Annotated in this window: 196 protein-coding genes, 2 tRNA genes and 2 pseudogenes (2 of these 200 cut by a window edge); 74 read left to right on the forward strand and 126 right to left on the reverse strand. The window is 69.8% G+C overall.

Features of this window, described 5'->3' with window-relative positions:
• Positions 1 to 487, forward strand: partial view of a HAMP domain-containing protein gene (locus F4554_RS16940; protein ID WP_202889320.1) — the end only. Its footprint begins 4,733 nt before the window's first position; 487 of the gene's 5,220 nt are visible here — the last part of the coding sequence; its start codon lies off the left edge, out of view; its stop codon occupies positions 485 to 487.
• Positions 488 to 543: 56 nt separating this feature from the next.
• On the opposite strand, the gene F4554_RS16945 is transcribed toward F4554_RS16940, so the two are convergent.
• The gene (locus F4554_RS16945; protein WP_179788365.1) at positions 544 to 1,305 is read right to left on the reverse strand and encodes a shikimate kinase; all 762 of its coding nucleotides are present in this window, start codon (positions 1,303 to 1,305) and stop codon (positions 544 to 546) included.
• Positions 1,306 to 1,475: 170 nt separating this feature from the next.
• On the opposite strand from F4554_RS16945, the gene F4554_RS16950 reads away from it, so the two are divergent.
• Both F4554_RS16950 and F4554_RS16955 read left to right on the forward strand, forming a co-directional pair.
• Positions 1,476 to 2,321 (forward strand): NAD-dependent epimerase/dehydratase family protein, encoded by an 846-nt coding sequence (locus F4554_RS16950; protein ID WP_179788367.1) that lies wholly within the window; start codon positions 1,476 to 1,478, stop codon positions 2,319 to 2,321.
• 68 nt (positions 2,322 to 2,389) lie between these two features.
• Positions 2,390 to 2,908, forward strand: coding sequence for a DinB family protein (locus F4554_RS16955; RefSeq protein WP_179788369.1), 519 nt, complete (start codon positions 2,390 to 2,392; stop codon positions 2,906 to 2,908).
• Between the two features lie 45 nt (positions 2,909 to 2,953).
• Here the strand turns inward: F4554_RS16955 and F4554_RS16960 are convergent, their stop codons facing one another.
• A complete protein-coding gene (locus tag F4554_RS16960) occupies positions 2,954 to 3,778 on the reverse strand; it encodes an SDR family NAD(P)-dependent oxidoreductase (protein ID WP_179788371.1) in 825 nt (274 codons plus the stop codon).
• Between the two features lie 111 nt (positions 3,779 to 3,889).
• On the opposite strand from F4554_RS16960, the gene F4554_RS16965 reads away from it, so the two are divergent.
• Positions 3,890 to 4,846, forward strand: coding sequence for an MmyB family transcriptional regulator (locus F4554_RS16965; protein ID WP_179788373.1), 957 nt, complete (start codon positions 3,890 to 3,892; stop codon positions 4,844 to 4,846).
• Here the strand turns inward: F4554_RS16965 and F4554_RS16970 are convergent.
• On the reverse strand, positions 4,763 to 5,122 hold the full coding sequence (locus tag F4554_RS16970) for an MmcQ/YjbR family DNA-binding protein (protein WP_179788381.1): 360 nt from the start codon (positions 5,120 to 5,122) through the stop codon (positions 4,763 to 4,765). The genes F4554_RS16965 and F4554_RS16970 overlap by 84 nt on opposite strands.
• Before the next feature lie 247 nt (positions 5,123 to 5,369).
• Between F4554_RS16970 and F4554_RS16975 the strand changes: the two genes are divergently transcribed.
• A complete protein-coding gene (locus F4554_RS16975; protein ID WP_179788383.1) occupies positions 5,370 to 5,693 on the forward strand; it encodes a YciI family protein in 324 nt (107 codons plus the stop codon).
• Between the two features lie 16 nt (positions 5,694 to 5,709).
• Here the strand turns inward: F4554_RS16975 and F4554_RS16980 are convergent, their stop codons facing one another.
• Entirely contained in the window at positions 5,710 to 6,264 is a 555-nt protein-coding gene (locus tag F4554_RS16980; RefSeq protein ID WP_179788385.1) for a substrate-binding domain-containing protein, read from the reverse strand.
• 219 nt (positions 6,265 to 6,483) lie between these two features.
• A complete protein-coding gene (locus tag F4554_RS16985; RefSeq protein ID WP_337796081.1) occupies positions 6,484 to 7,263 on the reverse strand; it encodes an HpcH/HpaI aldolase family protein in 780 nt (259 codons plus the stop codon).
• Between the two features lie 308 nt (positions 7,264 to 7,571).
• On the opposite strand from F4554_RS16985, the gene F4554_RS16990 reads away from it, so the two are divergent.
• Positions 7,572 to 8,930 carry a 13E12 repeat family protein gene (locus F4554_RS16990; protein WP_179788386.1) on the forward strand — a complete coding sequence of 453 codons (1,359 nt, stop codon included), beginning with the start codon at positions 7,572 to 7,574 and terminating at the stop codon, positions 8,928 to 8,930.
• 20 nt (positions 8,931 to 8,950) lie between these two features.
• The gene (locus tag F4554_RS16995) at positions 8,951 to 9,475 is read left to right on the forward strand and encodes an HNH endonuclease signature motif containing protein (RefSeq protein ID WP_179788388.1); all 525 of its coding nucleotides are present in this window, start codon (positions 8,951 to 8,953) and stop codon (positions 9,473 to 9,475) included.
• A 19-nt stretch (positions 9,476 to 9,494) separates the two neighbouring features.
• Here the strand turns inward: F4554_RS16995 and F4554_RS17000 are convergent, their stop codons facing one another.
• The 13 genes from F4554_RS17000 to F4554_RS17060 form a co-directional block, all read right to left on the reverse strand.
• On the reverse strand, positions 9,495 to 10,451 hold the full coding sequence (locus F4554_RS17000) for a phosphotransferase enzyme family protein (protein ID WP_179788397.1): 957 nt from the start codon (positions 10,449 to 10,451) through the stop codon (positions 9,495 to 9,497).
• The gene (locus F4554_RS17005) at positions 10,448 to 11,944 is read right to left on the reverse strand and encodes a cobyric acid synthase (protein WP_179788399.1); all 1,497 of its coding nucleotides are present in this window, start codon (positions 11,942 to 11,944) and stop codon (positions 10,448 to 10,450) included. The genes F4554_RS17000 and F4554_RS17005 overlap by 4 nt, the downstream gene beginning before the upstream one ends.
• Positions 11,941 to 12,855 (reverse strand): hypothetical protein, encoded by a 915-nt coding sequence (locus F4554_RS17010; protein WP_179788401.1) that lies wholly within the window; start codon positions 12,853 to 12,855, stop codon positions 11,941 to 11,943. Before F4554_RS17010 ends, F4554_RS17005 begins: the two co-directional genes overlap by 4 nt.
• Positions 12,856 to 13,046: 191 nt before the next feature.
• Positions 13,047 to 13,559: a nucleoside deaminase gene (locus tag F4554_RS17015; RefSeq protein WP_179788403.1), complete on the reverse strand. Its 513-nt coding sequence runs from the start codon at positions 13,557 to 13,559 to the stop codon at positions 13,047 to 13,049.
• Between the two features lie 54 nt (positions 13,560 to 13,613).
• Positions 13,614 to 14,174, reverse strand: a complete 561-nt coding sequence (locus F4554_RS17020; protein WP_179788404.1) for a GrpB family protein — start codon at positions 14,172 to 14,174, stop codon at positions 13,614 to 13,616.
• A 16-nt stretch (positions 14,175 to 14,190) separates the two neighbouring features.
• Positions 14,191 to 16,584, reverse strand: coding sequence for a beta-galactosidase (locus tag F4554_RS17025; protein WP_202889321.1), 2,394 nt, complete (start codon positions 16,582 to 16,584; stop codon positions 14,191 to 14,193).
• Position 16,585: 1 nt separating this feature from the next.
• Complete coding sequence (locus F4554_RS17030; protein ID WP_337796082.1) at positions 16,586 to 18,430, reverse strand: GH39 family glycosyl hydrolase; 1,845 nt, start codon at positions 18,428 to 18,430, stop codon at positions 16,586 to 16,588.
• A gap of 51 nt (positions 18,431 to 18,481) precedes the next feature.
• Complete coding sequence (locus F4554_RS17035; protein WP_179788406.1) at positions 18,482 to 20,359, reverse strand: ABC transporter ATP-binding protein; 1,878 nt, start codon at positions 20,357 to 20,359, stop codon at positions 18,482 to 18,484.
• Position 20,360: 1 nt separating this feature from the next.
• Positions 20,361 to 21,302, reverse strand: a complete 942-nt coding sequence (locus F4554_RS17040; protein ID WP_179788408.1) for an ABC transporter permease — start codon at positions 21,300 to 21,302, stop codon at positions 20,361 to 20,363.
• On the reverse strand, positions 21,299 to 22,288 hold the full coding sequence (locus F4554_RS17045) for an ABC transporter permease (protein ID WP_179788410.1): 990 nt from the start codon (positions 22,286 to 22,288) through the stop codon (positions 21,299 to 21,301). Before F4554_RS17045 ends, F4554_RS17040 begins: the two co-directional genes overlap by 4 nt.
• A 43-nt stretch (positions 22,289 to 22,331) precedes the next feature.
• Positions 22,332 to 24,005: an ABC transporter substrate-binding protein gene (locus F4554_RS17050; RefSeq protein ID WP_179788411.1), complete on the reverse strand. Its 1,674-nt coding sequence runs from the start codon at positions 24,003 to 24,005 to the stop codon at positions 22,332 to 22,334.
• 184 nt (positions 24,006 to 24,189) lie between these two features.
• On the reverse strand, positions 24,190 to 25,209 hold the full coding sequence (locus tag F4554_RS17055) for a LacI family DNA-binding transcriptional regulator (protein WP_179788413.1): 1,020 nt from the start codon (positions 25,207 to 25,209) through the stop codon (positions 24,190 to 24,192).
• A gap of 149 nt (positions 25,210 to 25,358) precedes the next feature.
• Positions 25,359 to 25,892 (reverse strand): NUDIX hydrolase, encoded by a 534-nt coding sequence (locus F4554_RS17060; protein ID WP_179788415.1) that lies wholly within the window; start codon positions 25,890 to 25,892, stop codon positions 25,359 to 25,361.
• An 89-nt stretch (positions 25,893 to 25,981) separates the two neighbouring features.
• On the opposite strand from F4554_RS17060, the gene F4554_RS17065 reads away from it, so the two are divergent.
• The 6 genes from F4554_RS17065 (at position 25,982) to F4554_RS17090 (ending at position 32,564) form a co-directional block, all read left to right on the forward strand.
• Positions 25,982 to 26,815 (forward strand): endonuclease/exonuclease/phosphatase family protein, encoded by an 834-nt coding sequence (locus F4554_RS17065; protein WP_179788417.1) that lies wholly within the window; start codon positions 25,982 to 25,984, stop codon positions 26,813 to 26,815.
• Between the two features lie 80 nt (positions 26,816 to 26,895).
• Positions 26,896 to 27,348 (forward strand): NUDIX domain-containing protein, encoded by a 453-nt coding sequence (locus F4554_RS17070; RefSeq protein WP_179788418.1) that lies wholly within the window; start codon positions 26,896 to 26,898, stop codon positions 27,346 to 27,348.
• Positions 27,349 to 27,455: 107 nt separating this feature from the next.
• Positions 27,456 to 29,288, forward strand: coding sequence for a transketolase (locus F4554_RS17075; protein ID WP_179788420.1), 1,833 nt, complete (start codon positions 27,456 to 27,458; stop codon positions 29,286 to 29,288).
• Positions 29,289 to 29,401: 113 nt separating this feature from the next.
• Positions 29,402 to 30,427 (forward strand): alcohol dehydrogenase, encoded by a 1,026-nt coding sequence (locus F4554_RS17080; RefSeq protein ID WP_179788422.1) that lies wholly within the window; start codon positions 29,402 to 29,404, stop codon positions 30,425 to 30,427.
• Positions 30,428 to 30,556: 129 nt separating this feature from the next.
• Positions 30,557 to 31,312 carry an SDR family oxidoreductase gene (locus F4554_RS17085; protein WP_179788424.1) on the forward strand — a complete coding sequence of 252 codons (756 nt, stop codon included), beginning with the start codon at positions 30,557 to 30,559 and terminating at the stop codon, positions 31,310 to 31,312.
• A 199-nt stretch (positions 31,313 to 31,511) separates the two neighbouring features.
• The gene (locus F4554_RS17090) at positions 31,512 to 32,564 is read left to right on the forward strand and encodes an aldo/keto reductase (RefSeq protein WP_238341321.1); all 1,053 of its coding nucleotides are present in this window, start codon (positions 31,512 to 31,514) and stop codon (positions 32,562 to 32,564) included.
• Here the strand turns inward: F4554_RS17090 and F4554_RS17095 are convergent.
• The 6 genes from F4554_RS17095 to qcrB form a co-directional block, all read right to left on the reverse strand.
• On the reverse strand, positions 32,550 to 33,398 hold the full coding sequence (locus F4554_RS17095) for an alpha/beta hydrolase family protein (RefSeq protein WP_179788426.1): 849 nt from the start codon (positions 33,396 to 33,398) through the stop codon (positions 32,550 to 32,552). The genes F4554_RS17090 and F4554_RS17095 overlap by 15 nt on opposite strands.
• Positions 33,399 to 33,459: 61 nt before the next feature.
• Positions 33,460 to 33,882, reverse strand: a complete 423-nt coding sequence (locus F4554_RS17100; RefSeq protein WP_179788427.1) for a cupin domain-containing protein — start codon at positions 33,880 to 33,882, stop codon at positions 33,460 to 33,462.
• Between the two features lie 24 nt (positions 33,883 to 33,906).
• Entirely contained in the window at positions 33,907 to 34,662 is a 756-nt protein-coding gene (locus F4554_RS17105) for an SDR family oxidoreductase (RefSeq protein WP_179788429.1), read from the reverse strand.
• Positions 34,663 to 34,921: 259 nt separating this feature from the next.
• Positions 34,922 to 35,269: a hypothetical protein gene (locus tag F4554_RS17110; protein ID WP_202889322.1), complete on the reverse strand. Its 348-nt coding sequence runs from the start codon at positions 35,267 to 35,269 to the stop codon at positions 34,922 to 34,924.
• 31 nt (positions 35,270 to 35,300) lie between these two features.
• The gene (locus F4554_RS17115; protein ID WP_179788431.1) at positions 35,301 to 36,974 is read right to left on the reverse strand and encodes a sodium:solute symporter family transporter; all 1,674 of its coding nucleotides are present in this window, start codon (positions 36,972 to 36,974) and stop codon (positions 35,301 to 35,303) included.
• Positions 36,975 to 37,111: 137 nt separating this feature from the next.
• The gene (gene qcrB, locus F4554_RS17120) at positions 37,112 to 38,521 is read right to left on the reverse strand and encodes a cytochrome bc1 complex cytochrome b subunit (RefSeq protein WP_179788433.1); all 1,410 of its coding nucleotides are present in this window, start codon (positions 38,519 to 38,521) and stop codon (positions 37,112 to 37,114) included.
• Between the two features lie 260 nt (positions 38,522 to 38,781).
• Here qcrB and F4554_RS17125 point away from each other — a divergent pair, with 260 nt between their 5' ends.
• Positions 38,782 to 39,723, forward strand: coding sequence for a methyltransferase domain-containing protein (locus F4554_RS17125; protein ID WP_179788435.1), 942 nt, complete (start codon positions 38,782 to 38,784; stop codon positions 39,721 to 39,723).
• A gap of 25 nt (positions 39,724 to 39,748) precedes the next feature.
• On the opposite strand, the gene F4554_RS17130 is transcribed toward F4554_RS17125, so the two are convergent.
• Positions 39,749 to 42,088, reverse strand: coding sequence for a glycosyl hydrolase (locus tag F4554_RS17130; RefSeq protein ID WP_179788437.1), 2,340 nt, complete (start codon positions 42,086 to 42,088; stop codon positions 39,749 to 39,751).
• A 298-nt stretch (positions 42,089 to 42,386) separates the two neighbouring features.
• Between F4554_RS17130 and F4554_RS17135 the strand changes: the two genes are divergently transcribed.
• Together F4554_RS17135 and F4554_RS17140 are read left to right on the forward strand one after the other, a co-directional pair.
• Positions 42,387 to 44,396: an ABC transporter substrate-binding protein gene (locus F4554_RS17135; RefSeq protein WP_179788439.1), complete on the forward strand. Its 2,010-nt coding sequence runs from the start codon at positions 42,387 to 42,389 to the stop codon at positions 44,394 to 44,396.
• A 43-nt stretch (positions 44,397 to 44,439) separates the two neighbouring features.
• Positions 44,440 to 46,002, forward strand: coding sequence for a family 20 glycosylhydrolase (locus F4554_RS17140; RefSeq protein WP_179788441.1), 1,563 nt, complete (start codon positions 44,440 to 44,442; stop codon positions 46,000 to 46,002).
• Between the two features lie 9 nt (positions 46,003 to 46,011).
• Here the strand turns inward: F4554_RS17140 and F4554_RS17145 are convergent, their stop codons facing one another.
• The gene (locus tag F4554_RS17145; protein ID WP_179788443.1) at positions 46,012 to 46,842 is read right to left on the reverse strand and encodes an AfsR/SARP family transcriptional regulator; all 831 of its coding nucleotides are present in this window, start codon (positions 46,840 to 46,842) and stop codon (positions 46,012 to 46,014) included.
• A 67-nt stretch (positions 46,843 to 46,909) separates the two neighbouring features.
• Entirely contained in the window at positions 46,910 to 47,170 is a 261-nt protein-coding gene (locus tag F4554_RS17150) for a hypothetical protein (protein ID WP_179788445.1), read from the reverse strand.
• Between the two features lie 125 nt (positions 47,171 to 47,295).
• On the opposite strand from F4554_RS17150, the gene F4554_RS33645 reads away from it, so the two are divergent.
• The gene (locus F4554_RS33645) at positions 47,296 to 48,090 is read left to right on the forward strand and encodes a BTAD domain-containing putative transcriptional regulator (RefSeq protein ID WP_179788447.1); all 795 of its coding nucleotides are present in this window, start codon (positions 47,296 to 47,298) and stop codon (positions 48,088 to 48,090) included.
• 54 nt (positions 48,091 to 48,144) lie between these two features.
• Here F4554_RS33645 and F4554_RS17160 read toward each other — a convergent pair whose 3' ends face one another.
• Entirely contained in the window at positions 48,145 to 48,549 is a 405-nt protein-coding gene (locus tag F4554_RS17160; RefSeq protein ID WP_179788449.1) for a hypothetical protein, read from the reverse strand.
• Between the two features lie 172 nt (positions 48,550 to 48,721).
• On the opposite strand from F4554_RS17160, the gene F4554_RS17165 reads away from it, so the two are divergent.
• The 12 genes from F4554_RS17165 to F4554_RS17220 are packed head-to-tail and all read left to right on the forward strand — an operon-like array spanning position 48,722 to position 66,018.
• A complete protein-coding gene (locus tag F4554_RS17165) occupies positions 48,722 to 49,399 on the forward strand; it encodes a hypothetical protein (protein ID WP_179788451.1) in 678 nt (225 codons plus the stop codon).
• Positions 49,400 to 49,403: 4 nt separating this feature from the next.
• Positions 49,404 to 49,709 carry a LysM domain-containing protein gene (locus tag F4554_RS17170; protein ID WP_179788453.1) on the forward strand — a complete coding sequence of 102 codons (306 nt, stop codon included), beginning with the start codon at positions 49,404 to 49,406 and terminating at the stop codon, positions 49,707 to 49,709.
• A gap of 1 nt (position 49,710) precedes the next feature.
• On the forward strand, positions 49,711 to 50,847 hold the full coding sequence (locus tag F4554_RS17175; protein ID WP_179788455.1) for a hypothetical protein: 1,137 nt from the start codon (positions 49,711 to 49,713) through the stop codon (positions 50,845 to 50,847).
• The gene (locus tag F4554_RS17180; protein WP_179788457.1) at positions 50,844 to 51,341 is read left to right on the forward strand and encodes a phage baseplate assembly protein V; all 498 of its coding nucleotides are present in this window, start codon (positions 50,844 to 50,846) and stop codon (positions 51,339 to 51,341) included. Before F4554_RS17175 ends, F4554_RS17180 begins: the two co-directional genes overlap by 4 nt.
• Positions 51,342 to 51,656: a hypothetical protein gene (locus tag F4554_RS17185; protein WP_179788459.1), complete on the forward strand. Its 315-nt coding sequence runs from the start codon at positions 51,342 to 51,344 to the stop codon at positions 51,654 to 51,656.
• The gene (locus tag F4554_RS17190; protein ID WP_179788461.1) at positions 51,653 to 52,039 is read left to right on the forward strand and encodes a GPW/gp25 family protein; all 387 of its coding nucleotides are present in this window, start codon (positions 51,653 to 51,655) and stop codon (positions 52,037 to 52,039) included. Before F4554_RS17185 ends, F4554_RS17190 begins: the two co-directional genes overlap by 4 nt.
• Positions 52,036 to 54,654, forward strand: coding sequence for a baseplate J/gp47 family protein (locus F4554_RS17195; protein WP_179788462.1), 2,619 nt, complete (start codon positions 52,036 to 52,038; stop codon positions 54,652 to 54,654). Before F4554_RS17190 ends, F4554_RS17195 begins: the two co-directional genes overlap by 4 nt.
• Positions 54,654 to 57,308, forward strand: coding sequence for a baseplate J/gp47 family protein (locus F4554_RS17200; protein WP_179788464.1), 2,655 nt, complete (start codon positions 54,654 to 54,656; stop codon positions 57,306 to 57,308). The genes F4554_RS17195 and F4554_RS17200 overlap by 1 nt, the downstream gene beginning before the upstream one ends.
• Positions 57,305 to 59,530: a phage tail protein gene (locus F4554_RS17205; protein ID WP_179788466.1), complete on the forward strand. Its 2,226-nt coding sequence runs from the start codon at positions 57,305 to 57,307 to the stop codon at positions 59,528 to 59,530. Before F4554_RS17200 ends, F4554_RS17205 begins: the two co-directional genes overlap by 4 nt.
• A gap of 3 nt (positions 59,531 to 59,533) precedes the next feature.
• On the forward strand, positions 59,534 to 62,404 hold the full coding sequence (locus F4554_RS17210; RefSeq protein WP_179788468.1) for a DUF6519 domain-containing protein: 2,871 nt from the start codon (positions 59,534 to 59,536) through the stop codon (positions 62,402 to 62,404).
• A 10-nt stretch (positions 62,405 to 62,414) separates the two neighbouring features.
• A complete protein-coding gene (locus F4554_RS17215; protein WP_179788470.1) occupies positions 62,415 to 65,555 on the forward strand; it encodes an eCIS core domain-containing protein in 3,141 nt (1,046 codons plus the stop codon).
• Between the two features lie 19 nt (positions 65,556 to 65,574).
• Positions 65,575 to 66,018, forward strand: a complete 444-nt coding sequence (locus tag F4554_RS17220) for an SMI1/KNR4 family protein (protein WP_179788472.1) — start codon at positions 65,575 to 65,577, stop codon at positions 66,016 to 66,018.
• A 16-nt stretch (positions 66,019 to 66,034) separates the two neighbouring features.
• Here F4554_RS17220 and F4554_RS17225 read toward each other — a convergent pair whose 3' ends face one another.
• The 17 genes from F4554_RS17225 to cysS all read right to left on the reverse strand — a co-directional run bounded on the left by F4554_RS17225 (position 66,035) and on the right by cysS (position 87,980).
• A complete protein-coding gene (locus tag F4554_RS17225) occupies positions 66,035 to 67,825 on the reverse strand; it encodes an eCIS core domain-containing protein (RefSeq protein WP_179788474.1) in 1,791 nt (596 codons plus the stop codon).
• Positions 67,818 to 69,788, reverse strand: a complete 1,971-nt coding sequence (locus F4554_RS33650; protein ID WP_179788476.1) for an AAA family ATPase — start codon at positions 69,786 to 69,788, stop codon at positions 67,818 to 67,820. Before F4554_RS33650 ends, F4554_RS17225 begins: the two co-directional genes overlap by 8 nt.
• A complete protein-coding gene (locus F4554_RS17235; RefSeq protein WP_179788478.1) occupies positions 69,785 to 71,047 on the reverse strand; it encodes a Pvc16 family protein in 1,263 nt (420 codons plus the stop codon). Before F4554_RS17235 ends, F4554_RS33650 begins: the two co-directional genes overlap by 4 nt.
• Complete coding sequence (locus F4554_RS17240) at positions 71,044 to 71,415, reverse strand: hypothetical protein (protein WP_179788480.1); 372 nt, start codon at positions 71,413 to 71,415, stop codon at positions 71,044 to 71,046. Before F4554_RS17240 ends, F4554_RS17235 begins: the two co-directional genes overlap by 4 nt.
• 698 nt (positions 71,416 to 72,113) lie before the next feature.
• A complete protein-coding gene (locus F4554_RS17245) occupies positions 72,114 to 72,833 on the reverse strand; it encodes a hypothetical protein (RefSeq protein ID WP_179788482.1) in 720 nt (239 codons plus the stop codon).
• Positions 72,834 to 72,841: 8 nt separating this feature from the next.
• Positions 72,842 to 73,363 (reverse strand): phage tail protein, encoded by a 522-nt coding sequence (locus tag F4554_RS17250; RefSeq protein ID WP_179788485.1) that lies wholly within the window; start codon positions 73,361 to 73,363, stop codon positions 72,842 to 72,844.
• An 11-nt stretch (positions 73,364 to 73,374) separates the two neighbouring features.
• Positions 73,375 to 74,922 carry a phage tail sheath family protein gene (locus F4554_RS17255; protein ID WP_179788486.1) on the reverse strand — a complete coding sequence of 516 codons (1,548 nt, stop codon included), beginning with the start codon at positions 74,920 to 74,922 and terminating at the stop codon, positions 73,375 to 73,377.
• A gap of 117 nt (positions 74,923 to 75,039) precedes the next feature.
• A complete protein-coding gene (gene nadE, locus F4554_RS17260) occupies positions 75,040 to 75,900 on the reverse strand; it encodes an ammonia-dependent NAD(+) synthetase (RefSeq protein WP_179788488.1) in 861 nt (286 codons plus the stop codon).
• 37 nt (positions 75,901 to 75,937) lie between these two features.
• Positions 75,938 to 76,195, reverse strand: coding sequence for a DUF6221 family protein (locus F4554_RS17265; protein ID WP_179788491.1), 258 nt, complete (start codon positions 76,193 to 76,195; stop codon positions 75,938 to 75,940).
• 163 nt (positions 76,196 to 76,358) lie between these two features.
• Positions 76,359 to 77,417, reverse strand: a complete 1,059-nt coding sequence (locus tag F4554_RS17270; protein ID WP_179788492.1) for a Gfo/Idh/MocA family protein — start codon at positions 77,415 to 77,417, stop codon at positions 76,359 to 76,361.
• A 46-nt stretch (positions 77,418 to 77,463) separates the two neighbouring features.
• Complete coding sequence (locus F4554_RS17275) at positions 77,464 to 78,348, reverse strand: sugar phosphate isomerase/epimerase family protein (protein WP_179788494.1); 885 nt, start codon at positions 78,346 to 78,348, stop codon at positions 77,464 to 77,466.
• Positions 78,345 to 79,667 (reverse strand): ROK family protein, encoded by a 1,323-nt coding sequence (locus F4554_RS17280; protein ID WP_202889324.1) that lies wholly within the window; start codon positions 79,665 to 79,667, stop codon positions 78,345 to 78,347. Before F4554_RS17280 ends, F4554_RS17275 begins: the two co-directional genes overlap by 4 nt.
• Before the next feature lie 166 nt (positions 79,668 to 79,833).
• Positions 79,834 to 80,793, reverse strand: coding sequence for an acetoacetate decarboxylase family protein (locus tag F4554_RS17285; protein ID WP_202889325.1), 960 nt, complete (start codon positions 80,791 to 80,793; stop codon positions 79,834 to 79,836).
• Positions 80,790 to 81,854 (reverse strand): alpha/beta fold hydrolase, encoded by a 1,065-nt coding sequence (locus F4554_RS17290; protein WP_179788496.1) that lies wholly within the window; start codon positions 81,852 to 81,854, stop codon positions 80,790 to 80,792. The genes F4554_RS17285 and F4554_RS17290 overlap by 4 nt, the downstream gene beginning before the upstream one ends.
• The gene (locus F4554_RS17295) at positions 81,851 to 83,644 is read right to left on the reverse strand and encodes a metallophosphoesterase family protein (RefSeq protein ID WP_179788498.1); all 1,794 of its coding nucleotides are present in this window, start codon (positions 83,642 to 83,644) and stop codon (positions 81,851 to 81,853) included. Before F4554_RS17295 ends, F4554_RS17290 begins: the two co-directional genes overlap by 4 nt.
• Positions 83,641 to 86,064 (reverse strand): GMC oxidoreductase, encoded by a 2,424-nt coding sequence (locus F4554_RS17300; protein WP_179788500.1) that lies wholly within the window; start codon positions 86,062 to 86,064, stop codon positions 83,641 to 83,643. Before F4554_RS17300 ends, F4554_RS17295 begins: the two co-directional genes overlap by 4 nt.
• A 476-nt stretch (positions 86,065 to 86,540) precedes the next feature.
• Positions 86,541 to 87,980, reverse strand: coding sequence for a cysteine--tRNA ligase (gene cysS / locus F4554_RS17305; RefSeq protein WP_179788502.1), 1,440 nt, complete (start codon positions 87,978 to 87,980; stop codon positions 86,541 to 86,543).
• 135 nt (positions 87,981 to 88,115) lie between these two features.
• Between cysS and F4554_RS33095 the strand changes: the two genes are divergently transcribed.
• Entirely contained in the window at positions 88,116 to 88,247 is a 132-nt protein-coding gene (locus F4554_RS33095) for a hypothetical protein (protein ID WP_272955883.1), read from the forward strand.
• Here F4554_RS33095 and F4554_RS17310 read toward each other — a convergent pair.
• The 4 genes from F4554_RS17310 to F4554_RS17325 all read right to left on the reverse strand — a co-directional run bounded on the left by F4554_RS17310 (position 88,241) and on the right by F4554_RS17325 (position 92,096).
• Entirely contained in the window at positions 88,241 to 89,140 is a 900-nt protein-coding gene (locus F4554_RS17310) for an NAD-dependent epimerase/dehydratase family protein (protein WP_179788504.1), read from the reverse strand. The genes F4554_RS33095 and F4554_RS17310 overlap by 7 nt on opposite strands.
• 33 nt (positions 89,141 to 89,173) lie before the next feature.
• The gene (locus tag F4554_RS17315; RefSeq protein ID WP_179788506.1) at positions 89,174 to 90,151 is read right to left on the reverse strand and encodes an aldo/keto reductase; all 978 of its coding nucleotides are present in this window, start codon (positions 90,149 to 90,151) and stop codon (positions 89,174 to 89,176) included.
• 5 nt (positions 90,152 to 90,156) lie between these two features.
• Positions 90,157 to 91,077 (reverse strand): aldo/keto reductase, encoded by a 921-nt coding sequence (locus F4554_RS17320; RefSeq protein WP_179788508.1) that lies wholly within the window; start codon positions 91,075 to 91,077, stop codon positions 90,157 to 90,159.
• Positions 91,078 to 91,232: 155 nt separating this feature from the next.
• Complete coding sequence (locus tag F4554_RS17325) at positions 91,233 to 92,096, reverse strand: NAD-dependent epimerase/dehydratase family protein (protein WP_179788510.1); 864 nt, start codon at positions 92,094 to 92,096, stop codon at positions 91,233 to 91,235.
• A gap of 169 nt (positions 92,097 to 92,265) precedes the next feature.
• Between F4554_RS17325 and F4554_RS17330 the strand changes: the two genes are divergently transcribed.
• Both F4554_RS17330 and F4554_RS17335 read left to right on the forward strand, forming a co-directional pair.
• The gene (locus F4554_RS17330; RefSeq protein WP_179788512.1) at positions 92,266 to 92,775 is read left to right on the forward strand and encodes a hypothetical protein; all 510 of its coding nucleotides are present in this window, start codon (positions 92,266 to 92,268) and stop codon (positions 92,773 to 92,775) included.
• Positions 92,776 to 92,976: 201 nt separating this feature from the next.
• Entirely contained in the window at positions 92,977 to 93,930 is a 954-nt protein-coding gene (locus F4554_RS17335; RefSeq protein ID WP_179788514.1) for a hypothetical protein, read from the forward strand.
• On the opposite strand, the gene F4554_RS17340 is transcribed toward F4554_RS17335, so the two are convergent.
• Positions 93,900 to 94,826: an aminoglycoside phosphotransferase family protein gene (locus tag F4554_RS17340; protein ID WP_179788516.1), complete on the reverse strand. Its 927-nt coding sequence runs from the start codon at positions 94,824 to 94,826 to the stop codon at positions 93,900 to 93,902. The two genes, F4554_RS17335 and F4554_RS17340, sit on opposite strands and share 31 nt — an antisense overlap.
• A gap of 129 nt (positions 94,827 to 94,955) precedes the next feature.
• Here F4554_RS17340 and F4554_RS17345 point away from each other — a divergent pair, with 129 nt between their 5' ends.
• Positions 94,956 to 96,008, forward strand: a complete 1,053-nt coding sequence (locus F4554_RS17345) for an aminoglycoside phosphotransferase/kinase family protein (protein ID WP_179788518.1) — start codon at positions 94,956 to 94,958, stop codon at positions 96,006 to 96,008.
• 54 nt (positions 96,009 to 96,062) lie between these two features.
• Here F4554_RS17345 and F4554_RS17350 read toward each other — a convergent pair whose 3' ends face one another.
• Together F4554_RS17350 and F4554_RS17355 are read right to left on the reverse strand one after the other, a co-directional pair.
• The gene (locus F4554_RS17350) at positions 96,063 to 97,616 is read right to left on the reverse strand and encodes an alkaline phosphatase D family protein (RefSeq protein WP_179788520.1); all 1,554 of its coding nucleotides are present in this window, start codon (positions 97,614 to 97,616) and stop codon (positions 96,063 to 96,065) included.
• A gap of 233 nt (positions 97,617 to 97,849) precedes the next feature.
• Complete coding sequence (locus tag F4554_RS17355; RefSeq protein WP_179788522.1) at positions 97,850 to 98,632, reverse strand: ElyC/SanA/YdcF family protein; 783 nt, start codon at positions 98,630 to 98,632, stop codon at positions 97,850 to 97,852.
• A gap of 94 nt (positions 98,633 to 98,726) precedes the next feature.
• Between F4554_RS17355 and F4554_RS17360 the strand changes: the two genes are divergently transcribed.
• The gene (locus tag F4554_RS17360; RefSeq protein WP_179788524.1) at positions 98,727 to 99,731 is read left to right on the forward strand and encodes an acetamidase/formamidase family protein; all 1,005 of its coding nucleotides are present in this window, start codon (positions 98,727 to 98,729) and stop codon (positions 99,729 to 99,731) included.
• On the opposite strand, the gene F4554_RS17365 is transcribed toward F4554_RS17360, so the two are convergent.
• Positions 99,720 to 100,622 (reverse strand): LysR family transcriptional regulator, encoded by a 903-nt coding sequence (locus tag F4554_RS17365; RefSeq protein ID WP_179788526.1) that lies wholly within the window; start codon positions 100,620 to 100,622, stop codon positions 99,720 to 99,722. The two genes, F4554_RS17360 and F4554_RS17365, sit on opposite strands and share 12 nt — an antisense overlap.
• A 72-nt stretch (positions 100,623 to 100,694) precedes the next feature.
• Between F4554_RS17365 and dapA the strand changes: the two genes are divergently transcribed.
• A complete protein-coding gene (gene dapA, locus F4554_RS17370) occupies positions 100,695 to 101,681 on the forward strand; it encodes a 4-hydroxy-tetrahydrodipicolinate synthase (protein ID WP_202889327.1) in 987 nt (328 codons plus the stop codon).
• Here the strand turns inward: dapA and F4554_RS17375 are convergent.
• Positions 101,642 to 102,943 (reverse strand): hypothetical protein, encoded by a 1,302-nt coding sequence (locus F4554_RS17375; RefSeq protein ID WP_179788528.1) that lies wholly within the window; start codon positions 102,941 to 102,943, stop codon positions 101,642 to 101,644. The two genes, dapA and F4554_RS17375, sit on opposite strands and share 40 nt — an antisense overlap.
• Positions 102,944 to 103,120: 177 nt before the next feature.
• On the opposite strand from F4554_RS17375, the gene F4554_RS17380 reads away from it, so the two are divergent.
• Positions 103,121 to 103,339 carry a hypothetical protein gene (locus F4554_RS17380; RefSeq protein ID WP_179788530.1) on the forward strand — a complete coding sequence of 73 codons (219 nt, stop codon included), beginning with the start codon at positions 103,121 to 103,123 and terminating at the stop codon, positions 103,337 to 103,339.
• A gap of 111 nt (positions 103,340 to 103,450) precedes the next feature.
• Positions 103,451 to 103,735, forward strand: a complete 285-nt coding sequence (locus F4554_RS17385; RefSeq protein WP_179788532.1) for a hypothetical protein — start codon at positions 103,451 to 103,453, stop codon at positions 103,733 to 103,735.
• Positions 103,736 to 103,740: 5 nt separating this feature from the next.
• Here the strand turns inward: F4554_RS17385 and F4554_RS17390 are convergent, their stop codons facing one another.
• Both F4554_RS17390 and F4554_RS17395 read right to left on the reverse strand, forming a co-directional pair.
• On the reverse strand, positions 103,741 to 104,193 hold the full coding sequence (locus F4554_RS17390) for a DUF3224 domain-containing protein (protein ID WP_179788534.1): 453 nt from the start codon (positions 104,191 to 104,193) through the stop codon (positions 103,741 to 103,743).
• Between the two features lie 16 nt (positions 104,194 to 104,209).
• Entirely contained in the window at positions 104,210 to 104,653 is a 444-nt protein-coding gene (locus F4554_RS17395; protein WP_179788536.1) for an alpha/beta fold hydrolase, read from the reverse strand.
• Between the two features lie 136 nt (positions 104,654 to 104,789).
• Here F4554_RS17395 and F4554_RS17400 point away from each other — a divergent pair, with 136 nt between their 5' ends.
• Positions 104,790 to 105,299: a nuclear transport factor 2 family protein gene (locus tag F4554_RS17400; RefSeq protein ID WP_179788538.1), complete on the forward strand. Its 510-nt coding sequence runs from the start codon at positions 104,790 to 104,792 to the stop codon at positions 105,297 to 105,299.
• A 68-nt stretch (positions 105,300 to 105,367) separates the two neighbouring features.
• Complete coding sequence (locus F4554_RS17405) at positions 105,368 to 106,465, forward strand: sialidase family protein (RefSeq protein WP_202889328.1); 1,098 nt, start codon at positions 105,368 to 105,370, stop codon at positions 106,463 to 106,465.
• Between the two features lie 29 nt (positions 106,466 to 106,494).
• Here the strand turns inward: F4554_RS17405 and F4554_RS17410 are convergent, their stop codons facing one another.
• Positions 106,495 to 107,805: a cytochrome P450 family protein gene (locus F4554_RS17410; RefSeq protein ID WP_179788540.1), complete on the reverse strand. Its 1,311-nt coding sequence runs from the start codon at positions 107,803 to 107,805 to the stop codon at positions 106,495 to 106,497.
• Between the two features lie 210 nt (positions 107,806 to 108,015).
• Between F4554_RS17410 and F4554_RS17415 the strand changes: the two genes are divergently transcribed.
• Positions 108,016 to 108,801 (forward strand): alpha/beta fold hydrolase, encoded by a 786-nt coding sequence (locus F4554_RS17415; RefSeq protein WP_179788542.1) that lies wholly within the window; start codon positions 108,016 to 108,018, stop codon positions 108,799 to 108,801.
• Entirely contained in the window at positions 108,798 to 110,264 is a 1,467-nt protein-coding gene (locus F4554_RS17420; RefSeq protein WP_179788544.1) for an NAD(P)-binding domain-containing protein, read from the forward strand. The genes F4554_RS17415 and F4554_RS17420 overlap by 4 nt, the downstream gene beginning before the upstream one ends.
• A gap of 89 nt (positions 110,265 to 110,353) precedes the next feature.
• Here the strand turns inward: F4554_RS17420 and F4554_RS17425 are convergent, their stop codons facing one another.
• The 6 genes from F4554_RS17425 to F4554_RS17450 all read right to left on the reverse strand — a co-directional run bounded on the left by F4554_RS17425 (position 110,354) and on the right by F4554_RS17450 (position 117,006).
• Positions 110,354 to 111,013 carry a VldE C-terminal domain-containing protein gene (locus tag F4554_RS17425; RefSeq protein ID WP_179788546.1) on the reverse strand — a complete coding sequence of 220 codons (660 nt, stop codon included), beginning with the start codon at positions 111,011 to 111,013 and terminating at the stop codon, positions 110,354 to 110,356.
• A 295-nt stretch (positions 111,014 to 111,308) separates the two neighbouring features.
• Positions 111,309 to 112,031, reverse strand: coding sequence for a class I SAM-dependent methyltransferase (locus tag F4554_RS17430; RefSeq protein ID WP_179788548.1), 723 nt, complete (start codon positions 112,029 to 112,031; stop codon positions 111,309 to 111,311).
• Positions 112,032 to 112,076: 45 nt separating this feature from the next.
• A complete protein-coding gene (locus F4554_RS17435; protein ID WP_179788549.1) occupies positions 112,077 to 113,216 on the reverse strand; it encodes a glycosyltransferase family protein in 1,140 nt (379 codons plus the stop codon).
• Entirely contained in the window at positions 113,213 to 114,178 is a 966-nt protein-coding gene (locus F4554_RS17440) for a glycosyltransferase (RefSeq protein WP_179788550.1), read from the reverse strand. The genes F4554_RS17435 and F4554_RS17440 overlap by 4 nt, the downstream gene beginning before the upstream one ends.
• Positions 114,175 to 115,248 carry a glycosyltransferase family 4 protein gene (locus F4554_RS17445; RefSeq protein WP_179788551.1) on the reverse strand — a complete coding sequence of 358 codons (1,074 nt, stop codon included), beginning with the start codon at positions 115,246 to 115,248 and terminating at the stop codon, positions 114,175 to 114,177. The genes F4554_RS17440 and F4554_RS17445 overlap by 4 nt, the downstream gene beginning before the upstream one ends.
• Complete coding sequence (locus F4554_RS17450; protein ID WP_238341323.1) at positions 115,249 to 117,006, reverse strand: O-antigen ligase family protein; 1,758 nt, start codon at positions 117,004 to 117,006, stop codon at positions 115,249 to 115,251.
• Positions 117,007 to 117,106: 100 nt separating this feature from the next.
• Here F4554_RS17450 and F4554_RS34030 point away from each other — a divergent pair, with 100 nt between their 5' ends.
• A complete protein-coding gene (locus F4554_RS34030) occupies positions 117,107 to 117,640 on the forward strand; it encodes a methyltransferase domain-containing protein (RefSeq protein WP_476495314.1) in 534 nt (177 codons plus the stop codon).
• A gap of 72 nt (positions 117,641 to 117,712) precedes the next feature.
• On the opposite strand, the pseudogene F4554_RS34035 reads toward F4554_RS34030, so the two are convergent.
• Both F4554_RS34035 and F4554_RS17470 read right to left on the reverse strand, forming a co-directional pair.
• Positions 117,713 to 118,771 (reverse strand): annotated as a pseudogene (locus F4554_RS34035) (glycosyltransferase); the annotation flags it as partial.
• A 13-nt stretch (positions 118,772 to 118,784) separates the two neighbouring features.
• Positions 118,785 to 119,795 carry an NAD-dependent epimerase/dehydratase family protein gene (locus tag F4554_RS17470; protein ID WP_179788555.1) on the reverse strand — a complete coding sequence of 337 codons (1,011 nt, stop codon included), beginning with the start codon at positions 119,793 to 119,795 and terminating at the stop codon, positions 118,785 to 118,787.
• A 265-nt stretch (positions 119,796 to 120,060) separates the two neighbouring features.
• Between F4554_RS17470 and F4554_RS17475 the strand changes: the two genes are divergently transcribed.
• The 5 genes from F4554_RS17475 to F4554_RS17495 all read left to right on the forward strand — a co-directional run bounded on the left by F4554_RS17475 (position 120,061) and on the right by F4554_RS17495 (position 125,531).
• Entirely contained in the window at positions 120,061 to 121,047 is a 987-nt protein-coding gene (locus F4554_RS17475; RefSeq protein WP_179788556.1) for a glycosyltransferase family protein, read from the forward strand.
• Positions 121,044 to 122,576, forward strand: coding sequence for an oligosaccharide flippase family protein (locus tag F4554_RS17480; protein ID WP_179788557.1), 1,533 nt, complete (start codon positions 121,044 to 121,046; stop codon positions 122,574 to 122,576). Before F4554_RS17475 ends, F4554_RS17480 begins: the two co-directional genes overlap by 4 nt.
• A 158-nt stretch (positions 122,577 to 122,734) precedes the next feature.
• Positions 122,735 to 123,406: a hypothetical protein gene (locus tag F4554_RS17485; protein WP_179788558.1), complete on the forward strand. Its 672-nt coding sequence runs from the start codon at positions 122,735 to 122,737 to the stop codon at positions 123,404 to 123,406.
• 181 nt (positions 123,407 to 123,587) lie between these two features.
• The gene (locus tag F4554_RS17490; RefSeq protein WP_202889330.1) at positions 123,588 to 124,223 is read left to right on the forward strand and encodes a TylF/MycF/NovP-related O-methyltransferase; all 636 of its coding nucleotides are present in this window, start codon (positions 123,588 to 123,590) and stop codon (positions 124,221 to 124,223) included.
• Positions 124,224 to 124,331: 108 nt separating this feature from the next.
• A complete protein-coding gene (locus F4554_RS17495; protein ID WP_179788560.1) occupies positions 124,332 to 125,531 on the forward strand; it encodes an MFS transporter in 1,200 nt (399 codons plus the stop codon).
• A gap of 168 nt (positions 125,532 to 125,699) precedes the next feature.
• Here the strand turns inward: F4554_RS17495 and F4554_RS17500 are convergent, their stop codons facing one another.
• The 25 genes from F4554_RS17500 to F4554_RS17620 all read right to left on the reverse strand — a co-directional run bounded on the left by F4554_RS17500 (position 125,700) and on the right by F4554_RS17620 (position 160,095).
• Complete coding sequence (locus tag F4554_RS17500) at positions 125,700 to 129,677, reverse strand: metallophosphoesterase (protein ID WP_179788561.1); 3,978 nt, start codon at positions 129,675 to 129,677, stop codon at positions 125,700 to 125,702.
• Positions 129,678 to 130,095: 418 nt separating this feature from the next.
• Entirely contained in the window at positions 130,096 to 131,376 is a 1,281-nt protein-coding gene (locus F4554_RS17505; RefSeq protein WP_179788562.1) for a cytochrome P450 family protein, read from the reverse strand.
• A gap of 233 nt (positions 131,377 to 131,609) precedes the next feature.
• A complete protein-coding gene (locus F4554_RS32255) occupies positions 131,610 to 133,091 on the reverse strand; it encodes an O-antigen ligase family protein (RefSeq protein WP_179788563.1) in 1,482 nt (493 codons plus the stop codon).
• The gene (locus F4554_RS17515) at positions 132,973 to 134,211 is read right to left on the reverse strand and encodes a glycosyltransferase (protein WP_179788564.1); all 1,239 of its coding nucleotides are present in this window, start codon (positions 134,209 to 134,211) and stop codon (positions 132,973 to 132,975) included. The genes F4554_RS32255 and F4554_RS17515 overlap by 119 nt, the downstream gene beginning before the upstream one ends.
• A 43-nt stretch (positions 134,212 to 134,254) precedes the next feature.
• Positions 134,255 to 136,054, reverse strand: a complete 1,800-nt coding sequence (gene asnB / locus F4554_RS17520) for an asparagine synthase (glutamine-hydrolyzing) (protein WP_179788565.1) — start codon at positions 136,052 to 136,054, stop codon at positions 134,255 to 134,257.
• A complete protein-coding gene (locus F4554_RS17525; RefSeq protein ID WP_179788566.1) occupies positions 136,054 to 137,151 on the reverse strand; it encodes a glycosyltransferase in 1,098 nt (365 codons plus the stop codon). The genes asnB and F4554_RS17525 overlap by 1 nt, the downstream gene beginning before the upstream one ends.
• Positions 137,151 to 137,789, reverse strand: a complete 639-nt coding sequence (locus F4554_RS17530) for a D-glucuronyl C5-epimerase family protein (protein WP_179788567.1) — start codon at positions 137,787 to 137,789, stop codon at positions 137,151 to 137,153. Before F4554_RS17530 ends, F4554_RS17525 begins: the two co-directional genes overlap by 1 nt.
• Positions 137,790 to 138,013: 224 nt before the next feature.
• Positions 138,014 to 139,102 (reverse strand): glycosyltransferase, encoded by a 1,089-nt coding sequence (locus tag F4554_RS17535; RefSeq protein ID WP_238342087.1) that lies wholly within the window; start codon positions 139,100 to 139,102, stop codon positions 138,014 to 138,016.
• Positions 139,103 to 139,113: 11 nt separating this feature from the next.
• Positions 139,114 to 140,259 (reverse strand): glycosyltransferase family 4 protein, encoded by a 1,146-nt coding sequence (locus F4554_RS17540; protein ID WP_179788569.1) that lies wholly within the window; start codon positions 140,257 to 140,259, stop codon positions 139,114 to 139,116.
• Positions 140,250 to 141,674, reverse strand: a complete 1,425-nt coding sequence (locus F4554_RS17545; RefSeq protein WP_179788570.1) for an oligosaccharide flippase family protein — start codon at positions 141,672 to 141,674, stop codon at positions 140,250 to 140,252. Before F4554_RS17545 ends, F4554_RS17540 begins: the two co-directional genes overlap by 10 nt.
• Entirely contained in the window at positions 141,674 to 142,429 is a 756-nt protein-coding gene (locus F4554_RS17550; RefSeq protein WP_179788571.1) for a sugar transferase, read from the reverse strand. The genes F4554_RS17545 and F4554_RS17550 overlap by 1 nt, the downstream gene beginning before the upstream one ends.
• Positions 142,426 to 142,677: a hypothetical protein gene (locus tag F4554_RS17555; protein ID WP_179788572.1), complete on the reverse strand. Its 252-nt coding sequence runs from the start codon at positions 142,675 to 142,677 to the stop codon at positions 142,426 to 142,428. The genes F4554_RS17550 and F4554_RS17555 overlap by 4 nt, the downstream gene beginning before the upstream one ends.
• Before the next feature lie 713 nt (positions 142,678 to 143,390).
• Positions 143,391 to 144,320 carry an aldo/keto reductase gene (locus tag F4554_RS17560; RefSeq protein WP_179788573.1) on the reverse strand — a complete coding sequence of 310 codons (930 nt, stop codon included), beginning with the start codon at positions 144,318 to 144,320 and terminating at the stop codon, positions 143,391 to 143,393.
• A gap of 585 nt (positions 144,321 to 144,905) precedes the next feature.
• On the reverse strand, positions 144,906 to 146,138 hold the full coding sequence (locus F4554_RS17565; RefSeq protein ID WP_179791220.1) for an IS256 family transposase: 1,233 nt from the start codon (positions 146,136 to 146,138) through the stop codon (positions 144,906 to 144,908).
• Between the two features lie 541 nt (positions 146,139 to 146,679).
• Entirely contained in the window at positions 146,680 to 147,075 is a 396-nt protein-coding gene (locus F4554_RS17570; RefSeq protein ID WP_179788574.1) for a type II toxin-antitoxin system prevent-host-death family antitoxin, read from the reverse strand.
• Between the two features lie 829 nt (positions 147,076 to 147,904).
• Positions 147,905 to 149,602, reverse strand: coding sequence for an FAD-dependent oxidoreductase (locus F4554_RS17575; RefSeq protein WP_179788575.1), 1,698 nt, complete (start codon positions 149,600 to 149,602; stop codon positions 147,905 to 147,907).
• A 72-nt stretch (positions 149,603 to 149,674) separates the two neighbouring features.
• Positions 149,675 to 149,938: a UBP-type zinc finger domain-containing protein gene (locus tag F4554_RS17580; protein WP_179788576.1), complete on the reverse strand. Its 264-nt coding sequence runs from the start codon at positions 149,936 to 149,938 to the stop codon at positions 149,675 to 149,677.
• Positions 149,939 to 149,992: 54 nt separating this feature from the next.
• Complete coding sequence (gene trxA / locus F4554_RS17585) at positions 149,993 to 150,457, reverse strand: thioredoxin (protein ID WP_179788577.1); 465 nt, start codon at positions 150,455 to 150,457, stop codon at positions 149,993 to 149,995.
• A gap of 28 nt (positions 150,458 to 150,485) precedes the next feature.
• Positions 150,486 to 153,110 carry an ATP-dependent chaperone ClpB gene (clpB, locus tag F4554_RS17590; RefSeq protein WP_202889331.1) on the reverse strand — a complete coding sequence of 875 codons (2,625 nt, stop codon included), beginning with the start codon at positions 153,108 to 153,110 and terminating at the stop codon, positions 150,486 to 150,488.
• Positions 153,107 to 153,559 carry a chaperone modulator CbpM gene (locus tag F4554_RS17595; RefSeq protein ID WP_179788579.1) on the reverse strand — a complete coding sequence of 151 codons (453 nt, stop codon included), beginning with the start codon at positions 153,557 to 153,559 and terminating at the stop codon, positions 153,107 to 153,109. Before F4554_RS17595 ends, clpB begins: the two co-directional genes overlap by 4 nt.
• Positions 153,559 to 154,647 carry a DnaJ C-terminal domain-containing protein gene (locus tag F4554_RS17600; protein ID WP_179788580.1) on the reverse strand — a complete coding sequence of 363 codons (1,089 nt, stop codon included), beginning with the start codon at positions 154,645 to 154,647 and terminating at the stop codon, positions 153,559 to 153,561. Before F4554_RS17600 ends, F4554_RS17595 begins: the two co-directional genes overlap by 1 nt.
• A gap of 7 nt (positions 154,648 to 154,654) precedes the next feature.
• Complete coding sequence (locus tag F4554_RS17605) at positions 154,655 to 155,227, reverse strand: nucleotide exchange factor GrpE (protein ID WP_179788581.1); 573 nt, start codon at positions 155,225 to 155,227, stop codon at positions 154,655 to 154,657.
• A 25-nt stretch (positions 155,228 to 155,252) separates the two neighbouring features.
• Positions 155,253 to 157,193 carry a molecular chaperone DnaK gene (gene dnaK / locus F4554_RS17610; RefSeq protein WP_179788582.1) on the reverse strand — a complete coding sequence of 647 codons (1,941 nt, stop codon included), beginning with the start codon at positions 157,191 to 157,193 and terminating at the stop codon, positions 155,253 to 155,255.
• A gap of 545 nt (positions 157,194 to 157,738) precedes the next feature.
• A complete protein-coding gene (locus F4554_RS17615) occupies positions 157,739 to 158,533 on the reverse strand; it encodes an HAD family hydrolase (protein WP_179788583.1) in 795 nt (264 codons plus the stop codon).
• A 137-nt stretch (positions 158,534 to 158,670) separates the two neighbouring features.
• Positions 158,671 to 160,095 carry an NAD-dependent succinate-semialdehyde dehydrogenase gene (locus F4554_RS17620; protein ID WP_179788584.1) on the reverse strand — a complete coding sequence of 475 codons (1,425 nt, stop codon included), beginning with the start codon at positions 160,093 to 160,095 and terminating at the stop codon, positions 158,671 to 158,673.
• A 199-nt stretch (positions 160,096 to 160,294) separates the two neighbouring features.
• On the opposite strand from F4554_RS17620, the gene F4554_RS17625 reads away from it, so the two are divergent.
• Entirely contained in the window at positions 160,295 to 160,591 is a 297-nt protein-coding gene (locus F4554_RS17625; protein ID WP_179788585.1) for a hypothetical protein, read from the forward strand.
• A gap of 45 nt (positions 160,592 to 160,636) precedes the next feature.
• Here F4554_RS17625 and F4554_RS17630 read toward each other — a convergent pair whose 3' ends face one another.
• Complete coding sequence (locus tag F4554_RS17630) at positions 160,637 to 161,395, reverse strand: DUF2267 domain-containing protein (protein ID WP_179788586.1); 759 nt, start codon at positions 161,393 to 161,395, stop codon at positions 160,637 to 160,639.
• A 1,139-nt stretch (positions 161,396 to 162,534) separates the two neighbouring features.
• Here F4554_RS17630 and F4554_RS17635 point away from each other — a divergent pair.
• Together F4554_RS17635 and F4554_RS17640 are read left to right on the forward strand one after the other, a co-directional pair.
• The gene (locus tag F4554_RS17635; protein WP_179788587.1) at positions 162,535 to 163,776 is read left to right on the forward strand and encodes an FUSC family protein; all 1,242 of its coding nucleotides are present in this window, start codon (positions 162,535 to 162,537) and stop codon (positions 163,774 to 163,776) included.
• A 405-nt stretch (positions 163,777 to 164,181) separates the two neighbouring features.
• Positions 164,182 to 164,550 carry a thioredoxin family protein gene (locus F4554_RS17640; protein WP_202889332.1) on the forward strand — a complete coding sequence of 123 codons (369 nt, stop codon included), beginning with the start codon at positions 164,182 to 164,184 and terminating at the stop codon, positions 164,548 to 164,550.
• A gap of 345 nt (positions 164,551 to 164,895) precedes the next feature.
• Here F4554_RS17640 and F4554_RS17645 read toward each other — a convergent pair whose 3' ends face one another.
• Together F4554_RS17645 and F4554_RS17650 are read right to left on the reverse strand one after the other, a co-directional pair.
• Positions 164,896 to 166,392, reverse strand: a complete 1,497-nt coding sequence (locus F4554_RS17645; RefSeq protein ID WP_337796304.1) for an NAD(P)/FAD-dependent oxidoreductase — start codon at positions 166,390 to 166,392, stop codon at positions 164,896 to 164,898.
• A 46-nt stretch (positions 166,393 to 166,438) separates the two neighbouring features.
• Positions 166,439 to 166,954: an Hsp20/alpha crystallin family protein gene (locus F4554_RS17650; RefSeq protein WP_179788590.1), complete on the reverse strand. Its 516-nt coding sequence runs from the start codon at positions 166,952 to 166,954 to the stop codon at positions 166,439 to 166,441.
• 434 nt (positions 166,955 to 167,388) lie between these two features.
• Here F4554_RS17650 and F4554_RS17655 point away from each other — a divergent pair, with 434 nt between their 5' ends.
• Positions 167,389 to 167,739 (forward strand): hypothetical protein, encoded by a 351-nt coding sequence (locus tag F4554_RS17655; protein ID WP_179788591.1) that lies wholly within the window; start codon positions 167,389 to 167,391, stop codon positions 167,737 to 167,739.
• A gap of 162 nt (positions 167,740 to 167,901) precedes the next feature.
• Here F4554_RS17655 and F4554_RS17660 read toward each other — a convergent pair whose 3' ends face one another.
• The 3 genes from F4554_RS17660 to F4554_RS17670 all read right to left on the reverse strand — a co-directional run bounded on the left by F4554_RS17660 (position 167,902) and on the right by F4554_RS17670 (position 170,600).
• Entirely contained in the window at positions 167,902 to 168,471 is a 570-nt protein-coding gene (locus tag F4554_RS17660; protein WP_179788592.1) for a DJ-1/PfpI family protein, read from the reverse strand.
• Positions 168,472 to 168,683: 212 nt separating this feature from the next.
• Positions 168,684 to 169,760: an acetate/propionate family kinase gene (locus F4554_RS17665; protein WP_202889333.1), complete on the reverse strand. Its 1,077-nt coding sequence runs from the start codon at positions 169,758 to 169,760 to the stop codon at positions 168,684 to 168,686.
• Between the two features lie 390 nt (positions 169,761 to 170,150).
• Positions 170,151 to 170,600, reverse strand: a complete 450-nt coding sequence (locus F4554_RS17670) for a DUF1931 family protein (RefSeq protein WP_179788594.1) — start codon at positions 170,598 to 170,600, stop codon at positions 170,151 to 170,153.
• 461 nt (positions 170,601 to 171,061) lie between these two features.
• On the opposite strand from F4554_RS17670, the gene F4554_RS17675 reads away from it, so the two are divergent.
• From F4554_RS17675 to F4554_RS17700, 6 genes are all read left to right on the forward strand, one after another.
• Positions 171,062 to 171,622, forward strand: a complete 561-nt coding sequence (locus tag F4554_RS17675) for a type 1 glutamine amidotransferase domain-containing protein (protein WP_179788595.1) — start codon at positions 171,062 to 171,064, stop codon at positions 171,620 to 171,622.
• Positions 171,623 to 171,841: 219 nt separating this feature from the next.
• Positions 171,842 to 172,999, forward strand: a complete 1,158-nt coding sequence (locus F4554_RS17680) for a glutathione-independent formaldehyde dehydrogenase (RefSeq protein WP_179788596.1) — start codon at positions 171,842 to 171,844, stop codon at positions 172,997 to 172,999.
• A gap of 41 nt (positions 173,000 to 173,040) precedes the next feature.
• Positions 173,041 to 174,243 carry a hypothetical protein gene (locus F4554_RS17685; protein ID WP_238341327.1) on the forward strand — a complete coding sequence of 401 codons (1,203 nt, stop codon included), beginning with the start codon at positions 173,041 to 173,043 and terminating at the stop codon, positions 174,241 to 174,243.
• Between the two features lie 826 nt (positions 174,244 to 175,069).
• Entirely contained in the window at positions 175,070 to 175,270 is a 201-nt protein-coding gene (locus tag F4554_RS17690; RefSeq protein ID WP_179788597.1) for a (2Fe-2S)-binding protein, read from the forward strand.
• Between the two features lie 7 nt (positions 175,271 to 175,277).
• A complete protein-coding gene (gene bfr, locus F4554_RS17695; RefSeq protein WP_337796084.1) occupies positions 175,278 to 175,745 on the forward strand; it encodes a bacterioferritin in 468 nt (155 codons plus the stop codon).
• Between the two features lie 361 nt (positions 175,746 to 176,106).
• Positions 176,107 to 178,149 (forward strand): MGH1-like glycoside hydrolase domain-containing protein, encoded by a 2,043-nt coding sequence (locus F4554_RS17700; RefSeq protein WP_179788599.1) that lies wholly within the window; start codon positions 176,107 to 176,109, stop codon positions 178,147 to 178,149.
• A 448-nt stretch (positions 178,150 to 178,597) separates the two neighbouring features.
• Here the strand turns inward: F4554_RS17700 and F4554_RS17705 are convergent, their stop codons facing one another.
• Entirely contained in the window at positions 178,598 to 179,569 is a 972-nt protein-coding gene (locus F4554_RS17705; RefSeq protein ID WP_179788600.1) for a zinc-binding dehydrogenase, read from the reverse strand.
• 654 nt (positions 179,570 to 180,223) lie between these two features.
• On the opposite strand from F4554_RS17705, the gene hemE reads away from it, so the two are divergent.
• Entirely contained in the window at positions 180,224 to 181,342 is a 1,119-nt protein-coding gene (hemE, locus tag F4554_RS17710) for a uroporphyrinogen decarboxylase (RefSeq protein WP_202889334.1), read from the forward strand.
• Between the two features lie 51 nt (positions 181,343 to 181,393).
• Here hemE and F4554_RS33100 read toward each other — a convergent pair whose 3' ends face one another.
• The 12 genes from F4554_RS33100 to F4554_RS17770 form a co-directional block, all read right to left on the reverse strand.
• Positions 181,394 to 181,627, reverse strand: coding sequence for a hypothetical protein (locus F4554_RS33100; RefSeq protein ID WP_272955884.1), 234 nt, complete (start codon positions 181,625 to 181,627; stop codon positions 181,394 to 181,396).
• 455 nt (positions 181,628 to 182,082) lie between these two features.
• Positions 182,083 to 182,156 (reverse strand) — tRNA-Ile (locus F4554_RS17720).
• Positions 182,157 to 182,213: 57 nt separating this feature from the next.
• Positions 182,214 to 183,506: an NYN domain-containing protein gene (locus F4554_RS17725; protein WP_179788601.1), complete on the reverse strand. Its 1,293-nt coding sequence runs from the start codon at positions 183,504 to 183,506 to the stop codon at positions 182,214 to 182,216.
• A gap of 260 nt (positions 183,507 to 183,766) precedes the next feature.
• A tRNA-Asn gene (locus tag F4554_RS17730) sits at positions 183,767 to 183,839 on the reverse strand.
• A gap of 158 nt (positions 183,840 to 183,997) precedes the next feature.
• Entirely contained in the window at positions 183,998 to 185,635 is a 1,638-nt protein-coding gene (locus tag F4554_RS33655; RefSeq protein ID WP_179788602.1) for a M1 family aminopeptidase, read from the reverse strand.
• A 23-nt stretch (positions 185,636 to 185,658) separates the two neighbouring features.
• Complete coding sequence (locus F4554_RS17740) at positions 185,659 to 186,195, reverse strand: hypothetical protein (RefSeq protein WP_179788603.1); 537 nt, start codon at positions 186,193 to 186,195, stop codon at positions 185,659 to 185,661.
• Positions 186,196 to 186,332: 137 nt separating this feature from the next.
• On the reverse strand, positions 186,333 to 187,658 hold the full coding sequence (locus F4554_RS17745; protein WP_337796085.1) for a sigma-70 family RNA polymerase sigma factor: 1,326 nt from the start codon (positions 187,656 to 187,658) through the stop codon (positions 186,333 to 186,335).
• A 329-nt stretch (positions 187,659 to 187,987) separates the two neighbouring features.
• Positions 187,988 to 189,589 (reverse strand): D-glucuronyl C5-epimerase family protein, encoded by a 1,602-nt coding sequence (locus F4554_RS17750; RefSeq protein ID WP_179788604.1) that lies wholly within the window; start codon positions 189,587 to 189,589, stop codon positions 187,988 to 187,990.
• Positions 189,590 to 189,803: 214 nt separating this feature from the next.
• Positions 189,804 to 190,814 carry a sugar phosphate isomerase/epimerase family protein gene (locus F4554_RS17755; protein WP_179788605.1) on the reverse strand — a complete coding sequence of 337 codons (1,011 nt, stop codon included), beginning with the start codon at positions 190,812 to 190,814 and terminating at the stop codon, positions 189,804 to 189,806.
• A 15-nt stretch (positions 190,815 to 190,829) separates the two neighbouring features.
• Entirely contained in the window at positions 190,830 to 192,011 is a 1,182-nt protein-coding gene (locus F4554_RS17760; protein ID WP_179788606.1) for a Gfo/Idh/MocA family protein, read from the reverse strand.
• A gap of 63 nt (positions 192,012 to 192,074) precedes the next feature.
• On the reverse strand, positions 192,075 to 193,244 hold the full coding sequence (gene xylA, locus F4554_RS17765) for a xylose isomerase (RefSeq protein WP_179788607.1): 1,170 nt from the start codon (positions 193,242 to 193,244) through the stop codon (positions 192,075 to 192,077).
• Complete coding sequence (locus F4554_RS17770; protein ID WP_202889335.1) at positions 193,241 to 194,656, reverse strand: ROK family protein; 1,416 nt, start codon at positions 194,654 to 194,656, stop codon at positions 193,241 to 193,243. The genes xylA and F4554_RS17770 overlap by 4 nt, the downstream gene beginning before the upstream one ends.
• Before the next feature lie 284 nt (positions 194,657 to 194,940).
• Here F4554_RS17770 and F4554_RS17775 point away from each other — a divergent pair, with 284 nt between their 5' ends.
• A complete protein-coding gene (locus tag F4554_RS17775) occupies positions 194,941 to 195,492 on the forward strand; it encodes a hydrogenase maturation protease (protein ID WP_179788609.1) in 552 nt (183 codons plus the stop codon).
• 69 nt (positions 195,493 to 195,561) lie between these two features.
• Here the strand turns inward: F4554_RS17775 and F4554_RS17780 are convergent, their stop codons facing one another.
• The 3 genes from F4554_RS17780 to dnaG form a co-directional block, all read right to left on the reverse strand.
• Positions 195,562 to 196,032 carry a hypothetical protein gene (locus tag F4554_RS17780; RefSeq protein ID WP_179788610.1) on the reverse strand — a complete coding sequence of 157 codons (471 nt, stop codon included), beginning with the start codon at positions 196,030 to 196,032 and terminating at the stop codon, positions 195,562 to 195,564.
• A gap of 129 nt (positions 196,033 to 196,161) precedes the next feature.
• Positions 196,162 to 197,580 (reverse strand): xylulokinase, encoded by a 1,419-nt coding sequence (gene xylB / locus F4554_RS17785; protein ID WP_179788611.1) that lies wholly within the window; start codon positions 197,578 to 197,580, stop codon positions 196,162 to 196,164.
• A 134-nt stretch (positions 197,581 to 197,714) separates the two neighbouring features.
• Positions 197,715 to 199,637 (reverse strand): DNA primase, encoded by a 1,923-nt coding sequence (dnaG, locus tag F4554_RS17790; RefSeq protein WP_179788612.1) that lies wholly within the window; start codon positions 199,635 to 199,637, stop codon positions 197,715 to 197,717.
• Positions 199,638 to 199,865: 228 nt separating this feature from the next.
• Between dnaG and F4554_RS32265 the strand changes: the two genes are divergently transcribed.
• On the forward strand, positions 199,866 to 200,162 hold the full coding sequence (locus F4554_RS32265; protein ID WP_238341328.1) for an ATP-binding cassette domain-containing protein: 297 nt from the start codon (positions 199,866 to 199,868) through the stop codon (positions 200,160 to 200,162).
• Positions 200,163 to 200,184: 22 nt separating this feature from the next.
• A complete protein-coding gene (locus F4554_RS33660; protein ID WP_337796086.1) occupies positions 200,185 to 200,343 on the forward strand; it encodes an oligopeptide/dipeptide ABC transporter ATP-binding protein in 159 nt (52 codons plus the stop codon).
• Between the two features lie 85 nt (positions 200,344 to 200,428).
• On the opposite strand, the gene F4554_RS17800 is transcribed toward F4554_RS33660, so the two are convergent.
• A complete protein-coding gene (locus F4554_RS17800; protein WP_179788613.1) occupies positions 200,429 to 201,670 on the reverse strand; it encodes an NAD(P)/FAD-dependent oxidoreductase in 1,242 nt (413 codons plus the stop codon).
• A gap of 166 nt (positions 201,671 to 201,836) precedes the next feature.
• Positions 201,837 to 203,108: a deoxyguanosinetriphosphate triphosphohydrolase gene (locus tag F4554_RS17805; protein ID WP_179788614.1), complete on the reverse strand. Its 1,272-nt coding sequence runs from the start codon at positions 203,106 to 203,108 to the stop codon at positions 201,837 to 201,839.
• A 102-nt stretch (positions 203,109 to 203,210) separates the two neighbouring features.
• Between F4554_RS17805 and F4554_RS17810 the strand changes: the two genes are divergently transcribed.
• A complete protein-coding gene (locus tag F4554_RS17810; RefSeq protein ID WP_179788615.1) occupies positions 203,211 to 203,903 on the forward strand; it encodes a superoxide dismutase in 693 nt (230 codons plus the stop codon).
• A gap of 295 nt (positions 203,904 to 204,198) precedes the next feature.
• Here F4554_RS17810 and F4554_RS17815 read toward each other — a convergent pair whose 3' ends face one another.
• Positions 204,199 to 205,713, reverse strand: coding sequence for a glycosyltransferase family 39 protein (locus F4554_RS17815; RefSeq protein WP_202889336.1), 1,515 nt, complete (start codon positions 205,711 to 205,713; stop codon positions 204,199 to 204,201).
• A 9-nt stretch (positions 205,714 to 205,722) separates the two neighbouring features.
• Positions 205,723 to 206,688 (reverse strand): helix-turn-helix domain-containing protein, encoded by a 966-nt coding sequence (locus tag F4554_RS17820; RefSeq protein WP_179788616.1) that lies wholly within the window; start codon positions 206,686 to 206,688, stop codon positions 205,723 to 205,725.
• A gap of 72 nt (positions 206,689 to 206,760) precedes the next feature.
• On the opposite strand from F4554_RS17820, the gene F4554_RS17825 reads away from it, so the two are divergent.
• Complete coding sequence (locus tag F4554_RS17825) at positions 206,761 to 207,645, forward strand: phytanoyl-CoA dioxygenase family protein (protein ID WP_179788617.1); 885 nt, start codon at positions 206,761 to 206,763, stop codon at positions 207,643 to 207,645.
• Between the two features lie 11 nt (positions 207,646 to 207,656).
• Here the strand turns inward: F4554_RS17825 and F4554_RS17830 are convergent, their stop codons facing one another.
• The 6 genes from F4554_RS17830 to F4554_RS17855 all read right to left on the reverse strand — a co-directional run bounded on the left by F4554_RS17830 (position 207,657) and on the right by F4554_RS17855 (position 216,370).
• A complete protein-coding gene (locus tag F4554_RS17830) occupies positions 207,657 to 209,009 on the reverse strand; it encodes an NsdA family TPR-like regulatory protein (protein WP_179788618.1) in 1,353 nt (450 codons plus the stop codon).
• 186 nt (positions 209,010 to 209,195) lie between these two features.
• A complete protein-coding gene (gene ppdK, locus F4554_RS17835; protein ID WP_179788619.1) occupies positions 209,196 to 211,895 on the reverse strand; it encodes a pyruvate, phosphate dikinase in 2,700 nt (899 codons plus the stop codon).
• A gap of 128 nt (positions 211,896 to 212,023) precedes the next feature.
• Positions 212,024 to 212,815 (reverse strand): oxygenase MpaB family protein, encoded by a 792-nt coding sequence (locus tag F4554_RS17840; protein WP_179788620.1) that lies wholly within the window; start codon positions 212,813 to 212,815, stop codon positions 212,024 to 212,026.
• A gap of 44 nt (positions 212,816 to 212,859) precedes the next feature.
• Positions 212,860 to 214,143 (reverse strand): tRNA dihydrouridine synthase DusB, encoded by a 1,284-nt coding sequence (dusB, locus tag F4554_RS17845; protein WP_179788621.1) that lies wholly within the window; start codon positions 214,141 to 214,143, stop codon positions 212,860 to 212,862.
• Positions 214,140 to 214,952 (reverse strand): hypothetical protein, encoded by an 813-nt coding sequence (locus F4554_RS33110; protein ID WP_179785439.1) that lies wholly within the window; start codon positions 214,950 to 214,952, stop codon positions 214,140 to 214,142. The genes dusB and F4554_RS33110 overlap by 4 nt, the downstream gene beginning before the upstream one ends.
• Positions 214,953 to 214,990: 38 nt before the next feature.
• Entirely contained in the window at positions 214,991 to 216,370 is a 1,380-nt protein-coding gene (locus tag F4554_RS17855) for a glycine--tRNA ligase (protein ID WP_179788622.1), read from the reverse strand.
• A 162-nt stretch (positions 216,371 to 216,532) separates the two neighbouring features.
• Between F4554_RS17855 and F4554_RS17860 the strand changes: the two genes are divergently transcribed.
• The 5 genes from F4554_RS17860 to F4554_RS17880 all read left to right on the forward strand — a co-directional run bounded on the left by F4554_RS17860 (position 216,533) and on the right by F4554_RS17880 (position 220,467).
• Positions 216,533 to 217,021 carry a DUF6703 family protein gene (locus F4554_RS17860; protein WP_179788623.1) on the forward strand — a complete coding sequence of 163 codons (489 nt, stop codon included), beginning with the start codon at positions 216,533 to 216,535 and terminating at the stop codon, positions 217,019 to 217,021.
• Positions 217,022 to 217,208: 187 nt separating this feature from the next.
• Positions 217,209 to 218,204, forward strand: coding sequence for a metal ABC transporter substrate-binding protein (locus tag F4554_RS17865; RefSeq protein WP_179788624.1), 996 nt, complete (start codon positions 217,209 to 217,211; stop codon positions 218,202 to 218,204).
• Positions 218,201 to 219,007: a metal ABC transporter ATP-binding protein gene (locus F4554_RS17870; protein WP_337796087.1), complete on the forward strand. Its 807-nt coding sequence runs from the start codon at positions 218,201 to 218,203 to the stop codon at positions 219,005 to 219,007. Before F4554_RS17865 ends, F4554_RS17870 begins: the two co-directional genes overlap by 4 nt.
• Positions 219,008 to 219,010: 3 nt before the next feature.
• The gene (locus F4554_RS17875; protein ID WP_179788625.1) at positions 219,011 to 220,060 is read left to right on the forward strand and encodes a metal ABC transporter permease; all 1,050 of its coding nucleotides are present in this window, start codon (positions 219,011 to 219,013) and stop codon (positions 220,058 to 220,060) included.
• Entirely contained in the window at positions 220,057 to 220,467 is a 411-nt protein-coding gene (locus tag F4554_RS17880; RefSeq protein WP_179791609.1) for a Fur family transcriptional regulator, read from the forward strand. The genes F4554_RS17875 and F4554_RS17880 overlap by 4 nt, the downstream gene beginning before the upstream one ends.
• Here F4554_RS17880 and F4554_RS17885 read toward each other — a convergent pair.
• The 3 genes and pseudogenes from F4554_RS17885 to F4554_RS33115 form a co-directional block, all read right to left on the reverse strand.
• Positions 220,464 to 221,306, reverse strand: coding sequence for an isoprenyl transferase (locus F4554_RS17885; protein ID WP_179788626.1), 843 nt, complete (start codon positions 221,304 to 221,306; stop codon positions 220,464 to 220,466). The genes F4554_RS17880 and F4554_RS17885 overlap by 4 nt on opposite strands.
• A gap of 149 nt (positions 221,307 to 221,455) precedes the next feature.
• Positions 221,456 to 222,181: pseudogene (gene recO, locus F4554_RS17890) on the reverse strand (DNA repair protein RecO); the annotation flags it as partial.
• Between the two features lie 104 nt (positions 222,182 to 222,285).
• Positions 222,286 to 223,050 carry a CPBP family glutamic-type intramembrane protease gene (locus F4554_RS33115; protein WP_179788628.1) on the reverse strand — a complete coding sequence of 255 codons (765 nt, stop codon included), beginning with the start codon at positions 223,048 to 223,050 and terminating at the stop codon, positions 222,286 to 222,288.
• Between the two features lie 213 nt (positions 223,051 to 223,263).
• On the opposite strand from F4554_RS33115, the gene F4554_RS17900 reads away from it, so the two are divergent.
• Complete coding sequence (locus F4554_RS17900) at positions 223,264 to 223,620, forward strand: Fe-S cluster assembly protein HesB (RefSeq protein ID WP_237768762.1); 357 nt, start codon at positions 223,264 to 223,266, stop codon at positions 223,618 to 223,620.
• An 87-nt stretch (positions 223,621 to 223,707) separates the two neighbouring features.
• On the opposite strand, the gene F4554_RS17905 is transcribed toward F4554_RS17900, so the two are convergent.
• On the reverse strand, positions 223,708 to 225,819 hold the full coding sequence (locus F4554_RS17905; RefSeq protein WP_179788629.1) for an ABC transporter substrate-binding protein: 2,112 nt from the start codon (positions 225,817 to 225,819) through the stop codon (positions 223,708 to 223,710).
• A gap of 348 nt (positions 225,820 to 226,167) precedes the next feature.
• On the opposite strand from F4554_RS17905, the gene F4554_RS17910 reads away from it, so the two are divergent.
• The 5 genes from F4554_RS17910 to F4554_RS17930 form a co-directional block, all read left to right on the forward strand.
• Complete coding sequence (locus tag F4554_RS17910; protein WP_179788630.1) at positions 226,168 to 227,163, forward strand: LacI family DNA-binding transcriptional regulator; 996 nt, start codon at positions 226,168 to 226,170, stop codon at positions 227,161 to 227,163.
• A 66-nt stretch (positions 227,164 to 227,229) separates the two neighbouring features.
• Positions 227,230 to 227,844 carry a malonic semialdehyde reductase gene (locus tag F4554_RS17915; RefSeq protein ID WP_179788631.1) on the forward strand — a complete coding sequence of 205 codons (615 nt, stop codon included), beginning with the start codon at positions 227,230 to 227,232 and terminating at the stop codon, positions 227,842 to 227,844.
• Positions 227,845 to 228,075: 231 nt separating this feature from the next.
• Positions 228,076 to 229,110: a LacI family DNA-binding transcriptional regulator gene (locus F4554_RS17920; protein WP_179788632.1), complete on the forward strand. Its 1,035-nt coding sequence runs from the start codon at positions 228,076 to 228,078 to the stop codon at positions 229,108 to 229,110.
• Complete coding sequence (locus F4554_RS17925; protein ID WP_179788633.1) at positions 229,107 to 229,880, forward strand: ThuA domain-containing protein; 774 nt, start codon at positions 229,107 to 229,109, stop codon at positions 229,878 to 229,880. The genes F4554_RS17920 and F4554_RS17925 overlap by 4 nt, the downstream gene beginning before the upstream one ends.
• A protein-coding gene (locus tag F4554_RS17930; RefSeq protein WP_179788634.1) for a Gfo/Idh/MocA family protein crosses the window boundary here: on the forward strand, positions 229,877 to 230,686 show its 5' portion. 324 nt of this gene lie beyond the right edge of the window; only the first 810 of its 1,134 coding nucleotides appear in the window; its start codon is at positions 229,877 to 229,879; the stop codon falls past the right edge of the window. Before F4554_RS17925 ends, F4554_RS17930 begins: the two co-directional genes overlap by 4 nt.

Consider the following 230,686-nt stretch of genomic DNA (forward strand, 5'->3'; position numbering starts at 1 on the left):
GGCCGCCTACGCCGGAAACGCGCCGCGGCCGGGTTCGGCGGAGGAGGCACGCTGGCGGCGCTTCCGGACGTTCGAAGGGGAACGCATCCTCGTGGTCGACGACGACCCGCGCTACATCTACGCGCTGGCGACCGCCCTGGAACAGCACGGGCTGCACCCAGTCTGCGCGGAGAACGGCATGGAGGCGGTCCGCACGCTGGAACAGGACACCGACGTCGACCTGGTGCTGATGGACGTGATGATGCCCGGCCTGGACGGCAACGCGACGATGACGACGATCAGGAAGATGCCGAAGTACCACGAGTTGCCGATGCTCGCGGTCACCGCCAAGGCGATGAAGGGCGACCGGGAGCAGAGTCTCTCCGCAGGCGCCACCGACTATGTCACCAAGCCGGTGGACATCGACCAACTGCTCCACCTGATCGCGACGTACCTGCCGTCCGATCCGACCAGGGTGCCCCAGCAGAACCATCCGGACCGGTCGTAGGCACGGACGAGTCGTAGGCACGAACGCCTCATAGGTACGAACGACGCGGGGCCCGCTCAGTGCCCCGGGACGAGGATGGACGGAGCGGGCTGAGCGACCGCGGCGACGGCGTCGGCCACGACGAGATCCACCAGCGCCGTGCACGCCGGGTCGGCGCACTCGCAGTCGAAGGTTCGTACGACCGTCGACGTGTCGACCGGTACCTCGGACCTGGTCAGCGGGCCTGCGTGCTGCGTGACGAGCGCGTCGTTGCCGTACCGCACGAGGGCACGGCGTTCGTCCACGCCGGTGGCCGTGGGGCCGTTGGCAAGAGCCGACGCGAAGATCCGCTCCACCTCGGCGAGGGTCTCCTCCTCGGTCAGGCTGTCGACGACGAGCGTGGTGACGGGCGAGTCGGCGAGGGTCGTGGTCAGCCGGTCCCAGGTCTGCAGGTAGTACGCCGGTACGCCCTCCGGATGCCGCCGGCTAAGCCGATCGTGTTGAACCTCCCGCGACGGCATCAGCCACACGGCCCGGCCGGAAGTGCGGGTGCTGGTCACCATCGCCGGGGTGATCGGCCCACCTTCGGCCACCACCAGCGGGTACACGGGCAGCGCACGCAGGTCGTCGGCGATCATCGGCGCGCGGTCGTAGAGGTTGTGGCCCGGTCCGCGGTCCGGGACGGGCACGCCGGCGACGCGCGCCCGCTCGCGATGGATCCAGGTGCGGCTGTCGGAGTTGTACCAGCGAAGGCCGTGCCGCCGCGCCAGCCTCCGGGCGACCGTCGTCTTGCCCGCGCCGGCCGGACCACCGATCCAGAGCACGTTCGAAAGCTCCATACCCCCCATCATGTTCCGGGGATGCGGTGCGGGACGTCGCGGGTGGTGACCGGTCGCATCGTGGACGTGTCCGCCACCTCGTAGTAGGACGGACGTCGGGAGGCGACCGGTGCGGGTCCGCGTCACCGACGTGGATCCGCGGCAGTTGAGGCCGAGGAGCAGGTGAAGCCATGAGGATTCTTGTCACGGGGGCCGGCGGCGCCATCGGTGGAGCGGCCACCGCCTGGCTCGTCCGGACCGGGCACGAGGTGCGGGCGCTGGTGCGCGAGGACGACACACCGCCGGACACCGACGGCGTCGAGGTCGAACGCGGGGACGCCACGGACCCGACAGCGGTGTCGCGGGCAGTGACCGGTGTCGACGCGGTGGTGCACCTCGCGGCGACGCCGGCACCGCTCGGCCGGCCCGAAGACGTGTTCGTCAACAACTCCTGCGCGACCCTGGTCGTGCTGCAGTACGCCGCCGAAGCCGGCGTGGGCCGGGCGGTCATAGCCTCCAGCGTGTCCGCGCTGGGCCTGGCGTGGGCCCGCGAGGTGAACTCACCGGCGTACGTGCCGATCGACGAGGACCACCCGTTCTGGCCCGAGGAGTCCTACGGCCTGTCCAAACAGGTGGACGAGGCGACGGCGGCGATGATCCACCGGCGGTTCGGCATGCCGATCCTCGCCTACCGCTTCCCGTTCACCACCTCCGCGAAGGCGCTCGCCGAGCGTGCCGCGCAGGTACGCGCGGACCCGGCGGAGGCGGTGCGGGAGCTGTGGGCCTACCTCGACCTGCGGGACGCGGCCGAGGCGATCCGGCTCGGGGTCGAGAGCGGCGTGCCGGGGTTTCATCCGGTGTACGTGATGGCGCCGGACACCCTCGCCGACCGCCCGACCGCCGAGCTGATCGCCCGCTACCACCCGGGCAGTGAGGTACGCACGCCGCTCGTCGGGCGGCAGACGCCGTACGTCATCACCCGGGCCGAGGAGCTGCTCGGCTTCCACGCCCGCCATCTGGTCGGTGGGGATCGGTAGCAGGCGGTCAGTCCCTCACGGCGAATTGAGGCCGTGAACTGACCGTTGCTCCTCCTACGGTCGGACTCATGACGACAGCCACTTCCACTCCCCTGCCCGACGAGCACTCCGAGCTGCTGCGCGCGCTCGCCGAACAACGCGAACTGCTCCTGATCACGGTCCGCGGCGTGACCGACGCCCAGGCCCGGCAGCGCACGACGGTGAGTGAGCTCACCCTGGGCGGGATCGTCCGGCACCTCGCAACCGCCGAGCGGGTCTGGGCGCGGATCATGGTCACCGGTGACGGGGAGCTGCCGGACGGCATGCTCGACACCGGGCAGTACCGCATGGCCGAGCAGGATTCCCTTGCGTCGTTGCTGGAGTCGTACGCGACGGCTGCGGCGGGACTCCAGGATGCCGTCGGCACGATGCCCGACCTCGGCCGGACCGTGCTGCTCCCCACCACACCGTGGTCCCCGCCCGAGCCGATCCACTGGCCGGTACGCCGGGTCCTGCTGCACCTGATCAGGGAGACGGCCCAGCACGCCGGGCACGCGGACATCATCCGGGAGGCGCTGGACGGTGCCAGCACCACCGCCCGACGATGACGTCCGCGTCCACCTGCGACCAGGCTAGGTGTGGGCTGGGTGGGATCAGCGTGGGACCACGCCGTGGCGGTCGATGTGCGGACCGGCCACGGTGTCGGCGGAGGCGGCGGCCACGATCGCGTCGGTGCCCTCGGTGACGGTCTGGTGCCCCTGGTGCCCGTTGAGGTCGGTGGCGGTGTAGCCGGGGTCGACGGTGGTGACCCGAACGCCCGGCAGGTCCCTGGCGTACTGGTTGGCGATCATGTTCAGCGCCGCCTTCGAGGACTGGTAGACCATCCCCGGTACGACCGACTCGGTGCGCTCGGGATCGTTGACCAGGGCGATCGATCCCAGGCCGCTGGACACCATCACCAGCCGAGGGCGCGGCGAGGCGGTGAGCAACGGCAGGAAGGCGTGCGTCACCCGCACCGGGCCGAGCACGTTGACGCCGAACACCGGAAGGAAGTCCGCGGGCACGGTCTCCAGCGTCGTCGCGTGGTTTCCCGCCACTCCCGCGTTGTTGACCAGCACGTCCAGTCCGGTGCCCGACTCCGCGACGATGTCGTACGCCGTCAAGACGGACTTGTCATCGGTGACGTCAAGCACGACAGGGCGTACGTCGGCATCCGGCTGGACCATCCTGATCCTGGCCGCGGCATCGAGGCCGGCCTGTTCGTCGCGGGCGCCCATCCAGACGGTCCAGCCCAGCAGGGCAAGCCGGCGGGACGTCTCCAGGCCCAGGCCCTTGTTGGCGCCGGTGACCAGAACGGTGGTGCGGTCGTGGAGATCGGCGTGGTCGTGGTTGGGGATCACGCTGTGGTTGGGGATCACGCTGTGGTTGGGGATCACGCTGTGGTTGGGGTTCTCGCTGTGGTGGCGGTTCTCGGTCATGGCCCCACTCTGTGACGACCCGTGACAGGCTGCCAGGACCGGCCGATCGTGGGACCGCCGGTCCCACCCTCGCGACTGGCGCGGCCGGGCAGCCGTGGGCATGCTGGATGGGTGAAGGCGAACCGCGAGGAGCTGGCCCGGGTGATCAGGCGCGCCCGCGAGCGCGTCGGACCCGGCGAGGTGGGGCTGCCGGTGGGCCGCCACCGGCGCGTACGCGGTCTGCGGCGGGAGGAACTCGCCCAGCTCGCCGGGATCAGCGTCGACTACGTCGTCCGGCTCGAGCAGGGCCGTGGCCCCCAGCCCTCGGAGCAGGTGCTGTCCGCCCTGGCGCGGGCGCTCCGTCTGGACACCGACGAGCGTGACCACCTCTTCCACGTCGCCGGAGGTACGCCGCCGCGGCAGGGACTGATCGACCTGCACGTACGCCCCGGCGTCCTCCGGCTGATCGACCGCTTCACCGACCTCCCGGCGATGGTGCTCAGCGCGAAGAGCGACATCCTCGCCTGGAACGCGATGTCGTCCGCGCTGCTCGGCGACTGGTCCGCGCTGTCGCCGGAACGACGCAACCAGACCCGGCTCCGGTTCCTGCCCGACCCGAACGAACCCCCGCACAGCGCGATCGGCGGCTCGGCGGAGGAGCGTGCCCGTACCTCCGCCCAGGCGGTCGCGAACCTGCGGGCGGCGGCGGGCCGCTATCCCGACGATCCCGGACTGCGGCGGCTGCTCGCCGACCTTCGGCGTGGTTCGGCGGAGTTCCGCGAACTGTGGGCCGACGCCGACGCGGCCACCTGGCGCAGCCACACCAAGACGGTGGTTCATCCGTCGCTGGGCGAACTCACCCTCGAATGCGAGACCCTGCACATCCCCGAGTCCGACCAGCTGCTGGTCGTCTACTCCGCCGCACCGGGAACCTCCGAGGCCGACGCCCTGGCGTTGCTGCGCGTCGTCGGCACCCAGGACCTCGCTCCCGCCGCAGACACACGCTCAGCCAGGGCCGTCGGGATGAGCCGCGTCGAAAGCACGGGAGAGCTTCGCCGGCACGACCATGCGCCAGGCGTCGACGACTAGCTCGCGGGCCTCCGTCGGGTCGAGAGCCGCGAGATCGGCCTGGACCCAGTTGAACCGTAGTTCCGATGTCGCCGGCAGGTGGAACTTGTGTGGCTCACCTGCGACGAGCGCCGCTCGCTCCTCGATGGGGAACGCGAAGCCCATGACGCTCTCATCGATGGAGAACGCCACGTAGACGATCTGCTTGACCCGGAACTTCAACCTGCCGCGCACATGCACCTCGTAGGAGCGCTCCAGTGCCGTTCCGAGTGGCCGGACATCGCTGACCGTCGCCATGAGCGATCCCTCCCTCCTCGTTCCCGGGTGGGTCCGTGTAGACGGTAGACCGCGGCGGTGGCCCGAAGTCATCGGTTTCCGTTGCGCGGAGCGATGAGCCCGGCCGCGTCCCGCGGTCGGGCAGGGGAAGGTCCGGCACAATGCGTGCGGTGGGTGGCACGGCAGTGGCGCCCTGACCCGGTGCAACGGCCTGAAGTCCCTGACCACCGAACCACGCTGTCGTGACACCACAGGAGATGATCTTCAGATGCAGTACCTGGTTTCCGTGATCGACGACAAGAGCAATCCCGGTAGCACGGACAGGCAGCCCGCCATCAGCGCGTTCAACGAACGACTGATCGCCGAGGGCTACTGGGTTTTCGCGGGCGGACTCGCGGACACCGACGCGGCCACGGTCATCGACAACCGGGGCGAGCAGGCGGTGTTCAGCGACGGGCCCTTCGTGGAGTCGAAGGAGTACCTCGCCGGCGTCTGGGTGTGGGAGGCCCCCGATCTGGATGTGGCGCTCGAGCTCGCCACCGAGGCGTCGAAGGTCTGCGATCGCAAGATCGAGGTGCGGCCGTTCCTGTGAGCGCGCTCTCCCGGGTTCAGGCTCCCCGCGCGCGGGCGCGCCTGCGCGCCGGGCCGGTGCTGGCCCGCACCACCAGCTCGGGCGCGAGAGTCACCGGTCGCGGCCAGGCGCCGCCGTCCAGCCGGGTGGCGAGCTGTTCCCAGGCCAGTCCGCCCAGGCGAACCCGCTCGTTGCGCAGTGAGGTGAGCGGCGGGCGGGAGTACGCCGCGAGCGGGATGTCGTCGTAGGACACCACCGAGACTTCGGCGGGTACCTCGACGGCGTTGTCGTGCAGCCAGCTGAGCAGCCCGACCCCTACCAGGTCGTTGAACGTGATCACCGCGGTGGCCCGGGCTCGCCGCACCGCCGGCCCGGCGTCGTAGCCGTGGTCGCCGGACCAGCCGCCGCGTACTTCCTCCAGTGTCACGTCGAGCGAACGCGCCTGTCTGCGCAGCGTGCGCCGTCGCTCGCCGTAGGACCAGGAGGCCTCGGGTCCGCCGACGTAGGCGATCCGGCGATGCCCGAGGCCGGTGAGGTGTTCGACCAGCAGCCGGTTGCCCGTGCGGTAGTCGATCGAGACCACACCGGTCACACCGACAGTGCGCGGTCGGTGTGACCGTTCCGGCTGACACCGGCGTACGACACCTTCTCGCCACGCATCGGCGCGGACACCCGTGCGGGCCTGCTGGCCTGCTGGCACGAAGCGGTGGAGCGTTCCCGCCACCGGGCCGGCCGACCAGCCGATGCGGACCGGCGGGCGGCCCCGGCGGAGGAGGTCAGTTCGGGTTGATCCCCGGCGACCGGGGCCGGCTCACCGGTCGGTCCCGCCTCGCGCGGCGGCCAGGTGTGCGCGGGCCGCCAGCTCCAGATGCATCAGGTCGGAGGCGACGCTGGCGAAGGTGAATCCCTCGGCCAGCCGCTTCGCGGCCACCTCACCGTCGTGGGTGTGGATTCCGGCCGCCACACCTGCGGCCCGCGCGGCGTCGCCGACAGCCCGCAACGCCGACTCGAACTCACCGGAGACCGCGGGGTCACCCGGGAACGCTCCCCCGATCCCCAGGACGAGATCCGACGGCCCGACGTAGACACCGTCCAGGCCGGGCGTACGGCAGATCGCCTCGACGTTCTCCAGTCCCTCGCGGGTCTCGATCATCGCGAACACCAGGGTGCTCGCGTCCGCCTCCGACGGACGCGGACCGATCCGCAGACCCGACCGCATCGGTCCGTACGAACGCCTGCCCACCGGCGGATAGCGCGTGGCGCTCACAGCACCGGCCGCCTCGGCCGGTGTGTTCACCAACGGGACGATCACCCCGGCCGCGCCGGCGTCGAGCGCGCGCCCGATAGGCGTCAGGTGGTTGTCCTCCACCCGGACCATTCCGACCGCCTGCGCGCCGGCGTCGACGGCCATCAGCCCGTTGAGGATCCCGGAGTATCCGATCAGGCCGTGCTGTGCGTCGAGCACGACATAGTCGTAACCGAGCCGGCCGATGCGTTCGGTCGCCACCGGCGCGTCCATGGCCGACCAATAGCCGATCGCCCTTTCCCGCCTACGGATCCTGGCGGCGAACTCCGTCGCAAGACCACTCACCGAACCACTCCTCGCCCATGTAGTGGCCGACGGGACCCGCGATGTCGACCGATCGAACGTCTCGGTACGCCAATCCAACCAGGCTTGGCTTTCGGCTGTCACCCGATGTCCGTCTGCAGCAAGGCCGTTCCCGGCAGGTGGGTCACCGTGATGGTTTCGTCGTCGATTCGTGCAGGCTCCTCGAAGTTGATCGTACGAGCGGTACTACTTGGCCGACGTCGTCGCAAGCTCCGGTTGACGTCCAATCTTCTTGTGGGTAAGGGGTTTCCCGCGAGCAGTAGTGGATCTTGTTCGGTAAAATCGAACGCATGAGCGACGGCGGTGAGTGCTTCGGCGACCACCTGGGCGAACAGCCTGGGGGTCGTCGGGTGCTGCCTGCTGGGTTCGCTGATCTGCCGGGCGGGCCGGAGTTGGCGGCGGCGGTGGCTTCGGTCGACGTCCGTGAGTGCAACGGGTGGGAGCTGGAGGAGCTGATCAAGGCCCAGCGGCGGTTGATCTGCTGGTTGGATGCTGAGTGTCTGGCGGCGGTGAACGAGCTGACCTACGCGGAGCCCGGCATGCGTGATGAGCCGGCCGGGCGGACCGTCACGCCGGACCCGATGACCCCGGAGGTGTTGGAGCCGTTGCTGGGGTGGACCGGCTACCGGGCGCACCAGTACGTGTCTTTGGCCGGCACCCTGCCCCGGCTTCCGCGGGTACGTGAGGCACTCGCGACCGGCGGGCTGGAGCTCAACGAGGTCCGCACCATCGTCGACCGGATCACCGACGCCAAACCCGACCTGTGGGGTGGCATCGAGGACGCCATCTTCCCCAAGGTGCTCGACGTGCGCGGAGGGCTACTGCGGGCGAAGGTCGAGGCAGAGGTCCTCAAAGCCGACCCCGACGCAGCATTGAAGCGGCATCGGGCCGCGCGGACCGGGCGGAACGTGGCGATGTGGCCCGCCGTCGACGGAGTCGCCGACCTCGCCATCCGCGGACTGTCCGCCGACCAGGCCGCCGAAGCGTACGGCTACATCGACGCCATCGCCCGCGCGGTCAAGTCCACCGGCGACTCCCGCACCCTCAGCCAACTCCGCGCCGACGTCGCCGCCGCCCTGCTCACAGGCACCGCCCACATCACCGACTGCTCCGTCTCCACCGCCACCGCCAACCACAATGAGCAGGAGCTGACCGAGCAGGACGACCAGGACGAAAGCGAGCGAGCCGAAGGTGAGTCCGAGCGGGAACCGGACGAGCAGGCACGGGGTGAAACCGAGCAGGGTCAGGATCACGGCGAGCAGGGCCCCTGCGCCGTGCACCGGTACCCCGACCACGACCTGCACAGCGCAGACTGTGACTGCAGCGACTGCGCTCCCGCCGGGACCGGAAACACCACGCCCCACTACACCCCCTGCCACTGCTCCACCGCCCACGACACCGCCGCCCACGACGCTGCCGCCCACGCCGCAACCCCCAACAAAGGTCACCCTGCCGCGGGGCAGATCCCGCAGCAGAATCGGCGACCCGACGAGCCGACCGACCCACCACCCGACGAGCCGACCGACCCACCACCCGACGAGGTGACCGACCCACCACCGGGCGGGACAACACGGCCGCAACCTTCGCCGCCCTGTCTTCCTCGCAGCCGAGCTGGGGCGGGATACGAACGCGGGCGAAGATCCAGCTGAACATCCCGCTCACCACCCTGATGGGACTGTCCACCCAGCCCGGTGAACTCGGCGGGTTCGGGCCCGTCATCACCGAAGTCGCCGCAAGGCTGGTCGCGAACAACCTCACCAACCCCGAAGCCCGCTTCACCGTCGGAGTCACCCACCCGGTCACCGGACGCCTACTCCACCTGCATCCCATCCCGGCCAGGTTCCTGCGCGGACTACAGGCAGAACTCGTACACGCCCGCGACCAGCGCTGCGTATGGACCACCTGCCGCAGACCCGCAGCAACCTGCCACCTCGACCACAACACCGAACACGCCGACGGCGGGGAAACCGCCGTGGACAACATCGCACCCCTGTGCCCCCGGCACCACAAGGCCAAGACCGAGAGGGACTGGAAACTCCAACAGACCGGCCCCGGCGAACACGCCCTCACCGACCCCTACGGCCGGCACCACCGAAGCGGAGCACCCACCCTCACCGACCCTGCACCAGCCGGCGACGAGCCCGTGCCCACCGCGACAACGAAGCCGGCCGCAGATGACCTGCCACCGTTCTGAGGACCGGTCACCGGCGAGTTCACCGGAGCGCGGTCGCGGCTCCCGACGGGTCGATTCCGGTGCCGGCCAGGCAGGAATCGATGGCGGCAGCGTCGAACTGCCCGGTTCCCATCCCGCCGAGGAGATGCCAGGCCACCAGGACAAGCCGGAAGGCGCGCCGGAGTGGGGCGAGTGCCGCTTCTTCCGCGTCACTCAACGGCCACCCCTGGCGACGCGCCTCGTCCACATAGCCGGGGAGGAGCGTCGGTGCCCGGTAGCAACGCGCACTGACGAGTTCGTACGGCCGGCTGCCCAGGTGGGCGACCGCGAAGTCGATGACGCCGACGAACCGGTCCCCGTCGTAGTGCACGTTCTGCTCGGCCAGGAAGTCCCCGTGGATCACGGTGGTCGGCAGTTCCGCCGTGCCGAGTGCGGCGAGTTCGTCAGTGACCGAAGTGGCAGCCACCTTCGCCCACTCGGCCAGCCGCGGATGCCGGGCGGAGATCTCGTCGAGTCCGGCGTCCCAGTCGACCGGGGTCATGACCGGGAGCCCAGGGTTCAGTGGTCGCCACCCGACTCGTTGCCCGAGACGCTCGCCGAGTGGTCGCAACGCGACGTGGAGCCGGGCCAGGTCGGCGCCTCGTTGGCGCTGCTGTTGCGGAGTTTCCTGCGCCCGGGCTCGCCCCGGAACGTATCGGGTGAGGCAGTACCAGCGACCGTCATGTTCGACCGGCGAGCCCAACGGCTCCGAGACGCACCAGCCCTGCCCAGCCAGAAACGTCAGGATCGTGTTCTCGTAGCGCAGATCCTCAGCGGTCGCTCCGGCGTGATAGCGACGAAGGACACAACGCTCCCCCGATCGCGGCCACACGTGCCAGTTCGCGTTGCCGTCCGCGCCGTGGTTGGCCGGGATCGCCTGGACTTCCGCACCTGTCAATCCCAGCTTGTCAAGGACATCTTGCGGTGCGCCTGGCACCGGTGCGGCCGGGGTCGTCATGCCAGCGAACCCTTCACCACCGGAAGGTTCGCGGGCGATCCGTCCTCGACCAGCCGCACGATGGCGTCCAGGTCGAGGTGTTCCTCCACAGCGTCGGCGAGGTCGTCGATTCGTCGTTCGCGCGCCGCGGTGAAGCTGACCTCCCCCGGCACAACCTCCAGGCCGAGCACGGACGCGACCTCACTCAGCCAGGCACGGCGGAACGCGTCCCCTTCCAGGCTGCCGTGCCACATGGTCCCGAACACCGAGCCGCGGCGAGCACCGCCGAGGAACGGTTCGTCGGCGCCGAGCAGGACCCGGCCATGGTGGATCTCGTAACCGCCGGTCGGTGCGCCGAGCGCCTCGCCGGTCGGCGACCGGAGCACCTTGTCGGGCCTGAAGTCGGTACGTACGTCGAGCAGGCCGAGCCCTTCGGCACACGCACCGGCCGGCCCCTCGACGCCGTCGGGGTCGCGCACCTCGCGGCCGAGCATCTGGAATCCTCCGCAGATGCCCAGCACCACCCCACCGCGGGCGGCATGGGCGACGATCGCCTCGGCCAGCCCTCGCTGCCGCAGCCAGGCCAGGTCGGAGAGCGTGGCCCGCGTGCCCGGGAGCACCACGACGTCCGGCGAACCCATCCCTCGCGCGTCGTGCACGAACTCCACGTCCAGGCCGGGCTCCAGGCACAACGCGTCGACGTCGGTGAAGTTGCTGATCCGCGGCAGGATCACCACCGCGACCCGCAACCGCTGACCAGCGGCCGTGACGTCCGGACGAGGGCGGGACTCCAGCGCGAGGGCGTCCTCGGAGTCCAGCCACAGTCCCTGCTGCCAGGGCAGTACGCCGAGCACCGGTCGCCCGGTCAGCTCCTCCAGGCTGTCCAGCCCTGGCCGCAGCAGTCCGACGTCGCCGCGGAACTTGTTCACCACGAACCCGCACATCAGCGCCTGGTCGTCCGGCTCCAGCAGAGCCAAGGTGCCGTACATCGACGCGAACACCCCGCCCCGGTCGATGTCGCCCACCAGGATCGTCGGGACGCGGCCGTGCCGGGCGAGCCCCATGTTCACGTAGTCGAACCGGCGCAGGTTGATCTCCGCCGGGCTGCCGGCGCCCTCGCACACCACGACGTCGTAGCGCGTCCGCAGGTCGTCGAACGCGTCGAAGGCAGCCCGGGCCAGCGCACCTCTCCCACCGAGGAAGTCCGACGCGTCCAGAGTGCCGTACGGCTGGCCCATCACCACCACGTGGCTCCGCAGATCACTGCCGGGCTTGAGGAGTACGGGGTTCATGGCCGCCTCCGGCTCGGCGCCGGCGGCCACCGCCTGCACCCACTGAGCGCGGCCGATCTCCGCGCCCCCGGCGGTGACCATCGAGTTGTTGGACATGTTCTGCGCCTTGAACGGCGCTACCTGGTAACCCCGCCGGCGCAACGCCCGGCACAGAGCCGTGGTGACGACGGTCTTGCCCGCGTCGGACGTCGTACCTGCCACAAGGAGGCCCCTGCCTGTCACCCGCCGAGGATGTCATGCCGACGAGGCGGGCGTGACGTGAGGACCCGATCGCCGGCCTCGGTCTCCGGTTCGGGATCGGGTTCGGCCCAGACCTCCGCGACCTTCTGCGTGATCCAGTAGAACGTGAACCCGGCGATCACGATGGACTCCTCCACGAAGACCCAGTGCTCCATGGCGCCCCGCTTCCCTGCGATCCAGACGGTCGCCATGGCGAGCAGCGCGAGCGCGAGGATCCCCCAGTACCAGACGCGCTTCCCTCCTTGACGACCAAGATGCAAGCCCGAGTTGACGATGACGATGATCAGCCCCACGAACAACACCAGGGCGGACCAGCCGTGCCCCATCCGCAGGAAGGTGGCCCGCTCAGCGAGGAAGCAGACCACCAACAGCACGTACCCGATCGTGAGCACGTGGAGCGCGATCCTCGCGTGCCGGTCACCCGCGTGCGCCAGGACCCCACGCGTCGTACCCAGGATCGGTGCGAGGTAGGCGACCACCAGGCCCAGACCGCCGACGAACAGCACCGCCGCCACGTTCGCCGCGATCGTCGAGGACGGGATGTCGCAGAAGGCGCGGTGCGGATCACACTCGGCCTCGCCGCGGCTGGTGGGTACGAACGCCACCAGGAACGCCAGGAAACCCGCCGCGTTCAGCGTCACGTCCTCGAACCCGGTGCGTCCGGGATAGATGATCAGGCACGAGCCCAGCGAACACAGGCAGGCGATGAACACCGCGTGCGCGGGCGTGTAGTAGTAGGCGCTGACCGAGTCCAGCAGCGAGCCGTACCGCAGCCACTCCAGGGTGATGGCGGCTGCCAGCAGCAACACCAGCAGGACCATTCCGAGCCGAAGGTAGAGATCGGTACGCCGTACCAGCTGACGAGCGCCGGTGGCGGTGGGATCGGTTGTCATCTCGCACACCCCCTCGGGGCCGCGCACGCCACTCAGCGGCGGCCCCACCTGCCCGCGAGGATGAGCGTGCGGCAGGCGACCGTCAAGAGGTGTGCCGGGCGACGGAACCGAGCTTTCCCGGACCGTTAGCACCGCGTGCCGAAACCGAGATGTGCCGCCCGACGGGTCCTCCGGGCGGAGCGCGCCGGAACCTACTTGTCCGCCACGCCCAGCAGCCGGGCGTGCAGGCCGCGCACCTCGTCGGCGAGTTCGGGATCGGGGCCGGCGACCTGGATTCCCGGCGCGACGGTGGTGATCGGCAGCGGCGCGACGGGTGCCGGCGCCGCACCCCAACTCTTTCGCCAGCCGACCAGTTGCTCCGAACTCGTGGCGTAGACGATCCGGCCCAGGCCCACCCAGGCATGGGCGGCGCTGCACATCGGGCAGTGCTCGCCGGAGGTGTAGACCACACTGTCGCGCCGCTGCGCGGGTGAGAGGTTCGACGCCGCCCACCGGGCGATCTCGAACTCCGGATGGCGGGTTTCGTCGCCGTCCTTGACGCGGTTGCGGTCGGCGAACCGAACGGTTCCCTGATCGTCGACGAGCACGGAACCGAACGGCTCGTCACCGTCGTCCAGTGCCTCCCGCGCGAGGTCGACGCAGCGCCGCAGGTGGCCGCGGTCCGCGGCGGTGAGTCCGGCGTCGTCGTGGTGTCCAGGCTCCATGCCCGGCAGGCTAGCAGCGACTCGCGACGTGGAGTCCTGGCCGGCGAACTCCTGTCACCGGGGTAGCTCCTCGTGGGACGGAACCTGGTTGCCGGCGATGGATGCCCGCTCCGCATCGGTCAGCCCCGCCGCCGCCAGGATCCTCTGCACCATGTCGGTCTTCAGCCGGCCGTACTCGTCGATGTCGGCGGCGAGCGCACCGGCCTGCCGCTTGACCGCGGAGTACTCCTCCCGCAGCGCCGCGTCCGACCGGAGCACGTCGCGCAGGGCCAGGTGGTTGCGCAGGGACAGGCAGCCGTCCACGATCACGTAGGTGTGGGTGCCGGTCAGTCGATCCGGGGTCCTGAACGCCCACCGCTGCGGGATCCCCAGCTCCCCCAGCGGCACGAACCCCAGCGACACCAGGACCTCGCTCGCCGCCGCGACATGCGCCTCGTCGACGACGATGTCGCAGTCGATGACCGGCTTGGCCGCGAGTCCGGGCACCGACGTGCTGCCGACGTGCTCGATGGCGACGAACGGAACCCCGGCCGCCGCCATCGCGGCTTCGTACTCGTCCCGCAGCGCCCGGAAGCGCTCGGGCCAGGCGGGGTCGTACTCCTCGACGATGATCACCCGCCCACTGTAGGAGTTAACCCAGCGCGACGACCTGTCCTGCTGCCTTCGGAGCGTCCGGCCAGGTGTGGGGATCCTTGCCGTGGAACCGGACCGCGTCGCCGGCGCCGGTACGCCGGACCAGCAGGGCGCCGTCCCTGACGCCGGCGAGTTCGCAGGTGGACCAGGCCAGGACGCCGTCGTCGGTGCGTACGTTCAGCGGCAGCATCCGCCCGGAGCGGGCCGGAAGGTGAACCCGCGCGCCGTCGAACAGCGGGCCCGTCCCGTCGCGTACGACGATCTCCTGGTCCACCGGCCCGACGTTGATCAGGTGCAGCAGACGCTGGTCGTGTTCGTCCACGGTGGACGTCACCGCGATCCCGGGTGCGGTCGCGTCGTGGGTGTACCGCGGCCTGACACCAAGGCGCGCCAGCAGCGCGGTCCAGAAATCCAGGTCGCAGGTGTAGTCGCAGGCCAGCACCAACGCGTGCCCGCGACCCGGGCGCACCTCCACCGCGACAGGGTTGCCGGTCGCGACGTCGCGGGTGAACACCTCGGCGTCGCCCTGTGGCGCCAGGTGCTGCATGACGCCGACCCGGACCTCCGCGTGCGCCGTGGTCCAGGCCTGGGCGAGGACGGAGGGAAACACGCGTTCGTTCCCGGTGACGATCTCACCCCCGGTCACGCCGAGCGCGTCGCCGAGGATCGTGCAGGCGGTCCCGTCGGTGTCGCGGCTCGGCAGCATTCCGGCCAGTAGCAGACGCCCACCCGCGAGCACGAAGTCCGCGAGCCGCTGCTGGACGGAGGCGGCGAGCGTCGACGCGCTCGCCAGCACGATCGCCCGGCCGGCGGCGGGATCGGTGTCAAGGTCGGCTTGCAGGTCGACGGCGGGGAAGGAGAAACCCGCCAGCAGCATCGCCCGGGCGACGACGTCCCGCGAACCCATGCCGCGGAAGTGCTCCAGTTCGGCGACGACTTCCCGGCGGGCGTCGTCGCCGGGGTGGCAGTACTCCGTGAGGTAGTGATCGGGCACGAACCCGAGCGCCAGGCCGTCGTACTCCTCGTCCATGTCGGCGAGCAGGTGAGCGGCTCCGCGCACCGCGGTCACGGTCTCGCGCAGCACCGGGTACGACGCGTTGGGCACGCCCTCCGGCCCGATCGGCGCGGTGAACCCGTGCCGCTCACCGGTGAACGCGATCCGGTCGTTGCCGTCCCCGACGGACTCCTCCAGCGGCGGGTTGTGGCCGCCGGCGAAGAGGTAGTAGTTGACCAGCCGGTTGGCCTGGGCGACACACAGCCGGGTCTTCAGCGCCAGCGCCTCCGGCGGAACCTGCCGGCTGAGATCCTCGCCGTAGTCGCCGAGCCCGGCCTCGAACTCCAGCGAGGTCAGCGGCTGGTCCTCGTCGTGCACGGCCGCCATGAAGGCGTTCATGACGTAGAGGTCGGCGACGTTCTCCACGGTCAGGTCGCCGAGGTAGTGGTCCGACCCGGACGTCAACCCCGGCTTGCCCCGGTAGGAGGGGTATAGCTGACTGATCCCGATCGGGTACGTCCGGCCACGCCCGCCGCCGGTGCCGTGGATGTTGATCAGGAACGGTACGTCGGTGAGACCGTGCGACTCCGCACCCGCGCGCAGGTGCGTGACGTAGCGGTCGTAGCGGTCGCGGTGGTATTCCGACAGGTCGTGGTGCAGAGCGAGCGAACCCGGTGCCGGCGAGCGCACACCGTCTCGCCATGCCCGCTCGTCGCCCGGGTCCAGTCCGTAGCGGGTCCGGACCCCGTCGCTCCCCCAGTGCTTCACCGACCAGACGGCGAAGTCCGACAGCGTCTGGTCGGTGAGCTCCGGGGTGTTGCTGACCCAGGACAGCATGCCGATCTCGTTGTCCAGCTGGACCGCGGCGACCGGGCCGCCACGGCTCACCTGGCGTTCGGCGAGGATCGGCATGATCTCGGCGTACCAGCGATCGACCTCCGCGAGGAACCCGGCCGCGAGATAGTCGACCGTCCGGGTCGTGCCGGGCCTGCCGTCCCAGCCGAACGGAAGGATCTCCGGGTGCTCGCGGTAGACGCGGTACGGAATGCCCTCGTTCTTCAGCTCGGCCATCACGAACGGGCCGGGCCGGGCGATCACCAGCAGACCACGCTCGGCCGCCAGGTCCAGAAAGCCAACCAGGTCACGGTATTCGCTGGTGTGCCCGCGCAGGTCGATGTCACCGTCGGGGCGTTCGTGCACCAGCCACGGCATGTAGCTCGCCACCGCCGTGCAACCGGCCTCCGTCAGCCGGTCCAGGCGGTCGGCCCAGTCGCGGCGGTGCAGCCGGAAGTAGTGCACCTCGCCGGCGAACACCAGCTCGGGTTTGCCGTTCACCAGCAACCTGCGCCGGCTCAGCCGGACGCTCTCCACTGCCGTCCCGTCAGTCAGGTCAGCCATCTCACACCTCGATCAGGGCAGCGCCGGGCTGCGGCAGGTCGAACTCGAGCACCAGTACGCCGTCCTCGAAATGCCCGGCCACCTTCTCCGGTGTCAGCGTGTCGACCGCGGCGAGCTGCCCCCACTGGGTGTCCGTGGGCCAGTCCTGTACGCCGAGCCGTTCGGCCTGCACCGAGATGTCGCCGTGCTCGCGGTCCAGCCGGGTCAGGGTGGCCGGACGTACGCCGTTGGCACCGGCCCCGCTGTCGAGTCCGGACAACTCCAGCCGGACCCGTCGGTCGAGCCCGGCGCCGCCGTTTGCCTTGGACTGGTCCAGGGTGTGGTTCCACACCAGGACCACCACCGAGCCGTCGGCCCGCCGGCTGACCCAGCTCTGCACCAGGCCGCCGGCACCGTCGCCGTCCACCGTGGCGGGAAGTTCGGTGTCGCCGAGCCGGGACAGCAGGTGCAGCGCGTGGTAGCGGGACTTCGCGAGGCCGCCGACCGTGAGCAGTCCGAAGCCGCCGTGCAGCAACCGGGGCGGCCTGCCGAGCTCCTCGAAGTGGTCCGAGGCGACCCAGTACGACAGCGCGTCCAGCCGTCCGGCGGACGAGCGCATCCCCTGCAGCAGGAACATCGCCGACGACGCCGAGTCGTTCACCGGGTTGAAGTGGGTCGGTGTGACGCCCCACTCGGTCCAGAGGATCTTCGCGTCCGATCGGCCGAACCGCGCCAGCGTCGGGCGCAGGTCGAGCGGCGGGCTGCCGTAGGTGTGGGTCGAGACGAAGTCCAGCGGCGCGCCGGACTCGGCGACGTGTGCCAGGAGTTCGTCCACCCAGCCCGCGGCTGCCGAGGAGGGTCCACCGACCACAAGCTGCGGGTCGACGGCCTTCACGGCGAACGCCGTCACGTCGTACAGGTGCATCCACTCCTGCCGGGTACCGGACCAGAAGACCTCGAGGTTGGCTTCGTTCCACACCTCGAACTCCCACCGGCGGACCTCGTCGATGCCGTACCGGTCGACCAGGTGGTTCGTGAGGGCGTGCACCAGGTCACCCCAGCGCTGCCAGTCCTTCGGCGGGGAGATGATGGCGCCGTACTCGAACACCGTCTTGTCCGGGTCGCTCGCCAGGTCGCGGGGCATGAAGCCGATCTCCACCACCGGACGCAGGCCGATCCCCAGGATCGCGTCGTAGACCTCGTCGACCTCGGAGAAGTCGTACACCGGCTCACCGTCGACCTCGCGGTAGACGCCCAGGTCGTCGTGCAGGATGGCGTGCGCGCGAACCGACGTCACCCCGATCTCCTCGGCCACCCGGCGCAGGGCGGCGAACAGCTCGGTGCCGATCTCCCGGCCACCGGAGGTGTCGGTGCACAGCAGCTGGCTGAGCCGCTCGCTGCCGATCATCGGCTGCCACGGCCTGTGCAGCGGGAATCCGCCGGCAGCTACGTCGGTGGCCAGCGTGACCGTGGGCCCCGCGCCGCCCGGCACCTCGGAGGAGGCAGCGATTCCGGCGCCGAGCTCACCGGCCGTGGTGACCTCCGGAACCGACGCGACCGCGTAGTGGTAGGTCCGGCCGGGTTCACCGGTGGTGTCGACGTACCACGTGTCGGGCACGGAGAGCACGTCGCCGCCCAGGTGGTCGACCGGACTGAACGGACCCTCCGCCGTGTCGGCGCGGTGTACGAGGTAGCCGACGGCTCCTTCGACGGGCTGCCAGCGCAGGGTCACCTGGCCGATGCCCGGCTCGGCCACCAGCCCTGCGGGCGGAGGCAGCTGGGGAGGCTCGGTCGCACGACTGCTGTCCGAACGGGTGGCGATCCGCGCCTCCCAGTCGGCACGGGCGTCGGCCATGGGCTTGGTCACGTCAATTGCTCCTTGCTGCCACGCTTGAATGAGTTGCCACGCTTGACCGAACTACTTCGTGGGGGCGGACCGGGTGTCCGGCGACGGGATCGCCTCCAGCAGCCGCCTCGTGTAGGCGTCCTTGGGGTTGCGGATGACCTCCAGCGACGGCCCGGACTCCACCACCCGGCCATGGTTGAGGACGATGACCTCGTCGGAGAGCATCCGGGCGCTCAGCAGGTCGTGGGTGATGTAGAGGATGCCGACGTTGCTGTCGTGGACGAGCTTGTTCAGCAACTCGAGGATCTCGGCCCGGATCGACACGTCCAGGCTGGAGACCGGCTCGTCGGCGACGATCAGCTCGGGTTGCACCGCGAGCGCCCGGGCGATCACCACCCGCTGGCGCTGACCTCCGGACAGTTCGTACGCGAAGCGGTTGATGTAGCGCTCCGGCGGGTTGAGGGCCACGGTCTCGAGTAGTTCGAGGACCCGCTCGCGGGCCGCTTTGCCCTTGATTCCGTGGTAGTTCGCCAGCGGCCGGCTGAGGACGTAGCCCAGCGTCTTGGCCGGGTTGAGCGAGGAGTACGGGTCCTGGAAGACCATCTGCACGTGGCTGCGGTAGTCGCGCAGGTGCCTGCCGCGGAACGCGGCCACCTCCTGGGCTCCCCCGTCACCGTGGAAGACGATCCGCCCGGCCGTGGGAGTGTCGACGCCGGTGATCATCGAGGCGAGAGTGGACTTTCCGCTTCCGCTCTGGCCGACGAGCGCGGCGACCTCACCGCGGCGCAGCTCGAACGACACGTCCTGGACGGCCTGTACCCGGTGCACCTTCAGGCCGCGCCGGCGCTCGAACACCTTCGAGACGTTCTCGACCGACAGCAGCACCTCACCACGCAGAGCCGCCTTCGACTCCTCCGAGGTCTTGACGAACTGCGGGCCGGCGAAGGTGCGTGTCGGTTCACCGACCTCCTCCGCCCCGTGCCCGCCGAGGCGTTGCAGCGCGGCCACGTGGCAGGCGGCCCGCGCCGAGCCGATCCGGAACAGCGGCGGGTCGTCGGTCACGCAGCGGTCGATCCGCTCGGGACACCGCGGGGCGAAGTTGCACCCGACCGGCCGCTGGCTGAGGTCCGGCGGGCGCCCGGGGACGTAGGTGATCTGCACCGTCTCCGCGCGCGGGTCGCCGTAGGAGCCCAGCAGCCCTTTGGAATAGGGGTGCACGGGATCACGGAGGATCGAGTCCGCTCTCTGTTCCTCGACGATCCGGCCGGCGTACATGACCAGCATCCGGTCCGACAGGCTGAGGACGGTGCCGATGTCGTGGCTGATGAACAGCACCGCGAATCCCTGCTCACGTTGGAGCCGGCGTACGTTCTCCAGGATCTCGTGCTGGACCACGACGTCCAGGCCGGTGGTCGGCTCGTCCAACAGGACGAACCTCGGCTCGATCGCGAGTGCCATGGCCAGGTTGACACGTTGCTTCATCCCGCCGGAAAGCTCGTGCGGGTAGGCGTTGACGAACTTCGGGTCGATGATGACCATCTCGAAGAGTTCGCGGACCCGCCTGGTGACCGCCTCACCACGAAGCTTCGTGTGATATTCGATGACGTCGCGGAACTGCGCCTCGACGCGGGTGACCGGGTTGAGGGAGTTCATCGACGACTGGAAGACCGTGGAGACGTCCCGCCACCGGGTCGGCCGGAGCTCGTCCTGCGCCAGGTGGGTGATGTCGGTGCCGTTGAAGAGAATCTTCCCGTCGGAGATCCGTCCCGGCCGTTCCAGCAACCGCAGGAGAGCCATGCCCAGGGTCGTCTTGCCACTCCCCGACTCACCGATCAGGCCGACGAACTCACCGTCCCTGATCGAGAACGACACGTCCTGGACTGCCGTCAACGGTTGGCTGCGCTTCGGCTCGTAGCGGACCGACAGGTTCTGCATGTCGAGCAGGGGCATGTCAGTCCTCCCTCAGGTGGGGGTTGCTGAGCAGGTCGACGCCGAAGTTGACGAAGCACATCGCGGTGATGAGGATCGCCAGCAACAGGCCGGGTGCGAAGACCCAGATGAACAGCCCCTGTGCGATCGCGCCCTGGGCGTTGCTCTGGTAGAGCATCGTTCCCCACGACACCTGGTTGTTGTCCCCGAGACCGAGAACCGCGAGCCCCGCTTCGGCTCCGATGGCGCCGGTCGCCGCGCCGACGAAGCTCGCCGCGACCAGCGACGTCATGTTCGGCATGATCTCGCGGAAGACGATCCGCAACGTTCCTTCACCGGAGAACTTCGCGGCGGTGACGAAGTCGCGGTTTCGCAACGTGATGATCTGCGCCCGTTTGGCCCGGGCGGCACCGGCCCACGACGTGATCGCGATGACGAAGATGATCAGGGTCACGCCGCGCGTCGAGGAATACGCGACGAGGGTGATGATCAGCGGCAGCACCGGGATGACGAGAGCGACGTTGGTGACGAACGTCAGCACGTCGTCCAGCCACGTTCCCTCGGCATATCCGGAGATCATGCCGATGATCAGGGCGATCCCCGTGGCCAGCAGTCCTCCGAACAGCCCCACGATCAGCGAGACCCGGGTGCCGAAGATGAGCTGGGAGGCGACGTCCTGGCCGTTGGTGGTGGTGCCGAGCCAGTTCGTCCCGCTGGGCCCCATCAGCGGGGCGAACGAGGAGTCGGTCGGATCGTGCGGCGCGATCAACGGCGCGAACACCGCGATCAGGATGAAGATCCCGACCGTGATGACGCCGACGCGGGCCTTCTTGCTGCTCCAGATGACCGAGTACCACGCCTCGGGCCGCTCGGCGGAGGCCTCCTTGGCCGTGCCCTCGGGATCGACCTCGATGTTCTTCGCCTGGTCCGGAGCGCCGGGGGGAGTGAATCCCGATGTTGTCATCGTTCGGCCCTCCTGGCCCGCGGATCGAGAACTCCGTAGAGCAGGTCTGCGATGAGGTTGGCGATGAGGACGCCCGTCGTCGTCAGGAGCATCAGGGTCTGCAGCAGCGGATAGTCCTTGTTCGCCACCGCTTCACCCATCAGCCGGCCGAGTCCGGGATAGTCGAACGCCGTCTCCACCAGGATCGCCCCGCCGAGCAGACCACCGAGCGCGAGCGCGAACCCGGTGACGCTCGGCAGCAACGCGTTGCGCGCGGCGTACCGCAACGCGACGGTGCGGTCGGGCAGCCCCTTCGCCTTGGCCAGGCGGATGTAGTCCTCGCCGAGGTTCATGATCATCGTGTTGCGCATCCCGAGGATCCACCCGATCGGGGTGACGATCATCAACGCGACCGCCGGGAGGAACGCGTGCGACACCGCCTCGTCGATGAAGGCGAGGTTCCAGCCCGGGGTCGAGGACGAGTAGCCACCCGAGGTGGGGAACCAGCCCAGGGAGTACGCGAACACGTACAGCAGCAACAGGGCGATCCAGAAGGGCTGGAGCGTCCCTACGAACGTCGAACCCAGGGTGACGATCGAGTCGAACCTGGAGTTGCGCCGCCAGGCCGCGTAGGCGCCGAGGATCACGCCGACGACGAACGACAGGATCTGGGTGCACGCCACGAGGACGAGCGTCCACCACAGTCCCTGCCCGATGACGTCGGTGACCTTGTAGGGGAAGTACGTGTACGACAGACCGAAGTCCCCGTGGGCCAGGTGACCCAGGTACTCCCAGTACTGGCTCCACAGGGAACCGTGCGGGGTACCGAGCATCGCCCGCATCGCCCTGACCTGGGCCAGGTTGAGCTGTGCGTTCTTGCCCGCCAGCTTCTGGACCATGAGCTCCGCCGGATCCCCCGGCTGAAGCCGGGGGATCAGGAAGTTGAGCGTGACGACGGCCCAGAGTGTGAGCAGGAAGAAGCCGATCTTCCGTAGGAAGTACTTCATCCGCGCCTCACCCTCCGCATCACCAGCCTCGTGCGTGCGAGCACTACTTGGCCGGCCTGAGGTGGGTCATGATGAGCAGGATGGCGTCCTGCGGGTTGGCGTACGGGTCCTTCTCCGTCGGCCAGCCGACTGCCTTGTCGGTCCGGTAGATACCCCGGGCCGGGGCGTAGAGGATGGGCATGACCGGGTACTGCGTCATCATCGCCTTCGCCAGCACGCCGACCTGGGTCTTGACCGCGGCCGGGTCGGTGGAGCTCTGAAGGGTCTTCACGGCCTGGTTGACGGCCGGGTCGGAGAAGCGCTCGACATTGCCCTTGACCTCGCTCTTGGTCGGGAACTGGTCGCTCGCGAGGGTGGCGCCGAGACCGTTGGCGTAGTCACAGCCGGATCCGACGAAGTTGACCATCATGTCGAAGTTGCCGGTCTTCTTCTGCAGGTCCACCGAGTCCGGCGGCGACTTGATCTCCTTGACGTTCAGGCCGAGCTTCTTGAAGGACGCGGTGATCGAGTCGGCCATCGCCTCGTAGTCGATCCAGCCCGCCTGCACGGCGAACTTGATGGTCAGTGGCGAGCCGTCCTTGTTGGTACGAAGACCGCCCGCACCCTTCTTGTATCCCGCCTCGTCGAGGAGCTGTCCGGCCTTCGTGAGGTCGAACGGGAGCACGGTGTTCTCGGCGGTGTACGGCGTGGGGAGCATGGACTCCCGCAGCGGCATGACGAGCCCGGACTGGCTGGCCACGTGCATCATGTTGTAGGTCGCCTTGAGCGTGGCGTCCTGCTTGTTGATCGCGTAGGCCATCGCCTCGCGGAACTTCACGTCGTTGAACGGAGCCTTCTTGAGGTTCGGCGCCAGCGCGGTGACGCCGTTCGGCGCGTACCAGACGTGGTTGATCTTCGGGTTGGAGGCAACGAACGCCTTCCTCGGGTTGGGGATCTCACCGCTGTAGAAGTCCAGCTTTCCGGTGCGCAACTGGAGCAGTGCCTGGGTCGCGTCGGGCTGACCCTCCAGGACGAGCTTGGAGACCTTCACCTTGCTCGCCTGCCAGTAGTCACTGCGCCGCACGAGCACCAGCTGGCGGCCGTTGAAGCTGCCGACCTTGAAGGGGCCGGTCCCGTTCGGCTTCTTGTCGATGTACTTGGTGGGGTCACCGACATTGCCGTAGTGCTTCGCGGAAAGGATCTTCTGGCCGATGATCCACGGGAACTTCGGCGCCGCGGGCCCGCTGAACTGGAAGACGACCTTGTCGCCCTGGGCGGTCACCGAGGTAGCGTGTGCGCCGAACGTGTCGTTCCACACGCCCGCGAGGTCCATCGCGGGGTACTTCTTGGCGAGGTTGAAGGTGAACGCGACGTCCTTCGCCGAAAATGCGGAGCCGTCGGCGAACTTCACGCCCTTGCGGATCGTGAAGACGAGCTTGTCGGCGCTCTCCCACGAGTAGCTGGTCGCGAGCCAGGGAGCGACCTTGCAGTCGAGGGAGTTCTGCATCATCAGCGGCTCGTACAGCCAGGTCTGCGTCGCCGGCTTGGCCGAGTAGGGGTTGTAGTTGACGAGGCTCCCGACCGAGGCGTCGACCTCCGCCGGCAGGTTGAGCTGCGGGATCATCCCGCCGCCGCCGCTCCCGCCACCGGACGAGGTGTCCTTGGCGCTTCCAGCGCAGCCTGGCAGGAGCAACAGCGAGGCAGCCGCTCCGGTGACCAGTATCTTCCGCAACAACATGTACACCGCTCCTCATGAATGCCGGCGAACCCTCGGGTCCGGGCAGTCTCCGGTCTTGCCGATCACCTTTTTCCGTCAAACTGCGCCCCGCGGCAGCCGACACGACCCGGCCGGCCAGTAAAGTGGCCGCCGGTGCTACATCCGGTACTACGGAAAAGCTTCGAGAATCCGTCTTGCTTCGTGCCTACTTCGTGGCAGGGCTTTCCACGCCACAGCCGCAGCTGCCGCGTATGACGACCTGCGTTTCCAGTACACGATCCAGCGAGACGTCGAGATCTCCCTCGACGTGCCGCAACAGCTGACGCGCGGTCTCCGCACCGAGTTCACGCATGGGTTGATGAACGGTGGTGAGGCCCGACGCGGCGAGCCCCGCCATGGAGATGTCGTCGAACCCCGTCACCGCGAGGTCCTCCGGAACCCGCACCCCGCGATCCATGAGCGCGACCACGGCGCCCAGCGCGATTTCGTCGTTTGCACAGACGATCGCGTCCGGGAGTTCCTTTCGGTCGAGCAGCCGGCTCACGGCGATGAATCCGTGTGCCTGAGCGAGCCCGACGCGGATCGGTTCGCTCGGTGGTTCGACACCGAGTCGCCGATGTGCCTGCAGAAAACCCTGCCAGCGGTACGTCGCGTCGGAGGAGCCGTCGGGATTGCCGACGAACACCAGCCGTTCGTATCCGTGGTCGGACAACAGGTGCGTGGTGAGCCGCGCCATCGCCGCGAGGTTTTCCGTACGAACTGTCGGAACGCCGACCAGCGGACCGCCGGCGAGCAACACCACCCGCTCGCCCCGGTCGGTGAGCCGGCGGACCGCGTCCTCGGGAATGACGTCACCCATCACCGCGATGCCGTCGACCCGATCCGCCATGTCCAGAACCATGTCGACCGACTGGCGCAGGAAATGCGTGCCCATGATGTGCACACTCACCTGTGCATTGACGGCCTCTTCCTCGAAACCGTTGATGACGTCGGAGTAGTACGGTCCGGACAATCCCGGAAAGACGATTCCGAGGGCGCCGTGTCGCCGATTGACGAGAGCACGACCGAAATGGCTCGGGCGGAAGTTGTGCCTGTCAATCGCTTCCTGCACCCTCTGCCGAGTCGCGGGTGAAACCTGGCCGACCCCCCGCGCCACGCGGGACACGGTCGCGATGGAGACGCCCGCGTCTCGCGCGATCTCGTGCAGGGTCGACCCTTTGCCCATTGCGGTCCCGTCATCAGTGCAGCCGTTGCGGTAAACGTTTGCAGCAACGTGTCGAGAAGATTAACGAGATCACACGGACTTGCAACAGAGCCGTCCGGAACCGGACAGGGCGTTGACCGGAGTGTCACCCGGGCGTCACTGCACTTGTGCTACTTCCCGCCGAGGATGCCGAGATGGTCCAGCGCCCGGTAACCGCAGTCCTGGTCGGTGAGCTGTCCCCCACGGACGTGCGCAACGAACTCCGCCTCGCCGAGCAGGACGACCTCGGTGAACTCCTCGGGCCCCGGGTCGGGTTCGGCCACGGGGCGGCAGCCGTCCGCCACCAGGAAGTGGCGCTGGACCTGGAAGTTCGCGGCCAGCCACGTGGAACCGAGGTAGGTCGTGGACGCGGGCTCGTAACCCGTCTCCTCCAGCAGTTCCCGCACGCCCGCCTCGACGACGTCCTCGCCGGGCTCGACGTGGCCACCGGGGATCTCCAGCAGTGTTCGGCTCGGGCCGACGCGATACTGCCGCGCGGTGACGAACCGGCCGTCGGTCGTACGCGCCACCACGGCGACCGCGTGCCCTCCCGCCAGGACGTCCCAGTCCGAGCGGCGCCCGTCCGGGAGTACGTACGTCCTGCGTGCGATCTTCAGCCAGCCGTCGTACACCGGCCGCTGCGACTCCAGCACCCATTCGTCCATCCGGCAGAACCTACCGGCCGGCCGCGCCGCGGTGACCGATCCAGGAAGATGATCGTCCGCCAGGCGAGGGGTGCTGGTAGGACAGGACGATGATCTTGACGAGGTGGCGGGCACGGCGGGGCGCCTGGCTGACGTTCCTGCTCGCGGTGGTGTTCGCGGTCGCCGCTCCTGTCGCCAACGCGGCGACCACGACGACCTCGACGACCTCGCAGCGCGCACCGTCGTACGAGCTGCTGCAGATGAATCTCTGCCTGTCCGGGATCGCCGGCTGCTACGCGGGTACGCACTACCCCGCCGTCGTCGACGAGGCGATCGACAAGATCCGCACGAACGAACCGGACGTCGCCACCCTGGTCGAGACGTGCAGCGGGGACTCGCAGCGCATCGCCGACGAGACGGGCTACCACCTGGCGTTCGGCGCCGTGATCTACAAGGGTGCACAGTTGCCGTGCGTGAAGCCGACCGGCCGCGGCGTCTACGGCATCACCGTCCTCACCCGCCGGCCGATCGCCTCGGTGGACGACGCGCCGTACCAGGCGCAGAACGGCAACGAGCAGCGCCGCCGCGTCTGCGCCACCACCGTCGACGGGCAGACCGCCTGTGTCACCCACCTCGCCGTCCGCGACGCCGATCCCGCCGGTCCGAACTCCGCGGCGAACGACGGCCAGTGCGCGGAGTTCGGCGCGCTGCTGGCCGATTACGCGTCCACCGGCAGGCCCGTGATCGCCGCCGGCGACATGAACCGGCAGACCAGCTGCGCGCCGGTCGGCTTCTGGAGCCGCCGGGACAGCGCGGCTTCGCAGAGCCCCGGAATCCAGCATGCGTACGGCACGTACCGCTGGTTCCACAACCCGGTCGCCACCACCCCGCCGATGACCTACTCCGACCACGACGCTCTGCTGGTCACCTCCCTGTTCAGTTGAGCAGGAGCCTGGAGGAGCCAGTCGGAGCAGGCACGACGAACACCGGAAGGGCTTCCCGGCTCAGCGGGCGGGTGATCGTCGTGGACGACAGTGAGCGGGTTCTCCTGTTCGGCATGGACAACCCGGAGGGGCCGGGACGGCAGTGGATCACTCCGGGTGGTCGCCTCGAGCCGGGCGAGGCTCCCCGCGACGCCGCGGTTCGTGAGCTCGCGGAGGAGACCGGGCTCGTCGTCACAGCGGACGAGCTCGGCAGCCCGGTCGCGTATTTCGAGACGTCGTGGGACGCGCCGGACGGCGTTCTCTACGACGTGCGCGACGAGTTCTGGCTCCTCCGTACGACCTCGTTCACCCCGAACACGTCGGGCATGGTCGCCGGTGAGGAGGACGTACTGACGACGCACCGCTGGTGGCCGGTGGCGGAACTTTCACCCACCCCGGAAGACGTGATTCTGCCGGTGGGGCTGGGCGAGCTGACGGCGGGCCTTCTGGGCAACGGACCCCCGGACGAGCCCTGGCGGCTCCCCGGCGCGTAGGACGTCCCAGGAAGCAGGCATAGGCTGGCGGTCCTGCTTCGTACGGCGAACGCGTGCCGCGGCAGCGTCGCCGATGCGAAACGTCGTGTCGACGGAAGGTGTGTTTCATGACGGCCAGCGACCGGTTCACCGAACTCGGCCAGCAGCTAAGGGTCGACTCGGTCCGCGCCGCGGCGGCGGCCGGATCAGGACACCCCACATCGTCGATGTCGGCGGCCGACCTGATGGCGGTGCTGATCGACGGCGGCTACCTCGCCTGGAACGTCGACGACCTGAAGGACCCGGCGAACGACCACCTGATCTTCTCCAAGGGCCACGCGTCGCCGCTCTACTACTCGGTGCTGAAGGCCACCGGCGTCATCGACGACGCCGAGCTGCTGACGTTCCGCAAGTTCGGGAGCCGGCTGGAAGGTCACCCGACACCGAACATCCCGCCGACGGACGTGGCCACCGGTTCGCTCGGTCAGGGCCTTCCGATCGCCGTGGGCGTCGCGCTGGCCGGCCGCAGGCTCGACCGGTTGCCGTACCGCGTGTGGTGCCTGTGCGGCGACTCCGAGATGGCCGAGGGCTCCATCTGGGAGGCGTTCGAACACGCCGCCTTCAACGGGCTGGACAACCTGACCGCGATCATCGACGTCAACCGCCTCGGGCAGACCCGCGAGACGATGGTCGGCTGGGACCTCGACCGCTACAAGGCACGCGCGGAGGCGTTCGGCTGGCACGCGATCACCGTCGACGGCCATGACGTGACCGCTGTCAAGGCCGCCTACGACGAGGCCCTCGCCACCTCCGGGCGTCCGACCGTCATCATCGCCAGGACCAAGAAGGGCAGGGGCGTCAAGGCCGTCGAGGACCAGCCCGGCAAGCACGGCAAGCCGCTCGACGACCCGGAGGCCGCCATCGAGGAACTCGGCGGCGAACGCGACATCTCGGTGCGGCTTCGGCGGCCGGAGGACGCGAAGCCACACGTCTTCGACACCCCCGGCGGACAGCTGCCGTCCTGGGACGAGGGCGAGAAGGTGGCGACCCGCCAGGCGTACGGAGAGGCGCTGGCCGCTCTCGGCTCCATGCGTGGCGACGTCGTCGCGCTCGACGGCGAGGTCTCCAACTCCACGCATTCGGAGCTGTTCCGTGAGGCGCACGAGAACCGCTACTTCGAGATGTTCATCGCCGAGCAGCAGATGATCGCCGCGGCGGTCGGCCTGCAGGTGCGCGGCTGGGTGCCGTACGCCTCGTCGTTCGCGGCGTTCTTCTCGCGCGCGTACGACTTCGTGCGGATGGCCGCGATCTCGCGTGCCAACCTGCGACTGTCCGGCTCGCACGCCGGCGTCTCGATCGGTGAGGACGGCCCGTCGCAGATGGCGCTGGAGGACCTCGCGTCCTTCCGCGCGATCCACGGCTCGACCGTGCTGGCTCCCTCCGACGCCAACCAGACCGCCCAGCTCGTCGCCGCGATGGCCGACCGTGAGGGCATCTCCTTCCTGCGTACGCTGCGTGGCAAGACGACGGTGCGTACGCCCGCCGGCGAACAGGTCAGGATCGGCGGCTCGCGTGTCGTCCGCGAAGGAAACGCGGTGGCGATCGTCGCGTGCGGTGTCACCGTCGACGAGGCCGTCGAGGCCGCAGAGACGCTTGCGGGCGAGGGCATCGACGCACGCGTCGTCGACGCCTACTCCGTCAAGCCGATCGACGCTCGGACGATTCATACCGCGGCGCGTGAGTGCGGTCGCATCTTCACCGTGGAGGACCACTGGGCCGAGGGCGGACTCGGCGATGCCGTACTCGAAGCACTGGCGGAGACCGACCAGAGCCCGCCGGTGCACAAGCTCGCGGTGCGGAAGATGCCGGGTTCGGGTTCGCCGGAGGAGCTGCTGCACGAGGCCGGGATCGACGCTGACTGCATCGCCGCCGCCGTGCGCACCTACGCCGCCAACCGCTGAACTCCGACGAGCCGGGACGCGCCGAAGCGCCGGCGCGAGGGTGCGGGGTGCCGGTGTGACCCGGGGCTAGTCTGGCCGGGGACGGACGCCGACTTTGTTCTCCGGAGGAACGCATGAGTGCCTACCGTGTCGCGCAGGTCACCGAGCCGGGTGGCACCTTCGAACTGGTCGAGCGGGAGGTGCCGCGGCCGGGGCCGGGTCACGTGCGGATCGCCGTGGAGGCGTGCGGTGTCTGCCACAGTGACGCGATGTTCGTCAACGCCGGGGTCCCTGGCGTGTCGTTCCCCGTGGTGCCCGGGCACGAGATCGCCGGGCGGATCGAGGAGCTGGGCGACGGTGTGGCAGACCGCGGCTGGCAGGTCGGTGACCGGGTGGCGGTCGGCTGGTTCGGCGGCAGCTGCGGTCACTGCCGGTCCTGCCGGCGGGGCGACTTCATCGTGTGCGAGGCCCTGAAGGTCCCGGGCTGGGCGTACGACGGAGGGTTCGGCGAGAAGGTGGTCGCACCCGCCGACGCCCTGGCCCGGATCCCCGACGGGCTGGACGCGAGTGACGCGGGACCCATGGCCTGCGCGGGGGTGACGACGTACAACGGTCTTCGGCGTAGCTCCGCCCGGCCCGGTGATCTGGTCGCCGTCCTCGGGCTCGGTGGTCTCGGGCATCTCGGTGTGCAGTACGCCGTGGCGATGGGCTTCGAGACCGTCGGGATCGCCCGCGGGCCGGAGAAGGCCGAGTTCGCCGAACAGCTCGGCGCCCACCACTACGTCGACAGCACCTCCGGCACCCCGGTCGCCGAGGCACTGCAGGCGCTCGGCGGTGCCAAGGTGGTCCTGGCCACCGCCGGCAACTCAGCGGCCATCACCGCGACGGTGGACGGCCTGGCACCGCGCGGGGAGCTGGTGGCCATCGGGGCCGATCCGGAGCCGCTGGGCATCAGCCCGGTGCAGCTGCTGATGGGCGCCCGCGTCGTCCGGGGACACCCGTCCGGCACTTCGCAGGACGTGGAGGACTCGATGGCGTTCAGCGTTCTGCACGGCATCCGCCCGATGACGGAGAAGGTCCCGCTGGACCGCGCAGGCGAGGCATACCAGAAGATGCTCGCCGGGAAGGCCCGCTTCCGGATGGTGCTCACGCCGAGCTGACGACCCGGCCGTCGACGCCGTGCTGGACAGGGCGTTCTGTGGATGACCCCGCCGCGGGTGACGTCCACAGAAACGGGGTAGGCCCGTGATGGCGGGTTCGGCCGCCGGCCCCCACCCGTCGGAGGAACCATGCCGAGCGAGGCCAGCCCGGTACCCGCCCACCCCGAGCCCGAGCTGGCCGGACAGAACGTCGTCCTCATCGGCGGCAGCGCCGGCATCGGCCTGGAGACAGCCCGGCGTGCCCGGGCTCAGGGCGCCAACGTGATCCTCACCGGCCGTCGACCCGATCGGCTCGACCAGGCAGCGCTCGACGTCGGCGCGCAGCGAACGGCTGCCTTCGACGTCAACGACGAGGACGCCGTGGCGAGGTTCTTCCGGGAACTGCCTGCCCCGATCGACCATGTGATGATCACCGCCGGTGGCCCGCGGTACGGACCGATGCTCGAGCTTGACTCCGCCCAGGTACGCGAGGCAATCGCCGACCACGCGGTGTTGGCCCTGGTGGTCGCACGCAACGCGGTGGGCAGGATGCGGCCCGGCGGCTCCCTGGTGCTGATGGGCGGCACCGGGGCACGACGGGTCGCTCCCGGCCTCGGAATCGCCTCCGCCGCCACGGCCGCGCTGCCGGCGTTCACCGCGGCACTCGCGCTCGAACTCGCGCCGGTGCGGGTCAACCTCATCGCGGCGGGATTCGTGGACACCCCGTTGTCCGCGACGCTGCTCGGCGACCGACTGGAGGAGCGCCGGAGCGAACTCCGGGCGAAGCTCCCGATCGGCCGCGTCGTGGGGCCCGACGACGTGGCCGCCCTGGCAGTTCACCTGATGGCGAACACGGCGCTGACCGGCGCGACGTACGACATCGACGGGGGACAGCAGTTCGTCTAACGCACCGCGTTGCCGGTCTGCGTACTGCTCTCCCGCTGGGTGCGCGCCGACACCGGCCGACGGCCGTCCAGCCGGCGGTAGTGGTCGAGTTTTCCGTCCAGTACGCCGAGCGCGATCCCCGGAGTGCACTCCAGGTCAAGCCGAGAATGTGCGAGCAGGACTTGAGCTGGAGCGCGCTCCAGGTTCTAGCGTGCCGGACATGAACCACATCAACCACACGAACCACATGGACTACAGGCTTCTCGGAGCCACCGGCCTCGAGGTCAGCGAGCTGTGCCTGGGCGCGATGATGTTCGGCAGCCAGACCGACGAGCAGACCAGTACGCGGATCCTGGACACGTTCACCGAAGCCGGCGGGAACTTCGTCGACACCGCCGACGTCTACGGCGGCGGACGGTCGGAGGAGGTCCTCGGCCGGTGGCTCAAGGCCAGGCGTCGTGAGGATCTCGTCGTGGCGACGAAGGGATGGGGGCCGACCGGGCCGGGGCGCAACGACCGCGGCCTGTCCCGCAAGCACCTCGTCGACGCGGTGGAGGCGAGCCTGCGCCGGCTCGGCACGGACCACATCGACCTCTATCAGGTTCACCGCTGGGATGCGGCCACGCCGCTCACCGAGACCCTCTCCACGCTGGACACGCTCGTCCGCAGCGGCAAGGTCCGTTACGTCGGTGTCAGCAACTTCAGCGGATGGCAACTGCAGAAGGCGATCGACCTGTGTCGACAGCACGGCTGGGAGCCACCGGCCAGTCTGCAGCCGCTCTACAACCTGCTCGACCGGGAGGCTGAGTGGGAGCTCCTTCCGGTGTGCCGCAACGAGGGTGTCGGCGTGATCACCTGGTCCCCGCTGCGTTCGGGCTGGTTGTCCGGCGCCTACCGGCGTGGCATGACGGCGCCACCGGCGAACAGCAAGGTCAGCTCCCCTGGTACGCACTCCTGGGAGAGGTACGGCAACGAGCACACGTGGCGGGTGATCGACGAACTGGTCGCGGTCGCCACCGAAGCCGGGAGTACGCCGGCACGAGTCGCCGTCCGCTGGCTGCTGCAACGGCCCGGCGTCACCGCACCCATCATCGGGGCCCGCACCCACGCTCATCTCGACGACGTACTCCGCGCTGTGGGCTGGTCGCTCACCCCGGAACAGCTGAGCCGGCTCGACGCCGCCAGCGAACCCGCGAGACTTCCCTACCCGTACAACCTCACTCCGCTTCCCGACCGGGCTCGGCAAGCAGCGCCTCTCTCACACCAGGTGTGAGCGGAGGAACGCGAGCGCCTCGGCGGCGACGGCCTTCCGCACCGATGGGCCGTCGTCGCCGTCGCCGTCCCCGAACGCGAAGTGGCCGACGTGCTCCCCCATCGACCTGCCGTCCGCACCGGGAATCAGCCGCGCGTAACGCCGGCCGTTGTCGGCGGGCGCTTCCACCTCGTCGGCGTCACCCCAGCGCACGAGCACCGGTTGCCCGATGGCCGTCAGGCTCTCGTCGTCGAGGATCGGGCAGATCGCGGGCGCGAGCAGCACACCTGCCCGGAACCGCGGATCCCGGTTGTCCGCGACCGCCCTTGTCATCACGGCGTCCCGGCCGTGTTTCACCAGCAGGCACGCGACTTCGGCAACGATGTCCAGGCGCTCCGCCGGGATCGGAAGCACCGGCTCTCCCGCGTACAGCCGGTTCAGTTTTCCGGCGTCTATCCGTGCGCCGAGCACGGCCGCCGCCGCGTAGCCGCCGAGTGAGTAGCCGACCACTCCCACACCGGTCAGGGTTTCGGTCCGCTCCAGGTGGTCGACCACGACCGACAGGTCGCGCGGCCGCTCCCACCAGAACGACGTTCCCTCCGGGAGGTTGTCCTCGCTGTTGTTGCCGTGGTGTTCGACAGCGGCGACCAGGAAACCCTGTGAGGACAGTGTTTCCGCCAGCCAGGTGAGGTCCGTCGCCGCACCACCGGATCCGTGCGAGACCACGACCAGCGGTGCTGCTCCCGCCACCTCCGGCGCCGGCCGCCAGAGCAGGGTGCGTACGGGCCGAGGTCCGCCGCCCCGCCATGCGGTCCGCGTCTGGTCGCGGAGGTCCAGAACCTCGGGGCCCGCCATGCCGGGAACCTAGTGCATTTCACGCACCGGTGTGCAGACCATGACCCCACCAGGACGGTCGTCAGGACGGACGCGGGGCCCGCCGGTTCTGGCGCTGGGCAAGCTCGTCGTCGTCCACCAGTGTCAACATCGGCTTGCCTGGCTCGCACAGCATGGTGACGGTGAACCGGACGGGGATGTCGTCGCGGTTGTTGCCGTCCTGGTAGTGGATGACGTCCCCGCCGGGCTCCCAGAACACCTCCCCGGCGCGGACGACCCGCTCGGGCTCACCTTCGAGCTCGAACACCATCTCGCCTTCCAGTACGTATCCGAACGCCGGTCCGCTGTGCCGGTGCGGCGGCGCACCGGGGTCGCCGGGTGGGTACTCGACGAGCACGCTCATCGCGTGCGCGCCCTCGGGAACGTACGGAGGTACGACCTCCTGCAGCACGGTGAGTGCCGTCTGCCACGCATCGGACCTCGGCTTGGCGTGAACGTCGGACATGGGAACAGCCTTCCGTCGTACGGGCTACTTCGCGGGCGGGTTCTGAGCGAGCCAGTCGCGGTAGCGGATCTTGCCGAGCGTCGCTCCTTCCGCGGGGACCAGCGTCCGCTCACCCGGCACGCTTCCGAAGTACGTCGCCTGCGGATCGGAGACCACCCGCCGCGAGTCGCCCCAGGCAGCCAGGGCGTCGCGGAAGAACTCGTCCATCCGGAACTGCTCCGGTCCGCCGGTCTCGACCCGGCCGTTCAACGGCGAGCCGACCGCCACCCGGCCGACCGCCTGCGCGACATCGTCGCCGGCCATCGGCTGGAAGCGCACGGGCGCGATCCGCACCGTGTCGCCGTCCGTGGCCTCGTCGGCGATGCCCCGGACGAACTCGAAGAACTGGGTCGCGTGCACGATGGAGAACGGGATGCCCGACTTCTCGATCAGCTGCTCCTGGGCGATCTTCGCCGCGAAGTAGCCGTTCTCCGGCATCTGCTCCGTACCCACCACCGACAGCGCGACGTGGTGACCCACCCCGACGGTCGCCTCGGCCGCGACCAGGTTGCGGGTGGAGGTCTCGAAGAACTCCATCACGGCGGTGCGCTCGAACGACGGGGAGTTGGAGACGTCAATCACCACGTGCGCCCCGAAAAGCACCTCGGCCAGGCCTTCGCCGGTGAGCGTGTTCACGCCGGTGTTCGGCGACGCGGGCACTGCCTCGTGTCCGTGCTTGCCGAGGTTCGCCACGAGCTTCGAACCGATCAGGCCGGTTCCTCCGATTACGACGATCTTCATCCCAAACCTTCCTCGATGTCCGAGGGGCACCCGTTGCCCGCCGGTCACCAGCTAGGACAGGGCAGCGGTCGCAGGCGTGACAGCCGGCGTGAGATGGAACACCATCGATTCAGCCAACGCCTGTGTGCGGTACGAGGTCAAGGCCGGTCGAGGCGGTCGGGACAAGGTCGAGAAGGATCGGGGCGCGCGGTTCACCCAAAAGAAGAAGGGGCCGCTCCCTCAGGAGCAGCCCCCTCTCCGGGCGAGGTGGAGCTCAGCCCTAGCGCTCCCCGGCAGCCGTGCGAGTGCCGGCGGTGTCAGCGGTGTCGGCGTCCTCCGAAGGACTTTCGGGGGACGTGACGACCACGGGTCGCAGACGCGCCCAGATCACGAACGCCGCGGCGAAGATCACCATCCCAATGCCGGACCACAGGTTGGCGTTCACGTCACCGGTCTTTGCCCGGGCCGCGGCGTCGTCCGCGACCAATCCCATGACGAGCAGTACGACGCCGTAGAACCCGATCAGTCCGGCGATGACGACACGGACGTCGAAGGCGCCGGCCTTCGTCTTCCTGCCGTCTCCTTGCGCGCTGCCGCTCCGGCTCGCGCCGCGCTGGCGGTCGTTCATGTGCCGATTCCCTTCCACTGAAGACCGATGCTCACCGGAAGACCACGTTGAGCGCGATGACGAGCACCAGGGAGACGCCCGCGAGCTTCACCGGCGCCTGGTACCAGGGCTGCCGGCCGGTGGCCGGGTCCGTGCGCTGTTCCTTGGGTGTCAGGGACAGGACGAAACCACGCAGTTCGCTTTCCGGCTTCGGCGCGGTCGCCAGGCTGACCAGGACGCTCACCACGATGTCCACGACGAACGCAGCCCCCGCGGACAGGAACGCCGCGCCCTGGCCGGGCAGGCTGATCACGCCCAGCTCGTTCAGCCCCCACACGAAGACCGCTCCCAGCGTGCCGGACACCAGTCCCACCCAGCCTGCGGTCGCCGTCATCCGCTTCCAGAGGATGCCGAGGATGAAGGTGGCGAACAGCGGAGCGTTGAAGAAGCCGAACAGCGTCTGGAGGTAGTTCATCAGGTTGTCGTACTGCGAGGCGATGAACGCGGTGCCGATCGCCAGGATCGTCGCGCCGACCGTCGCCAACCGGCCGACCTTGAGGTAGTAACCGTCCGGACGGTCCTTCTTCACGTACTGCTGCCACAGGTCATAGCTGAAGACCGTGTTGAACGCCGAGATGTTCGCTGCCATGCCGGCCATGAACGCGGCCAGCAGACCGGTCAGGGCGATACCCAGCAATCCGGTGGGAAGCACGTCACGCATGAGCAGCAGGATCGAGTCGTTGTAGGTGATCCCTCCGCCGGCGTCGCCCGACTTCATCTTGATCACCTCGGGCACCAGCACGCCGGCGATCATGCCCGGGATCACCACCAGGAACGGGATGAACATCTTCGGGAACGTGGCGATGATCGGTGCGCTGCGCGCGGCCGACATCGAGTTGGTGGCCATCGCGCGCTGGACCTCGACGAAGTTCGTGGTCCAGTAGCCGAAGGAGAGTACGAAACCCAGGCCGAACACGATGCCCACGACGGACAGGAAGGAGCTGCTGAACCCGGCGAGGTCGTTGCCCGGCCAGGAGTTGAGCTGCCCGGCGCCGCCACCCATCGCGGCGGTCAGCTTCCTGGTCAGCCCGTCCACACCACCGATGCGGTGCAGCCCGACGAGGGTCAGCGGCAGCAGCGCGGCGACGATGACGAAGAACTGCAGAACCTCGTTGTAGATGGCCGCGGACAGCCCACCGAGGGTGATGTAGCTGAGCACGATCGCGGCCGCGAGGACCAGGGCCACCCACAGCGGCCAGCCCAGCAGTCCGTGCACCACGGTGGCCAGCAGGAACAGGTTGATGCCGGCGATGAGCACCTGCGCCAGGGCGAAGGTCAGCGCGTTGACCAGGTGCGCACCCGTGCCGAAGCGGCGGCGCATGAACTCGGGGACGCTGCGTACCTTCGACCCGTAGTAGAAGGGCATCATCACCACGCCGAGGAACAGCATGGCCGGCACGGCGCCGATCCAGTAGTAGTGCATGGTCGGCATGCCGTACTGCGCGCCGTTGGCCGACATGCCGATGATCTCCACGGCACCGAGGTTGGCCGAGATGAACGCCAGGCCGGTGATCCAGGCGGGTAGCGAGCGCCCCGACAGGAAGAAGTCGAGACTGCTGGAGACTCCGCGGCGCGCAGCCAGTCCGACCAGCAGGACCACGGCGAAGTAGACGAAGATCAACGCGTAGTCGACGGCCTCGGCGCCGATCCTCAGGTTGTTGCCCACGGGAAGTCCCTTCTGGTCAGACGGCGCGCCGACACTACCCCCATCTCCCAGTAAAAGCACCGGCCCGGGTCCTGGCCCTCGACAGATCGAACGGCCGTGCGGTCACCGGCCGGTCGTATGGTTTCTGTGAGTGGCCGTCATCGAGCAGACAGTGGTCGTGCAGGATGCTGCTCGGCCAGGGGCCGCCGCTCGACCGGCTCGACCGGCTCGTGGATCTCGACGTACCCGCCGCTCGGCGTACGGACGATCCGTCCGGTCTCTCGTCCGTGCAGGAGGATCTCCCGGTCGGTTCGCTGCAGGCCAAGGCAGATCCGCCGGGTGACGTCGAACCCCAGCACCGGGCCGACCACGAGCAGCGCCTGCAGGAAGTACATGAGCCATTCCACCGATCCGTGGAATACGAGGGCGATCGTGTTGGCGCCCGCGGCGGCCCACAGCACGCCGTAGAAGACGATCCCGGCCACGCCGACGCCGGTACGGACGGGATGGTTGCGCGGGCGCTGGAGCAACTGGTGCTCCGCACTGTCTCTGGTCACCCGTTGTTCGAGGTACGGATACGCGGCCAGGACCGCGAAGAACAGCGTGCCGACGAGCAACGGAAGAAGGATGGCGACGGACCAGGTTCGTCCCAGCCAGCCGAACTCCCAGCCGGGGGCGAGCCGGAGCGCCCCGTCGAGGAAGGCGAGATACCAGGTCGGGGTCGATCCGGCGGAGGCGCTGGCCGGGTCCGCCGGGCCGTACCGCCAGATCGGGTTGACAGTGAGCGTCGCGGCCATCAGAACGACCACCCCGCTGACGACCAGGAACAGGCCCACGCTCCGGACCACGAACGTCGCGAGGTTCGTGCCCGGCCGCTCCCGTCCGGCGTACTGCGCGGGCTTGCGGCGAAGGCCGACAATCGCCTTCACCACAAAGGTGATCACCAGTGCCGCGGGAAGAAGCACGACGTGCACGGGATAGAAGATCGCGTTGACGTCACCGGGCGCCGGACCGCCGAACACCAGCCGCGACAGCAACCCGCCGACGAACGGCGTTGCCGCGAGCACACCGTCGAGGACCGCGATGCTGCTTCCGGACAGCAGGTCGTCGGGCAACGCCGAGCCCGTCAGGCCGCCGCCCATCGCCAGGAGGAGGGCAGCGACGGCGAGCAGCCACGTCCACTGCCGGGGCCTGCGGAACGCGCCGGTGAAGAACAACCACAGCAGGTACGCCATGATCGCGGCCGTCATCACCAATGAGCTCCAGTGGTGCACCTGGCGCATCAGCAGACCGCCGCGTACCCCGACCGAGATGTCCAGGGTGGAGGCGAACGCGCGCGACATCTCCACACCTGTGAGCGGTCGGTACGGCCCGGCGTAGGTCACCTTCTCCATCGACGGGTCGTAGAAGAACATCAACACGACGCCACTGATCGCGACCAGGACGAAGCTGAAGACGCCGATCTGGGCGAGCAGAACGGACAAGTCGTCCGGAAAGGCCCTTCTCCGCATCGAGGCGGCGAGCCGGCCTGTGCGCGGCTGGTCCCAGGCCTTCGTCAACCGGCGCATCGGGTGCCTCCCATCGTGATCGACGTTCGTCACCACAAGGACAGGACTCGCGGCCGGAACGTGACGCGTTGCCGGCGTTCCGGGCGGAGACCTTGCTCACATCCGGCACGCCTCGCACGTTCCGGCCGTGCACCGGCAGGGGTCTGTCCTAGATCGACTCCCACCGCCAGCCGTTGTCGTCCCCGGGTCGTCCGTCCCTCCGACCGTGCACAGTCCGGAAATCGGTGGCCCGGGCCACGAGCAGACCCTAGGGTCCACGGGTGATCTATCAGCATCCGTTGGCGTACCTGCTGGGGATGGAGGGCCTCGCCCTCCTGCGTGCCTGGGCCGGCGACAACGGCCTCGACCAGCAGTTCGTGACGGCACGGCTCGCCGAGATTCGCCGGCTGCTCGACGACGACAACCTGACCGCCCATCCCGGCGTACTTGTCGAACGCGACGCGACGGGCACGGCCTACCAGCAGTGGGCGGCCGGCTACGACGATCCCGGCAACGGGTTGTTCGACCTCGACCAGCCCGTCGTGGAGGAGATCGTCGACTCGCTCCGGGCCGGGAACGGGGTCGAGAACGGGGTCGGGAACGGGGTCGGTACCGCGGTCGACGCCGCGTGCGGCACCGGTCGGTTGGCCGCACCGCTGGTGGAACGCGGCTACCGCGTCGTCGGCGTGGACGGCTCACCCGACATGCTGGCCCAGGCCCGCCGGCGACTCCCCGGCACCGAGTTCCTGGCCGGCGACCTGACGCGGCTGCCGGTACGCGACGACTCGGCGGACCTGGTGGTGACGGGACTGGCGCTGACCCACGTCGGCGACCTGGGCTCGGTCTTCGCCGAGTTCGCCCGGGTGCTGCGACCGGGCGGTGACCTCGTCGTCTCCGACGTCCACCACGATCTGGTCTTCCTCGGTTCGGTGGTCAAGGCCGTGGGGCCCGCCGGGCAACCGCAGCTTGCCACCACCCACCGCCACACCACGGGGGACTTCCTGCGCGCCGCGCTGGCCACCGGCTTCCGCGTACGCCGCTACGAGGAACGGCCACGCCCGGCGCCGCCCGAGGACCCGCTACCCGAGGCGACCCCGCGGCCGACGCACGAGATCGGCGACTGGCGGGACTGGCCCTGGACCCTCCTCGGACTCGTACCCGAGGCGACCCGCGCCGCCTGGAACCACCCGGCCGTCACCGTGTGGCACCTGCAGCTCGACTGACGCGGCGGTCACCCGCGGGCGAACCTCACCGCGACCACTCCACCAGGGCCGGCGTCGTGAGCAGGCCGGAGTGCAGGTCGTCGCCGGCCCGGTCCAGCTCCTGCATGGCGAACCGCCGGCCGTACCGCTGCTCGCTGTCGGCGGCGAGCCGGTGGATCTCGGTCTCCTCGGTCAGCGCGTTCGCGGCGGTGTTGCTGACGACCAGCTTCAGCGTGTTGTCGCCGTCGCGGAGCAGGTCGGTGATCTCGATCCGGTACGGCGCCGACCACACCACGCCGGCGTCGGAGCCGTTGACGACGGCGCGGACGACCTCGCCGACCGGCGGGCGTACCAGCGCGCGGAACGACCGCAGCGTCCGCGGCCGGTCCTCTCGAATGGGCCGCGGGTCGCCGAAGTCCAGGAACATCCGGCGGCCGGTCACCGAGTCCAGGTGGAAGTGCGCCTCGTACTCCCCCTGGCCGGAGTACCCCGCACGCGTGTCCTCCCACCGGTGCGGCAGCTCGACCGGCTCCCCGCGGAAGGTGAAGCCGGTGAGCGGTCGCCGACCGACCTCGGCGCCCGGCGCACACGCCTGGACGGGCGAGTCGGAGGTGACGATCACGGTCGCCTCGTACGCATCGAGGGTGAGGTCGACAGTGGGGCCGCTGCCGGACCGGACGACCGTTCCGCTCCTCGCATCCCACTGCTCGTAGGACGAACGACGGGTGCGTGGCGTGAAAGTCGTCACCTGACGGGTGTTCGCGGTGTTGGCGACGAAGTAGACGTCGACGTCACCGAGCCGCCGATGGGTCACCCCGATCGCGTCCGAGTCCACCACGAAGTCCGGCTCGGGCAGACCGGACAACAGACCAGGGAGGTCGGCCGACGTCAGGACGGACTCCGGCCGCAGGTGGGCGATCGCCTCGTCGTCGACCAGGTCGAAGTCCCAGCCTCCCGTACGTATCCGGCGTACGACGTCGCCGAGCTTTGCCGCCGTGGCCTTCCACAGGTCGAGCTGGGGGTAGACGTCCTCGAACGGGACCTGGATCTTCACGTCCGCGACCGGGTCGCCCTGCCGGAGCAGCCAGCACAGCCGCTGGAGGTACGTCGTGAGTCCGGGGGCCGCGTCGTCCCACCACGGGTTCCGGTCGTCGAGCGCACCGGCGGCGTAGAAGAACCACCCGAGCCCGGGAGCGTCGGCCGGGGTGTACGGCAGACCGTGCCCGACCAGCTGGTTGACCCCGCACAGGAAGTGCTCGTGCGCCTCGGCCTGCAGGTCCAGCGGCGTGGCGCGGAAGGACGGCGAGTGCACCCACGTCCACACCTCGGAGGAGACGATCTTCCGGCCGTAGACGTGGGCGGCCGACGACGCCCATCTCGTTTGTGGCAGGCCGGTCCAGTCCCAGCCCTCCCCCTCGGCGACGTCGGCGTACCGGAAGCTGCTGACCGACGCCGGCGGCACTCCGTAACTCTGGATGCGGAACGGAACACCGCGCTCGCGTGCCCAGTCACCGATGACCGCGACGAAGTTCTCCTGGTAGAGCTCGGACAGCGTGCGCAGGAAGTCCGCGCGGAAGCCGCGGAAGTCCGCGATGTCGAACCGCAGCAGCGGAAGCAGTGGGAGCGGGTCGTACCCCCGCCGTTTGCCGAACTCCGCGAGCACTTCCGGTGTCCAGTCGGAGCTGTAGACCTCCAGGCTGTCACAGAAGACCGAGCCGACCGGTGCCGGCGCCACGGCGTCCAGCAGCGGCGCGGCCACGCTTCGGATGTGGGCCCGGGTAGCGGCGGCCGAGTAGTGGTCGAGCACGGGTCCCTCGGCGCCGGCCGCGGCCCGCTTGACGTTCTGGCCGGTGGGGCGGGACGTGGCGACCAGCAGCGTGCGAGGCCCGGTGCCGGCCGGGACGTTCGGCGTGTCGAGCAGCGTGTACTCGGCGGCACGGTCGTGGATCGAGCCGGGGAACAGGTACGCCGCGACGATCTCGTCGCCCGGCATCACCGGCACCCGGGACAGGCCCGACGGGCCCGGCGTCAGCTCCCGGACCTCCCAGTGCAACCGGCGGGCGGCGAGGTCCGGGGTGATGTGCGGTCCGCCGAACGACCAGCCGCTGCCCAGGGTCAGGTCGAACCGCAGGCCCAGCTCCTGGCAGCGCAGCCCCGCATGGCGGAGCAGTTCGTGGAACCGCGCCGAACCGAAGTCGCACGTGGCGGGTCCGAGCGGATAGACGTACGCCACCTCGACGCCGCCGAAGCCGGCTACCGCCACCGTCCGGAGCTGGCGGTCGAGCGAGGCCTCGTCGACAGCCGGCCCGAACCACCACCAGCGCAGCATCGGCCGCGCGTCGTTCGGGGGTTCGGCGAAAGTACGTCGCAACTCGTCCAACCGCATGGCGACCAACCTATGCGGCGCAGGTCGGCCCCGGCCCTCACTGACCAGGTGCGGTCAGCGACCGGTTCCCGTCAGCAGGCGCGTCCACGGGTCCGGTCCGGGCGGCCGTGGAACTCCCGTACGGCAAGACGGTTCTCGGCGGTGAGCATCCCTGGATCGAACGGAGCCGTGAGGTCGCCGGCACCGTGCCGAGGCCGCAACCGGCCCTGTTCGAACCGTGACCGACTACTGGTCCAACTGGTACGTTCTGTCCGCTGTGTCCGCCACACGACTGCGAGTAGTGGAAGGACGAACGCCGGTGTACGAGCCAGCAGGAACCACGCGCAGGCAGCTGTTGCGAAGCTCGGGAGGCGCGCTGCTCGCGGGCGCGTCACTCACCGGCTGCCAGTTGCTCTCGACCGATCCGACCGGCAAGCAGGCGGCCGGGTCCTCCGGCAGATCGGCGGGCCCGGCCGGAAAAGAGGCGCCCCAACTGGCGGCGCAGGTCAGGGCGGGCAAGCTCCCGAAGGTCGGCGACCGCCTTCCCGCCAAGCCGATGGTGGTGAAGCCGGTCGAACGGCGCGGTACGTACGGCGGGGACTGGCACAACGCCGTCACCGGCTCCGCGGACAGCGCGTACTTCTACTGCCTCACCGGCTACGACAACCTCGTCCGGTGGAAGCAGGACTACCGCGGTGACACGGGAACGCGCGAGGTGGAGCCCAACGTCGCCGAGCGGTTCGAGGCCAGCGCCGACGGAACGACGTACACCTTCTGGCTGCGCGAGGGGATGCGCTGGTCGGACGGCCGGCCGTTCACCGCCGACGATGTCGTCTTCGCGGTGCGGGACTGTCTGCTGGACAAGAACGTCTCGCCCGACGGCAACTCGCTGGTGGAGACGCGCGACGGCCGGCCGGCACGGATCGAGAAGCTCGGCACGCACGCGTTCCGGATCGTCTTCCCCGCGCCGAGCGGGATGTTCATGCAGCAGCTCGCGAGCCCGGATGGGTTCGTCCTCACGCAGTACCCCCGGCACTATCTCCAGCAGTTTCACGCGAAGTACAACCCGAAGGCCCCGGAGCTTGCGAAGAAGGCTCACGAGAAGGACTGGATGGGACTGTTCAACGCCAAGGCCGCCGTCTGGGCCTGGGGCTCCAATCCCGACCTGCCGACGCTGTTCCCGTGGAAGCTCCTCACTCCGCTCGGCAAGGGCACCCGGGTCGTGTTCGACCGCAATCCGTACTACTGGAAGGTCGATTCGGGCGGCAGTCAGCTCCCCTACCTCGACCGGGTGATCTTCGATGTGGTCAGCGGGCCCGAGGTGATGCTGCTGCACGCGATGAGCGGCGAGCTGAACCTCGAGGTCGGGCCGGACACGAGGTTCACCAGCCTCACGAACAAGCCGGTGCTCGCGCGCAACCGCGAGAAGGGGAAGTACCGCTTCGTCGACGTGCAGGACTCGCGGATGAACGCGATGATCATCTACCTCAACCTCACCCACAAGGATCCGGTGAAGCGGCGGATCTTCCAGAACCGCGACTTCCGGATCGGGCTGTCCTACGCGATCGACCGGCACGAGATGATCAACGCCACGATGCAGCGCCAGGGCGAGGCGTACCAGCCGGCGCCGCTGCCGCAGTCGCCCTTCTACGACAAGGAGTTCGCGACTCAGTACCTCGAGTACGACGTCGCCAAGGCGAACCGGTATCTCGACCGGGCCGGCTTCACCCGCCGCGACGCAACGGGCATCCGGCTCGGTCCCGACGGCAAGCCGATCGTGATCATCCTGGAGTACGTCCCAGGTTTCCGCGAGGAGTGGAGCGACATGCTCACCCTCGTCCGCGGATACTGGAAGGCCGTCGGTGTCACGCTGGAACTCAAGACCGAGGACCGCTCGCTGTTCCAGGAACGCCAGGACGCCAACGCACACGACGCGGCCGTCTGGCACGGCGACGGCGGCCTGGAGGTCCCGATCTCGCCGGGAGCGTACTTCCCGAGGGACGGCGGCAGCGTCTTCGCCAACGCCTGGGGCATCTGGTATGCCACCCAGGGCAAGGAGGGCGAGCGGCCGCCGGCGCGGGTGCTGGAGCAGATGAGGTTGTACGACCAGGTGGTGGCGACCACCGACGAGAAACGCCAGACCGCCCTGCTCAAACAGATCATCGCCATCGCGAAGGAGCAGTTCTACACGATCGGCACCGTCCGCGACACGCAGAAGTACTTTGTGGCGAGCACCTCCTTCCACAACATCCCCGAGCCGATGCTGCAGAGCTGGATCTATCCGACGCCCGGCCCCACCAGTCCCTGCCAGTACTTCATCGAGTCCTGACCGGCCGGGCCCGAGCACCCGGCACACCACCGAGGAGCGTTCCGTGATTCCGTGGCCGACGTCGTACCTGCCCGGGCAGGGGTCCTTCACCCTCGACGACGCGACCGTGGTCGAGGGACCACCGGCGCTGAGTGAGATCTGGCGTACCGACCTCGGCGCCCTGGCCGCACGCACTCCCGCGACCGGAGACGGGTGTAGCCGGGTCGACCTCGACCTCGACGCCGGCCTGCCCGCGGAGGGTTACCACCTGGAGGTCCGACCGGAGGTCGTCCGGATCAGGGGCGGGTCACCCGCAGGCGTCTTCTACGCGGTACAGACACTGCGCCAGCTTCTCCCGCCGGACAGCCTGCGGCGTGCGGCCGTCGGACCGGCGCTCACGACGGTGCCGTGCTGCGTCGTCGAGGACGCGCCCGCGCACGGCTGGCGGGGCGGCCTGCTGGACGTCGCGCGGCACTTCGTGCCGAAGGAGTTCGTGCTGAGGTACGTCGACCTGCTGGCGCTGCACAAGCTGAACGTCCTGCAACTCCACCTCACCGACAACGACGGGTGGAGGTTCGAGTCGCGGAAGTATCCCCGGCTCACCGAGGTCGGCGGCTGGCGGCCGGAGACCCGCTGGGTGTGGGAGGAGTCCGGCGACGGTACGCCACACGGCGGCTTCTACAGTCGCGCCGACCTGGCGGAGATCGTGGCGTACGCCGCCAGTCGGTTCGTCACGATCGTCCCCGAGATAGAGATGCCGGCGCACACGTTCGCGGCGATCGCGGCCTACCCGGAGCTGGGCAACGACCCCGATCTCGCGCCGCAGACCTGCGTTCCGTCGACCGGCCACGACGTCGTCAACGTCGAGGAGTCGACGGTGACGGTCTTCACCGACGTCCTCGCCGAGGTGCTCGAGGTCTTCCCGAGCCCGTTCGTCCACATCGGCGGCGACGAGTGCCCGAAGGAGCCGTGGCGGAACAGCCCGCGTGCACAGGCCCGGATGCGCGAGCTGGGCCTCGCCGACGAGGACGCCCTGCAGAGCTGGTTCGTCCGGCGGATGGACGACTGGCTGAGCGCGCACGGACGGCGGCTGGTCGGCTGGGACGAGATCCTCGAGGGCGGCCTCGCCTCCGGCGCGACGGTCATGTCGTGGCGCGGCGAGAGCGGCGGGGTCACCGCGGCGCGCGCGGGCCACGACGTGGTGATGGCCCCGACGGATCCGACGTACTTCGACTACTACCAGTCCGACCAGGACGACGAACCGCTGACGATCGGCGGTCTCAACACCCTCGAGTCGGTGTACGCCTACGAACCGGTGCCGGCCGAGCTGACCGGACCGGAGGCGAAGCACGTCCTCGGCGCGCAGTTCCAACTGTGGGGGGAGTTCCAGCCCAACGGTGCGAGCGTGGAGTACATGACGTTCCCCCGGGCGTGCGCGTTCGCCGAGGCGGTGTGGCGTGAACGCCGGACGCGGTCGTATGAGGAGTTCCGCGACCGGCTGGTGGCACACCTGCCCCGGCTCGACGCCCTCGGCGTCAACTACCGCCCGCTGGACGGCCCACGCCCGTGGCAGCGCGGCGGCCGGGGTCGCTTCAACCGCCCGTCACAGCCCCAGATGGTCGACTGAGCCGCCCGGTCAGGTGGCCAGCGCCATGGAGCCGGCACCGGGCGGGACGGCGGGCACCCGCCGCGCGCCGAGCCGCTGCGGATCGCTCGGCCGCCGGCCGGGGACCTCGAGCAACGTCGCCAGTTCCGGACGTGGCTCCACGTCGAGCTCACGCCGCAGCAGGCAGCGGTAGGTGTCGTACGCACGCATCGCCTCGGCCCAGTTCCCCTCACCCAGGTGTGCCATCAACAGCGCACGCTGCGCGCTCTCGCGCAGCGGCTCGGCGTTCACCGCGAGCATCGCCACCTCGACCGCGAGCGCCCACCGGCCCGCCCGCAGGTGCTCCAGGCTGAGCGCCTCCAGGGCGTGCAGCAACCGCTGCCGCACGCGTTCGCGCTCCAGCAGCACCCAGTCGTCGTACCAGCCCGGGAGCAGATCCAGGGCGTCGATGCCGGCCGGCAGCACGGCCAGGTCGGCGGCGGTGGGCTGACCGGCGATGAGCCGGGTCGCCCACTCGCTGACCACCCGCAGGTCGATGACGACGTCGCGCCGCAACGACAACGACCGCTTGTCCGCCTCGAGAACGTCGATCCGCGCGCGGTTCAGCCGCCACAGCGCCGAACGAAGGTTTCCGGCCGCTCGCTCGTCATCGCCGATCGGCCAGAGCGCACCCGCCGCGTACCTGCGTTCGACCTGCCCCCGGTGCAGAGCGACGAACACCAGTAGCCGCTTGCTGCCCTCGGGAACGGCGATCCGGTGACCGCCGCCCAGGCTGACCATCAGGCCGCCGAACAGGGAGAGGACCGGGGAGCCGTCCGCGTGGTCGGGGCCGATCAGCGAGTCGACGAGGTCCAGGTACATGCGGCGCTCCCCCCAACGGTCTCCTGGACCAGACGGTAGTGAACGGGCGTCACCACCGCGTCACGGTTCACCCGCCGTACTCCGGGGGCTCGGGGTCGGCGTCCTCCCTGCCGAGAACGTGGCCGTCGACGACCCGCGCGACGAAGTCCCGCACGGCGCCGAGCGCGTTGTCCGGGTCCGTGAAGTGGTAGTGCCGCTCCCCCGACACCTCGCGGATGTCACCGTTGACGCGTACCGAGATCAGCATCCCGACCGGCTGCGGCTCCATCCGGATGATGCAGATCGCCGTCCCCTGTTCTCGCTCCGTCCGCTGCTCCCGCGTCGTCACCTTGTCACCGTGCCATCGGCGGTGTCACTCGTCCGTTCGCGAGGCGTCGCCGAAGACGATGGTTCCGAGGGACAAGAGCAAAGAAATGATCTTTGCCGGAGACCGCCGCGCAGGTAGGTTGGCGGGTGAGTGACGCACCAGGCCAAGGAATCGGCGTCCTCGTGTGGAACTCGGCGGATCCGGGGGGACCGATGACTCTGGCGACCCGGGTTCCGGGGGCGACCGAACCAACTCGGCAGCCTGACACCGTGTGCCTGCTCGGCGGTCCCTACGTCAGGTCGGGTGACCGGCGGCTCGACCTGCCCGAGGGAAGCAAACGGCTGCTGGTCTTCGTCGCTCTGCGCGGCCGGGTCGACCGTCCTCGTGCCGCGGCCGTGCTGTGGCCGGACAGCGGCGAGGAGCGCGCCGCGGGAAACCTCCGGTCGGCTCTGTGGCGCATGAAGAGCGCCGGGATCTTCGTACTCACCGCCGACAAGTCCACGCTGGGCCTCGTGCCCGGCACCGAGGTGGACGCCGTCGCCTGGTGTGGCTGGGCAGGCCGGCTCGTCACCGGCAAGCCGGGCCCGGCCGACCTGGAGGCGACACCACCTGCCGAGGCGTTCGACCTCCTGCCCGGCTGGTACGACGACTGGGCGGTCTTCGAGCGGGAGCGCGTACGCCAACGGCTTCTGCACGCGCTCGAGGCCCTGAGCCGGCAACTCGTACGAGCCGGGCGACGGGCCGAGGCGGTGGAGGCCGCGATGACGGCCGTCGGCGTCGATCCGCTTCGGGAGAGCGCGCAGCGGGTGCTCGTCGAGGCACACCTCGCCGAGGGCAACCTCGCCGAGGCGAGGCGATGCGTACGGCGGTATCACTCCCTCGTGCGGGCCGAGCTCGGCGTGGACCCGAGCGAGGGCTTCCTGACGATGGCGAACGACTGATCGGCACCGCGCCGAAGCCGGGTAGGGCAGGGCAGGGCGCCGCCATCGGCCGGATCACGTCGGTTCGAGGCCGGTCAGGATCTCGACGGCCACCGACTCCGCCGCCTTGTTCGCGAGCGTGAGGGACCGCGGGCCGCCCGCGACCATCACGGCCAGCACGCCCGGAGTGCCGACCAGCAGTGCGCCGTCGACGTCGAACGGGTCGCCGTCCGTCGCGCCGTTGACCGGCGTGAGCGTGACCGTCGCCGCCTTGCCGCCGGACGTACGCGCTGCTATCCCGAGCAGGACGACCGTCCCGCCGTCGGGCAGGAGGTCGACGGACTGCTGGGCGTCCCCTGTCCCCACGGCACCAAGGGTGACGGCGGCGAAGGTGTACGACCGCGGCTCGAGCGTGGTGCTCAACTGCAGAGTGGGGCCGCCGGCCACCTTGAGCGCGGCAGTCACCGTCACCTGAACCATGGAGCCCTCCCTTGACCTGTTGGGTTCCAGACTCCGGTGCGAACGTCGTGGCACCGTCACTCGAGCGTCACGCCCGGCGCGGGAAGCGTCCGGAGCGGTGGCGCGCACCTGCCGGTTCACCGGTGACGACGGCGTGACGCGTCGATGACGCCGCGCCGCGACGCTGACGGGCATGGGTACGTTTCCGCGCAGCCCCCGGACGTTCCGCGGCGCCATCGCCGCGGTCGACCCGCTGTCGCCGCTGTCCCGGATCGTCATCTTCGGCTACAACCCGGACTCGGTGACCCGCACACTGACGCCGCGCACCCCGGCCGCTCAGGGCCGGCAGGCCGCCGACGCCAACCGGATCTGGGGCGCGCCGATCGAGAAGATCAGCCTCACCGTGGAGATCGACGCGGCCGACCAACTGGAGACCGGTGACCCGATCGCCGCGACCACCGGCATCGCCCCCCAGCTGTCGGCGCTGGAGATGCTGCTCTACCCCAGTGCCGCGCAGGTCATCGTCAACAGCGCCTTGCTGCTGGCCGGGACGATCGAGATCCTGCCCACCGAGGCCCCGCTCACGGTGATGGTCCTCGGCCCCGGGCGGGCCGTGCCCATCCGAGTCGAGTCGCTGACCATCACCGAGCAGGCGTTCGACACCATGCTCTTCCCGATCCAGGCCACCGCGGCCCTGACCGTCCAGGTCCTCACCTACTCCGACCTCTCCGTGACCGACCCCGGCTACGCGTTGTTCCTCGTCCACCAGGTGCTCAAGGAGACGATGGCGAGCGTCGCCGGCGTCGCGGGGGCGGCCGGTGCGCTGAGCGGTGGCGTGAGCGGGTCGGCCAGTCTCTCGGCAGGAGGCTGACGACATGGCCGCGAGTCGCTACGATGGCCTGGAGGTCGCCACCCTCGGCGTTCCGGACGGTGCCGGCGGGCAGGTCGACGTCCGTTACCTGCGCCGCCGTTTCCTGCCCCGGACCGACCCGGCCGCGAGCCCCCTCGCCTACCACCGGGTCCGCCGCGACGACCGGCTCGACCTGATCAGCCAGACCTACCTCGGCGATCCGACCGTGTTCTGGATGGTGGCCGACGCGAACCCGGTGCTCGCCCCCGACGACCTCACCGCACCTGACGCCGAGGACAGCGTCCTCGTCATACCGCTGCCGGGGCACTGACGTGGGCGCCACCCACCTCACGATCCTGGCCGGCCCCACGGTGCCGGTGCCGCTGCCGCCGAACATCGCCGAACGGTTCCGCGAGGCGACGGTGACAGAGACCGACGACGAGCGGTCGGTGTTCACCCTCACCTTCGACGCCGGCCGGACCGCGGCACTCGGCGCCTTCGACACCCCGCTCGTCACCGGCTCGCCCCTCGTAGCGGGAGCCCGGGTGGTGCTGATGGTCACCGTCGGCGTACTCCCGGAGGTCCTGTTCGACGGCATCGTCACCGAGGTGACGCTGACTCCCGGCTCGGGCCCGGGCAGTGCCGTCGTACAGGTCACCGGCGAGGACGTGTCGATCCTGCTCGACCGGGAGGAGAAGGACGCCGAGTGGCCGGCTCTCGACGACCTCCCCCAGGCCCTCGTCGTCCTCGCTCCGTACGCTGCCCAGGGCATCGTGCCCATGGTCGTTCCACCGCTGGACATGGACCCGCCACTGCCGATCGAACGGGTGCCCACCCAGCACGACACCGATCTGCGGCACCTGGTCATGCTGGCCGAGCGGCACGGCTACGTCGCCTACGTCCTTCCCGGCCCGGTGCCGGGTGTCAGCCGGTTCTACTGGGGCCCGCCGATCCGGGTGGGAGTACCGCAGCCCGCCATCTCCGTCGACCTCGGCCCGGAGACCAACGTCGTCGCGGCGCCGACGTTCACCCAGAGCGCGCTGGCGCCGGTGAGCGTGGAGGGAGTCGTCCAGGATCCGCGTACCGGGACCACCGTGCCGCTGCGCACCGGTCCGAGTCTGCAGCCGCCGCTGGCCGCGCTGCCGCTGTGGCTCACCGGCGCCGCGACCGTCCACCGGGAGCGCTTCCGGGAGAGCGGCACCTCGACGATCTCCGCCTTCGCCCGCGCGCAGGCCCTGGTGGAACGCAGCGTCAACGCCGTCACCGGGCGCGGGATTCTCGACGGCGCGCAGTACGGCGCGGTGCTCCGGCCGCGTGGTTTGGTCGGGGTGCGTGGTGCCGGCTGGAGCCACGACGGGCTGTGGTTCGTCAAGGAGGTCGAGCACAGCCTCAGCCCCGGCTCGTACCGCCAGCGGTTCGTCATCACGCGTGAGGGTTACGGCTCGACGGTCCCGGTGGTGATCCCGTGAAGACCTTCTACGGCAAGTACCGGGGCACGGTCGCCCTGAACATCGACCCGCTCATGCGCGGCCGGGTCCAGGTCAAGGTGCCCGCGGTCTTCGGCGACGGCCAGCTGAGCTGGGCCGAGGTCTGCGTCCCGTACGCCGGTGACGGAGTGGGCATCTTCGCGGTGCCGCCGCAGGGCGCCGGGGTGTGGGTGGAGTTCGAGGGCGGCGACCCGCAGAAGCCCATCGTCAGCGGCTGCTTCTGGAACGCCGGCCAGGCCCCGGCCAGCCCGGCGGTGCCCCAGGTCAAGGTGTGGAAGACCGACGCCGTCAGCATCACGCTCAGCGACCTGCCCGGCGCCGGCGGGCTCACGATCGAGGTCGGCCCGCCCGCGGCGCCGGTGGCGATGAAGCTGGCGATGACCGCGTCCGGAATCGAGCTGAGCGTCGGTGCGTCGAAGATCGAGCTGTCGCCGGCCTCGGTGAAGGTCAACGGCGGCGCCCTGGAGGTGATCTGAGTGGGTTTCCTCGTCCAGCAGGGCGCCACGGTGATCTGCGGCCACGGCGGGCAGGCCACGCCGACCGCGCCGAACCCGCGGGTGCTGCTCGGCGGCACCTCCAGCGTGACGCTGAGCGCACCGTGGACGGTCGCCGGCTGCCCGCTGCCACCCAACGCCGGGGGTCCGTGTACCACCGCGACCTGGACCACCGGCACGGTCCGCGTGCTGTCCGGTGGCCAGCCGCTGGTCGTCCAGGGCGGCAGCGCCACCTGCGTGCCCACCGGCGTACCGCTCACCGTGGTGGTCGCCCAGTTGCGGGTCCAGGCGTCATGAGCCGTACGTCCGTGACTCACGTCGGCTTCCCGCTGCGCCTCGACGCGCGGGGCCGCACCGCGGTGGTCAGCGAGGAGGAGTACCTCCGTGGCCTGGTCGAGGCGCTGCTGTTCACCCGGCCCGGCGAGCGGGTCAACCGGCCGACCTTCGGCAGCGGGGTCGACCGGCTGGTGTTCGCCCCGGCAGGCGACGAGACCGCCCACACCACGCAGGCCCTGGTCGCCGCCGCGGTGCAGCAGTGGCTCGGCGACCTGATCCGGGTCGACGACATCAGTGTGACCAGCGTCGACGCCCGGCTCGAGGTCACCGTGGTCTACACGTCGCTGCGTTCCGCGGCCGGGGACCAGCGCCGCGTCCTCAAGGTCTCCGGGGGTACGACGTGAACAGCGCGGAAGCGGGCAGCGCGTTCGTCGCCGCCATCGACCGGGACGCCCGGCGCAGGGTCGTACTGCGCACCGGTCCGGGCGGCCTGGACGGCATCGACTTCGTGGAGGTCCTGTCCAACCGGTACGGCACGCCCGGCTACGTGCCCGGCGCGCCCAGCCAGCGCACCCTGCTCGTCCACCTGCTCAAGCGGCCGGTGCCGGCCGCCTGGTCCGGCGCCAACGTGGCGGTCTCCGGCGGCGTGCGGCTGGACCCGGCCCTCAACCCCGTCCGGGTCGAGTGGGCCTACCCCGTCCTCGCCCTCACCGGATCCGACGAGGACCCGCCCACCGAGCCGCTGCCCGGCGTCCGCCCCACCGACCGCCGGCTCGTCGCGCAGGCGGTTCCGGCGGAGGTACGCCCGCGCGTGCTGGTGGTGCGTACGTCATCCGCCGGCGACTTCTCGACGTACCTCCTCCGCCTCCTCGACGACACCGGCCACAAAGCACCGGCCGGGCTGGATCCGGCGCTGGCCGAGGCGCCGTTCACGTTCAAGGTCGACTGCCCGACCGACCTCGACTGCGCGTCGGCACCGGCCGCGACCGCGACGCCGGCAGGTGCGCCGATGCTGGACTACCTGGCCCGCGACTATGCCGCGCTGCGCTCCCGCCTCGTCGACCGGCTGGCCGGACTGCTGCCGGGCTGGCGGGACCGCAACCCCGCCGACGTCGGCGTCACTCTGGTCGAGCTGTTCGCCTACCTCGGCGACCGGCTGAGCTACCAGCAGGACGCGGTGGCCACCGAGGCCTATCTCGGCACCGCCCGGCGCCGGACCTCGGCCCGCCGGCACGCCCGCCTGCTCGACTACCGGATGCACGACGGCTGCGCGGCACGGGTCTGGCTCACCTTCACCACCGACTCGGCCGTCACCCTGCCCGCCCACACCCCGGTCGCCGACACGATGCCGCCACCGGGCGGCACCGACCTGCCCACCGGCGCCGACGTCACCGATCTCGGCGGCGTCGTGATGGAGACGTGTGCGCCGGTGCCGCTGGATCCGGACCGCAACGCCCTTCCCCTGTACGCGTGGGGCGATGACGACCACTGTCTGCCGGCGGGCAGCACCGCGGCCTTCGTGGTCGCCGGCCGGTCGGGCTCCCTGCCACCGCTGGCCCGCGGTGACGTCCTGGTGCTGGCGGACCTGCCATCGGGCACGGACGGCACGGACGCTCCCGACGGAGTCCGCGACGGTGACCCGGCGAGCCGGTTCGCCGTCCGGCTGGTCGCCGACCCGGTCCCGCACGTCGACGCGGCGGTCACCCCGCCGCTCGACGTGCTGGAGCTGCGCTGGGGTGTGGCCGACGCGCTGTCCCGGTCGCTCCGGGTCAGCGAACCGGGCGGCGCCGGTGAGCCGGTGGTCCGGGCGGTCGCACTGGCGAACGTGGCACTGGCCGACCAGGGCGCGTCGGTGGGGCCGGAGGACCTCGAACCGGCGCAGGTCCCGACCGGCGGCAGGGCGGCGTACGAACCCCGTATCCGTCGTACGGACATCACGGTCGCCGACCCGCTGTCGCCCGCCGACGGCCCGACGGGGGCCTTCACCAGCGCCGCCGCCACGCTGGCTCCGCGGCCGGACCGGGCGTTGGCCGCGGTGAGCGTCGACGACGGACAACGGTCCTGGCGGCCGCGGCCGGACCTGCTTGCCGGCAACCGGTTGACGGCCGACTTCGTGGTGGAGACCGAGGCGGACGGGGTTTCCCGGCTCCGGTTCGGAGACGGAGTGGTCGGGCGGCGGCCGTCCGCCGGTGCTCGCATGCAGGCGTGGTATCGCCTCGGCGGCGGTGCTGTCGGCAACGTCGCCGCCGACCGGCTCACCCACCTGCTCGCGGTGCCCGGCCCGGCCGGTCCGGTGCCCGCCGTCCCCGACGGGGCCGACGTCAGTGTGTGGAACCCGCTGCCGGCCACCGGCGGTGTGGACCCGCAGGCCTTGCCCGAGGTTCAACTGCTCGCCCCGCAGGCCTTCCGTACCCAGCTCCGCGCCGTCACCTCCGCCGACTACGCCGACGTGGCCATGGCCGACCCGCTGGTCCAGCGCGCAGTCGCCCGGCGGCGCTGGACCGGATCCTGGTACGCCCAGGAGGTCACCCTCGACCCGGTGGCCGGCGCGGCCGCCGATCCGGACTGGACCCTCGAACTGGCGGCCACGCTGGAGATCCGCCGGATGGCCGGTGTGGACGTGGAACTCGCCGACCCGGTGATGGTTCCGCTGGAGATCACCATCCAGGGATGCGTCCTGCCCGGCCACCAACGTGCCCAGGTCACCACCGCCCTGCTGGAGGAGTTGTCGACCCGGGTGCTGCGCGACGGCCGTCGTGGTTTCTGGCACCCCGACAACTTCTCCTTCGGTGAGCCGCTCTACCTCAGCGACCTGGTGGCCGCGGCCATGCGGGTGCCCGGGCTGATGTGGATCGACGTGACCCGCTTCGCCCGGGCCGGGGCGGGCACGCGCGGCACCGCGGAGGCGCTGGCGTCGGGCCGGATCGCCGTCGGCGCCCGCGAGGTACTGCGGTGCGACAACGACCCCAGCAACCCCGAGGCCGGATCACTCGAGGTCGTACTGAAGGGAGGGTCGTGATGAGCGGCACCACCGACGGCGCCACGGCAGCCGACTGTGGTTGCGGCTGCGGCGGTGGTTGCGGCACCACGGCCGCCGGCGCCGGGGCGGCGGGCATCGCCAACCCCGCCGGGCTGGGCGCCCTTGCCTGGCGGGTGAGCCCGCACGACCTCGCCATGCAGCGGATGCGCGCGGACCTCGCTGCCGGCGCGCCGGACCGTCCGGCCGCGCTGCGGACGCTGGCCCGCCACCCCACCGACGACCCGGCGATCGCCGTGCTGGACGCCTTCGCCACCGTCGCCGACATCGTCTCCTTCTACACCGAGCGGATCGCCCAGGAAGGCTTCCTGCGCACCGCCGCCGAGCGGCTGTCGGTAAGGGAACTCGCCGCCACCGTCGGCTACCAGTTGCGGCCCGGCGTGGCGGCCCAGGTCGAGCTGGCCTTCGAGGCCGAGACCGCACCGGGCGCTCCCGCGGAGGTGCTGGTCGCCGCCGGCACACCTATGCAGTCCATCCCGGGTCAGGGCCAGCTGCCGCAGACCTTCGAGACCGAGGCCGACCTCGTCGTCCGCGGAGTGTGGAACCGGCTGCCGGTGCGTGCCGCCGAGCCGCAGGCGTACGACCGCCGAACCCGGTCGATCTGGCTCACCGGCACCGCGACGCCGGTACGCACCGGCGACCACGTGCTCGTCGTCGGCAAGGAACGGATCACCGACCCCGAGGGCCACAGCGAGGTGTGGGACTTCCGCACCGTCACCGCCGTGACCCTCGCTCCGGACGGACTGTCCGGCTGGATCCGGCTAGACCTCAACCGGGCCCTGGGCAACACCGACGCCCGGCCACTCATCGCCGAGGACGGCCCGTCCGTACACCTGCTCACCGACCGGACCCGGCTCTTCGGCCACAACGCGCCGGACCCGAGCATGCTGGTCACCGACCAGGGGCCGCCGCCCGGCTCCGAGCCGGCTCCCCAGCCGTCCGCCCACGGGAGTGGCCCGACGCCGCCCCGGTACGTCTGGAGCGGCTTCGCCCTCGGCGAGCAGCGGGACCTCGAACTCGACGGCGACCACCCGTCGGTACTGGCCGGAACCTGGATCGTGCTGGAACAACCGGAGGCGGTCGAGGCCCTCCTGGTGCGCTCGGTGGAGGCCGACGGGCTGGCCAAATGGGGGCTCACCGGCCCGATCACCCGGACGCTCGTCGACCTCGGGGAGGACGTCGGCCGCTTCAACCGGCGCCGCGCCAAGGTGCACTGCGGCTCGGTGCCCCTGCCGGCTGCGCAGGCCCCGCTGCGTTCCGGCCTCGGCGGTGACCAGGTCGACGTGCCGCTCACCGAGCCGCTGCTGGCGGTCGGCCGGCTGGTCCTGGTCGCCGGACCCGACGCGACCACCGGGCAGGCCCGTTCGGAGCTTCGTGCGGTCAAGGCCTGTGAAGCACTCGGCACCACCGGATGGATGCGACTGACCCTGGACGCCGTACTCACGTACACGTACGAACGCAGCACTGCCACGGTGCGCGCCAACGTCGCCACGGCCACGCACGGCGAGACCGTCCGGCAGGTGCTCGGCAGCGGGTCGGCCACACCGTTCACCGAGTTCGGCCCGCGCCGCACCCCGCTGACGTACGTGCGCGCGGCCACCCCCGACGGCGCGGTCGCCGAACTGGAGGTCCGAGTCGACGGCGTCGCCTGGCACGAGGTGGCGGACCTCGGGCAGGCCGGACCGGCGCAGCGGGCGTACGTCCTGCGGCACACCGAGGACGGCCAGGCCCGGATCACCTTCGGCGACGGGGTGCACGGATCGCGGGTGCCGACCGGGGTGGAGAACGTCGAGGCCACCTACCGGGTCGGCATCGGGGCCGACGGCGCGGTCGACGCCGGCCAGGTCAGCCTGCTGGCCCGCCGCCCGCTCGGCATCCGGGAGGTCGCCAACCCCGGCCCGGCGCACGACTGGGCTCCACCGGAGGATCTGGAGACGGCCCGTGTCAACGCACCGTTGCGCATCCGCACGCTGGACCGCGCCGTCTCGGTGGCCGACCACGCCGACTTCGTCCGCGGCTTCGCCGGTGTCGGGCCGGCCCGCGCCGACCTGGTGTGGGACGGCCGGCAGGGCGTGGTGCTGGTGTCCCTGCTCGGTGTGGCCGGGGTCGACCCCAGCCAGGCTCTCCTCGACGACGTGGGGCGGTCCCTGCTCGCCGCCCGCGACGCCGGACAGCACGTGCTCGTCCGGGCGTGCGACGTCGTCGAGTTCGGGTTGGGAGTCGACCTCGCCCACGACCCCGACCACCGCCGCGACGACGTCCTCGCGGCGGTCCGGGACGCGCTGAAGGTCGCCCTCGGCCGGGCCGGCCAGGCCATCGGCGCCCCGGTCAGCTCCGCGCAGGCCCTGGCGGTGATCCGCTCGGTGGCCGGGGTGCGGGCCTGCACGTTGCCCGATCTGCAAGCCGCGCCCGACGTCTCCGCACGCCGCGGGTTCGTCCGCCCGCGCCGGCGCCGGGCGCCGTCGCGGCACGCCCGGGGCACCGCTCGCACCGGGGCGACGCGGGCGGCCAACGCCGCCGTCGCCGACCGGCTGCTCGCGGCGCCCGGCCGCTTCGAACCCGGCACCGGCTTCCTCCCGGCCCAGCTGCTCGCCCTCGACCCGGCCCGCGTGACGATCGGAGTGATGAGCCTGTGAGCACGACCTCCGCACGCGCTGCCGGCACGGCCACCAGCACCGCCGCCGACGAGTTGGCCGCGCTGCTGCCGGTCCACCTGCGCAGCCGCGACGAGGAGTCCGGCGGGCTGCTGGCCGCACTGCTACAGGTGGTCGGCTCCGAGCTGGACCTGCTGCGCACCGACCTCGACGACCTGTACCGCGCCTGGTTCGTCGAGACCTGCGCGGAGTGGGTCGTGCCGTACCTCGCCGACCTGGTGGGGGTCGCCGACCTGCCACCGGAGACGGCCGGGGTGAGCCGGCGCGCCTTCGTGGCCAACACCATCGGCTACCGCCGCCGCAAGGGCACGGTCGCCGTCATCGAGCAGGTGGCCCGGGACGCGTCCGGCTGGCCGGTCAGGGCCGTGGAGTTCTTCCGGGTGCTCGCCGGCTCCGCTCACCTCAATCACGTACGCCTGGACCGGCCGGCCACGGCTTCACTGCGTTCGGCCGACCGGCTCGACCTGGTCCCACCCGGCCATGCGTACGGCGCCCTCGACCCGTTCGCCCACACCGGCGAGGTGCGCCACATCGCCGGCGGCCGCGGCCGGTACCAGATACCGCATGTCGGGGTCTTCCTGTTTCCCCTGCAGGTGTACGACTTCCCGCTCGCCGCCACCGAACAGGACTGGCCGCAGGCGGTGCCGGCACCGGTGCCCGCCTCCGAAGGGCTGCCCGCCGTCGGCGACGGCAGCGCCTGGCTCGTCCACCCGCTCGGCCTGCCGACACCGCTGTTCGCCGCGCCGGCCACCGAGGACACGATCGAGCACCTGGCCAGCGAGGCCGACCTTCCCGTGCCGCTGCGCCCGCGCCGGCTGCTCGCGGCCCTGTGGGCGGCGCGGGCCAACCCGGCGCTGGCGGCCGCGCTGCCGGTGGGGGTGCTCGTCGACGGTCAGGTGCTCAGCCCGGAACGGATCCGGGTGAGCCGGCTGGAGGACCTGGCCGACGTCGACGGTCCTCAGGTCATGGTCGACCCCGCCCTGGGCTGGCTGCGCAGCTACGTGGACCAGGCCCCGAGCGCGGCCGCCGACGTCCGGGTGCTGCACGCGTACGCCGCCCGGGCGGACCTCGGCGCGGGAACCTACGACCGCTCCGAGATCCACGACGAGGTCCGCGCCGGCCAGGGGTACGTGGGCGACGGCGACACCGGTCGCGGCGACGCCCGGGCCCAGGTACTCGTCACCGCCGACGGCCCGCTGGCCTCTCCGGCCGCCGCCCTGTCCGCGGCCGAGACCGCCTGGGCCGATCCGGCCGACTCCCCCGCCGGCGGCACGTTCGTCGTGGCCGTCGGCGACAGCTCCCGCTACGACGGCGACCTCACGGTGGCCGTCCCCGAAGCGACCCGGCTGACGATGGTCGCCGCCACCTGGCGGGACCGGATCGTCGGCAACGACGAGATCCGGCCCAGGGTGATCGGCGAGTACAGCCCCGAAGGGCTGCGGCCGGTGGTCGTGGGCGATCTTCGCCTCACCGGTGCGCCCGGCTCCGCGGTCCTCCTCGACGGGCTGGTCGTCACCGGTGACGTGGTGGTGGCCGCGGGCGACCTCGGCCGGCTGACCGTCAGCCAGTGCACGATCGCCGGCCGGGTCCGGGTGGAGGGCGCCGACGGCGCCGCCAACGGCGACTGCCGGGTGGTGCTGCGGCGTACCCGGGCCGCCGGGGTCGACCTGGCCGCCGACGTCCCCGAGCTCACCCTGGTGGAGAGCATCGTCGACGCCCTGCCGCCGGAGCTGGCGAACGTCGCGGTCAACGCCCTCACCGGCGTCACCGGCCCGGCGGTCACCGCACCTGGAGCCGCGGTCGTCGTGACCGGCTGCACGGTCCGCGGCGGGCTCACGTCCAGATCGCTGAACGCCGGCAACTCGATCCTGGACGGTGCCGCAGTCGTCGAGCACCGCCAGATCGGCTGCGTGCGCTACAGCTACGTCGGCCCGGGAAGCCGGGTGCCGCGGCGGTTCTCCTGCGTCCCGCCCGCCGAGGGCGCGGGCGCTCCGTCGCCGGTCTACGTCTCGATCGAGCCCGGCTCGCCCTCCTACCTCGCGCTGGCGCCCGGCTGTCCGGCCGACATCCGGGCCGGCGCGGAGGGAGACGGCGAGATGGGGGCGTACCACCATCTGCAGGCGCAGCTGCGGGTCCAGGCCACCCGCCGGCTGCTGGCTCCGTACGTTCCCGTCGGCCTGGAGATCGGAACTGTGGGGGGCTGAGCGATGCACGGAGACTTCACCAGGTGGACCCACCGCCCCGAGAACGGCTACCGCTCGGTGCTCCTGCAACAGGGCCGCATCCTGCTGGACGCGGACTGGAACGAGCAGACCGAGATCACCCGTACCCACGACGAGATCCGCACCCGCGACATCGTCGGCCGCGCCGGATGCGCTGCCGTGCCGTCGGGGCCCGGGCCGTTCGAGATCGTCGACGCGACGGGCGCGCCTCCGGGCGGCAAGGCGTGGGCGGACCTCACTCTCGGCGCCGGTCGCTACTACGTCGACGGGATCGTGGTGTCGGCGGAGGCCGACCCCGCCAGGCCGGCCGGCCTGGGTCCCTCCCTCGCGACGCAACCCTTCGCGAAGCTCACCGAACCCGGCGTCGGCCGCTACGCCGCCTACCTCGACGTGTGGACGCGGCAGGTCGACGCCGAGGAGGAGCCGAGTCTGCGGGAGTCCGCACTCGGCGGCCCCGACACCACCACCCGGGCCCAGACCGTGTGGCAGGTACGCCTGGTCGGTATCACCGACGACAAGACGTGCTCCGACCTCGCTGCCCGCGACCCCCTCGAGCGCACCGTCCCGCTGATGGTTGCTTCCCTGGAGGTCGCGCCCGACGACGCCGACCCCTGCGAGATCAGCGAAACCGGCGGCTACCGGCTCTTGGAGAACCAGCTCTACCGGGTGCAGATCCATCAGCCGGCCAGTGGCGACGACCCGGCGACCTTCCTGTGGTCGCGGGAGAACGGCAGTGTCGTCTTCGGGCTGGTCGGCATCACCGCGGTCACCGACGAACCGACCCAGGCCGTGCTCGACCTCGACCGGGTGGGCCGTGACGAGGCGCTGTCCATCGGCAGCGGGTCCGTGCTGGAGCTGACCAGCTCGAGCCGGGAGCTGTCCGGGCTGCCCGGCATGCTGGCCACGGCGGGCGCTCCGGTCGGCACCAGCGTGCCGGTCACCTGGCTGACCGGAGCGGTCGAGCTTGCCGACCTGGGGCCGAATCCCATCGTCCGCCGCTGGGAGGGCGGGCCGACCACGGTGGGCACCCGGCCGAAGACGCTGGAGGGCGGCGTGCAGGTCGCGTTTCCGGAGGCGGCGGATGCCCGGACCGGCGACTACTGGCTGATTCCGGCGCGCACGGTCCGGCTGGGGTACGGCCTCGACACCCCGGCCGGCACGCTGGACTGGCCGGTCGACGACGACGGCGATCCGGAGGCGCGGCCTCCGGCCGGGCCGGCGCACCACACCGCTCCGCTGGGCATCCTGCGGCGGCGCACGGACGACACCTGGATCCGCGAGTCCGACTGCCGCACCGTCTTCCCGGCCCTCACCGAGCTGGTCAGCCTGGACCTGCTCGGCGGGGACGGTCAGGAGGCCATGCCCGGTGAGGCGCTGCCGCAACCGGTGCGGGTCTGCGTCCGTAACGGCGGGCTGCCGGTGGCCGGCGCGCGGGTGGCGTTCAAAGCCTCCGACGACGGCACGCTGGCGGATGACGGGGCGACGTTCTCGGGAGAGCCGTACACCACGGCGACCGACGACGAGGGGGTCGCCCTCGCGCACTGGCGACTGGCACCGAACGGTCCCAGCACCCAGACGCTCACCGTGCACCGGCTCGACGACCACGATCACCGGCTGGCACCCGACGTGGTGGTCACCGGCCGGCTGTCGGTCGCCGAGCAGGTCGCCTGGACCGCGCCCTGCTCGGGGTTCGCGGACACGCGTACGGTTCAGGACGCATTGGCGCAGCTCGCCCTCACCCGCAGCCTCGACCTGCTGGGCGGCGACGGGCAGCACGTCTCCCAGGCCGGAGCGGTGCTCCCCCGGCCGGTCCGGGTGGCGCTCACGAGCCCGTGCGGCCCGGTCGGCGGCGCCGGGGTGGACGCCCGGGCCGGGGACGGGCTGGTGGCGCCCGGCGGCACTGCCGACGATCCGCCCACCGCCCTGCCACCCGGTGCCGACCACGAGGTGTCGACCAGCACCGGTGACGACGGGGTGGCGGAGTTCTGGTGGCAGCCGGTCTTCGACGCCCGCGGCAGCGCGGTCCTCGACATCGGCGCCGAGGGCGCGCCGACCGCGCTGAGGGTCACCGCACAGCTGGCGGTGGCCGAACGACGCACGCGCGGCCTGCACGTCGTCGCGGCCAGCTTCTCTGACGGCCGGACCGCCTTCCTCAACGACGATGTTGTCGCGGCCCAGGACCTCGCCCGCGGCCTGCAGATCACCCTCGACGAACGGGTCGTCCAGGACTCGGTGCGCGGCAAGCCGGTGGTGCGGGTGGTGCTCGACCTGCCGTGGCCGATCGAGAGCGACGGGACGCAGTGGGCGCCGATCCCGGTCGGCACCCGCAGCGTCGAGCTGGCGGCGGAGTGGAACGCCGACGACGACCGGATCTTCTGGCGCCCTGCGGGGCCGACCGCCGGCTGGCTGCTCCAGCAGCTCTGGCAGGTGCTGGACCACTTCAACCAGCAAGAGGTCACCGGACGCTTCGAGATCGACGGCTGGGCGATCGTGTCGGCCAAGGATCCGCGGCTCCACCTGAACGGGCATGCGGCGACGGTGGTGTTCAACGGGCGGACCATGCTGGTGCTGCCCACCGACGACGAGATTCCCGGCGGGGTGTTCCGGCAGTGGTTCCGGCTCCGCCGCGAACGGCCGCAGCCCGCCGAGGTGGAGGTGCCCGACGTGCTGGGCATCCGGCTCGACGAGGCCCAGGACCGGCTCCGCTCGGTCGGCCTGGGGTCGATGCCGATCTTCGAACCGTCCGTCACCGCGGCCGAAGGCTCGGTGGAGCGTCAGTTCCCGGCGGCGGGGGCGCAGGTGGCGAAGGAGACCGGAGTGATTCTCACGGTCTCCTCCGGCTTCGTCGACGGCTAGCGCGGTGGGTGTGGAACACGCCGCCCCGGCCGCCGCCGTCGGCCAGGGCGGCGTCGCCGGGGCGGCTGCCGTCCGCACGCCGGACCTGCTCCCCACCCCGCCTCCCGGATTGGTCCCCGGTCCCGGACGGACCCTGCCCACCGGTGTGGCGGCGGCACTGAGCGGCCGGCTCGGGTTCGACGTGGGCGAGATCCGCATCCACACCGACAGCGAGGCGGCTTCCGCCAACCGGCGGCTCGGCTCGCTGGCCCACAGCGTCGGCGACCATGTGCTGTTCGCCGCGGACGCCTACGCACCACACACGACCGACGGCCAGGCCCTGCTCGCCCACGAAATCGCACACGTCGCCCAGCAGCGTGCCGGACGCACGGATGCCGAGGAGGTGCTGGAACGGGAGGCCGGCGCGGCCGAGGCCGGCGCCGCGCTCGGCCCGTGGGCCCGGACCCACGCGTTCTCGTCCCCGCGGATCGGCGTCCACCTCCGGCCGGGCGACGCGGTGTCCATCACCGTCGAGCCGCACCCCGACGGAACCGCGCGCTTCACCGCCACGCTGGAGGGCGGCGGTACGGCCACCGCCGGCGGGACCTGCCGCGACCTGCCCGCCGGCGCGTACTGGGCGCAGATGCGGACCGCGACCCTCATCCTGACCCACGACGACGGTTCGCCGATGCCGCGTTCGGACCTCACGTTCGTTCCCGACAACGCCGGCAACCGGGCCTTCCTGCGAGCAGTCACCCGTACGACCGACCCGATGCGGTTCACCGTCACCGCGACCGCGGCGGCGTCGGGCGGCGGAGGCGGTGCGACGGCACCCGACCAGTACGCGGACCAGCGCCGGCAGCTCGACGAACTGCCCGACCGGATCAGGGCGGTGCTGTTCTCCTCCGACACGCATGCGACGCCGCCGCGTCCGGAGGACTACACCACGCTGCTGCGGATCGCGGCCAAGCTGGCGACGCTGACCGAGGAGGAGCTGGCCGAGTACGCCGAGCGCACCACGCGGGACACCACCGACGCCACCGCCTTCGAGTCCAGCGTCGACGCCTTCGTCGCCCGGATGGAGGCACGCCGGGCCACCCTGCGCGAGGCCGACGACGCGACCGCCGCGCTGACCGGCATGGACCAGGTGTACGAGATGTACCGCAGCTGGCAGGCCGGCCTGCTGATGGGCGGCCCGCCCTCGTGGATCGCCGGCTGGGAGGCGCAGGCGACGGCGGACCTGCCGGCGACCGCGGCCGGCACCATGAACGAGCTCTACCTGCGGATGCGGCGGGCCATGGACCCGTACGGCTACCGCAACCTGGCGGCGTTCGAGACCGCGTTGGCCCGCTTCCTGGCCGCCTTCCGCGAGACGGCGATGGTCAGGGCGAGCGAGCTGCTCGACCGGTACGAACACGTGCTGCGCCAGGAGCGGGAGCGCTACTCCGCCGGCGGTGCGGCGCTCACCTCACTGAACACCGACCTGGCCGGCGCGCGGACCACCTTCTCCGCGGCCGAGGTATACCGGCGCGACGCGCTGGCGGCACACAGCGGCTGGGATCCGGAGAGTGTCTCCGCGTCGTACGCGGCCGGCGCGGAGTACCGGCGCCGGCTCGGCGCCGGGCGCGCCGAGGTCCACGCCCTCGCCGACACCAACCCGGTGCTGGGCTACACCAACGCGCCCGTCGACGAACTCGCGCGTACGACCGACGAGGCCGGCACCGGCCGGGTGCTCACCACCTACATCGACGACAGCCTGACCAAGGTGGCCAGTACCCGCGACCGGCTGCGGGGCAACCACGAGATCGTCTTCCGGCTCGACACCCTCGTCGCCCGGACGAAGGCCCAGCTGGGCATCGACGACACCTCGATCTGGGCGAAGATCATCACCGACCACCAGGCACCCACCCTGGACGACGTCGAACGCGACCTGATGCTCGGCGTACTCGGCCTCGCGCTCGGGGTGGCCAGCGGCGGCAGCGCGGTGGCCGCGGTCGCCGCGCTCGGACTGTCGTCCTACATGGCGCTGCAGACGTACGAGGACTACGCGCTGCGCAACGACGCGTACGGCGCCCAGCTGCTGTCGGAGGAGCCCTCGCTGGCCTGGGTGGTGCTGGCCGTCGTCGCCGTGGTGGCCGACCTGGCCGTCGTCGCCTCGGTCATCCGGCCCATCCGCCCGGCCCTCCAGGCGTTCCAGCGCACCGGCGACATCGGCGCGCTGGAAGCCGAGCTCAGCGGGGTCGAGGAGAGCATCCGGCGCAGCATCCTGGCCCGGGCCGAGCTGGAGCTGCGTGCCCGCGGCGGCTGGGACGCGATCTGGGCGAAGGTCGTCCCGCCGGGCGCGGCCCGGGCCAGCGTCTTCGGGCTGGACCTCCTGGCCGAGCAGCTCGGCAAGGTCGTCTACTCGATCCAGCTCAACCTGCGCCGTGGCTTCAACACCTTCACCAGGTGGCGGCTGACCCGAGAGGCGACCGACCTGATCGGGGAGATGAACGCCCTGACCCCGGCCCAGCTGGCCCGCGTACGCCAGCTCTACAGCCAGGGCGTGGAGAACCTGCAGCGGATCACCAGCCACGGCCGCCGGCTCGGCATGACCGCGGAGGAGGTGGAGGCCGCCGTCCAGGGCTGGGCCCAGCGCGGCACCGGAACGGTCGACGACGTGCTGGCCGAGATGACCGCCTCGCGGGCGGGCCGGCCCGCCACCACGGGTGGTGCCTGGACCCCGCCGAAGAGCTGGAACGGGCCGGCCAACCACGGCCGTTGGTCGGGGGTTCGGGGCAACTCCGGGTGGATCGACGACCGCGAGAGCGTCATCCGCATCGTCGGCAGGCAGGCACCCGGTGGCGAGGCGAACCCCATCCCCTTCCACCAGGGCGAGATCGACTTCGGCCGCTGGGCGCAGGGCGAGGTCCAGGTGCCCGGGCTGGTCGGCGACCACGCGACCGACATGGCGAGGATTCGGCTGGCCATCGCCGAGCGGCAGGGGCTCGTACCCGATGGCAGCCGCACCCGCCGGATCGAGGCCGCGCTGGAGTGGCTGCGCAACGCCGACGACGGTTTCGGCGGCAGGGGGCTGGCGCCGCACCACGCCGGTGGCAACCGCGTCCAGCTGGTACCCAAGGACCTGCACCGGGTACAGCACACGGACGTGGGAATCTACGACATCGACTGAACGGGAGAAGGAAGTCACGGTGGCGTACGAGGAGCTGGAAGCTCACCTGCTCGCCCTGGGTGCACGGCCTCGATCCGAGCCGCTGCCCGACGAGACGTGGGCGGCGGTGGGGCTGGCGCCCGGCGACGTCCCACCGGTCGCACGCTGGCTGCTGGACCACTTCGCCGGCAGCACGTTCGCCCGCGGCGCGCGGCTGGTCGACGGCGACCGGGTGGTCGACGAGCTGGGCTGGCTGCTGGACGGCGAGGAACTGGTGGCGGCGTACGAATCCACCCGGGACTGCCTGCCCGCCGCCGTGCTGCCGTTCGAGGACGACGGCGCCGACAACCACCTCTGCCTCGACCTTGCCACCGGGCAGGTGCTCCGCCACGTCCACGACGCCCCGCTCGACGGCCGGCACCTGGTCCCCCGGGCCGACTCCCTGGAGTCCTTCCTGGCCGCCCTGCGACCCGGCGAGGACTGAGACCGCGACCGGGCTGTCAGAGGATCCCGGTGGCCCGCACGTCCTGGTAGGCCTGGAACACCAGGTCGCCCCAGTCCGGCACCAGCGAGTCGTCCCACGGCGTCGAGGTGTACTCCGACCCGAGCGCTCGGACATTGTCGTCCGGCCACGTGCTGGGGTTCCCGGCGTACGCGCCGAGGTTGATGCCCGGGTACTGCGCGGCGGTGTTCGGCAGCGAGGCAAGCGACAGACCGGCCGCCTGGTCGGCGATCTGGCGGATGTACCGCGCCACCGCGAAGATGTTGTACTCCTCCGAGGCGAGCAGGTCGGCGGTCGCGAACTGCCCCGGCCCCGACGTCCGGTTCACCCCGAGCCGCTGGCGGGTGTCTGTCGTCATCAGGTCCGCGAACAGGTCCCGCCGCCGTGCCGTCGAGACCACCACCTGGCCCAGGCCGATGGAGCTGTTGTGCTGGGCCAGCCTGCTGGTCGCACTCTGGTAGTCGGCGGCGTCCTCGGCCTGGGACTGGTCCCGTTGCTCGGTCAGCACGAAGGCCGCCACCAGCGCGCCGGTGAGGTTGTGCGCCCGGGCCGCCGCCTGGAACACCTGCGCCCGACTGGGCAGGTTGCCGGCGTAGGAGTCCGCCTCGATGGAGGCGATCGGCCGCCGCAGCAGGAGTTCGGCCTGCTGGCGGCGATGGGTCGGCGACCAGGCCGGCGTGCCGGTGCTGGCCGGGCCGGTCAGCGGGTTCTGGTACGTCGCCAGCGTCGATCTGTGGCCGGCCGCCATCAGCACCTCGTCCTCGACCGGGATGCTGGGCAGCCCGGGAGTGCGGTAGAAGGTGCCCTGGTAGCTCTCGGTGGAGATGATGCCGGTGGCCCCGCTGCCGGTGAACGGCTCGGTGAGGAAGCCGCCGGCGTTGACCCCCGTCCGGGCGGTGCGCCGGGTGCCGACGACCGCCGCCTCCAGAGGTGCTGGGTTGAAGGCCGGTGCCGCGGTGGTGACGCCGTGCCGGCCGAGGAAGTACTGCAGTTCCGCACCGGTCCCGAGTCGTCGCAGGTACGGCTCGACCAGAGCGCTGGCCGCGGCGTTGAGGCGGCCGGCGCCGAGGATCTGGTAGAGCCGCCGCCGGTTGCCGCCGGCATCGATCCGGTCGAACAGCGCGTCGAGCATGCCGGCTCGCCGCAGGTCGACGATGGTGGCCGACAGGTCGGAGTCGCCGGCCAGCCGGTCGAGGATGCGGCGCTCCTCCTCGGCGGTCACCGCCCAGTCGTTCAGGGCGTAGGAGAGGTCGAACTCGACGTCGTCGGAGACCGGAGTACGGGCCACACCGTGTGCCGCCTCCCGCACCGGACCGGTGGGCAGGCCGTGCCGGGCCAGACCCGCGACCCGGGTCGCCTCCCGCTCCGCGGCCGGGCTCGCGGCGGAGGTCGGGCCTGCCAGGGTGTCCGCGCGACCGGCCCGGCGGAACTGGACGACGTGGGTGAGCTCGTGGCCGAGCAGGTGCTCGTCGAACGTGCCGCCGAGGGTGATGTCCTCCCCGACGGTGAAGGCCCGGGCCCGCTGCTCACGAGCGGCCGCCTCCGCCTCCGGGCCGGTGTGCAGTCGTACCTGATCCAGCGGCTCGCCCAGCCGCGCCTCCCAGACCGACCTGAGGGTGCTCGGCAGCGGCCGGCCCGGTTCGTGGACCGCGACCTCGGCGAGGTCCCAGTGCGCCCGGCGGCTCGGCAGCGATGCGCGGCCCGGACGGGTGAGGGCAGCGCCGACCGCCGCGTCGGCCGGTGCGCGGGCCGCGGTCGGCCGCGGGCCGACAGCGGAGAACTCAGGCATGTCCGGCCCTCCGTTCCGGAAGTGCGGCCAGTGTCCGTCCCGACTTGGCCAGCTCCCAGCGGGCCGCCTCGGTGACGTGCCGGGTGGTGATCGGCGAGCTCTCCTCGGCGGCGAGGTAGGCGGCGGTGAGGGCGGCCGCGGCGATCCCGCCGCCGGGCAGGTCGATCGCGGCCAGCCGGGCGGGGTCGATCCCGTCGGTCGGTGCCGCGTCCGGGAAGGCCCGCCGCCACAGCGCGGCCCGCAGCTCGGCGTCGGGATAGGGGAAGGCGACGACGGTGTGCACCCGGCGCAGGAATGCCGGGTCCAGGACGGAGCGGGCGTTGGTGGTGAGAACGGCCAGCCCACGGAAGGCTTCCATCCGCTGCAGCAGGTAGCCGACCTCGAGGTTGGCGTACCGGTCGTGGCTGTCGCGTACCTCCGACCGCTTGCCGAACAGCGCGTCGGCCTCGTCGAAGAGCAGCACCGCCCCGCCGCCCTCGGCCGCGTCGAACAGCGCCGCCAGGTGCTTCTCCGACTCACCGATGTACTTGCTCACCACCTGGCTGAGGTCGACGTGCACGAGGTCGAGGCCGAGGTCGCCGGCGATCACCTCCGCCGCCAGCGTCTTGCCGGTGCCACTGGGGCCGCTGAACAACGCGGTCGTGCCCAGCCCGCGGTCGCCGCGGTCGGCGAAGCCCCAGTCCCCGAGCACCCGGTGCCGCTGCCGGACGGCGGCGCAGAGCGCGCCCAGCTGACGGCGTGGCAGGGCCGGCAGTACGAGGTCGTCCCAGGTGGCGACGGCGCTGCGGACCTGGGCGAGTCGTCCGTACGCCGTCCGTCCGGCTCGCCGGCAAGCCGACCACAACGGCTCCCCGCCGGCCACCTCCGCCGCCACGCGCGGCAGCGCGTCCCAGTCCAGGTCGAACACACCGGCGACGCGGGCCACCTCGGCGGGGTCGGCGGCACTGCCCGCGCCTGCCTGGTCCAGGGCGCCGGCCAGTGCCGCGGTCCGCTCTGCCGCCGTCAGCCGGGGCAGGCGGACCGGGGTTCCGGTGAGGTCGGACGCCTCCACCTGGCCGACCACCACGACCGGCCCCACCAGCCGCGACAGCTGGTCGAGGAGGACCCGGGCCTCGGCCCCGCCGAGCCCGTCGACGTCGACCGCCCACCCGTAGCCGGCGAGGAGCGTCTCACGGTCCATCCGGCGCAGGAGCTCGGCCCGGTCGCCGCCCGCGCCCATCAGGTCGGCGCCGCTCAGGCGGAGCAGCGGCCTGTGCGCCGACGTGGCGGCGAGCCCGGCCACGGCCCAGGCGGTCCCCGGCTGCGGGCCGGTGAGCAGCGCGACGGTCCCGGCCCGCCAGGCCGTCACCACCTCGAGCGCCGCGGCGGTGAGCGTCGGCGGCAACTCGTGGACAGGCGGGACAGGCCGGGCCAGCCCAGCCACAGTGGCGTCCGGTTCGCCGGCGCCGACGATCTCGTGCAGCACACGTTCGTCCACCATCAGTGGGCTCGCGGTGGGCGACATGGGGTCGAGCAGCCGGACCAGACCCCAGCGCCGCAGCGGCGCCAACGGAGTGAGGGCGCTCCAGTGTGCGCCGGGCAGTACGGCCAGCGCCGCGCCGAAGCTCAGCCGCGGCGCCCCGGTGTGCGCCAGCAGTTCGTCCGCGGTGGCGGCCACCAGCTCCGGTCCGGCCGCCAGCACGAGAACCGCCCGCTCGAACTCGGTGAGACCGCAGGCCGCCGCCAGCCGGTCCAGGCGGGAGGGGACCGTCGCACGGAACGACGTCGCGGTGCCGGAGTCGGCGTCGCTGTCGCCACCGTTGCCATCGCCGTCACCGCGGACGAGGGATCGCAGTCCGGCCAGCTCGGCGGCCAGCCGGTCCCGATCGGACCAGAGCGGTCCCGGCCCGGCCCGGTCCGCGCCGCCTCGGCACACCAGGCCGAGCGGTGCCGTCGGGCCGGACCCCGGGCGCGGCGCGCTCACCGCGAGACCGCCGGAGCGCCGTACGTCTCCCCCACCAGGCTGGGCACGCTCTCCGCTCCGGCGACCTCGATTCGGATTAGCCAGCGGCCGGCGCCGACTGCACCGGCCGGCAGTTCGACGACGTCGCGGGGCGGCGTGCCCGGAGCGGCCGGCGGCACGTCGTACGACAGCCATGCGGGCGCTCCGGAGCTCCCGCCGGACAGCCGGTTCAGGCTCACGGTCGCCGGCTGACCGGGCCGGATGGCCGGGACGACGCGCAGCCGCAGCACCCCGCCGGGGCCGTCGGGATCGATGCTCACCCTCGGCCGGACGAGCACGGGCAGGGCAGCGGAGCGAGCCACGACCCGGGACGGCGCGCCACCGGCGCCGGGCGGTTTCCGGTGCAGTACACGGACCAACTGGGCGCCGACACCTACCCCGTCCGGCACCTCGACCACGACCCGGTCGGGCGCCACCGACGCGGGCACCACCTCCGCCGCGCCGAGCTCGACCAACGTACGGGCGCCCGCCGCCTCGCCGCGCAGGCCGGACCCGGTGAGCAGCAGGCGGGAGCCGACGCACAGCGGGACCGTCGCGTCCTCCGGATCCACGGCGACCAACCGCGGCGGGGCCAGCGGGCCGACGCCGACGTACCGGGCCCGAACCGGCAGGGCCGTTCTGGCGGACACCTGCGCCTCCAGCACCACCATGGTGGCGGTGTAGGTGAGCGAGGGCAGGTACGCCGTCCCGAAGATGCCCCACACCTTGGACAGCTCCTCCAGGGTCAGGCTGGCCGGCGCGAACTTCACCAGGTCCGGCTGCTCGGCCAGGTCGACGTGGTCCAGGAAGTCCAGGCCGTCCTGGTCGCGGTAGGCCGCGAGTGCCGCCTCGATGACCGGCCGGGTCAGCGACGGGGTCACGGCCAACCCCAGCACGGCCCGGGCCAGCAGGCGCTGGTCGTCGAGGGCTGCGTCCTGGCCGTAGCCGGTGATCAGGTAGTGCAGGTCCAGCGCCGCGGCCGGCCGCGCGGCCAGGCTGCCGTCCGGGCGCCGGGTGGGCAGGTCGTTGAGAGCACCCGAGTGGTTCGGGGTGATCCGGTAACAGAACACGTTGAGGCCGGCCGGCGGGTCGTCGCCGGTGAGCAGTTTGGCCAGCGCCTGTGGCCGCAGCGTGGTCACGGTGGCGCCGCTCACCGCACCGGGTTCGGCACCGGTCAGGCTGCGCTCCAGGATCCAGCGCAACCCCGTCGTCGCGGCGGCCACCGCCAGACTGTTGCTCATCGCCTGCCCTCCCGTCGACGGGCCCGGTACGCCGCGTGGTCGACGGCCGGCAGCGCCGGACCGGGCTCCGGCTTCGCGGCGGGGGTGGGCGGGACGATCTCGACCCGGTCGATGCGGACCTCGACGACCTCTCCCCGGCGGGCGGCGGTGGCACCGCGGTGGCCCGCCGGGCCACCCACCCGTACCCGGGCCCGGTCCGCCCCTTCCAGGGCCACCTGACCCGGGCCGGAATCGGACCAGCCGACCGGCGTACCCGGCGGCACCAGGCCGCGCTCGACCAGGGCCGGGAGGACGTACGCCGGCAGCAAGTCGGTCGGCAGGTCGGCAGGCAAGGCGTCGGCAGGCAGTGGGTCGGTGGAACCTTCCACCTCAACCGCCTCGCCTGGTCCGCGCCCGGTCGGCACCGCCGGAGCGGGGCCGGGTCGCGGCGGTCCGTCGCGGTCCGGGGCGACCGGCGACGGGGCGCTCGGCAGCGGCCTGTCGAGCTCCTGACGCCGACCGGAGCCGGGGCCAGGAGCCGGTTGCCGCACCTCGGCGATCCCGGGAGTGTGCGGAGCGACCGCGTGGTTCGGCCGGCTCACGGATGCGGCGACAGGGGACGCGGCCACAGGAGACGCGGCGACAGAGGCCGCGGAGCCCGCCGCCGGCGGTCCTTCCCCGTGGTCGTACGAACGTCGTCCCGGACCGGTGGCTGTGAACTGTGGCGACGAGTGCGACGGGCGCGTCAGGTGCGGCGCCCGTGGCGGCTGCTCCTGCACGGCCGATACCAGCGCCTCGGCAGGCGGGGTCACCGGCCGGTTCACGTCCCCTCCCGGAGCGGACCTGCGGACGACCTCGGCCGTGAACGCGCCGGCCTCCGGCCGGCCCGCCGGTCCGTGGAGGTGGTCGTGGAGGCGGTCACCGGGAGGCTCGGGGGCGTCGGCCCAGCTGGACTCCTCGACCGGATCGGCCCGCCAGGGAGCGGAGCTCGCCGTGATGCCGCGCGGCTCGAACCTGGACCCGAGCCGCGGCCGAAGCCCCGCCTCGGTCCCGCCGGCCCGCGCTCCCATCCGGGCGAAGAAGCCGGTCACGAAACGACCAGCTCTCGCTGTGCCAGCTCGAGATAGACCGCCCGCCGGGCCGGGGTGAGCGCGAGCACTTCCGCCTCGGTCCAGCCGTACGCCCGGGCGAGCGTCGCCACCTCGGCCAGCCGGTCACCGGCCCAACGATCCAGCCGTGACCAGCCGAGGGCGGCGACGTCGAGCCCACCGCGCACCGGCGCGCCGCAGGCCGGGCACCGCGCGGAAACGACGACGCCGGCCGGCCCGGCCAGTCGTTCCGACGCCACGTCGAGCAGGTCCAGATCGCCGGCCGGCAGATCGGCCGCCGCCACTGCCGTACCGTCGGTGCGGCGAACGGTCCGGGCAAGCAGCGTCGCCGCCGGGTCCGGCGCGGCGGCCGCGGCGACCAGGTCCCTGGTGGTGAGAGCGCGCAGTTCGTACTCCCGCGACCCGGAGACCACGCACGTAACCTCCGACGTCCCGGCCCCGGCGAACACGGCCAGGTCGAGGTCGACCTCGAGCGCCTTCCCACAGCTCGTGCAGTCCATGACCATCTCCGCTCGGTCGCCGAACACGGACCGATACAGGTCGAGCAGGGCGGCGTCGCGCTGTGCCAACGGCGCGTCCAGCGCGTTGACGACCAGTCCGAGCCGGTCCACCAGCATCGCGCCCCGCCGCTGTCCCGACACCGCGGCCGCCGCTTCCCAGGCGTCCAGCAGGACGGCCGCGGTCAGGTTCCCGGCCATACCGCGCCCTAGGGTTCGACGAACGACGGCTCGGTCGGCTCGACCACCGCGTAGTCGCGCTCCCAGCCCTCGTTCTCCAGCTTGATCGACTGGATGGCGACGGCGTTGGCGTTGGCGTCGAGGTCGGGCAGGGCCTGGAACTCCGAGACCCAGCAGCGGTACACCTTGTAGGCGAGCACGACCTGGCCGGCCTCGTTGTAGACCTCGAGGATGATGTCCTTGCGGAAGTCCTTGAGCGAGGTCTCCGCGCCCAGGCCGGAACCGAAGTTCCACACCTTGTTGGCCCACTGCTCGAAGTTGGCGTCGTGGGTGACGCCGTGCTCGAGGGAGATCGCCTCGTACTCCGTCCTCCCCGGCGACTTCCGGCTGCTGCTCGGGTCGCCGCCGCTGCGGTGCTTGACCACCTCGGTGGTCCGCTTGAGCGCGCCCACCTTGCTCACACCCGCCACGTAGCGGCCGTCCCACTTCACCCGGAACTTGAAGTTCTTGTACGGGTCGAACCGCGTCGCGTTCACGCTGAACTCGGCCATGATCTCGTCTCCTACCCGGCGGCTTCGGCGGTCTTCTGCTGGATGGCGATGACCACGAACTCCGCCGGCTTCAGGGGCGCGAAGCCGACCTGGACGTTCACGATCCCCCGGTCGATGTCGTACTGCGTGGTGGTCTCCGCGTCGCAGCGGACGAAGTACGCGTCGCGCGGCGTACTGCCCTGGAAGGCCCCCTGGCGGAACAGGTCCTGCATGAACGCCCCGAGCGAGGCCCGGATCTGTGACCAGAGCGGCTCGTCGTTCGGCTCGAAGACCGCCCACTGGGTGCCCCGGTAGAGGCTCTCCTCCAAGAAGAGCGCCAGGCGGCGCACCGGCACGTACTTGTAGTCGTCGGTCAGCACGTCGGCGCCGCGGAGCGTACGCGCGCCCCACACGACCGGCCCGATGACCGGGAAGGAGCGCAGGCAGTTGACGCCGAGCGGGTTGAGCTGGCCGTTCTCGCCGTCGGTGAGGGACGACGCCAGGCCGGTGGCGCCGGTGATGCCGCCGTCGATACCGGCCGGGGCCTTCCACACACCGCGCCCGGCGTCGGTACGCGCCATCACCCCGCAGACAGCGCCCGACCCGGCGAACTCCGCGCTGTTGCCGCCGCGGAGCGGATCGGCGCGCCGGATCCGCGGGTAGTAGACCGCGGCGTTGCGAGTGCCCGGCCCGGTCAGCCCGACGCTGCCCGCCCACGACTTTGCGGCCGACAGACCCTGTCCGGCCGGCTGGTCGACCACGAGGAAGGCCCGGCGGTCGACGCAGTAGCCGAGCGCCTCGGCCCACAGCGCGTCGGGAACGTCGCCCTCCGGTGTGGGCGGAGGCAGGCAGAGCAGGTTGAACAGGTCGGCCTTCTCCAGGGCGTACAACCCGCGTTTGTCGGCGAGGAAGTGGTCGCCGGCCGCGTTGTCACCGAGGTAGTCCGCCAACTCCGGCGGGTCGCCGTCCGCGACCGAGGCCGTGGGGGTGACGGTGCCCTCGACCGGACGGGCGCCGCTGGGCACGCCGACGGCGCGGACGAAGCGCGAGCCCGCCAGCACGACGTCGACCCTGCGTGGGCCGTCCTTCACGGTGACGTTGACGAAGGTCTCGTCGGCAGCGGCCGAACTCGCGTCGCCGCGAATCTCCACGGTGAACAGGTCGTCGGCGGTGATGCCCCCGCCCTGACCCGCGGCGACCTCGTCCCCTTCCGGGCCGGGGTGGTGAACCGTGACCGACATGGTGTTCGCCCAGGCGCCGGGCCCGACGGCCGCCAGGGTGACGTCGCCGAGGTCGAACTCGGCGGTGCCGGCGCCGCAGCCGAGCCGGACGACAAGGGCGGTCGAGCCGCCGTTGAGGTAGAAGTCGCGGACCGCGTAACCCAGGCCGCTTCCTCGCCACAGGCCACCGAAAGTCCGCTCGAACTCGGCCCAGTTCGCCACCTGGACGGGCTCGTCGACCGGCCCGCGGGCCGCCCGGCCCACGAACGCGGTGATCGAGGTGGCCACCCCGGTGACCGCGCGACTCCCGCTGGGCACCTCGGTGATGTACACCCCGGGATGAGTGATGGTTACCGCCATGCCCGCTCCTTCGACGTCAGCGGCCCCAGTTGCCGCCAGTTGCCGTCATCTGCCGTCCTCACTGTCGGCAGTCCGCGTCATCGGTGCGTCACTCGGGCGTCACGCAGGAGTGGGCTGTCAGGGCCTGGGGTCGGCGCGCCACCAGTCGTCGAGCGGGGTGACCGGGACGGTCCGCTTGTGCCGGGTGGCGAGGTAGGTCGACTCCACCTTTGCCGACACCTCCGACGTGACGTCGACGCCTTCCAGGTAGTCGTCGATCTGGGCGTACGTCAGACCGAGCGCCACCTCGTCGGGCAGTGCCGGACGGTCGTCCTCCAGGTCGGCGGTCGGCACCTTCTTCCACACACTCGCCGGCGCGCCCAGCTCCTGCAGCAGCGCGGCACCCTGACGCTTGGTCAGGCCCGTCAGCGGGGTGAGGTCGACTCCGCCGTCTCCGTACTTGGTGAAGAAGCCGGTGACCGCCTCGGCCGCGTGGTCGGTGCCCACGACGAGCAGGTTCAGCTGCCCGGCGACGGAGTACTGGATCACCATGCGCTCGCGGGCCTTGATGTTGCCGCGAACGAAGTCCCGCAGGCCGGGTTCGGTGCCCAGGAGTTCGCGCAGGCCCGTCGCCGACTCGGCGGCGACGGCATCCGCGCCGGGCTTGACGTTCACGGTGATCGAACGGTCCGGTTGAACGAACTTCAGTGCGACCTGCGCGTCGTCCTCGTCGGCCTGCACGCCGTACGGCAGCCGCACCGCGACGAAGGTGGCGTCGCGCCCCTCGGCCCGCAGTTCCTCGCAGGCCAGCTGGCACAGTCTGCCGGCAAGGCTGCTGTCCTGGCCCCCGCTGATCCCCAGCACGTATCCCCGTGCCGGAACCGACCGCAGGTAGTCCTTGAGGAAGTCGATCCGTTGCCGGATCTCGACCTTGGGGGTGATGGTCGCCCTGACGCCGAGCTCGGCGCGGATCTGATCACGTAGATTCGCCACCGGCATAAGGTACCGGCCATCGCGCGAACGGCTTCGCAGTGCGTCATAGACCGGGATGCCACGCGGGGTCGTAGTCGGGATGCTGCGAGTACAGCGCCGCGAACCGCTTCACCACGTCGAGCAGTACGTCGGAGTCGACACCGCTCGCTGTTCGGTACAGCCAGACCAGTCGCCGCCGGACGGTGCAGACCTCCAGGGCATGGTCGAGCTGAACGTCGCAGTGGTCACGGCGATACCCGACGTGGGCGACCGTCTCGTCCGAGTCGAGCCGGTTCAGCAGGAATTCGTCAACCTTCGGCATTCCGGCACGTTACGCGACCCGTCAGGTGGCGCCACCGCACCGAAGTCCCGGTCCGAGGAGTCTTTGGTCCCGCGCCGCGCGTTCGATCGGCCAACGTCGGGGGCGCCCGCCAGCGGCTTTCCGCTCACGAGCGCCCCGACATCCAGGTCTGCTTACCGAAGGGTCAGATCTGTACTTCCTTGCCCTGGGCGGCGGAGGTGTAGACGCCGTCCAGGATCTTCATCATCTCCGCGCCCTGCCACGCCGGCGCGACACTCTCGGCCTCGCCCAGGCAGGCGGCCACGAAGTTCTCGATCTCGTTGCCGAAGCCGTCGTCGAGGTCGAACGACTCGAACCCGATCTGCGGCGTCACCTTCAGGAGCGTCTCGTTCTTCTCCGACGCGATCTGCAGCTTGGGTTCGAGGTCCGCCCCGCCCTTGTCCCCGTACACCGAGACGTTGAGCGAGTCGCTCGTCGCGTGCAGGGAGAACGAGGTGTCCATGATCAGCGACGCGCCGTTGTCGAACCTGATCAGGGCGTTGGCCATGTCCTCGACGTCGTTCTTCGTCGGGTCGTAGTCGGCCACCTGGTACCGCGGCAGGGTGGTGATGTTGGACCGGTTGCCCAGCTTCTCGTAGGTGTTGGCACTGACCGACGTCACCCGCGGCGTCCCCATGAGGTACCAGCACAGGTCGATCACGTGCACACCGATGTCGATCAGCGGCCCGCCGCCGGAGATCGCCTTGTTGGCGAACCATCCACCGGGGTTGCCCATCCGGCGGATGCAGCTGGCCTTGGCGTAGTAGATGTCACCGAGGTCACCGGCGTCGATGAACGACTTCAGCACCCGGCAGTTCGCGGAGTGCCGCCGCACGAAACCCACCTGGACAACGCGGTCGTGGGCGTTCACCACGTCCTCGAGCCGCTGCGCCTCGGCGTAGGTGCGGGTCATCGGCTTCTCGACCAGCACGTGCTTGCCGGCCTCGACCGCGGCGATGGCGAGCTCGGCGTGGGTGTTGTTCCAGGTGCAGATGCTCACCGCGTCCACGTCCGGGTCGGCGAACAGTTCGGCCGCGGTGCTGTAGGACCTGGCGGCTCCCCACTGCTTGGCCACGGAGGTGGCCCGGTCGGCGTTGATGTCGGCGACCGCGACGAGTTCGGCGCGCGGATTGCCCTGGTAGGCCTTCAGATGCAAGGCGGCGATGCTACCGGCCCCGACGACGCCGATCTTTACCTTCTGCATGACTCTCCTTGGGTGGAACGGTTCTTGGCGTGAACGGGCGGTTGGTTCAGGCCTCGGCGTAGATGCGCTTGGCGTTGGCGATGCCTCGGCTGCAGCCGATCAGGCAGTCCTCGTGGCCCTCGAACTCGATCGAGGCGAAACCGTCGTAGCCGGACTCCTTGATCGACTTCGCGACGCTCCAGGTGTCCAGGTCGCCGTTGCCGACGATCGCACCGCGGAGGTACTTGCCGCCCCTGCTGCGGAACCAGCCCTCACCGGGGTTGCGGCCGGCCGGCCGGACGTAGAAGTCCTTGAAATGAACGATCATGGCGTACGGCAGGTTGGACGGGACCGCGACCGCCGGGTCTTCGTCGACGCAGAGGAAGTTTCCGATGTCCAACGTGGTCTTGAAGTTGGGCTCGTCGACGGCGTGCACGATCCGGCGTACGCGGTCGCTGCTCTGCACGAAGAAGCCGTGGTTCTCCAGGCTGGTGGTGACGCCCTTCGTCGCGGCGTACTGCGCGATCTCCTTTGCTGCCTTGACGATCTTCGGCAGCGCGGCCTCGAAGGCCGGCGTGTCGTCGCCCTGGATCCCGGCATGTGCGACCACGTCGTGGCGCATCAGCTTGATACCCAGCCGTTCGATCAGGTCGATGTGGGCCTTGACCCGCTTCACCTCGGCCGCGTTCTCGGCGTCGTCGCCGAGGAAGCTCGCGCCGATCGCCATGTTGGACAACGTGACGCCGCGGTTGGCCGCGTGCTCGACGAGCTTGTCGACGAACGCCGGGTCGGAGTCGGTGTTGGGAACCGGGCTGTCGGAGCCCGCGTAGATCGAGGCCAGTTCGAGGTGCTCGCCTTCGCTGTCGGCGATCCAGTCGATGACGTCGAAGAGGGTCATCTCCCCCGTGCTGAGCCGCTGGTGGAAGCTGTAGGAACTGAATCCGAACTTCATCTGGACATCCTTCTCGTCGATCGGGCGGGAACAGCGGGTGCTGCCTGTGCTGCCGGAACGGCTGGTGCGTGGGACCTTACGTCGGACAGGAGTACGTCGGAGATGGCGTCGTCGGCGACCGCGTCGTCGGGCCCGACCCCCTTGGACGGCGGGCCGTCGAACGTGCCGGGCCAGCGATGCCAACGGGTGGGCACGCGGGGAACTCCGAGGATCTGCGCGGAGTGGACCTCGAAGGTGGACCCGAGGGCGCCGCAGAGGGTTCCGCTGGACTTCAGCAACGAGGTGGTGATCGCGGGCTTCTCGTCGGTCATCAGCATGTGGTGGACGGCCTCGGTCAGCGGAGCGAGCAGGTCGTCGCCGGCCCGGGACAGTCCACCACCGATGACGATCAGCGCCGGGTCGACGGTCAGCGCGATGGTCGCGATCATCGGCGCGATCTCGGCGCAGAACTCGCTGATCTCGGCCGCGGCCCGCCGATCTCCGGCCCGCGCCCTGGCGAACACCTGCTCTGCCGTACGCCCGCTACGCCACTGCAGCCGGCCGCGCCTGGAGGACTCGGTCCAGCGCATCCCACGCAGGCTTCCCAGCTCGCCGGCCAACCGGTGCCGGCCCTGGAGGATGGCGCCGTTCATGATCAGCGCGGTCGAGATCCGGTGGCCGATCTGCCAGAAGATCAGGTCGTCGTCGCGATCGGCGCCGGACTCCGGCTCGGGTCCGACCGCCGGCTCGGCCCGCAGCCGCTGCTCGGCCAGGGCGGCCAGCTTGATGTCGTTCTCGACCAGCACCGGGCAGTCCCAGGCAGCCGAGAGCCGGGCCGCGGGGTCGACGCCGATCCAGTCCGGCACCGCCAGGCTCTGGGTGATCCTGCCGTCGCGGTCGAGGATTCCGGGTACGCCGAGCCCGGCGGCGCGCAGGTCGGCGAGGCCGGCCCCCGAGGCGCGGACCGCCTGCCGGACGGTGGTTCGGACGACCCGGAGCCGGCCGTTGCCGTCGATCCCGGCGGGCACGTCGGTCTCCGCCCGGCCCACGATGTCACCGGCCAGATCGGCGATCCGGACCCGGACGCTGCCGCTGCCGATGTCGATCCCGGCGACCCGGCCGGCGTCGGCGGTGAACGCGTACGCGCGCGCGGGCCGGCCGGCTCCCGCACCGCGCTGCGGCTTGGCCGGCCGAACCGGCCCCGTCTGGAGCAGGTCACCGACGACCGCGTCGACGGTCGGGCGCGCGAGCCGGGTCGCGGTCGCGAGCTCGGCGATGGTCAGCGGGCGCTGCTGGTCACGCAACGCCGCGAGGCAGGCCGCCGCGTTGGCGCGTCGCACGGCCGCCCCGGCCGGATCCTGGATGGACAGGTGAACTCCGTACAAATCACGAAAGAAATTATGAAACCCGGTTACCTAATTGGACCCTAGGCGTCCCCTGCGCACCGGGTCAACCCTGTTTACGCGGGATCCGGGCGATACGACCGGGGCCGGTCAACCTCCGAGGTCAGACCTTCGCCACCGGCGCCGGCGGCCAGTCCTCGGACAGCCCGAGGTCGACGACGCTCGCCAGCCCTTCGGGCCGCTCACGAACACGATGCTTCGACGTGAGGAACCATGACTCCACGTGGTCGTCGAGCAACCCACTGACCGAGGGAAGGAACGCCGTGAAAAGCGGGCGCCGGCTGATCCCCAGGTCGTGCAACTGCCGGACCCCGGGCGCGTGCCCGAGCCGGAGGCTGCCGCTCGCGCGCGGCGCCACCGCGATGTAGGCGTCGCTGGTGAAGTACAGGGTGGACCGCATCAGCATGCCGCGGAACGGCGCGTAGGCGACGGCCGCCGCCTGAAGTGGAAGCGGCCCGAACGACGGCCGGTCGATCTCCACCCGAGCGGCGAGCAGGCCGTCACTGTCGTACTGCGCGGCGACCGTCCGGTCGGTGACCTCGAAGCTCAGCGGCGCCCGGTGCTTCGGCATGCCCCAGATGCCCTTGCCGCCCTTGACCGAGATCTCGGTGGACACCGGCAGGTCCAGGATGTAGAGCCCGGTGCCGAACCGTCCGCGCAGCAGGCCGGGCAGAAGCCGCGGCGCCGGGCGGACGCCGTGCGTGCACATGATGCCGATGGAGTACTCGATGTAGCGTCCGATGTCGGTGTGCTGGTAGCTGATGACCGTGATGAGGAGCAGTCCCCGGCCGTTGGCGAGCCGCAACGGGTGAAGCTCGTTTCCGGGCAGCTTCTCCTTCGCGGCGTCGCCGTCGACGGAGAACGCCGCCATCAGGGCCGGTGCGTCCCGGGAGTCGACGGGCATGACGAAGGGCACGCCGTCGACGAGTGCGTGGCGACCGGCGATGCGCCACTGGCGTCGCGGCACGGGCGACGGCATGAGGCGGAACGCCATACCGGTCGCGCGACGAAGCAACGAGCCGTTGACATGATCGAGCACAGGGCCGAACACAGGACCGTTCATCGGGCGAGCTCCTCGAGGATGAGTGGATAGGTGTCCCGGGCCGAGTTCTGGCCGATGAACACGTCCAGATGTCCGTAGCCGGGCAGGATGTGCAGGGCGTCCTTGCCGGGGCGGTGCCTGGCGAAGAAGTCGTAGGAGTGGCGCTGGCTCGCGGGCAGGAAACACCGGTTGTCCTCCCCCGCGACGAACACGAAGCGCGCGTCGGTCCGGGGCGCCTCGGCCACGTACGAGTCCGGAAGCCCGGGGTGGGAACTCACCGGCACGAGGTGGCCGGCGTTCACCGACCGGCGCATCTGTGCGAAGAAGGTGAGCGGCACATCGCCGAACTCGCCGCGGATCCACTGGTGGGTGGCCTCGTCGAGGTTCCGGTGTGACCAGAGGGCGGGAGAGCCCGCCCCGTACACGAAGGACACCATCCGGCAGACGGTGTTGCGGCACTCGTGGTGGGTGGCGCGTACGAGATCACGCACCACGTGTGCGAACGGGCCGACGGGACGGTCACCCCAGGCGGGCGACACGTGGCTCGCGAACCGCGAGACGACCGGCGCCAGGAACCGGATCTTGAAGCAGGCCCATTTCGGGATCACCGGGTGCAGGGACACCGCGTTGGAGACGATCGTGTCGACCTCGGGCACCAGACCGGACACCGCCGCGATCGTGAACGACGTCGAGCCCTGGCAGTGGACGACAGCCTTCGTCCGGTCCCGCCCGGTGAGCCGGCACACCTCCCGCACCGCGGCCGGGTGGTCGTAGGCGGCGGCGTCGTCCAGCGTCCAGGAGAGCGGAGGGAGGTCGATGGAGGCGCGCCAGTTTAGCAGCCACACGTCCCAGCCCGCGGCCAGGAGAGCGTCGACGAACGTGCGTTCCAGCGGCGGGCGGAACAGCTCCGCACGCACTCCCGAGCCGTGCACGACGAGCACCGGCCCCCGCCGTGCGGTGCGCCCCGAACCCTCCTCGGCCTCCACGTGCACCAGAGTCAGCGGCACGCCGTCGAGCGCCCTGAACGGATGGATGGTGGTGTGGTGGCGGCCGGCGGCGGCCGTCGCTTCGGTGACCGTCATCGGCGCTCCCTCCGGGGAACGCTCCGGGTGGCGTCGCGGGGACCGTTGCGGGGAATGCGGAACGGCGGCTCGGCGAGCCTGGGAACGGGCGGTTCGCCGACGGGGGCGATCCAGGCCGCGCTCGGCTCGGCGTCGGGGGTCGCCTTCCACGTACGGCAGACCCGGTCGACGACCACCGGGTGCACGGTGAGCGTCCCGTCACGACCGATGTGCATTCGCAGGAACCCCTTGTGGTCCTCGATGCCACGGCCGGAGAAGATCCATCCGCGAGCGACGGGCAGGTCGTGGTGAACGAGCAGCCAGGCGGCGAACAGTTCGACGCCGGCGATGCCGGCCACGACCGCGGCCGCGGCGAGGGCGGCCATCGCCACGACCAGGCCCACCACCCCTCCGGGCAACGGGACCGCCGCGAGCCCGGCGAGCAGAACCAGTGCGAGGACGACCTCGGCCACGGCGAGCGTCACCGGCGGTCTGGCGACGAAGGGACGTCGCCCGCGCACCAGGGCGAACGCCACGTCGACGGCCACCGCGGCCGCGACGACGAGCCCGATGCGCAGGCCGAGGCCCAGCACGTCGCCGACGTCACCAGTACGCAGGGCCGCCACCGGTGGCAGCCGGGTCGTCAGGGCCAAGGCGGCGACGAGCAGCACGAGCAGTCCGCCCTGCAGGGCTGTGGCGAGCCCGGCCAGGCCGGTGTTGCGCCACGGGATGCCCCACACCTGCCGGCCGAGGCGGCGCGAGGTCTCCTGGTCCGGGTACGCCGTGTCCGCCAGGTCCATGGTCAGGGACTCGGACCTCTCGCGCGCTCGCGACCGGGCCGGCGGAACCTCCAACGACGCGGGCATTCCGTGGGTCGCCGACAGGTACGCGCCACCCAGCCCGCACGTGACCATCTGCCGTGACCCGTCCCGCTCGGCGTACCGCACGTAGTGGTGACTGTCGCCCGACACCCACAGCCGCACCTGCGCGCCCGAGTCGCCGAGCAGGTGGCGCTGGAGGTAGTCGAGGGTGCCGAACGCGTCGGGATCGGTCGCGGTGTCCACCCAGCTCGGCTTGCCGGTGGCCACGACGACGCCATCGCCCGGCCGGAGCCGCGGCCGGACCTGCTCGGCGAAGAACCGCAACTGCGGCTCGTCCACGTATCCCCCGAGTTGGATGTCGACGCCGACGAGCCACCCCCGCTGCGGCAGCCGGACGGCGAAGTACGACCGGGGCTGGCTGGTCTGCCAGCCGCCGATCGCCCGGCCCTGGCAGAACACCCGCAGGAACGAGGTCAGCCCGTCGTACCAGTCGTGGTTGCCGGGAAGGGCCAGCAGGACCGGGGAATCCTCGCCGGGGCCGGTGGGCTCGGGCAGTGCCGCCCGGTAGGGGCCCTTCGTACGGTCCTCGTACTCGCGGGTGGACGCCGTCGGGTACACCTCGTCGCCGCCCATGAGCAGGAGTGCCGACCGAGGCAGCGTCACGGTGCCACCGTTGCCTTTGCCATTGCCGTTCGCGGGCTCGACCTCGAGCTTGTCGTGGGCGAGCAACCACGCGATCGTGTACGTCGCGTCGAAGCCGTCGCCGAGGTCGGCGACGAAGTCCAGCCACAGCTCGTCGGCTTCCGGGCGGCAGGCCAGCAGTGGCTGGTCGAAGGTGCCCTGCAGCTCACGCTTGTCGGCGTACGCCCCGAACATCTCCGAGATCACCAGCTTGATCGCGGTGTGCCACAGCTCCCGCGGCGACAGCCATCGCACGGGCTCTCTCCTGGCGAAACCCAGAGCGGACTCGGTGAGGTCGGCCGGCCTCATCGACGTTCCTCCGAACCTTCGCGGACAGCACCTTCCCGCACAGCACCTTCGTGCACGGCATCTCGCGCCCTCGACCCGTACACGGACCACAGCTCGCCGAGGAACAGCCGGCCGAACGCCACCAGCGCCCTCGGCCCATCCGGCCCGCGGGTGCGGAACGTCGTGAGCTGGCGGAGGAAGTCCTGCGGCTCGATGACGATGACCCCGGCGCCGAGAACGCCGGCCGCGGCGTCGCCGTCAGCATCGACGTGGCCGCCCAGAAGTCTGACGTACAGCGTGGTCGTGTCGGGCCAGACGTCGGCACCGGGGTCGTCGTGCACGTCCTTGCGCCCGACAAGGGTCACCGGGTTGCCGCCGCCGTCGGTGAACCACAGTCGGTAGCGCATCGCCCGGCGGCCGGCGTCGCCGTCGGTGGTGAACAGGTTGAACACTCCCCGGCTCACCGGACGTCTTCCGCCGAGCAGGTCGCAGTCGACCCAGCCCTCCGCGGAGCCTTCGTGGGCGGCGTCGGTGACGAACCGGTGTACGTCGTCCGTGGTGATGGTGAGGCGGAACATCAACCGGTCTCCGCGGGCGCGGCCGAGCTGTGCACCCTCCTCGGGATCGGTGACGCCGAGCGCGACGAACCCCTTCATCTCCTCGGTGAACGACAGCGACGTGACGTCGTGGGCGGGACGTCTTTGGGTGGGTACCCGCTGCGCCGGGAGGGGCGCGGAGTAGTCGCGCGCAGCACGGGTGGAGAGCAACCGGTCACACGCGCGGTCGGCGAGGGCGGCGATGGTGAAGGAGGGGTTGGGCCCGACCGGGCCGGGCATGAGCGAGCCGTCCGCGACGGCCATCCCGGGGTACCCGAACACCTGCCCGTTCGCGTCGCACACTCCTTCACCGGGATGGTCCGCCATCGGCGCCCCTCCGACCGGGTGCACGGTGATGACGCGCTTCCCCCACCACAGCGGGTTGTCGGCGAAACCTCCGCCCGCGGCGTCGGCGATCGCGCGCATGGTGTCCCGCATGCGGGTGAAGTACTCCTCGGACGTGGCGAGCGTCCACGTCGACTCCAGGTAGCCACGGTCCAGGAACAGCTTCCCGTCGGGCACGTCCCGCCCCATGCCGATCAGCGGCAGCGTCGCCGCGGAGGTGTCACCCGACCCCAGGAGCGCGGCGACCTCGGCGCTGATCCCCGTCTTCGGTGAGTGGCCCAGCCGCGCGCGCAGTCGGTCGAAGGCGAACCGAAGCGTCCGTCCCAGCGAACGATCCGCTCGGGTGGTCTCGACCAGCCAGTCGGCGAAGCCGGGATAGCCGGCATCCTCCACGTAGTAGCCGCGACCGGCGCCACCGTCCACGGTGTCCGGCACGCGGATGGCGCTGGTGATGACCGGACCGCGGCTGCCTTCCAGGCGCTCGGGACGACCCCCCTCGCGCGCGTGTTTCACGAACGTGAGCAGGTCGCCGTTGCCCGAGAACCGCGTACCGAGCGCCCCGCTCAGCCCGGGGAACGCCGCGCGGTTGCGCAGCAGCAGGTAGGTGGTCCCGAACGTCCCCGCGGCGAGTACGAGCTTGTCGCAGGTGATGGTGTGCAACGGCAACCGGTCGGTGCGGGTGCGCCGCCCCTCCCGGCTCGGCTCGTGCACGACGTACCGGACCTCGTACCCTCCATCCGCCCGTGGGGACAGACCGCGCACCTCGCACCGGGTGCGAAGGTCTGCGCCGTGATGCTGCGCGGCGGACAGGAAGGTGTGGTCGAGGGTGTTCTTCGCGCCGTCGTTGCAGCCGATGTCGCACTCCCCGCAGAGCCGGCAGGTACGCCGTGGCAGACCGTGCAGGTTGCCGTACTCGGGGGTGGGGATCTGTGCGCCCACCACCGGCGTCTCCCCCGGCTCCGGAGCGAACGACACCGCCAGCGGCGGCAACTGCCAGTCGAGGTCAAGACGCTTCGCGGCGCGGCGCATCGCCTGCGTCTTTCCCGTGCCGTCGTAGCCGCCGGCGTCGATCGGGAAGCGCTGCGGCCGGAGCATCCGCTCCACGCTGTCGTAGTGGGGGTCGAGTTCGGTGCGGGTGACCGGCCACGACTCGTAGCCGCCACCGGGGATCGGTGACTCGTGCACGAACCAGCGTTCGTCCTTGCGGAGCAGCACGTTCGCGTAGATCAGCGAGCCACCGCCAAGGCCCGCGGACACCACCGCCTCGATCCCGCGGAAGGTCCACACGTCGAACAAGCCCTGAAGTCCCTCGCTGGGATCCCAGAAGGCACGGGAGAAATCCGCCGGAGAGCGAGGAAACGAGCCGGGCGGATAGGCCTTGCCTCGTTCGAGTACGACCACCCGCAGACCCGCCTCGGCGAGCCTGAACGCAGAGACCGACCCGCCGAATCCCGACCCGATCACCACCGCGTCGACGTGCTCGGAATCGGCCTTGGCCATGGCGCCACCCCCCGAATCGCGCGCCCGCACACGAGGTGCCGATATCGCACCCACCGGTTCGCCGGCTCGTCACGATGCTCGCCAGGCAAGCCTGCGTTGACAGTCGTTCGGGGGACAGACCTCTGGCCGGCACGAGGCGAAGGAGCATGTGCCGCAGAAGGACAAGACTGCCTGCTCGCGGAGTCCAGGCGATATGGCATCTTTGGCGGTCGCGGGTGTTCTGCCTCGCATCACCGCTGTCGCTTCTCACAGTGTGGCCCACGAAAACAGCTGGCGGTAATCGTGCGCTAGGTGAGGTTTGGTGGTGTCGCGCGGGTACTCATGGGTTCCGAAGGTTGATCACCACCAGCACTGCCACTGATCGCCTCACCATCCGTCGGATGGTCAGGTGAGAAGGGAGGATAGGAGACGCGACTGCGCACCGGCCAGCCAATTTCTCGTACCCAACCGAGCAGGACGAACGAGAATCGGAACGCCTACGCCGAACGGCGCCGGGCCCTGGGGCCGTCCGGGGTGTCGGTGATCTCGATGCCCGCGGCGGAGAGTTCGTCGCGGATCGCGTCCGCGGTGGCGAAGTCGCGGGCCGCCCTCGCTGCCTGACGCTCGGCCAGGCGCGCCGCCACCGCCGGATCGCCGGAGACTTCGCCGGCAGCATCTGGCTCGGATGCCGTGGCCAGGCCGAACCCCAGCACCCGGTCGAAGTCGGCCAGTAGGCCCCAACGTTCGAAGGCGGTGAGTTCGGGATCCCGGGTGACCGCGGACGCGATCGACAGTGCGCGGGACGAGTTGAGGTCGTCGGTCAGGGCCGCCCAGAACGCGTCGCGAAGCTCTCCGGCTCGCCCACCGGCCGCGGGTGCGACCGCATCCCCGCCCACCGCGTCGCGAGCCACCACCGCGTGGTGGACCAGGCGCCGGAGGGCGGTGCCGGCGGCAGCGACGGCGTCGAAGGTGAAGGTCTGCTGCTGGCGGTAGTGGGCCTGGAAGGTGAAGTACCGGAACGCGAGCGGGTCGATCCCGCGTTCGGTCAGTGAGTCCACCACCAGCACGTGGCCCCTGCTCTTGGACATCTTCAGCCCGGCCAGGTCGAGGAACTCGCTGTGCACCCAGAACGCCACCCAGGGATGCACGTCGAGCGCGCACTCGCTCTGGGCGATCTCGTTGGAGTGGTGCACCCGAACGTGGTCGACACCACCGGTGTGGATGTCGATCTGCTCGCCAAGGTAGCGGGTCGCCATGGCGGAGCACTCGATGTGCCAGCCGGGAAAGCCGACGCCCCAAGGAGAATCCCATTCCTGCAGGCGTTTGCCACTGCCCGGGCTGAACTTCCACAGGGCGAAGTCCGCGGGGTGGCGCTTGTCGGCGAGGTGCCTGACCCTCCCGGTGGCCGCCAGGTCGTCGAGGGCGATGCCCGCGAACTCGGCGTACCGGGGAAAGGCCGTCACGTCGAAGTACACCCCGTCCTCGATCACGTAGGTGAGCCCGCGATCCACGAGAGTCGCCACCATGGCGATCTGATCGTCGATGTGCTCACCGGCCCGGGGAACGATGTCGGGTTCGAGGCAGCCGAGGCGGCGCCGGTCGGTGACCCACTGGTCGGTCCAGCGCCCGGTGATCTCCTTCACGGACGTGCCCGCCTCGAAGGCGGCGGCCTCGACCTTGTCCTCACCCTCGTCGGCGTCGCTCGTCAGGTGGCCGACGTCGGTGATGTTGGTGACGTACGTGACCTCCCGGCCCGACGCGAGCAGCACCCGGCGCAGCAGGTCGGGGGTGAGCTGGCTGCGCATGTTGCCGAGGTGCTGCGGCCTGTAGACGGTCGGGCCGCAGGTGTACATCCCGACCCGGCCGGGTTCCGACGGTTCGAACGGCCGCACCGCTCGATGGCGGGTGTCGTACAGCTGAAGTGCCGGGATCGTCACCGGCCGATCATCACACACTCCGCCGGCCGGTCCCGTGATGAGCGCAGTGACGATTCGGTGAGCGTGTGACTCCCTAGGCGCCCAGGACGGGTGATCGAGTAGTTAGCATCTCGAAGTATTAGTCTCGCCGGGTCCTTGTCCTTCGAACTCGCGGGAGTTCTGCAACTGGTCAACGCCGCGCTGTTCCACCACTACTTCGCCGACCACGACCGCCGCCCTCCCGAGACCGAGCCGGCGGCTGAACCGGAGCCGTCACAGCGTCAGTAGGGGCAGGTGGCGGCGTGGACCGCGTCCGGTCCGCCGGCGGCGTCCAGCCCCCGCAGCTCGTCCAGGAACGTCCCGAAGTGGCGGGTCGGCTTGTAGCCGATCGCGGCGCCGGGTCCCTCGTCGCCACCGGCCACCACCGAGGGCCGGCGGCGCAGGTCGATCGCGTACCGCTCGATGAGGTCGCGTGAGCCCGGGAACACCCGCTCACAGGCGGCGAGAGGGTCGTCCTCCCAGTCGCGCACCTGCTCCTCCGAATAGACGTTGGGTCGTACGGCGTCGACCACCAGGCCTTCGGGATCCGCACCGCCGGGGAGGTTCGGCCCCAGGTGCTCGACCGCCGCCTCGACGTATCCGAGGACGTCCTCCCGGTCGACCCCGCCGTACAGCAGGCGTGCGCCGTAGCGGTTGAGGTAGTCGTCACCCCAGGGCGTGAAGTCGTGCGGCCGGATCGCGACGTAACGCAAGCCGTGGTTGCGCCGGTGGTATTCGCACAGCTCCTCACCGACCTGCTTGGTGAAGCCGTACTTGCCGTAGTGGTCGTGCCAGGACTGCGAGGACAGGAACACCAGCCTGTGAATGCCGGCCGAACGCGCCGCCTGCAGTGCCCAGAACGTGCCGTCGACGTTCAGCCGCCAGAAGTCGGCCTCGGTCTTGGACCTGGAGTGGATGCCGTGCCAGGCGGGCAGATGGAGCAGTACGTCGCAGCCCTGCGCGGCCCCTTCGAGCCCAAACCCGGCCTGGATGTCGCACTGCACGAACGGCAGGCCGGCGTACGGGGCTGCGTCCGGAAGCAGCTCGAGGTCGGACAGCACAAGATCGTGCCCGGCGGCGCGCAGCCTCGGCACGATTCCCTTTCCGACGTTGCTGCCTGCGCCCGTCACCAGAATCCGCATGGTGGTTCCTTCCTTGCGTGGCCGACTTCTGGGCTAGCGTCCGAGTGCGGACTCCACCGCCGCCATCTCCTCCGCCGACAGCGGACCGTGCCGCAGAGCACCGGCGTTCTCGCGGGCCTGCGCGACCGTACGGCAGCCGGGGATCGGCACGAACGCCGCACTGCGGGCCAGCAGCCAGCACAGTGCGCCCTGGGCGAGAGTGCGCCCGTTGGACGTGAGCACCTCGCGGACCCGGCCGACCGCCGCGAGCGTGTCGGCCTGGTTTCCCCGGAAGTCCCAGCCGTGGCGTACGTCGTCGGCGGCGAACTTCGTGTCCCCGCTCATCTTCCCCGACAGAACACCCATGCCGAGCGGGCCGCGGACGATGCTGGCAAGGCCGTTCGCCTCACAGACCCCGAGCGTCTCGGCGTTGCCACCGAGCACGTTGAACGCCTGCTGGATCGCCGCGCAGTGCGGGCTGCCAGCGAACAACGCGGCGCGTCCGGGATCGTCAGTGCTCCAGCCGAACGAACGGATCTTGCCCTCGTCGACCAGGTCCTCCAGGACCGCCAGCACGTCCTCCGCGGCGGCCGGGTCGCAACCACCGAGGTGGAACTGCAGCAGGTCGATGACGTCGGTCTCCAGGCGACGCAGGCTCGCCTCACACGCGGTGCGGACGTACGCGGGAGAGTCGTCGGTGCCCGGTGACTCCCGCCGCTCCTCGTCGTAGGTGAACCCGAACTTCGTGGCCACCACCACACCTTCGCGCCGACCACGCAGGGCCCGGGCCAGCACGCGCTCGCTGTGCCCGCAGCCATACACGTCGGCGGTGTCGAAGAAGGTGACGCCCTCGTCGAGCGCGGCACGGATCGCGGCGACCGACTCCTCGTCGTCGACCTCGCCCCAGCCGATCGGTTCCCCGTTACGGCTGTGCGGCCCACCGATCGCCCAGCAGCCGAAGCCGATCGCGCTGACCTCGAGTCCGGACCGCCCGAGCGCCCGGCGCTGGGTGGAGAGTGCCTTCTCGGTCATCGGTGTCAGCCCTTCTCCGGGGACTCGCCCGCCTCGTCGAGACGTCGCTTGGCCTCTTCGTAAACGTCGTCGGCGAGCGCACCCGCCGCAGCCGCCCTGACGTTCTCCGCGAGGTGCGCGGGGTTCAGCGTGCCGACGATGATCGTGTCGACGCCGGGATGGCTGAGCGTGAACCGCAGCTGCCACTGCGTACGGCTCTCGCCCTCGTCGAGGAGCTCGTCCAGCTTCGCGCGTTCCCAGATGTCCCACCGGTCGGCCGAGCCCAGACCCGCGCCGGGCTCTCCTCGCGCCACTCCGCCGCGGATGATCGTGCCGGCACCTGCCGCGTGCGCCTTCGTGATGAGGTCCTCGTGACGTCGTTCGAGTGCGGAGTAGGGGATCTGGAACGCGTCGAAGACACCCCAGTCGATGTACGTACCGAGATCGGGCGACGTCGACGACGCACCGATGAACCGCGCCTTGCCCGAGGCCTGGATCTCGCGCAGGGTGTCGACGAGCTTGTGCTCCTCGGCGAGGGCGACCGAGGGGTTGTGCAACTGCAGGAGGTCGACCTGGTCCGTACCGAGCTTGTACAGGCTGTCGTCGATGTTGCCCAGCAGGTGCTTTCGGTCCCACTGGTGCGGGGTCTCGTCGTGGTCGCCGGCCGGGATCATCGAGCAACCGCACTTCGTCGCGAGGACGTACTCGTTCCGGCGCTCGGAGATGAAGCGGCCGATGTAGGCCTCACTCCTGCCGTAGTCGTTCGCGGTGTCGACGAACGTGATCCCGGCGTCCAGAACAGCCCCGAGAATGTCCCGCGCCTGCTCGTCGCGGACCGGCCGACCACCCCAGATCCGTTCGCCACGTACTTCCATGGCGCCGAATCCCAGCCTGGTGACCTCCAGGCCCGTGGAGCCCAGCTTCCGAGTGGCAAGCGTGCCGGCCATGATTCTCCTTCGCCCGCTGTCGTCAGTCGTTGCCAGTGCGTCGTCGTACGGTCCGCCCTGTCGAGGCCGGCCAAGTCATCAGCCTGGCCGGGGCGGCCGACCGATGTCCAATAGCCAGCCATGCTCGACCCGAGCGGCCATCCTGCTGAATCGGCTCAGTCGGGTGTCTGCCCGGGGGCCCACAACGACGTCACGTCCTCCCCGCGAGCGTCGCGGCGCCGGAGATCGGCCAGGAAGTCGGTGATCCCGTAGCCGGGCCGCCAGCCGAGCACCCGGTCTGCCTCGGTGAGGTCGTGCTGCTCCACCTGGGTGGGCAACTCGATCTCGTACCGATCAAGCAACTCCGCCGAGCCGGGCACCTGCTCGTCGCACCACGCCCTGCCACGACCGGTGAAATCCTCGGCGACGGCAGCCGGCATGCCGTGGTCGGTGTGCACGATCGAGCGAAAGACGTCCACCTTGTGCTCCAGGACTCCGTGCAGAGCCGCGACGGTGGCCGACGCCACGTCACGCCGGTCCACACCGTTGCGCAACAACATCGCACCCCAGGCGAGATAGGGCTTGGGTACGAAGTCGTGGTAGCGGAGCAGTGCGACGGAGGCGCCCGTGGTCTCGTGGTGCATGCGCCACAGATCCTCGCCGATCACCTTCGTCACGCCGTAGACGCCGCCCCACCCGTAGGCCATCGACGACGCGAAGACCACCGACGAGACGCCGTGAGCGCGACAGGCCTGCACGACGTTGAACGTCCCGTCCACGTTGACGGCGAAGATCGTCTCGTCACTGACCGGAGGCTGGTGCGCACAGTGCCACGCCGCCAGATGGACCACCGCGTCACATCCGCGCACTGCCCGGTCCACGTCGGCCGGGGTCCGCGTGTCACAACGAACGAACTCCGCGTCACCAAGATCGTGATCCGCCGGGGGTGCGACGTCGGCCATGCGGACGTCGAAGCCGGCCTTCAGGGCAAGCCGCGCCACAGCGCTGCCGGCGTTACCCGAGGCGCCCGTGATCAACACCCGGCGTCCTTGCTGTGTACCTGTCATGAGCGAAGCCTCTCAGTGCCGTCGCGCCCGGTGCGCCGGGGTCTCAAAGCCGCAGTGCATTTTCTCGACCTGCCCTGAACCGTTGCCTCACGTGGCCCGTGATACCGGCACATCACTGCCGTACCGAGGAACGGAGACAACGATGAAACGACGCCTGGCTCTCCTGGTCGCGAGCGTGCTCGCCGTGTTCCTGGTTCTTCCCATGGCGGCCGCCAGCGCGGGCGGCGGCAGGAAACTCCTGTCCTTCGACGAGCTGGCTCCTGTCACCGAGCCGTACACCGGGGCGGGTAACGCCATCCGAGGCGTACCCGGAGGTGGTCTGCCGTGGGAGATCGGATCCACCCACGGTGACTTGCGGAGCGACGGCAGACTGCAGGTCCGCGTCGAAGGGCTGGTCCTCGCCCGCCGCGCCCCCGTACCCGTCGAACGACAGGGCACCAACCCGGCCCCGGCGTTCAAGGCTGTCGTCAGCTGCCTGTCCACCAGTCAGGGTGTCGCCACCACCGTGAACCTCGCGACCGCGAGCGCCCCCGCCACACCCGATGGTGACGCCACCATCAAGGACCGCATCGACCTCCCCTCCCCATGCATCGCCCCGATCGTCTTCGTCACCTCGCCCGACGGGGCCTGGTTCGCCGTCACCGGCCAGTGAGCCGGCGCGACCGTGTCGCGGGTAGCCGGGGAACGCCGCCACCGGCGCCGAGGATGGCCGGTCTTGGCAGGGCAGTCTCGGACGCGAAACACTCAACCGTCCACTCGGCCGAAGTAGCCTGCGGCCGCTGGAACTGATGTTGCGAGCGCGACGCGGCGGAACGACACGCGAGGGTCGCGCCAGGTCGTGAGGAGGCGGCGCATGCGTCCATCCGAGTCGAACCCGGGGCCGAACCCGAGAAGGTTTCCCCGGCGCACTGTCCTCACCGCCGGCGGGCTGATCCTTGCGTCGGGCGCAGGTACGCTCGCCGCCGCCGGTCCTGCGACCGCCCTCCAGACGACGCCCACACCCGCCGGTCCGCCCGACACCGACGAGGCGCTGGTCTGGCGCGCCCGGGGCCCACTCGCCGGCTACGGCATCGACCCCGAGTGCGATCCCGGCGGTACGACCGACCTGCCGTGCGGCACCGAGGACGTCGCCATCACCTCCACCGCGGACTACAGCGAGGTCACCGCAAACCCACGCGGCATCACGACCTTCGTCAACGCTATCGGCCGGATCAAGTTCGGCGACAGGACGCCCGACCACCGCCCGATCAGCCTGGCGACGTACCACTACGCCTACTCGATCCGGCTACCGCTCGTGCCCTCCCCCAGCTCCGCGCCGCACCTTCCGGAGCAGACCCACCAGATGATCCAGCTCTGGGACGGCTCCAGCCGACTCTGGAACGCCGACCAGCACACGCTGGAAGCCGCGACGTTCTGGAAGCTCAACCCCTGGGACCCCAGCTTCGGCAAGATCTTCGCCTACACCATGGTCGACGGACACCTCGCCGCCCACGACACCGGCATCGTCCTCCCGCCGGACACCGACTGGCATCGCTTCGAGGTGGTGGCCGACCTCGCCCGTCAGACCTACGTCAGCCTTGCCGTCGACGGCCGCTGGCATCCGCTGACCGACCTTCCGCTCGCCTCGATCCACCACCCAGACTGGGGTCCCGACCTCACGCTGGTCCTCACCGCCGAATCCGAGAACGCCTGGCCGGGCACCAACCCGATCGTCACTCAGTGGACGACGCAGTACAGGGATCCGCAGCTCTCCCGGCTGCGGCACCCCTCCGCCGGTCACCCGAGCAGCTCAGCGGTCTCGAGATAGGGGCGAGCCATCTCGTCGGCACCGAAGCTGAGCGCGTACAGCCCGGTCGACACCCGTTGGAGGAATCCCCATTCCCAGATGGCCGTCTCGTCGAGACCGGTGTGGCCCGCCAGCAGCGCGCAGTAGCGGCGCGCCAGGGCGGGTGCGTCTCCGGCGAGGAGTTGCGAACTCCAGTCGCGCAGGACGACACCGAGGTCGTACGTCGGATCCGCGAGGAAGCCGTCCGGGTCCACGAAGACGAAGCCGGACTCCGCACCTGGCCTCGGTGTGAGCACCCGCAGAGTGTTGGCGGGATGCGGATCGCCGTGCGCCACGACACACCGGTCGAGGTCGAACGCGCCCGCCCGCCGCTCGGCGTAGGTCAGGGCCCGCTTCACGACGCGTTCGGAGCACGGGTGGTTGAGCCGCTCCCACAGGGTGCCGACGAGTTCGATCAGCCCCAGGGCCGGGTCGACGCTCGGTCCCGTGGGCCGCGGCACCTGCCAGGCCTGGCGAAGGGTCGCGCACAGGGTCGCGATCTTGTCCTCGGGACAGATGTCGACCTCCTCCAGCGGCTGGCCGAGCGCCTCCATCAACATCGCGTGCCGGTCGACGTCGTGGGCAATTACGCGGACGTACCCGTGTCCGTTCGCCTCGACGATGGTGCGTACCTGGCCGGCGAAGTCGAATTCGGGGATCGCGATCTTGAGAACGGCGTCCTGACCGTCCGCTGTGCGCACCCGGGTGACGTGGGACGCGGTGCCGCCGGACAGCGGCGAGCCGATCGTGATCGACCACCTGCGGGCAAGATCGTCGACGAGACCGGGGAGTCCCGCCAGCCACGCCTCCCCCTGGGGGCCGAGGGCCGCGGCCTTGCGGCGCACCACGTCCTGCACCTGGATCACCCGGTCGGTCACGGCGCCGATGCTCCCACACCGACCGCACCGACCACCGGCCACCGGCCACCGGCCACACCGAGCCGAGAGGCGTGCTCACCGATGGCGGCACGCCATGCAGCCTCGTCGACGGGATGGGATGCTCCCGGGGTGGCAAGCTCCGACAGCGCATCCTCCTCCGGCCGCGACGACGTGGCGGATCGGACCACCGACACCGAACGCGCCGTTCACGGTACGGAGTCGGTGGCCGAGTTGCGGGCGTTCCTGAACTCCTACGCCTGCGAACACCTCGCTAGCCCCATCCGGAAGGTCCGGTTCCGTGCTGGGCGCATCGACGCCGTGTGGGGAGTCGACCTGGACGACGGGCGGTCTGTGGTGATCAAGGGCCACCGTGCACCGGTGGACCACGAGGCGGCCGACGCCACCGACGCCATCGCCGCCGCGAGAGATGCCCAGCGGGTCCTCGCCGCGGCCGGCTTTCCGTGTCCGGAACCCCTGTCGGGCCCCGACAAGTTCGGCGGACGGGTCCTCACCGTGGAGACTCTGCTCGCCGGCGCGGTTCCGGACGGACGCGACCCTGCCAACCGCCGGCTGCTGGCCGCTGGTCTCGCCCGGCACATCGACCTGCTGCGGGCCCGGCCCGATCTCCTGCAGCGAGTGGGAGCGGGGCCGTCGTGGTGCCAGTACCAGGCCGGCCCGTGGCCCGTACCCCACGATTCGATCGTGAACTTCGACGTCACGCCCGCCGGCTACGACTGGCTTGACGCGTACGCGCGGCGTGCGTCCGACCGGATCCTCACCTGCCGCGACGGCGCGGAGGTGGTCGTGGGGCACGCCGACTGGTACGCCGGCAACGCCGCCGTCCACGAGGGAGTGCTCGTCGGCACCTTCGACTGGGAACTCGTCGCCGACACCGAGGCCGTCATCGCCGGCTTCGCCGCCGCCTGTTACGCCGCGAGCTCCACCAGTGGGGGCGGCCTGTCCTCACCCGACGAAGCGACGGCGTTCCTGCAGGACTACGAGGCTGCCCGCGGAGTCGGCCTCACCGGCGGCGAACGACGTACGGCATCCGCGGCAGCCGCCTGGATCGTCGCGTTCAACGCCCGCTGGGAGCTCGCCATGTCGACCGGCAGGGGCGAGGAGGGCCCCAACCTGTCGCTGCTGCGAGAGCACGGGCAGCACTACCTCGACCTGACCTGGTAGCGCAGCGAACCCAGAGGACGCGAACGAACGTCGGCCGTTCTCCTCCCGTCCCGATCACAGGCGCCGGACCGACCCGACGGGCGCGCCCGCTTCGACTCGCCACCGATCGAACACGGACACCGTGCCGTCGGGTCGCTCGACCTGGTTGCCGAGCACGTACGCGGTCGTCCACGACGTCGCGTCGACCGTGCAGTCGAGGTATCCGCGGTAGGAGCTGAGCTGGCCCGCATCGCCGTAGACATACTCGGCGCGGAACGCACCCGGGTCGGTGTAGCGCGTGAAATCAGTGCTGCTGTTGCTCGTCAGGGGCGGCCCCACGAACTCCGTGGCCACCAGCACCGAGCTCTCGCTCTGCCGCTGACGCACCATGGTGACGATGCCGCGGTGCACATCCCCGCTGAGCACGACAGGGTTGAACGCGCGGCGACCGCGGGCGGCGAGCCGGGCAGCCAACGCGTCGGTGAGCGCCGACCGGTCCGCCTCGTAGCCGGTCCACTTGTCCGCCGCGCCGGGAAAGCCCGGGAACCAGGAAAGCGGGACACCGGAACCGATCGCCGTCCAGGTCGAGCGCGAGCCCGCGACCTTGTCCAGCAGCCACGCCATCTGGTCCTCGCCGAGGATCGTGCTGGTCGGCGTCCGCCACTGACGGTCGTCGACGAGCAGCAGATCGAGGTGGCGTCCCCAGCGCACCTGCCGCTGGAGGACAAGATGACCGCGACCGGAGGATGCGTCGTGGACCGGCGGGCCGCCGCGCAGGGGCATGTTCTCCCAGAACACCTGCAGGGCGTTGCTGAACCGCTGCCGGTCCGACTCGCTCAGGTTCGGGTCGCCGCCGAGGACGTTGTCGAAGAACTCGTGGTCGTCCGGGACGACGTAGACAGGAAAGCGAGCGTGGAGCGCGAGCAGGGCATCCCGCGACTTGTACTGCCCGTAGCGACGGCGGTAGTCGTCGAGAGAGACGACGCCGCGGGCGGGGATGTGCCCCGGCCGCCCGAACTCGTAGATGTAGTCACCGAGGAAGACGACGAAGTCGAGGTCGTTCCGGCGTGCGATGTCGTCGTCGCCGTTGAAGTAGAAGACGCCACTGCCGGGCTTGGCCAGGTTCTCGCAACTGACGACGGCGAACCTCGCGTCGGTGTCGGCCGACGGCACCGGAGCCGTGCGGGTCAGGCCCACCGGGCTGATCCAGTCGCCGACGAGGAACCGGTACGCGTAGGAAGTGTCCGGGTGCAGACCCGGCACGTCGACGTGCACCGACCAGCCGTACGCCGCCTCGGCCTGAGCGGTGCCTGCCGCGACGAGGTCGCCGGACCGCAGGCCGTCCGTCGTCCTGGCCACCTGCCACCTGACGGGGACCGACCCGATGCCGTCCATGCCCTGGCCGACCGCGGTGGGCGCCAGGGCGAGACGGGTCCAGATGACGACCGCATCCGGTAGCGCGTCGCCGGAGGCGACGCCGACGGTGAACGGTGTCGTCACGAACGTGGGCGAGTCGGGAGTCTCGGCCGACGCGGGGCCCGGAAGGGCGAGCCCTCCGGCGATCGCGGCCGCCGCCGCGCCGGTGACCTGAAGGAGTGTGCGACGGCGGACGAGGTGCGGTGTGCTCATGACCTGCCTTCACGTTGCGACGTTCGTTGCTCCTGGACACTTTCGGCGGCGAGTGCGACCCGTCGGCACCCACCCGGCGAACGAGCCGTGACACAGCGCTCAACGTTCGCTGCCGGCGAGGGCCGCTGGGACAGGGTGTTGCCATCACACGGCCCAGGTAGTGTCCTACGTTTCGCCTGCGGGTCAGCCCTGAACGACCTGTCATGGCCGCTGGCGGCCGTGCCTCGAGCCCTTCAGGCTCTCCACCGTGGATCGGCTCGTCGAACGCCGTACTCGCCGGTGTTCTGCAGCAGGGTGAACGCGCGCTGAACGTCGTCCGGTATGTCGACGTGGGAAATGAAGTCGCGACCGGAAGGCCCGTACCCGTCGGCGTCGTCTCGCATGCGCGGGATCTCACCCATCAGGAGCGACACGTAGCGTTCGACGTCCCACATCCCGTCCGGCGCCGACTCGTACTCCACGGCACCGGAACCGTCGACCTCGCGCACCCTCGTCTGGTGCGAGGCGAAGCTCACCAGCGCCGTGGTCGGCGGAACGTGCCGGCGAAAGCCGGCGTCCATGCGCTGCTGCATGGTGGCGTCCTGAACCAGCACGATCCGGTCGTGCCTGACACCGCGCGCGTCCAGCAGGGCCAGAGCGTTGGTCACGTTGTTACCGCAGTTGGTGGACTTCTCCTCGAGGGCGTCCACCGCGAGCCCGTGGTGCTCGCGCAGGTACCGATCGAAGAGTGCGGCTTCGGTCAGAGCGTCGACGTCCGGCCATCCCGTGCGTTCGCGCATCTCCCGCCGCAGCGCGTCGGTGCTGTGCCCCTCGCCACCGACGATCAGGTAGAAGGCGGCGACCTCCGCCCGGATGGCGTCCGCGAACACGCCCGCGCCGGCCAGGATGCTGCCGCCGAACAGGATCGCGACGTCGGCTCGAGCACCGACCAGACCAGGAGTCAGCGCTTCGACGTCGCGCCGCGCGCAGAACCGGACCAGAGCGTTGATGCTCTCCGCAGCCGAGCCACCTCGCATAGCCCGAGCCTACGACGGGCAAGGACACCGTCTCCTACTATGGGCCGGTCGCCAGCGGGCGGCTCGACGGACCATGTGGAAGGAGACCACGATTATGGACGCGGTCGAGTACACCCCCACCTTCGACCAGTATGCCTGGACGTTCGGCGGCGCGGAGCCGGCCCTACGGGTCCGTCCGGGTACGGCCATGCGGCTGTGGACCGAGGACGCCTACTCCGGCCGGATCCGGCAGTCCACCGACCTGCCGTCGGCCTGCGTGGACATCAACTTCATCAACCCGCAGACCGGTCCCTTCTACGTCGAGGGCGCAGAACCCGGTGACACCCTCGTACTGCACTTCGTCGACCTCGAGCCGGCTCGCGACTGGGGCGTCTCGACGACGATCCCCTTCTTCGGCGGGCTGACCGGCACCGACCGCACGGCACTGCTGCAGGAACCACTGCCCGAGGTCACCTGGGTCTACCACCTCGACGCTGCCAAGCGCTCCTTGACATTCGAGGCCGCGCGCAGCGACTTCCGCCTCGACCTGCCGCTCGAGCCCATGCTGGGCACCGTCGGCGTGGCACCGGGCGGCCGTGAGGCACGCTCCTCTCTCGTACCCGAACGCTTCGGCGGCAACATGGACACCCCCGAGATGCGCGCCGGCGCCACCTGCTACCTCGGCGTCAACGTGCCGGGTGCGTTGTTCTCGGTGGGCGACGGCCACTACCGCCAGGGCGAGGGTGAGGCGTGCGGGACCGCGGTCGAGGGCGCCATGAACGTCACCCTGATCGTCGACCTGATCAAGGGCGGCGCCCCGGTGTGGCCGCGAATCGAACACGACGACGCGATCATCGCCGTCGGGTCGAGCCGTCCGCTCGAGGACGCCTGGCGGATCGCGCAGGTCGAGATGGTGCAGTGGCTGGGCCAGCTCTACGGCCTGGACCGGATGGACGCCTACCAGTTGCTCAGCCAGACGGCGAAGGCGCCGATCGCCAACGTCGTCGACACCAACTACTCCTCTGTGGTCAAGATCCCGAAGGGACTCCTTCCGGCGTCGGCGGCGTACGACGGCATCCACCGGCACCTGCGGGAGTCCGCCGCTGCCCTACGCGCGTAGCTGGGGGCCGAGCTCCGCTACCACTGCCTGGACGGCCGGGCTGGCGTCGGCACTGCGCCGCCACGCGGCGTGAACCTCCCGCTGCGGCGGCCGCCTCAGCACCTTCGAGACGAGGCCCTCGCCCAGAGGCGGCCGGGCGAGGCGAGGGATCAGCGCGACGACTTCGCCCGAGGCGACCAGCGTCAACTGGGTGGCGAAATCGTCGACCAGGTGGCGTACGTCCGGCTCCTCGGGTACGTCCGCGACCAGACGCCGGAACCACTGGTGGCACACCGTGCCCGGCGGGCTGGTCACCCACGCGTGGCCGGCCAGGTCGCCGGCTGTCAGGGGCCGGTCGACCCGCGCCAGGCGATGCGCCCGACCGACCACGAGGTCGCCGACGTCTGTGTGTACGTGGCGCTGGGTCAGGGATGGTGGCAGAGGTGCCGGCAGTCCGTCGGCGTCGTGGACGAGGGCCAGGTCGGCTGTTCCGGCATCGACGCTGTGGAGGGCGTCGTCGGGGTCTCGCTCGTCGACGTGCACGCGGAGGTCCGGACAGCGCTTCGACAGTCGCGACATGGCGGGCGCGAGCAACCCGCGAATGGCAGTGGAGAAGGCAACCACGCGGAGGGCACCGCGCGGCTCGCCCTCCGCGACGGAGCGGGCGGCTTCGGCGCAGCGTTCGAGCGCCTGGAACACCTCGGGTGCCGAGTCGACGATGGCCTGCCCGGCCGGAGTGAGCACGACGCCACGTCCCGCCGGTGCCAGGACGGGCACGCCCACCTGGCGTTCCAGCTTCTTGATCTGCTGCGACACCGCCGAGGCCGTGTAGCCGAGTTCCTCGGCCGCCCGCGCCAGCGTCCCGAGCGCGGCCACCGCCCGCAGGGCCCGCAATGCTCCCACTTCGACCATGAAGAAATGCTAAGCAATACCGGCAAGAAAGCATCGCTGGACCACCGGGATCAGCCGGGACAGGATCGGATCATGAACGACACGATGCTGCCTGCCGACCTGCTCTTCGGCTCCAACGTCGCCGCCATGGTGACCCCGATGCAGCCCGGCGGCACGGTCAGCGAACCCGGAGTGGCGAAGCTCGTCGACCACCTGCTGTCCACGGGATGCGACGGCATCGTCGTCGGCGGAACCACCGGGGAGTCGCCCACCCTGACCGACGTCGAGACTGCCCGGCTCGTCCGCGTCGTGGCTGCCCGGTCGGGGAGCCGAGCCCGGGTGATCGCCGGTGTCGGCACCTACGACACGGCGGCCACGATTCGACGGGCACGCGAAGCCGAGGCTGCCGGGGCGGACGCGCTGCTGCTCGTCTGTCCCTACTACTCCAGGCCGACCCAGGCAGGGGTGGTGGCTCACTGTGTTGCGGTGGCCGACGCCACCGAGCTACCCGTGATGCTCTACGACGTTCCCGCGCGCACCGGCATCGCCATGGAGGCGTCGACGCTGACCGAACTCGCCGCACACCCTCGGATCCGAGCGGTCAAGGACGCCAAGGGCGACCTCTTCGAAGCGATGTCCGTCATGGCCAGTACGCCGCTCGCCTACTACTGCGGCATCGACGAGCTCAGCCTGCCCTACCTCGCGAGCGGTGCCATCGGCGTGGTCAGCGTGGTGGGCAACCTCGTCGCCGACCGCAACGCCGAACTCCTACGAGCGGTTCGATGCGGTGATCTCGAACTGGCGAGGACGATCCAGGGTGAGCTGATTCCCCTGGTGGACGCCATCATGCGCACATCCCAGGGAGCCATCATGGCCAAGGCCGCCCTGGCCGAGCTCGGGATCATCCCGCACGCGACGGTGCGCCTACCGCTGGCCGAGTCGCCGCCGCCGCACCTTCGGCGGCTCACCGACGCGCTGGCAACCATCGCGGTGGCGGCGCATCCTCGTTCGCGGCCGCCGGCGTCGACGACCCCGTCAGTTCACCGGCCGGCCGTCGACGGACCGCTCGCACCGACGTAGCGGCCACGACGTTGCCGGCCTGCCCTGCGCGCCGGCCCCGTCGGCAACAGAAGCAACGGCTCGTCACCTTCGACTCGCAGGGCAATGACTGCGCCGTCACCCGGCAGGCCGAAGAGGGTGGCCGGCCCCGGCTCGTCGTCGTCGGGCAGGTCGTCGTCGGGCAGGTCATCGTCGCGCAGGTCATCGTGTCCGGCTTCGAGCGCCTCCACCGGCACCGCGAACAGGGGACGGCTCATGCTCTCGTCGTCCGCCGCGTACACCACGGCATGCTGAACCCAGCGCTGCCGGAACATGAGGAAGTGATCGCGGTCCGGATCTACCCATACGGCCAATGCCGGCACCGGTCCGCTCGCGAGAGCGGCCAGCCGCCGGCGCCACGCCAGGGTTGTGACCACCAACGTCGTTCCAAGCAAGGCGAAACCGGCGGCAAGCATGTACCAGCCGGTCGGATCGAACGGCTCGGCGGCCAGACGTGCCCAGGATCCATCGACGAGAACCTGCACCGCCGAGCCGACCGGATACCCGCTCGCGTCGAAGGTCTCCAGCTTCCGCACCCCTGCACCGGGCGGCCTGAGCCGCACCCTCAGTGCGTAGCCGTCGTCGAGATGGGCGAGCACGGCGCCGGGTACCCGCGTCGCCTGACGTACATGGGCGTTCTCTGTCGCCTGCCAGTGCAGTGTGTAGGCCACGAGGCCGGCCGCAGCGGCCAGCGCCGCGAACCCGGCCAGCAGCCGGAGGGTCCTCCGGTCCCACGCGGGCGCCGGAACCGGCGGCAAGGCCATGGTCGACGCCAGCGGTGCCACGATCTCGAGCTGGCGAACACGCCCGGACCGCCTCCGCCACAACGTGGCCAGGGTCCACGCCGCTGCCGGTACGACGAGCCAGAGCACCCACGACGCGGCCCCACCGACGATGCTGCCCGGGCTCACCACCGACACCACCACGACCACAGGAGTGGTGATCCAGGCGACCTCGGGAACCCACACCAGCCAGCCGATGTGCGCCAACGCCGCCGCAACCACGACCGCGCCGAGCACGTCGTCCCGGTCGATCATGCACGGTGCCGCCTCGCTGCAGCCACCGCTCGTGTCGGTCGCCACGAACAACGCCACCATCACTGCCCAGCCGACGGCGGACAACCTCGGATCGGACCAGCGCGCCGGCCGCGCACGCAGCCAGTCCATCGTCGCCGCGCGGTTCCAGGCCCGAGTCGGAATGCCGCCGGCGTTCACGGCGTCCGCACTCCCCCAGATCCCGGCCACGGCGCATGTTAACGCGGCCAGGCCCGTTCAGCCGATCAGAACTCCAGTCTGTCGTCGACCGTACGGGCGAAGGCGATGCGGTCCTGGTCAGCCCGGCGCCGCCGGCTTCCGCCGAACGAGGAACCTGGTTGCCGCACCAGGCGTTCTCCAGACGTCGAACCGACAGAGGAGGGCATTGTGGCGACATCGCTGCTCGACCGGATCCTGCAGTTCTTCCGAAGTCCGCGGGGCAAGAAGCTCGCCGCGAACGCGCAGACGAGGGCGCAGCAGCTGGCCAAGGACCCGCGGACCCAACAGGCAGTCAAGAAGGCGCAGGACCGGCTGCAGACGGCCGCCAGCGACCCACGCACCCAGGCCAAGATCCGATCGTTCGTGTCGAAGCTCAACAAGCGCTGACCGAACTGCCCAACACGCGGCCGGTTCTGTCATACATGACGCGCGGCCGGTCGGTTGCCGTTAGCGTCGGACCTTCGGGAACAATCGGCATCGCGTGAAGGGGTGTGCACGATGTGGGTACGCACCGCTGACGGTGAGCTCGTCAACCTCGACCACGCACGCAGGGTCCGCATCGACAGGCACCGCGCAAATCGTTGCGATGTCGTGGCGTGGTTCGGCGTGGAGCTCGGCAACGCCATCAAGATCGCCGAGGGGGTTCCCGAATCCGCCGCGAAGGCGCTGATGACGGCGCTGCAGACTCAGGTGCTGAACGCCGCCGAAGTCACCCAGTCCGGTGAGGTTCGCATGCCCGGTGCCCGGTCCGACGGCGATGGTGCGACGCGGCCGCGTCAGTGATCCACTCAGTCCTCGAACCAGTAGGTGAGGCAGTCGGTCGCCGTCCCGTAGTTGTCGCCGGTGGCTGACGGGTTCGGTTCGGCGGTGAAGACCCCGTGGCCACGCAGACCTACGAGGTCGCCGGTGGCGGAGTTCGGGACGACCTGCCAGTGCCCGTGGACGATGCCGCCGACGGAGCCGCCCTGGGCGGTGAGGGCGAAGGTGCCGGCACGACCGTCGAGGGTTCCGGTGAATCGTTCGACGCCGGTGAAGGTGTCGTCGCCGCCGGGGCCCACGACGCGCACGTGGTCTGCAACGCCGGTGCCGCGAAGGCTGCCGGAGAACTCCTCGTGCAGCAGGGTGGAGATCAGCGTGATGTGACTGTCGTCGGGCTCGCTGATCACGGTGCGGTCGTAGCCGGTCACGGTCACGGTGCTCTGTCCGCTCGCCTGCCGGTGTGGTCGTCGGTGGGGTGCCATCTCGTCTCCTTACGTGTCATGGCCGGATCGTTGTCAGCGCAGAGCGGCACGAATCGGCGAGTCTGCGTGCCGCCCGGTACGGCGGTGAGCCGGCAGCGGCCGGATCCGCCAGGAAAGTGATCGGTATCCCGGCGAGGCCAAGCGTCCGGGACACCCTTGCGAGGTCAGGCGACGTACCGACGAGCGCGGGGATCTCGATCAGCCCGGCGGCGTCGTCCGCCTGCTCGGCGACGCTCGTGGCATGCCAGTCGGCCGGGCGTGGGCTGGCACCGTTGCCGCGTCGGTCGTAGGTGACGGTGAGGAACTCGTCGGCGAGCAGGTTCGCGACCTCGGCGAAGTGGCTACTGTCCACGGTCCCGCCCGGGATGAAGAGCAAGGCGGGGCCATTACCTCGCAGCTCGTAGTAGAGCCGTGCGGACCCGATGATGGCATGGCCGGTCGTGACGGCGGCAGCGCTCATATCGATGACATTTGTTACCACGACCGCGGCATGTCAACGTGAGGTGGAACACCAGCCGATGGTGTCACGTCGGCCGCATGCGAAGCGTCTTTGTAGTGGGGGTACCAGGCGGTACAGGACAACGGACCAGCATGGGTTGCCAGGAGCCACGGTGCGAACAGAATCGAACGACTCGCTCATCGATCGGTACTTCGAGATCGTCCGGACGGACGCCTACGAGCGCTTCGGCGACATCATCACCGACGACTGCGCGTTCACGCTCATGCCGATCGGTCACACGTTCAGGGGGCGAGCTGATGTCATGGGATTCGTCATGTCGGCCGGTGGCGCGCGCAAACATGACGACCGGTCCGACGTTCACATAACCAACTGGTTCACCACCGGCGAGCACCTGTGCGTCGAATACGAGCACCAGCTCATCATTCGTCTCCTCCGTCGCCGCACCACGATCGACGGCTACTGCCTGGTCTTCCACATTCGCGACGGTAGGTTCGACGAGATCCGCGAGTACATCAACCCTTCAGGTGTCGCCATGGGGATCCTGACGACGTACGTCCTGCGGATACTCCCGCTTGCCGCAAGAATCAGGGCGCGTCTCTCTCGTTCTGCCGAGGCCGACCGGGGAGCGACTACCGGCGGCTCATGAGTATGGCCGCGGCGGACCTCGGCAGAATCCGGAGTACCGATAGAACCCTTACGAGAGGCCCGACGACAGTGACCCGCGTCCTGCCCACGTTCCGAACCACCGTCTACGACCAACCCGGCAGGTTCGCGGGCTGGCCCGCGAACTACGGCATGTGGGCCTTCGGGGACGAGGTGGTGGTCGTCTTCCTCCTCGGCCACATCGGCCCGCTCAAGGGTGTGCACGCACGTGACACCGCCCGGCCGTTCGTTCCGGTGGTCGCCCGTAGCCTCGACGGTGGTGTGACCTGGGTGCTGGAGGAGTTCACCGGCGTACGCCCGGGAGCAGCCACGCTCTCCGGAGACGAGCACCAGGACGAGCCGCTCAAGGCCGAGCCCCGCCTCAGACCCGAGGACTTCGCCGCCCTCGACGAACCCATCGACTTCACCGATCCCGAGTGTCTGGTGTTGTGTGCTCGTACGGGACTGCTGGCCGGCTCGCGCAGTTGGTTCTACGTCAGCCGCGACCGGGCCAGGTCGTGGTCCGGGCCGCATGAGCTGCCCTCGTTCGACCAGCCCGGTATCTCCGCCCGGACCGACCTCGTCACCCTGGGGCCTCGGAAGGCGCTGTGGCTGCTGACCGCGTCCAAGAGCGACGGCTCGGAAGGACGCGTGTTCGCCGCCCACACCGCCGACGGTGGCCGAAGCTTCACCCGTCGCGGCTACCTCGGCGACGAGCCGGCGGGCATGTCGATCATGCCGTCCTCGGTCCTCGCCGACGACGGCAGCCTGCTCACAGCGGTGCGGTGCCATGGGCCCCGGGACGGCCGGAACGAGTACTGGATCGACCTGTACCGATCCGCCGACGAAGGAACCACCTGGGAGCACGTTGCTCGCCCGGTCGGTGACACCGGCACGGCCGGCAACCCACCGGCGCTACGGCGGGTCGGCGGCCGTCTGGTGTGCATCTACGGTTTCCGTGGCCGGCCCAGCGGACTGCGGTACGTCACCAGTGGCGACGAGGGCCGCTCCTGGTCCGAGCCCATCACCGTCACCAGCGACACGCCGATGCGGGACATGGGTTATCCCCGGGCGGTCGTGATGGGTGACGGCTCCGTCCTGGCCTGCTTCTACAACAACCGTGGCGACGAGTCGGAGCGGTTCATCGAAGCCGTCCGGTGGCGTCCCTGAGCGAACGCGAACTCGCGCCCCGAGTGCGGTCAGAAGATCCGTACGGGGAGGTGTTCCACGCCTCGGATCAGGGTGCTCTGCCGCCACCGCACCTCGTGCGGCTCCAACGCCAGCGACAGGTTGGGGAAGCGGGTCAGGATCCGGGTGAACGCCACCTCGGCCTCCAGCCGGGCCAGTGGCGCGCCCACGCAGTAGTGGATCCCGTGGCCGAACCCCAGGTGTCCGCTGCTGCGGCGAGTCACGTCGAGCCGGCCCGCGTCCGGGAACCGGTGCTCGTCGTGGTTGGCCGAGGCCAGCGACACCAGGACGATCTGGCCGCGGGGAATCTCCACGTCACCGACTCGCACCGGCTCGGAGGTGAACCGTGTCGTGGCGAGGTTGAGCGGCCCGTCGTAGCGCAGGAGTTCCTCGATCGCCCCGCCCATCAGGGAGAGGTCGGCCCGTAGGCGGTCGAGCTGGCCGGGGTTGCGCAGCAGGGCGAGCATGCCGTTCCCGATCAGGTTCACGGTCGTCTCGTGGCCGGCGAGCAGCAGCAGGAACGCCATCGCGATCAGCTCGTTCTCCTCCAGCCGGTCGCCGTCGTCACGCGCCTGCACCAGGCCGGTCAGCAGGTCCTCACCGGGGTTGGCACGCTTGGCCGCGATCAGCTGACGGAGGTAGCCCGCCATGGCGTACGACGCGGTGCGGTCGGAGTCCTCGCCGCCGTCGGTCATCACCACCGTGCACCAGCCGCGGAAGTCGGCACGGTCGTTCTGGGGTACGCCGAGCAGTTCGCAGATCACCGTCATCGGCAGCGGGGACGCGAACGCGTCGATGAGGTCGACCGGTTCACCGTCCGCACCGCGCCTGGCCATCTCGTCCAGTAGTTCCTCGGTGATCGCCTCGACCCGGGGGCGCAGCGCCTCGACCCGGCGGGAGGTGAACGCCTTGTTGACGAGCTTGCGCAACCGGGTGTGGTCGGGCGGGTCCGAACTCAGCATGTGTGCCTGCAGCGCTTCGACGAAGGCCGAGTCGAACTCGCCGATCTGTTCGGGGTCCAGGTACTGCCTGAGCGCCACCCGGTCGTTCTTGAGCAGGCGGGGATCGGCCAGCGCGGCACGGGCCTCGTCGTACCTGGTCACGATCCAGGCCTGCCAGCCTTTGGCCTCGGGGAGTACGACCTTGCGGACCGGCCCCTCCTCACGCAGCGCGGCGTAGACCGCCTGCGGATCCTGGAAGAAGCCGGCGTCCAGCGGCAGCGGCACGCTGCTCGCCCTCGTGGTCGCGCCTGTGCTCGTTCCCGCGGTTGGCTCCATGGTGGACTCGGTGGCCGGTGGTCCGGTCACCTCTGCGTCCGGCATGTCAGTCCCCCTCGGGTGCCCGGCATCACCCCGGCCTGCCCGGCGGTCCGCGGTAACTGCCGAGTTCCCTCAGGATGAGCACCTCAACCCCTGCCGTCCACCCAGGCCGTGTCTCATCCCGGATGCTTCCCGACCACCATCGCGCCCGTCTCCCATCCCGTGGCGAATAATGGGAAATCGTCGGGGCACGAACCGGATCGGAGCGCGGACATGGTGACTCTGGCCTACGACCGGCAGGGCAGCGGCCCGCCGCTGGTGCTGCTGCACGGACTGGGCCATCGTCGGCAGGGCTGGGATCCCGTGGTTCCGCTGCTCGCCGACAGGCACGAGGTTGTCACGGTCGACCTGCCGGGGTTCGGCGCGTCGCCGGCCTGCAGCGGTGCACGCTGGCGCGAGGACCTCTCCGCTGCCGTCGCCGCGTTCTTCGACGACCTCGGCCTCGACCGCCCGCACGTCGCGGGCAACAGCCTCGGTGGTGCGCTCGCCCTGGAGCTCGCCGTCGCAGGCCAGGTGGCATCCGCGACCGCCTTGGCGCCGGCCGGTTTCTGGGGCACCTGGGAACGCCGCTGGGCGCTCGGGCTGCTCCACACCGTTCGTTCGGCCGCCTTCCTGCCTGCCCCGGTGCTGCGCGCCGCGGCCCGCTCGGCCCGGGTCCGCGCGCTGGCCTACGGCCTGTTGGTCGGACGCCCCGACCGGCTCACGGCCGAGTTGGTCCTCGCGGACGCGCTCGCCATGCGGTCCGGCGTGGCTTTCCGGGCCGTCGCGCGGCACGGACGCGAGTACGCCCTGCGCGGCACGCCGCAGTGTCCCGTGACGGTGGGGTGGGGCACCCGCGACCGACTGCTTCTCCACCGCCAGGCTGCCCGGGCCCGGGCGCTGCTGCCCGATGCCTGGCACGTCGACCTGCCGGGGTGCGGCCACTCGCCGATGAACGACGATCCTGCGCTGGTGGCGTCGGTCATCTGCCGGACGACGGGGACGGAGGCTCGGCGGTGACGGCCACGCCGGAGATCGTCATCGTCGGCGCGGGGTTCGGCGGCATCGGCATGGCGATCCAGCTGAAGAGGGCCGGCCTGGACTCCTTCGTCGTACTCGAGAAGGACGACGACCTCGGCGGCACCTGGCGGGCCAACGGCTATCCCGGCTGCGCCTGCGACGTCCCCTCCCACCTGTACTCCTACTCCTTCGCGCTCAACCCCGACTGGTCGCGGATGTTCTCCCCGCGCGAGGAGATCTGGGACTACCTGCGCTCGTGCGTGCGGACCTACGGCCTCGCACCGCACCTTCGCTACGGCGTCCGCGTCGCGTCGATGCAGTGGGACGACTGCGGCGGGCGCTGGCGAGTCGAGACGGCCGACGGTGAGGTGCTCACGCCGCGGGTGGTGGTGTCGGCGATCGGGGCACTGCACGTACCCAACTATCCCGACGTGCCGGGCCGCGACAGGTTCGTGGGGCGGCAGTTCCACTCCTCCGAATGGGACTCGAGCTACGACCTGACGGGCAAGCGGGTGGCGGTGATCGGCACCGGTGCCAGCGCCGTGCAGTTCGTCCCGCGGATCGCGGAGCGGGTGGCCCGGCTGCACGTCTTCCAGCGCACGCCTGCGTGGATCCATCCCCGGCCCGACGCCGAGATCCCGCCCGACCGGCGCCGGCTGTTCCGGTCGACACCGCTTGCGATGCGGGCCTTCCGGGCCTCGATCTACCTCGCGCTGGAGCTTCGCGGGCTCGGGTTCGCCGTGGGCCCGGGGCTGATGGGTCCCCTGGAGAACGCCGCCCGACGGCACCTGCGACGGCAGGTCACCGATCCTGAACTGCGGTCCCGGCTGACGCCCGAGTACACCATCGGCTGCAAGCGGATCCTGCTGTCGTCCGACTACTATCCGGCACTCGCCCGCCCGAACGTCGAGCTCGTCACCTACGACATCGCCGAGATCACCGAGCACGGCATCACCACCCGCGACGGCACGTCCCACGACGTCGACGCCATCGTCTACGGCACCGGCTTCCGCGTCACCTCGGCGCTGCTCGACCAGAAGATCGTCGGCCGCGCCGGCCTGACCCTGCAGGACGCCTGGGCCGACGGCGTGACCGCCTACCACGGCATCACGGTCGCGGAATTCCCCAACCTGTTCATGCTCCTCGGCCCCAACACCGGCCTCGCGCACACGTCCGTGGTGTTCATGATCGAGACACAGGTCAGACACGTCATGAGCTGCCTGCGGATGCTGCGCCGAAGCCGCGCCGAGGTCGTCGAGGTCGAGGCGGGAGCACAACGACGGTTCGCCGGGATGGTCCGGCGCCGCCTCGACCGGGCGGTGTGGAGTACCGGCGGCTGCACGAGCTGGTACCTCGACGAACACGGCGTCAACCGCACACTCTGGCCGGGTTTCACGTTCGAGTACTGGGCCCGCACCCGGCGCGCCAGACGGTCCGACTACCGCCTCAGCCGAGCGGACTGAGCCGGGGTCCGATCGCGCCGGCGTATGCCGAACGAGCAACCTGGGACAGACCCTGGGTCCCGCATCTGGCGTTCTCCAGGCGGCAGGGACTACTGCAGCGTCCACCAGGTCGTGCGACGGAGTGCACCGGCCCAGCTGAAGCTGAGGTGGAAGTGGTTCGTGTGCGGGTTCGGCGTCCCGGAGTACGGCAGCCACCCCTCGTTGGGCCGGTAGGCGCGCCACATCTTGCGGTCCCAGATCGCGTACATGATTCCCAGTCGGCGGGCCATGGCGTGCCGGTTGCCGTGGCTGTCCGGTCGCAGCAGCCACCAGAAGAAGTCGTTGGCGGCCTTTCGGGACGTACGCGAGTACGCGTTGAACGCCACGTCCAGAGCACGGCCCTCGGCGTGCTCGCTGACGCCGCCGGTGCACGGGTGCCCGATGCTCCAGGCACGGCTTCCGTACGTACGGAAGATGAGGTTCCTCACGTCGACGACGCCGGGCTTCGCCGTCGGGGCACACCTCGTCCCCCCGACGTAGGCTGCGTAGGCGTCGATTCTCGCCGGGAACGACGGCGTGGGCGGCATCGTCCGTGCCCACTGGACGAGTTCCAGGCCCAGGTCCTCGCTGTCGACGACGGGCACCTCGTCCTCTTGTTTGTGTCGTGCGGCGGCCGCGTAGGTCAACGGTGCGGCAACCGCTCCCAACACCACGGCGCTGACCAGATCCCTGCGCGTAGGCCGGATCCGCCGATTACTCGATTCGCTCATGGTCCCAAGCTGACCGCATGGGCAGTGTTCGGAGGAGATGGCCGAAGCCTCATACGGCGACTCCGGTTGGCCTTACGGACTCCTCACACAAGGCCCGACTGCTCGGGACCAACCTTGCGTGAGCCGTGAATGTCGTGCAGGTCTCACGCTCAGGAATGTGGGATGCGTTCCCTGTCTTTCATCGGACACTGGTGCCGTCGAGATACGTAGGACCTTGCCGCACGCATGGGACCTGTCGTCAGCCCGTCATTGCGTGAGTCAATGGGGCGCGCACAATATGTCGCACCCATTGCACTCACCGTGGGCTGGTCCCCTCGTAGGCCATGGTCTCGAACGTCGCCATCGCCTCGTCGGCAACATGCTTGCCATGCGACTCGATCCCCCTCAGCTCCGCATGCTCGGATTCACCTGGCGAGCACCGCTTGATGTCCGCGAATCCTGCCCGCAGCAGCGCCATTTCCATGAGTTTTCCATCGTAGAGGAACTGGTGACCCCAGTTGCGAAACGCGTTGTTGATCACGAACGAGGGGTCGTACACGCCGACATGGGGAAGGAACCTGTCAGTGATCCACTGCACGTATTTCTCGCCGAGAGCGCTTTGGTCGCGGTTGTAGAGCCCGAGGAGAACTTCAAGGTCCGGAGTAGCCATCCTGACCACGCCACCGGGCTTCAGGACGCGTCGGACCTCACTCAGCATGAACAAACCACCGTCCCAGGAGATGTGTTCGATCATGTGCTCGCTGTAGACAACGTCGAACACTGCATCGCCAAATGGAAACGCCTTGCTCGCATCGAGGTACACCGAGCCGTCGAAGCCCGGAGAGATATCCGTACTCAGCCAGCCGTCAAGGGAAGTGCGGCCCGCGCCGATCTGGAGCTTCTTCCTTCCTTCGGTGGCCAGGTAGTTCTCGATGATCCGCCTCCGTCGGACCAGCGCCGGCGTCCTCAGCACCTTTCTCGAGTCATGCACCAGCCCGACGATCGCATCGGACTGTCTCAGAGTCTGTCGAAGATTCATCTCCATCCACTTTCGGAAGAGTCGGAGTACGGCGTCGTGAACCTGTTACGGCTGTGGAGCACTCGCGCTGTTGTCGAGTAGTGCATCCAGTGGTCGTAGCGTGTCATCCCATCTCAACTTCTCCGCCTGTGCGTATGCCTCATCACTGACTCGCTGCCACGAAACAGGATCCGCGTGCCGCGCCACGACCTCGGCAAAGGAGCTCTCGTCGTAGCGCAGCGAGCCGGCCAGCGCCTCGGCGCTTCGACGCCAGGTCGGCACGAGGACAGGAAGGCCGGCAGCCAGATAGTCCAGATGCTTCGCGGAGAACCCGTCGCGACGCAGCGGGTCGTCGATGCAGGTGATCAGCCCGAACTGGTACTCCCGCAGCACACCTGGAGACGCATATCCCCGATACCGGAGTCCGAGCGCGGGGTCCGGCGGCGGTCCTCCATAGACATCAAGGTACGGATAGCTCCGGGACAGCCTCGACAGCAACGGCAGATTGATGAATCGCGAGCTAAGGGAGCCGAAGTAGACGACCCGTGCCGGGCTGGCGGGTCGTGCGCGGATCGCTGCCGGCGAACACCCCCAGTTGAGCGTGGCGAGATTGCTCTCAGAGATTCGGTAGCGTTCCCGCACGTAATCCGCATAGGACTCCCAATGAAAGCTGAGATGGTCCACACTCTTGAACACGTCGATTTCGAGTTGGCGCAAACGAGTGTGCTGTCGGCGGGTCAGCCGCCCCTCGTAGAGGAGTTCATCGGCCCAAGGCGTAGGACAGTCGTACATGGTCCTGACACTCGCCGCATCAAGCAGCAGGCCACTGTCGTAGGGTGTCTCGCAGATCACCAGGTCGACGTCGTCCAACGCCAGACTCGACCGGAGGATGCGGCGGCGCAACCAGAAGTCCGCCCGCAACAGGTGATACGACAGCCGGCGTCGCGCAACGGCCACCGGCCTTGCGAGCTTGCCGATCACCTCAATTGCGTAGAGCGCGACGTGGTATGGCTTTGGACGTGGCAGCCATACTGCGAGGCCTGTGGCCGGCCCGTCAGCGGACCGGCTGAGCCGATACGTGTCGACCAGACGGACCTCGTGTCCGCGGGCCGTGAGATACCGCTGGATCTCGATCGGTTTCACACTGTTACCGAAGCCATCGAGCTGGCAGACGATGACGACACGCTTACGTCCTCGTGTCGTCATGAGGTGCGTGTCCTGCCGGTCGCAGGGTGGCCGGCGCTGGGCATGGGGCGGCCGAGACCGAGTACGAATTGCAGATACGAGTTGCTCACGCGGCCCAGCCGCGCGAGATCACCGAACTGCCTCCTCACAGCAGCTCGGATCAGCCTCCCCGGCAACTCCACAGCGAGGGTGAAGAAGATCAGCACATACGCCTGCCAGGCCGGCCAGTGCTGAAACGCATACAGCGATCGGCTGCGTAGTGAGTGGTACAGCGCCAGATCGCCGGAGCGCTTCGCACTGACGTTGCCGATGTGCTCGAACCTCGCGTCCACGAGCAGGTACGAGCCGAAGCCCAGCAGCTTTGCCCTTCTGCTCAGATCCACCTCTTCGTAGTAGAGGAAGTAGCGTTCGTCGAAGCCGCCCAGTCGGTCGAACAGCGCTCGCCGGATGAGAAAGAAGGCGCCGATGACCTGGTCCACGGGTCCGCTACGGCGCAGCGCCTCCGGGGGAAGATGACGCGCCCACCGGCGCACGACACGTCCGAGTCCGACGACACTTGCCATGACGTTCGTGAGCGTCGGGAATCGGGAAGCGCAGATTCCGGGGGTGCCGTCACGGTTCACCATCAGCGCGCCGCAGATGCCGTACGCGAGACTTTCACTGCTGTCGAGGAACCTTACTGCTCGCCGAGTCGTGTCGTCACTCAGGACGGTGTCCGGGTTGAGGAAGAGGAGATAGTCCGACGTACAGAGGTTTGCTCCTTGGTTACAGGCTGCGGCGAAGCCCACGTTCTGCTGGTTCACCACCAGCCTCACCCAGTCCGGAAGGCCCTCGGCCGAACCATCGCTCGAAGCATTGTCGATGACGATCACGTCTCCGGCCGGACCCCGTTGGGGCGGCTCGGCGAGTGAGTCGATGCATGCGCGAAGGCAGTCGCCGCTGTTCCAGTTCACGATGACGACATCGACGAGGGGTTCGCTCACCGGCTCTCCCCCACCCACGCGGCGGTGCGATCTCGTCCGAACTCCGTCGCCTGCTGCCACCGATCGAGCCAAGCATCGTACGAATACTGCTCGGCCACCTGTGCGACCGCATGGCTTCCCACCCTCGCCCGCTCGCTGTCCAACCCTTCGATGAGCCAGCAGAGAGCGTCAGTCCAATCCTGCAACGAGTTCGCGGCGAAGAAGCCGAGCGAGGCCAGGACGGTCCCGTTGGCACCAACAGGACTACCGACTGCCGGGACGCCGGCAGCCGCGTACTGGAGCAGCTTGTAACCACACTTGCCCCGGCTGTACGGGTCGTCGTGCAGGGGCATGAGACCGACGTCGATCCCGGCCAGAACTGCATGTTGAGTTCGCTCGGTCCAGGGCACGCGGTCGACTATCCGCTCGAGCGACCCCAGCGTGGACCGACTCGTTCCGACGAGAGTGAGCCTTGCGCCAGATCGGCGGTGCACCTCCCAAAGCGCCGGCGCGACTGCCAGCAGCATCGGCTCGTTGTCGGCGGAGCCGATCCAGCCCAGACGAGGTGGATCGGACAGGCCGTACGACTGCTTGGTTGCGTAGTCCTCGACAGCGACGCAGCTTGGAATCACCACGACGTCCCTGGCGTGCTGAACCGCCCACTCGGCAAGGATGTCGTTACCGGCGATGACTCGATCCGCACGGCGAACGGCCGCAAGGGCCTTCGGAGCCTTGGGAACCAGCCTGCGCCAAGGAGTGTTGCCTCCGAAGTCGCAGTGGAGAGCGTCATCGAAGTCGTAGACACCGAATGCCGCGCTCGTCAGTAGTGCAGCCTCCAGACCGCCTCGGCTCAGTGGTGACGCCTCGCGATGCAACAGGAGGCGATCTGGACGCTGCCTCGCCAGCCGCCGAAGAGTGCGCTCCGCGGAGAGCACGTGGCCCGGATGGCGCAGGAGCTGGCGCGGAGCCGCATTGTGGCGTCCAAGGTAGCTGTGCACCTCGACCGGTTCGGCGAACCGATCCAGCCAGGAATGGACACGCACCCGCGAGCTTCCTGCGCCGCGGCCGTACGGCGTCACGGCGTGCCGCATCTACGACATCACCTCCGCTGCGTGTTGCGGCGCTTCCCGTCGCTGCCTGGGAATGGAGGACCGGAGCAGTCCGGCGAGCATCCCGAGGAGAAGGTAGAAGATCACTCGGAGCACGGTGCCCTCGAAGCTGGACTCGAACGTGAAACTGATCACCTCGGCCAGTACGCCGAAACCGACAGCGCCGGCGAGTGGATGCAGGCCGCGACGGCGGAGGAAGAAGAACGGCAGGCTGAGAACAGCCAGACCGACAAGTAGCCCCAGCAGCACGCCGTAGTACAGGACCTGCTGAACGTACGTGTTGTGCACGTCGACGACCAGCGACGTGTCGCCCCTGGGCGCGACACCCGCGCCATATCCCAGGAGTGGACGAGCCACGATCTTCTCGAATGCGGCGCGGTACAGCTCTGCTCTCAGGAGGATGTTGGCCGCTGACAACCGACCGGCGAAGAACTCGTGCGTGGCCGGGTTCAACAGGTAGAGCGCGACCGGGGCAGCGGCCAGAGCCAGAGTGCCCGTGACCACCTTGCCGATCAAGGGCTTCAGACGGCCGCGAAATGGACGGTGAGACAGAAGAAGACAGACGATGCCCGCGATCAGGGACGCCACCATGGCTCCGCGGGAGAAGGTGCAGACAACTGCCGTCGCCGCGACCAAGCCGGTGAACGTTGTGAGACGGTCTCGCCGGGTGTGCCCGAAGTACAGCAACACGGGGACGAGGATGACAAGAACGGCGGCGAGGTTGTTCGAGCGGCCGAGTAGCGGGTGGGAGAGCCGAGTGTAGTACGAGAGGTAGTCACCGGACGTGGGAGAAAGCCCAGGCTCGTACGGCGCGAATCCGGGCACGTGCAGCAGGAGAAACACGGCGGGCAAGGTCACGAGCCAGACGTATCGGCGGAGGAACACCACGATCCGCGCGGCAGAAAGGCCCGCCAGCTCCCGGGTCACGAAGAGGTAGGCGACGAACGCCTCCAGGAAGTTCACGGTCGTACGCAAGGTCACGATTCGATCCTCGCTCCACACCAGGGACAGCGCGGAGGCCAGCGCCGGAAAGGCGAGGAGGAGGGCAAGGGGCGGATAACCCAGGTTGAGACCGCGGTGTTTCAGGTCGAGCACGAGTGTGATCAGACCGACCATGAGCATCAGGTCGAGAATGGAAACCGACCTGACGACCGGAAAAGAGGCCGGGAACCAGACCGGGAAGCGGAAGGGCATGGCAGCTGCCAACAGCACCAACATGACCAGTACACGGGGCCGCCGGTCAGGCCGACCCAAGAACGGGCTCCGGTGTTCTGGCCGAACACACGTGCCACGCGCGATCAACGCGGTGGTCAGAGCGCGCATTTGTGGGGAATAGACGGTTGCAAAGGGTACTGACCAGGCAGAGGCACGACGCGTCGACCGGTAGGAAGGAGGACACGTGGCGCTGGCGACGCTGAGCCGTGTGCGACCGCTGTTGGTATGCCCCCGGTGTCGATCCGCAGTTGCTGCCGACGGTGCGGCGTTCCGCTGCACGGCCATCGGTTGTCCGTACGCCGAGGTCGGCAGTTTCCCCATCGTCGGCGACTGGCCGGTCCTGGTGGATTTCGAGCGCAGCGTGCTGTCTCGCGACGAGGTCTCGGCCTGGGCGGGCACGTCCGGCCGCGCCCGCCGCGAGCTGCACCGCTCACGCGTCGGCGCGATCCCGCCGGCGGTACGACGCATCTGGAAGCCGGTCAACCGCATCGCCGAGAAGAACATCGCGAAGCTGATCGGACTCATGCCGGATGACTGCCGCCGGGTCCTAGTCATCGGCGGGGGCACCCTTGGTAACGGGGTCGACGCCCTCTACCGATCCGCTCCCGATGTCGAGCTCATCGGAATGGATCTCTACGCGAGCGATCTCACGGTCGTCGTGGCCGACGGGCATGCCCTGCCGCTCGCCGACGGGTGCATCGATGCCGTCATCACTCAGGCCGTCCTCGAGCACGTCCTCGATCCCGGTCAGGTGGTGGCCGAGATCCACCGCGTGTTGCGCGACGACGGCCTCGTCTACGCCGAGACGCCCTTCCTCCAGCACGTTCATGCCGGCGCCTACGACTTCACCCGCTTCACCGCCAGCGGCCACAGGTATCTGTTCCGACGGTTCGAGCAGATCGATGCCGGACCGGTCGCCGGGCCGGGGACCCAGTTGCTCTGGAGCGTCGACCACCTCGCCCGAGGCCTGGCTCGATCGCAGGATGCCGGCCGCATCGTGCGGGCGCTCTTCTTCTGGCTGCGGTTCCTGGACCGGATGGTGCCGCGCAGGTACGCCAACGACTGCGCATCCGGGGTGTTCTTCCTGGGCCGGCGTTCTGAGATCGAGCTCACGCCCCGTGAGATCGTCGACTACTACCCCGGTGCGCAGCGTGGCTGACTCACTCCGTTCCCCCAGCAACTCGCCGTAGGCGTCGACCAGCCGGCCGAACACAGCCGACTCCCGATACGTGGACTCGGCAAGTGCCCGGGCAGCCGCGGACATCTCGCGGTACCGACGATCCGGCAGGTTGCTCATCGCCCGTAGTGCGTGTGCCAGCCGATCCGGACGACCAGGCGGTACCAGGAACCCGGTGACTCCGTCCTCGACCAGCTCGCGACACCCGCGTACAGCGGTCGCCACGGCCGGACGACCGGCGGCGAACCCCTCGATGAGAGAGCGTGGGACGCCTTCGCGGTAGCTGGGCAGGACCACCGCGTCGCTGCTGGCCATCAGACTCTGCATCTGCGCCTTGGCGACCATGCCCACGAAGGTCACGCGACCTGCGAGTGGGTCGCGAGAAGCGCGATCCCGGATCACCTTCTCGACACCATCGCGGTCCGTGAGCAGTTCGGCGCCGGCGACCGTGAGATGCACATCCGGCACCGCGGCGAGGGCGTCGAACAGGTCGAGGACGCCCTTCTCCTTGATCAGCCTCCCGACGAACAGCAACCGGAAGGGACGTGATGGTGCCTGCCGGGGCGGGATGGTGAACCACTCGTCCTCCACCCCGTTTCCCAGGTAGCGCAACCGAGTTCGATATCCCCGGGCGCAGGTCTGGGCAAGGTCCTCCGTCGACTGGAAGAGCAGCATGTCGGTACGAGGTGCGAGCATCCGCTCCACCCGTTCGAGGACGCGATCGCGCCATCCGCGCACGTCCCACACGTGCGCGAAACCATGCACCGTGTACACGACCCGGGTGGACCGCGGTATGAGCCCCCGCGGCATCATCCGGGTAGGTAGGGCCGCCGCCGGTGCGTGCAGGTGCAGGAGATCGGGCTGCAGGTCGCGGAGAATTCGTGCCAGCCGTACGCAGGCCGCGGCCATCGGCACCGGGTGTGGAGAACGCGGAAACGAGAGTTTCACCGGCTGGAATGCCGCGAGACTCCGATCGAAATCCGATCCGTCGGGTGCGCACGCGAGCCTCGCGTCGAATCCGAGCGTGCGTAGCTCGGACAGCTGGGGTACGAGCAGTTTCGTCGCCGTGTATTCCACCGCGGCGACGTGGAGGACAAGTGGCGCCCGTCTCATGTCGCGGCCGTCCTCACCCCGTGCCCGCCGGTGCCCGCGACATGGACAGTCGCCCTCTGCCGAGGGATCCCGCTCTGCCCATGCCGGATGCCGCCAACTGCCACTCGACCTGGTTGGTGAGTCCGCTTGCCAGATCGACGAGCGGGCGCCAGTCGAGCAGCCGAGCCGCCTCGCTGCAGTCCGCACGGGTGTTGCCGACGTCTCCCGCACAGGCTTCGCTTCGCTTGATGGCAAGTGGCCGATCCATGATGTCGGCGAGCTTGTCGAGGAGCATGTTCACCGACTCGTGTGAGCCGCCCGCGACGTTCAGGACGGTGCCCGGCCGGACCGGCTTCCACGCAGCCAGGACATTCGCACGCACCACGTCATCGACGTGGGTGAAGTCGCGCGCCTGCTCGCCCGTGCCGTACAGGTGGATGTCGCGGCCCTCGATGGCGGCCCGGACGAACCGGTGTATCGCCATGTCGGGACGCTGTCGAGGTCCGTAGACGGTGAAGTACCTGAGTGCCACCGTCGGGAGATCCCAGTTCTCGGCATACGCGCCGCAGAGATGCTCCGCGGCCAGTTTCGTCACACCGTAGGGACTGAACGGACGTGGCAGGTTCGCTTCGGACGTGGGATACGACTCGGCATTGCCGTACACGGACGAACTCGACGCGTACACGAACCTCCTGATGTCCGCGCGCCGGGACCATTCGAGCAGCCGATGCGTCGCGACGACGTTGTGGTCCACGTACGCGGCGAAGTCCTCCCCCCAGGATGTCCGCACTCCGGGTTGGCCCGCCTGGTGCAGCACCACATCGGTCGTCGCGACCAGATCCGAAAGGTCGGCATAGCGCAGGTCGGCCTCGACGAACGTGAACTTCTCGCTCCGCAGCAGCCGCCGAAGGTTTCTTTCCTTTGTGGCGCGAGAGTAGTAGTCCGTGAAGCAGTCCACACCGACAACGGTCGTCGCGGGCGCCAGCAGTGCCTCAGCTACGTGGCTTCCGAGGAAGCCCGCCACTCCCGTTACCAGATATCGCACTTTCCCCCCTCGTCCGCATCCGCGTTTCGTCCTACCGCGCCGGAAGATCATGCAAACCGAGGCGCCGGTACGGCCGAAGAAGTGACGATTTCATCACGGTGTCGTGGCCGGACCGGTCGAGGAAAGTCTTCTAATCCTTCGTGCGCAGGGCAATTTGTCGACCCGACGTCCGGCAAGCATTCGCCATGACGTCCATCACCTGGAATAGGCCCGGCGTTAACAGGGAAACAGCCAGTGCGTGGAGTTACCGACCAGAAAACGTGCAATGCGTTCATGTGGGTTCTACTGTGTAGCCAACGCGCCGCACTTTCCGGGTGCCGTCGCACTGCTGAACTCGCTGCGACTGCTCGGCCACCACGAGCCGTTCACGTTGGTCGATGCGGGTCTCACCGATGATCAGCGGGATCTCCTTTCCGGACACGTCGAGCTACTCTCCGCACCGGCCGACGTCCCGCCGGTGCATCTCGCGCCGTACGGCCCACGGCTGCGCCCTGCCGATGTTCAGGTCGTACTCGACGCGGACGTCATCGCCGTCCGACCGCTGACGGACCTCATCGATGCCGCCACGGCCGGTTGCCTCGTTGGTTTCGTGAACGACCCGCCGAACCACGACCGGTTCTTTCCGGAGTGGGCGGACGTACTCGGACTCGGATCGATGCGGCAACGTGCCTACCTCAATGCGGGGCAGTTCGTGATTCCTGGATCACTCAACGCCCGGGTGCTGGGTCACTGGATCGACGGCCAGGAGACGGTGGGCATGCGGGGGACGCGATACGGCAGGAAGGCGCGGCTGTCCGACCCTTTCTACTTCGCCGACCAGGACGTCGTGAACGCCCTCCTGAGCGCCACCCTGGACGACGACGAGTTGGACATCCGCGAGCATCGCCTGGCCCCGCATCCACCGTTCAGGGGGCTTCGGCTGATCGACAGCAACGCACTGGCGTGTGCGTATCCCGATAGGACCCGGCCGTATTTCCTCCATCACACGATGGGCAAGCCCTGGCTTCAGGCCACCAGGCGAACCATCTACTCCACGCTTCTGTCGCGGCTGTTGCTCGCGCCGGATGTGACGGTCCGGCTCGACCCTCGGCAGGTACCGCTGCGCCTGCGACCGGGCCGGCTGGGGTCGGTCGACCTGCGTCGTGCGGACATACAAGCCCGGCTGAAGGCGGACGCGCGTCGGCGACTGGGCACCTTCGGGATCCGCACGCGGCTGGCCGACCGACGGCGTCCCTTCGGGGTTCAACCGTGACCACCGCGCAGCGTCCGGACGCGGCACACGCCCAGGACGCGGAGAACGCGGAGGATGGGCTCGCCCAGGACGGGTTGAAGCAGCGCGCGCTGGCCGGGCTGTTCGTCGTCGGTTCCCGCGGACTTGCGATCATGCTGGTCGGTTTCGTGGGCCAGGTGGTGTTGGCCCGGCAGCTGATGCCGACAGACTTCGGCGCGGTGGCCGTCGGGCTGGCGTTCGTGACCTTCGTGAATCTGTTCGCCGACGGCGGGCTTGGCGCCGGACTCATCCGGCGCCCTGAGCCACCGGACCGTGCCGACCTTGGTGCCCTGACCGGGTTGCAGGTCTCCGTGGCGACTGCGCTCGCACTCGGAGTTGCCGGGATCGCGCCGTTGTTCGGGCGAACCGGATGGGTCACCGCAGTGGTGGTTGCCTCCACGCCGTTCCTGGCATTGCAGATCCCGGGCCGGATCGTGCTCGAGCGTGCCTTGGCCTATCGCCGACTGGCGATCATCGAACTGAGCCAGGTGATCGTGTTCAACCTGTGGGCGATCGCTTGGGTCCTGGCCGGCGCCGGCGTGTGGGGAATGGCCAGCGCCGCGCCGGTACGGGCTGTGGTCGGCGTGGCCGCGATGGCGTGGGCGAGCCCGGTCGGGGTCCCGTCGCCTCGGTTCGCATGGCGGCGTGTGCGAGGTCTGATGTCCTTCGGGATCCGCTTCCAAGCGGTGACCGCCGCCCAGCTTGTGCGCGATCAGGGACTCAACACCGCCATCGCGGCGCTGGCGACCGTATCGACCCTGGGTTTGGTGGCCGTTGCGAGAAGGCTGCTCGAGGTGCCGTACCTCCTCCTCGGCGCCACGTTCCGTGTCTCGTTCCCGACCATGTCGCAACTGCTCGCCCGGAAGGCTGATCCCGCACCGCTCATAGAGCGCGCGGTCGGTGTGACCACCGTTGGCAGTGGGCTGGTTCTCACCGGGTTGGCCGCCTCCGCACCGGGTCTGGTCCCAGGCCTGTTCGGTGTGCAGTGGCGCGACGCCGCCACCATCCTCCCAGCCGCCTGCCTGGGGCTTTGCGTAGGCGGGTCGGTGTCGGTCGCCACCCAGGGATACCTGTACGCGGTCGGCGATGCGGCGGTCGTCCTGCGAGCCTGCGTCCTCCAGACGCTCGTGCAGTTCCTGGTCGTCCTCGTGGCGTTGCCGTGGATCGGTGTCGTGGCCGTGGGGTTGGGCTGGCTTGCCTCGAACCTCGTCGAGGCAGTGGTCCTGGGTCGAGCCACGGCTGCCCGGACACACGTCCGACTTGCCGGTCGGCTCGCCGCCCCGGTGAGCGCGGGCATCGTGGCGGGCGCGGCAGGTTGGCTCACCACTCGGGCACTGGGGTCGGATCTCGTCGCGGGACTGGTCGGCGGCGCGCTGGCAACAGCTGCGTACCTCGTCCTGGTGCTCGTTCTGAACCGGCGCCTGGTTGCCGAGACCGTCCACCTGGCGCTGTCCTCGGCGCGGGCAGTCTGGGGCGGCGGCACCGAAGATGTACGCGCGGGGGTGGCATGACCTTGGTCAACCGCATCGTCGTCTTCCGATTCGACCGGAATCCGCTCATCTGCCGCTCCCGAGTGGCCCTGCTACGCGCTCTCAACCCCGGGCTCCAGGTGCACGGCCTGTATGGCGGAGGACGTGGAACTCGTCAACGTCTGTTTCGGTTCGGATCATTGCCTCTACTGGGGCTGGACAGCCTGTACGCCTCTCCTCGCGAAGGACGATGGAACTGGAAACACGGCGACCTCGCCGTGGCAGCGTGGTATCGCGAGGTTGGCCGGCACCTGGACTTCGACGTGGCACATCTCGTCGAGTGGGATCTGCTGCTCCTCGACAGCCTGGATCAGGTGTACGCCGACGTGCCACCTGACGCCGTCGCACTCACCTGCCTGACGCCGGTGGCGCAGTTGCTCGGGTCCTGGGAATGGCTGCGCACGCCCGAGGGACTTCGAGAATGGGAGTCGCTGCTCTCATACGCTCGACGGACCTGGAATTACCAGGACGAGCCGCTCGGCTGTATCGGCTGCGGGCCCGCGTTTTCACGTGCGTTCCTCGATGCCTACGCTCGGCTGGATCCACCTGAGCTCTGTCACGACGAGCTTCGGCTGCCTCTTGCGGCGCAGTCCCTGGGGTTTCCCCTGGTCGACACCGGCTTCCGTCGCGGCTGGGACGATCCGGTCGAGGACAGGTACTTCGCCGCCAACGCCACTCCGATCCAGCACGAGACCATCACCGACGAGTTGCAGCGGCCCGGTGGGCGACGGGCCTTCCACCCGGTACGACACGCGTTCCGGTGTCCTGCTCAACCGATGAACCCCTCGCCATCTGGAGCTCACCATCGTTGAGAACGCGGTCCGTACACCGGCCCAGGCCAGGCGGTCGCCACGGGTTCGATCCGTGGTCGAACGTGCCGTCAACCGGCTGCTTCGCAGCCTGGGGTACGGACTGAACCGGATCCAGCCCCGCGAACCTGCGGACCTGCCTTCGACGTCGGTCGAGCTCTTCCGCGCGGTCGAGCCGTTCACGATGACCTCACCCGAGGCGGTCCATGCCTTGGCCGATGCCATCCGGTACGTGATCCGATCGGGCGTGCCGGGAGCGATTGTCGAGTGCGGGGTGTGGCGCGGGGGCAGCATGCAGGCCGCTGCCAGAACGCTGCTGGACCTCGGTGCCGTGGACCGGGAGATCTTCCTGTTCGACACCTTCGAGGGCATGCCCCGCCCCACGGACAAGGATGTCCGCTGGACTGGCGAGGCGGCCGCCGACCTGCTGGCATCCGAGACCGGCCGGGCGGCCGACTTGCTGCGGGCACGGGCGTCACTCGAAGACGTACGAGCTGTCATGGGCGGCGTGGCCTATCCGACGTCGCGCATCCACTTCGTCGTCGGTCGGGTCGAGGAGACGGTTCCCGAGCAGGCACCCGAGACCATCGCCGTCCTGCGCCTGGACACGGACTGGTACGAATCCAGTCGTCACGAACTGCAGCACCTCTATCCGCGCCTGGCACCCGGCGGTGTCCTCATCCTGGATGACTACGCGTGGTGGAACGGTGTGGCAGAAGCGACGGACAAGTACTTCGAGGAGCATCCTCCCATGCCGTTTCTGATCCGGATCGACGACAGCGGCGCCCGTGTCGCTGTCAAACCCGACTGCGGCGCATAGCGGCAACCGCAATCCGGGTGCAGCAGACAGGCAGGTAATGCATGCTTTGTCACTGCGCGCCCTGGTCCGGGTGCGCATCATGAAGGGCGCCACACAGGGGAACGCCGCATGGGCCTGCTCAGATCCAACCCCAGCTTCGCGCTGCTGTGTGTGGCTCGCACGGTGTCGTTCGCGGGCGGCTCACTGGCCCAGATGGCATTGGTGTTGTACGTGGCCGGCCGTGGCGGCGGCGGACCCGCCGTCGCCACGCTACTGATCGTCTCCGACTTCTCCCCCAGCGTTCTCGCACCGGTACTGGGCTCGATCGGCGACCGGTTGGATCGCCGCCGGTTGATGATCGTCGCACAGATACTGCAGGCAGGCACGGTACTGGCGATCGCCGCACTGCTGCCCACCCTGCCCGTCCTGCTCCTTCTTGTTGCTGTGAACGCCAACCTGGCGAGGGCCTTCGAGCCGGCCTCGTCCAGCGCGGTCCCGCAACTGGTGAGCGAGGTCGACCTTGTTCGCGCCAACTCCATGATCGGCTTCGGCACCTACGGGCTCGCGCTCGTCGGTCCCCTCGGCGCCGCCGCTCTCACACCACTGGTGGGCCTGCGTGGAGTCCTCCTTGTGACCGCCGGAACCTTCCTGATCTCGGTCGCCCTGCTGTGGCGGCTCCCGCCACTCGCCCCGTCCCAGTCAGCTCAGGTGCAACCTGCGCACACGGATCGTCCGGCGCTCTTCCGCGACGCCATGTCGGGCCTGCGCTACGTGTGGGCTGACCGAACCGTCCGCGCGACCCTGATCGGCTTCAGCCTGTTGGTGGCCTGCACCGGCCTGGACGACATCGCCCTGGTGGTCCTGGCCAAGAACACGTTCCACACCAGCGACTCCGTGGCGAGCCTCCTCTATGCCGGTGCCGACATCGGAATGTTGCTCGGATTTCTCGCCCTCACCCGGCTCACCCGGTTGGCAGCGGCACCCTACTTTGTGGCCGGAATGGCTGTCAGCAGCCTCGGAAACCTGCTCACCGGACTGTCCTGGGCGGTGTTGCCGGCAATCGCCTGTCAGATGGTGCGCGGCATCGGGATCGCGTCACTGGAAACCGGGAGCCACACGCTCCTGCAACGCTGCGTCCCCACCGCCATGCAGGCACGTGTCTTCGCCAATCTCTCCACCGCCATCGGCTTCGCCGCCGGCGTCTCCTACCTTGGCGGCGGCATCGCGCTCGTGTCGACATCACCCGGCGCCGGTGTTGTTCGCAGCTGGAGCCGCAGGACTCCTGGTCACGATCGGCACTGCCGCAGCCCTCGCATCTGCTACACGTAGCGCTGGATGACCGACGGCCGCTGCCAAGCTCCGCACACGGATGGGAGCACTTTCTGCACCTCACGGACGATGCATCCGCGAGAGTGACCTACGGGACGGGCAGGGCCGCGCGCAGTGGCGCGAGGAGTGCCACTACGCGCGGCCCTTACACGGTGGGCCGGGCCCTGGTCATCGTTCGGGCGGCCGGGTCTTGGACGGCGCTGGGAAGTAGGGGAAGAGCGGGGCGTCGGGCCCCCATGTTCCGGGGCCGCCATTGGCGTCGGCCGTGACGAAGACGCTCGGTCGGGACGCGGTGATGCCGCCGCTGGTCGAGCGTGCCGTCACGATCCAGGCGTACGGCGCGGCCGGCCTGAGGTTCGTCCAGGTCACCGTGGCCACGTCGCCGGAGGGCGCCGTCGTCTGGCCGATCAGTTCCGTCGGCGTGTAGAGCGCCACCACATCGGACTTGAACGTGGTGGTCCGGCTGTTCAGGTCGATCGGAAGCACCATGTTGTCCTCGTGGCCGTCGTAGCGGAGGCCGGGGTCGAACTCGGTGGCGCCGAAGTCGTCCAGGAACGGCGAGTAGGTGCTCACCTTCAACTCACTGCGGTCCACGTCGATCTGTAGCAACCGCATGAAGGCCGCGCCGAAGTTGAGCCGGTCGGTGGGGTTGTAGCCGCCGATCTCGGTGAGACCGACCCGGTCTGCCGTCACGCTGTAGGACTGGTAGTCGGCCATCAGCTCGACGACGCCGTTGCCGACGACCTGGCCCACCTGTGGCTTGACGTTGGTGCCGACACCATGGACGTGGCCGGCGAGGATGAGGAACACGTTGGGGTTGGGCTGGACGATCTGCTTGAAGAGCGACGAGCCGTCGGGGTCGGCGAACTGAGCGGTGCGCCCGTCACGTTGGATGCTCGCGTTCAGGTAGTCGTGGGACATCAGGATCCCGTTGCGGTCCGGGTACCGCTTGAAGATGGAGTCGGCCCACCTGGCCTCCTCCTTGGTGATGCCGTACGACAGGGCGACGGCCACGAAGTCACGACCGCCCGCGGAGAACAGGTCGTAGTGGTTCTCGTTGTCGCCTTCGCGCCACGGGCCGCCGTACGTTCCGTTCTTCCAGTGCTGGCTGGCTGCCGCATACCGGGCGGGGCCGTAGTACTGGTTGTAGGTGGCGTTGGGGCCGGTCTCGTGGCCGTACCAGTTGTCGTGGTTGCCGGCGAGCACGCCGTTCGGGACGTCCGTGTCGTCAAGGATCTTCTGCAGGCGGCTGGAAAGCTCGAACTCACGGATGACCTGCTGCTGTTTCTCGGGCGTGGTCGGCTGGGCGAGGTTGTTCTCGATGATGTCGCCGGTTTGTGCGACATAGGCGATCTTCCGCGCCCCGGCATTGTCCCTGATCCAACGAGGGATGTCGCCGTACGCCTTCTCCCACACCGCACGCTCGGCGGCGGAGTGCTCCGGCAGTGTGGCGCCCTCTGACAGGAACTGGCTGTCGCTCATGTGGACGATGGCGAAGTCGTAGTCCGCGGGATCCTTGAAGCGGTCCCCGGCTCCGGGGTCGATGTCGTCTGCGAACGGGTCCTCGCCGGTGATCATGACGTGCACGCGTTGAACGTCGATGTAGCGGTTGGTGACGGTGGCGGTCAGCACCGTGTTGCCCTTGAGAGCGCCACGGCTGCCGGCGAATGGGTCCCATGTGCTCGTCTGGGTGTTCCACGCCCACAACCTGGCCAGTCGCTCGGGGTCGATGACACCCTCCCAGCGCAGCACCGGAGCGTCGACGTGGCCCTGGATCGGGATGTCGAACCGTTGGAAGCTGACGCCGCCTGCGGTTGGGGCGTCGATCGTGGCGCCGTCGCCGGGTGCCAGAGCTCTGGTGTCGCCGATGTTTCGTTCGCCAGGAACGCTCAGGGTGGTCGGGACGGCGTCGGTCTGGCCCTGCCAACCCACGCTTGCATTGAGGATCTTCGCCTGCGAGAACGTCGCCTTGACCGCGCCGCCGTCCGGCTCGGAGACCTTCGCCGACAGCTTCACCGTGCGAGGCTGGCCGGTCGCGCCCGACTCGGGCGAGATGTCGGCCGGGACGTCGGGAATGGCGGCGGAGGTGAAGACCACCTCGCGCGTCGCCTTGTTGCCGAGAGAGTCGCTCGCGGTCACCGCAAGGGTGTGCTCGCCGGCGGACAGCCCCGGTCCGACGAGGTCGCCGAGCTGGATGGAGTCGCCGTCGAGGCTGACGTCCGGTCCGGAGCGGATGGAGGAGGGGTCCTGTACCTGCACACTCAGCGGGACGGACGAGGTGATCCGCTGGCCCGCTTCGGGTGTGCTCGCCGCCACGACGGGGGCGGTGTTGTCCGTCACCAGCAGCCGAGTGGCGGCCTGGCCGGTAGCTGAGGTGGCGGAGATGGTGTGGTTTCCGTCGGCGAGCTCGGTGGTTTCTACGTCAGCTCGCAGGCCGGCCGCCGGTGCGTCGATGAAGAAGTTGAGGTCGATCTCTGCCAGGAAGTTGGCGTTGCTGCCGCAGTTGCCGTCACCCATGCTGAACGTCTGCTTGATCATCCGGCCGGTGGCGGTGCCCCGGGCCGGCGTGAGCGAGATGGCGGAGATCGCGAAGTCGTCACGGTTGCAGCCGGTCGCGGCCGTGCCGGTGACGACGTCGATGGTGTTCATTCCCGGGGTGAGCCACTCGTTGGGGATCGGCAGGTCGACGCGCTCGTTGACGAAGTCGCCGCCGATCAGCCTCTCCATGCCGTTGACCCGCACCGTGTTGAGGAACGCGTCGTCGATCGAGTTCGACCCCACGCTGAAGGCGAGTATCGCGTCACCCGAACCGAGGGTCTTCTCGACATGCACGGCGGGCGCGTCGATCGTGTAGTGCAGTTCGGCCTCGCGCAGCAGGACCGTGTTGGAACCGCAGTTGCCGTCGCCCATCGCATAGGTTCCCGCGATGTCGTGGCCGGTGATCGTGGCGCCCTCGAGGGCAAGCTGCAGGTTGGAGATGGTGAAATCGTCGCGGTTGACGCCGCAGGAGGCGTTGATATCGCCCGTGACAACCTTGATCACGTTGTCGCCCGGGACGAGCCAGCGCGCCGGTATCGCGGCGTTGACCCGGGTGTTGACCCAGTCGCCGCCCAGGTCGACGCGCTTGCCGTTGACCAGCAGGAAGTTGTCGGACCTGTCCTCGATCGAGTTGGAACCCACGTTGAAGCTCAACGTGGCGGTGCCGCTGCCGAGGGTCGGTCGGGTCGGCGGGGCCTTGCCGTCGACCGTCAGCGAGGCTACGTCGCCTGCGCCATCAGCGGGAAGCGATGCGAACACAGGCTGCCTGCCATTGGTCAGGGTGCCATCCACCGGGTCCACGTTCGGCGCACCACTGGGGGCGTTGTTGACCGTGACGGTGTGCGTGACCTTGCCACCGGCCGAGGTCGTCGCGGTGATGGCGTGCTCCCCGTTGCCGACCGAGGTGGAGTCCCATTCGGCCGCGAGACCGGTCGTACGCCGTGGGTCCCCGGAGACGGTGAAGGTCAGTTCCGCGCGGAGGAGTTTGCCCTGCTGGGAACCGCAGTCGCCGTCGCCGAAATCGTAGGTGAACTCGTTCCTGTCACCACCGGCAGCCTCGCCCAACAGTTCGAGCGCGAAGTCGGACATCACGAAGTCGTCGTAGTTGGCATCGCAGGTGGCGTTCACGGTGGTACCGACGACGACCTCGACGACGTTCTCACCTGTCACGAGGTACTCGTTGGGGACCGCGAGGTCGGCTCGCTCCGACACCCAGGTCTGCGGCTGGTCGATCCGATGGCCGTTGACCGTGAAGTAGTTGCCGAAGGCGATGTCCACGGAGTTGGAGCCGACGTCGAAGAGCAGGTGCGAGACACCTACGGTCTGTTTCGCATCGAGCTCGCGACCATCCACGGTCAGGCTCACGACATCCTCGTCGGCAACCGTCGGCGTCGCCGCCACTGTCCGGGTGCCCGCCATGAACGCACCATCGACGGGGCTGAGCTCGGGCGCGGCTCCCGGTTTCGGGTCCGCAAGGTCTGCCGACTGCCCGACGTCCGAAGCACCGGCAGGCTGGATACCTCCCAGCCCACTCGTGGCCGACCAGCCTGCCTGTGGCAGCGTCGCCAAGCCCGCGGCGGCGAACACCACGACCACGGTCCTCAGCACGGCACTCGTGGCTCGTCGCCGGCTCCACGCGACACGCATCCCTGTGGGATTCATCAGCGCGCGTCCCTTCTCACCGTCACGGCGACGGCGCGCCCGCTTCACACCTCCCACGGCGCAGCCAGGGCGGCCAGTGGGCAACCACCTTGGATGAGCCGGGACGTGCACAGAACAGTTCCAGACACGCCGACTTTGCCCCTTCTAGATACTCGCCGGAGGTTCAGCCGTCCAGACAGGAAAGGGTGACGGTGTGACGGCGTCGGCCTCCGGTCCGGCGAGTCGGAGGTTTCGCCGTCGGGTGACCAACGGGGACTGGCGACGAACCGGAATGTCGACTTGTCGATGACGATGCTCTTGCGACCACTCCCGTCCGGGTGAACCAGATGGAAGGCCCGGCCCTTCGAGTTTGCCGTCGCTGCGGTCAGGACAGCCGTACGGGAAGGTGCTCCAGGGCGTGGAACACGAAGCTCTGCCGCCAGCGCACTTCGCTGGGATCCACGGCCAGCGCCAGCTCGGGGAACCGGTCGAGGATGCGGCGGAACGCGATCTCGCCCTCCAGCCGGGCCAGTGGCGCGCCCACGCAGTAGTGGATCCCGTGCCCGAAGCCCAGATGCCCGCTGCTGCGGCGGGTCACGTCGAGCCGGCCGGCGTCGGGGAACCGGCGCTGGTCGTGGTTGGCCGAGGCCAGCGAGACCATGACGATCTGGCCCCGTGGAATCTCCACCCCGCCGAGTCGCACTGGTTCGGAGGTGAACCGCGTGGTGGCGAGGTTGAGCGGCCCGTCGTAGCGAAGGAACTCCTCGACTGCTCCCCCGATCAGGGAAGGTTCGGCTCGCAGCCGGTGGAGTTGGTCTGGGTTGCGCAGCAGGGCGAGCACGCCGTTGCCGATCAGGCTCACGGTCGTCTCGTGCCCGGCGAGCAGCAGCAGGAACGCCATCGCGATGAGCTCGGTCTCGTCCAGCCGGTCGCCGTCATCACGTGCCTGGACCAGGGCAGTCAGCAGGTCCTCACCGGGTTGGGCACGCTTGGCCGCGACCAACTGGCGGAGATAGCCCGCTATAGCGGCCGACGCGGTGCGCTCCTCGTCCTCGGTCAGGTCGTCGGCGACGACCACGGTGCACCAGGAGCGGAAGTCGTCGCGGTCGTTCGGGGGTACGCCGAGCAGTTCGCAGATCACGGTCATCGGCAACGGGCCAGCGAACACGTCGATCAGGTCGACCGGCTCACCGTTCGCGCCGCGTGCTGCCATGTCGTCCAGCAGTTGCTCGGTGATCGCCTCGATCCGGGGACGCAGCGCCTCGACCCGCCGAGAGGTGAACGCCTTGTTGACCAGGTTGCGCAGCCGAGTGTGGTCGGGCGGGTCCGAACTCAGCATGTGCACCAACAGCCCCTCGTCTTCGCCCAGCCTGAACTCGCCGATCTGTTCGGGATCCAGGTACTGGGCGACCGCCACCCGGTCGTTCTTGAGCAGACGAGGATCGGCGAGCGCGGCCCGGGCCTCCTCGTACCTGGTCACGATCCAGGCCTCCCCCCAGCCGAGGGGGAAGACGACTTTGCGGACCGGCCCCTCCTCTCGCAGTACGGAGTAGACCGCCTCCGGATCCTGGAAGAAGTCGGCATCCAGCGGCAGCGGCACACTGCTCGCCGGGCTCGCTCCCGTTGGCTCGGCGGCCGAAGATCCGACCACGCCTGCGTCCGTCATGTGACCCCTCCCCTCGCGTGCCACGGCATCACGCGAGGCGGACCTCGCTTCCCAAGCCCAGTACGCGTGGATGACCGTGCATGATCAACCAAGCATGCGCTCCCGCCACGCCTGACGAGCCCAGTTCGCCACAAGGCGCTGGCGACCGTCGCACTTCCTTGATGAAGCGTCGCTGCCTGCCGTTCGACTAGGGCCAAGGCGGCTGGCCACGACGGGCCTCCTGGTTGTCCGTACTAGCTCGCGTCGCAGGGCAGACCGGGTCGTCCACCGGCGGGCAGCCGGTCCCCTGACCCGGAGGTAGCACGCACGCCGGTGCCGGCGAGTGCAAGGCTGAGCCCCATCAGCCACCAGAACTGCACTTGGTACTCACCGGAGAGGAACAACTGGGCGGCCAGCAGCCCGATCAGTCCGATCAGAATGCCGCGAGCCAGCAGTTCGCCGTCCCGATCGCCATCCGTTGCAGCGCCCTGGGCCGACCGAAACGCCGTGGCGACCGCACCGCCGACCACGGTCAGGAACAGCAACATCCCAACGATCCCCAGTTCGGCCTGGATCTCGAGGTAGCTGTTGTGCACGATCCTCTGATGTACTGCGTCCGTTGCAGGATCCCTGCCGAATCGCTGCTCAACCGCCGCCCGGTAGTTCCCCGCTCCGACACCGGCGATCGGTTGTTGTGCGATCAGCCGCGCGGCGTGCGCCCACAGTGGAAATCGATTCGACGCATCCGACCGACGACCGGAAGCGTCGCTGTGGACAACGCTGACCAGCCGATCCACTGACTCCGTTGGGGCGAGGAAGGCGTAGTAGAAGACCCCGATCAGCACCAACACTCCGCACAGCGCAGCGATGCGACCTCGCAGGCGGCCGCCGAGTACCAGCCCCGCGCCGAGCATCACCGCGGTTGCCGCCAGACCACCTCTCGACTGCGTGAGCAACATTCCCGTCAGGAGCGCGACCAGGATGGCCGCGAGGGCGACCCGGCCTTGTCGGTTGCGTACGTAGGACAGGCCGAACAGGCCGAGCGCGATGGCGGGCACCAGGGCGGCGGCCAGGTCGTTCGGATCCCCCACGCCGCCGGAAAGGCGGGTGGGGTCGAACACAGCGCCCACGACGGGAGGACCGGGCTTGAAGATCAGGCCGAAGGCGACAGTGAGTGCCCCACCGGCGACGAAGGCCAGGGTCAGCGTCAGGACTGCGCGGCGATCTCGGCCGCCGGTGAAGACCACGACGAGGAGAGCGGCCCCCATGGCCACCCGCCCGGCGGACGCGAGCGCGCTCCCCCGATCGGTTGCCCACAAGGTGGACGACAGCGACCACATCACCAGCCCGACAGTCGCCACCGCGACGAGCCTGTGCTCCCGCCAGAGGACCCGTGGGTGGTCGGATCGCCAGACGACGGCCAACCAGGCAACTGCGACGATGCACCCGACGACCTTCAGCTTGCCGTTCACGGAGTTCGGCACGGCCGGGAAGAACGACATGAGGGTGAACAGACTCAGGCCGACCAGGAGCACCTGGTCAGCCCGGCCCTCACGCGGCAGGCGGTTCACGAGATGAACCGCAGGATCGTCACCGCCACACCGATGTCGAACGAACTCATCGCGGTCGTCCGCTGGTGGAGAACCGCTGCTGCACGATTCGGGCCAGCCCGCGCATGCGTTCGTCGCGGGAGGGCAGGCCGTCGACGTAGGTCGCACCACGGCGGCCGAGTTCACCGCGCCTCTGGTCATCGTCCAGGAGTTGCCGGATGGTGGCGGCGATTCCTTCGGGATCACCGGGAGCAGTACACACGCCACAGCCAACCTCGGTGACGAGCGTCGCCGCGTCGCCGCCGCCGGCGTACACGATCGGCCTCCCCGCGGCCATGTACTCGAGCAACTTGGACGGTCGGGCCGTTCGGTTGAGAGTCGACGAGTCGGCCACCTGGGCGAACAGCAGGTCGCTGTCACCGAACAGGCCGGGCAACTGGGCAGGGCGCACATACCCCACCAGGCGAACGTTGTCACATCCCGACCGGCGCACCTGCTGTTGCAGTCTGGACCGCTGGGGACCGTCACCCGCGATGACGAAGTCCACATCGGGAAGTCGTTGCGCCGCTTCGACAAGCGTGGAGAGCTCCTGGGCCTTCCCGAGAAGACCGACGTAGGAGACAACGGGTCGCGCCCGCTGGGAACGCGACCGGCTGCCCGCGAGCGCGACCCGTAGCGGTTCGGTGATCCCGTTCTCGACAGTGACGATGCGGTCAGCGGCGACTCCCGCCTCCAGGGCCATCCGGGCGATACCCGGCGTGGCGGCGACCAACAGGTCGCAGCGGCGGGCGGTCGCCCACATCGCGGAGCAAAGTGCCGAGGCGAGCAGGCGCAGGAACCGGTTGCCGCCGGTCATCTCGCCGGTCATCGCCCAGGTGATGTCTCGGACGTCCCACACGAACGCCGCCCGTTTCATCCGGGCGGCAACCAGCCCGACCGGCCCCAGAAACATGGTCGGCGACGATGTGACGACGACGTCGGCCCGCACTCCGAGGCCGCGTAGGGCGAGTACGAAGGCCACCCACTGCTCCCGGGCTGCCCGGCCAAGTGCGGAACGGTGCCGGTGTGGCGAGAAGCGGAAGCGGCGCCGGATCGAGAACGGGACCATGGAGTCGAAGCCGGCCACCGCCTCGGCCTCGAAGCAGTTCTGGTTGGGGTAGCCCGGATACAGGGCAACGACGGTCAACGCATGTGTCTCGGCGAGGGCACCGGCCAGCGCATGCGCGCGGTTGGCACCCGCGAAGGTCTCCGGGGGGAAGAACTGGGTGAGGAACAACACCGTCGGACGACGACTCGCGTTCGCCACGTGACCCAACCCCCTCATGAGTGCGGCCGCGGCACGGTTGCCTTTACCCGCAGTCGAGATGTCCCAACCAGGCATGAAGGAGCAACACGGTCCACAACTGGCGCGCGGTCATTGCCTCCGGACGCGCCAGGTACTCGCCGGTGAAGACCGTCATCACGGAGTTCTGACGACGCCCGGCCGCCGGGCGTACGAGGTCCAGGACCAGGTCCCGCATCCGAGCTTGCCGCTGCCACCGCTCCAGTGGTGTCGGAAATCCCCGCTTGTCGCGGCGGTGCGCGACAGCTCGCGGGAGCCAGGGTGCGACGGCATGGCGCAGTACAGGCTTACTCGTTCCCCGCTGGAAGTGGTGCCCATCGGGCAGCCGGGTGGCGAAGTCGACGAGTCGGTGATCGAGCAGCGGTGTACGCGACTCGACCGAAGACGCCATGCTGATACGGTCCTCCGCGTGCAGGAGCCCTGGCAGGTAATGCTGCAGGTCCCAGCGCATCAGCTGGGCAGCTGACGTGAACCCGCCAGGCCCCCGGCGGGCACGCTCCCGCACCTCGGGTGCAACCGACCTCAGGAAGCCTGGGTCAAGATCGGCGTCGCGTACCGTCTGTGGCCGCGTGAGACGCCCTCCCGCCTCAGCGGCCAGCCGGCAGAGCTCGACAGCAGCCGCCGACCGTTGCCGGAGATCATGGTGGCGCAGCAGTTGCCGAAAGTGCAGTCCGCGGTGACGGAGGTAACCGCCGAACAGCTCGTCGCCGCCATGGCCCGCGAGGACCACCTTGATGCCGGCGCGTGCAGTGGCGTCGTAGACGAGTTGCTGTGGCAGCACCCCGGGTCCGACGACCGGCTCGTCAAGGTGCCAGACGACCCGGCGGAACACTTCTGCCAACGCATCGACGTCGAGGTCGATCTCCACCCGGCGACAGCCGGCGCCATCGGCGACCAACCGCGACCATTTTCGTTCGTCGGCCCACCGAGGCTCGGCGAACGCTCCGGTGAAGGTGGCCAGCTCCACAGCTCCGCCGCGCGCAGCGGCCGCTGTCACCGCACTGGAGTCGAGCCCGCCGGACAGGTGGGTACCTACCGGCACGTCGCTGCGTAACCGCAGGCGGGTGGCGTCGGCCAACAACTCCCGTACGACTTCGGCGTCCTCGGCGCCGGTGCGTCCGGCGATCGGCTCGCAGCTTGGCCGCCACCACTCTCGAACCGTCTCCCGGCGGTCCGCGTCGATGTGCAGGGTGTGACCGGGCGGGAGAGACCGGATTTCCTCGAAGAGGCTGCCGCCTGCCGACACGTACCCTTGGCCGATGAATTCGTAGATGCCGCTGGGTGACACACGTCGTGCCGCCAGACCTGCCGCGATCAGCGCCTTGTGTTCGGAGGCAAACGCGAATCGCTGGTCGTTGGAGACGTAGACGAACGGCTTGACGCCCAGCCGGTCGCGGGCACAGAACAGCTCGCGGGACCACCGGTCGTAGATGGCGAACGCGAACATGCCGTTCAGGCGCTCAAGGCAGTCCGCTCCCCACGCCGCGTACGCCGCAAGCAGCACCTCGGTGTCGCCGGTCGAGCGGAACCTCACACCGTCCCGCTCGAGGACCCGGCGCAACTCCACGAAGTTGTAGATCGCACCGTTGTAGGTACAGACGTAGCGGCCCGAGGGATCCGACATCGGCTGCCGACCCATTGGGCTGGTGTCGAGCACAGCCAGTCGGCAGTGCCCCAGCCCCACATCGCGGTCCTCGAAGGTCCCCGAACCGTCCGGGCCCCGGTGGCGCTGGGCGGCGAGCATCTGGGACAACGCATCCGGGTCCCTCGGCGTGCGTCGGTCCACGATGCCGGCGATCCCACACATCAGCCCTCCCCCTCTGTGATTCGGTTCCCGAGCCTGAGCGCCTCCATGACACCTTCGAACCGGCCGAGGTTGGTCGCCAGGTCGGCTCGCGCGAGCACGATGCGTCTGTTGTGGCCGGCTGCTGTCTCCCGGTCGAGCGCGGCACCGCGAATGATGCCGTCGGCGACATCGGCGGCTTTGGTTCCCACCAGGACAGCTCCCATCGGGCCGGCCCACGGGCGGTTGGCAGGGATATCGCTGAGGACGGGGATCGCACCGAGGGCCATGGCTTCCAGCACCGCCAGTGATGCGCCGTCTCGACTGGAGAGGCTGACCGCGAGGTCGGCTCGAGCGAAGTGTTCCTCGACCTTCGCCGGCGGCAGTGTTCCCAGGAAGCGCACGAGTCCGGTGAGCCCGGCTCGATCGCAGATCCGGCTCAGCCGACGGCGGTCGGGACCGTCGCCGATGATCTCGCACTCGAAGGCGATGTCCCGTCGCTTCAGGATCGACAGCGCGGCGAGGAGCAGGTCGACACGGTAGAGCCGCATGAGCGGGCGGGCGCTGACGATGCGCAGCGGCCGGGTCGGCCGGGTCCTGCCAGTCGTCCGGCGGCCGTCGCACAGCCTGGCCAGCCGTTCTGCCTCCACGCCGTACTGGAAAACCAGAACCGGTGCCCGCACCCCTCCCCGTACCTTGTCGACCGCATCCCGCATGTGGTCGGCGGGGACCGTGACAAGGTCGGCACGGCGGAGCACCCAGCGCACCACCGGTCGCTTGGCAGGGTGGCGAGGTGCATCGAGAACGTCGTCGCCATGCGCGGTGACGATGAGCGGTCGAACGCCGGCGCCCACAGCGAGGGCCCCGTAGCTGGTCGCGTAATGGGCGTGGACGAGATCGGGCCGCAGACCGCGAAGGATCCGGCGGGTCGCGGAGATCCGTCCCAGGTAGCCGAGCTTTCCCGGCCAGGGAACGCCCAGATCGTGAAGCCTGTAGCCGTCCGTGGGGTGGCCTGACATTCCGCAGGTCAGCAGGTGGACGTCGTGACCTCGTTCGGCGAAGAACGACACCCACCGCCGGGTGTGAATCGAGCCGTGGGCTCCCAGGTAGGCGATGCGCATCAGCCCAGGACTCCTCGATGGTGATGGTGGCGGAACCGGAGTTTTCGCCCGGCGGCGATGGCGACGGTCCTTGGACTTCGCCAGGCCCGCTGCCACGCGACGGCGGTGGAGGCGAAGACCGGATCGTCCACGAGGCGGCTGAGTGCCAACATCTGTTGGATGTGGAGGTGGTGGTAGAAGGGGCTTGCCACGTTGACCGGCCCGTCGGGACGCAGGTCGTAGCGTGACCAGCCACCCTCCAGTCCGTACATCCACAGCCGACGGGCAAGGGCGGTGACACCTTCGTCGAACGCGCTCCTGGCTCGCGCCGCGACCTGACCCGAACCCGCCGCCGCCACGTCGTAGAGCCCCCACAGGGCGAAGATCCAGCCGTTGAGTACGTGGACCGGCGGAGCGGTCGGGTACTCCTGCAGAACCGGCCCGTCGGGGGTGGCGGCCACTAGATCGGTTCCGGACTCGGTGAGGCAGGTGATCGCTTTGATGGCAGCGTCACGCAGTTCGCTCGTACGGAGGGCTGTCGCCCCGCGCAGCAGGAGGCTGGCCGCCTCACCCTGGGCCATCGCCGAGAACCACGGCGGATCCAGCCGATAGGTGTGACCCATGGGCAACTCGTAGGGCAGGAGGCCCGCGGGGGTCATCCGTCCGATGAGCCAACGGGTAGCGCGCCCTACGACATGGAGCCATTCGGGCTCATTGGCAGCCAGCTGCCACGCCCCGAGACCGATCTGAGCCACCGTCACGGGGTTTGTGGCCACGGACAGGCGGCGGTGATTGCTTCGGGCGAAACGGCTCAGGTCGTTGTAGTAGCCGTCGAGTGGGTAGCCAGGACGGAACGACGCCAGCGGTTGGCAACGGATGGCGGTCATCGGATCACCACCTGGGCTTCGGTCGCTTCGGCGTACATGCTGTCCAACCTGGCGACGGTCGAGGGGAGGTCGTGCTGATCACGGACACGGCGCCGCCCGGCGGCACCGATTCGAGCTGCCAAGTCCGGCGTCGCGCGAAGGGTGGCGATGGCGCTCACGAGGCAGTCGGCGTCGCCGGGTGGGACGAGCACGCCGGCGCCGTCGGCGAGCAGCTCCGGCAGCCCGCCGACGGCGGTGGCGATCACCGGGACGCCGGCTGCCATGGCTTCGAGCGCCACCAGAGGGAGGCCCTCCCAGGTGCTGCAGAGAACGGAGATGTCGAACGCTGCTGCCAGCCGTCCGGCATCGCGTCGTTCACCCGCCCAGACGAGGTGATCGGCGATGCCGAGATCTTCGGCAAGGGTCTCGAGGAACGCGCGTCGGGGACCGTCGCCTACCGCACATATCGTCACAGCCTGATGGGCCGTTACGAGCCGAGCTGCCGCTCGTAGCAGGAGCTCGTGGTTCTTCTCCGGACGCAGCCGCGCGACGATGCCGACCACGAACGCCGTCGCGGGAAGCCCCAACTCCTGCCGTGCGGCCCTCCGTGCCATGGGCCGGCCGGGAGGGATCGCGTTCGGCAGGACATGGACCTTGTGCGCCGGCACGCCGTCGCCGACGACCTGATGGGCGACCGGCGCGGACACACAGACAAAGTGGGACGTCACGGGTGCGATCCAGCGGCGGTTGAGGAACGACCGCAGTCTGGAGGGAGTTCCGCTCCAGTTGTGCTCGTGAACGATGAGTGGGCGGCGGGACATCCGGGCCAGGAGAGCGCCCCACACGTTGCTCGAGAACTTGTGAGCGTGGATGAGGTCGCAGCCCTGCGCCGCCCGCCGGGCGCGTCGGTACGCAACGAGCGAGAGCCGCCGCCGTCGCCCCAGCACCGTCACCGGAATGTCGGCGGCATCGAGTTGTTGCTGCAGCGGACCGGTTTCCCGGGTGACGACCACGTGGGGTGCGAATCGGCGGCGGTCGACGCCACACGCGAGGTCGACTGCCACGCGTTCGGCTCCGCCTGTCGCGAGAGTGTCGATGAGCACCATGACCTGGGACGTCACCGTCGCACCGCCCCGGGGCGCAGCAACTGTTCGTACATGTCGGCCATCCTGCGGGCCCAGCTCCGCATGTCATAGTGCGAGACGACGTGGGCTCGGTTCACGGCGCCGAGGGCCGGCCACGACGACCGTCGTCGGAGCAGGTCCTCGATCCCCTCGGCCAGGCGGACCGGATCCGCGATCGGGACAGCCACGCAGCCGTCGACTCCATCGAAGATCTCCCGCTGGCCGGCAGCGAGCGTTGCCACCACGACGGTGCCGCTGGCCATGGCCTCCACGACGCCGTTGCCGAACCCTTCCGAACGGCTGGCTGAGACGAAGATGTCGGCGGCCTGGTGAAGGTCGGAGACCTTGTCGGTGAATGCCAGTGAGCGCACCGGTTCATTCCCCGCTGGAGCGCCGACGCTGACATAGACCAGCCGAGTAAGCCCCTTCTCCTGGAGCATCCTCGCCGCGGCCACCAGGAGATCGCCGCCCTTTCGTCTCCAGGCCCAACCCAGGTGCAGAACGAGTACGTCGTCGCGCTGCAGCCCCAGCTCGGCGCGCACGCGGTCCCGGACTGACGGCCTCGGGCTGAACGCCTCCGTGTCGCAGCCCGCGATCATTGCCGAGGCCTTCGCTCCGAGGCCTCGAAGGGCGGCCTCGCGAGCCAAGGCGTCAGTGACCGCGAAGCAGCTGTCCACGGTGCGGCTCGGCACGCGGTAACGTACGACGTCCTTGACCCTCCGCCGCAGGGATCGCCGATCGACGTCCTCCTCGAGGGCCGTCCGGTAGTGCCACAGCAGGCAGCACGACCGATCCCGCCGGCGCATCCGGCCGACGGCCAGAGCGGCCGGCAGGTCGTAACTCCCGAAGTGGGTGTGGATGATCGAGGCTCCGGTCTCCTCGACCATCTCGTACAACTGCCGGGCCGTCCGCAACATCGAGCGGTTCGCAGAGCCGTGGACGATTCCCACCCAGGATCCGTCGGCCTGCTGTCGGCGGAACCATGTTGCACCCTCAGCGGCGGGCGGAAAGGCGAAGGCACATCGCCCGGTTCCGCGACGGCGAAGTTCCTCGTCCAGCATCCCCAACTGGGCGATGAACGCTCCCGGGTACGGCGCGGCGTAGTCGGCGACGTGGAGCACCACCGAGTTCAATGCCAAACTTCCTTCCTCACGACGGCCACGTAGGAGGCGAGGCCGACCGCACCAGCGATGCCGGCGCCGACCAGGCCCAGCGACGACACTCCGCCAAGTACGAACCGAGTCACGCACACCGAGGTCACTGCACCGGCAGCGATCCGAACTGCCGGTCGTGTCCAGGCAGACCACGGTTCGGAGCCGAGCAACCGCGCCGCGATGCGGACGTGTCCGAGGACATAGACGAGGTAGGCAAGCGTCGAACTGACAGCCGCGCCGTACGACCCCCAGGTCGGGATCAGAGCAAGGTCGAGACAAATGTTCACGGCGACTGCCGCCAGGGCTACGGGCAGCCGCGCCCGGCCGCCGCCGAGGAAGTTGCACGACAGGGACACCAGCGGCGCCACGCTCAGCAGAGCGGCGTAGCCCATCAGCGCCTGGAGTACAGGAGCGTCGGTCCGGTACTGCCTGCCGATGAGTCCGAAGATGTCCGGCGCCAGCGGGGTGACCACGGACAGGACACCTGCATAGGTCACGGCTGTCCTCCGCATCCACCGATCGAAGATCTCAGGTGCCCGTCTCATGTCCTGGGCGAGTCGAGGCGCCACGACCGCGGCCATGGCCACCGCCGGCAGGTGCAGAAAAACGACAAGCTTCCAGCCAAGTGCGTACGGCGCGACAGTCGCCGCATCGTGGAAAAGGGTGATGAGCACCTGGTCGACTACTCCGAACACGCTGACGCAGGCCCACACGCCGAACAGGGGAAGGGCGTACCTGACAAGGTCCGACGTCCCGGCCCGCTCGCGGAAGGACACCGGATGGGCGAACAGCACGGCCAAGCCGGTCACCGCGCTGGCGCCGGCGGCTACCGTCAACGCGACCAGTGCTGCTGGAGCACTCGGCCCGGTACGGACCAGAACCACGACTCCGCACAGCTCGACGGCAGGCTGGAACACCGTCAGGAAGGCACCGACCCCGACTCGGCGAAGTGTCGGAAGGGTCCCATGGGCCAGGGACACCATGCTGTTGGCGACCAACAAGACCGCGCCGAGGACCGTCGCCGACCCGAACCCGGGCGCGCCGCCGGCCGCGCTGTAGGCAAGGATCCCCAGCACCGCGAGCCCGGTCAACGCACCGCGCAGGGCAACGATCCGAACGAACAGCTGCCGGTCCACCCGCTGTTCGGAGAGGTACCGCGCCAACGACGATGTCAGGCCCGCGTCGGTCAGGACCACGAGCAGGCCGACGATACCGGTGAGCAGCGCCAGGTTGCCGTACTCGGCTTTGGGAAGTGAGCGAGCCAGAACGACTGCGGTGATGGCGCTCAGAGACGCGCCGGCGAATCGAGCGCCGCTGAAGAGGGCGACCTGGGCAGTGGCGCCGCCGTCGTTGAACCTCGACGGGACAGCTGCCCGAGCCGTGGTAGGAAATGCACCCATCAGCCGCTCCGGCGCGGACGCCACGACGACGAAAGTGTCTCGGCCAGGATCACCAGGTCCAGCCGGAGGCTGCAGTGCCGCAGGTAGTAGAGGTCGTAGGAGAGCTTCGCTCGAAACTCCTCGACGTTCGATGTGTACCCCTGACGAACCTGTGCCCAGCCGGTGATCCCGGGCCTGACGCCATGTCGGAGATGCCAGTGCGGTATCTGACTGACCAGAGTCTCGGAGATCTCAGGTCGTTCCGGTCGGGGACCCACGAGGCTCATCTCCCCGACGAGCACGTTCCACAGTTGAGGAAGCTCGTCCAGATGGCTCGAGCGTAGGATCCTCCCTACCGGCGTCACTCGGTCGTCGTCCTGACGAGACCAGACGGGTCGACCATCCGCTTCGGCGTCGGCCACCATGGTCCGGAACTTGGCCATGAGGAACACCGAACCCCGCGCCCCGACCCGCCGTTGCCGGAGCAGCACCGGGCCCGGGCCAGAGAGTCGAACCGCCACCGCGGACGCGATGAGGACCGGCAGCAGAACCACGATGCCTGTCAGCGACAGCACCACATCGAGCGCCCGCTTGGCTCTCCGCTCATAGCGCCCCGGTCGCGCTACAGGCTTGTGCGGAAACTCCCGGGTTGCCGCCGGCTCGTACGAGGGCTCGCGGGTTGCCGCCGGCTCGTACGAGGGCTCGCGGGTTGCCGCCGGCTCGTACGAGGGCTCTCGGGTCACCGCCGGCTCGTACGAGGACTCCTGCGTGGTCATCGCGCTGCCCTGATCGTGCCGATCCACCGGTGTTCGGCGTCGTACCAGGCGACGAACTCGGCCACGCCCGCGCGCCAGTCGGTGGTGGGTTTCCACTCCAACAGCAGCTCGCTCGCCCGAGCACCAATGAATCCGGCCGCGCTGGTCACCAGGACGCGACCATCACCCCCGCCACCGCACGCGGAGTGAACATCGACACCCGCCTTGCGAGTGGAGCCCGCAGGCTGGTTCTGCGCATCGATGTTCACGGGCCGCACCCCCCGCCGAACTCATCCCCGGCCAGCGTGACGACCAATCACCAGAATCCCGTCGACACGTACCGAAGGCTGGGATAGACCCTCGTAGGTGAGATATTTCGAATCCGGGGCTGAATCCCCAGGATCATCGACGGCCGTAGTGTCAACCAGAAACTGCTTTTGCATTCCCTTATTGGGAGAAGCGCCTTCAACCACGAGCAAGCCACCGGTGGTAGGGCTGACGGACGATCGTGAGGACGTGGCACGTCACCGCGACGGGCACCCAGTCGGCTGCAGAACTGTCCGAGCGTCGCCGGCCTCGACACCCACGTGCTGTTGCCGCCTGGCGTCATACCCACCGCACCTCGACGCCGACCTGGCGCATCCAGTTACGCAGACACGACTCCGCGATCCCGAAATCGGCAGCGACCTGCTTGATCGTCCGCCCCGGCTCACGGCGCCGCGTTGACCAGGTTCTTGCGGAGCTCGTTGGGGTAGGGCTTGGGCACAGCGACATCCTTCCAGCAGCACCTCGCAGCGCCACAGCTCGGATGTCACCCACTCATGCAGCAGTCCCCCGAGCCTCGCGAGCTGCAGGAACGAGCCCTGCGCGCCGTTCCAGCAGCTCGACGATCAGGAGGCGGCAGGTCTCCCAGTGAGAGCCGGCGTACTTCACTCGCAGGCTTCCTGGTGGAGCGACCTGACAGCCGTTCCGCTGCTGCCTCCTACGCGACCGAGGCCATGGCAAGCTCATGCCAGATCTCATCGGGTAGCTGCAGGCGCGCCAGGCACACAGTTTCGTTGACCAGCTCTGCTCGATCCATTCCCACGATCGTGGCTGCGATCCGCTGATCTCGGAGGGAGAACTGCAGTGCAGCCGCGGCCAGTGGAACCCCGAAGCGTTGGCAGACGTTCTGCAGCCGACGTGCACGCTCCTGGATTGCCGCCGGCGCGGCGCCGTAGCGCCACCGCGCAGCTGGGCCCGGTCCGGTGGCCAGAATCCCCGCCTGGTACGGAGCGGCGTTGAGAACTGCGACGCCTTCGTCAGCAGCCATGTCGAGCAGTGGAGTCGCACTCTGATCGAGGAGCGTGTAACGGTTGTGCGTGATGGCGACGTCGAAGATCCCAGTCCTGACGTACTGGATCATCGCATCAACATCGCCGCTGCCCGCGACACCCACATGTCCGACGAGCCCTTCGTCGCGAAGGCCGATCAGCCCCTGCACGGGGCCCTTGGCTTCCATCGCGGTCGCGAACGGCATCACATCGGGGCTGTGCAGGTAGACGATCTGCAAGCGCTCCAGACCCAGAAGAGACAGGCTCCTCTCGACCGAACGCCGCACCACGTCGGCGTCGAACCGACCCGTCTCAGGGTCCTGGCCGGCCTTGGTGGCGAGGACGAACCCTGCCGGAAGGCCGCCGCGCTCCCGAAGAACCGAACCAATCCGACCCTCGCTGTCGCCATACGCGGCAGCGGTGTCGAGGAAGTTGACAGGTGACTCCAGAAGGGTCCGCACGGTTGCCGCGGCCTGCTCCTCGGAGACCTCCCCGAAGGCTTCGGGAAGGTTCCCCAGTGGTGCTCCGCCCGCGCAGATCGGGCTCACGAACAGCCCCGTACGACCCAACGGCCGTAGCGACAACGTTTCCTCGCTCATCGTCCTTGCTCCTAGTCCCGGCGCACAACAGGCCGTCGTCCCGCCTCCAGGCGCGCGGCGACGCCTACCTGTGATGAACCGTCGGGTCCAAGTAGCGCTCGGACTCCGCCGGCGTCGCGCCACTCGTGCACGAAGCCGTCGCATGCCGAGGCGGGCTTGATCCCGGTGATGGTGCACTGTAGATGGTGTCCTTGGGTGTGCCCAGCCCCCGGAGGCTTCCGAGACGGATCTCATGGCCAAGATGGCAGGGCTGACCTCGCAGGGCATTACGCCGGTTGGGACCGAGCCGAGTTCACCGGCGACAGCGAATCCAGCGTGTCCGTCCACCAGAAACCAGACGCCGTCGACCTCGGCCACCAGCCAGTTTGAAGGCCGGATCCCTCATGGTGACGAAGTGACTCCTGCGGTGCAGGCGCCGATCGCAGCTGCGCGTTCGCGTGGCCACAGCAAACGCATGAGGTTCCTGATGCCCACTGACCAAGGGACTAACTCGCACCATGGAACGGGCAAAACGGACACTGGCGCTGGTTGCGGTCAAGTCCATTGGCGTGGTGTAGCGGTCGTGTCGCGTGATCCTCTTGGTGGTTAGGCGCTGAGCGCCTTGAGGTCGGTGTCGGTCACCTCCTCGGTCTCGGTGGCGCGGGCTTTGGCGAGGAGGTCCAGGCCGAGGTAGCGGCGGCCTTCGATCCATTCGTCGTGTTGTTCGGCGAGGACGGCTCCGACGAGGCGGATGAGGGAGTTGCGGTCGGGGAAGATCCCGACGACGTCGGTGCGGCGGCGGATCTCGCGGTTGAGGCGTTCTTGGGGGTTGTTGGACCAGATCTGTCGCCATAGCTGCTTGGGGAAGCCGGTGAACGCCAGCACGTCGGTCCGGGCGGCCTCGAGGTGGTCGGCGACCTTGGGTAGCTTGTCGGCCAGGGCGTCCAGGACGCGGTTGAACTGGTCGTGGACCGCGGCGGTGTCGGGCTGGTCATAGACCGAGTGCAGCAGCGTCCGCACCCACGGCCAGGACGCCTTCGGGGTCACGGCCATGAGGTTGGCGGCGTAGTGGGTGCGGCACCGTTGCCAGCCCGCGCCCGGGAGTGTGGCGCCGATCGCTGCGACCAGACCTGCGTGGGCGTCAGAGGTCACCAGGCCCACGCCGGACAGGCCGCGGGCGACCAGGCCGCGCAGGAATCCCAGCCAGCCGGCGCCGTCTTCGGCGGAGGTGACGTCGATGCCGAGGATCTCTCGGTGTCCGTCGGCGTTGACACCGGTCGCGACGAGTGCGTGCACCCCGACGACCCGGCCGCCCTCTCTGACCTTCAGCACCAGGGCGTCCATCGCGACGAACGTGTACGGACCTTGATCGAGGGGGCGGGTGCGGAACGCCTCGACCTGCTCGTCCAGCTCCGCCGCCATCACGCTCACTTGTGACTTGGACAGGCGGGTGATGCCGAGTTGTTCGACGAGTTTCTCCATCCGCCGCGTCGATACCCCGAGCAGGTAGCAGGTGGCCACCACCGACGTCAGGGCCCGTTCGGCCCGGCGTCGCCGTTCCAGCAGCCAGTCCGGGAAGTACGAACCGGAGCGGAGCTTGGGGATCGCGACATCGATCGTGCCGGTACGGGTGTCGAAGTCGCGGTGACGGTAGCCGTTACGGGAGTTGGTGCGGTCCGGGCTGGGCTGACCGTAGGGGGCGCCGCAGACCGCGTCGACTTCGGCACCCATCAGGGCGTCGATGAACGTCGACAGCAGGTCGCGCAGCAGGTCCGGCGACGCAGCAGCCAGCTGTTCGTGCAGGAACCGGTCAGGGGTCATACTGGGCTTGGCGGTCATCGCGTAGGTCTCCTTGAGCTTGAGCGGGAACTCAGTTCGAAGGATCACGCGATGACCGCCCTTACGCGTCTACGACACGCCCATCAACAAGGCGCCTGCGGTACACCACTCTGCTGGACGCCACTCTGGTTGCGAGATGTGATCTTCGCAGGTCAACCGGGGTAGGGCGGGCGGTACTCGAACCCGCGACCCAGGGATTACGAGAACCCTTGCCAACGACTACCAGGCCATCTATCTGCGACTTTGCCCCCAGCCCACTCCCCCACAGGCACCCTGACCACACCGTTGGTCGCCGTTTCGCACCACAACTCGCACCACGAGGAGCCTCTTCGCCGTGTCGGGAGAGCGTCTGCGTACGGAACCTCGCCAACCCTGATTCTGAGCAGTCCGCTCCTCCCCTGCAGCGCCTTCGCTCCGTGGGGCCTCGGCTCGGCGGCCAGCTAGTCGATCGCCACGGCGACACGCTTCCACACCAACTGGTCGCCCTTGCGTAGACGCCGCAGCGCCCGCACCGCAGCGGGCTCGACTTGGATCTGGTAGCTCACGAGTCGAGCTCGTCGCGCAGCGACTCCCACGAAACCGATCTCGCGCCGGCCTCCCGCTCCGCCTCTGCTGCCTCAACGGAGGCCCCGTCGGCGGCGTCCTCGGCCGTCTCGATCAATCGATCGATCACCTGCCTGACCCGCTCCTTCGTGGCTTGGTCCGCGTCCTGCACCGACGACCAAAGCTCACGACAGGCCGCCGCTACAGCAGCCTCCCGTACCTTCGCTTCATCCGCCGCCGCCCTCGCCAACGGCACGATCGCCGCGACACGCCGGCCACGCCGAGTCAGATAGGTAACGCTGCCGGCGTAGGTCGCCTTGTTCACCACGTCCGCCAGACGATCACGCGCATCGCTGATCGCCAGCTCCGGAGGAACCTCTGCTGCCGCAGCCATGCGGCCAAGCGTACGACTCGTACAACTCGGGGTGCCACTTTGCCAAGAGTCGGCGCTGACACCAGGACAAATCGTAAGGAACCGTATTCACCTTCGCAGCTGGTTCTACGTCAGCCGCGGCCACGCCAGGTCGTGGCCGGCGCCACACGACCTGCCGTCGTTCGACCAACTCGGTGTCCCCCGTCGCAGCTACCTCCGCAACGAACCGGCAGGCGTGCCGATCATGCCCTCACCGCTTTCCGACGGTGACGGCAGCGTGCTCACCGCAGTCTGCTGTCATGGCCCACAAACCGGGAGGACGCGTACTGGATCGACGGGTATCGGTCCGCCGACGAAGGCGCACCACCTGGGAACACCGCGCCCGGCCGGTCGAGGACACCGGAACTGCCGGCAACCCGTTGGTCCTCATGCCAGCCGGCGACCAACTGGTGTGCGTCTACGATTTCCGTGGCCGACCGAGCGGAGATCGAAGCCGCCGGGGTTCCCGGGTACACCGTCGCGCTCAGCCCACAACAGCGACTGTGGTCCAGCAGCGACGGCGAACTACCGGAGGTCCTCGCAGCCGGCGGACACGGAGTCATCTCCGGCGTCTCGTCGGTGTTCTCCCACCTCTTCGATCAGCCGCGCTCTGAACTCGCCATCGGCCTGACGCACGAGAAACTCTCCACCCCGGGTACGCGAGGCCCTAAGACTGGTCGGCCCGTCACTTACAAGACTCCTGCTGGGCTGTCGTAGGTGTCGATCGTCCACGGCGGTGGCGGTGGCGGCACAGCGGAATGCCCTCAGCCGCCAGCTCGTTGAGTCGCCACCCCGCACTGGGCCGACGGCGTCAACGCCGGCCGACGGTGTACCCCTCGCCCCTCGTCAGGTGGGCGTAGCTGAGCCGGACCGCCATCGCGCCCTCCCCGACCGCGGAGGCAACGCGTTTGATCGACCCACTACGTACGTCGCCGGCCGCGAACACTCCGGGAAGGCTGGTCTCGAGGAAAGTTCTCGGGTAGCTTCCGTCGCGCTCGATGTCGGATCCGGTCCGGACGAAACCGTTCTCGTCGCGTGCCACGTCGTCGCCCAGCCACCATGTGCAGGGAGTCGAGCCGATGAAGACGAACAGCGCACGCGCCGGAACGTCTTCGCGTTTCCCGGTGTGGTTGTCCTCGACGACCAGGGTCTCCAGGGTGCCGTCCCCGACCAGTTCGCGGACCTCGGTGTGGGTGCGTACCTCGACCTGCGGCAGGCGGCGAATCTGGTCGACGAGGTAGCGTGACATGTTCTTTCCCAGGTCGTCCTCGCGGACGAGGAGCGTGACGCGGCTCGCGGTGTTGGACAGGAACAGCGTTGCCTGGCCGGCCGAGTTGCCGCCGCCGACCACCGCCACCGGGACACGTCCGCACCACAAGGCCTCCTGCTGGGTGGCGGCGTAGTAGATGCTGGTCGGTTCGAATTCCTCCAGCCGGGGCACCGGGAGCCGGCGGTACCTTGCGCCGGTGGCGATCAGGACCGAGCGGCCCAGCACCGGCCGGCCGTCCTCCACGTCGACGACGTAGTGGCCCGCGTCCTGCTTCAGAGCCGCCGCGGTGGCAGGGATGTGCATCCGGGCGCCGAACTTCTCGGCCTGGAGGACGGCACGCTCGGCGAGTTCGGCACCGGAGATGCCCGAAGGGAAGCCGAGATAGTTCTCGATTCGGGACGACGTGCCGGCCTGCCCGCCGGTTGCCACCGAGTCAAGGGTGATCACCGCCATGCCCTCTGACGCCGCGTACACCGACGCCGCCAGGCCGGCCGGGCCGGCGCCCACCACCACCAGGTCGTGCAGCGTGGTGGGCGGCTCGGGGACGAGCAGGCCGAGCCGCTGGGCGAGTTCGGCGTTGCTGGGGTTGCGCAGCACATGGTGCCCGCCCAGGATCACGATCGGTGTGTCCTCCGGACGGAAGTCCAGGCTGCGCAGCAACTTCTCGACTCCGGCGTCCTTGTCCAGGTCGACGAAGCGGTGCGGCAGCCGGTTGCGCGCTGCGAACTCCCGCAGCCGACGGGTGTCCTGGGAGTAGCAGGAACCGACGATCCGGACTCCGACGCCAACCTCGATTAACACGGACCGCCGGACCAGGAACGCCCGCAGGATCAGGTCGCCAAGCGCCGGGTCGTGTGCCACCACTTCCCGCAACGCCTCGGGCGTCACGTCCAGCACCTCACCGGCCTCCACCACGACTGCGGTGAAGAACGACGGCTGCCCGGTGAGGACGCCGAGTTCGCCGAGGAACCGGCCGGCACCGTGCACGCTGATGACCCGCTCCTCCGGGGTGCCGTGGTCGGCGACATTGGCGACCTTGCCGGAGACGACCACAAAGAAGTCGTACGGCTCGTCACCCTCGCGGAAGAGGACGTCCCCGGCCTCCGCGGTGCGTCGCGAGCCTCGGGCGGCGAGCGCGTCGATCTGGGGGGCGTCCAGTCGCGGGTAGGCGCCGTAGGCGTCCGGGGTCTCCGCCTGCGTGGACGGTTCCGGCGGTGTGGACGGGGCTCGGTCGTTCATTCGGTGGTCCTCCCTCCGTGTCGTCTCAGTGGTGGTTCAGGGCCCGTTCTTGGCGGTACACCGGTCTCGCGGTCAGACGAACTGCTCATCGAAGTAGCACCAGCGCCAGTCCTCGCCGGGCTCGTAGGACGCCACGATCGGATGCCCGATGTGGTGCGCGTGCGCGCGGGCGTGCTTGAGCGGTGAGGAGTCGCAGCAGCCGACGTGGCCGCAGGTCAGGCACAGCCGCAGGTGTACCCACGGCGAGCCCAGTCGCAGGCACTCCTCGCAGCCGGCGGGTGTGCGGGGCTCGACCGGACGGATCTGTTCCAGGTGTGGATCCAGCGCGACAGGCATGTCGGTTCCTCCGTTCTCCGGTAGGGTTCTCGGTTCGGGCTCGCAGCCCGGCTGTCAGGTCTGTTCACCGCCGGCCGATCCTCGGCCCAGCGCCTCCTCCACCCAGGTACGCAGGCGCGCGGCAGGGGCCGCGCCGAGCTGGGTGGACACCACCTGGCCCGAGCGCATCACCAGCAGCGTGGGGACGGCCTGGACGCGGAAGCGTTCGGACACCTGGCGTGCCTTGTCCACGTCGACCTTCACCAGCTTGATTCGGCCGGCGAGGTCGCGGGCGACCTGTTCCAGCGCCGGGCTGACCATCCGGCACGGGCCGCACCAGGTTGCCCACAGGTCGACCACGACCGGCAGCCGCGAGCGCTCCACCACTTCGGCGAACGTTTCGTCGTCGGCGTCGACGATCCACGGCAGCGGTGCGTGGCAGTTGCCGCACCGGGGTTCGCCGTCCCCGGTCGCCGGAACGCGATTGCGGCGACCGCACTTGGCGCACTCGACGACGTTCGTCTCGGTCTGTGTGGTCATCAGTCCCGTTCCTTCCTCCATCGAACCCTCAGGCGGCCTCGAGCCGCGTGGCCGGCGTGGGGTTGTGGTAGGACACCACGATCTCTCCGTCGTGGGCGTCGACGGTGATCTGCGCGCCGTCGTGGACGTCGCCGGCGAGGAGGGTGCGGCCGATCCGGGTCTCGACCTCTCGGGAGATGAACCGGCGCAGTGGCCGGGCGCCGTAGACGGGGTCGAAGCCTTCCAGCGCGATCAGCCGGCGTGCCTGTTCGGTGACGTCGAGCCTCATCCGCCGGTCGGCCAGCCGTGCCCGTAGTTCGTCGAACATCAGGTCCACGATGCGTTCGATCTCGGCCTCGGTGAGCGGCTTGAACAACACGATCTCATCGACCCGGTTGAGGAACTCCGGCCGGAACCGTGACCGCAGGTCGGCCATCACCCGCGCCCGGGCGTCCGGGCCGATCTCCCCGCCGGTGGTCGCGCCCTCCAGGAGGTACTCCGACCCGACGTTGGAGGTCATGATGATGACCGTGTTACGGAAGTCGACCGTGCGGCCCTGGGCGTCGGTGAGGCGCCCGTCGTCGAGGACCTGCAGCAGCAGGTTGAACACGTCGGTGTGGGCCTTCTCGATCTCATCGAACAGCACCACCGAGTACGGCTTACGGCGGACCGCCTCGGTCAGCTGCCCGCCCTCCTCATAGCCCACGTACCCGGGCGGGGCACCCACCAGCCGGCTCACCGTGTGGCGTTCCTGGTACTCGCTCATGTCGATGCGGACCATGTTGTCCTCGGTGTCGAACAACGCCTGCGCGAGCGTCTTGGCCAGTTCGGTCTTCCCGACCCCGGTGGGCCCGAGGAAGATGAACGACCCGATCGGACGGGCCGGGTCCTTGATACCCGACCGCGCCCGGATCACCGCGTCCGCGACCAACTGGACCGCCTCGTCCTGGCCGATCACCCGCTCGTGCAGCACCTCATCCAGCGTCAGCAACTTCTCCCGTTCACCTTCCTGCAGGCGGCTCACCGGGATACCGGTCCACCGGGACACGATGGAGGCGATCTCCTCCTCGGTGACCACCTCACGCAGCAGCCGCCGCTCACCGAGCCTCTCACTCAGCTGCTCCTCCTCCGCATGCAACCGGCGTTCCAGCTCCGGCAGCCGGCCGTGACGAAGCTCCGCGGCACGGTTCAGGTCATAGTCACGCTCGGCCTGTTCGGCGTCACGGCGTACCTGCTCGATCTCCTGCCGCAGCTCCTGCACCCGCCGCAACGCCTGCCGTTCGGCCTCCCACTGCGCCCGCATCGCGTCCGCCTGCGCGTGCAGGTCGGCCAGCTCCCTGCGCAGCTGCGTCAACCGCTCCTTGCTCGCGGCGTCGGACTCCTTGCCCAGCGCGGCCTCCTCGATCTCCAACCGGCGCACCCGCCGGGTCAACTCGTCCAGTTCGGCCGGCATCGAGTCGATCTCCGTCCGCAGCATCGCGCACGCCTCATCCACCAGATCGATCGCCTTGTCGGGCAGGAACCGGTCAGAGATGTAGCGGTGACTCAGCACGACCGCCGCGACCAGCGCGGCGTCCTGGATCCTCACACCGTGGAACACCTCCAGACGCTCCCGCAGCCCGCGCAGGATCGAGATCGCGTCCTCCACCGACGGCTCGTCCACCATCACCGGCTGGAACCGGCGTTCCAAAGCGGCGTCCTTCTCCACGTTCTTGCGGTACTCCTCCAACGTCGTCGCACCGATCATGTGCAGCTCACCGCGGGCCAGCATCGGCTTGAGCATGTTCCCCGCGTCCATCGCACCCTCAGCCGCACCCGCACCCACCACCGTGTGCAACTCGTCGACGAACAACAAGATGCGCCCCGCCGCGGCGCGGACCTCGTTCAGCACCGCCTTCAGCCGCTCCTCGAACTCACCGCGATACTTCGCACCCGCCACCAGCGCACCCATGTCCAACCCGAACACCACCTTGTCCCGCAGCCCCTCCGGCACGTCACCGTTGGCGATCCGCTGCGCCAGGCCCTCCACGATCGCGGTCTTCCCCACCCCCGGATCACCCACCAGAACCGGGTTGTTCTTCGTCTTCCGCGACAGGATCTGCACCACCCGCCGGATCTCACCGTCCCGCCCGACCACCGGATCCAACCGGCCCGCCGCGGCATCGGCCACCAGGTCCCGGCCATACTTCTCCAACGCCTCATACGCCGCCTCCGGCTGCGCGGAGGTGACCCGCTGGTTCCCCCGGATCCGGGTCAGCGCCGCCAGGAACCGGTCCCTGGACAGGCCCAGATCGTGCAGCAACCGGCCCGCCGACGTGGCCGGCCCCTCCTCCAGCAACGCCACCACCAGATGCTCCACCGACACGTACTCATCCTTCAGCCGCTTCGCCTCCCGGTCCGCGGTGTCGAGCAGCCGCGCCAGCCGCTGCGTCACAAACACCTGACCCGGCTCCACACCCGGCCCGCCGACCCGAGGCCGGCGTTCCAGCTCATCCTCCACCTGCTTACGCAACAGATCCGGATCCACACCCGCCTGCACCAACAACCGCGGCACCAGACCCTCCGGCTGGTCCAACAGGGCCAGCAACAGATGCTCACCATCGACCTCGGTATGCCCGAACCGCAACGCGGCGGACTGCGCCTCCTGCAAAGCCTCCTGGCTCTTCTGAGTCAACCGGTTCGGGTCCACAAGTGGCCTCCATAACGTCGGGCGGCAGACGGCTGTCCGCGCCCACTGGATCTGGTGACGATGCGCCTACCTGCGTCAACAGAGGTAGACGGCTGCGGCGAGTGCCGCGGGAGGCGCATACCGGCCGCGCGTTCGGCCGCCTCCAGTTGCGCGATCCGGTCCAGCAGGTCCAGCACCACACCGATCCCGGCGTAGTTGAGACAGAACCCGGCCCGCAGACGTTCGATCCGCGCGGCGCGGGCGACCTGGGCGGGCGCGAAGTGCAGCCGGCCGCTCGGATCGGCGTCCGCGTCCAGCAGGCCGAGCACCACCAGCCGGCGTACGTGGTCCGGATGCAGCCCCACCCGGGCGGCGAACTCCTCCAGACCAAGGTGCACCTGCCGGCCGGGGCGCTCCTCCCGGCGAACCCGCATCCGGACGAGTGCGAACGACATCAGCGCCTCCCTGCCCCGGAACCAGATGACTGACTGGACGTGCCGGGCGCGCCGGTGCCGGAGTCCGCCCGCGGGTCGAACCCGGAAGCCTGGGCCAGTTCCGACCACAGCCGGCGTTCCTCCTCACTCGGGTGCGGCGGCACCATGATCCGGACCTGGGCGTACAGGTCGCCGGGGTTGCCGTTCGGGTTCGGCATTCCCCGGCCGCGCAGCCGCAGCGACCGACCACTGGAGGTGCCCGGCGGGACTTTGACCTTCGCCTCACCGCCCGGGGTGTCGACCGCGACGGTCGCGCCGAGGGCCGCCTCCCACGCAGCCAGCGGCAGGTCCAGGTGGATGTCGCGACCACGTACGCGGTAACGGGGATGCGGAAGGAGCCGGACGACGAGATGGAGGTCGCCGGGCGGCGCGCCGTCGCTACCCTGCCCGCCCTGCCCGGCCAGCCGGATCCGCTGCCCGTCGGTGACACCGGGCGGAACGTTCACGTCGTAGCGCCGGGTGCCGCCCGGCCCGGACAACGTCACCGACCGCGGCCCGCCCCGGTAAGCCTCCTCGACCGTCAGCGGGAGTTCGGCCTCCTGGTCCGCACCCGGGATCGGTCCGAAACCACGACCGCCCCGGCCCGCCCGCCCACGTCCGGCGCGACCTGCCCGCCCGCCGAACATGCCGCTCAGCAGATCCTCCAGATCGACCTCCTCCCCCTCGACACCACCGAACCCCTCGAACCCCTCGAACCCCTCGAACCCGCCGAACCCGCCGGCACCGCGAGCACCCGCACCCGCCCGCGCACGACCACCCGCCCTGGCCCGCGCCTGCGCCTGTGCCTGGGCCTGCATCCAGGTGTCGGGGTCGACGTCGTCGGGCACCCGACGGAAGTCCGCCCCGAACACGTCGTACCGCTTGCGCAGATCCGGATCGGACAGCACGTCGTAGGCCTCCGAGACGTCCTTGAACCGGTCCTCGGCACCTGGGTCCTTGTTGACGTCGGGATGGTTCTCCCGCGCCAGCCGCCGGTAGGCGCGCTGGATCTCCTCCCGGGTGGCCGTCCGGGGTACCCCGAGAACCTGATAGAAGTCGCGGTCGGCCATCACACCCTCACGCCGCCTTCGTCGCCACCACCACGCCCGCCGGCCGCAGCTGCCGCTCCCCCTCGCCGTAGCCGGGGCTCACCACGTCCAGCACCGTCCCGGCCGGCACCTCGGCACTGGGCACGGTGGCCACCGCCTCGTGCCGGGCCGGATCGAACACCGCGCCCACCTCGCCCTCCTGACGCGGGAAACCGAGGCCGGCAAGCACCCCCACCGCCTGTTCCAGAACGGCCCGAACACCCTCCAGCAACGAGTCCTGCTCCCCCTCCGGTCGCGCCGCCTGCGCATGCGCCACCGCACGGTCGAGGTTGTCCACGACCGGCAGCCACCGCGCGGCCTGGGTCGCCACGACCTCGGCGCGCTGCCGGTCCAGTTCGCGGGCGTACCGCTTGCGCTGGTTGTCGGCATCGGCCACAGCCCGCCGCCACCGGTCCTCGAAGTCCGCCGCGCGCGCTCGCGCCTCCGTGAGCGCATCGTCGCGGCCGGGCGGGCCCGGCTGGTCGTTCGCATTCTGCACGTAGGTCTCGGTTGCCCCCGGCCGGTCAAGGTCCGGCAGGTGCTCCGGCTTCTGCTCGGTCATCGCAAGCCTCAGTCCGTGGTGAGCCTCAGTCCGTGGTGAACTCCGCGTCGATCACGTCCTCGTCCTCGGTCGCTCCACGCTGCCCGGGCACACCTTGACCGCCGGGTCCACCGCCGGGTCCACCACCGGGTTCACCACCTGGTCCGCCTGGTCCGGGCCCACCGTCCCCACCGCCGGAAGCGCTCAGGCTGTGGTAGATCTGCTGCAGCTCGCCGGTCAGCGACCGCAGCCGCTCCAGCGGAGCACTGTCGTCCTTGACCGCCTGGCGGGCATCCCCCAGCAACAGTTGAGCGCGTGCCCGCTCGTGCTCGGGCGCGACGTCGCCGAGTTCGCCCAGCCGCCGTTCGACCTGATAGGCCGCCGCGTCCAGACCGTTGCGGGCGTCGACCACCTCCCGGATCCGGGCATCGTCGGCGCGGTACCGCTCGGCGTCGGACACCATCCGGTCCACCTCGGACTTGTCCAGATTGGAACTCTCACTGATGGTGATCCGCTGCTCGGCCCCGGTGTCCTTGTCACGGGCGGACACGTTCAAGATGCCGTTGGCGTCCACGTCGTAGGTCACCTCGACCTGCGGCTCACCACGCGGCGCGGGCCGGACGTTCTCCAGCCGGAACCTCCCGAGCACACGGTTGTCACTCGCCCGCTCACGTTCACCCTGCAACACCACCACATCGACCGCGGACTGGTTGTCCTCCGCCGTACTGAACGTCTCAGTACGCCGGGCCGGGATGGTCGTGTTGCGGTCCATCACCTTCGTCATCACCCCACCCAACGTCTCGATGCCCAGCGACAACGGAGTGACGTCGAGCAGCACGACATCCTTCATCTCCCCCTTCAGCACCGCCGCCTGGATGGCCGCCCCCAGCGCCACCACCTCATCCGGGTTGACAGTCATGTTCGGGTCCTTGCCACCGGTCATCCGCCGGACAAGGTTCTGCACCGCAGGCATCCGGGTCGCCCCACCGACCAGGATCACCTCATCGATATCGTCCGCGGTCACCTTCGCATCAGCCATCGCCTGCTCCACCGGGCCACGGCAGCGTTCGACCAGATCGTGGGTGACCTCCTCAAACGTCGACCGCATCAACGTCGTGTTCAGATGCTTCGGACCGGTGGCATCGGCAGTGATGAACGGCAGGTTGATCGTGGTCTGGGTAACCGACGACAACTCCACCTTCGCCTTCTCCGCCGCCTCGAACAACCGCTGCAGCGCCTGCGGGTCACGCCGCAGATCGATGCCGTCGGAGCGCTGGAAGTCCTCGGCCAGATAGTCCACCACCCGACGGTCGAAGTCGTCACCACCCAGATGGGTGTCGCCCGCAGTAGCGCGCACCTCCACCACACCGTCGCCGACATCGAGCAGACTGACGTCGAACGTCCCACCCCCCAGATCGAACACCAGAACAGTCTCATGCCCCTTCTTGTCCAGCCCGTACGCCAGCGCCGCCGCCGTCGGCTCGTTGATGATCCGCAGAACCTCCAGCCCGGCGATCCGCCCCGCGTCCTTGGTGGCCTGACGCTGCGCGTCGTTGAAGTACGCCGGCACCGTGACGACCGCCTCGCTCACCTTCTCACCAAGGAACTTCGCCGCATCCTCGGCCAACTTGCGCAACACCAGCGCGGAAATCTCCTCCGGGGAGTACAACTTCCCGTGCACATCGAACCGCACCGCACCGTCCGGCCCGGACACCACATCGAACGACACCGCGTGGATCTCACTGCCCACCTCGTCAAAACGCCGGCCGATGAACCGTTTCGCCGACGTGATCGTGCCCTTCGGGTTCAAAATCGCCTGGCGGCGGGCCAACTGACCCACCAACCGCTCACCCTGCTCGGTGAACGCCACCACCGAAGGCGTCGTCCGCTGACCCTCCGCATTCGCGATCACCGTGGCCGTCCCGTCGACCACCGCGGCAATCACCGAGTTCGTCGTACCCAGATCGATACCAACCGCTTTCGCCATGATCAAATCCGTTCAGAAGTCTCAACTGCAGGTCGTGTCCGTCGCCGAACCGCTCTGTGGATGAGCCACATCAGCGGAACGCGTGCAGCACCGGAAGACTGTGATCCAGACCGGATACCTGGAGGCAGAGATTCGACCGGGAACGTAACAACCACGAGGTCGCGAAAGTCTGCACACTACCTCGCAGTCTCACGCCCAGAGAGCAGAGTGTAAAGAGGCTTCCAGCATCGAATCGCCGAGCCACCTTTTAGTACTGTCCCGCACGGAACTGCGCGGCTCTTCACTTGAGTTGGCGCGGCCGCCAGCGATCCGGTAATCACACTAATATCACCAGCCTCCGAACCTTCTTCCGTCGGACGCCGATGATTCGCGGTCCGGCTGTATCAAGGGGACTTGAGTCGTGACAGAACTGTCGACGGCCCTCCGCAAAGAGGCCGAATTACCGGTCCCCACCATCGGCTCACCTCGCATACGTGGTATCCCACGCCTGTCCAACAGAGGGGCCGGGTCGAACTAATTCCTGGAGAAGTACCCCACAGACCGGATTAACCGTGCCTGGTGGCCAGGCGCCCGTCGGCCAACGCGGCGACGTCGACATCATCGAGGGTGGTGACCACGATGTCGGCGTTGGCCCTGGCCAACAGGTCGGCGTCATCGGCTCTGGCGACCCCGATCGCAGACATCGCGCCGGCCTTCGCGGCCTCGATTCCGGCCACGGCGTCCTCCACGACGAACGAGTTCTCCGGCTTGACCTGGAGCTCGTGCGCTGCGGTGAGGAACATCTGTGGATCCGGTTTTCCGTGGGCGAGATCTCGGCCCGAGACATCGGCATCGATGAAGTCCAACAGCGTGAGCCCCGGGCGTACGGAAGGCGAGGAAATGTGGTGCTCTGAGGCGAATGTGTCAAGCCGGATCCTTCGCAGGATGAGCTTGGTGTTCGTCGACGACGAGGCGGTCGCTGTGCGGATCCCGGCATCCTTGACGGCGATGATGAACCGCAACGCGTCGGGAAAGGGGGTGAAGTCTCCGGCCTCGATGAGACGGACCACCATCGCCTGCTTGCGGTCGGCGTACTCCGCTGCTCGCGTACCCTCCTCATCGTCGGGAATGTCGAAGTAGGCAAGGGCTGCCTGCGCGCCGCTCATGCGTGGCTTGCCCGACAACTCCTCCTGGTAGACGCGCGACGTGAAGGCTTCCGGCGTCCAGCCCGTCTGGTCGCGGGTGTCGCGCCAGTCCGGTTGCATCAGCTCGCGCAACGACTCACGCCACGCCTTCTCGTGCGGCGAGTCGACGAGGACACCGTCGACGTCGAAGATCGCGCCCTCGAAACGTGTCGGCATGTGTCATTCCTGACCCAGCTCCTTGCGCGCACCCAGGTGGTACCTGGATGGAGCTCCGGTGGTACCTGCGTCACCTGGCCACTCCGCCTCGATGGACGGTGCTCGCGCCCGGTCCCCATTGTGCGCGTAGGTGCTGCTCAGCCCTGGGCGAAGCCGATCGCCGAGGTCGTCGGGAAGGTGCGGATCAGTTTCCGGTTGACGAACTCCTTGATCCCCAGGTCGGACAGCTCTCGCCCGTACCCGGAGCACTTGATGCCGCCGAAGGGCAGTTCGGGTCGGGACGAGGTGGGGTGGTTGACCCAGACCATGCCGGTGTCGAGCCGCTCGGCGACCCGGTGGGCTCGGTCGAGATCCCGGCACATGACGACGCCGCCCAAGCCGTACGGGTTGTCGTTGGCCAGGCTGGCGGCCTCGTGGTCGTTGGCGACCTGGTACACCACCGCCGCCGGCCCGAAAAGCTCCTCGTGGTAGGCACGCATCCCGCGGCGTACGTCGGTGAGGATCGTCGGCTCGACGAAGGCGCCGGGCCGGTCGATGCGCCTGCCACCGGTCACCAGGGTGGCGCCCTGCGCGACGGTGTCATGGATCTGACTCACGAGGTTCTCGGCGGCCTCTTCGGACGAAAGAGGGCCGAGGGTCGTCGCCGGGTCCATGGGGTCGCCCGGGGTGAGCGCCTCGAAACGTTGGCGCAGCCGACCGACGAACTCGTTGTAGACGTCGGACACAACGATCATCCGCTTGGCGCTCACGCAGCTCTGCCCCATGTTGCCCAGGCGGCCGACAACGGCGGCGTCGATGGTCCGGTCGAAGTCCCTGCCGTCGAGCACGATAAACGGGTCGCTCCCGCCGAGCTCCAGTACGGTCTTGTCGATCCTGCGCCCGGCACGCTCGGCCGCGCTCGCACCTGCCCGGTCGCTGCCGGTCAGCGAGACCCCCTGCACCAGTGGATTGTCGATGATCCGCCCGATCCCGGATCCGCGTACGAACAGGTTCGTGTAGACGCCGTCGGGAGCGCCCGCGTCCCGGAACAGCTGCTCGAGCGCGAGTGCCGACTGCGGGCAGTTGCTTGCGTGCTTGAGCAGGATCGTGTTACCCGCAACCAGGTTGGGCGCCGCGAACCGAGCTACCTGGTAGAGCGGGTAGTTCCAGGGCATGACGCCCAGGAGCACGCCGAGCGGCCGGTTCGTCACGACGGCGGTGCCCTCGTCCACGGTGATCGGCTCGTCCGCGAGGAGTTCCGGCCCCTGCTCGCCGTAGTACCGGAGGATGTCGACCACGAGATCCACTTCGCCGTAACTCTCCTCGATGAGCTTGCCCATCTCCAAGGTCACGGTACGGGCGAGCCCGTCGCGGCGCTGCTGCATCAGGTCGGCAGCCCGGCACACGGCCTGCGCGCGTTCCGCGGCGGGCAGCCACCGCCATTCCTGGAACGCCCGCTGAGCCTGGTCGACTGCTCGGTCGGCCTCCTCGTCGGACATCGCGGGGAACTCGCGCAGTACCTCGTTTTGGTACGGATTGATGCTCTGGATCGACGTTCGTGCGACTGATGGCGTGACGGTCATGATGTCTCCCCGACCGATTGACTACCGTCAAGCACATGCCGACGGCCGGGCGGTGGGCAAGGCCGAAAGCCCTGTCCTGGTCGGGTCGATCCGGACCGCCCCCGTCCCCCGGGGTCGTGAGCCGGGTTTTCCATACCGAAGGAATAACGGCTGCGGGCCGGGGCAGGAGCACAGGGGAAGCGGGGGAAGGAAGGGCACTGTGAAAAGGATCCTCGAGTTCGACTCGGCCCCACCGGGCTGGTATGCGCGCTGGCGGATGAGCCCTCAGGTCACCAGGTCGTCTCCGGTGACCGTCTGGGCGTTGGTGGAGGACTCCGAGTCCGGTGCCAGACAGATCGTCGGCGTCGACGCCCTCGGCCAGTGGCAGGGCAGCCTGGAGAACGACCCCGGCTGGGACTTCGTGCGTTACTTCTACCTGAGCGTTGACGCCGGGCAGCCGGATGACCTGTTCAGCCCGGTGCAGAGCCAGATGGAGCAGGTGCCCCCTCAACGGTGACCAACGGCAGGTCGCCCGCTCGCTGGGCGACGACTGCGTGCGCGATCAACCCGACCACAGGGCCGCGTACTTCGGGCCGAGTTGTGCCACGACGTCGTGGAACTCCTCGCCGACCGCCTCACGCAGCGTGGTCATGACCGCTCGAGCGTGGACGAACGCCTCCTGCGGTGTCACACCTTCGCGCTCGGCCACCCGGGCAAGGAACCTCTCCACCGACATGCGCTGGGCCTGATCGGCATCCACGGACCTGCCGGCTCGTAGGGGGTCATGGAGCGGGGAGGGCAACCTGCTGATCAGATCGTCGACCTCCCCCGCGGCGATGCGCTCGGCGAGGGTTTGGAGAACGGCATCGGTGACCCGACTGGCATCGCCGTCATGGAGCTGGGCACGCTGGGCAACCCGCTCGAGGAAGGCCCCGGCCGGAAGGATTTCCGGTCCGGTGGGTAGGACAAGGACGAAATCCTTGGGCAGTTGCGCGACGAGGTGGGCGAACTCCCGCTCGCTCAGCGCGCGCGAGAGTGCCGTGAAGACCGCACTTGCGGCCCGGGTCGCGGTCGGAAGGTCCATGTCGCCCCGCTCCGCCACGCGACGGATGAACTCGTCGACATCGAACCCCTCTGCCGGTTCAGCGGTGAACAGCAGTGGACCCAGCTCCGGCGGAAGCTCGCCAGCGAGATGACGTGCCTCGGTGGGGGAGATCCGCTCGGCCAGGGTCTGCAGAGTGGCAGCGGTAGAGCGGTCAGCCCCGACTCCTGTGGCCCCGCCACCTCGTTCCACGATGGTCAGAAACTGGTCATAGTCCATGTTCTTGCATCTCTTCGCTGCAAAGGATGGAGCCCGGCCGACGGATCCTGGTGGACCGACGCCGGCCGAGCAATTCCAGCTGCCGCGGCGGCGAACATGCCATGATGATGCGCGGCGGCTGATTCGATGTCGTCATACTTGCGTTGGGCTGCATCCGTGCTGATCACTCCGCACCGGTGAATCTTCGCGAAGTCACCGTAGGAAATTTGTAGTGTGCCTTTGTGTCGACAGACTCCTCGTCCTCGATACCGAGGTACCACTTCCCATACAACTAGAAACCGTGCTCCTCGAGGCAAGTATTCTCGTCCTGGCCGGGTCAGTCGATGCTCGCTCCATGCGTCCTGTTCGTCGATGACATACCGTCCTTGACAAGTCGTCCGGCAGGATCGAATGCACTTTCGTTCAGCTTCGTGCTCGTGATCTCTCTCCTTCCAATGAGGATCATGATGTCCGCCCACCGTCATTGGCCTGTCCGCGGTCGCTCTCCCGACAGTCATCGGCACTTCCCCGGTTGAGATGTTCGTGCACCGACCGCGCGGCCATCGACCGAGGAGTCGCCGGCTGGGACGATCAAAGGTAACGGCCGGACGCGTCAGGTTTGAATGGTGGACTACAGTCCAAGGTCCGACGGGATGTCATCGATTTAACGATGGGACACACGGTAACGGCCCTTAACCGCGTTCACGATCACCTTTGAGGACCGCTTCCTCCCCACGTGATCAGTAAACCCAGGCGCTCAGAGTTTCAGCGACTTCTCGGCAGTCCCACACGACGTGGCACAATGCTGAGAACAACCGGGAATCTATCAGACGATGGACGCGCATTAGCCGACTCTTTGCTGGTACAGAGCAGAAAGTTCCAGAAAATTTGTTCACTGCCTATACCGCGATGACATCCGAGATGGCGATCGGCGGCGCCTCTGGTGGGACGGTTACACACAAGCGACCGCCGTCGCCGGGTACTCCTCCGGCACGGCGTCGACGCTCCATGTGTCTACCTGTGTCAGGCGCGAGCTGGTGCTAAACCACCGATGGCGGCCAGGTGCCCGTGGGGCGGAGCGGCAGCTGAAACACACCCACGGACCTGCCCAGATTGTACGCCTGACCCGGCGAGGCCCTGACGCGTTCGCCCGACAGGCCGTGCGGGCCACGGCCGCCGCGGTCATCGCCTACGTTGTGGCGCAGCGGGTGTCGGGCAGTCCGCAGCCTCTGCTGGCGCCGCTCACCGCGCTGATCGTCGTCCAGGTCACGCTGTATGCCACCCTCACCAGCGGAGTGCAGCGGGTGGTCAGTGTGGTCGTGGGTGTACTCGTCGCAGTTGGCTTCGCCCACTTGGTGGGACTCACCTGGTGGAGTCTGGCGATCTTGATCTTTGCTTCCCTAGCACTGGGCCGGGTCCTGCGACTCGGGCCGGCTGTACAGGAGGTCGCCATCAGCGGCATGCTCGTAATAGGGGTTGCCAACCCAGCGGCAACGGCACAAGGACGGGCGCTTGAGACCCTGATCGGGGCCGGGGTGGGAGTGCTGCTGAACCTGCTGGTACCCCCCTCTGTCTACGTCCAGACGGCCGGCGAAGCCGTCGACAAGCTTGCCGACCAGCTCGGTGAGCTACTGCGCCGCATGGCGCGTGAGATCCAGCAGGGAGCGAGCGCCGAGAACGCCAGCTCGTGGCTGTCTGAGGCCCGTCGGATCGACCGGGATTTCGTCAGGGTGGATGTCGCCCTCGCCAAAGCCGAAGACAGCCTGCGCTTGAACCCTCGCGGCCGTCAGCTGCTGCATACGCGGCTGATCTTGCGCAGCCGCATGGACACCTTGGACCACTGTGCGGTATCGGTCCGGTCGCTCTGCCGTACGCTGGTTGAACTTTCCGGCGGCCCTCACCGCAGGGCGCTCCTGTCCGACGAGCAACTGACCGTCTTGCTGGAGGGCCTCCTCAGCCGTCTGGCGGATTCGTTCGACACTTTCGGAGTGATCGTCACCACCGAAATCACTCCGGACACCAAACCCCACCGGGACGATCTGGATCACGCCTTGGCCCAGGCCCGTATGCATCGCGACGCGGCAGCCCAGCTTCTGCGATCACGGGTGTGGCGCGACCCACAGGGCTGGGAGCTGGCGGGAGCCTTGTTGGCTGCGGTCGACCGACTGATGGTCGACCTTCAGGTAGGAACTCGGCCACCCGGGGAGAACCGTAAAGTGACACCACACTCCCGATTGGGCTGGATTCCGCGTCTGGTCGCCCGCCGTTGGGCCACAACAGTCCGTGCCCTCAGGGAATGGACGGCTCCCGCCGGGTCCCGCAGACGGGCAACACTTTCGCCGCCACCAGGTCCATCCCGGCCGAGCGCTGAACGTGTACTGCGCGAGGAAATCACCCCCTAGTAAAGAAGAGGGAGCCGATCACGGCACATACCCGTTCATCGCGGCGCTGCGATCGCCGGCCGGGCGGAGCTCGGACCCAGTGAGGTTGCCCGCTGGGCGCATTCGCCCTCGACTGAAGGCGCCCCTTTACACGATTCCGTAAGCGGGGGACAATATCCGGTGACGGGGATGTTTCACAACTAAGTCACGGACGTCGTCCACACTCGACAAACATATTTTGTTCGCGGGCCAGGCGCGAACCCGCTTATGGGTCGAAGGGTCAAACCTCGCTGATCCCGGCGATCGTTGACGTCGGACGACAACCTAGGCGGCTCGACATGGAGCGTGAGAAGCCTTATGACGTCGCACGATCTCCCAGCCAGCGTGACATGTGAGCGTTGCGGTCGGATGAACCGGGTATGGAGCATGGCTGAGAGTGCGCCACACTGCGGCAGCTGCAATTCGGCCCTCCCCTGGGTCGTCGACACCAGTGACGACACGTACACCGGCATCGTGGAGAGGTCGCAGGTTCCTGTCCTCATCTACATGTGTGCACCGTGGTGCCCTCCGTGCCGTCGAATGACGCCCATCCTCGAGCAGATCGCCAAGGATCTGGCCGGGCGGGTGAAACTCGTCGAGGTCGAGGTGGACGAAGCGCCAAAGATCATCGAACGCCTCGCAATTCGTTCCGTACCCACGCTCATTGTCATGAAGGGGGGCAAGGCGCTCGCTACACACGTCGGCGCGGCGCCTGCCGTGATCGTGCGGTCATGGGCGGAGGAGGTCCTCGTATAGGCGTCCTCTTCGGCCCCCGTGACGCACGGTCGGCTCCATCGTCGAGGACAACAAGCCGCAGGAGCGAGGTGCGGGCCATCTTCGTGTTCATCGGCACCACTCGCGGCATCAGCCTGACCGCCGCCGACATTCGCACCGCGTGCGGCGGCCATCTCTATGTCGCCAGACCGTGCCTGAGGGCATTGCGCTTCGGCCGGCGCGCCGACCGGTTCGGGCGCAAGAAGCTTGCTTCTGACTACGTTGGCGCTCTATGTCACCGCGACCGTGGCCACGGCGTTCTCGTTCGAGCCGTGATACTTCTTCCTGGTGCGTTCCTCACCGGCATGGGATCGGTGGAGAGGATCGCTAGTTGTCCTCTCGGGCAACCTCGGACCGCCGGTCCTGGTGCCTGGGAGCTGGCACGGCTGGGCGCTCGACTCTGGCCGCGAGTCGGACCGCTGAGCCCTCGACCAGACCGAGTTGGACGACCTGGCGGGGCGAGAGTGCACCGATGAGCCAGTCCGAGGCGATCCGCGCCCGGTTGTCTGGAATGTCGAGCAGGTGGAGCGCGCGAGTCAATACCTTCGCGGGTACGCCGGAGATGGGATATCCGACAGGGCTGGCGACCGCTCTCGCTCCGGCAAGGTCGACTGCGAACCCAAGGTCGTGATGCCGGTACGCACGGCTGCGGCCGTACCCGTAAGCCGCGGCGATGTTGTGGGCAACGCACCTGCCCTGCCGTTCCGCGTGCTGCGCCGTCATGGGAGTGAGTTCACCCGGCCGCGTGCTGTCATGGACTGCGGCCGCGTCGCCACAGGCGTGGATCTCGGGATGACCTGGCACGCTGAGGAACTCGTCGACCACCAATCGACCGCTGGTGGTCGGCAGGCCCAGGCTCTCGACCAGCGGATCCGGCCGCACTCCGACGCACCACACGAGCGAACGGGTGGGTACGAACTCCCCGTCGGACAGCCGCACGCCACGGGCGGACGCTTCTTCCACCGTCGTGCTCGTTCGAATCTCGACTCCGCGCTCGGTCAGGATCCGAGTGGCCGCTACCGCGAGGCGGGCGTCGAGCTGGGGGAGAATGCGAGGCGCCCTTTCGACAAGGAGCCACCGGACCGGCTGTCCGAGGCCGCCAGGGCAGCGCCGAGCGGCCGTGAGGGTTGCCAATTGTCCCTGCGAGGCCACCTCGGTCCCGGTGTATCCCGCACCCACGACCACGAAGGTGCAGCGCTCATTGCGTTCGTCGGCGTCAGCCGTCTGCGCCAGTTCGATCTGCTTCAGCATGTGGTCGCGCAGATAGAGGGCCTCGGCGATGCTGCGGAATCCGTACGCATACTCCGCGATCCCCGGGATCGGAAGGAGTTTGTCCACACTCCCGACAGCGAGGACCAGGTGGTCGTAGTCGAGGGCCTTGCGTCCACCGTCGGGATCGACAAACGCCACCCGCCGATCCGCGACCTCGACCTCGACGACCGTACCCAGAAGGAACTGGACTCCCGGGCAGGCCGCCGCCAGCGGTACCGCGACACGCCGAGGCTCAAGGACACCGCCGGTGACCTCGGGAAGGAGGGGCAAATACAAGAAGTAGTCGGTGGGGTTTACCTGGACGATCTCCATCGTTCCCTTGGTCATCCGCGAGAGAGTCCGCCCCGCGTGGAAGCCGGCGAAGCCGGCGCCGACGATGACGGTGCGCGTGCGCTTGGGATACTCGTTCACGGCCACCTCAGCCCTCTGAAAACGTGATATCGACCCTTCGCCTCCGACGTCGAGTCGACACTCTTCCAACCGGGAAAGGGGCAGCCTCCAAGTCAGAGACGGTCCAGATGACCAGACCCCACGTCGGCTGTCGACTTTCACCAACGGGGAACCAGAAGCATGAACACCTTGCCGCATCCCGACGGGACTACTTCTTCTTGGCGGTCTCCCCTGCTCCCCTTCCGGACTTCTTCTCGTCCGCCTTCTCGTTCGCCTTCTCGTTTGCCTTCTGGTTCGTCTCAGTGCGCTGGACAGGAATAGTCCTCGGCTCGGCCATCTGCTCACGCACCGGAACCGACACCTCGAGGACGCCGGCGTCGTAGCGGGCGGAAATCTCACTCTCGTCGGCCCCATCCGGCAGCATCACCCGGCGCTCGAACAGGCCGTAGTGGAACTCGGTGCTTCCGCGGTCGTGCCTCTCCTCCCGGCGTTCGCCACGAATCGTCAGTATCGAGTTGTCGACCTCAATCTTGATGTCCTCGGGGTCCATGCCCGGGAGTTCGGCCCGGACAACATACGTCCCATCGTCGACGAACTGCTCAACCCTCATACCTCGCACTTCCGTCGGAGCCTGCTGACTGCCCCACGCCAGAACCTGTGGGAGATTCTCCGCCCAGTCGAGGAAGTCGGGGAAGGTACGCATTGCTAGTTGTCGTGTCGCCATACAACTCACTCCTTTGCTGTCACGTACGAGTCGATCACGGTCATCTGCGTCGTTTTCAGGGGCGAGCGGCCCCCGACCACGCGGCACTTTGCCTTTATCCCTTGAAGCTGTCACAGACTCCGCCGCCTTCCCGATACCCGTTCTCGGTCGGCGCGTGCACCTACAGCATGGAATTTCTCAGGACCTAGGGCGAGATCAGGCAAGATGTCTGATCAGAGAAGCAGGTCAAATAAGCGCGCTCCCAGTATTCAGCAATTGGAGTAAGCACGCCCGCCGTCGTGGCATATACGTCGGATGTGCACGCACAACACGATGGCGCAGCCTCAGGACCAGGCCCTTGCGGGCTGTTCTAGTGTGGAATTTGGCCGTGTCCGGACCGATCGAAGGACGAGCAGCCACTCTCAGAGTCCGTCCTGGTCGAAGAGGAGAAACTGATGACAACCAAGCTGAACGACAGAGCGTTCGATTTCGCTAAGCAGCTGGTCAAGGGCGGCGAGTACGTCATCGACGACAAGGACGCGTGGAGCGAGCATCGACCGTCGACAGCGCAGGAGAACGCCTACCTCGACGAACACGGGTTCAGTGCGTACGGGAAGTGGTACCTCGGCGTCGACGACGAGGCTCCCGCAGACACGAAGGCCCATTACAAATTTCCCTATGGAGATTTCACCAAGATCCACCGATGCGGCGTCATCAGCGCCGAGACCCGGGCTGCCCAGCAGAAGTACGACGACATCGAGTCCGCCGCAGGCCACCTCCACGGCATGCTCGACGGCGCCGCTTGACAATCGTCGCGGATGGCTCTGCAGAACCGCCACGGAAGCGCAGACACAACATACCTGGGACCCGTCGAACTCCGTGGTTGCCGACGTAGTTTGGTGCGACCGGTAGCTGACTGTGTCCCAGGAAGATGAACGACCCGATGGGGTTCATCCGAAGCGGCTCGCCTAGATCACCGGTCGTTCCGCTTTGGCGTGGAGGATGTGCATGAACTCGTGCATCCAGGAGGGGTGGTCATTCCACGCCCGCCCAGACACCACCTGCCCGTCGACAACAGCAGCTGCGTCGACGAACTCCGCACCCGCAAGAGTGACGTCCGGTTCGAGTTCCGGGTACGCCGCCGTGCGTCGGCCAGCAAGGACACGCGCGGCGGCCGGGATCAACGGCCCGTGACACAGCTGAGCCACCGGCGCGTCGGTTTCGTAGAAGTGACGTACGATTCGCTGACAGTCGGGGTCATTCCGGATGTATTCCGGTGCGCGCCCGCCAGGGATGACGAGTGCTACGTAGTCAGCGGGCTCGACGTCGGCGAACGCGACGTCCGCGGGCCACGCATACCCAGGCTTCTCGGTGTAGGTGTCGAAACCGGGGCTGAAGTCGTGCACGACAAACTGAAGTTTCTTTTTCTCCACTGCCGCGACATCGACGTCATAACCCTCTTCGACGAGTCGCTGGTACGGATACAGCACCTCGAGTGACTCAGCGCCATCACCGGTGATTATCAAGACTTTGGGCATCTGTACACCTCCTGTGAACGCTCGGAGATGTCCCAGCAGACGCCAGGAAGTGGCGGCCGGCAAGGGCCGAACATCCCAGGACGGTTCGGCGGCGCTGACCCGCCGTTCAGCCGGGTGATCGCGGCCGCCCAGTGTTCCAGCGCGAGCACCCGGTCGAGGACGCTCGGGCCGTCGCCGCCGGTTCCTGTTCGGAAGACCAGCAGGAACGTAGCTCAAGGAAGCGCCGCTGCGGCGTCCGTGGCGATCTGAAGGTCTTCTCTGGGCTCGATGACAAGGACGGAGACTGCCGCGCCAGCGGGGCCGACCGGGCCGTCGTCGTCCCTGTTGCCGCGCACGGGCGCGGGAACACCGAGCTGGCGCAGTCCGCGACATACCGCCAGCCGAATCTCTGGTTGGTCCCAGCCGACCTCGCCGGTGAACACGAGCGCGTCAAGGCGCGACAGGCTGCTTGCGGCCGCGGCGATCTCACGCCGTACCCGGTGTACGTACACCTCCAGGGCGAGGGTCGCCGCGTCGTCATGATGGGCTGCAGCGACCAGCTCACGGGTATCACCAGAACGGCCACCGGACAGTCCCAGCAAACCCGACTCGCGGTAGAGCCCCTGAGCAAGCTCCTCGAGGGAAAGCCGCCCGCCGAGCAACCAGATCAGCATGCCGGGGTCGATCGCACCCGACCGGCTACTCATCGGAAGGCCGTCCAGCGGAGTGAAGCCCATGGAGGTGTCGACGCTACGGCCGCCGTCCACAGCGCAGACCGACGCACCACCTCCCAGATGACAGAGCACCATCTGTAGTCCGGTCACGTCTTGTCCGATCAGCTGTGCGGCACGTCGGGTGGCCCACGAGTAGGACAGTCCGTGGAAGCCGTACCGCCGCAGTCCCCAACGCGACCGCCACCGCGCAGGCAGCGGATATGTTGCCGCAGCAGCCGGCAGACCCGAGTGGAACGCGCTGTCGGGGCAGACCACGTGGGGTACACCTGGCAATCGTTGCCTGAGTCGGTCGAGCAGCATCAGCGCCGGAGGGACATGCAACGGTGCGCGGTCGGCCACGATGTCCAGCTGAGCACGAAGTAGGTCATCGACGACCCTGGCTCTACGTACCTCATCACCGCCGTGGACAAGCCGATGGCCGACCGCATCGGGAGCCTTCTGATCCGCGACGAAAGCATCCACGAGGCCCAGGACCCCCGACGATTCCGGCGGCTCGAAGAGATCCAGCCGATCCCCGGTAGCGCTCCCATCGACATAGACGAGGTGGAGGCTGCTCGACCCCGCATTGACGGTCAAGATTCTCACAGCGCCTCCGGTCCAGCGTCGCTTGCCCACCTCTCGTTCGTTCTTCTCCGAGCTCGAACCGAGACCTTCGGATCTGTGGAGACGCTTTCCTTGGTGGCCGCCTGAACGGAACTAAGGCGGTCACCGGTCACATCGCACGAGGGGCCGGCGGTCTGCCTGTCCCGCAGTGAACGACGGAGGTCATCGCGAACCAACGCCGCGGCCGCACGCACCGTCATCGTCGGACTTGGGTTCGCCTGATTCACACCGCGCGGCGCCTCTCGCGTCTCACCAGAGGATCGATCGGGATTGCACTGTGAACCTGTTCGGGGTGCGGTGGCTCCGGTGCCCGCCGCCTTCTCGGCCTGGGAAAGGTGCCATCCACAGCCCTGGCGGGCGGGTTCAGAGGAGCTGCTCGAAGATCTGGAACACTCGCGACCAGTGCTCGGTCTGAGGGTTCTTCAGGCCAGGCTCGATGATCTTGAACGTCCTGGCCAGTGCAATGCTCAGGCCGCCGGCTACGCTCGGCAGCCTCTCCTCGGTCTCATCGCTGATCGTGACGTCCAATGGAGGCCGTGCGGCCAGGATGTCAAGGATCGGGGTTAGTTCGATCTCCTCGTCCAGTCGCCGGAACTCATGGATGCTCTCCTGGAGCCCCTTCGTGATGGGAAGGTCGGTCGGCTGGATGACGTCTCTCCCGTTGGCCTTCGCCGACGCCTTCCCGATCAGAAAAAGATCGTAGATCTTGTTGTCCAAGAAATCTTGGTAGCGCTTCAGATCGTTCTTGTCGACGTCCAGGCTCGCCGCTGCACGAAAGAACCGTTCGAATCTGCTCCTACTCTGAACCGGCATACTCGCCTCCTGGTCTCCAGGCCGGCATCGCGTCACAGTTCTCACCACCTTAACCCTCAGCGTCTTGTACCGTCCCTGGCGAAGGAGGCGACATTCCTTCGGTGGTGATTAGCACTGCAACTATTACCGGCACCGGCCCTTGCGACGAAGCGCCCCATCTGGTTGCGTGGGAACCAAGAGCGGGACGCCTGAGGTTCGAGCGGTTGCCGCCCTATCTGTGGATATGCGTTTCGGAAGCGGGATGGTGTATCTCGGCGTCCGCGACCACTCCTTCCGCGCATCTCGCTCACGGATCCAAACGATGCCGTTGAGGATAGATATTCACGGTCATAAAGGCATCCGTACAGGAGGGACCCGCGACGTAGGTCCGCTCCGAGTCCGAGTACGCACGGGACAGCGCCAGACGACCCTTGGCCGGCCCCTAGTGGGTCACACAGACATCGGACAGGAAGGTGGAAACCATGGATTACCCGCTGCAGAACAGAAAGGTGGCGTTCGTGGCCACCGACGGCGTGGAGCGGGTGGAACTCGAACAGCCTCGGGGTGCACTGTATGGTGCCGGGGCAAAAAGCGAGATCCTCTCTATCCACCCCGGCGAGATCCAGGCACGTCAGTTCGACCTCAACCCTGCCGGAACCTTCCCGGTCGACCGGCTCCTGGCCGACGCCTCCGTGGACGACTACGACGCCTTGGTCCTGCCCGGCGGCACCATGAACCCAGACCAACTGCGCATGAACAACGATGCGGTCGCCTTCGTGAAGGCATTCGTCGAAAGCGGTAAGCCGATCGGCGTGATCTGTCACGGTCCCTGGACCCTCGTGGAGGCCGACGCGGTCCGCGGTCGCCGGTTGACCTCATGGCCGAGCCTGCGCACCGACCTGCGGAACGCCGGAGCCGAAGTCGTCGACGAAGAGGTCGTCATCGACGGGCAGTTGACCTCCAGCCGTTCACCGGCGGACCTACCGGCGTTCTGCGCGGCCATCATCGACCAGTTCGCTCGCGCTCCCAGCAGAGTCACCTGACAGGACTGCAGGCACCCGTTCCCTTGTGCGCAAGTTCGAAGCGTGGTTGCGTGGAAAACCGACGGCGGTTCACCGCCTAGGGGTGCTGCCGCGTGGATGAATCGAAACCGCAGACAGCAGATCTTGGTGGCGCCTCCAGACTGGCCCGAGGCACCCCTGCTGTCAGGCTCCAACCCACTGGCGGGCCGGGAAACAGCGTAGAAGGCGAGGTATCGCCCCATGAAAGCAGTCGTGTACAACGGCCCACGTGACGTAGCCGTAAAGGACGTTCCCGATCCCACGATCGAGCGACCGACCGATGCGATCATCAAGGTCACGTCGACGAACATCTGTGGGTCAGACCTGCACATGTACGAAGGCAGGACGTCGTTCGAACCAGGTCGGATCTTCGGGCACGAGAACCTCGGCGAGGTCGTCGAAACAGGATCAGCCGTGCAGGACCTCCACCAGGGCGACATGGTGGCGGTGCCGTTCAACGTCGCGTGCGGAACTTGCGAGAACTGCAACGCGGGGTTGACGAACTACTGCCTCACGGCAAATCCGGATCCCCAGGTCGCAGGCGCAGCGTACGGCTTCGCTGACATGGGCCCGTGGAGCGGCGGACAGGCGGAGTACCTGCGGGTGCCCTGGGCTGACTTCAACGCCCTCCGTCTCCCACCCGGCGCCCGGGACAAGGAAGACGACTACGTGATGCTTGCCGACATCTGGCCGACCGGCTACCACGCCACCGAGATGGCAGGTGTCGCGCCGGGTGACACCGTGGTCGTCTACGGCGCCGGACCTGTCGGTCTCTTCGCGGCCTACTCGTCCGTACTCAAGAGCGCCTCCAAGGTCATGGTGGTCGACCGGCACCCCGACCGCCTGGCGCTGGCGGAGAAGATCGGTGCCGTTCCGATCGACGACTCGAAGACCGACCCGGTCCAGGCGGTCCTCGAGCAGACCGACGGCAAGGGAGCGGACCGCGGTTGCGAATGTGTCGGCTACCAGGCGCACGACCCGCAGGGCAAGGAGCAGAACAACCTCACGCTCAACCGTCTCATCGAGTCGGTGAAGTTCACCGGCGGGATCGGCGTGGTCGGAGTGTTCGTTCCCAGCGACCCGGGATCGCCTGAAGACCTTGGCAAGCAGGGACAGGCGGCGATCGACTACGGCAAGTTCTGGTTCAAAGGCCAGCACATGGGAACCGGCCAGTGCCCGGTCAAGCGCTACAACCGCAAGCTCTGCAACCTGATTGCCGCGAACAACGCGCAGCCGTCGTTCCTCGTCTCCCACGAACTCCCACTCACCAAGGCGGCCGAGGCCTACCAGCACTTCGACGCCCGCGATCACGGCTGGACCAAGGTCGTCCTCAAGCCGCACGCCCAGACCACCTCCTGATCGAGCTGCCGGGAAGGGCATAGGGGCCGGCCTGCCACCGGTTGCACGCGCAGCCGGTGGCGAGTCACCACCACTCAAGTCGCCGACCCCGCCTCGAGGCTCAGGAGCACCCGACGAGCCGACAGCAGGCTGGTGAAGTTCGACGAGCCGATGAGTGGGTTGGCCGCCGCCGGGCGGCTCCGTCTGCAACGGTCAACCAGTGTGCTCGCGCGTTTCTGTGGGAGCGCTGCGGGTACTGCGGCCAGATGAAGGCGATACGCGTCGGCCTTGTCGCTGACCCGGCCAAGCCCACTCAGATAGCGCGCCGCTTCGGCGACCTCCATCCGCCCGACGGCGAGGATCGGCGCGACTGGGCCCTCGAGGTGGTGAGCGAACCGTTCACGGTCGCTTGTGAGGACGTAGACACTGCGCTGTCCCGACTGAACGACCAGGCCCACGAACATCAGTGGGATGTGGTCGTCGGACTCACGGAACTTCCTCTTCGCGACGAAGACGGCGGATACCTGCTGATCGAGACCGACCCGCAGCACCGGACGGCGGTGCTGTCCCTCCCCGCGCTCGGCGGGCTTCGCATGCACAAGCGCAGCAGACACGCGTTGCGCGAACTCATCAGCGGCATGTTCGACCCCACCTCGGAGCGCGGCCACCGGGTACCGCTGCCCCGGCGTAGTGGCCGCTGGCGCCTGCTTCTGGGGATGGTGCTCGCCAACCGACCGTGGGCACTCGTGCCCGGGCTCAAGACAGCCCTCGTCGCGGCACTCACGACCGGCGCGATCGCCACCATCAACTCCACCGTGTGGCTGTTGGCAGGCTCGTTGTCGACGTGGCGCCTGGTCGTTGCGACGATCACCTCCATCGCGCTCGTCGTCGGCTGGCTCGTCATCGACGGTGGCCTGTGGGACCGGCCGGATCACGACTCCTCTCCAGCCCGGGACAGGTCGCGTCTGTACAACACATCGACGCTGGTGACCCTAACTGTCGGCGTGCTCATCTGCTACATCGCGCTCTACGTCCTGAACGTGCTCTGGGCGCTGTTCATCCTCGACCCCGCCGTGATGAGCAGCTACCTCAAACAACCATTCCGCTACGCAGACCTGTTCGTGCTGGCCTGGTTCGTCGCGTCGGCGGCCACCCTCGGCGGCGCACTGGGCAGCGGCCTCGAGTCGGACGAAGCCATCCGTGCGGCCACGTACTCCAAGCGAGAGGAGGACCGTCGCAACCGGCTCGCACGCGAACAGACCTGAGGCGCGAGGCTCCACGCGGCGGCGCGTCGTTTCCGGTGGCGTCTTGCGACCTGTTGGGGGGGCAGCAACGTGCGCAACACGCTCAACGGTTGCGGGAGCTCGGTGTCGCGGAGCTCGTGCCTGGTTCATCGTGCCGCAGCAGTTGTGGCGTCCCACCGCGCTCTACCGGAAGGGTCCGGCCCAGCCCCAGTAAGTAGGACCTCAGGGAGCTCCTCTGGTGATCCGCCACGCCATCGACTCTGCGCCTGCAAGCTGGCACCTGTGAGGAGTCGCAGGTCGGCAAGGCACTTCCCAGCACACGGCGGGCCGGAAGGGATGCTCGTTCGTGACGATGCGGTTGACCAGGTAGCCACGGCAACTGTGCCCGAGCACGTAAGTCCGCCCAAGATCGACCAGCCCGGTTTCGCCCGCCGCCCGATGGACAAGCTCCCAGACACCGCGGCGCTCTACGGCCCGCGTAGCTGACGGATCGGACATCGACGGGACAGTCTGGACAGATGGGGCACGCGTCGGCGGGTGTCGACGACTCCGTGCCGGTGGCCGACAATCACACCGTGGTCGACGGCGACGGACACGTCCGGGAGAGGTACGACGCGGCCGACGGGACACTGATGCTGGTTCACCCGGACGGCTTACCTCTGAGCTGGTCACCGAGTGCGGCGACGTCGAGCAGGTGGGGGCCGACTGGGCCGGCTGGGCCGGGGCCACGCCCCACGTCAAGTTGAACGTCGCACGTGATGACCGGGACCGGCTTGCCGGAACCGGAGATGTCTTGTAACTCGGCTGGATAAGGGCAGCCTTACCTATCCCACCGAGGCGACATCTGATGATCGTGTGTCATTGCGTGGTCGTGAACGACCGGGCGGTCGTCGACGCCGTCCGCGGCGGGGCCCGCACCCTCGCCGGCGTCTGCAGGTCCACCGGTGCCGGACGCGAGTGTGGAGGGTGCGTCTTCTCGATCAAGCGCCTCCTGTGCGAGCACCAACCTGATCACGCATTGCAGGAGGTGGACGTTGCAGCCAGTTAGTCCTCGAGTGGTCGAGTTGCTCAACGATGCCCTGACCTTCGAACTCACGGTGACCAACACCTATTTCCTCCACGCTAGAACGCTGGATCACTGGGGCTTCGAGCGGCTGGGCAAGGTCTTCTACGACCTGTCGCTTGAGGAGATGCGCGACGCCGACGCGCTGATTCAGCGGGTCCTGCTCTTCCACGGCCACCCGAACGTGCAGCGGCTCAATCCCATCCAGGTGGGTGAGGACGCGGTCGAGGTGCTGAGGCTCGCGCTCGAGAGCGAGCAGGCCGCCGTCGCGCAGTTCAATGCCTCGGCCGAGGAGTGCCACAACCTCGGCGACCACGGCACTGCGGCCGTCTTCGAGGAGATGGTCCGCGACGAGGAGAAGCACGCGGACTGGTTCGAGAGCCAGATCGACGCCATCGACCGCGTCGGCACCGCCAACTACCTCGCCCAGCACATCTCCACCGGCCAGTCCCCCGCCTAGGCTTCACCCGGGCCCGGCCCGGCGCTCGCCGCTCCGGCTGCGCTGCTGTCACCCACGCATCGCGATCCCTGCCAGCCAGTACCTGGCCTCGGGCCAGTCGCAGTACCAGGTCATATACGCCGACCCCTACCAGGTACTCGCTCCGGCCGTTCGACCTGGTGGCGGGTCTGCTGGCCACCCTGCTGGTGGCGGTCTCCGGTTCGGTCCAGGGCTTGATCGAAAAGTGGCGGTAACTTGGTCGCCATCGTTGCGGCCGACCACGAAGGGGTGGCTGGCTCCCGGCGGGCGGGCGCGGCCCCCGCGGTCCCGCCCGCCCGCCGGTCTTCCCCTCCGGACTTCCCCTTCCTGGACAGAGGACTTCATGCCTGCGCGCTACACCCTCGAGGACTTCGCCTTCGACCTTCGCCAGGGCGTCGCCCCTGCTCACCTGTGGGTCACCAGCGGGCGCACCACCGTCGGCGTCGACGCTGCCACCGTCTGCGGTGTCCGCGGCTCGTTCGCCCCGCCGTACGCCGCACCTGACTCCACGCTGCGGGTGGAGTTCGAGGTCGACGGGCAACGGGTCCCGGACGGCACCCGAGCGGGCGTCGCCGGTGCCGGCCGGGGCCTCCTCCACGCCGAAGGCACATGGTGGCCACACCAGGTGACGCGTCGCGGTACCTACCACCAGTACCGCGAGGGACGCCTCGTGTCCCTCGCCGTCCGCAGCACGCTCACCCCTCTGCACGAGCACGCGGGTTACGCGCTGCGGATCGCCGTCCGCAACCGCGCCGACCGTCCGGTCACGCTGACGGTGCGTCCGGTGCTCGACCCTGGCCACCCGAACCACGTACCCCTCGGGGAGTGGGGCTGGTCTCCGCCCGGACCTGGCACGCCCGCGACCGAGGTCGGCCGTGGGCGCTGGCAGGCCGGTGACGTCGCGGTGGAGGTGCTGTCCGACGGACTCACCCAGACGGTGCCCGCCGGCGCCGAGGTCGACGTCGTGATCGCCGTCCGTGACGGCGCCGTCGGCGGCCTCTCACCAGCCACGGCGATCCGGACGTGGGAGGAGGCCGCCGTACGACGGTGGAGGGCACGCGCCGAGACCGCGCTCGCCGACGTTCCCCGGCTGGAGACCGACGTGCCCGGCCTCGACGCGTACTGGCGTCGCTCCCTTGCCAGCGGCCTGGTCTGCCTGTGGGACCACCCCGACTTCGTCACGAACCCCTTTGTCGCCACCTCCGGCGTGGACGGCGGCGCGCTGTGTAGCTACGCCTGGGACACCGGCGGGTACGCGCCCCACACATTGAGCCTCCTGCTGGGCGGGTCGACCCTCCAGGTCCTGGAGTCGCTGCTGGCTGCCGACCTCAGCAAGAGCTACGCGATCGCCCCCGACGGCACCGGTCTGGGCGTTCCCTACGCCTACAGCGGTTCGTCCCTGGTCGCGCTGGCAGCCGCGATGGCCGCCCAGCAGGGCATCTCCGCCGAACTGGTCGGCCGCCTCTTCGCGACGCTGACCGCGCTCGACGCCCACTTCCCGGCGGTCGGGGAGCTGTGCGACTACGGCAACCAGCACAACCTGCTGGAGATGCGGTCCTCCGGCTGGGAACACGTCGTCGCCAGCCCGAACGCCGAACGCGCCTGGTCCCTCGACACCCTCGCCGCGCTGGCCGAGGCGTCCGGGGCGGCGCTGCCCGTCGCGTCGATGCGGCAGCGTGCCGACCGCATCCGCCGGGCTGTCGCGAACGACCTCTGGGACCCCGACGCTCTGTGGTTCGCGAGCCTCTATCCCGACGGGCACACCGAGATCGTGTACTCCATCCAGGCGTTCGACGCGTTGCGCAGCGGCGCGTGTACACCGGCCATGGCCGCCGACCTCCTCGAACGGATCCGGCCAGGCGCCTTCCTCGGGAGCTACGGCGTGAGCAGTGTCAGCGCCGAGGACGACGTGCACTACGAACTCGGCGACGTCGACTGGTCAGGCGGCGGCGCCTACACCGGCGAGGCGCCGCTGCTCGCCCTGACCCTCTGGGAACGTGGTGAGTCCGCCCTCGCCTGGGAGGTGCTACGCCGGGTTCTGTGGATGGGCGAGCACTTCCCGTACTTCCCACAGGAGCACTACTGCGACCGGCCCGGCACGCCTCCGGTGGGTCGGCGGGGGAACATCGTCGCGGGCCTGGCCGGCGCGGAGGCCGTCCTCACCGGGCTGGCCGGCCTGCGGCCACAGCCCGACGGTCGCCTCATGGTCAGCCCCGGAGCCCCGCCCGGGCACGTCTCCCTACGAGGGTTGGGTTTCCGCGGCCGGGAGGTCGACGTTCACCTCTCGCCGACCGGCCAGGAGGTCAGTGTCGACGGGCGGCCGACGCCGCTCGAGGCCAGCCGCCAGACCGTCGTGATCGGACAACATCGGCCACCTCGCTCATAGACGACGACGCCCGCGTCAACCAGGCACGGCCGGCATGAGTCGTCCTTGGCGAACCCGATCGCGTGCACGCCCGCCCCGTGAGAGGTCTCATATCGGCCGGAGAAATCCCGATGAGGACGCACTCGTCTGCAGCCACCCCCACTGCCGTCACCCTCGAATGACTGCGCTTGGGATGCATTACATCTGCCTGTGGACCTCGTACGCCTGGCCTGCGAAAGATGCGCGACGTCCGAGGCCAGGTCATGGAGATCGAGGTACCACACGATCGCTGCCGCCTCGGGCAACTGCGCCACACCGCCACACCGGGCGGTGCGACATGCCGCGATGTTCAGGCACCACGACATCGGATCACGCCATGGCATCGTCCCCACGTCGCTCACCGAACGGGAAACGTGGCACTGGCAGGGCTCGCAGATGCGTTGCCTGTAGGCGTGCCGTTCAGGCTCACCTACTGCCAATCGAAGATTACGCCCATGGTGGCTGAGCGGTCCGCGTCGAGCAGTGCATACGCCTCGGCGCCGTCGCGCGGCGCGAACTTGTGCGTGACGAGACCGCACATCCCTGCGAAGCGTCCCGACGCCACGAGGCTGAAGAACAGCCGGCGAATGTCGTGGTCACGCCGTCCCAGCAGGTGGCGGCCATGCGCGCCCACCACGGTGAGGCCACGAACGATCAGATCGGAACTGAGCCGCTGCTGGGAGGGATCACCTACGTCGCCGACAATGACCACACGGCCGTGGTCGGCCACAGCGGCCAGCGCGTGAGTGAGAACGTCCGGGTTGCCGGTGCAGTCGAGGACTGTAGCCGGTGCTGCGATTCCAGACAGTCCGTTGGCTAGATCCTGCTGCAGAACTGCCGTGGCTCCGCCTGCTCGGGCGAGCTCGAGCCGCGGTCCACCCCCGCGATGGACCATGACAACGTCGGCCGCGCCCAAAGCCGCCAGCCATCGCACGGTCATCTGACCGATGGGACCCGCCCCGACGACCACGGCCGAACTGCCCATGCGTGCCTGTGATGCTTCCACGCCGACGAATGCGACCTTGGCCAGCGCGAACCACGCCGCATCCTCGTCCGAAACGTCGTCTGGAACCCGCGTGCACACGCTGGCGTCGGCGACATGGTGAGACGCGTGGCCGAGGAGAGCCACTACCCGGTCACCTGGGCGGAAGTCGCCGGTGACATCAGGGCCGACATCGCTGACCTCGCCGACGAGGGAGTACCCCGGACGACTGGGATAGCTGAACCACCGGTCCCAGTGCGTTCCAGGGGCGAATCCGCCGCTGTAGATGATGCCCTCGGTGCCGGTGCTGATCAGCGATACCCGAGTTCGCAGCCGGATCTGACCAGGCTCGAGATCGGGTAGCTCGACCTCGCGCAACTCGACCTTGCCTGGCTGTGGAAAGACGACTGCTTCGGCCATGTCCTCATGTTTTCATGGCGGAAGGGAGACAGGTGGTCTCGGCGCGGAAGCGTGCTGCCGTGCCGGTCGTCCGTCGCCGCTGGGCCTACATCTCGAAGGGCGCCAACACTCGTGCGCACGATGAACTCCGGGCCTCCTACACGTGTCGGATCGGCCGAGCAGGAATTCTCGGCAAACCACGAAACTGTGTCAGCGAAGCCTCACCGGCCACAACCCGAGGCATTCGGATATCACCGCCGGCGATCAGTTCGACCCGGCTTTCCCACCGCACGGGTTTCTGGAGCAGAGAGGTCAGGCTCAAAATTCTGCCGAGGTACGACCGCAGAGCGTCATCCTGCACATCAACCCAGGCGGCAACGACACCCGCTACAACGTTCCGGGACTGGCTACGCGGTGCGACCGCTCGCCTGAACCAGATCGCGGGCACCTCACCGCGTGAAGCTGTTGTGGCCCAGGGTTGTCGCTCTGATTTGGCCCAGCGGTCGGGACCAGCGCAGTTGTGAACCGTGCGGTGGGTTGGCTTCATCGCTGGTTGAGCAGTCGATGTGCTGGTCTCGGCCTTGAGCTGGCGGCCCCTGGGTAGGCTGTCGGCGCTCGTCGCCAAAGCTGGCGGTGCGTGCCGACTGGGCCGACTGGGCGGTCTGAATAGGACTGGTGAGCGTGGAAACCGTTGCTCGAGTGGACGCGGATCTGGATCATGTATCCGAGGGGGCGCGGCCGAAGAAGTTGCTGTTGCGTGCGCTCGCGGGTGAGCGTACGGAGCGGCCGCCGATCTGGTTGATGCGGCAGGCGGGGCGCTATCTGCCGGAGTACCACGGCGTTCGGGAAGCCGCCGGTGGGATGGTGGGCCTGTGTAACTCGCCCGAGCACGCGGTGGAAGTCACTTTGCAGCCGATCCGCCGCTTCCCCTTGGATGCGGCGATCCTGTTCGCGGACCTGCCGCAGATCGCGGCCGCGCTGGGTCAGACCTTGGAGTACCGCGTCGGTGATGGCCCGGTTCTCTCGCCGTCGGTCCGTTCCGGGTCCGACATCACCGAGATCTTGAGCGCATCCCGTCTGCACGAGAAGTTGGCCCCGATCTATGAGACCGTCAGGCAGCTCACGCTCGCGCTGCCTGAGGAGGTGGCGCTGATCGGCTACGCGGGTGCGCCCTGGACGGTGGCCACATACATGGTCGAGGGGCGCGGCGGCGGGAGCACGGAGCACGCCGTCGTGAAACAGTGGGCGCTGAGCGACCCGGTCGGCTTCCAACCCCTGATCGACCTGCTGACCGGGGCCATCATCGAGTTCCTGGACCGGCAGGTCCAGGCAGGTGCCGAAGCGATCCAGCTGTTCGAGAGCTGGGCAGGTATCCTCGCAGGCCCGCTGTTCCAGCGCTGGTGCGTGAAGCCGGTCGCCACCATCGTGGCGGCGCTGAAGGCCAAGCATCCGGGCGTTCCGATCATCGCGTTCCCGCGCGGTGCCGGGCTGGCCTACGACGGGTTCGCCCAGGCTACGGGCGTGGACTGTGTCGGGCTCGACTCGACGGTTCCGCTCGGATGGGCTGCGCAGAAGGTGCAACGCGAACTTGGCCGGTGCGTCCAGGGCAACCTTGACCCACAGCTCCTGGTCGCCGGCGGTCCGGCGCTGCACTCCGAGACGGATCGCATACTGCGTAGCCTGGCTGAGGGCCCGTTCGTGTTCAACCTCGGCCACGGCATCGTCAAGACCACCCCTCCCGAGCACGTGGCGGCCCTCGCCCGGCAGGTGCGCTCCTGGTCCGGGGCGCAGTAGAGAGTCGAGACGTACCGGCATCGGCTTGCGCTGCGCTCAGCACGGCTACTTCTATGCTGCGATCTCCTGCTTGGTGTGCGCGAGCCGGTAGGAGTCGGTGCCGGTCTGGAGGATGGTGCCGTGGAAGGTGAGCCGGTCCACGATCGCGGCGCACAACAGGCCCTGATCGACCAGTCCGCCAAGCGGTTCCCGTTCGCCAGCCAGGTGCCCCAGCCCGCGAGCCACCCACCGGGTACGAGCGAAGGCCAGCCCCTGATGCAGTGCACGAACTGGTGGCGTTCGCATTCGTGCTCGGTCAGCCGCAAGGCGAGCTTGACCCGATCCAGGCTGCCTCGAGCGAGGCCCGGCGGCTGGACACCTCATGTGGCTCGTACCCGGTGAAGCGACTTTGGAGCGGTGAGGATCCGCCGTGGAGGTCAGAGCTTGAGGTCGCGATGGACCGAAACGCCGGGCGATGCAAGGGGTATCGCCACGTCGGTCCCAATGAGGCCGCTCAAACCGGCATTCGGCTTGGCGGCCTACGACGCCGCTGCAGACATGCGCGGAACCGACGCCAGGCTCCTCACGCCCGACGGAAGTATTTTGGGTTCAGGGCTGATTGCATCCGTGCGGTTGTGTGGCTACGGCGAACGCATGAGGCCCTGGATAACGGTGACCAGGGGATTAACCCGCACCACGGAAAGGGGCAAAACGGACACCAAACTCGGTCACCAGATGCGATCTTCGCAGGTCAACCGGGGTAGGGCGGGCGGGACTCGAACCCGCGACCCAGGGATTATGAGTCCCCTGCTCTAACCGGCTGAGCTACCGCCCCGTGCCTGTCGCGTGCGCGACCGCCCGCTGAGCCTAGCGCCTGGCCGGAACGCGTCCGCTACTTGGCCTGCCTACGTTCGGCATGCTCGGCGCGGTCGCCTCGGTCCGCGCGCTCGCCGTGGTCGGCCAGCTCGAACTCGCGGCCGAGCCGGGCCCAGAAGCCGTCCCGCAGCCACACCCGTGCCTCGGGGTACGGACGCAGCGAGTGGCCGAGTTCCTTCTCCGCTTCGACCAGCAGCTCGCTGTCGATGACGGTCGGCAGGATCGGACCGGGCAGCAGGTCGCGCACGTAGTCGCGGCCACGGGTCAGGATCCACTTCTGCGCGACGTGTTCGCCGACCTCCTCGACGGCGTTCCGTTCCGGGCCGAGCCGGGGCCCCGCACCCTGTGCACCGATCGACGGGGCGTCGTCGGCTGTCGTGGAGGGGGTAGCCGGGCCGGCCGCGGGACCGTGCGCGGGTGCGGCGTTCGGCGAGTCGGTCCTCGGCGGGCGAACCGACCCGGTCCCCGCGACGGCGGTGGTCGTTCCGGACCGGCCGGCGAACACCTGCGCCGGCGTCGGCGTGCCTGCCTGCCCGGCCGCCGGCACTCGCGGAGTCGTGCCCGGTGCCGGCGTCCCCGCGCCCGCCGCGTCCGTCGTGGCAGCGTCCTGCGCCGGCGCCGCCATGCCCCCGGCCGTCGACGGCGCCGAGGCAGGAGCCGAACCCGAGGCAGGAGCCGAACCCGAGGCGGGTGCCGGGGCAGCTGCCGACGCGGGCGACGACCCGGTGGCGGGCACCGGATGTGCCTGTCGTACGTACGGCCTAAGCAGGTCGGCCGACAGCACCTCTACGAAGTCCGACTCCCACACCAGCCGCTCGGCCTGGTTGCTGCCGAAGGACGGCTCGACGCCCCACAGATGGATGCGTACGCCATAAGCCTGCGCGGCCTCGACCGCGGGCACGAGGTCCTCGTCACCGGCCAGCAGTACGACGTCGGTCACCGCACCGTGTCGGGCCAACGCGTCCAGGTCGGCGCGGATCTGCGCGTCGACGCCCTTCTGCTGCCCCTGCTTGTTGAGGTTTCCCAACCTGAGCTTGACCATCGGCAGGGCTGCGATCACCCGCTGGTCGACGGTGGGTACGCGGTCGTGCGCGGCGTCGTACCAGTAGACCCGGAGGAGCTCGCCCGGCAGCCGTTCGACAGCGTGCTTCTGCAGGGCCTGGATGAGTTCGTCGGCGGCAACGCGGTATTCGCGGCGCTCGCGGGCGCCGAACAGAACCTCCGCGGTCGCGGCATAGAGGTACCCGACGTCGATCAGGATGGCGTACTTCGTCGCGAAGACCGCCGAACGGAGGTCGGGAACCGCCATGGATGACCTCCCTGAACCCACTACGACAAGCCACGCGTCGATAGACGGCTGGGCGTGGACGGCAGACACGGCTGGTGACCGGGCCGGGCGCTGTGCCAGCGAGCGTACACGGACCAGCCCTGGCCGACCGGCAGATGTCGAGAACCGCATCCGCGGGCAGAACGCCGGCAGAACGCGAGCGCAACCCGACGGGTGGGGTGGGACCGGAAAAGCAGAATCCCCCGACCGGCACGACCACCGGGCGGGGGATTCTCGTGGCGCTCCCGCGGCTGGACTCGAACCAGCAACCTGCCGGTTAACAGCCGGACGCTCTGCCAATTGAGCTACGCGGGATCGCGTGGCCGGGCGACCCCGGCCACGCATACGTTAGCAGCCCCCCAGATCACGTCGCACGACCCGGGGCGGGGTCGGCGGGGACCCGTGGATCACGACGGGATCAGCGCTGGATCACCCCGGTTTCACTACGGCACCACGCCAGGCTCAGCGCGGGATCAGCGCGGGATCGCGCCGTACTCCCGAAGGATCGCGATCACCTTCGGCCGGCTCGCGAACGCCCGGGCGAAGTCACGCGGGGTGGCGATCCGGTGCGCGTTGGCATTCAGGTAGCCGCGCAGAAGCCGGTCAAACGTCGCAGGTCCGGCGGCTTGGCGCGCCCGGTGCAGCATCGCGCCGCCCTGGCGGTAGACCCCGGCGGCGTACAGGTCGGGGTCGTGCAGCGCGGCGTACCACGACATCGACTCCCCCACCCGGTCGCGCACCCTGGACGGTGCCTGGAACCGCATCGACCGGGCAGCGGTCCCGTCGACCAGCGTCTCGGCGTACTCAGCGAGCGCCTCGTCCAGCCACGGGTCGCGGGCCTGGTCGTTGCCCACCAGCCCGTAGAACCACATGTGCGCCACCTCGTGCGGCACGAGTTCGGGGTAGCGCGTCGGAGAGACGTCGCCGAACTGGATGGAGCCGGGGAACTCGATGCCGGTGCCAACGGAGGCGGCGACGGTGACCCACAGGTCGCGGTAGGGGAACGGCCCCAGGTGGGACGACAGTGCCCGGATCGCGGCGGCGGTCGCGTCGGCCCACTCTCCCGCCGACGCGACCGAACCATCGGGCACCCCGACGTGCACGCGTACGCCGTCCACGTCGCGGCTCTCCACCCGCAGTCGCCCCACCGTGAGGCTGACGTCGCGCACGGACTCAGCCCGGAACCGGTGCACCACACTCCCCCGCACCTTCGTCGACGGCATGCTGCCGACCGCCTGCCCGGTGCCGAGCACCTGGTCGCCGGCGGGCGCCACCACGTCGAGCCGCCGCAGCCGGAACTCCTCGCTGGTCACGGTCTCGCCGAACAGGTCGACGGCGGGGTCGGTCACCCACCCCTTGCCGCGCTGCCAGGCGAGCAGGGGGTACGCCGTGCCCAGCCAGACGGTGCCGTCCCGGGGTGAGTAGCCGACACGCTCGGGCGTGTTCTCCCCAACCGTCAAGGTGAACGTGAGGTCGACCTGGACCGTCCGCCCGGCGGCCACACAGCGGCTGACCGGCAGCCTGACCAGCGTGCCCGGCGAACCCGGCGGCGCACCGGCCGCCTCGACCTTCGGGATCTCCCTGCGGCCGTCCACGGCGGCGGAGGTGACCTCGAGCTGGTTGCCGGCCCGCGCGGTCTCCGGCTTGTTCGGCCAGGCACGGAAGACGATCTCGCAGGTACGCCGGTCAGGCGTGAAGGTCACCTGCTCCGAGCCCCGGACCACCCGCGGGTCGGACCGTACGTCGAAGCACAACGAGACCGTGGGCCGGTCCTTCCACGGGGCCGCCCGGCCGGCCGGCTGGGGCGCTCTGTCCGCGGCCAGGGGTTGCTCGCCGGAGAGCGGTTGTTCGGCGGAGAGCGGTTGTTCGTACGACACCTTCGAGCCGGCGTCGCCGCCACCGCCGGGACCGCCGGTGACCGCGCACCCGGACGGCCCGCGCGGGCGCGGCGGCGGGCTCTGCGGCGGACCGGCTTGCCCGCCGGAGGTCGGCGTGTCGCCGGGGCGGGCGGTCGGGGCGGTCAGGTCACCCGCGCTGGGCGTACAGGCGCCGAGTGCGGCCATCACGGTGAGGACGACGACGAGCACGAAGGTGCGCACGACGATGGTCACAACGGGCCTGACCGCCCGCGGGTTCACGGCTCGATCTCCGCCCGAACGGTCGCGAGGGCTCGGTGGGCGGCGTCGAGGACGTCCGGGTCGTTCGGGTCCAGCCCCTCGTCGAAGGCGAGCGCCCAGACGAGCCCCCCGTCGGCCGCGTCGGGATCACCGGCGGGCGGCCGGCGGGCGATCACCCGTACGCCGAGGCGGCCCCGCAGGGGCACGTGCCGTTCGGTGACCACGCTCGCGGTGATGCGCTCGCGGATCAGCCCCAGCAGGCGCTGGTCGGGCGGGTCGAACCGCAGCCGCCACGTCGGCATCGGCTGCCCGAGCGGCGCGGCGGCGGTGACCCGCAGGACCTCTTCCTCGCGGTCCCATTCGGCATGCTCGACCTGTTCCCACGGGATGCCCGCAAAGGTGCCGGCACCGCTGGGTTCGGGCAGGTGCAGCCGCCGGTCGGTGGCCACCACCCACTCCTCGGTCGCGGTCCGCGCGGCGGCGAGGATCCGCTCGTGGTGACGCAGGGCCAGGGCGTTCTTCACCTCGCGTGGAGGAGTCTGCCGACGACGCACGGGTTCACGGTAGCGGGCACACGTGGGCGCCGGGCCGTCCGGCATCGACCGAACCGCCCGGCGCCCACGTCGTCCTGGTCCCGCCTCGCAGAGCCAACCCCAGAGCCAACCCCAGAGCCCGACCCCAGAGCCCGGCCTCAGGCGAGATACTCCCGCAGGCCCGGCGCCCAGCTTCCGCCCCTCAGCTTGGCCAGCGTCTTGGCCTCGATCTGGCGTACGCGTTCGCGGGTCACGCCGAACCTGCGGCCGACCTCCTCCAGCGTGTGGATCTGCCCGTCGGTGAGGCCGTACCGCATCTGTACGACGTAACGCTCCCGCTCGCCCAGCTGGGCCAGCGCCGACTCGATGTGCTCGCGCATCAGCGAGGCGGCAGCGGCGTCCATCGGGGCCACCGCGTCCAGGTCCTCGATCAGGTCGCCGAGCTCCGACGCCTCCATCTCACCGATGGGGGTGTGCAGGGACACCGGCTCCCGCGCCAGCCGCAGCAACTCGCTGGCCCGATCGGGGTCCAGTCCCACGACCTCGGCGACCTCCTCGATCAGCGGGTCCCGGCCGAGCTGCTGGAACAGCTGGCGTTGCGCGCGCAGCACGCGGTTGATCGCGTCCACCACGTGCACCGGCACCCGGATGGCCCGGGACTGGTCGGCGATCGCCCGGGAGATCGCCTGCCGGATCCACCAGGTGGCGTACGTGGAGAACTTGTAGCCCCGGGTGTAGTCGAACTTCTCCACCGCCCGGATCAGGCCGAGGTTGCCTTCCTGGATGAGGTCCAGCAGCGGCAGGCCGCGCCCGGTGCACCGCTTGGCCACCGAGACGACCAGCCGGAGGTTGGCCTCGATCAGGTGCCGCTTTGCGGCCCGGCCCAGCAGGACCAGCATCTCCAGCTCCGCCTGCGTGGCCTGCACGGGTCCACCCTCGGCGAGGTGGCGTTCGGCGAACAGGCCGGCCTCGATCGAGCGGGCGAGGTCGACCTCCTCCTGCGCGGACAGCAGGGGGACCCGGCCGATCTCCCGGAGGTACTGGCGGACGAGGTCCGGCGCCCGGTCACTGAGTTCGTCCAGGGAGGGCAGCTCCTCCTCCGTGGCCTCGGCGGCCGCTGCGGACTCAGACGACTGGGCGGATGCTGTGGACTCGACGGACCCGACAGCCCCGGCAGGCTGGGCGGACTCGGCAGACTCACCGGTCCCGGTCGACTCGGCCGGCCGGTCGGCAGGATCGGCCCCGGCGGGACCCGACCCGATCGACTCGGCAGCGGTGTCGGCGGTCGGCGTGGCCGACCCCGTGACGAGCTGCCCGGTGTCCCGGGCGGCGTCGGCGTCGAACGGACCACGCTGTCCGTCGGTGTCACCGGAACGGTCGGGCCCTCCGTCGGTGGTTCCCTGGGAGTGCCCACCCGGACCCGGGCTTTCTGGCGGTGATGCGTCGGCTCGAAGAGCCGTGGACAAGAGCACGAAGACCGGCACGGCACATCTCCTCCCCTGGGGAAGATCGGCGTGATCCAGTGTGCCTGTCCCGCGGTAGTTACGTTAGGCATTTGGAGATACTCATGGAGCAATGACCGACGTCGGCACAGTTCGCGCCGACGGCTCCCGCATCGGGCCGGGTTCTGGTACAGCCGGTCAACCACTCCGGGCCGCTTCCGGGCCGCTTCCGGGCCGCTTCCGGGCCGTACCGGAGCCGCACCGAGACCGCTCCCGGGCCGGACCACGGCCTGACCGAGGTTGACCGGGCCGCACCGTGGCCGGAGTGCTCGAAGCGTTGCCGAACCGCGGGCGGACCGGGACCGGTGAGCTCAGGCCACCTTCGCCAGCCGGGCCTGCGCGACCCAGTAGCCCCGGAGTCGTCCGCTGCTGATCCGAAGGTGGGGTACGGCACGGATCCAGGCGGCGGCGTCGTAGGTGACGCCGACGTTGGCGCGGGCGATGACCTTGACGGTGGCGATCCGGTTGCCGGCACTGTCGTACTTGTGTCCGGTGTAGGTCCTGCCGGCCACCAGCGACGCATGCCGGTCGGTGCGGAAGTCGACCGTGCTCACCAAACCGCGGATCATGCTCAGCCCCGCCTGCTCCGGCACCCACGTCCCGACCAGCGGGCTGCCCGTGCCCATGCGGTAGTAGATACCGCGGCCCTGCAGCCGCATCCGCCGGACCGTGGTGCCGGTGGTCGCCTGCTTCAGCGTCACCGTGCGGGTACCGGTCACCTTCCCCGTGGCGACGTCGTAGGAGAAGCCCACGTGTCGCCCGGCGGCCAAGTCGACCACGTACGGCCGGCTCAGGATCGGGTACGGGCTGTCGCCGACCAGCGCCTGCGCCAGGTGGGCGAACTCGCTGCTCCCGGTCAGCAACGAAAGCTGGATCAGCTGGCGCGAGTGCATCCGGTGGTAGCTGCTGGTCGCCACGGAGTGGTGGGTGAGGCAGTAGATCGAGGAGCCGCCCCGGACCCGAAGCGAATCGCGGTAACGGTGGACCGTGGTGACGGCGCCGTCGTACATCGCGAGCGCGCGCCGGTCGTGGGTGAGCTGGTAGTAGTCCCACAGGCCGAAGGTCGCCGACAGGTGGCCGTTGAACACCAGGTCGGCCTGCCGGGGTGAGCCGAACGGATACTCCACCAGCCACAGCAGGTGGTTGCGGTCGACGAGGGTCACCCACGGCGCCCGGGCGTCCGGCGGCTGCAGGAAGCCGGCGAACGTGCAGTCGGCGGCCTTCCGCCACCTCGCCTTGCCGGTGACCCGGGCGAGCTCCGTGAAGAACGCGAGCACCTTGCCCTGGGCCAGCCCGCTGTACCACGGCCCGTGCATCACCTCGGTCGAGTCACGGTGCAGCGTGAAGTCGAAGTCGTACGGATGGAACCACGCGCCACCGGAGACCACCCGGCGGTCGCGGAGCCGTCGCGCCTGCGCCAGCGCACGGTCGAGGTAGAGGCGGTCGCCGGTGAGTTCGTACGACTCGAGGTTCTCCAGGCCGTAGTTGGCCTGGAAGTTGGGGTGGTCGTACTGCCTGCCCGCGATCACCACCATCCGGACGCCGTGCGCGTCGTGGATTCCCCGGTCGACCCGCGGAGTGACCTGGCCACTGCGGAACGGACGCTGGGTGCCGCTGACCTCCCGGGCGACGTACCCGTCCCGGGCGTACCAGAACGGCAGCCGGTGCCAGGCAACCGAACCAGCGACCGAGCCGGCAACCGAGCCGGCAACCGATCCCGAGACCGGACCGGGCGCCGAGCGGGCCTGCGGAGCCGCGGCCAGCGCCTCCGTGCTCGTTCCGGGCAGAGCGCATCCCGCGACGGCCAGACTCGCCGGTACGGCGATGCCGAGGAGCACGCGGCGAGCGGCCAGCGCCACGGCCGGGACGAACCGCCCAGGGATGCGCGATCCGGTCGATCCGTGATGGTTCATGGCTCCCCCACGACGAACGGGCAAAGGGAATGTGCCCTGCGATTTGCGCCGAAGGAGGAGCTACCCCGCACATCGAAATGTCACACCGGCCGTGCGACGCACACGAGAAAGAGGCCGGAACCGCGCTCGTCGCGCGGCCCCGGCCTCTCGCCGTACGTCCGGAACAAGATCCCGGGAACTGGACCCCGGGTGGATCCTGGTGGACCCGGGTGGATCAGCCCTCGGAGCTGAACGCCGCGTCGAACGACGCCGCGGACGGCTCGATCTCACACAGCGCCCGCACCGTGGCGAGGGCCTCGGGAGCACCCATCAGCCGGTCCATGCCGGCGTCCTCCCACTCCACCGAGATCGGGCCGTCGTACCCGATCGAGTTCAGCGCCCGGAAGCAGTCCTCCCACGGGACGTCGCCGCGGCCGGTCGAGACGAAGTCCCAGCCGCGCCGCAGGTCACCCCACGGCAGGTGCGAGGACAGCCGGCCGTTGCGGCCGTTGCCGACCCGGCGCTTGGCGTCCTTGCAGTCCACGTGGTAGATCCGGTCCTTGAACTCCAGGATGAAGCCCACCGGGTCGAGGTCCTGCCACACGAAGTGGCTGGGGTCCCAGTTGAGCCCGAACGCCGGCCGGTGGCCGATCGCCTCGAGGGTGCGGACCGTGGTCCAGTAGTCGTAGGCGATCTCGCTCGGGTGCACCTCGTGTGCGAACTTCACGCCCACCTCGTCGAACACGTCGAGGATGGGGTTCCACCGGTCGGCGAAGTCCTGGTAGCCCGCGTCGACGAGCGCCTCCGACGCCGGCGGGAACATCGCGACGTACTTCCAGATCGAGGAGCCGGTGAAGCCGACGACCGTGTCGACGCCGAGCCGGGCGGCGGCCCGGGCGGTCATCTTCATCTCCTCGGCGGCCCGCTGACGGACGCCTTCGGGGTCACCGTCGCCCCAGATCTTCGCCGGCAGGATGTCCTTGTGCCGGGCGTCGATCGGGTCGTCGCAGACGGCCTGGCCCTTCAGGTGGTTGGAGATCGCCCACAGCTTGAGGTTGTGCTTCTCCAGCGTGTCCAGCTTGGCCTTGACGTACTTGTCGTCCTCCGCGGCCTTCCAGACGTCGAGGTGGTCGCCCCAGCAGGCGATCTCCAGGCCGTCGTAGCCCCACTCGGAGGCGAGCCGGCACATCTCCTCGAAGGGCAGGTCGGCCCACTGGCCGGTGAACAGGGTGACGGGACGGGGCATGCTCTCCTCCTGCGCTCAGCTGTTGTCGGTGGTCGGGATCCAGCCGGAGCCGGACTCGGCGCTGCGCTCGACGGCTTCGAGCACCTGCTGCACCTGCAGTCCGTCGGCGAACGTCGGTGCCGGGTCGGTGCCCGCGGCGATCGCGGTCACCAGGTCGTACGCCTCGTGGGTGAAGCTGTGCTCCCAGCCGATGATGTGCCCGGCCGGCCACCACGCGGACATGTAGGGGTGCTCGGCCTCGGTGACGAGAATCCGCCGGAAGCCCTGCGTCGTGGCGTCGTCGTCGGAGAGGTACAGCTCGAGCTCGTTCAGGCGTTCCAGGTCGAACACCAGCGAGCCCTTCTCGCCGTTCAGCTCGATCCGCAGGCCGTTCCTGCGGCCGGTCGCGAACCGGGTCGCCTCGTACGTCGCCACCGCGCCGCCGGACAGCCGGGCGATGAACAACGCGGCGTCGTCGACGGTCACCTCGCCGCGCTCGGACGAACCGGTCCCACGCAGGCCCTCGGTGGACGCCACCAGCGGGCGTTCCTTGATGAAGGTTTCGGTCAGCCCGCTCACGCCGGTGACCGTCTGGCCGGTGACGAACTGCGTGAGGTCGACGATGTGGGACGCGATGTCGCCGAGCGCTCCCGAGCCCGCCTCCTCCTTCTTCAGCCGCCACACCAGCGGGAACTCCGGGTCGGTGATCCAGTCCTGCAGGTAGACCGCGCGGATGTGCCGGATCTTGCCCAGCTTGCCGTCAAGAACGAGTTGACGGGCGAACGCCGCCGCCGGCACCCGCCGGTAGTTGAAGCCGACCATCGAGCGGACGCCGTTCTGCGCGGCGGCCTCGGCGGCCTTCACCATCTCCCGGGCTTCCTCGACCGTGTTGGCCAGCGGCTTCTCGCACAGCACGTGCTTGCCGGCGGCGAGCGCGGCGATCGCCACCTCGGCGTGGTTGCCGCCGGGGCTGCACACGTCGACCAGGCCGATGTCGTCCCGCTCGACCAGCGCCCGCCAGTCGGTCTCGTAGGACCGCCACCCGAACTTCTCGGCGGCGGCCTTCACCTTGTCCTCGCTGCGGCCGGCGAGCGCCGCCATGTCGACGGCGTACGGCAGGTCGAAGGCGGCGTTCACGGTCCGCCAGGCCTGTGAGTGGGCCTGGCCCATGAACGCGTAGCCCACCATGCCCACGCCGAGCGTTGGCTTACTTGTCATGCGTACGTACTCCCTCGTCCGATCGGTCGAACCCACTCAGCACACCGCGAACGCGTGCGAACGTCACCCGGCCACCCCCAGCAGGTGGTCCATGGCCAGCTGGTCGAGCCGCTCGAAGCCCATCCCACGCTCGGCCAGCGCCTCGATCCGCGCGTCGTCCCAATCCTCTTCGCGCAGGGTGGCGAGGGTCTCCCCCTCGGCCAGTGTCGGCCGGGCCAGCTCGTCCAGCTTCGACGCGGCCAGCGCCGCCTGCACCTCCGGGTCGGCGCGGAACGCCCGCGACTTCTCCCGCAGGATCAGATAGTTGCGCATGCAGCCGCGTGCGGACTCCCAGACGCCTTCCATGTCCTCGGTCCGTGGCGGCTTGAAGTCGAAGTGTCGCGGACCGTCGTAGCCGCCGTTCTCCAGCGTGTCGACCGCCCAGAACGCACCACGCAGGTTGCCGGCGCCGAAGCGCAGGTCCTGGTCGAAGCGGGGGCCGTGCTGGCCGTTCAGGTCCACGTGGAAGAGCTTGCCGTGCCACAGCGCCTGGGCGATGCCGTGCGCGAAGTTGACCCCGGCCATCTCCTCGTGCCCGACCTCGGGGTTGAGGCCGACCATCTCCGGGTGCTCGAGCTCGTTGATGAACGCCAGCGCGTGCCCGATCGTGGGCAGCAGGATGTCGCCGCGAGGCTCGTTCGGCTTCGGCTCCACCGCGAACTTCAGGTCGTACCCCTGGTCCAGGACGTACTGGCCGAGGATGTCGTACGCCTCCTTCATCCGGTCCAGCGCGACCCGGACGTCCTTGGCGCCACCGGACTCCGCGCCCTCCCGGCCGCCCCAGCACACGTACACCTTCGCGCCGAGCTCGACGGCCAGGTCGATGTTCTCGGCCACCTTGCGGATCGCGAACCTGCGTACGTCGCGGTGGTTGGCGGTGAACCCGCCGTCCTTGAAGATCGGGTGACCGAACAGGTTGGTGGTCGCCATCGGGACCGTCACCCCGGTCTCGTCCAGCGCCTTGCGGAACGCCGCGACGTGGTCGGCCCGCTGCGCCGCGGTCGCGTCGAACGGGAAGACGTCGTTGTCGTGGAACGTCACGCCGTACGCGCCGAGCTCGGCCAGCTTGTTGACCGCGTCGGCCGGCGCCAGCGGGGCGCGGACCGCGGAGCCGAACACGTCGACGCCCTCCCAGCCCACGGTCCACAGGCCGAAGGAGAACTTGTCCTCACGGGTCGGGGTGTAGTCGGTCATCCGATCTCCTCTGCGAGAGTTGGTGTTTCGGGTACGGCTGACGTCGGGGACTGGGCGGCCGTCGAGGCTTGGCCGGTCAGGGGTGGCACCAGCGTCGGGTCGTCGAGGACGGGGGCGAGCACCGCGTGGGCGGCACCGGTCGCGGCCGCCGCCAGCCCGAGCCGGGACAACGTGACCCGGACCCCGCCGGCGTCCGGTGCGACGACGCGGGCCGCGAGCTCGGACTCCACGACCGGGCGCAGGAACTCCCCCAGCCTGGCGAAGTAGCCGCCGAGGACCAGCACCCGCGGGTTGGTGAGGTTGACCAGCATCGAGGCGCCGTGCCCGAGCGCCCGGCCCACCCGGTCGAACGCCGTCAGCGTGCGCTCGTCACCGTTACGGGCGCGGTCGAGCAGCAGGTCCAGGCGTTCGTCCAGGTCCAGGTCGTGCCGGTGCACCGGGTCGTTCGGCGGTGCCGCCAGGTCGAGCAGGGCGCCGAGCCCGCACAGGGTCTCCCAGCAACCGCGGCGGCCGCAGCCGCACCGGTCACCGTCCGGCGCCACCGCGAGGTGACCGACCTCGCCGGCGAACCCGCCGCTGCCGCGAACCAGCCGGCCGTCGACGACCAGGCCGCCACCGACCCCGACACCGCCGGTGACGAGCACCAGGTCACGCTCGTCCGGGCCGCCGTCACCGGCGAACTCGGCGAGTGTGGCCAGCGTGGCCTCGTTGTCCACCAACAGCCGGTCGTCCCAGGGCCGGGACTCCCCCGGCAGCCACGGCAGCACGTGGCCGGCCAGCCGATCGGCGAGCAGGTCGTGCAGGGGTACGTCGCGCCAGCGCAGGTTGGGCGCCACTCGTACGGTCCCGCGGGTGCCGTCGACCAGTCCCGGTGCGGCCACGCCGACGCCGGCCAGGACGGCGGGGTCGTTCGCGGTGGCGAACGCGGAGTCGGCCAGCGCCCGGTCTGCGAGCTCGGTCACCAGCCGGGCCACCTCGTCGGCGGTCGCGTCCACGCCGGCCGGGACGTCGAACGCCGTCCGGGTCAGCACCCGCTCCCGGCCGCCGAGATCGAGTACGACACCGCACAGGTAGTCGACGTTCAGCTCCACCCCGATCGCGAGCACCCGCCCGGTCGCCAGCTCGACCGGCTGACCCGGCCGGCCCACCGCGCCCGCCCGGGCGTTGGAGGCGTTGGGGGCAGGGGCGGCGTCGACAGCGGTGGTGGTGGGTCTGGCGGTGTGGACCAGGCCGCGACCGGCGAGCTCGGTGACCAGGCTGGAGACGGTGGCCTTGGTGAGGCTGGTGTCGGCGGCGAGCTGGGCGCGGCTTCGCTCGCCCGCACGCAACGCCCGGACGGCCACGGCCAGGTTGGCCCGGCGTACGGCGGCATGATCGGCCCGGCCCGGCAGCTGCCTGGTCGCGCCGTTCACGGATCCTCCAGTACGGGCCCGTCGTGGGCGAGGACCGCTGGCCGGCGTTTCGGCCGGATTAGGGTCGCCCATTTCGTTCAGGGTCCGAACAAACTAGGACCGCGGCGCACCGGGGGTCAAGGCAAAGCTTCCGCCTGCCGGGAAGTAACACCGACCGCGTCCGGAACCAGCCATCCGGGTGCCGCTCCGGCCGGCTGTGAGGTCGCGCGTTCCCGCCGTGGCGATCACCGCCCGGACGTACGCTGACCGGGAAACCGGCACGTCGGCGACGCGGGGGGCGCGCAGTGGTCCATCCGCCAGACCACCCGGAACAATCCGGCCGCGAACCAACCGGCCGCACACGATCCGACCACGAACGAACCGACCGCGGCGCCGGCGGTCGCGTCCTGATCGCCGGAGTCGGCAACGTCTTCTGCGCCGACGACGGCTTCGGCGTCGCGGTGATCCACCGGCTGGCCCACGATCCGCTGCCCGCGCCGGTCGACCTGCGCGACTACGGCATCCGCGGCCGGCACCTCGCCGCGCAACACCTCGACGGGTACGGCCTGGTGGTCCTCGTCGACGCCCTGCACCGCGACGGCCCGCCGGGCACGTTGTACGTCGTGGAGGCCGCCGACGACGCGGCCGGCGCGGGACCCTACCCGCGGCCCGACGGCGTACTGGCGCTCGTACCCGCCATCCATCGCCAGGTCGCCCGGGTCGTGGTCGTGGGCTGCGAACCCGGCGACATCGGCACCGGCATCGGCCTGTCACCCGCGGTGGAGAACGCCGTGGGACCCGCCGCGAAGCTGGTCCTGGACATCGTCACCCGGGCCCACCGCTCCTGGTCGGGCTGACCCCACACGGAGGGGCCCGCCCACGGAGAAGTCCGCGCGGTCCGGGAGGCGCCCGGACCGCGCGACCCGTCAGGCGGACGGTGGTGGGTTACGGGCGGGCGGATGTGCGTTGACCAGGCCCGGGGCGGCCGCCGGGCGCCGCGCCAGGTCAGGTCGGCGGGCCCAGTCCGGCCGAGCCCCGGCAGGCACCGCGCCCGGCACCCTCGGCCGGTTCGCGGCGGCCGCGGCCTGGTCACGGGGACCCTGCTGCTGGCTCGCCGGCGTGGTGTCCGGTGCCCAGCTACGCGGGTCCGAGGTCATGCCCAGGAGATACGTCACCGTGCACTCCAGGGCGTGGGCGAGCTCGGGTAGCTTCGCCACGTCCAGTCCGGCACCGTGCTCCAGGCTGCTGAGGGCCTTGTTCGTCGTGAGGACGCCGAGCCGGCCCAACCGGCTGACCACCTGCTTCTGGGTCAGTCCGAGGCGGCGACGCCGCTCGCGCAGGCGTTGCATCACGATCAGCCGTCGACGGGCGCCGACGTCGGCAGAGTTCATCACCATTGTGCCTCCCCGAAACAGGCACCTTCCCCACCAAGCGCGACACCAACCACACACCTTGTGACCAACCGAATGTCTTCCGGCGAGTCGCGTCAACTTCCCCGCATGTCGGGGGTACGCCGGGCCTGCCGGTCAGCCGTGCGGATGCAGGGTGGTGCGCGCCTGCGCGTACGCCGACCGGATGCGTTCGCCGGCGGCCTCGTCCACGTCGTCGCGTACCACCGACTCGCCGAGACTCCACGACGGCGGCGCCGCCGAACCGGCCAGCGCCCATGCGGCCTGCCTGGCCGCACCGAGCGCGACGTACTCCGCCGGCGGCGGGACGGTGACGGGTACGCCGAACACCGTCGGCGCGGCCGAGCGCACCGCCTCCGAACGGGCGGCGCCGCCGATCAGCAGCACCCGGCGGACGTTCACACCCTGCGCCCGCACCGCGTCCAGCCCGTCGGCGAGGCCGCACAGCATGCCCTCGACCGCGGCCCGCGCCAGGTTGGCCGGTGTCATCGTGTCGCGCCGCAGGTTGTGCAGCGAGCCCGCCGCGTCGGGGAGGTTGGGGGTGCGCTCGCCGTCGAGGTAGGGCAGCAGCACCAGTCCGCCCGCACCGGGACCGGCCTCGCGGGCCAGCCGCTCCAGTCCGGCCAGGTCGACGCCCAGCATGTTCGCGGTGGCGGTGAGCACCCGGGCGGCGTTCAGCGTGCAGACCAGCGGCAGGAACCGGCCGGTCGCGTCGGCGAAGCCGGCCACGATGCCGCTCGCGTCGGTGGACGGCTTGTCGTGGACGGCGAAGACGGTGCCGCTGGTGCCGAGCGAGACCACCACGTCGCCGGGCTCGATGCCCAGGCCGAGCGCGGCGCCCATGTTGTCGCCGGTGCCCGCCGAGACCAGCGTGCCGGGGCGCAGGACGCCGTTCGGGCCGGCCGAGCCCGTCTCGCCCGCGGGTTCGGCCGGGCCGAGCACCTTGGGGAGTTCGGGCGTACGGCCGAGCGCGAGCTGGAGCAGGTCGGTGCGGTAGTCGCCGGTGACCGGGGACCAGTACGCCGTGCCGGACGCGTCGCCGCGGTCGGTCACCGGCTGGTCCGGGCGTCCGCACAGCTCCCAGGTCAGGTAGTCGTGCGGCAGCAGCACCCGGGCCACGCGCTCGGCGTTGCCCGGCTCGTGTTCGGCCAGCCAGGCAAGCTTGCTCACGGTCATGCTGGCCAGCGGCACCGAACCGACCGCCTCGGCCCATCCGGCCGGGCCGAGCAGCTGCACCAGCCGCAGGGCCGCGGCCGCGGACCGGGTGTCGTTCCACAGCAGTGCCGGGCGGACGACCTCACCGGCCTCGTCCAGGGTGACCATGCCGTGCTGCTGGCCGGCTACTCCGATCGCGGCCACGTCGTCCAGCAGCCCCTCGGCCGCCTCCCGCAGCGCCGACCACCACGCCTCGGGCGGGCACTCGGTGCCCTCCGGGTGTGCGGCGACCCGCTCGTCGAGCACCTCACCGGTGTCGGCGTCGGCCACGACGATCTTGCAGGACTGGGTGGAGGAGTCGACTCCGGCGACCTTCGGCATGCCTAGAAACTAACCGCTGCCGCCAACCCGCCCGTGCGGTAGGTGGCGGCCGGTGGCCGGGCCGGTCCGGTCCCGGCCACCCCGACGGCCGACCAGCGAGCCGGCAAGAGCACGCCCTGAGGAGCGCCGGCAGCTCAGCCGAGGCGTTCGCGCAGCCCGTAGCGGTGCTGTTCGAGCGCGACCAGCTCACCGAAGAGCTTGTTGTACGCCTCGGTCTGCTCCACGGGGTTCATCCGCTGCAACTTGGACTTGACATCGGCGATGCGGCGGGCGACCGCGAGCTCCTGCACCCGGACCAGCAGCGAACTGGCGTAGCGCCGCTCGGGGGCACCGGACGCGGGCAGCGGCTCCACGGCGAGCACGGTGACCAGTCGGCGTACGGCGTCGTCGGGTGCGTGCTCGGCAAGTGCGGACACCCACTTGTCGCCACCGGCGGAGGTGCCGACGCCGCCGGCGTCCGCGGCCAGCTGCCGCACCGCGACGTAGGCGGGATGGGTGAAGACGTTCTCCTCCAGCGCGTCGAACTCCGGACCCACCACGGTCGGCGCCTGGACGACCAGCCGGAGCAGCTCGCGTTCGGCGCTCAGCCGCGGGTCCCGCGGGTCGGGCAGCGGGGTTTCGGGCACGCTCCGCGCAGGGCTCGGCTCCGACGCCGCCACGCGTCCACGTCCGGCCCGGTCGCCGCGCGCGCCGCCGGATCCGGGGCCACTGCCCGCGCGAGCGGGCGCACCGGCTGCGCGGGCCACCTCCGACCGCACTTCCTCGACGTCCATGCCGAGCATGCCGGCGAGCTCGCGGGAGTAGGCGATCAGCTTGGCGCGGTCGCGTACGGAACGGAAGTACGGCGCGGTGGCCCGCAGCGCGTCCACCCGGCCGTCGGCGCGGTCCAGGTCGAACCGGGCCAGCGCCCGCTCCAGGACGAAGCGGTACAGCGGGATCCGGCGGGCGATGAGGTCGCGGACCGCCGCGTCACCGTGCTTCAGCCGCAGGTCGCAGGGGTCCAGCCCGTCCGGCTCGACCGCGACGTAGGTCTGCGACACGAACTGTTGGTCGCCCTCGAACGCCTTCAGCGCTGCCCGCTGCCCGGCCTCGTCGCCGTCGAAGGTGTAGATCACCTCGCCGCGGAACTCCTCGTGGTCCAGCAGCAGCCGGCGCAGCACCCGGGCGTGATCCTCCCCGAACGCCGTGCCGCAGGTGGCCACCGCGGTGGGTACGCCGGCGAGGTGGCAGGCCATCACGTCGGTGTAGCCCTCGACCACGACCGCCTGCGACTTGCGGGCGATGTCGCGGCGGGCCAGGTCGACGCCGTACAGCACCTGGCTCTTGTGGTAGATCGGCGTCTCCGGGGTGTTGAGGTACTTCGCGTCGATCCGGTCGTCGTCGAAGAGCCGGCGCGCGCCGAACCCCACCACGTCACCGGACAGCTCGCGGATCGGCCACACCAGCCGGCCCCGGAACCGGTCGTAGCGGCCGCGGGCACTGGTGGCGGCCAGGCCGGCGGTGGCGAGCTCGTCGTCTGCGAAGCCGCGTCCGCGCAGGTGGCTCAGCAGTGCGCTGCCACCGCGGGGGGCGAATCCGACGCCGAAGTGCTCCGCCGCCGCCCGGTCGAATCCGCGCTCGGCGAGGAAGGTGCGCCCGGCCGCCGCGTCGGGTGAGGAGTGCAGCTGCTGTTCGTAGAACTCCGCGGCGGCTCGGTGTGCCTCGATCAGCCGTGCGCGGGTGCCGGGCTGGCGCCGCTCGGGCTGGCCGCCGTCGACGTAGCGCAACTGGACGCCGGCGAGGGTGGCGAGTCGTTCGACCGCCTCCACGAACCCGAGGCCCTCGATCTTCTGCAGGAAGGAGATCGCGTCGCCGCCCTCGCCGCAGCCGAAGCAGTGGTAGGCGCCGACCTGGGGGCGGACGTTGAACGACGGGGACTTCTCGTCGTGGAAGGGACACAGCCCCTTCAGCGAGCCGGTGCCCGCGGGGCGCAACGTGACGTACTGCGAGACGACCTCGTCGATCCGGGTGCGTTCCCGGACCAGCGCGATGTCGTCGTCGCGGATCCGGCCGGCCATGAGTCGGAGTCTACGGCCGGACGCCGACGAGCCCGACGGCGCCGGGTCGACAGCCACCCGACCCGACGGAGTTCTTCCGGACCGAGAGCGAGGGGAGCGGTCACGACACCCCAGGGACCACCACCGCGACCGCCGGGGACACTTCGCCGGCCCCGGCAGCGCCGCGGTCCCACCTGCTCGAGGTCACCGACCTGGTGAAAGACGTTTCCCGTTCGGGGCAAGGGCTTCTTGCGCCGGGTCGTCGGCCAGGTGCAGGCGGTCAGCGGGGTGTCCCTGCACGTGGACGCGAGTGAGACCCTCAGCGTGGTCGGCGAGTCCGGCTGCGGCAAGTCGACCACCAGGCGGGCCATCCTGCAGCTGCACGCCCCGACCAGCGGGTCGGTGAGGTTCTCCGGCAAGGAGCTGACGACTCTTGGGTGGCGGGCGATGCAGGGAGTACGCCGGGACCTGCAGATCGTCTTCCAGGACCCCTACGCCTCGCTCAACCGGCCCGGGTGGCCGAGCTGCTCCGGTTGGTGGGCCTGAACGCAGAACACGGCAACCGCTCGTGCCGAGCCCGGCCGCCCCGCCGAGCGGGTGCAGGTTTCGTACGCGCTGCTGGAAGGCGCAGGACATCTGCGCGCAGCAGGAGCCGCCGCTCGTCGACCGCGGGCAGGGACACCCGTCGGCCTGCCACTTCGCCGACGTCGACCGCCGCGTGGTGTGACGTGGTGTGAGCGGCGGATTCTTCCGCGGAAGAATCCGCCCCTCACACCCGTCCCCCTGGCGACCGGCGTCCGGAGCGTCCCGGCTCAAGCGTAGACCGCGTCCAGGTCCACCTCGGCGTCGGCGAGTTTGCCCGGGTCGACCTCGCGCCCGGACCGGATCAGCGCCTGGATGGCGTCCTGGACGTCCCAGACGTTGACGTTCATGCCGGCGACGACCCTGCCCTTGCGCAGCCAGAACGCCACGAACTCCCGCCCGGCCAGGTCACCGCGCACCACCACGTCCTCGTACCCGTCGGGTCCGATGTCCCCGGAGTACTCCATGCCCAGGTCGTACTGGTCGCTGAAGAAGAACGGCACCGCGTCGTACGGCGCGTCCGTGCCGAGCATTGCCCGGCCCGCGGCGGCCCCGCCGTCCTGTGCGTTGGCCCAGTGCTCCACGTGCAGCCGGCGGCCGAACGTCGGCGAGTACCACCGGGCGACGTCGCCGGCGGCGTAGACGTCCGGGTCGGAGGTACGCAGCCGCTCGTCGGTGAGCACGCCCTTGTCGACGTCCAGGCCGGCGGCCTCGGCCAGCTCGACGTCCGGTGCCACGCCGACGCCGACGATCACCGCGTCCGCGGCAAGCTCATCCCCCGCGCCGGTGACCACGCCGGTCACCTTCCCGGCGTCGCCGCGAATCTCCGCGAGGGAGGTGTCGAACCGGAAGTCCACTCCGTGGTCGCGGTGCAGCCGCGCGAACACCTCGCTCATCTGCGGTCCGAGCACGGTGTAGAGCGGGCCCGGCTGGGGCTCGACCACCACCACCTCCGCGCCGTGGTGACGCGCCGCGGCCGCGGTCTCCAGGCCGATCCAGCCGGCGCCGACGACCACCACCCGGTCGGCGGCGGCAAGGGTCTCCTTCAGCGTGAGGCAGTCGGTGAGGGTCCGCAGGTAGTGCACTCCGGCCAGGTCGACACCCGGCACGTCCAACCGGCGCACGACCGAGCCGGTCGCCAGCAGGGCCTTGTCGTAGCGAAGCCGCTCGCCGTCGGCCAGCACCACCTCGTGCGCGGACGGGTCCAGCCGCCGCACCGCGACGCCGAGCCGGAGCTCGATCCGCTGCTCGTCGTACCACGCCTGGTCGTGGGTGATCACCGTCACAGGGTCGTCGGCGTCGAGGAGGACTCCCTTGGACAGCGGCGGGCGTTCGTAGGGAAGCTCGGACTCGCGGGCGACGAGGACGACCCGGCCGGTGAAACCCTCCGACCGCAGCGCCTCCACCGCCTTCGCCGCGGCCAGTCCCCCGCCGATCACGACATAGGTCTGCTGTCCGGTCTGCTCAGCCATGCGGCGGACTCCTTCGAAAGCTCGCGTACGGGATTCCAACCGTGCCACAGCCGGGCCCGGCGGAGCAGGATCTCGGCGGGAACCGGCCGCTTGGCCGAAACCACAACGACCCGGAGTGGCCCCGAGTGACCCGGCGACCAGGTCACGTCCGGCGAACCCGTGCGGTTCAGGGCCGCAGCGAACGCGCCATCGCCACCGCGGACGCGTCGGTCAGCGACGCGGTCTGGTCGATGACGACCCGCAGCCGGGCGGCGTCGTCGGGCGCGGCGGCGAAGTCGGCCCGAAACGCCGGCGCCAGCCCGTCCGGCGCGCTGCGCCGCAGCGCCGACACCAGCCCGTGCACGACCTCCCGCTGCCGGGAGAGCAGGGCGACGCGCTCGGCCGACCGCATGACGTACGTCGCCGCGATCCCCTTCAGGACGGCGATCTCCACCCGGGTCTCGTGGGGTACGACGAGGGAGGCGCGGTAGCGGACCAGCCGGCCGCGGCCGTACTCCGCGTGCGTCGCCTGCTCGGCGGCCAGGCAGAACCGCCCGATCAGCTGGCTGGTGAGGTCCTTCAGCGCGGCCAGCGAGCGCCGGTCGCCGTCGTAGTCGGTCTGCGGCCAGTAGCCGAAACCACGCAGCCGGTCGTACGCCTCGTCGAGTTCGGCGTCCTCGACGCCGGGGAGGTACCAGTCGCGGACGACCTCCCACACGGTGGATCGCTCGGCCCGGTCGGCCAGCGCGGACAGCACGATCCGGCCGAACACCACCCCGTCCTCCACGTCGTGCACGGAGTACGCGACGTCGTCGGCGAAGTCCATCACCTGGGCTTCCAGGCAGCGGCGCCGGTCCACGCCGGCCCGCAGCCAGCCGAAGACCTCCAGGTCGTCGTCGTACACGCCGAACTTCCCGCCCAGCTCCGGCGGGCCGTCCCCGCGTCGCCAGGGGTACTTCGTCGCCGCGTCGAGGGAGGCCCGGGTGAGGTTCAGGCCCGCGCTGCGGCCCGCGCCGTCGTCGGCGAACGTCTTAGCCTCCAGCCTGGTCAGCAGCCGCAGCGTCTGCGCGTTGCCCTCGAATCCGCCCGCCTCCGCGCACACCTCGTCCAGCGCGGCCTCGCCGTTGTGCCCGAACGGCGGGTGGCCGAGATCGTGCGCCAGGCAGGCGGTGTCCACCACGTCGGGGTCGCAGCCGAGGGACTGGCCCAGCTCGCGGCCCACCTGCGCGACCTCGAGGGTGTGCGTGAGGCGGGTACGGACGAAGTCGTGGATCCCCGGACCGAGCACCTGCGTCTTGGCGGCGAGCCGGCGCAGCGCGGCCGAGTGCAGGACGCGGGCTCGGTCGCGGGCGAACGGCGTGCGGCCGGCGCTCTTCGGCGGCTCGCCCACCCAGCGTTCGACATCGGAGGGTTGGTAGCTCGAGTCCTCGTGCCGCTCGCCCGGCGTTGTTCGGTTCATCGCAGCTCGACCCTATGGCATGTCGCGAACCAGGCCCCGGCGACGGCCGGGGCCAGTGCGCGCCTTCCCAACGGACCTCGCCGGGCGTGCTACAACCACCCCATGAAACGGTACGCAGTCACGCTGTCACTGATCGTGGCCGCGGTCGCGATGGCCGCCACCACGACTGCCGTCCCCTCCGCCGCCGCGGCGGCCGCGGGGGCGACACGAATTTCTGCTGACCCCTCGGCCCCGGCGATCGCGCGGTCCGTCACCGGGGTCACCCAGACCACCCGGACCACCCAGGTCGGGCGAGCCGCCCTCGACCGTCCGGTCATCGCCATCGGCCGGTTCGGGCCCGTCGACGGGGGCGGCAACGCGCTGACGTACGACCCGGCCCTGGTGCCGGTCGGTGCCCAGGCGGCAGTGGCCGCCTACACCTGGCCCTTCGGCACCACCACGGTGCTCGCGGTGACCGGTCTGGTCCCCCGGCGCACGTACGGCGCCCACGTCCACGTCAACAGCTGCGGCAGCGTCCCGGCGGCCGCCGGCCCACACGTGCAGTTCGTCGAGGACCCGGTGAAGCCGTCGGTGGACCCGAGGTACGCCAACCCGCGCAACGAGATCTGGCTGGACTTCCGCACCGACGCCAACGGGGTCGGCTACGCGGTCAGCACCGTCTACTGGCCGATCACCGCCAAGGACGCCGCGGCAGTCGTCATCCACGAGCACGGCACGAGCAGAGGGCACGGACATGCGGGCATGGCCGGTGCGCGCCTGGCCTGCCTGACCGTCCCGTTCGACCAGGCGCGCTAGAGCGGGTACCAGCGGGTACCTGCGTGACCATCCGGTCGCCGCGATCCTTTGGTCTGGCCCGCGGCGACCTGGACTGGTCCGTACGGAGGACCCACGTTCAGCCTCGCGACCGATGAGCCTCCCAGCCGGCCGCCCTAGGCTGACTCGCACGACGAGGGGAAGTGATGGCCGGTGCTGCCGTCGCGACAGTGCGCCTGATCGGGCCGCTGGCCGCGACGGCCGGCGCCGGCCGGCCTTGTCGGGCCGGCCGCGCGCGAGCCGCATGATCGTCGGCGGGACGCCCCCGCACGGGAGATCAGTCGTAGTGCCGGAGGTCGGGCCACAGGCGCGACCACGGCCGGGACGGGCCGCGGCACACCTTGATGTCGTTGTCCTGTTCCTCGTTGGGAATGCCGACGCCGTTGGCCAGGCGTGCCGCGACCCGGCACGAACCGAACCACGCCAGTCTTGGTCCGGCGTCCGCGAAACCGACCAGGATCACCACCGTCCGGTCGTCCGCCGGCCGGCCGAGAAACCACAGCTCGTTGTGTCCGCTGTAGACGGGCGGCAGGCCGGTGCCGAAGCGGTCCAGCGCACCCGCCTCACCGTAGTTGGCGGTGACGATGACGGCCCGGGACGCGTCGGCGGGCGGTAGCCCTCGGTACACGTCCGCGATCTGGCGCACGTACGCCGGCCAGCCGATCTGGTCGCTGACGACCTGGTTGGCGTCGGCGAGGTGGCCGGCCACGAGCGCGCGAACCGGCAGCAGCGGCAGCGCGACCAGCGCGGACATGGCCACGTTGAGCGCCAGCGCGGCGGCGAACCAGGCCACCCGGCCGCGCCGCCGCCCGCGTGCCGACCACCGCACCGCCGGCACACACCCGGCCGCGTACAGGGCCAGCATCAGGCCGAGGGTGTAGTAGGGCTGCCCTCCGGTGACCAGCACCAGCACGCACGCCACCGGATACGCGACCGCCAGCGCCCGCACCGGCCGCAGCCCTGGTTCACGCAGCAGCCGCACCAGGCCGGCCACCCACACCGGAACCATGAAGAGCCCCAGCATGATCAGCTGGACTGGTACGAAGGAGACGCGGGAGTCGGCGCCCTTGTCCCGTTCGATCGCGCCGGCCATCGTGATCTGCGGCCAGTGGTGGGTGGCCTGGTAGACCAGGTTCGGCCCACCGACCACGAGCGCGAGAAGCACTCCGGCCCACAGCCAGCGCGAGGCGAGCACCCGGCGCGGGCCGACGAGCACCAGGCCGACGCCGACCGAGAGCAGCGTCGCCACGATCAGGTCCTTGACGTACAGGCCGGTTCCGACCATCGCCCCGGCCGCGAGCCACCAGCGAGGGTCGCGCAGCAACGCCCGGGCCACGCACAGCAGCACGGCCGCATGCAGCACCAGGTCGAGGGTCGCGGTGGCCAGCACGTGCCCGGCCGTGAGCGGGAACACCGTCACCACGCCGAGTGCGCCCAGCACCTGCGCGGCCCGGCCGCCGCCCCACTCGCGGGCCAGCAGCGCGGTGAGGATCGCGGCACCGGCGACCGCGAGCGCGCTGGGCAGCCGCAACGCCCACAGGTGGTCCCCGAACAGCACACGCGTCAGCCCGGCGAGCAAGGGCACGGCAGGCGGCTGGTCGACGTAGCCCCACGCCGGGTGCTGACCCAGCAGCCGGAAGTACAGCTCGTCCCGGTGGTAGCCGTACCGGTTGCTCGACGCCACCAGCAGCACCGCGGTGGCGGCCGCCACGAGCAGCACCGGACGGACCGCGAACGGCTCCCGCGCCGGCGCGGCGGTCGTCGGGCCCGCGTCCCGTTCCTCGATTGCCACGTGCCCCCTCTACCAGGTCGACGTGCCCACCGTCGGCGATTCGGGGTACACCGGCTTCGGGCTGACCCTGGACACCGGCGTACGCCCGCCGCGCCACTGACGGCGAAACTCTCGCGGCGTGCGGCCGGTGCGGGCACGGAACGCGGTCGCGAAGTGCTGGGCGGAGGAGAAGCCCAGCTCCACCGCGACCTGCGTGATGCTCGCGTCGGTCTCGGCCAGCAGCATCTCGGCCCGCCGCAGCCGTAGCGACCGGTGGTAGTTCGCGGGGCTGGCGCCCAACTGCTCGGTGAACAGCTCACCGAGGTACGCCGGTGACAGTCCCACCGCACGGGCCAGCGCGGCCAGCGGCAGCCGCCGGCCCGGCGCGGCGTCCAGCAGCCGGCGGGCGTGCGCCACCGCCGGGTGGAGCCCGACCTGGCCGGCCACTTCGCCGGCGGTCATCAGCCTGGTGACCTCCACCAGCAGGTGCCGCGCGGTCAGCGTCAGCCCGGTGGTCCGCAGCGACTGGGTGGTGGTGACCTCCCGAAGGAACGCCTGGAACGGCGCGACCGCCGAGCCCGCGTCGGGCACGTACGCCGGCACCGACCGCTGCCACACCGCCACCGCCTCGGGCAGGTCGGCCAGCAGCGCGGCGGCGTCGAACGCCGCGAAGACGTAGTGCCAGGTGGTGCTCGCCGGGCAGACCATGTGGTGCACCGCACCGGGCGGGACGACCAGCAGGCCGTTGCGGCCCACGGAGTAGTCGCGGTCGCGGACCCGCCAGTGGGTGGCCGGGCCGTCGGTCTGCAGGTAGAGCTCCCACACGTCATGACGGTGCGCGCCGATCAGCCACGACGTCGGCGCCCGCTGGTCCCCGGCGTGCACCAGCCCGGGTACGCCTGCCCGGCCGAGGTAGGCGTGGAAGCCGGCCGAGATCCCGTCCGGCCGTACCACCTCGTCGATTCCACCCGCTCCACCAGCACTGTCCTCATGCACCCGGTGATTGTGTACGTTTCCCGACCCGCGCGTGAACGCCCGCGACCGCACCCGGCCGTAGCGTCGCAGGACATGACGACCACGATCGAAGACCTGCTCGAACGCTATGCCGACCTGCTGCCGACGCCCGACGACGTGGCGTTCTACCGGGAGAACGGCTACTGGATCTCAGGCCGCATCCTGCCACCGGAGGTGCTCGACGCCGCCGAACGAGGGATGGCGAGCTTCTACGCCGGGCACGCCGACCGCCCGATGCCCGACGGCACCGACCGGGTTGGCTGGCGGCCCGAACACGGCGACGTGCTCCGCAAGAACGACTACACGTCCCTGATCGTCGACGACCTGGCCACCCTGGTGCGGCACCCGATCATCGGCGCCTGCGCGGCCCGCCTCAACGGGGAGCCGGAGATCCGGCTCTGGCACGACCAGCTGTTGTACAAGCCGTCCGAGGACGGCCTGCCGGAGTCCGGGAAGGTGAACGTCGGCTGGCACACCGACCGGCAGTACTGGCGCAGCGCGGCGTCCGCCGACATGCTCACCGCCTGGGTGCCCTTCCACGACGTGGGCGTACGCGAGGGCGCGGTGTCGTTCGTGGCCGGCAGCCACCGCTGGGAGGACGACGTGGTGCTGGACTTCTTCAACCCCGACCTGTCCACCCTGGACGCGGTGCGGGCGCAGCACGACGTCGAGGTGGTGGTGGCGGAGATCCCGCGCGGGGCGATGAGCTTCCACCACTGCCGTACGGTGCACGGCAGCGGACCCAACCGCAGCGGCGCGTCGCGGAGGTCGATGGCGATCCACATGCAGCCCGGCTCGAACCACTTCGTCGAACACACCCGGCCCGACGGCACCCTCGCCTTCCACCCCAACGACCAGTACGTACGCCGGAACGCCGCGGGCCACCCCGACTACACCGACCCGGCCGCCTGCCCGCGGCTGTGGCCGCCTGCCAGTTGACGGCGCGCGGTTCAACCGACCAGGGTGCCGATCCGGCGGCGGAGGTCGGCGACGTCGGGCATGGTCGCGTGCTGCCCGGCGTGCCTCCGGAGCTCGCGCAGGTCCTCCGCGGTACGCCGGGACCGGAGCCGGCCCGCGCCCTCCAGCGCGGACGTCCCCACCGCGACGGCCTCCCTCGGGTCGTCGGTCGCCATCAGCAACGACGCGAGTTTGATCCGGGAGATGGTGCGCGACCGGGCGTAGGCCGGGGTGTGCCCGGCCACCGCGGCGGCCAGCCGCCGGCCGGCCTCGGTGGGATACCCGCGCACCTCCAGGTCGAACAACGCGTGCCCGGTGTCGCCGGCGTGCTGGGCCGCGTCGTAGTACGCCATCCACGGCGGGTCCTCGGCCGGGTTGGAGCGCGCGAACGCGTCGTCGGCGGCACCGACCACCCGCAGCGTCTCCCGGGTGCGGCCCAGCCGGGCCAGCCCGCGCGCCCGCGCGGTGAGCAGCATCGCCTGTTCGGTGGGAGTGATCCGGTCCGAGCGGAGCAGGGCCAGGTCGGTGAGCCCGAGCGCGGTGGCGGCCTGGCCGCGCCAGACCGCCAGCCGGGCCATCGAGGAGAGCACCTTCGCCCGCAGGTGCCAGGTGCCCGCCGCCTCCGCGCAGGCGAGCGCGAACCGGAACAGCCGTTCGGCGTCGGTGAAGGCGTACGCGTCGAAGGCCATGAAGCCCGCCACGTGCGCGAGGTGGCCGACCGCCTCGTGCAGTTCCAGGCGTTCGCGGTGCCCGGCGCCGGCCTGCAGCAGCCGGGCGGACCAGCGCAGCTGGGCGACCACGGCATCGCGTACGAAACCACCGCCGTAGCTGTGGTCCCAGCGGCTGAACAACACCGCCGCCGACCGGACGTGCCCGATCTCGTCCCGGCCGATCCGCGACGGTATCGGGCTCGCCTCCAGCGGACCGAGCAGCGCGAGCGCGGCGGCCGGCAGCAGCCCGGCGCCGCCCGGACCAGGCGTGGCCGACGTCGACACACCCGCGCCGGTACGCACGGAGAGCGCGGCGGCAGCGGTGGTCCCGCCGTTCTCCGCCGCGGCACCGGAGTCACCGTTGCTCCCGGACCGGGCGGGAGTCCCGGATCCGGCGGCTCCGGCAGCACCGCCGTTACCGGCGAGGGCCGGCGCCCGCCGCGGGTTGAAGAACCCCAGCTCCCGGTCGGTACCCACCGCGAGGACGGTCCGGAACGCGTCCCGGTAGAGCTTCTGCGGCCAGCGGATCACCCCGCGTTCGAGCTTTCCCACGTAGTTGGCGTCGATTCCGAACTCACGACCGGTGACCCGGAACAGGTACGCGTTGAGCTGGTCGGCCATCTCCTGCCGGGACATCGCGTGCCCGGGAGACTCCCGGGACCCCGTTCTTTCGCGCGCCGAACGTAACCTCTCGTTGGGCTCCACGAGGACACCCCCTCAAGGTGGCGGCTCCATGGTTCCACTAGGCATGCGCGAGATCGTCGTGTCAACGAGTGACCGACATTGGCACTCAGGGCAACTCTTCGGGCAGGGTCGAGTGACTCACCTGCTGGCGCTACCCGCGTCGGCGTCGGCGAGCACCGCCGCCCGGCCCGCCTCCAGCCTGGCCACCGGGACCCGGAACGCCGAACACGAGACGTAGTCCAGTCCGGCGTCGTGGAAGAAGTGCACCGAGTCCGGGTCGCCGCCGTGCTCGCCGCACACCCCGAGCTTGAGGTCCGGCCGGGCCGCCCGGCCCTCGCGTACGGCGAGGTCGACGAGGCGGCCGACGCCGGCGAGGTCCAGCGACTCGAACGGCGAGACCCCGAAGACGCCGCGTTCGAGGTAGGCCGCGAAGAACGCCGCCTCCACGTCGTCGCGGGAGAAGCCCCACGTCGTCTGGGTGAGGTCGTTGGTGCCGAAGGAGAAGAAGTCCGCCGCCCGGGCGATCGCCCCGGCGGTCAGCGCCGCCCGGGGCAGCTCGACCATCGTGCCGACGGGGATCGGCCCGGTCAGACCGGTGCGTTCGCGGACGCCGGCGATGGTGCGCTCGGCCTCCTCGCGGCTGAGTTCGAGTTCCTGGACGGTGCTCACCAGCGGGATCATCACCTCGACCCGCGGATCGCCGCCGGCACGCTCCCGGGCCGCGGCCGCCTCGGCGACGGCCCGCACCTGCAGGGCGTACAGGCCGGGCACGACCAGGCCGAGCCGGACGCCGCGCAGCCCCATCATCGGGTTCTGCTCGTGCAGTCGCCGGACCGCCCGCAGCAGCCGCTGGTCGCGGGGGTCCTGCTCGCCCCGTTCCCCGGCCAGCGACACCCGTACGGACAGCTCGGTGAGGTCGGGCAGGAACTCGTGCAGCGGCGGGTCGAGCAGTCGCACCGTGACCGGCAGCCCGTCCATGGCCGCCAGCAGCCCCTCGAAGTCGGCGCGCTGCAACGGCAACAACTCCTCCAGCGCGGCCGCCCGTTCCGCGTCGTCCTCGGCGAGGATCAGCGCCTCGACGTAGCGGCGGCGCTCGCCGAGGAACATGTGCTCGGTACGGCACAACCCGATGCCGGCCGCGCCCATCGCCCGGGCGCGCGCGGCGTCGTCGGGCAGGTCGGCGTTCGCACGTACGCCGAGCCGGCGGCGCGCGTCGGCGACCGTCATCAGCCGGTGCACCGACCGCACCAGCTCGTCCGCCTGGGCCGCGGCGGGGTCCAGTTCCCCTTCGAAATAACGGACGACGGGTGAGTCGACGACCGGAACCTCGCCCAGGAAGACGTCTCCGGTCGTACCGTCGATGGAGATCACGTCGCCCTCGGCGACCTCCACCCCGCCCGGCGCGGTGAAGCGCCCGCGGACGACGTCGATGTCCAGCGCCTCCACCCCGCACACGCACGTCTTGCCCATCCCGCGCGCGACCACGGCGGCGTGGGAGGTCTTGCCGCCCCGGCTGGTGAGGATCCCGCGGGCGGCGATCATCCCGTCCAGGTCGTCGGGGGTGGTCTCCCGGCGGACGAGGATCACCTGTTCACCGGTGGCGTGCCACTCCACCGCGGTGGCGGTGTCGAACACCGCGCGCCCGACGGCCGCGCCCGGTGAGGCGTTCATGCCGTGCGCAACGGCCCGCCTGGTCGCGCGCTCGTCGAACCGCGGGAACATCAGCTGGGCGAGCTGGTGACCGTCCACCCGGGACAATGCCTCGTCCTCGGCGATCAGCCCCTCGTCGACGAGCTGGGTGGCGATCCGGAACGCCGCGGCCGCGGTCCGCTTGCCCACCCGGGTCTGCAGCATCCACAGCCGGCCGCGTTCGATGGTGAACTCGATGTCGCACAGGTCGCGGTAGTGGCCTTCCAGCGTGGCCATGATGTCGAGCAGTTCGTCGTAGGACACCTTGTCCAGTTGGGCGAGCTCGGTCAGCGGGACGGTGTTTCGGATGCCGGCCACGACGTCCTCGCCCTGCGCGTTGGCGAGGTAGTCGCCGTAGACGCCGCGCGCGCCGGAGGCGGGGTCGCGGGTGAACGCCACACCGGTGCCGGAGTCGGGGCCGAGATTGCCGAACACCATCGCCACCACGTTCACGGCGGTGCCGAGGTCGGCGCTGATGCGTTCCTGGCGGCGGTAGGTGATCGCCCGCGGAGCGTTCCAGCTGTCGAACACCGCCCGGATCGCGGCGTCCAGCTGCTCACGCGGGTCCTGCGGGAAGTCCCGGCCGCTCTCGGCGCGCACGATCTGCTTGTACGTCGTGACGAGTTCGCGCAGCGCCGTCGCGTCCAGGTCGACGTCGTGCGGCGCCCCCCGGTCCCGCTTCAGCGCGTCCAGCGCGTCGTCGAAGTGCGCGCCGTCGATGCCGAGCACGGTCTTGCCGAACATCTGCAGCAGCCGGCGGTAGGAGTCCCAGGCGAACCGCTCGTCACCGGCCTGCTCTGCCAGCCCGCGTACGGAACGGTCGGTCAACCCGATGTTGAGCACCGTGTCCATCATGCCCGGCATGGAGAACTTCGCCCCGGATCGCACGGAGACCAGCAGCGGGTCGCCGGGATCACCCAGCCGCTTGCCGCGCGCCGTCTCGACGTGGGCAAGGTGCTTGGTGACCTCGTCGCGCAGCTCGGCCGGCACCTGCCCCGTCTCGAGGTAGGTACGACAGGCGTGGGTGGTGATGGTGAACCCCGGCGGGACCGGAAGGCCGAGGTTGGTCATCTCGGCGAGGTTCGCGCCCTTCCCGCCGAGCAGGTCCCGCATGTCCTTGTTTCCTTGGGAAAATCCGTACACCAGCATGCGCACATCACCCCCAGGCGGCGCCGCTCCCCGTGCGGCGCCCCGGTTTCGAGCGTAGGCGCAGTGTCGGCAGTGCGGGTGGTCAACAGCGCCGCGGCTGCCGCCGGGGTGACCTCCGGCCCGTGCCGCTATGCCGCGGCGGCGGGGAGCGGCGGGGGCGGCAGCAGCGAGGTGGCCTGGCGGGCGGCCCGCAGGCTGAGCGTGACCGACAGCTCGGTGGTGGGCAGCGTGGGTACGCCGAAGATGCGGCGGGCCCAACGCGGCAGCGCCATGAAGGCGAGCGTGTTCAGCGAGGGCACCACCAGCCGCAGCGGTGCCAGCCGGAACGGAAACGGCGGGTTGAAGGAGTTCAGCATGCCCTGGCGGGCTTCGCCGCAGAGGTACAGCTTCGGCCGCATCATGGCGAAGTAGTCGGCGAGGTCGGCCCGGGACGCTGGTGCGTCGGCTCGCCGGATGCCGACCACCTCTGCGGCCCGTCTGCTCTCCGCGACGTAGGCGTCGGCCTCCTCCTCACTGCCCAGGATGCCTGCCCGGCGGGCCACGTCGACGTAGGAGTCGATCTCACCGCAGTGCACCCACAGCAGGCACTCCGGCTCGTCCAGCCGGAACGTCTCGTCGGTGTCGGGGTCGTAGCCGGTGAGCCCGGCATGGATGGACCGCACGCGTTCGCCGACCTCCTTCACCTGGGCCTTGCTGCCGTAGGTGCGCATCGCCACGAAGTCGGTCGTACGCAGGAACCTGGCCCACGCCTTCTTCCGGTCGAACAGCGCGGAGTTCTGGAAGGTGCCGCGCATGACCCGCGGATACAGCGACTGGAGGTACAGCGCGCGTACGCCCGCCACCCACATGACGTGTTCGCCGTGCACCCGCCAGGTGATCGAACCGGGGCCGAACAGTCCGTGGTCCTTGCGCGCCGCCATGATCCGACCGTACCTCCGCGCGGGAGCGCCTCCACGCGGGAGCGTCAGCCGCCGGAGATGCCGAGCTCGGCGCCGGCCAGGTCCTCGCCCAGCCCGTCGCGGTCGTCCAGCCACCCGGCCGGCATGGTCACCGACCGCGGGCTGCCCTGCCGGCCGCGGGCCAGCCCGAGCTCGCCGACCGGGAACGGCTGGTCGTGGTCGAGTTCGGCGAGCAGTGCGTCCAGCCCGGCCAGGTCCGACACCAGGCCGAGGTCCCGGCGCACCTGCTGCCGGACCGGGAATCCCTTGAGGTACCACGAGACGTGCTTACGGAACTCCCGGCAGCCGCGGTCCTCACCGACGTACCCCGCGAGGAGTTCGGCGTGCCGGCGCATCATCGCGGCCACCTCCCCGAGCCCGGGCAGCGCGGGCGACGGCAGTGCGCCGAACGCCGCCGCCAGGTCGCGGAACAGCCACGGCCGGCCCAGGCAGCCACGGCCGACCACGACGCCCGAGCAGCCGGTCTCACGGACCATCCGCACCGCGTCCTCGGCCTCCCAGATGTCGCCGTTGCCGAGCACCGGGATGTCGACCGACGCCGCGAGGGCGGCGATGGAGTCCCAGTCGGCCTGGCCGCTGTAGTGCTGGGCGGCGGTCCGCCCGTGCAGTGCGATGGCCGCGCAGCCGCTGTCCTGAGCGATCTGCCCGGCCTCCAGGAACGTCAGGTGGTCGTCGTCGATGCCCTTGCGGGTCTTCATCGTCACGGGAACGCCGTACGGCGCGGCGGCGGCGACCGCCGAGCGCAGGATCGCGCCGAGCAGGTTGCGCTTCCAGGGGAGCACCGCTCCCCCGCCGCGCCGGGTGACCTTGGGGACCGGGCAGCCGAAGTTCAGGTCGACGTGGCCGACTCCGTAGTCGCCGCAGAGGATCTCGGTCGCCCGGCCGATGTAGGTGGGGTCCACGCCGTACAACTGGACCGACCGGACGGTCTCGCCCGGGTCGAACACCAGCATCCGCTTCGTCGTCTCGTCGCCCTCGGCGAGGCCGCGCGAGGTGATCATCTCGCAGACGTACACCCCGGCCAGCGGCTGCTCCCCGCCCGACGAGGGCGGTGGCGAACTCGGGGACGAGCCTGTTGGCGCGTCCGGACCGGAGCCGGGCACGAACGCCTGGCCCTGTTCGCGGCACAGCGTGCGATATGCCGCGTTGGTCACTCCCGCCATCGGCGCGAGGACGACCGGCGGGCTGACCGTCGACGAGCCCAGCCGGAACGCGGTCGGCGTGGTGTCCGCTGCCGACCGCGGCCCGAAGGTGTCGGACGCGGCGGAGGTGGCGGTGGTGGCGGTCATGAGCCGTCCGGTTCGAACACGAGCGCGCCGTTGGGCAGCAGCTTGCCGTGGTAGGTCACGCGTTCGTTGTAGACGTCGGTGATCCAGCAGGTCAGGGCGGAGCGCGTGCCGACCTCGACGGCTTCCAGGTCGGTGACGTCGCACGTCACCCGAGCCGGCCGGAACGCCTGGCGGGTCGCCTCGTACACCGCCTTCTTCTCCGTGACCGGCAGCTTGGCCGCCGACCAGCCCCAGTTGACCTCGGACTTCTTCACCGTTGCGGTGATCGCGAACCGGGTCTTCACGTTGTCCAGGCGCACGTCACAGGTGAACTTGTACGTGCCGAGCGCGATGATGTCCTCCTCCGACTTCGAGCAGGTGGACTTCGTGCCCTTCTCGTCCACCTCGCCTGCCGAGGCCCACACGATCGTCTCCAGCTTGTACCTGATCCGCTCCAGCTCCGGCGCCTCGTCCTTCGGCCGCGGGGGCAGCTTCGGCGCCGGGTAGGTTCTGGTCGGCCGCGGCAGCGGGGTGAGCGTGACCGTCGGCGTGGGAGTGGGCGTCTTCGTGGGAGTCGGCTTCGGCGTGTCGGTCGCGCCGGTGAGCTTGCGCAGAGACGTGTCGCCCCGCTGAGCGGTCGAGCTCGGCTCGGGTGTTCGCGAGGCCGCGGACCCGTTCGCGTTCGTCAGGGCGCCGAGCGGGCCGCAGCCGACGGTGACGCCGAGGGCCAGGCAGGCCAGCCCGACGAGTGCGGCCGGCCGGAGCGTACGCCGCAGCCGGGCGGGCCGAGGAGAGTCAGCCGGCCGGGACAGTTCGGTTCGTCGTTTCATGACACCTGGGAGAGGGGAACGGGGCAGGGGCTCGACGGTCAGCAGCCGACCAGACGCGCCGCGAGGTAGGCCTCCACACCGTCGAGGGAGACCCGCTCCTGCGTCATCGAATCGCGCTCACGTACCGTCACGCGGTGGTCCTCCAACGTCTCGAAGTCAACCGTCACACAATACGGCGTACCGATCTCGTCCTGGCGACGGTACCTCCGCCCGATCGCGCCGGCGTCGTCGAACTCGACGTTCCACGACTGGCGCAGCTGGTCGGCAAGAGCGCGCGCCTGCGGTGACAGGTCGGCGTTGCGCGACAGTGGCAGCACGGCCGCCTTCACCGGGGCGAGGCGGCGGTCCAGCCGGAGCACGGTGCGGCGTTCGAGCTTCCCCTTGGAGTTCGGCGCCTCGTCCTCGGTGTAGGCGTCCAGCAGGAACGCCACCATCGACCGGCCCACACCGGCGGCCGGCTCGATGACGTACGGCGTCCAGCGTTCGCCCTTGTCCTGGTCGAAGTAGGACAGGTCGGCGCCGGAGGCCTGCGCGTGCGTGGTGAGGTCGAAGTCGGTGCGGTTGGCAACACCCTCGAGCTCGTCGAACTCCTTGCCGCCGAAGCCGAAGCGGTACTCGATGTCGACGGTGCGCTTGGAGTAGTGGGAGAGCTTCTCCTTGGGGTGTTCGTAGAAGCGCAGGTTGTCCGGGCTGATGCCGAGGTCGGTGTACCACTCCCAGCGGTTGGCCAGCCAGTAGTCGTGCCACTCCTCGTCGGTGCCCGGCTGGACGAAGAACTCCATCTCCATCTGCTCGAACTCGCGGGTCCGGAAGATGAAGTTGCCCGGCGTGATCTCGTTGCGGAAGCTCTTGCCGATCTGCGCGATCCCGAACGGCGGCCGGCGCCGCGCGGACGCCATCACCTGGGCGAAGTTGACGAAGATGCCCTGTGCGGTCTCCGGCCGCAGGAAGTGCATGCCCTCCGCGCTCTCCACCGGCCCGAGGTGCGTGCGCAGCAGGCCGTTGAACATCCGCGGCTCGGTGAGCGCGCCCTTGGTGCCGCACGCCGGGCAGCCGAGCTCGGTGATGTCGGCCGGCGGCCGGTCGTGCTTGGCGGCGAACGCCTCCTCCAGGTGGTCGGCCCGGAACCGCCGATGGCAGCTCTGGCACTCGGTCAGCGGGTCGACGAACGCCTCGACGTGACCGGACGCCTCCCACACCGCGCGCGGCAGGATCACCGAGGAGTCCAGGCCCACCACGTCTCCGCGGGTGCGCACCATCGCCCGCCACCACTGGCGCTTGAGGTTCTCCTTCAGCTCCACACCGAGCGGGCCGTAGTCCCAGGCCGAACGGGTGCCGCCGTAGATCTCCCCACAGGGGAAAACGAAACCGCGGCGTTTGCAGAGGCTGACAAGGGTGTCGAGGCGATCGGCTGGCACGTGTGCACTCCATCCGGCTGGGTGTCGGCGGGGACGCGGGAAGGACACAGGCTACCGGTGTGCCCCGATGCACGGTGCGCTACGCCCGGGCGCGGGTGAGAGGATCAGTGAGAACGAGTGGCGGCCGGCACCGACGGCGGCCCTGCGCAGTCGAGGAGTCCCGTGTCCGACCGACCGAAGTCGAGGCAGCCGAAGGCCGGCGGACCCCGCAGCCGTCCGCCCGGGCCGAGGTCCGGCGCGGCGACGTCGCGGACGAGCGGCAACCGGCGTCCGGGCAGCTCCGCGGGCGCGGGTGGCACCGGTGCCCGGCATGGTTCGGGTTCGGCCGGCTCGTCGGGGCTGCCGGGCTCGTCCGGCTCGTCGGGCTCCGCAGGATTTCGCCGTACGGTCGAACGCCTCAGCTACCCGGTCGTCCTCCGGCTGCACCGCATGCCGCGCTGGATGGTGACGATCGGCCTGGCGGCGCTGCTGGTCGCGGGCCTGCTGGCGCCCGCGCCCTACGGACCCGTCTGTCTCGGCGTCGTGGTGGCGCTGATGGCCTGGCTCACCTACCTCGCCTGGCACGAGGGCGACCGCTCCCGCCGAGTGATCCGCCTTGTCGCGCTCGCCCTCGGCGGCGCGGCCCTGGCGATGCGCATCATCGCCGCGTAGCCGGACCTCCCTGGCGACCGCAACGTCAGCGTGCGGTGACGGCCCTTCCACAACGCGACGTCCGCGACTTCCCCGGCTTCCGCGACTCCCCGGCGTTCCCGGCTTCTGGCGACGCCTCCCCAGTCAACCGCGCCTCGTGGGCAACCCCGAGTTGACAGCACTACGGTGCTAGTTGAAAATGGTTCCCATGTTCTTCGTGATCCGGCGAGCTGCCGCCGCACGGCGGTTCGGCGCCGTCGCCCTTGCCGGACTGTGCGCCGGGAGCCTGCTCACCGCGTGCGGATCGGAGGCCGGATCGGGTTCGGGCGGCGGAGACCGGCTGAGCGTGGTGGCTGCGTTCTACCCGTTGCAGTACGCCGCCGAGCGCGTCGCCGGCGACACCGCGAACGTGGTCAACCTCACCAAGCCGGGCGCCGAACCGCACGACCTCGAACTGTCGCCGCGGGCGGTGGGCACGGTGAGCCAGGCCGACCTCGTCGTCTACCTGCGCGGACTCCAGCCGGCCGTGGACTCCGCGGTGAACCAGGAGGCCGGTGACCACAGCCTGGACGTGACCGGCGCCGCCAAGCTGACGTTGCCCGCACCGAGCGCCGGCGAGTCCGGCCACGCGGACCACGGCAACCACGTCGAGGGCGGCGAGGGAGCCGACAGCGTCGCGTCGGGCAAGGACCCGCACTTCTGGCTGGATCCCGTCCGGCTGGCCGCCGTGGGCGACGCCATCGCCGACCGGCTGGCCGGCGCCGACCCCGCCCACGCCGGCGCGTTCCGCGCGAACGCCGCCCGGCTCCGCACCGACCTCACCACGCTGGACCGGGAGTTCCGGGCCGGCCTGGCCACCTGCCGCAACCACGACCTGGTGACCAGCCACGCCGCGTTCGGATACCTCGCCCACCGCTACGGCCTGACGCAGTTCGGCATCACCGGGCTGTCCCCGGAGCAGGAGCCCTCCCCCGCCGAGCTCAGCTCGGCCGCGACGTTCGCCCGTAAGCACGACGTTCGTACGATCTACCACGAGACGCTGGTGAGCCCGGCCGTGGCGAAGACGGTGGCCAGGGAGACCGGGGCCGGCAGCGCGGTCCTCGACCCGTTGGAGGGGCTCACCTCCCAGTCGGCCGGCAAGGACTACCTCGCCGTCATGCGCGCCAACCTCGCCGCCCTCCGGAAGGGACAGGACTGCTCGTGAGCACCAGCTTGCCCGGCACCGGAACCGGCACGGAAACCTCCGCGACCACTGCCGTCGTCCGGCTTCGTGGTGGCGCGGTCTCCTATGCCGGCCAGCGCGCGCTGTCCGGTGTCGACCTCGACGTCGCGCCCGGCGAGGTGGTCGCGCTGCTCGGTCCGAACGGCTCGGGCAAGTCGACCCTGGTCCGGGCGATCCTCGGCCTGGTCCCCCTGGCGGCCGGGACGCTCGAGCTTTTCGGTACGCCCGCGCACCGGTTCCACGACCGCGCCCGGATCGGTTACGTACCCCAGCGGCACACCGTCGGCGGCGGCGTTCCCGCGACCGTGCAGGAGGTGGTGTCTTCCGGCCGGCTGGCCCGCCGCCGACTGCTCACCCCCTGGCTCCGCCCGGCCGACCGGGCGGTGATCGCCGACACCATCGCCACCGTCGGCCTGGAGGAGAAGGCGTGCGCCCAGGTGTCCACGCTGTCCGGCGGGCAGCAGCGACGGGCGCTGATCGCCCGCGCGCTGGCCGGAGAGCCGGACATGCTGGTGATGGACGAGCCGCTGGCCGGCGTCGACCTGGCCAACCAGGAGATCCTCACCCGGACCCTCACCGGCCTGGTGGAGGCCGGCACCACGCTGCTCATCGTGACGCACGAGATCGGTCCGCTGGCCGACCTGATCGGCCGAACGGTCGTGCTGCACCACGGCCGGGTCGGCTACGACGGCCCGCCCACCGACAAGGTGCTGAACGGCTTCGCGGGCACCGATCCGCACTTCCTTCCCGCCTCGCCGGGCGACCCCTTCGGATTCGTGGACTGAACGATGGAGATCCTGCAGTTCGACTTCATGCAGCGGGCGTTGCTCGCCGCGCTGCTCATCGGCCTGTCCGCCCCGGCGGTCGGCATCTACCTCGTCCAGCGCCGGCTCGCCCTGATCGGTGACGGCATGGGCCACGTCGCGCTCACCGGCGTCGGCATCGGCCTGCTCACCCGTTCCGGCCCGGTGTGGACGGCGCTGGTGTGCACGGTCCTCGGCGCAGTACTCATCGAGGTCATGCGGTCGAAGGGACGTACCAGCAGCGACGTGGCGATGGCGGTGATGTTCTACGGCGGCATCGCCGGTGGCGTGGTGCTGCTGGCCAAGGCGCCCGGCAGCACGCCCGCCAACCTCAACGCCTACCTCTTCGGCTCGATCACCTCGACCACGCCGGGCGACCTGGTGGTGTTCGCCGTCCTCGCCGTGGTCGTACTCGCGACCGCGCTGGGCATGTCCCGGCTGTTCTTCACCGTCGGCGCCGACGAGGAGTACGCCACCGCGGCCGGGCTGCCGGTGCTCGCGCTCAACATCGTGCTCGCGGTGATGGTCGCGGTCACTGTCGTGGTGTCGATGCGGGTCGTCGGCCTGTTGCTGGTGAGCGCGCTGATGATCGTGCCGGTGGCGGTCGCGCAGCGGGTCGGGCGCAGCTTCGCCGGCACCGTCGCCACCGCCATGGTGGTCGGCGTGGTGGTGAGCGTGGGTGGCGTGTTCACCTCCTTCTACGCCGACACTCCCTCCGGTGCGACGATCGTGCTCGCGGCCATCGCGGTGTTCGTGCTCACCGCCGCGGGCACCGCGCTGCGCGCCCGGATGCGTGGCCCGCACAACGAGGCCGAGGACCACCTGCACACCCACGGACCCACCTGCGGGCACCCGGCCGTGGCCCACGAGGACCACGTCGACTACCTGCACGATGGGCACCGGCACGCGCCGCACGGCGCCCACTACGACGAGCACTTCGACGAGCACGACGACGGGCACGACGACGGGCATGTTGCCGGGCATGTTGACGAGCCCGTTGCCGACGAGGCCGCCCAGGGGAGGCGGTCCAGCTGAGCGCGAACCCGAGGATCCGCGCGACCCGGCAGCGGGCCGCGGTCGCGGAGGTGCTGGAGGGGGTCGAGGACTTCCGCAGCGCCCAGGACATCCACGCGCTGTTGCGTGACCGCGGCGAGAACGTCGGGCTGACCACCGTCTACCGCACGCTCGGTTCGCTGGCCGACGCCGGGCAGGTGGACGCGATCCGTACCGACGACGGCGAGACCGTCTATCGCCGGTGTGCGACCGGCCGGCACCACCACCACCTGGTGTGCCGCAGCTGCGGGCGCACCGTGGAGGTGGAGGGACCCGCGGTCGAGCGGTGGGCGGAAGGTGTGGCCGCCGAGGCCGGGTTCGTCGACGTCACCCACACCGTCGAGGTGTTCGGGACCTGCGCCACCTGTGCGCGTGAGGACGCGCCCTAAGTCCCCTCGGGGCCGCCCACCTCGTTGGGGATCGCGCCGCCGAACCTGCGGTCGCGTTTGACGTAGAGCTCGATCGCCCGCCACAGGTCGCGCCGGTCGAAGTCGGGGAACAACGTGTCCAGGAAGACGAACTCGGCGTAGGCCGCCTGCCACAGCATGAAGTTGGACGTGCGCTGCTCACCCGACGACCGGACGAACAGGTCGACGTCGGGCAGGTCCGGCTGGTACAGGTAACGGCCGATCGTCCGCTCGTCGATCCGGTCCGGGCGCAGCTTGCCCGCCTCCACGTCGCGGGCCATCGCCTGCATCGCGTCGGCGAGTTCGGCCCGTCCGCCGTAGTTGACGCAGAACTGCAGGGTGATGACGTCGTTGTCGCGGGTGCGCTCCTCGGCCTCCTGGAGCTCGCGGATGACGCTCTTCCACAGCCGGGGGCGGCGCCCGGCCCAGCGCACCCGCACCCCCATGGCGTCCAGCTCGTCGCGCCGGCGGTGGATCACCTCGCGGTTGAAGCCCATCAGGAAGCGCACCTCCTCCGGCGAACGCGACCAGTTCTCGGTGGAGAACGCGTACGCCGAAAGGGTCTTCACACCGATCTCGATCGCACCCTTGATGGTGTCGAACAGCGCGCCCTCGCCCCGCTCGTGGCCGCGCGTGCGCGGCAGCCCACGAGCCTTGGCCCACCGGCCGTTTCCGTCCATCACCAGGGCGACGTGGCGGGGAACGAGCTCCGGCGGGATCGCCGGCGGCCGCGCACCCGACGGGTGCGGGTCGGGCGGCTGGACCGGCCGGCGGACAGGTGCCGGCCTGCGCCGCAGGCCGGTGCGCAGGCTGGGACTCATCGCGAGATCACACCCCGTCCGGTGTCGTGGGAGGCGCCGTCGTGGCGCTCGTGGTGCTCTTCGTGTTCGTCGTCGTGGTGCTCATGGTCGTGGAGCTCATGGTCGTGGTGCTCGTCCTCGGACACCCGTACCCGGATCTCCGGTTCGAACCGCTCGACGTGCGGCAGGGAGCGCAGGCCGCGTTCGAGATGCCACTGGAGGTATGCCGACACCAGGCCGGTGGCCTCGCGCCGGTGGCGGTCCATGCTCGTGTCGGCCACCTCCCACTCGCCGGTCAGCAGCGCCGCCAGCAGCCCGACGGTCTCCGGTGCGGGCATCGCCACCCCGGCCGGCCGGCAGTCCGCGCAGATCATCCCGCCGGCCGCGACCGCGAAGGCACGGTGCGGGCCACCCGTGCCGCAGCGGGCGCAGGCGTCGAAGGAGGGCGCGTAGCCCGCGACGGCCAGCGACCGCAGCAGGTAGGAGTCGAGGATGAGGCTGGGGTCGTGGGCGCCCTCGGCCAGCGAACGCAGGGCGGCGACCAGGAGCAGGAAGTGCTGAGTGGCCGGCTCGCGCTCCTCGACGGTGAGCCGCTCCGCGGTCTCCAGCATGGCCGCGGCGGTGGTGTAACGGCCGTAGTCGGCATACATCGCCTCGGCGTAGGGCCGGCGGATCTCGGCCTGGGTGATGACGTCCAGCGAGCGACCCACCGCGAGCTGCAGTTCGACGTAGGAGCAGGGCTCCAGCCGGGCACCGAACCGCGACGTCGTCCGGCGGACACCCTTGGCGACCGCCCGCACCCGTCCGTGATGACGGGTCAGCAGGGTGATGATCCGGTCGGCCTCGCCCAGCTTGTGGGTGCGGAGCACCACGGCCTCGTCGACGTACAGCGGCACACCGACCATTCTCGCCTACCGCGCCGACGGTGCCGACCCCCACCGCATTTCGGCGTGCCCGTACGTCCCGACCAGTACGTCAGCCGTACGTCACGATCCGCGACTCACAGCAGGCCCAGCAGGGAAACCGCGGCCAGCAGGTTGACCAGCAGGTGGGTGACGATCGCGGGCCCGAGGCGATCCGACCGCATCCGGACGTATCCGGCGGCCAGCCCGGCGGCGAACAGCAGCACCACCCGGGTCGGTTCGAGATGGACCAGGGCGAACAGCACCGCGGTCACCAGCAGCGTCGGCCAGGCACCCAGGCCACGCCGGCGCAGCGCGCTCCACCACATGCCCCGAAAGTGAATTTCCTCCACGAACGCCGCGCACAGCGCCATGACGGCCAGCGCGACCACCTGCCAGTGGGAGTTGGCGTGCCCGGCGACGTCACCCAGCGCCGAGGTGGGCGTGACGCCGGTCGCCGCGATCGTCACCAGCAGGATGATCGTGGCCGCCAGGAGTACGACCAGACAGGCCACCAGGCCGACCGCGATGTCCACGGGGCTAAACGACAGCGCGAGGTCCGAGCGCGGACCGTTCCCCCGCCGCCGGGAGGCCAGCAGCGGTACACCGGCCAGCGACAGCCAGCCCACGGGCGTGGCGATGATCGTCGCCGTGACCGGATCCACGCCCAGGGCGGTGAGGCCCAACGACACCGCGAACGACAAGACGACGAAACCGAGCAGCGACCCGATCGCGGTGGGGATGCCCCATCGCGGCGTCGGTGCGACGTCGGTGCCGCCCGACGCGCCGGGGACGGATGGTGGGACGTTTCCCGCTGCGGGGACAGGGCCGGAAGACTCCGAAGGCGATGGCTGACTGGTCACCCCTCCATCATCTACGCAGCATCCACCCACCCCGCCGACACGCTTGGTTTGACTCTGCGCCGTGGAGGGGCAAGGGTGGAATCACCGGCGTCCAGTGCATCGGGGAGTGATTCACACCTGCCAGCCGGTCGGGCCGTGGCGCCCTGACATACGCCTTCGACGGCGCGCGGGCGCAGTTCCCCGTCACCCATGATCTCTAGTTGAGGAGCAATCTTGCTTGCACTCACGAACAACGCTGCCCTCGTCATCCAGTCCCTGACGAACAGCCCCGAACTTCCCGGAAGTGCCGGTCTGCGCATCACGGCGCAGCCAGAGGACCAGCAGAGCCTGAGCCTCGCGGTCGCCGCCGAGCCCACCGCCGGCGACGCCGTCGTCGAGGAGCAGGGCGCGCGCGTCTTCTTGGAGGAGAGCGCCTCGAGCATGCTCGACGAGATGGTGCTCGACGCCGAGGTCGACGCCCAGGGCAGCGTGCAGTTCTTCCTGGGCAGCCAGGCCGGCCAGGCTGGCGGGCAGCCCGGCGGCGCCGCTCCCTCGCAGAACAGCCAGGGCCCCGACGGTCCCACCGCCTGAGCAGGCGAGACCGTTCGGGGGGCGGGCGCCGTTCCGCACCTGGTGGGTAGGAACGGCGCCTCTTACCCGTCTGCCCGAGGCCGGCCGTCAGGCGTGTGACTTCGGGTCGTCCCAGAACCACGCCTCCGGGTCGTAGGCCGCGGGCGTCGGGTGGTGCCAGTCGTTGACCAGACCGCCGAGTGCGGTCTGTTCCTTGGTGGGGACGTTGCGCAAGCCGTCCTTGACGAGGACGATCTGCGGGTAGTTGGCGACGACCCCCATGAAGAACGGCCCCTCGTCGACGTGGACCCGGATCATGTCCCAGACCAGCTTGTCCCGCTTGGTCTGGTCGACCTCGACCCGCACCTTGTCGGCGAGCTTCCACAGCCGGTCCACCGGACTGCCGGGTTCGGGTGCGGCTCGCGGCGGTGTGCGCTTGTACGGATCGAGGTCGAGCTGCTTCTTCTCGTCCGGCGTACCCCTCAGCGCGTAGAACTGCCCCTGCAGTGACGCCCACCGGGACGGCTCCATCGGCATCAGCCACAGCATGTCCGCGGCGACGCTCATCGTGCTGGTCTCCCACGCGGTGGTGGTCATCAGCTTGCCCTGCGCCCACTGGTCGCCGAAGGACGTGGGAGAGACCGGGCTGAGGCGAGTGTCGATGCCGATGGCGTCCCAGCTCTTCTTCAGCAGCTGGTTCTTCTTCATGTGCTCGCCGGTGGTGTCGATGTCGGCCGGGTAGTTCAGGCGGACGATCAGCTTGCTGCCGTCGGGCTTCTCCCGCTTGCCGTCGCCGTCCTTGTCGACCACGCCCAGCTTGTCCAGCATCGACTTGGCGCGCTCGGGGTCGAACTTCACCCACGACTCACGCCACTGCTTGTACTCCTGCGGGCCGTTGCCGCGGTGGAACTCCCGCGTCTTCGGCCCGTACCCACCGGTCGTGGGTGTGCCGGTGTCGAAGTAGATCGACTTGCGGGCCTCGCCGCGGTCGTACGCCAGCGACAGCGCCTGGCGGAACTCCGCCTTGCGGATCAGCGCGCGCATGGCCGGCTCGTCGTAGTCCTGGTTGAAGAAGAAGATGGACCCGGTGCCGGATCCGCTGTCCCACAACAGCATCTTCATGCCGCTCTTGCCCTGCGAGCGCTTCAGCCCGGAGATGTCGCCGAGGGTCAGGCTGTTGAACGGACCGTGCACCTGGTCGAACTGACCGGACTGGATCTGCAGCTTGCGGGTCTCGATGTTGTCGACCACCCGGAAGTTCAGCCCGTCGATGTACGGCAACTGGTTGCCGGCCTGGTCGACCACCCAGTAGTAGGGGTTGCGCTTCCACGTCGTCGCCCGGCCCTCGGAGTAGGTGGCCAGCTGCCACCCGCCCATCGTCGGGGTCTCCGGGTTGTAGACGGTGTTGCGCTTCTCGTCGAACTTCGTCGTCCAGTCCTTGCCGACGGACTTGTTGTACTTCGGGTGGAACTGCTTCATGTAGTGCTTGGGTTCCATCCACGTCGCGGCGATCCCGCGGTTGACCCAGTTGGCGATCATGTCGGGCACCATCGGGCTGGGCGCGTCGTAGGTGATCACCAGCGTGTAGTCGTCCGGCGCCTCGAACCTCGCGACCGTGCCCTTGCCGGAGCGGGCCTCGTCGGGGATGCCCTCACTGAAGTCCGGGTCGAGCACCATGTCGTTCCACCAGAACATGATGTCGGCGGTGGTCCACTTCTGCCCGTCGGACCACTTGAGTCCCTTGCGGAAGTGGAACGTCCACACCGACGCGTCCTGGTTGGACTCCCAGCTCTCCGCCAGGCCCGGGCCGAGGGTGAGGCCGTCGTTGAGCCAGCGCAGCGGCGAGTGGCCGTACATGTACTCCTTGATGGCACCGTCGTTGCTGGCGCCGCACGCCATCCGCAGGGTGCCGCCGTACTTCCCGTTCTGCGCCCAGTAGTGCGGGATGACGTAGGGCTTGTCCGGCAGCCGGTCCTTCAGCGCGGGCAGCTTTCCGGCCTTGACCTGCGCGGCCAGCTCCGGCGACTCCTTCAGCTGCCGCGGCGCCGCCAGCGGCTTCGGCGCCGATCCCCGCTTGGCGGGACCCTTGCTCGGCTTCGGCCCTTCGCCGGTCGAGTTCCCTCCCCCGCCACTGCTGCAGGCGCCGAGCGTGACGCTGCCGGCGACCACGGCGGCCCCGAAGAGCAGCCGGCGCCTGGTGAGTTCGTCAGACCCCGACATCGCGACCTCCCATGTGCGAAACCCAGGTACGGAACAGGTGCGGACCGGTTCACGAGTGCACTGCTCACCCGCAGAACAAGCCCGGAACAGGTGACGCGTACGACGCTGTGCGCAGCGCACGCCGACCGCGCGATCAGTCGATTCGATTCGACTGTGCAATCTGGCGGAAACAGTAATCGCGGGAACGGATGTCATGTCAAGACTCCAACCAGCACGAACACAACGAGAGTCCTCGACCGGACACGGGCCGGTGTCTTGACACGTTCGTGACCCGCCTTCTAGCGTCCATTCCTGTCGAAATGATTCGACAACAGAGCAGTAACGAACCCACTGACGAAGGGACGGCCGGTGGCCACGATCGCCGATGTCGCCCGGCTGGCGGGCGTGGCGCCGAGCACGGTGTCGTACGTCCTGTCCAACCGGCGCAGCATCTCCCCGCAGACCCGCGAGGCGGTGCACCAGGCGATCCGCGACCTGGACTACCAGCCGCACGTCGGCGCCCGGGCGCTGCGCGGGGCGGCGACCCGCGTCCTCGCGGTCTCGGTTCCCTCCGAGGGCACCTACTCCCCGCTGCGCTGGCGGTTCGTGCACGACCTGAGCGCCGCCGCGCGTGAGCACGAGTACGACCTGTTGCTGCTCACCGGCGAGGACAGCGTGGCCGACGTACGCCGGGTGGCCCGCAGCCGGCTGGCCGACGGCGCGGTCCTGATGTCGGTGCTGACCGACGACCCGCGGATCCCGGTGGTCCGGGAGCTGGGGTTCCCCACCGCGCTCCTCGGCTGCCCGGACGACCCGAGCGGCCTGCCCTGGTGCGACTTCGACTTCGAGGGCTCGGCCGCGCAGGCGGTGCGGATGCTCGCCGGGGCCGGGCACCGCCGGATCGGGTTCGTGGCCTCCACCGACACCGAGTTCCGCGAGGGCGTGAGCTACGCCCGGCGCGGTCTGGCCGGCGCCCGCCTCGGCGCCCGGGACGCGGACGCCGAGCTCACGGTGATCCGGTCCTCGAACTCCCCGCGTACGCTGGCCGGCCGGGTGCGCCGGCTGCTCGACGTCGACGACCCGCCCTCGGCGCTGGTCACCGTGCACGACGTGCCGGGGCTGGTGGAGATCCTGCGCGAGCAGGGTTACCGCGTACCGGTCGACCTGCCGGTGGTGGCCGTGGCGAGCACCCGCGAGCGCCCCGGCGTGCCCGGGCTCCCGCGCTGGGAGCTCCCGGTGGCGCAGATGACCCGGACGGCGGTGCGGCTCGCGATGGCGGCGATCTCGGGCGAGCCCGGTGGGACCGGCGAGCCCGGCCGGCCCGGCGACCGGGGCGGACTGATCGGGACCGGCCCCACGGAATAGTTGAAGTGTCAATAACGTTCCTCACGCTCGTACGCACATCGACACGCACTTCGAGGTGAGGACTTGATGACAGTCAGCGACCTGACCCGCGACGACGTCCGGATCGACCCGCGCTCGGCCGACCTGCTCTTCCGGGAGGCCCGCAGCGCGAACAGCTTCACCGACGAACCGGTGAGCGAGGAGACGGTGCGCGAGATCTACGAGCTGGTCAAGTGGGCGCCGACGGCGTTCAACCAGCAACCGCTGCGTGTCCTGGTGCTGCGGACACCCGAGTCCCGCGAGCGGCTGCTGCCGCTGATGGCGGAGGGCAACCGGGCCAAGACGGCGGCCGCGCCGCTGACCGCGATCCTCGCCGCGGACACCGAGTTCGCCGACCACCTGCCCCGCCTCGTACCCCACGCGCCGAACGTCAAGGACCTGTTCGCCGACGACGAGCGGCGGCACACCTCCGCGCAGTTCAACGCCACCATCCAGGTGGGCTACTTCCTCCTCGGCGTCCGCGCCGCCGGCCTGGCCGCGGGCCCGATGACCGGCTTCGACAGGGCCGGCGTGGACGCGGAGTTCTTCCCCGACGGCCGGCACCGCTCCCTCGCAGTGGTCAACATCGGCCGTCCCGGCGAGAACGCCTGGCGCGACCGGCTCCCCCGGCTCGGCTACGACGAGGTCGTCACCTCGATCTGATCCGGCGGCTCCCCTCTCCGTCCCCGCGAAAGCGGTACGACGACAGCGCCCTCGGCCGGCGCCGGTCCCCCGTTGACCGGCTCCGGCCGAGGGCGTTCGCGCCATAGACAGCCGGTGACCACGCTGGTTAGTTTCGTTGTCGAACCGCTTCAACTCACCGTTTGGTGCCCCAGCCCGCCTCATCCGTGCGGGCCGCTCCGGTCGGGCATCCGGCGCATCGGGGAGGACGCCATGCCGACGATCAAGGACGTCGCCGAACGTGCCGGGGTCTCGGTGAGCACGGTGTCGTACGCCCTGAGCGGCAAGCGCCGCATCTCCGCAGAGACCCGCGACCGCGTGCAGGCGGCCATCCACGCGCTCGGTTATCGGCCACACGCGGGCGCCCAGGCCCTGGCCAGCCGCCGCTCCCAGATCCTCGCCCTGGTGATGCCGGCCGCCGACTACTTCTCCGTCTCGGTCGGAATGGCGTTCGTCACCGCGGTCACCATCGCCGCCCGCGGCTACGGCTACGACGTCTTGCTGATGACCGCCGACGAGGGCGACGAAGGGCTGCGCCGGATCACCCACAGCGCGCTCGCCGACGGCGTACTCCCGATGGAGGTCGAGGTCGAGGACTCCCGGGTGGCCACCATCCGTGAGCTCGGCATCCCCGCCGCTCTGCTCGGGCGGCCGGCCGACCCGCAGGGACTGCCGTGGGTCGACCTCGACTTCACCGCGGCCGGAGTCCTGTGCGTCGAGCACCTGGCTCGGCTCGGGCACCGCCGCGTCGGAATGCTCGGCCCCAACGCGGGGGCGTACGAACGCGGGCTGGGTTACGCCCTGCGCACCTCGCGGGCCACCCAGGACGCGGCGGCGCGGCACTCGGTGTCGCTGGTGGCCGAGCCGACCGGGCCGGTTCGCCGCGAGGTGGCCGGGAGCGTCCGGCGGCTGCTGGCCGCCTCCCCGGCGATCACCGCGCTGGTGGTGTACGACCAGGAGGCGCTCGCCACCGTCGAGGAGGTCCTCGCCACCGACGGCGTGCGTGTGCCCGCCGACCTGTCCGTGCTGGCGGTGGCCGCGGAGTCCACCGCACGGCGTGCCTCTCCCTCGTTGTCCTTCGTGGACCTGCCCGTGGCCGCCATGGCCGAACACGCCGTCGCCCTCGTCGTCGGCGCGATCTCCGGCACCCCTGCCCAACCGGTGCTGTTGCCGCCGGTGCTGAACGAGCGCGGGAGCACCGCCGCTCCCGCAGCGCCAGTTCCCCTTCCGAGCCGAGGAGCTCCATGACTGACACCGCACGCACGATCCGCGTCACCGTCTGGAACGAGAACGTCCACGAGCAGCGGGAGGAGGCGGTGCGCGCCCGCTACCCCGAGGGCATCCACGGCGCCGTCGCCGCGGGCATCGAGGAGAACCTGAAGGGCCAGGTCGAGGTCCGTACGGCGACCCTGGAACAGCCCGAGCACGGGCTGACCGAGGAGGTGCTGGCCGCCACCGACGTCCTCACCTGGTGGGGGCACGCCGCCCACGACAAGGTCGCCGACGACGTGGTCGAGCGGGTGCAGCGGCACGTGCTCGGCGGGATGGGCCTGGTCGTCCTGCACTCCGGGCACTTCTCGAAGATCTTCCGCACGCTGATGGGCACCACCTGCTCGCTGCGGTGGCGCAGTGAGCACGACCGTGAGCTGGTCTGGACCCTCAAGCCGCACCATCCGGTCGCCGAGGGCGTGCCGAGCCCGATCGTCATTCCCGAGCAGGAGATGTACGGCGAGGTGTTCGACATCCCCGACCCGGACGAGCTCGTGTTCGTGAGCTCGTTCAGCGGCGGCGAGGTGTTCCGCAGCGGATGCTCCTTCCACCGCGGCAACGGGCGCATCTTCTACTTCTCCCCCGGTGACCAGGCCTACCCGGTCTACCACCACCCCGACGTCCGCCGGGTGATCGCGAACGCCGTGAAGTGGGTGGCGCCGGTGGAGTCCCCCCGGGACCTGCCGCGGCTGCGGAACTGCCCCACCGGCTGGTACGAGAACGCCGACGGCTCGGAGGCCCGCGCATGACGTCCAACACGGCATCCGGCGAGACGTCCGGAGCTGTCAACCGGCCCTTGCGGGCGCTGCAGGTCGGCGCCGGCGGCATGGGCCGCGGGTGGCTGCGCACGCTGCTGGCGTACGAGGAGGTGGAACTCGTCGGCGTCGCCGACCTCGACGTCGCCCGGGCCAAGGAGGCACTGGAGCAGGCCGGCGCGGGCGACGTCGCGACCGGGCCGACGGTCGAGGCGCTGGCAGACCAGGTGCGGCCGGACTTCGTGGTGGACGTGACCATCCCGGAGGCACACCACCCGGTGACGATGGAGGCGCTGCGGCGCGGCCTGCCGGTGCTGGGCGAGAAGCCGCTCGCGGCCAGCCTCGCCGAGTCGCTGGAGCTGACCGCGGCCGCGCAGGCGTACGACCGGTTGTTCATGGTCAGCCAGAGCAGGCGCTACGACGCCAACCTGTTCGCGTTCCGCCGCCAACTGCGGCAGCTCGGCCGGCTCGGCATCCTGACCGCAGAGTTCTTCAAGGCGCCGCACTTCGGCGGGTTCCGGGACGCGATGGACCACCCGCTGGTGCTCGACATGGCCATCCACGCCTTCGACAGCGCGCGGTTCCTGCTCGAGGCGGACCCGGTGGCGGTCTACTGCGAGGAGTACAACCCCGGCTGGAGCTGGTACGCCGGCGACGCCGCCGCGACCGCGATCTTCGAGTTCGACGGCGGACTGCGCTACGTCTACACCGGAAGCTGGTGCAGCCCCGGCCAGGAGACCTCGTGGAACGCCGCGTGGCGGGCCAGCGGCGAGCACGGCACCGCACTGTGGGACGGCGAC

It is taken from the genome of Actinopolymorpha rutila, from assembly GCF_013407855.1.
Taxonomy (GTDB): Bacteria; Actinomycetota; Actinomycetes; order Propionibacteriales; family Actinopolymorphaceae; genus Actinopolymorpha; species Actinopolymorpha rutila.

What these genes read in the sequence shown, in the direction of transcription:
- F4554_RS16945 (WP_179788365.1), bottom strand. Translation starts at nt 1,305, where the DNA reads ATGGAGCTTTCGAACGTGCTCTGGATCGGTGGTCCGGCCGGCGCGGGC.
- F4554_RS16950 (WP_179788367.1), top strand. Translation starts at nt 1,476, where the DNA reads ATGAGGATTCTTGTCACGGGGGCCGGCGGCGCCATCGGTGGAGCGGCC.
- F4554_RS16955 (WP_179788369.1), top strand. Translation starts at nt 2,390, where the DNA reads ATGACGACAGCCACTTCCACTCCCCTGCCCGACGAGCACTCCGAGCTG.
- F4554_RS16960 (WP_179788371.1), bottom strand. Translation starts at nt 3,778, where the DNA reads ATGACCGAGAACCGCCACCACAGCGAGAACCCCAACCACAGCGTGATC.
- F4554_RS16970 (WP_179788381.1), bottom strand. Translation starts at nt 5,122, where the DNA reads ATGGCGACGGTCAGCGATGTCCGGCCACTCGGAACGGCACTGGAGCGC.
- F4554_RS16975 (WP_179788383.1), top strand. Translation starts at nt 5,370, where the DNA reads ATGCAGTACCTGGTTTCCGTGATCGACGACAAGAGCAATCCCGGTAGC.
- F4554_RS16990 (WP_179788386.1), top strand. Translation starts at nt 7,572, where the DNA reads ATGAGCGACGGCGGTGAGTGCTTCGGCGACCACCTGGGCGAACAGCCT.
- F4554_RS16995 (WP_179788388.1), top strand. Translation starts at nt 8,951, where the DNA reads ATGGGACTGTCCACCCAGCCCGGTGAACTCGGCGGGTTCGGGCCCGTC.
- F4554_RS17000 (WP_179788397.1), bottom strand. Translation starts at nt 10,451, where the DNA reads ATGACGACCCCGGCCGCACCGGTGCCAGGCGCACCGCAAGATGTCCTT.
- F4554_RS17010 (WP_179788401.1), bottom strand. Translation starts at nt 12,855, where the DNA reads ATGACAACCGATCCCACCGCCACCGGCGCTCGTCAGCTGGTACGGCGT.
- F4554_RS17015 (WP_179788403.1), bottom strand. Translation starts at nt 13,559, where the DNA reads ATGGAGCCTGGACACCACGACGACGCCGGACTCACCGCCGCGGACCGC.
- F4554_RS17025 (WP_202889321.1), bottom strand. Translation starts at nt 16,584, where the DNA reads ATGGCTGACCTGACTGACGGGACGGCAGTGGAGAGCGTCCGGCTGAGC.
- F4554_RS17035 (WP_179788406.1), bottom strand. Translation starts at nt 20,359, where the DNA reads ATGCCCCTGCTCGACATGCAGAACCTGTCGGTCCGCTACGAGCCGAAG.
- F4554_RS17040 (WP_179788408.1), bottom strand. Translation starts at nt 21,302, where the DNA reads ATGACAACATCGGGATTCACTCCCCCCGGCGCTCCGGACCAGGCGAAG.
- F4554_RS17045 (WP_179788410.1), bottom strand. Translation starts at nt 22,288, where the DNA reads ATGAAGTACTTCCTACGGAAGATCGGCTTCTTCCTGCTCACACTCTGG.
- F4554_RS17050 (WP_179788411.1), bottom strand. Translation starts at nt 24,005, where the DNA reads ATGTTGTTGCGGAAGATACTGGTCACCGGAGCGGCTGCCTCGCTGTTG.
- F4554_RS17055 (WP_179788413.1), bottom strand. Translation starts at nt 25,209, where the DNA reads ATGGGCAAAGGGTCGACCCTGCACGAGATCGCGCGAGACGCGGGCGTC.
- F4554_RS17060 (WP_179788415.1), bottom strand. Translation starts at nt 25,892, where the DNA reads ATGGACGAATGGGTGCTGGAGTCGCAGCGGCCGGTGTACGACGGCTGG.
- F4554_RS17065 (WP_179788417.1), top strand. Translation starts at nt 25,982, where the DNA reads ATGATCTTGACGAGGTGGCGGGCACGGCGGGGCGCCTGGCTGACGTTC.
- F4554_RS17075 (WP_179788420.1), top strand. Translation starts at nt 27,456, where the DNA reads ATGACGGCCAGCGACCGGTTCACCGAACTCGGCCAGCAGCTAAGGGTC.
- F4554_RS17080 (WP_179788422.1), top strand. Translation starts at nt 29,402, where the DNA reads ATGAGTGCCTACCGTGTCGCGCAGGTCACCGAGCCGGGTGGCACCTTC.
- F4554_RS17085 (WP_179788424.1), top strand. Translation starts at nt 30,557, where the DNA reads ATGCCGAGCGAGGCCAGCCCGGTACCCGCCCACCCCGAGCCCGAGCTG.
- F4554_RS17090 (WP_238341321.1), top strand. Translation starts at nt 31,512, where the DNA reads ATGAACCACATCAACCACACGAACCACATGGACTACAGGCTTCTCGGA.
- F4554_RS17095 (WP_179788426.1), bottom strand. Translation starts at nt 33,398, where the DNA reads ATGGCGGGCCCCGAGGTTCTGGACCTCCGCGACCAGACGCGGACCGCA.
- F4554_RS17100 (WP_179788427.1), bottom strand. Translation starts at nt 33,882, where the DNA reads ATGTCCGACGTTCACGCCAAGCCGAGGTCCGATGCGTGGCAGACGGCA.
- F4554_RS17105 (WP_179788429.1), bottom strand. Translation starts at nt 34,662, where the DNA reads ATGAAGATCGTCGTAATCGGAGGAACCGGCCTGATCGGTTCGAAGCTC.
- F4554_RS17110 (WP_202889322.1), bottom strand. Translation starts at nt 35,269, where the DNA reads ATGAACGACCGCCAGCGCGGCGCGAGCCGGAGCGGCAGCGCGCAAGGA.
- qcrB (WP_179788433.1), bottom strand. Translation starts at nt 38,521, where the DNA reads ATGCGCCGGTTGACGAAGGCCTGGGACCAGCCGCGCACAGGCCGGCTC.
- F4554_RS17130 (WP_179788437.1), bottom strand. Translation starts at nt 42,088, where the DNA reads ATGCGGTTGGACGAGTTGCGACGTACTTTCGCCGAACCCCCGAACGAC.
- F4554_RS17145 (WP_179788443.1), bottom strand. Translation starts at nt 46,842, where the DNA reads ATGTACCTGGACCTCGTCGACTCGCTGATCGGCCCCGACCACGCGGAC.
- F4554_RS17160 (WP_179788449.1), bottom strand. Translation starts at nt 48,549, where the DNA reads ATGGTTCAGGTGACGGTGACTGCCGCGCTCAAGGTGGCCGGCGGCCCC.
- F4554_RS17165 (WP_179788451.1), top strand. Translation starts at nt 48,722, where the DNA reads ATGGGTACGTTTCCGCGCAGCCCCCGGACGTTCCGCGGCGCCATCGCC.
- F4554_RS17170 (WP_179788453.1), top strand. Translation starts at nt 49,404, where the DNA reads ATGGCCGCGAGTCGCTACGATGGCCTGGAGGTCGCCACCCTCGGCGTT.
- F4554_RS17190 (WP_179788461.1), top strand. Translation starts at nt 51,653, where the DNA reads ATGAGCCGTACGTCCGTGACTCACGTCGGCTTCCCGCTGCGCCTCGAC.
- F4554_RS17200 (WP_179788464.1), top strand. Translation starts at nt 54,654, where the DNA reads ATGAGCGGCACCACCGACGGCGCCACGGCAGCCGACTGTGGTTGCGGC.
- F4554_RS17210 (WP_179788468.1), top strand. Translation starts at nt 59,534, where the DNA reads ATGCACGGAGACTTCACCAGGTGGACCCACCGCCCCGAGAACGGCTAC.
- F4554_RS17225 (WP_179788474.1), bottom strand. Translation starts at nt 67,825, where the DNA reads ATGCCTGAGTTCTCCGCTGTCGGCCCGCGGCCGACCGCGGCCCGCGCA.
- F4554_RS17235 (WP_179788478.1), bottom strand. Translation starts at nt 71,047, where the DNA reads ATGAGCAACAGTCTGGCGGTGGCCGCCGCGACGACGGGGTTGCGCTGG.
- F4554_RS17245 (WP_179788482.1), bottom strand. Translation starts at nt 72,833, where the DNA reads ATGGCCGGGAACCTGACCGCGGCCGTCCTGCTGGACGCCTGGGAAGCG.
- F4554_RS17250 (WP_179788485.1), bottom strand. Translation starts at nt 73,363, where the DNA reads ATGGCCGAGTTCAGCGTGAACGCGACGCGGTTCGACCCGTACAAGAAC.
- F4554_RS17255 (WP_179788486.1), bottom strand. Translation starts at nt 74,922, where the DNA reads ATGGCGGTAACCATCACTCATCCCGGGGTGTACATCACCGAGGTGCCC.
- nadE (WP_179788488.1), bottom strand. Translation starts at nt 75,900, where the DNA reads ATGCCGGTGGCGAATCTACGTGATCAGATCCGCGCCGAGCTCGGCGTC.
- F4554_RS17265 (WP_179788491.1), bottom strand. Translation starts at nt 76,195, where the DNA reads ATGCCGAAGGTTGACGAATTCCTGCTGAACCGGCTCGACTCGGACGAG.
- F4554_RS17270 (WP_179788492.1), bottom strand. Translation starts at nt 77,417, where the DNA reads ATGCAGAAGGTAAAGATCGGCGTCGTCGGGGCCGGTAGCATCGCCGCC.
- F4554_RS17275 (WP_179788494.1), bottom strand. Translation starts at nt 78,348, where the DNA reads ATGAAGTTCGGATTCAGTTCCTACAGCTTCCACCAGCGGCTCAGCACG.
- F4554_RS17285 (WP_202889325.1), bottom strand. Translation starts at nt 80,793, where the DNA reads ATGAACGGTCCTGTGTTCGGCCCTGTGCTCGATCATGTCAACGGCTCG.
- F4554_RS17290 (WP_179788496.1), bottom strand. Translation starts at nt 81,854, where the DNA reads ATGACGGTCACCGAAGCGACGGCCGCCGCCGGCCGCCACCACACCACC.
- F4554_RS17295 (WP_179788498.1), bottom strand. Translation starts at nt 83,644, where the DNA reads ATGAGGCCGGCCGACCTCACCGAGTCCGCTCTGGGTTTCGCCAGGAGA.
- F4554_RS17300 (WP_179788500.1), bottom strand. Translation starts at nt 86,064, where the DNA reads ATGGCCAAGGCCGATTCCGAGCACGTCGACGCGGTGGTGATCGGGTCG.
- F4554_RS17310 (WP_179788504.1), bottom strand. Translation starts at nt 89,140, where the DNA reads ATGCGGATTCTGGTGACGGGCGCAGGCAGCAACGTCGGAAAGGGAATC.
- F4554_RS17315 (WP_179788506.1), bottom strand. Translation starts at nt 90,151, where the DNA reads ATGACCGAGAAGGCACTCTCCACCCAGCGCCGGGCGCTCGGGCGGTCC.
- F4554_RS17320 (WP_179788508.1), bottom strand. Translation starts at nt 91,077, where the DNA reads ATGGCCGGCACGCTTGCCACTCGGAAGCTGGGCTCCACGGGCCTGGAG.
- F4554_RS17330 (WP_179788512.1), top strand. Translation starts at nt 92,266, where the DNA reads ATGAAACGACGCCTGGCTCTCCTGGTCGCGAGCGTGCTCGCCGTGTTC.
- F4554_RS17335 (WP_179788514.1), top strand. Translation starts at nt 92,977, where the DNA reads ATGCGTCCATCCGAGTCGAACCCGGGGCCGAACCCGAGAAGGTTTCCC.
- F4554_RS17350 (WP_179788520.1), bottom strand. Translation starts at nt 97,616, where the DNA reads ATGAGCACACCGCACCTCGTCCGCCGTCGCACACTCCTTCAGGTCACC.
- F4554_RS17355 (WP_179788522.1), bottom strand. Translation starts at nt 98,632, where the DNA reads ATGCGAGGTGGCTCGGCTGCGGAGAGCATCAACGCTCTGGTCCGGTTC.
- F4554_RS17360 (WP_179788524.1), top strand. Translation starts at nt 98,727, where the DNA reads ATGGACGCGGTCGAGTACACCCCCACCTTCGACCAGTATGCCTGGACG.
- F4554_RS17365 (WP_179788526.1), bottom strand. Translation starts at nt 100,622, where the DNA reads ATGGTCGAAGTGGGAGCATTGCGGGCCCTGCGGGCGGTGGCCGCGCTC.
- dapA (WP_202889327.1), top strand. Translation starts at nt 100,695, where the DNA reads ATGAACGACACGATGCTGCCTGCCGACCTGCTCTTCGGCTCCAACGTC.
- F4554_RS17385 (WP_179788532.1), top strand. Translation starts at nt 103,451, where the DNA reads ATGTGGGTACGCACCGCTGACGGTGAGCTCGTCAACCTCGACCACGCA.
- F4554_RS17390 (WP_179788534.1), bottom strand. Translation starts at nt 104,193, where the DNA reads ATGGCACCCCACCGACGACCACACCGGCAGGCGAGCGGACAGAGCACC.
- F4554_RS17395 (WP_179788536.1), bottom strand. Translation starts at nt 104,653, where the DNA reads ATGAGCGCTGCCGCCGTCACGACCGGCCATGCCATCATCGGGTCCGCA.
- F4554_RS17410 (WP_179788540.1), bottom strand. Translation starts at nt 107,805, where the DNA reads ATGCCGGACGCAGAGGTGACCGGACCACCGGCCACCGAGTCCACCATG.
- F4554_RS17415 (WP_179788542.1), top strand. Translation starts at nt 108,016, where the DNA reads ATGGTGACTCTGGCCTACGACCGGCAGGGCAGCGGCCCGCCGCTGGTG.
- F4554_RS17425 (WP_179788546.1), bottom strand. Translation starts at nt 111,013, where the DNA reads ATGAGCGAATCGAGTAATCGGCGGATCCGGCCTACGCGCAGGGATCTG.
- F4554_RS17430 (WP_179788548.1), bottom strand. Translation starts at nt 112,031, where the DNA reads ATGAATCTTCGACAGACTCTGAGACAGTCCGATGCGATCGTCGGGCTG.
- F4554_RS17435 (WP_179788549.1), bottom strand. Translation starts at nt 113,216, where the DNA reads ATGACGACACGAGGACGTAAGCGTGTCGTCATCGTCTGCCAGCTCGAT.
- F4554_RS17445 (WP_179788551.1), bottom strand. Translation starts at nt 115,248, where the DNA reads ATGCGGCACGCCGTGACGCCGTACGGCCGCGGCGCAGGAAGCTCGCGG.
- F4554_RS17450 (WP_238341323.1), bottom strand. Translation starts at nt 117,006, where the DNA reads ATGAGTCCGATCAGCTTCGCGATGTTCTTCTCGGCGATGCGGTTGACC.
- F4554_RS34030 (WP_476495314.1), top strand. Translation starts at nt 117,107, where the DNA reads ATGGATCTCTACGCGAGCGATCTCACGGTCGTCGTGGCCGACGGGCAT.
- F4554_RS17475 (WP_179788556.1), top strand. Translation starts at nt 120,061, where the DNA reads ATGCGTTCATGTGGGTTCTACTGTGTAGCCAACGCGCCGCACTTTCCG.
- F4554_RS17490 (WP_202889330.1), top strand. Translation starts at nt 123,588, where the DNA reads ATGACCTCACCCGAGGCGGTCCATGCCTTGGCCGATGCCATCCGGTAC.
- F4554_RS17495 (WP_179788560.1), top strand. Translation starts at nt 124,332, where the DNA reads ATGGGCCTGCTCAGATCCAACCCCAGCTTCGCGCTGCTGTGTGTGGCT.
- F4554_RS17505 (WP_179788562.1), bottom strand. Translation starts at nt 131,376, where the DNA reads ATGACGGACGCAGGCGTGGTCGGATCTTCGGCCGCCGAGCCAACGGGA.
- asnB (WP_179788565.1), bottom strand. Translation starts at nt 136,054, where the DNA reads ATGTGTGGGATCGCCGGCATCGTGGACCGACGCACGCCGAGGGACCCG.
- F4554_RS17525 (WP_179788566.1), bottom strand. Translation starts at nt 137,151, where the DNA reads ATGCGCATCGCCTACCTGGGAGCCCACGGCTCGATTCACACCCGGCGG.
- F4554_RS17530 (WP_179788567.1), bottom strand. Translation starts at nt 137,789, where the DNA reads ATGACCCCCGCGGGCCTCCTGCCCTACGAGTTGCCCATGGGTCACACC.
- F4554_RS17535 (WP_238342087.1), bottom strand. Translation starts at nt 139,102, where the DNA reads ATGGTGCTCATCGACACTCTCGCGACAGGCGGAGCCGAACGCGTGGCA.
- F4554_RS17545 (WP_179788570.1), bottom strand. Translation starts at nt 141,674, where the DNA reads ATGGGTGCATTTCCTACCACGGCTCGGGCAGCTGTCCCGTCGAGGTTC.
- F4554_RS17550 (WP_179788571.1), bottom strand. Translation starts at nt 142,429, where the DNA reads ATGACCACGCAGGAGTCCTCGTACGAGCCGGCGGTGACCCGAGAGCCC.
- F4554_RS17560 (WP_179788573.1), bottom strand. Translation starts at nt 144,320, where the DNA reads ATGAGCGAGGAAACGTTGTCGCTACGGCCGTTGGGTCGTACGGGGCTG.
- F4554_RS17565 (WP_179791220.1), bottom strand. Translation starts at nt 146,138, where the DNA reads ATGACCGCCAAGCCCAGTATGACCCCTGACCGGTTCCTGCACGAACAG.
- F4554_RS17570 (WP_179788574.1), bottom strand. Translation starts at nt 147,075, where the DNA reads ATGGCTGCGGCAGCAGAGGTTCCTCCGGAGCTGGCGATCAGCGATGCG.
- F4554_RS17575 (WP_179788575.1), bottom strand. Translation starts at nt 149,602, where the DNA reads ATGAACGACCGAGCCCCGTCCACACCGCCGGAACCGTCCACGCAGGCG.
- F4554_RS17580 (WP_179788576.1), bottom strand. Translation starts at nt 149,938, where the DNA reads ATGCCTGTCGCGCTGGATCCACACCTGGAACAGATCCGTCCGGTCGAG.
- trxA (WP_179788577.1), bottom strand. Translation starts at nt 150,457, where the DNA reads ATGACCACACAGACCGAGACGAACGTCGTCGAGTGCGCCAAGTGCGGT.
- F4554_RS17595 (WP_179788579.1), bottom strand. Translation starts at nt 153,559, where the DNA reads ATGTCGTTCGCACTCGTCCGGATGCGGGTTCGCCGGGAGGAGCGCCCC.
- F4554_RS17600 (WP_179788580.1), bottom strand. Translation starts at nt 154,647, where the DNA reads ATGGCCGACCGCGACTTCTATCAGGTTCTCGGGGTACCCCGGACGGCC.
- F4554_RS17605 (WP_179788581.1), bottom strand. Translation starts at nt 155,227, where the DNA reads ATGACCGAGCAGAAGCCGGAGCACCTGCCGGACCTTGACCGGCCGGGG.
- dnaK (WP_179788582.1), bottom strand. Translation starts at nt 157,193, where the DNA reads ATGGCGAAAGCGGTTGGTATCGATCTGGGTACGACGAACTCGGTGATT.
- F4554_RS17615 (WP_179788583.1), bottom strand. Translation starts at nt 158,533, where the DNA reads ATGCCGACACGTTTCGAGGGCGCGATCTTCGACGTCGACGGTGTCCTC.
- F4554_RS17620 (WP_179788584.1), bottom strand. Translation starts at nt 160,095, where the DNA reads ATGACCGTCACGCCATCAGTCGCACGAACGTCGATCCAGAGCATCAAT.
- F4554_RS17630 (WP_179788586.1), bottom strand. Translation starts at nt 161,395, where the DNA reads ATGGACTATGACCAGTTTCTGACCATCGTGGAACGAGGTGGCGGGGCC.
- F4554_RS17640 (WP_202889332.1), top strand. Translation starts at nt 164,182, where the DNA reads ATGGCTGAGAGTGCGCCACACTGCGGCAGCTGCAATTCGGCCCTCCCC.
- F4554_RS17650 (WP_179788590.1), bottom strand. Translation starts at nt 166,954, where the DNA reads ATGGCGACACGACAACTAGCAATGCGTACCTTCCCCGACTTCCTCGAC.
- F4554_RS17655 (WP_179788591.1), top strand. Translation starts at nt 167,389, where the DNA reads ATGACAACCAAGCTGAACGACAGAGCGTTCGATTTCGCTAAGCAGCTG.
- F4554_RS17660 (WP_179788592.1), bottom strand. Translation starts at nt 168,471, where the DNA reads ATGCCCAAAGTCTTGATAATCACCGGTGATGGCGCTGAGTCACTCGAG.
- F4554_RS17670 (WP_179788594.1), bottom strand. Translation starts at nt 170,600, where the DNA reads ATGCCGGTTCAGAGTAGGAGCAGATTCGAACGGTTCTTTCGTGCAGCG.
- F4554_RS17675 (WP_179788595.1), top strand. Translation starts at nt 171,062, where the DNA reads ATGGATTACCCGCTGCAGAACAGAAAGGTGGCGTTCGTGGCCACCGAC.
- F4554_RS17680 (WP_179788596.1), top strand. Translation starts at nt 171,842, where the DNA reads ATGAAAGCAGTCGTGTACAACGGCCCACGTGACGTAGCCGTAAAGGAC.
- F4554_RS17690 (WP_179788597.1), top strand. Translation starts at nt 175,070, where the DNA reads ATGATCGTGTGTCATTGCGTGGTCGTGAACGACCGGGCGGTCGTCGAC.
- F4554_RS17700 (WP_179788599.1), top strand. Translation starts at nt 176,107, where the DNA reads ATGCCTGCGCGCTACACCCTCGAGGACTTCGCCTTCGACCTTCGCCAG.
- F4554_RS17705 (WP_179788600.1), bottom strand. Translation starts at nt 179,569, where the DNA reads ATGGCCGAAGCAGTCGTCTTTCCACAGCCAGGCAAGGTCGAGTTGCGC.
- F4554_RS33100 (WP_272955884.1), bottom strand. Translation starts at nt 181,627, where the DNA reads ATGCGAACGCCACCAGTTCGTGCACTGCATCAGGGGCTGGCCTTCGCT.
- F4554_RS17725 (WP_179788601.1), bottom strand. Translation starts at nt 183,506, where the DNA reads ATGGCGGTTCCCGACCTCCGTTCGGCGGTCTTCGCGACGAAGTACGCC.
- F4554_RS17750 (WP_179788604.1), bottom strand. Translation starts at nt 189,589, where the DNA reads ATGAACCATCACGGATCGACCGGATCGCGCATCCCTGGGCGGTTCGTC.
- F4554_RS17755 (WP_179788605.1), bottom strand. Translation starts at nt 190,814, where the DNA reads ATGCCCCGTCCCGTCACCCTGTTCACCGGCCAGTGGGCCGACCTGCCC.
- F4554_RS17760 (WP_179788606.1), bottom strand. Translation starts at nt 192,011, where the DNA reads ATGACAAGTAAGCCAACGCTCGGCGTGGGCATGGTGGGCTACGCGTTC.
- xylA (WP_179788607.1), bottom strand. Translation starts at nt 193,244, where the DNA reads ATGACCGACTACACCCCGACCCGTGAGGACAAGTTCTCCTTCGGCCTG.
- F4554_RS17780 (WP_179788610.1), bottom strand. Translation starts at nt 196,032, where the DNA reads ATGGTGATGAACTCTGCCGACGTCGGCGCCCGTCGACGGCTGATCGTG.
- xylB (WP_179788611.1), bottom strand. Translation starts at nt 197,580, where the DNA reads ATGCCGAAGGTCGCCGGAGTCGACTCCTCCACCCAGTCCTGCAAGATC.
- dnaG (WP_179788612.1), bottom strand. Translation starts at nt 199,637, where the DNA reads ATGGCCGGCCGGATCCGCGACGACGACATCGCGCTGGTCCGGGAACGC.
- F4554_RS17800 (WP_179788613.1), bottom strand. Translation starts at nt 201,670, where the DNA reads ATGGCTGAGCAGACCGGACAGCAGACCTATGTCGTGATCGGCGGGGGA.
- F4554_RS17805 (WP_179788614.1), bottom strand. Translation starts at nt 203,108, where the DNA reads ATGAACCGAACAACGCCGGGCGAGCGGCACGAGGACTCGAGCTACCAA.
- F4554_RS17810 (WP_179788615.1), top strand. Translation starts at nt 203,211, where the DNA reads ATGAAACGGTACGCAGTCACGCTGTCACTGATCGTGGCCGCGGTCGCG.
- F4554_RS17825 (WP_179788617.1), top strand. Translation starts at nt 206,761, where the DNA reads ATGACGACCACGATCGAAGACCTGCTCGAACGCTATGCCGACCTGCTG.
- F4554_RS17830 (WP_179788618.1), bottom strand. Translation starts at nt 209,009, where the DNA reads ATGTCCCGGCAGGAGATGGCCGACCAGCTCAACGCGTACCTGTTCCGG.
- ppdK (WP_179788619.1), bottom strand. Translation starts at nt 211,895, where the DNA reads ATGCTGGTGTACGGATTTTCCCAAGGAAACAAGGACATGCGGGACCTG.
- F4554_RS17840 (WP_179788620.1), bottom strand. Translation starts at nt 212,815, where the DNA reads ATGGCGGCGCGCAAGGACCACGGACTGTTCGGCCCCGGTTCGATCACC.
- dusB (WP_179788621.1), bottom strand. Translation starts at nt 214,143, where the DNA reads ATGACCGCCACCACCGCCACCTCCGCCGCGTCCGACACCTTCGGGCCG.
- F4554_RS33110 (WP_179785439.1), bottom strand. Translation starts at nt 214,952, where the DNA reads ATGAAACGACGAACCGAACTGTCCCGGCCGGCTGACTCTCCTCGGCCC.
- F4554_RS17865 (WP_179788624.1), top strand. Translation starts at nt 217,209, where the DNA reads ATGTTCTTCGTGATCCGGCGAGCTGCCGCCGCACGGCGGTTCGGCGCC.
- F4554_RS17875 (WP_179788625.1), top strand. Translation starts at nt 219,011, where the DNA reads ATGGAGATCCTGCAGTTCGACTTCATGCAGCGGGCGTTGCTCGCCGCG.
- F4554_RS17885 (WP_179788626.1), bottom strand. Translation starts at nt 221,306, where the DNA reads ATGAGTCCCAGCCTGCGCACCGGCCTGCGGCGCAGGCCGGCACCTGTC.
- F4554_RS17905 (WP_179788629.1), bottom strand. Translation starts at nt 225,819, where the DNA reads ATGTCGGGGTCTGACGAACTCACCAGGCGCCGGCTGCTCTTCGGGGCC.
- F4554_RS17915 (WP_179788631.1), top strand. Translation starts at nt 227,230, where the DNA reads ATGACAGTCAGCGACCTGACCCGCGACGACGTCCGGATCGACCCGCGC.
- F4554_RS17920 (WP_179788632.1), top strand. Translation starts at nt 228,076, where the DNA reads ATGCCGACGATCAAGGACGTCGCCGAACGTGCCGGGGTCTCGGTGAGC.
- F4554_RS17925 (WP_179788633.1), top strand. Translation starts at nt 229,107, where the DNA reads ATGACTGACACCGCACGCACGATCCGCGTCACCGTCTGGAACGAGAAC.